Source organism: Citromicrobium bathyomarinum, assembly GCF_021021475.1.
GTDB classification, from domain to species: domain Bacteria; phylum Pseudomonadota; class Alphaproteobacteria; order Sphingomonadales; family Sphingomonadaceae; genus Alteriqipengyuania; species Alteriqipengyuania bathyomarina.
The window spans coordinates 109,603-336,405 of the sequence record NZ_JAINWL010000004.1; the positions used below are offsets into that span (position 1 = coordinate 109,603).

Here is a 226,803-nt window from a genome sequence, read left to right on the forward strand (position 1 = left end):
CGTTCGAGGCGTCGGGCCAGCTTGCGCTGATCGGCCTGCTCCAGTTCCTGCCGCTGTTCGTGCTCTCCCCCTTCTCCGGGCTCGCAGCCGATCGCTTCAACCGCAAGACCGTGTCGCGGCTCACCATCGGCCTCCAGTTCCTCGGCGCGGCCTATCTCGCGTGGACCACCTATACCGGCCATATCGACCTGACTGCGCTGTTCTCGGTTGCGGTGCTGCTGGGCGTCGTGCGCGCGTTCAACGGCCCTGCCCTGTCCGCATTGGCACCGAACCTCGTGCCAAAGGCGATCCTGCCCAACGCGATCGCGTTATCTTCGATCGCGTGGCAGACCGGGATGATCGTCGGCCCGGCGGTGGGCGGCTATGCCTATGACGCGGCCCCTGCCCTGCCCTATGCCATCGCCAGCGGCCTGTTCCTGATCGCGATCATCTCGATTAGCACCATCGGCAAGGTGCCGCGCTCACCGATCAACGGCGCGCAGCATCCGATCGGTCAGATCGTCGATGGCTGGCGCTATGTGATCCAGAACAAGATGGTGCTCGGCGCGATTACGCTCGACCTGATGGCGGTGTTCCTCGCCGGCGCGACCGCGCTGTTCCCGCCCTTTGCTTACGACATCCTGAAGGTGGGCGAGACCGGCCTGGCGCAGCTCGCTGCCGCCCCCGCGATCGGCGCGGCGGTGACCGCGCTGTGGTTCAGCTTCCGCCCCTTGAAGACCAATGTTGGCCCCAAGATGCTGTGGGCGGTGGCCGCGTTCGGCGTTGCCACCATCGTCTTCGGCTTCTCGCGCTTCATGCCGCTGAGCCTTGCGATGCTGGTGATCGTGGGCGCGGCGGACATGTTCAGCGTCTATATCCGCCAGTCGCTGATCCAGCTGCACACGCCCGACGAGAAGCGCGGCCGCGTCTCTTCCGCCAGCCTGCTGACCATCAGCGCCTCGAACGAGGGCGGCGATGCGTTCTCCGGCTTCCTCGCCAGCGTCATCGGCCCGGCGGGCGCGGTGATCTTCGGCGGGGTCGGCGCGATCGTGACGGTCGCGATGTGGAGCCGGATTTTCCCCGTCCTGCGACACACCCGGACCTTCGACCCGCCTGCGTCGTTGGAAGAGGAAACCCCTGAACAGACCTTGCAGGAGAAGATCCCATGAAAGCCGACTCGATCCTCGAAACCATCGGCAACACGCCGCATATCCGCCTCTCGCGCCTGTTCCCCGACCATGATGTCTGGGTGAAGAGCGAACGCGCGAACCCCGGCGGCTCGATCAAGGACCGTATCGCGCTCGCCATGGTCGAGGATGCGGAGAAGGCCGGCAAGCTCAAGCCCGGCGGCACTATCATCGAGCCGACCAGCGGCAACACCGGCATCGGCCTCGCGATGGTCGCGGCGGTCAAGGGCTACAAGCTGGTGCTGGTGATGCCCGAGAGCATGAGCCTGGAACGCCGCCGCCTGATGCTCGCCTACGGCGCGACCTTCGACCTGACGCCCAAGGAAGGCGGCATGAAGGGTGCCATCAGCCGCGCGCAGGAACTGGTCGAGCAGGACTCCAGCGCCTGGATGCCGAGCCAGTTCGACAACGAGAGCAACTGGCAGGTCCACGTGCGCACCACCGCCAAGGAAATCCTCGGCGATTTCACCGATCGCCCGGTCGATGCGATGATTACGGGCGTCGGCACCGGCGGCCACCTGACCGGCTGCGCCGAAGAACTGAAGCGCCACTGGCCCGAGATGAAGGCCTGGGCGGTCGAGCCTGCAGGCTCCCCCGTCATCAGCGGCGGCGAACCCGGCCCGCACCCCATCCAGGGCATCGGCGCGGGCTTCGTGCCCGAGAACCTGCACACGCAGGCGATCGACGGCGCGATCCAGGTCGATCCCGAAGACGCCAAGGAAATGGCCCGCCGCGCCGCGAGCGAGGAAGGCATGCTGGTCGGCATCTCCAGCGGCGCGACGCTGGCCGCGATCGCCAAGAAGCTGCCCGACCTGCCCGAAGGTTCGCGCGTCCTCGGCTTCAACTACGATACCGGCGAGCGGTATCTGTCGGTGCCGGACTTCCTGCCGGAGTGAACGCGTTCGAGGAAATCGCCTATGCCGACGGCGATACCCCGCTAACCGGGCTCGCCCTGCATCCGCAGGGGGATGCCCGGGCGGCGGTGGCGATTTTCCCGACCTTCATGAACAGCACCCCGGCGGTCGAGGCCAAGGCCCGGTCGCTGGCGGCGCAAGGTTATGCCGTCCTGATCGGCGATTTCTACGGGCCCGATGCGCCTGCCGACATGCAGCAGGCCTTTGCCGCGATGACCCGCCTGCGCGCCGATCCGGTGGCCGCTCGCCAACGGCTGAGGGCGACGGTCCGGCTGCTGCGCGAACGGCATCCCGATCTGCCGCAGCTGGCCATCGGCTTCTGCCTCGGCGGGTTTGCCGTGCTGGAAATGGCGCGCGACGGCCAGGACCTGGCCGCCGTGGCGAGCTTCCACGGCATGCTCGAAACCGCGCTTCCGGCGACAACGCCGATCCACCCGCGCATCCTCGTTTGCCACGGCGATGCGGACACGCTGGTCCCGCGCAGCCAAGTGATCGATTTCTGGGAGGAAATGGACCGCGTCGACGCCGACTGGCACTTCCACAGCTACGCCGGTGTCGAACACGGCTTTACCAACCCGCGCACGCTCGATGGCGCGCCCAACCCGGCCTATGATGCGAACGCGGACCGGCAGAGCTGGGCAGCTTTGCTGGGCTTTTTCGACGAGGTTCTCGATCCGCAAGATTGAGACAGCGAAGAAATCAGGTCTTTTAAGCGAATGTCCGGGTTCACAAACGTCCGATTTTCCTACTCACCCCGCCGCTGCTAGCTTCGCACCGGCTCTTTGAACCTCAGAATATAACGTCAAACGCGGGATGCCCTATGGTGAGGGCACCCCGCGTCTGTACTTCATCAACTAGGTCCCAGCGTGACGCTGCGACTCGGGCGATCAGGAGGCGGTCGCGAAGGCCTCTTCGCCTAGCGCCATCATCGATTCGCTGCCGCTTTCGATCTTGCGGCGCAGCGCACCGGCATCCGGCACGAAGCGGTCGGCGAAGTAGCGGGCGGTGGCGATCTTGGCTTCGTAGAACGCCTTGTCGTCGCTGCCCTCGGCCAGCTTTGCCTTGGCGACGCGGGCCATCTTGACCCACATCAGCATCAGGCAGGCGATGCCCATGATGTGCATGTAGTGGTGCGCGCCCGCGCCCAGGTGGTTGGGGTTCTGCATTGCGTTCTGCATGAACCACATGGTCGCAGCCTTCTGTTCGCCGACCGCCTTCTCAAGCGCCCCGGCCAGTTCGGCCATGCCTTCTTCGCCCTTGACCGAAGCGACTTCGTCGTCGACCAGCTTGAAGAACGCCTGCACCGCGCGGCCGCCGTGCATCGCGAGCTTGCGCCCGGCGAGGTCCATCGCCTGAATGCCGTTGGTGCCTTCGTAGATCATCGCGATGCGGGCATCGCGCACGAACTGCTCCATGCCCCACTCGGCGATGTAGCCGTGGCCGCCATAGACCTGCTGCATGTTGTTCGCGACGTCATAGCCTTTGTCGGTGCCGTAGCCCTTGATGACCGGGGTCATGAGGCCGACGAGGTCGTCCGCCAGCTGGCGCTCGTCCTCGTCCTGCAGCGCGTGGCTGAGATCCTGCTGAAGCGCGGTCCACAGCGCGAAGGCGCGCATGCCTTCGTTGAAGGCCTTGGCGTCCATCAGCATCCGGCGCACGTCGGGGTGAACGAAGATCGGATCGGCCTTCTCGTCCGGCTCTGCCGGGCCGGTCAGCGCACGGCCCTGACGGCGGTCGAGCGCGTAGGTCACGGCGTTCTGGTAGGAGACTTCGGCCTGGCTGAGGCCCTGGATGCCCACGCCAAGGCGCGCGGCGTTCATCATGATGAACATCGCGGCGAGGCCCTTGTTCTCCTCGCCGACCATCCAGCCTTTCGCCTCGTCATAGTTCATGACGCAGGTCGAGTTGCCGTGAATGCCCATCTTGTGCTCGATCGAACCGCACATCACGCCGTTGCGATCGCCCACCGAGCCGTCGTCGTTGACGAGGAACTTGGGCACCACGAACAGCGAGATGCCCTTCGAGGAATCGGGCGCCCCCGGCGTCTTCGCCAGCACGAGGTGGATGATGTTTTCCGCCATGTCGTGCTCGCCGGCGGAGATGAAGATCTTGGTCCCGGTGATCGAATAGCTTCCATCAGCCTGCGGTTCAGCCTTGGTGCGGATGAGGCCCAGATCGGTGCCGCAATGCGGCTCGGTCAGGTTCATCGTGCCGGTCCATTCGCAGCTGACCATCTTGGGCAGATACTTTTCCTTCTGCTCCTGGCTGCCCTTGGCGATCAGCGCCGAGATCGCGCCGTTGGTGAGGCCGGGATACATGCCGAAAGCCTGGTTGGAAGAGCTGATCATTTCTTCCATCGCGAAGGCGACAACGTGCGGCAGGCCCTGCCCGCCGAATTCCTCGGGCATGGAAAGCGTGCCCCAGCCCGCCTCGCGGAACTGGTCGAAGGCTTCCTTGAAGCCCGTCGGCGTGGTCACCGAACCGTCATCGTGGCGGGTGCAGCCTTCCTGGTCACCGACCTGGTTGAGCGGCTGCAGCACCTCGGCGGTGAACTTGCCGGCCTCGTCGATGATCGAGGTGACCATGTCGGTCGTCGCGTTCTCGAAGCCGGGCAGGTTGCCGTAGCTTTCGAGGTCGAGCATCTCGTTGATGATGAAGCGAAAATCGCGAGTGGGGGCAGTATAGCTGGGCATTCAAAGGTCCTCTGAAGCGGGGATTTGGGGATCAGTCCTGATCGATTTGCTCGATATGGGCGATAAACTCGGAAAGCTCGCTGATCGATGAGTCGATATCGTCACGCTGCTGTTTCAGCTTGGCGACGTGGGCGCGGCAACGTTCGATGGTGACCCTTCGCTGCTCCACCCGGCCGTCGCCCAGATCGTAGAGATCGATCATCTCCTTGATCTCGCCAAGGCTGAAACCGACGTTCTTGGCCCGCATGATCCACGCGAGCCGGGCGCGGTCGCGCTTGGAATAGATCCGCGTCAGCCCGTTTCGGGTCGGCGCTATAAGGCCTTCGTCTTCGTAGAAGCGCAGCGCGCGCGCGGTGCAGTCGAACTCGGCGGTAAGGTCGGAGATCGAATAGCTCTCACGCTCCTGCGCATCGGGCCGGTCGAGATGGGCTCCGGCCCCGGTATAGGGCCTTTTGGCAGCAGCTTGGGTCATAGGCGGGAATATATATGCCCTTTACGTAAAGGTCAATCCGTGACCGGTTCGAGTTGGCCGTCCGTCAGCCGGCGATAAAAGCAGCTGCGCGCGCCCGTGTGGCATGCCGGGCCCGCAGGCTCGGCGTGGATCACCAGCGCATCCTGATCGCAGTCGACCAGAATCTCGCGCACCCGCAGCACATTCCCGCTGGTCTCTCCCTTGCACCAGAGCTTGCCGCGCGAACGGGAGTGGAAGTGCGCGAGCCCGGTCTTCAGCGTCGCGTCGAGCGCTTCGCGATCGAGATGCGCGACCATCAGTACTTCCCGGCTCGCGGCATCCACCACCACGCCTGTTAGGAGCCCGTCGGCACCGAATTTCGGCAAGAACTGCGTGCCCGATTCGCGCTCCGCATCATGTGTGTGAGCCATGCTATCCTTTCGTTTCCCGTCGCCTAGCCGGTTAGACCGATTGTTGCCAATCCACCACACCGGGGGGTGAATCCTTTCATTTTTACAACGGCACCGTTGGCAAGAGCCCGTCGCTTTGGGAAGAATGCGTTCTGTGGCCGGGAACGGTCGCCCTTCAGGCCGAGGCGCCGCGCAGATGCGCCGGGTTCAGGGGGATGCATTTTCCGGATGGGGGTTTTTCCGGAGGTGCGAAGACGATGGTTTTGGTCTGCCGATCGGCCTTTCGGGGGAATGGCCGGGCAGATTTGGAAATTCGTCACGCGGCGCCCGGGATCGTTTCGGTCCCGGGCGTTTCGTTTTCCGGCACCCTGGCAAAGCACGCGATTCTCACACTTTTTGCCCCTGCCCCCAGTAATGCCACGGTGCACGCGGTGCTGGTCGCGCCGCTGGTGAGCACGTCGTCGACCAGAATGACATGACGGCCCGCAATATCTTCGCGACGCCCCGCCCTCACCCGGATCGCCCCGCGCAGAGCTTCGGCACGGCTTGCCCTGCCCAGTCCGCCCAGCTTGGGCGTCGCGCGAGTCCGCTGCAACGCATCAACCCGCACTGCATGGCCACTGTGCTTCGCAATTGCACGGGCGAGCAGCGCGGACTGGTTATAGCCGCGCTGCCACAGCCGCGTGGGATGAAGCGGCACCGGCACCAGCAGCGAATCGCGGGGAGCATGGGCAAGCCGGCTCGCCATCAGCCGCCCCATCAGCGCGGCAAGCCCGATCCGCCCGCCATGCTTGAACCTCAACACCAGCTGCCGGGCAGGCTCGTTATAGAGCGCCGCCGCGGCGATCCCTGCGTGTTGGGGCGGGTGCGCAATACAGTGGCGGCAGACGCTATCCGGCCCGCCTTGCGGGAGCGGCGTGTGGCACAGGCTGCACGCAGGCTCTCCCGGAAACTCGAAATCCTCCCAGCAGGCGGCGCACAATCCCGGCCCTGCCGCGATTCCATCCCCGCAGAGCGGGCAGCGTGGCGGATAGACGAAATCGACCAGCGGCCTGAAGGCGGAGGACACGACATTGCTGGCCATCGCGGACTATGCTGCTCCCCTGCCCCGATGTAGGCAAGCGCGATGACTGAAGGCCCCATCGAACGTAGCGTCCCTCGCATCTTCTCCCCAGCCCGCAGACGGGCCCGCTACCACCGTGCTCTCGCCCGGCAGCGCGTCGAGGATGCCGCGCGGTTCGTGTTCGACGACTTGATCGAGGATGTGCTCGAGCGGTTCGACTTCACACGCGCCGAACCCGGCTCCGCGCTTTTGATCGGCGACGTCACCGGACAGCTCGCCACCGAATTGCGCGCGCGCGGTTTCGAGGTCGAGAGCGCTGGGCCGGACGTGCTCGACGAAGAGCAGCCCTTCCCCCGCACCTATCGTTACGTTCTCAACCTCGGCCTGCTCGACACGCTCAACGACCTGCCGGGCGCGCTGGTCCATGCGCGCCATGCGCTGGAGCCGGGCGGGATGATGATCGCCCAGTGTCTTGGCGCGGGCACCCTCCCGGCGCTGCGGCAGGTGGTGCAGGTCGCGGATGGAGCGCGGACCTATGCCCGCATCCACCCGCAGATCGATCGTCCCGCCGCGAGCGGGCTGATGAGCCGCGCGGGGTTTGCCAAGCAGGTGGTCGACAGCCGCGTGCTCCGCGCCCGATACCGCGAGCTGGACCGTCTCATCGCGGACCTGCGCGATCAGGGACTGACGGGCATCCTTGCCGATGCCCCGCCCGCTTTCACCCGGTCAAGCTGGGCGCGCGCGCAGGCGGGGTTCGAGCCGCTGAGGGAAGAGGACGGGAAGGTCACCGAGACCTTCGAAATCCTCTCCCTCACAGGCTGGGGTTAGGCCTTCCGCAACGCCGCCTGCGCCGCCGCCAACCGCGCGATCGGCACGCGGAAGGGCGAGGCGCTGACATAGTCCAGCCCGACCTTTTCGCAGAACCCGATGCTGGCGGGATCGCCGCCGTGCTCGCCGCAAATGCCCAGCTTGATCTTGGGATCGGTCTTGCGCCCGCGCTCGACCGCGATCTCGACCAGCTGGCCCACGCCATCCACATCGAGGCTGACGAAGGGATCGCGCGCGAAGATGCCGCGATCGACGTAGGAGCCGAGGAAGCGGCCCGCATCGTCGCGGCTCAGGCCGAGCGTGGTCTGCGTCAGATCGTTGGTGCCGAAGCTGAAGAAGCGCGCTTCTTCCGCGATCTCGCCCGCCATCAGCGCGGCGCGCGGCAGCTCGATCATGGTGCCGACGAGGTATTCGACCCGCGTGCCCTTCTCCGCGAAGACCTCTTCGGCCACCCGGTCGACCAGCGCTCGCAGGATCTCCAGCTCGCGCTTCGTGGCCACCAGCGGGATCATCACTTCGGGCAGCGGCGCCTCGCCGCTCTTTTCCTTCACCGCGCACACGGCTTCGAAGATGGCGCGCGCCTGCATTTCGTAGATTTCGGGATAGGTGATCCCGAGGCGGCAGCCGCGATGGCCGAGCATCGGGTTGAACTCGTGCAGTTCCGCGACCCGGCGCTTGAGCCGATCCTCGTCCATGCCTGTCGCTTCGACCAGATCGGCGAAGTCGCCGTCATCGGCGGGCAGGAACTCGTGCAGCGGCGGATCGAGCAGGCGGATCGTGCAGGGGAGCCCTGCCATCACCTCGAAGATCGCCTCGAAATCGCTGCGCTGTTCGGGCAGCAGCTTGGCCAGCGCGGCGCGGCGGCCCTCTTCATGCTCGGCGAGGATCATCTCGCGCACGGCCATGATCCGGTCTGCATCGAAGAACATGTGCTCGGTCCGGCACAGGCCGATGCCTTCCGCGCCGAAGCTGCGCGCGGTCTTGCAGTCCTCGGGCGTTTCGGCGTTGGTCCGCACGCCCATCCGGCGCGCGTCGTCGGCCCATTCCATGACCTTCGCGAAGTCGCCCGCCAGCTCGGGCTCGATCGTGGGCACCTGCCCGCGCATCACCTGTCCGTTACTACCGTCGAGCGTGATGACATCGCCTTCCGCCAGCTCGGCCTGGCCGATCCGCACGGTACGCGCCTTGCGATCGATCGAGACGCCGCTCGCGCCCGAGACGCAGGGGCGGCCCATGCCGCGTGCAACCACCGCCGCGTGGCTGGTCATCCCGCCGCGTGCGGTCAGGATGCCCTTGGCCGCGTGCATTCCGTGAATATCCTCGGGCGAGGTTTCGACCCGCACCAGGATCACCGCATCGCCGCGATTGGCCCATTGCTCGGCCGTATCGGCATCCAGCGCGATCTTGCCGCTCGCCGCACCGGGCGAGGCCGGCAGGCCGGTCGCCAGAATGTCGCGCGGGGCATCGGGGTTGAGCGTGGGGTGGAGCAGCTGGTCGAGCGCCATAGGATCGATCCGCAGCACCGCCGTCTTGCGGTCGATCAAGCCTTCGCCTTCCATCTCCACCGCCATCTTCAGCGCCGCCTTTGCCGTGCGCTTGCCGTTGCGGGTCTGGAGGAGCCACAAGGTGCCCTGCTGCACCGTGAACTCGATGTCCTGCATGTCCTTGTAGTGCTTTTCGAGCAGGTCGAACACGCGGGCGAGCTCTGCGTAGGCATCGGGCATGGCCTCTTCCATGCTCGGCTTGTCGGCCCCGGCTTCCTCGCGCCGCGCCTTGGTGAGGTATTGCGGCGTGCGGATACCCGCGACCACATCCTCGCCCTGCGCGTTCACCAGCCACTCGCCGTAATAGTACTTCTCGCCGGTCGAGGGGTCGCGGGTGAAGGCGACGCCGGTGGCGCTGTCGTCACCCATGTTGCCGAACACCATTGCCTGCACGTTCACCGCGGTGCCGAGGTCATGCGGAATGTCGTTCAGGCGGCGGTAGATCTTCGCCCGCTCGCTGTCCCAGCTTTCGAACACCGCGCGGATTGCGCCCCACAGCTGCGTGTCGACATCCTGCGGGAACGGCTCGTCCTGCTCACGCTCGACGATCTTGAGGTACTCGCCGACCAGCGCTTCCCAATGCTGCGCTTCCATGTCGGTATCCGAATAGAAGCCATTGTCTTCGCGCATGATCTCCAGCGCTTCCTCGAACAGGCCGTGATCGATGCCGAGCACGACGTCCGAGTACATCTGGATAAACCGGCGGTAGCTGTCCCACGCGAAGCGCGCGTCGCCGCTGGTCTCAGCCAGCCCCTTCACCGTCTCGTCGTTGAGGCCGAGGTTGAGGACCGTGTCCATCATCCCGGGCATCGAGATCGCCGCGCCCGAGCGGACCGAGACGAGCAGCGGGTCCGCCGCATCGCCCAGCGTCTTGCCCACGGTCGCTTCGACATGGCCCACGCCCTTGGCGACCGCATCGCGCAGTTCCGGCGCGAAGTCGCCGCCGCGATCGAGGTAGCGCAGGCATTCCTCGGTCGTGATGGTGAAGCCCGGAGGCACGGGCAAACCGATGCTCGCCATTTCGGCAAGGTTCGCACCCTTGCCGCCGGTGATGGTCTTGTCCTTCTGGCGCGCGTCCGAGTGGTCTGCGTTGCCGCCGAAGTGGTAGACTGTCTGCGTCATTTCGATCGTACCCCGGTATTCCCTGACACACCTGACACACTGTCCAGGCGCAAATTTCTATCCCTCGATCTTTCCGAAATCCGCCACCTGATGGACGGCATTACGGAACCGCGCCAGCAGGCCGAGGCGCGCGGTGCGCTTCGCTTCGTCGTCATCGTTGACGGTGACGTTTTCGAAGAAATCATCGATCGGCTTCCTCAGGCTGGCGAGCGCGGACATGGCATCGGCAAAACGCTCTTCCTCGACTGCCCGTTCCGCCTGCGGGCCTGCCGCGTCGAGCGCGTCGATCAGCGCCTTCTCGGCCGGTTCGGGCGTGTAGGACAGGTCTTTACCAGACGGGTGAGCGGATTTTTCCGCCATCTGGGCGGCGACGACGTCCTTCATGTCCGGATCGTCGACCATCACCAGCGGGTCTTCCTCGCCGGTATGCGGCGCATCGTCATCCGCGCCCTGCCAGTCTTCCTTCTTGAGGATATTCGCCGCGCGCTTGTACCCCGCGAGCAGGTTCCGGCCGTCCTCGGTCTCCATGAAGCTCTGGAGCGCATGGACGCGGGCGAGCAGACGGACGAGATCGTCCTCCCCGCCAAGCGCGAACACCGCGTCGATCAGGTCGTGCCGGACGCCCGCCTCACGCTGCTGGACCTTCAGGCGGTCGGCGAAGAAGTCGAGGAGATCGTGTGCGGTCTCCGAGAACTTTTCGTCATACCTACCGAAAGACTTACTTACATACGAAGTGACTTCACCACCCATCACCACCGACATGCTTTCGTCCATGCCCGCCTTCGCCTTCTTGAGACGCTGCGCATTGCTGAACGATTGAATATCCTCGCGAACTGCGCCCAGCGCTCGCTCAAAGGCTTGCATCAGCGGGATACGAATTTCAGCATCCTGGTTGATGCGCAAGGTACTCAGCGTCGCACGACGCAGTGCATAAGGATCCTTCGATCCGGTTGGTTTCTCTGCGATTTCGAAGAATGCGGCAAGCGTATCCAGCTTATCCGCCAGACTCACCGCCACCGTCACCGGCGCAGTCGGCACCTCGTCGCCCTGCCCGACCGGCTTGTAGTGATCGCGGATCGCGTCGGCCACGGCATCGGGCAGGCCCTCGGCGCGGGCGTAGTAGCCGCCCATCAGGCCCTGCAGCTCGGGGAATTCGCCGACCATTTCGGTGACGAGATCGGCCTTGCACAGGCGCGCGGCCTGTTCGGCCATGTCGGCCAGTTCCTCTTTCGTCACCCCCGCGGAGGCGGGGGGGGTCCCGCTCCCTTTCGCGTTCGCTCCCGAAAAAGCGGGATTCCCGCCTTCGCGGGAATGACGGGGTTGAGCGGTGACGACATCGGATTCCACCAGCCAGCGGGCCAGCTTGGCGACCCGTTCGACCTTGTCGGCGACGGTGCCCAGCTTCTCATGGAAAGTGATCCGCTTGAGCCCCTCGGCATGCTGCGCGAGGGTTTTCTTCTGGTCGACCTCCCAGAAGAAGCGCGCGTCGGACAGCCGCGCGGCGAGCACCTTGCGGTTGCCGTCGACGATCGCTGCCCCGCCATCAGCCGCCTCGATATTGGCGGTGCAGATGAAGGCGTTGGCGAGCGTGCCTTGCGCGTCCTCGCACACGAAGTACTTCTGGTTCACCCGCGCGGTGAGCTGGATCGTCTCGGGCGGGACTTCTAGGAAATCCTCCTCGAACCGGCCGAGCAGTGGGATCGGCCATTCGGTGAGCCCGGCATTCTCGACCACCAGCCCCTCGTCCTCGACCAGGCTCAGCCCGGCCTCCGACGCGACCCTGGCCGCACCTTCTCGGATCAGCGCGGCGCGTTCCTCATGATCGACGATCACATGCGCAGCGCGCAGCTTCACCGCATAGTCGTCCGCATCGCCGATGGTGATGTCGCCCGAGTGGTGGAAGCGGTGGCCCAGCGTGACCGCGCCGCTCGTGACGCCATGCACCTCGCACTCGACCACCTCGTCGCCCAGCAGTGCGACGATGCCGGAGAGCGGGCGCACCCAGCGCATGCTCTCGGTCGAGATCGACGCCGCGCCCCAGCGCATCGACTTGGGCCAGGCGAAATCGCGGATGATCGCCGGGATCGCCTCGGCCAGCACATCGCGCACCGCCCTGCCCGGCGTGTCGATCACGGCGAAGTACGTCTCGCGGCCCTTCACGTCGCGCACCTCGAGCTGGTCGCGGGTCACATTGTTCTTGCGGCAGAAGCCGTCGACGGCTTGGTCTGGCGCGCCCACCGGCGGGCCCTTGGCTTCCTCGCTGATGGCCTGCGTCTCGACCGGCAGCCCGCGCGCGATCAGCGCGAGACGGCGCGGGGTGGACCACACGGTCACCTCGCCCATCGCGACGCCCGCCGCGTCCATCTCGCGCCGGAACAGCTTTTCGAGCTCGGCGCGCGCACCCGCCTGCATCCGCGCGGGGATTTCTTCGGAGCGCAGTTCGAGGAGGAAGTCGCTCGCGTTCTTGTCGGGTGAACGTTCGTTCACAGAGACCACTCCGGATATTTCTCGGCCCATTTCGGCGCCATCAGCTCGGCGTATTTCTCGCAGGAGCCACGCGCCAGATCGCGCACGCGGCCCATGTAGCTCGCGCGTTCCTGCACGCTGATCACGCCGCGCGCCTGCAGCAGGTTGAAGATGTGGCTCGCTTCCACCGCCTGTTCGTAGGCGGCGATGGGGACGTTGTTGGAGAGCGCGTTCTCGCACTCCTTCTCCGCCTTGGCGAACAGATCGAACAGCGCATCCGTCTCCGCGACCTCGAAGTTCCACTTGGACATCTGCTTCTCGTTTTCGAGAAACACGTCGCCGTATGATACGCCGCGATCGTTGAACTGGAGGTCGTACACGTTGTCGACGCCCTGGATATACATCGCGAGCCGTTCGAGCCCGTAGGTCAGCTCGCCCGCGACCGGCTTGCAGTCAAACCCGCCCATCTGCTGGAAATAGGTGAACTGCGTCACTTCCATCCCGTCGCACCAGACTTCCCAGCCCAGCCCCCAGGCGCCCAGCGTGGGCGATTCCCAGTCGTCTTCCACGAAGCGGATATCGTGCTTGAGCGGATCGATCCCGATCACCCGCAGCGATTCCAGATAGAGGTTCTGGATGTCGGGCGGGCTCGGCTTCAGGATCACCTGATACTGATAGTAGTGCTGCAGCCGGTTCGGGTTCTCGCCATAGCGGCCATCGGTCGGCCGGCGGCACGGCTGCACGAAGGCGGCATTCCAGGGCTCCGGCCCCAGCGCGCGCAGCGTCGTCGCGGTGTGGAACGTGCCTGCCCCCATACGCATGTCGTAGGGTTGCAGGATGACACACCCTTGCGCGCTCCAGAAATCGTGAAGCGCAAGGATCATGTCTTGGAAACTGGACTGCGGGGACCGGCTCATGGTGCGAGCGGCCATGGCGAAGCCGCGCGACAGCGTCAACGGCGTGAACGGTGAAAGATTCGCAAGAGCGTGCGCGGCACGCGCATCGCTATTGCAATGGATAGCCCAGAGTTTGCGGGAAAATGTTCCCTGTAAATACAGAGCTATACAGCCATTTTCCCGTCTCACGTGTCAGGAATATCGGTCTTAATGTCAGGTCATGTTGACAGCGTCAGCGAATCGAGCCATATAGTCAGCACAACCTGACATACCGGAAGGTTGGCATGACCATTGGACCCAATATCCAAAAAGGAATGAACTGATGAAAACCCGTATCCTCACCGCCGTCCTGTTCGCCGCCGCCCTCGTCCCCGTGAACGCATCGGCGCACACCCGTTCGATCGAAATCGACACCGGCAACTTCGACCTCTCGACCCAGGCCGGACGCGACATGCTCGATGCGCGGATCGACGGCGCGGTGCGCAATCTCTGCCGCAGTGGCCAGCGCGGTGTCGCCGCACGCCTCGAAATGCAGACCTGCGCGGCAGATGTCCGCAGCGCGGTGCAGTCGCAGGTCGCACTGGCTCTGGCCGATGCACGCGGCGCTCACCTGGCCGGCCTGCCCATCGATCCGGAAGCGTGACCCCCACAGGGCGGAGCCGACGCCCCAAAGTCTGCTCCGCCCCTTTCGGCGCAAAGCCTTCAGCCCTTCGCATCAAACGAAAGATACCGAGATGACCAACACGCTGAGCCCAACCCGACAGCCGCTTTGGAAGCGCATCGCCGCCGGCGCATTCGTCGTGCTCGCCGGCTATGGTGCGGGCAATATCGCGGCGAAGATCGTCATGTTCTCCGGGAGCGCCGCATGACCCGGGACAAGCGCACGCGCCTGTATCTCACCGCCGCGTCGATGGGTTTTGTCGCGACCATCCTGATGGTGGTTTCGCGGATCCTCGACTGGCCCGACTTCGTGGCCGGGCTGAGTGTCGGCGTATTGCTGGTCAGCCTGGTGATGCTTTTGCTGCGGCGGTTTCGCGACGAATATATCGAGCAGCTGTGGAACAGCGGCACCGGCTTCGCCTTCGTGGCGGTGGTTGCCACCTTCGCCTTCGCCCCCTTCCTCGAAGGGTTTGTCGACGGGGTGACCAGATCGGCCCGCGACCAGATGATCAGCCCCGAGTTCGTCGGCCCGATCGCCCTCATCGCCTTCTTCGTAGGCTTCCACCTCAAGTGGCTGAGGAGCAGCTTGTGAAGAACCGTCTCAAAGTTTTGCGCGCCGAACGCGACTGGAGCCAGGCGGAGCTGGCCGGGAGGCTCGACGTGTCGCGGCAGGCGGTCAACGCCATCGAGACCGGCAAGCACGACCCCTCGCTGGGCCTTGCCTTCAAGATATCGCGCGTGTTCGACATGCCGATCGAAACCATTTTCCTCGAAGAGGAGGACTGACAATGGATCACGAACTCGACGAAACCCGCAATCCGGGTGAGGCGCGCAACCGCGCCCGCCAGCGGCGCAAGTGGGCTTTCCTGATCTTCGCCGGGCTGGTCGGTGCAGTGATCGGCGCGCTGCTGTCCGGGCTCGAGAACGGGGAAGGAAACTTCCTCGTCGGTCAAATCGAGACGCTGACCATGCCCGCATGGGCGGCGATCGCGATGGCTGCGGCGTTCTTCTTCGCCTTCGCGGTGCTGCCGGTCTGGGGGTTCACCCAGATCGACGACTACCAGATGCGCCAGAACCTGATCGGCTATGCCGGCGGCTGCATCGCTGCCGTCGCGGGCTACCCGATCTGGGCGGTGCTCGCGATGGGCGGGCTGGTGCCCCACCCCACCGCATTCGGAATTTTCGTCATTGCCTTTGCCGCTACGATGCTGACATTCCTTGCCGTCAAATTGCGCGGCTAGGCGGATGCATCGCAGCTTTCCTCAGACTTCCGCCTTTTTCTTCCAGGAGCACACAACATGCTTGCCAGAATGACCCGCAACACCCTGATCGGCCTTGCCGCCGCATTCTCCCTCACCACCGGCGCGATGGCGCAGGATGCACCCGCCCTGTGGCGCGTGGCGGACGCGGATACGACGATTTACCTGTTCGGCACGGTCCACGCCCTGCCTTCCGACGTCGACTGGTACAGCGGCCCGGTGAAGACCGCGCTGGACGAGAGCAGCACCCTCGTCACCGAAATCGACATGAGCCCTGAAGCGCTGGCCGAGATCGGCCCGATGATCCAGCAAATCGCCATCCTGCCTGAGGGAACCTCCCTGCGCGGCATGATGAGCGAAGAACAACGCGAAACCTATGAGGCAGCGATGGCCTCGCTCGGCGTGCCGCCGGAAGCGTTCGATAATCTCGAACCCTGGTTCGCGGCCCTGCAGCTGAGCAATATTGCCTTCGCCAAGGCCGGCTTCCAGCCCCAGAACGGCACCGAAACCGTGCTGGAGGCGACCGTGGGCGACACCAAGGGGCGCGATGCGCTGGAAACGCCGCGATACCAATTCTCGATCTTCGACGAACTGCCGATGGACGCGCAGATCGATTACCTCGTCGAAACCGCCGCGGAGATCGACACGCTTGGCCCGATGCTCGACGAGATGATCGCCGAATGGGCAGAGGGCGATGTCGAGGCGCTGGGCCACCTGCTCAATGACGCCCTCCAATCCGACCCCGTTCTTGCCGAGCGGCTGCTCTATGCCCGTAACGCCAACTGGGCGGTGTGGATCGACGACCGGCTCGATACGCCGGGCACGATTTTCATGGCGGTTGGCGCCGGGCACCTTGCGGGGACCAACAAGCTGCAGGATCTGCTGGCAGAGCGCGGCATTCAGGCAGTGCGGGTACAATGACCATACGCGCCGCGATCCTCGCGCTGCTGGCGCTGCTGGTCGCGGCTTGCGGCCAGCCCGACAAGAAGCCCCCGGTCGCGCCGGATGATCCGAACCCGCTGCTATGGGAGATCGCCCGGGCCGACGGGACCGCCGCGGGCTGGCTGATCGGCACGATCCACGCCCTGCCCGACGGGGTAGAGTGGCGCACCGCCTCGGTCGACACGGCGATCGCGCAGGCAGGCGTCCTCGCGGTGGAGATTGCCGACCTCGACGATCAGCGGGCGGTGACCAGCGCCTTCAAACCGCTTGCCTATTCTCCCGGGCAACCTCCCCTGCTCTCCCGCGTGCCCGCCAACCAGCGGGAGAGGCTGACTGCGCTGGTTGACGATACGCCCTATGGGCTCGACGATTTTCGCGGGATCGAAAGCTGGGGCGCGGCGCTGATCCTGTCCCAGTCGGTCGATACCGGGGCCGACGCCGCGAACGGGATCGACCGCGCGCTGATCCGCGATTTCAACGGTCGCCGGGTGGTCGAGCTCGAAGGCGCGGCGCGCCAGTTCGCGGTGTTCGACGGGCTCTCAGAACGGGCCCAGCGCGCGATGCTGGGCGCGATCGTGGAAGAGGCCGAAGCCGACAGCGACCAGCGCCAGCGCCCGATCCGACTCTACCTTCAGGGCGACGAGGCCGGGCTGGCCGCGCTCACCCGCGAAGGCCTGCTGGCGGACGAGGAAATTCGCGAAGCGCTGCTGGAGCGGCGCAATGCCGCGTGGATGCCGCGCATTATCCGCTTGCTGGAGAGCGACAGCCACCCGCTGATCGCGGTGGGGGCAGCGCACATGGTCGGCAAGGACGGGCTCGTCGCGCTGATCGAGGCCAAGGGCTACACCGTGCGCAGGGTACGCTAAGGCGGGTTGCTTTCCCGCGACTTTGCCCGTAACAGCGCGCGCTTCGGCGCCATGTGCATCCCTGGAGGCGTGGCGAGACCGAGCAAATATCAGCATTTCGAAAGGTAGTATACGATGAGCGACGCCATCACCCTGCCGGCCGAGACGCGCGACCGGGCTGGCAAGGGAGCCTCCCGGGCACTGCGTCGCGAAGGCCGTGTCCCCGCCGTGATTTATGGCGGCAAGGAAGAACCCACCCCGATCCACGTCGAAGAGCGCGAACTGGTTCGCCAGCTCGACACCGGTCACTTCATGAACTCGATCATCGAGCTTGAAGTCGGCGGCAAGAAAGTGCGCACCCTGCCCAAGGATGTTGCGCTGCACCCCGTCACCGACCGTCCCGAGCACGTGGATTTCCTGCGTCTTACCAAGGGCGCGAAGGTGGATGTGAGCGTCCCCGTCGTGTTCGTCGACGAAGAAGAATCGCCCGGCCTCAAGAAGGGTGGCGTGCTCAACGTCGTCCGTCACGAGCTTGAACTGGTCTGCGAAGCGGACAAGATCCCCGGCGAAATCACGATCAGCGTCAAGGGCAAGGAAGTCGGCGACTCGATCCACATCAGCGAAGTCGACCTTCCCAAGGGCAGCGAATCCGCGATCACCGATCGCGACTTCACCATCGCCACCTTTGTCGCTCCGTCGGCGCTCAAGAAGGCGGAAGGCGAAGGCTCCGACGAGGTCACCGAGACTGAAGTCATCGAACAGCACGCCGAAACCGTTGAAGGCGAAGACGACCAGGTCGTCGACGGCGAGTAAGCCGAGCTTCACGAATAATGCGAACGCCGGGCATCCTTCACGGGATGTCCGGCGTTTTTCTTTGTGACATCCGAAAGGCGAAATCCGGCGTTCATTTTGCGCCTGCAATGATGCCGACGAAACATCGGGGGAGTGGTGCGATGCGCGTTTTCGGGAAGGCAATCTGTCTTGCGGCAATCTCTGCGATGTCTCTGGGAAACACGCAATTTGGGCCAGACGACCTGCGGGCGGCGATGCTGGAGACGAGCATAGACAGGGCGCAGTTAGTGATCACAGACCAGCTGAAAGCGATCTACACTGCCAAGGCGGAAATTCATCACGATTACCGCTTCGGCCGCGATCATTATCTCCACAACGTGCGGCAGATCGGCTTTGTTCGGCGCTGCACGCTGCTGATCCGCACGGGGAAGTCGTTGTTGCCCGGGACGCAGGCCAGGACCGACCCGAATTCTGAATATGACCTGGGTGGTGGCATCCGGTTTGAACAAGACGGTACACAGGTGAAACTGGCATCACCCACCACGTTCCGCAGCTATTCGAGTGTCCTGATCTTCCCGAACGAGACCGAAGCGGTGAAATTCAGCGCGGCGATGAACCCGCTGGCCAGCGACTGCCGCGAACTGGCGACGCTGGGCTAGATCGCGAGCATCGCATGATCGATCAGTCTTTCGAAACGAATATCACCAGCAGCGAGAGAGCGGCCACCACACAGCCGAACAGCATGAAGCCGACCTTGGCCAGGCGGCTCGCCTTGCGGATATCGTGAACGCCGAAAAGTCGCTCCAACCGGACCCCACCGATGAATGCCAGCACCGCCATCGGCAGCATGACGAACAGCATGAGCGCCCAAAAGGGTAGCCGAAAAATGCCCAGGCCGGTGAGGCGTTCGAACACGAAGATCGCCGCCAGGCCGACCATCGCGCTGGCGAACCCGCCCATTCGGGCGATCGCCCACTCCTGATCCTGATAGCGGGATATCGCCCTCCCGCGTTTGTCGCGCCAACCCATCGGTAATGTCTCCACCCCCGCTTCCTGACGCGTATCGTGTGCCGGGCGCAAGTTAAGTTTGCGCATGGCCTGCCTCTCCCGCTAGGCGGACGCGATGCAAATCTGGACCGGCCTCGGCAATCCCGGACCGCGCTATGCGCTCCACCGGCACAATATCGGCTTCATGGCGTGCGACGTCATCGCCGAAACGCACGACTTCGGGCCCGTACAAAAGAAGTTCCAGGGCTGGGTGCAGGAAGGCCGGATCGGCAGCCAGAAGGTCCTGCTGCTCAAGCCCGCGACCTTCATGAACGAGAGCGGCCGCGCGGTCGCCGAGGCGCTGCGGTTCTACAAGCTGGAGCCTGAAGCGCTGACCGTGTTCCATGACGAGCTCGACCTCGCGCCGTTCAAGGTGAAGGTGCGCATGGGCGGCGGGCTTGCGGGGCACAACGGGTTGCGCAGCATCAACCAGCACCTCGGCCCCGATTTTCGCCGGGTGCGGATCGGCATCGGCCATCCCGGGCACAAGGACCGGGTGACCGGCCATGTGCTGGGCAACTACGCCAAGGCGGAGATGGACGATCTGGCCACCATGCTCGGCGCGATGGCGAGCGAGGCACATTGGCTCGCCGATGGCGACGATGCGCGCTTCATGAACGACGTCGCGATGCGGATGCAGGACTGAGCCGCGCGATGCCGGGCCGGGCGACCCTGCTGGCGCTGCTGACCGGGCAAACGCTGTTCTTCACCGCAGTCGGCGTCGCCCTGTGGACCCTTTCGGGCCGCCCCGCCCGGTCCTTCGTCACCTTCGGTCAGGACGAATTCCTTATCGGAGCGCTGCTGGCGGGCGTCCTCGTCCTGCTGGCGGCAGCGACATTCTACGGCCTGCCGAAAGTCGCGGAATACCTGATCCGCGCGCAGGCGGAAAATTTCGCCTTCCTCGAAAAGCCGATGCCCTTTCCCGCCATCGTGTGGATTTCGCTGGGCGCAGGAATTGGCGAGGAAGCGCTGTTTCGCGCGGGCGTGCAGACGCTGGCGGCCGACTATGTCGGCGCCCCGCTGGCCATCGCGCTGGGCGCGGCGCTGTTTGCGGTCGTGCATTTCGCCAAGCCTGCGGTGGCGGCAATCATCCTCGTCATCGGGGTGCTCTTCGGCTGCGTGTACTGGATCACCGGATCATTGCTGGCGGTGATGATCGGCCACGCGCTCTACGATGTGTTCGCCTTGTGGTATGTGCAGAAGGAGATGCACCGGCTCGGCGTGTTCGGGCAGGATGAGAAGTCCACATCATCGACGGAGTAAGCCCATGACCGCCCTCACCCGCCGCACCCTGCTTGCCGGAGCCGCCGCGACCGGCGTGCTCGCCGCCACCGCCACCCACGCGCAGGGCGACATGGTCGTCTCGAAGCCGGATCTTGCGGGCAATAGCGTGCTGATCACCGGCTGTTCTTCGGGCTTCGGCCGCCTCGGGGCAGAACACTATGCGAAGCTCGGCGCGAAGGTGTTCGCGACGATGCGCAACCTCCCCCGGCCCGAGGCGGACGAACTGCGCACGCTGGCCGCCGACGAGAATCTCGACATCACCGTGATCGAAATCGACGTCCTGTCCGACGAGCAGGTTGCCGCCGGTGTGGCCGAGGCGGAGCGGCTGAATGGCGGCGGGATCGACGTGCTGGTCAACAATGCCGGGATCGGCATTTCCGGACCGGTCGAGGTGCAGGACATGGAGGCGACCGAGCTGATCTTCGGCACCAATGTGCTGGGCGCACACCGGATGGCGCGGGCCGTGCTGCCCGGGATGCGCAAGAAGGGCGGAGGGCTGATCGTGCCCATCTCCAGCCAGCTAGGCCGCGTTATCGTGCCTTTCGCAGGGCATTATTCGGCAACCAAGTTTGCGCTCGAGGCGATGAGCGAACAGCTCGCCTACGAACTGGTGCCGCATAATATCGAGGTCTCGATCATCGAGCCCGGTGGCTATCCCACCGAAGTCTGGGTCAATCGCAATATCTATACTGCCGCACTCAAGAGGCGCGCCGAGGACCTCCATACCGATGGCTACCCGCAGGTGGTCGCCAGCATGGGAACCGAGGACGGATCTGGCCGCAGCGCGGACCCGATGGATGTGCCGCGCGCGATCGCGCAGATCATCGCCATGCCGATGGGCACGCGCCCCCTTCGCACCGAAGTGCACCCCGGCGCCAAGCCGCAGATGAAGATCAACGAGGTCAGCGCAGCAACGCAGGTCGGCTGGCTCGGCGGATCGGGCTACGGCCCGCTCATCAAGGCGGTGCACAACGTCGACTGACCGGGCCTGCCAGCTGTTGCTGCTCGTCAGATTGCCGAACATCGCACTAGGCACGGGCGGGCGTGAGCGTTACGGGCGGGCCAATCTCAATCACATCATCGCGGGCCTGCCGCCCGCCTGTCCGGACCAGGGAATATCATGGGTTTCAAATGCGGTATCGTGGGCCTGCCCAATGTCGGCAAGTCGACGCTGTTCAACGCTCTGACGCAGACGCAGGCCGCGCAGGCCGCGAACTATCCGTTCTGCACGATCGAGCCCAATGTGGGCCAGGTCGCGGTGCCCGACGATCGGTTGGACAAGATCGCTGCGATCGGCGGTAGCGCCAAGATCATCCACACCCAGCTCGCCTTCGTCGACATTGCGGGCCTCGTGAAGGGTGCGAGCAAGGGCGAAGGCCTTGGCAACCAGTTCCTCGCCAATATCCGCGAGGTCGATGCGATCGTCCACGTGCTGCGCTGCTTCGAGGATGACGACATCCAGCACGTCAACAACAAGGTCGATCCGATCGCCGACGCCGAAGTGGTCGAGACCGAGCTGATGCTGGCCGATCTGGAAAGCGTCGAAAAGCGGGTCGAGAATGCCAAGCGCCGTGCGACCAGCGGCGACAAGGAAGCCAAGGTGCTTGCCAGCGTGCTCGGCCAGGCGCTCGATTTCCTCAAGGACGGCAAGCCCGCGCGTCTGGTCGAACCGGGTGACGACGAAGAAGCGCGCCTGTTCGAACAGGCGCAGCTGCTCACTGCCAAGCCGGTGCTCTACGTATGCAACGTGGCCGAGGAAGATGCTGCGCAGGGCAATGCGCTGTCGAAGCTGGTGGCCGAGAAGGCCGAGGCGGAGGGCGCGCAGAGCGTCGTCGTCTCCGCCGCCATCGAATCCGAGCTGGTCGAAATGGAGCCCGAAGACCGCGCCGAATATCTTGGCGAGCTGGGCCTTGAAGAAAGCGGTTTGGCAAAAATCATCCGCGCCGGATACAAGCTGCTCGGCCTGCAGACCTTCTTCACCGTGGGCCCGAAGGAAGCGCGCGCGTGGACCTTCCCCGCCGGTGCCAAGGCGCCGCAGGCGGCAGGTGAGATCCACACCGATTTCGAACGCGGCTTCATCCGCGCCGAAACGATCGCCTACGACGATTACGTGACGCTGGGCGGCGAATCCGGGGCCAAGGAAGCCGGCAAGCTGCGGCAGGAGGGCAAGGAATACCTCGTGCAGGATGGCGACATCATGATGTTCAAATTTAACGTCTGACGCTTTTCGGCACGATAGTGCGTCCCCGCCGTTGGGTCGAAAACAACGGCAAAAACAGGGGCTCACGCAACATGGTCGATAAATCCGAGAAGTTCAGCTGGCTCGTGCGGGTGGGCTATTTCAGCCGCGCGGTGCTTTATACCGTGGTCGGGCTGATCGCGCTCACCAGCGCGGGACGCATTGCCGAAGGGACGGCGGGCATCTTCAAGGCGATCGAGGATTTCCCGGCGGGCATCGCGATCCTGTGGATCATGGTGTTCGGCCTGTTCGGCTACGCGCTGTTCCGCTTCTGCTCGCCGCTGTTCGATATCGAGAACGAGGGCTCCGACGCCAAGGGCTGGGGCAAGCGGATCGGCCATGCGGGGAGCGCCATCGGCCACCTTGCGCTGGCATGGTCCGCGTTCAAGTTTGCGACTAACAGGAATTCCGGCGGCGGCGGCGCGCAAGAGGCTGCTGCGGGCGTGCTCGGCGTGGAATTCGGCGGCATCGTGATCGGCCTGCTGGGCCTCACCTTCTTCATCGCCGCGTTCAATCAGGCGAAGAAGGGCGTCACCGGCAGCTTCATGAACCGGATCAGCCCGCAGGCACCCGATTTCACCCGGATGATCGGTGGCGCTGGTTACCTCGCGCGGGCGGTGGTGTTCGCGGTGATCGGCTGGTCGCTGGTTGGTGCCGGGTTCATGTCCAAGGGCAGCGATCAGGTGAAGACCATCGGCGATGCGGTGGCCAGCCTTGCCGATGACGGCATCTGGTTCACCATCACCGCGATCGGCCTGCTGCTGTTCGGCCTCTTCAGCTTCATCCTCGCCCGTTACCGGATCATTCCGGATCTGGGTTCGGAAGGAAAGGTGCCCGAATTCCGCGCGGGGTAAATCGGCCCCTGGCCCCAAATCCGCACTTAGCATTGTAACACGCCTGCCCTAGCGAACCCGGCATGACCTTCATCGCCAGATTCGCCGGGGCAGCGCTGTATGCGGCGCTCGCCCTCCTCGCCACTGCCGCGCCCGTTACGGCCCAGCCCGCCGACCCGGACCGGCAGCCGGTCACCATCCTGATATCGATCGACGGTTTCCGGACGGACTATCTGGATCGCAGGATCACCCCCAACCTCTCCGCGCTGGCGGCACGCGGGGCGAGTGCGCCGATGAAGCCGTCCTTCCCGACCAAGACCTTCCCCAACCACTACACGCTGGTGACCGGCCTCAGGCCCGACCATCACGGGATCGTCTCCAACAACATGATCGACCCGCGCCGCCCCGCCGTGCGCTTCAGCCTGGGGGATGCCCGGCAGGCGCTAGACCCCTTCTGGTGGGACGAGGCCGAGCCGCTGTGGGTCACCGCCGAACGAGCGGGCATTCGTACCGCGACCATGTTCTGGCCCGGTAGCGAGGTCGCAATCCGCACGATCCGCCCCTCCGACTGGAACCGCTTCGACCAGAACATAGACGAGCGTCAGCGGGTCGAGACGGTACTAGACTGGATGCGCCGTCCGGCGGAGATACGCCCGCGTTTCGTGGCGATGTATTTCGACAGGATCGATACGGACGGGCACCATTTCGGCCCCGACAGCGCCGAACTCAACGCCGCCGTCGCAGAGGTCGACAGCCAGATCGGCTATCTGATCGATGGTCTGGCAGCGCTGGGCCAGCAGGCGGACATCATCGTCGTCTCCGACCACGGAATGCGCGCGGTGGATGCGGCGCGGACGATCGACCTCGACGCCCTGCTCGCTCCGGAAAGCTACCTGCTGGTCGACAGCGGGCCCTTCGCCGCAATCGAGCCCGCAGCGGCAACCGACCGCACGGTCTACGACGCACTGCTGACCCCGCACGATCACATGCAGTGCTGGCAAAAGGAAGATATCCCCGCGCGTCTGGCTTATGGGACCAATCCGCGTGGGGCCGAGATCCTTTGCCTTGCCGAGCCGGGCTGGACCATCAGGCGCGGTGCGCCGCGGGAGGAGATGTCCGGCGGTACACATGGGTGGGACAACGAGGATCCGCAGATGCAGGCGCTGTTCATCGCTGCCGGCCCGCGTATCTCCACGACCACGCCGGTCCGCAATCTGGACAACGTGGACGTCTACGCGTTGCTCGCCGCGCTGGTTGGGGTAGCTCCCCAGCCCAATGATGGCGACGAGGATGCGCTCGTGCTGTTTGCCGCACCGGAACCGGGGGCCGATAGACTGCTTGAATAATACCCCCCTGGGGTATATCTGATGCGAGATGACAAAGACCGCAAAACTCTATCGCATGGTGATGGACAAGCACGTGTGCCCTTACGGCACCAAGTCCAAATGGCTTCTCGAGAAAGAGGGCTACCAGGTCGAGGATCATCACCTTGTCACTCGTGCAGAGACGGACGCGTTCAAGGACGAACACGGGGTCAAGACGACCCCGCAGACCTTTATCGATGGCGAACGGGTCGGCGGGTACGAGGCACTGCGCAAGTTCCTCGGCAAGGAGGTCAAGAACCCGGACGAGACCAGCTATCGCCCCGTACTAGCGGTGTTCGCCGTTGCGGCGGCCTTTGCGCTTACGCTCAGCCTCGGCCTGCTCGATGGCCTCAGCATGCGCACGGTCGAATGGTTCGTCGCGCTGTCGATGGGCATGCTCGCCATGCTCAAGCTGCAGGATGTCGAGCAATTCTCGACCATGTTCGTCGGCTACGACCTGCTGGGGCGCAAATGGGTGCCCTACGCCTACGCCTATCCCTATCTGGAGGCGACGGCGGCGGTGCTGATGGCCGCGCACCTGCTGCCATGGCTGTCGATCCCCATCGCGCTCTTCATTGGCGCGGTCGGCGCGGTCAGCGTTTTCTACGCCGTCTATGTGCAGAAGCGCGAGATCAAGTGCGCCTGCGTCGGCGGGGGCAGCAATGTGCCGCTGGGCTTCGTGTCGCTGACCGAGAACCTCGCGATGATTGCCATGGGAATCTGGATGCTGCTACGCGCGCTCGTCTGACCAGCGAAGGGCGCGCGCGCATGAAGTATTACGAGGATCTGGAAGTCGGCTCGAAAGTCTCTTTCGGCCATTACGAGGTCACCCGCGAAGAGGTGATCGAGTTCGCCACGAAATACGATCCGCAGCCTTTCCATCTGAGCGACGAGGCCGCTGCGGAAACCTATTTCGGCCGACTATCGGCCAGCGGGTGGCACACCAGTGCCATGACCATGCGGATGATGGTCGAACATTTCTCGACCGAGCAGATGGCGTCGCTCGGGTCGCCGGGAATCGACGAATTGCGCTGGCTCAAGCCGGTCTATCCGGGCGACACGCTACGGGTCGAAGGCGAACTGATCGAGAAACGCCAGTCGAGGTCGAAGCCGCATATGGGCTTCACCAAGAACCGTCAGACCACCTTCAACCAGCACGACGAGCCGGTGATGACGATGATCAGCAATGGCATTATTCGGGTGCGAGACCCGGACGCCATCGCCGATTGAGGCTCAGCCGCCGCAGGCTACGCGGCCCTCGCTCATCGCCACTTCGCGGTCGTATCCGTCGGCCATCGTAAGATTCGCAGGCGCGGCCCATGAGGCCTCGCTCTCGCCTTCCTTCTTCGCCTGATCGATGGTGATGTTCAGCGAATATTCGCGCCCGTCGTACTGCTCGCGCGTGCCAAACGGGCCTTCCGTGCTACCCGCGTCGGCGGCCAGCCGCTGGATGCTGCCTTCGTATTTCACGAAGCCCACGCCATCGGCCAGAATTGCGAAGGGATCTTCCTCGCCGCCGGGCGTGAAAGAGCACCCTGCCCCCTCCATCGCGCTGTTCTCGACGATGTCTGCGGTGGTGATCGGCTGCAGAGCGAGTTCGACCGGCGGCGGGGTCTGCTGGGCCAGCACTGCTGCGACAGCCTCAGCATCCGCGCGATCCTGCGCCTCGGTACTGGCAGGCTCTTCATCGCAGCCCGCCAATCCCAATCCCGCAAAAGCCAGCGCCAGCAACCCGACCGCGTGCAACCCGATTAGCATCAATGTCTCCCGAACAATTTTTCTACTTCTTCCATCGACAGCTTCACCCAGGTCGGGCGCCCGTGATTGCACTGGCCCGAACGTGGCGTGCGCTCCATTTCGCGCAGCAGCGCATTCATCTCCTCGACGCGCAGCGTGCGCCCTGCCCTGACCGACCCATGGCAAGCCATTGTTGCCAAAACGTATTCTATCTTCTCGGTCAGTAACAGGGATCCGCCCTCCCCATCCACGCCATTGGTGGCCATATCGTCGGCAATATCGCGCAGCAGCGCGTGCGGATCTGCCTTTGGCAGTGCGTGCGGCAGGCTGCGGACCAGCATGGCGGCAGGCCCGAAGCGCTCGATTGCGAGGCCCATCCGGTCGAGATCCGCGGCGATCGCTTCGAGGCGGTCGCATTCAGCCTCCGACAATTCGACCACTTCGGGCATCAGCAGCGCCTGGCTGCGCGCGGTCGCGCTGCCCGCGTCGGCGCTGCGCAGCCGTTCGAGCGTGAGGCGCTCGTGCGCGGCATGCTGGTCGACCAGCACCAGCCCGTCGGCAGCCTCGGCTACGATATAGGTGTTGGCGATCTGCCCGCGCGCGATGCCGAGTGGGTAGTCGCGGGCCTCCTGCGGCAGCGGCGCGGCTTCCTCGGCCCGGCCGGACGGAAGCGCGTCGGCAGTTTGCTGCGCGCCCCAGTCCAGTCGCGGTTCCTGCAGGGCTGCCGCCGAAGCGCTGCCCCCGGCAAAGCGGTCGAAGATGGAGGCGGCGGGAGGCTCGGGCGCAACCGGCTCGGCCTGCCACTTCGCCATGGCCGAGGCATCGGGCGCCTGTGCGCTGCGCTTGTCGCCGGTGGAAAGCGCGGCGCGCAATCCGCCCACAATCATTCCCCGCACGCCCTGCGGATCGCGGAACCGCACCTCGCTCTTGGCCGGGTGCACGTTCACGTCGACATCCTCCGGCGGCAGGTCGAGAAATAGCGCGAGGACCGCGTGGCGATCGCGCGCGAGCATTTCGGCATAGGCTCCGCGCACCGCACCGACCAGCAGGCGGTCCTTCACCGGGCGGCCGTTGACGAACAGGTACTGATGGTCCGCCACGCCGCGGTTGTAGGTCGGCAGGCCGGCGATGCCCGTCAGCGTCATATCGCCACGCGCCAGGTCGATCGGGACACAATTGTCTTTGAGATCGCGCGAGACCAAGCGGACCACACGTTCCGGCAGGGCCTCACCGCGTTGCAGCTGCAGGCTGCGACGGCCATTATTGGAAAAGGTGAAGCCGATATCTGGCCGCGCCATCGCGAGCCGCCGGACGATGTCCTGACAGGCCGCAAATTCGCTGCGCGGGGTGCGCAGAAACTTGCGCCGCGCGGGCACCTCGCGGAAGAAATCCTCGATCCGGGCGCGGGTGCCGGGGGGAACGGCGGACGGCTTGTCCTCCACCACCCGGCCATGATCCACCACCCTGCGCCATCCGCTGTCGGCATCGTGCGGGCGGCTTTCGAGCGTGAAGCGCGCGACGCTGGCGATGCTGGGCAGTGCCTCGCCACGGAAGCCGAGCGTCGCGACCTGTTCGAGCGCGTGCCCCTCCCCGACCAGATCCTCGGGCAGCTTCGATGTCGCGTGCCGTTCCAGCGCCAGCGCCATCTCTTCGGGCGACATGCCGCAGCCATCATCGACCACTTCGATTGCGCCGATGCCGCCGTCTTCGAGGCTGACCGTGATCCGAGTCGCGCCCGAATCGATGGCGTTCTCAACCAGTTCCTTCAGCGCAGCGGCAGGGCGTTCGATCACTTCTCCCGCTGCGATGCGGTTTATAAGGGCTTCGGGAAGGCGTCTGATTGTGGGCATTTGACGCAGAGTAGCCGGGACGGTGGAAAAATTCGACGGCCTGCGGGTAATTACGCCCAATTTCTGGTTAAAGGCATCGCGTTTTTCGCTAGGGGACGCTAGTGGCCGTGCTTCGGCAGCCCGGCTCTACGGGATCGTCCCTTCAACATCAGACAAGGCCGACCGCACAATCGGCACGGAAGCATAGTACCTATGGGTTTCTTCTCGAATCTTCTGAAGTTCGGCACTCAGAACATGGCGATCGACCTCGGCACCGCGAACACGCTGGTTTACGTGCCCGATCAAGGGATCATCCTCAACGAACCTTCCGTGGTCGCTATCGAGACCCTCAACGGGATCAAGCGCGTCAAGGCCGTGGGCGACGATGCGAAGATGATGATGGGCAAGACGCCCGACTCGATCGAAGCGATCCGCCCCCTGCGTGACGGCGTCATCGCCGACATCGAAATCGCGGAAGAAATGATCAAGCACTTCATCCGCAAGGTGCACGGCAAGAAGAGCCTGTTCCGCTATCCCGAAATCACCATCTGCGTCCCCTCGGGATCGACCTCGGTCGAACGGCGCGCGATCCGCGATGCTGCGAGCAACGCGGGTGCGAGCGCGGTTTACCTGATCCTCGAACCGATGGCTGCGGCGATCGGCGCCGACATGCCGGTGACCGAGCCTGTGGGCTCCATGGTGGTCGACATTGGTGGCGGCACGACCGAAGTCGCGGTGCTTTCGCTCCGTGGTCTCGCCTACACCACCTCTGTCCGCACCGGCGGTGACAAGATGGACGAAGCGATCGTTTCCTACGTGCGCCGCCACCACAACCTGCTGATCGGTGAATCGACCGCAGAGCGGATCAAGAAGGACTACGGCGTGGCCGTGGCCCCTGCAGATGGCATTGGCGAGCAGATCACCATCAAGGGTAGGGATCTGGTCAATGGTGTTCCGAAAGAGATCACCATCAATCAATCGCATATCGCCGAAGCCCTGAGCGAGCCTATCGGTGCGATCGTCGAGGGTGTGCGAATTGCGCTGGAAAACACTGCGCCCGAGCTTGCCGCCGACATCGTGGACCAGGGCATCGTGCTGACCGGCGGTGGTGCGCTGATCACCGGCCTGGACGAGCATCTGCGCGAAGAGACGGGGCTTCCCGTCAGCATCGCGGAAGATCCGCTGTCCTGCGTCGCGATCGGCACCGGCCGCGCGATGGAAGACCCTGTGTACCGCGGCGTGTTGATGACTGCGTAAAGCAACCGGGACCTTACCGGACGGAGGAATTATGGCCCTGTCGGGCTCGAAACAGCGGGTTTCGGGGCATTCCAAGAAGGCGCAGTACGGTGTCTTCACCGGTTACGTGGTCGCCTTGTCGGGCATCTTGCTCGGCATTGTCCTGATCGTCATCTCGATCATCCAGCCGGCCTCTTTCAGCGGTCTGCGCGGATTGTTCGGCGATGCGACCCAGCCTGTCTCGACGGTCAATGCCGGCGCGCGCAGTGGCGGGCGCGGGTTCATCGAATCCGTGCAGGGCTATCTCGAGGCGGGGCAGCAGAATGCCGAGCTGAAGAAAGAGGTCGAGATCGCGCGCATTCGCCTCGCCGAAGCGCGCGCGATCGAAGAGGAGAACGCGCGGCTCAAGGCGCTGCTCGGCCTCAACGAAACCGACGTGAAACCCGTGGCAGTCGCACGCCTGGTCGGCTCCAGCAGCTCCAGCACGCGCCGCTTTGCGTATCTCGGCGCGGGCCGTAACGACGGTGTGCGGCCCGGAATGCCTGTGCGCAGCGAACGCGGCATCGTGGGCCGCGTGCTGGAGGCGGCGGGCAACAGCTCGCGCGTCATGCTGATCACCGATACTGAAAGCGTGCTGCCCGTGCGGCGCGCAGGCGACAACACGGTCGCCTTTGCCGAAGGGCGCGGCGACGGGCTGATCAACATTCGCCTGATCAACCTGGGCATCAATCCGCTCAAGCGGGGCGACGTGTTCGTCACCAGCGGCGCGGGCGGACTTTATCGCCCAGGCATCGCGGTGGCGATCGTCACCAGTCTGACCGACGACGGCGCGGTCGCACGGATCATCAGCAACCCTGCGGCAACCGATTTCGTCGCGGTGGAGCCGACCTGGCAGCCCGAGGCGCTGCGTGGTGCGCGCACTCCGATCGAGGAAGCGATCGGATCGAACCGGACCGTGGACGCGGGTAACGGCGATAATCCCGATGCGCCCGCTACGGAGAGCGGCGGCGTGGTCACACCATGATCGAACGCCGCGCCTACAGCCAGCGCAGCGAACGGAACCGGCGCCAGATCAACCGGGACCACTCCCCCTTCCTGCTGGTCTTCGTACCTTGGGCGACGATCATGCTCGCGTCCTATCTGCAAAGCGTACCGATCGCTGTCGGTGGGCCGCTGCTGCCGCCGATCGGCTTCCTGTTCCTGCTCGCGTGGCGGCTGCTTCGGCCGGGTGTGCTGCCGATCTGGGCAGGGATCATTTTCGGCATGTGGGACGACCTGTTCAGTGGCCAGCCATTCGGATCGGGTATCCTGTTCTTCTCGGCGACCATGATGGCGATCGAGATCATCGACATCCGCTTCCCCTGGCGCGGCTTCGCGCAGGACTGGCTGATCGCGGCGATCATCACCGTCATCTATATCGTCGGGACGATGCTGATCTCCGGCAGCACCCTGGGGCTTCCGCTGTTGGCGGTCGTGGCCCCGCAGCTGCTGCTATCGCTCATCGCCTACCCGTTCATCGCGTTTATCGTTTCACGCCTAGACAAGCTTCGCCTCATGCGTTTCCGGACCGCCGCCTGATGCCCTTCGGCCTTACCAAGCAAGTGCTCAACGAGAGCACGCTGACCAACAGTTTCGACCGCCGCAGCTTCGTGCTTGGCGTAGGCGGCCTGTCGGTCGGCATCCTGCTTGCCGCGCGGATGGGCTATCTCGCGATCGCGGAGAACGACAAGTACCGCGTCGAGAGCGAGAGCAACCGCGTCAATCTGACGCTGATCCCGCCGCGCCGGGGCTGGATCCTCGACCGCAATGGCGCGCCGCTTGCCTCCAACGAAGCGGACTTTCGTGTCGATATCATCCCCGAGCGCCTTCAGGAGCCAGAGCGTGAGCTGGCGACCCTTGGCCGGCTGCTGAAGCTGGACGATGCTAAGATGCGCGATCTGCGCGCCAAGCTGGACGAGTCGGCCGGCTATGCCCCGATCGAAGTCGCCAGCGGGCTCGACTACGACGCGTTTGCTGCGGTCAGCATCCGCCTGCCAGAGCTGCCCGGCGTCGTGCCTCAGCGCGGATTCTCCCGCTATTACCCCACGGGCACCTCGGTCGGCCACCTGATCGGCTATGTCGGCGCGGCGAGCCGCGAGGAGTTCGAGGAAGATCGCAATCCGCTGCTGATCACGCCGGGTTACAAGATCGGCAAGGACGGGCTCGAAAAGCAGTTCGAGAAGACCCTGCGCGGCAAACCTGGCGCGCGCCGGGTTGAGGTGACCGCATCGGGCCGGATCGTGCGCGATCTGTCCACCCGGCCCGACGTGCAGGGCGACCCGATCCAGCTGAGCATCGACGGTCCCTTGCAGGACTACGCAGCCCGCCGTCTGGGCCTCGAAAGCGGGTCCGTGGTGGTGATGGACTGCGAGTCCGGCGATCTGCTGTGCATGGCCTCGATGCCCAGCTTCGATCCCAACAGCTTCTCCGACGGGATCGGCAGCGTCGAATATGCGATGCTGAGCGAAAACGACCGGGTGCCGCTTCGCAACAAGGTGCTGAAAGGCCTCTATCCGCCCGGCTCCACGGTCAAGCCGATGCATGCGATGGCCTTCATGCACGAAGGGATCGACCCGAACGAATCGATCATCTGCGGCGGCGGTCGCCGGATCGGCAACCGCTTCTTCAACTGCTGGAGCAACCATGGCCGGGTCGACATGGCCAAGGGCATATACCAGTCGTGCGACAGCTATTTCTATCACTTCGCGCAGAAGGTCGGGTTCGACAAGGTTGCCGCCTATGCTCGCCAGTTCGGCCTCGGGCAGGAATTCAACCTGCCGGTGGCCAGCCAGTTCTACGGCACCGTGCCCGACCCGGCATGGAAGCTGAAGAAGTATGACCAGCAGTGGCAGCCCTACGACACGGTCAACGCCTCGATCGGCCAGGGCTATTACCTCACCAACCCGCTGCAGCTGGCGGTGATGGCGACGCGTATCGCGACCGGGCGGCATGTCGAGCCGTCCTTGCTCAAAAGCAACCGGACCAAGCCTTTTGCCTCACTCGACTTCAAGCCGGACCAGATCGCCTATATCCGCAAGGCGATGAGCGACGTGGTCAACGGCCCCGGCACCGCCGGGCGCGCGCGGCTGCCGATCGACGACGTGCTGATCGCGGGCAAGACGGGGACCGCGCAGGTCGTCTCGTTGAGCGTGTCCAACGGCAAGACCGGCCCCTGGAAGTATCGCGACCACGGGTTGTTCATCTTCTTCGCCCCGTTCGACAACCCACGCTATGCAGGCGCGGTGGTGATCGAGCATGGCGGTGGGTCGGGTTCCGCTTACCCCATTGCGCGCGACGTGATGACCTTCCTCTTCGACCCGCAGAAGGGGATGGACGCACTGCGTGGCTTCGAAGAGCAGTGGGGCGGCACCGCGCAGCAGCGGCTCCAGCGCCGCTACGCCGAATATGCCCGCGCTGCAGGTGAGGCTGTCCCGGCGAGCCCGCCGCTCGACCGCGAGATACAGGCGAAGGTCGAGGCCGAAGCCCGGCTCGATGCGCAGCGCAGCGAAGCCTTCGCACGAGACAATCCTCGCCGCCCCCGCCGGCCCGATGCCGACGTTGCGGCCGATAGCCCGGCCGATGGCGGCGCGCAGTCACAGGGGAACGCACAGTGAGCTCGATCATCCCCGCCCCCATCGCGCGCCAGCCATGGGCGATGCTGACCCCGCTGATCCTGCTCACCTTTTTCGGGGCGGCGGTTCTTTATTCTGCGGCCGGGGGCAATTTTTCGCCCTTTGCCGACACGCATCTCCTGCGCTTCGCGATCACCATGGTCATGGCCCTGATCATCGCCAGCATGCCGCGCGATTTCGTCAAGCTGATGGCCTATCCGGGCTATATCGTCGTGCTGCTGCTGCTGGTCGCGGTGGAGGCAGCAGGCGCGGTCGGCGGCGGTAGCCAGCGCTGGCTCGAGTTGGGGCCGATTCGCATCCAGCCGTCGGAGCTGATGAAGCCCGCGGTCGCCCTCGCCCTCGCCCGGTTCTATGACACGCTGCCGACCGGCATGATCGGTTCGTGGCGGGCGTTGCTGCCCGCAGGCGTGATCATCGCCCTGCCCGTGCTGCTGGTGCTGATGCAGCCGGACCTCGGCACGGCGCTGGCGATTCTGTTCTCGGGTGCGGTTGTCATGTTCCTCGCAGGGCTACCGATGAGCTGGTTCCTGGGCGCGGGCGCGCTTGGCGCGGTGGCGGTGCCTTTGGCTTACAGCTTCGCGCTCAAACCCTATCAGCAGCGCCGTGTGACCACCTTCCTCGATCCCGAAAGCGATCCGCTGGGCAGCGGGTACCACATCACCCAGTCGAAGATCGCGATCGGCTCGGGCGGCTTTTCCGGCAAGGGCTTCAACGAAGGCTCGCAAAGCCACCTGCAATATCTGCCAGAGCCGCACACCGACTTCGTGTTTGCGACGATGGCGGAGGAATGGGGCTTCCTCGGCGGGCTGTTCGTGATCGTGTGCTTCGGCCTGATACTCGCCTGGGGGCTGTCGGTTGCGCGCAATGCGCAGAACCGGTTCGACCGTCTGCTGGCCGCAGGGATGGTCGCCACGATGTTCTTCTACATCGCGATCAACCTGATGATGGTGATGGGCATGGCCCCGGTGGTGGGCATTCCCCTTCCCTTCATGAGCCATGGCGGATCGTCGATGCTGACCAACATGATGTGCCTTGGCGTGCTGATGATGGTCTATCGCTGGAACACGCAGCGGCACGGTGGAGGCCTGCTTTCGAGCTGATTGGGCCGATTGATTGGGTCGATGTGCAATTGGGGGCTTGCACGTTTCGCCACAGGCCGTATGTGACCGCCTCCCGCCGACGAATCGCAAGCGTGATCGACGGCGCGGCCTTCACCAAGCAGGCCGGTGTGGACGCATAGCTCAGTTGGTAGAGCAGCTGACTCTTAATCAGCGGGTCCTAGGTTCGAACCCTAGTGCGTCCACCACCTTTTCTCTTACATTTCAGCGATTTACGGATTGCTCGCTGCACGTTTTAGACGGTTGTCGAGTGCCGAGTACCGAATAGGTACCGTGATGGCGCCTCGATGGCGGATTTCCTCAGTCTTCTAAGGTGCCAAGCTGGATCGACTGCGGGCCGCTTGCTACGTCCTCGACTGAAAGGTTCGGGACTTGGCAGAGCGCTTCCACATTGCAGAATGGTACGGTCGGCCCTTCCTCGAGCTGACCGAGGAGGAGCGCGTCGACTTCGCCCGGCACAGGGTGGGAGGTTCGGCGCTGACCAAGGCGGAAGTCGAGCGTCTGATCGTCCTTGAAGAGAAGGAGGTCGGCGGCGACCTTACCCACTCCGAGACGGAGCGCTTGGCCGTCCTCCGTGACAAACTGGACAAGCAGCACCGAGAAGAGAAGCCCTGTCCCTTCCGAACCGACACCGCCCATCCCACCTGCACCAAGCCAGGCGGCGTCTGCTCGTTCCAGCTGCTGTCCGACGAAGGCGGCGAGATACACGCCGTCGAAGGCGAGCGCGGCATGGTCCGCGCCATGTGCCCGTATCGCTTCCACCAAGGAAACACAGTCTTCCGGCACATCGGCGCCAAGCTGCTCGACGACCCTGAGCTGAGGCAGTTGGGCGAGGTCGGCTTCTTGGAGTCCACAGGCAACCTGGACAGCGATCCCGGAGCCGACGTCGGCTACATCGACATGATACTCGTGAGCCCGCGGCCTCAGCCCGCCATGCCGCTCAGGTGGGCTCCGGTCGAGATACAGGCTGTGTACTTCTCAGGCAGAGAGATGGGGATCGAGTTCCGGCACATCGCCGCAACCAACGGCGAGCTCTCGATGCCACAGGCGGGCCGGCGCCCCGACTATCGGAGCAGTGGCCCGAAGCGCCTGATGCCCCAGCTCCAGATCAAGGTCCCTACCCTTCGAAGATGGGGGAAGAAGATGGCCGTGGTCGTCGACGTTCCGTTCTTCAAGTCGATGGGCGAGATGCGGACTGTCGACGAGGTCTCGAACGCGGACATCGTCTGGTATCTGGTCGACTTCCCCAGACCTCAACACGGCGCGCACAGGGAGCTCATCGTCGTCGAGGAGCTCTACACTACTTTGGAATCTGCCATAGAAGGCCTGACGGGCGGCGTGCCGGTTTCGCTCGACGAGTTCGAGGGACGCATCGAGGACAAGATCGGATGACGCGTCGCCGTTGCCCCTGCTTAGAAGCCTTGTTATACGACCAGCACAAAGCGAGAACATCGAGAGCGAGTCTGGAGCCATGAAATACACCGCAATCGACCTGTTCTGCGGCGCCGGTGGACTCTCGGCGGGTTTGGAGATGGCCGGCTTCACTGTCTTGGCCGGCAACGACCTCTTCGACGCAGCCGGTGACACGTTCTCCGCTACTCACCCCCACGCCAAGTTCATCGGTGGCCCAATTCAGGAGCTGACAGTCGAGCGGCTCATGGAAGCCACCGGTCTCAAGAAGGGCGAACTCACCGTGCTCGTAGGCGGCCCGCCCTGCCAGGCCTACTCGGTCTACAACCATCAGCGGAGCATGTTCGACGCCAGGGCGACTCTGTTCAGAGAGTACTTACGGATCGTTGACGGCATGCGCCCCGAGTGGATCGTCATGGAGAACGTGACCGGCATCTACTCGATCGGCGGAGGAGAGGCGGTCAGGGCAATTAAGTCTGAACTGGCCGCACTCGGCTACGACGTGGAGGAGCAGGTCCTGAAGGCGGAGGAGTACGGTGTACCGCAAGAGCGGCGCAGAGTGGTCTTCATCGGCAATCGCGTCGGCGCTCCGATCAGCCACCCTGAGCCGACCCACGGCCCCGGTGCCACCCCATACGTGACGATCCGGGACGCCATCGGCGATCTACCCTCACTACAGAACGGAGAGGACCGGGGTGACGTACTTTATGCCTCAGCACCGTCGTCAGACTTCCAGCGGCTGCTGCGTGGGAACGCTGTCTCGGTCGCGAACCATGCCGCGCCGAAGCTAGGCAAAGTCAACATCGATCGCTTGGAGCACATCCCACCGGGCGGCAGCTGGCGGGATATTCCCTTCGAGCTACTCCCTGCAGGGATGCAGCGAGCGAAGCGGAGCGACCATACCAAGCGCTACGGCCGCATGACTTGGGATGGGCTTGCATGCACGGTGCTGACTAAGTGCGACATCCATTGGGGTGCCTACATCCACCCGGAGCAGGATCGAGCCATCTCGGTCAGAGAGGCCGCACGCCTCCAGTCCTTCCCCGACTCGTTTGAGTTCGCCGGCTCGAAGACGGAACAGTACGTCCAAGTCGGCAACGCTGTGCCTCCGCTCCTCGGTAAAGCGATTGGAGACCATCTCGTTAGTCTGGTGGAAAAATCTCGGCAACGGGCCGCAGCCTAAGCGTCTATGCAGGTTCCTTCGCGGAGCCACCCGAGACTTTGCTCTTCACATGAGAGCAGCAGGCATCAATCAGAACCGAGAGCAGCGCACGATCTACGAGGTCCGTCGCTACAGGGAGAGCGGCGAGAAGGGTCGGGAGCGTTCCCCGGCAGTCGAGGCATTCGCCGGACTGGACCGCGCCCGGCTCGCAGCGCTCGGCTATGCGCTCGACGGTCCCACTTCGACCGGCGAGCGCTTCACCGGACGGGTCGAGGTCCATCGCGTATTAGAGGTAGGGGAGAAGAGGGTCAGCACGGAGCTCGTGGACCACTTGGACGAGCGCGTTGCGTTCCGCGTGCTCAACGAACTCGCCCTCCCCCGTGCCGACGCCCTGTCGGTGTCAGTGGAGCGACTGCAAGAGGAGGCGAACCGCCTCACTCGATTGGGCTTCTAGGTAGTCGGGCTTTGCCATTCGCCTAGATTGGCATCACGCCATCTATTCAAAACGAGGTCACCCCGTTTTGAGAAGTTTGCCTCGACGATCACTTCTCTCTCGACCGGGAGTGACCTAAGTACTTGGGCAGGTCCGTAGACGCGGTACTGGCGCGCTCCTGATCTGAACATTGCGAAGCGTCCGTCAAATGCTTGAACAAACTGACCGGCGACCTCCATCCACCCAAGGCCCTCATCAACGCCTGTCGGGTCATCACTTGCCATGGCATCAGTTACGCGTATTGCGTCGCCATTCTCGGTTACGATCGGCTCGCCCTTTTCTGTCACGAGATAATCGAACCCGGCTTTTTCCAATTGCCGCATTGCCTCATCCTCCTCAGCGACGTCCAACGCTGTCTGCTCATCGGGATCTGAGGTAAGATAACGAACACTTCGAGCTTTCTCGGATTGTTCAAGTGGGGGCTGGGCTGTGTTCTCACGCTCATAAAGAATGGTCTGGATGGCCGCGACGTTGGCGGCGGGCACAAGAATGTTTTCAATGCCCTTGGCTCCAAATTCAAACCTTACAACCCCATCGTCGAGAACATGCTCCGCCGCCCTTCTCTCAACCTTACGCTGCCGGTAGCTCTCAATTCGGTCCGCGAGCGCGATAGCGAAAAGACCCATCGTCCCCACTCCGCCTGCTATCGCACCCCAAGCTGTCATTATCGCAATTACGCTTCCGGTGCGCAGTTGCGAGAGCTCTAGCCTCGGATCATCTTCGAAAAAGTCCGAAGCATACTCAGAGATGGCACCCAGAAAATCCGCGAGCCGCTTCAAATCCACCTGCTGGTTGGTCTCAAGATAGACAGCGATTTGCCGATCATCCAATTCCAGGTACGGCATCGGCATTTCTCGATCTCTCCCGATTAGTAGGCAGTGAAATAAACAACCTCTTCCACGAGTGACAAGCTGACACTCCCATAAATATATGGGAAAGCGGCCCGACCGAGTTGCCGGTCGGGCCACGTCGTCACAGGCTGCTGAGGTAGCGGTGGAACCGACGCCTAAGCTCGCGCCGCTCGTCCCGCTCCGCCTTCGTCATCCGCAGCTCCGGGTCGCGCCTAAGCGGGATGCCGTCGTAGGGGCGACCGACGCCCGACTCCTCGCCGGGCCAGACCTCCTCCCGCGCCCACACCGACATCAGGTGCGCGTGCGAGAAGCGTGAGCGGACGCGTCGCTCGTAGCCCAGCCTGTGCAGCCAGCCGACGACCGCCACGTACTCCTCGGTGGTGAAGTCGTTCGGGTCACCGCCGAGCAGACCGTAGACCGTGACCGGGAAGACCAGGGGGCGGTCGTGGAGGAGGTCCCGAAGGACCCCCTCTTGCTCCTCGGTCACGCGCTCAGCGCGCGGTCGGCGCGCGTCCGGTCGGGCCAGGTGGCGTTGCCGGGCTTGCCGACCGGCAGGCCCTGGACGGCGACAGGGGCGATGCCCGCGCCCACCGGCACGGCGGACCAGGCACCGATGCCGGGCGCGCCGATCATCGCTGCGGCGGACGCCCGCGCGGACGCCTCGTCGGCACCCTCCGCGAGCACGAAGCCGATGCCGTCGGCGCGACGCGCGGCTTGGTTGGCGGGATGGAAGATGAATACGGCCATGGCCTAGTTTCCTTTCGTCGGTGTGTCGGGCTGTATGAAGTTTACTCGGTCGGCTCGGGCTCCGGTGCGCGGCGGGCCTTCAGGCCCGCGACGATCCGGTCCTCGCCGGTCGCAATGGTGGCGGGTGCATCGTCAGCGTCTTCTTCGTCGTCGGACGCAGGGTCGCCGTAGGCGCCGATCTCGGCCTCGCGCTTCTTGAGCATGGCGATCTGGAGGGCGCGGTGCGGGCTCCCCTTCCCCGTCTCGAATTCCTGGTCGGCCTGCAACGCCTCCAGGACGCGACGCTCCGCCTCGATCAAGGCCTGATTGAGTTCGCGGTGCTGCTCGCCGAACATCACGTCGGCCAGCTCGTTCGCGTTGAACGGGCGGTCGTCGCGCTTCATGCCGCCGACCCGACCGCACAGCGCGGCGGCCAGCTCCTTGTCGCGGGTGGCTGCGGCGAGCTCGGCGAGGCTCGCCAGTTCGACCGGGCCGGACTGCTCGATCTGGGACTGGATGCGGCTGCGGCGCTCGTCGCCCAAGGTGTCGCGCATCAGCATCTGGATGGGGGAGCGGTAGTGCGCCTCGGCGGACTTGATGCGGTCTGCCAAGGCGGACAGCTCGCGGGTGAGCGCCAGCCGCGCATCCTTGCTCTGGCGGGCCAGTTCGTTGCGGTGACCGGCGAGCGCCTTGGTCACCATCGAGTCGCGATCGCGCTTGTCGATCCCGTCGAGCGAACTCTCAAGCTGCTGGCGGCGGCGCGTCAGGTCCGAGTGGGCCTTACGGACCATGTTGTCGTGCTGGTTGCGGTTGTGGTGGATCTTGGCGAGCGCGGCGCGGATGTCGTTGTCGGTCATCCAGGCGGCTCCGAGGTTCGCCTTCGTCTTGCTGGGGTTGGGCATGGTGTTCCTTTCCGTCGAGGTTCAGGCGTCGCGCCCGAAGCTGAACGTTTCGACCATGCCCAGGCGCAGCCCAGACGGACGGCCCGCCACCTGCGGACCCGGTCGAAGCGCAGTCACTTCGAACTCGACACGGAAAGACGGATGAGCTCCGCAGGCGGGTTTTCGGACCAGCAAACGGTGCCCGCCGCGGTTTTCAGGAGACGCCGCGGCGGGCAAGCTATTGGGTGGGGATGCAAACCGCCCAATGGCCTTTCCTATTTGCAATTAGGGGTTGCCGTTGACCGGATGTTATTTCTGATCAATTCTAAAAGCGATCTTATCAGAACCAACGAGGCCTTATGGGCGAAGCACGACGAAAGAAAGAAAAGCTAGTTGCGGACACGCTGGCTTGGCTTGATCGATGGGATTTTGCCCCGAGCGAAGACGAAGCGAGGTTGGCAGCCAGTATCTCTGAACTCCAGGTGCTTCAGGTCCAGAGGTATCCGGCCGAGGGACTTGCGATGATGCGCATGCCCCCCAACCAGTGCCATGCAAATGCGCGCTTCATGGTCGAAAACGATCCCGAGGGTCGTTGTGAGCAAGTGACCGGATGGTGCCCGCAGAACGGGAACTATGTTTTGCATTCTGTGGTGAGGCGCGACGGGGAAATGTTCTGCGTGACACCCTATCCGGTACCGACAAGCGACACGTTCGAATTCATCCCGGACCCCGACATAGAATGGATCGAGGAAGACAGCGGTCGAGAAGCTTACAAAAGCGGGTATCGCATCGAATGCGGCATCAGACTCGACCCCTCCGAAACCATGCGCATCAATGACATTGTGAGACGTCGTATCAAAGCGGGCGTTCATCCATTTAAGGCTGGCGAACCACCCTTTGATGACTGACTAGTTAACAATCTTCACTCGAACCCACGACCGCAGCACATCATGATAAAGCAGAGTTTGAGCCGAGTCTCGCGCTGTCATATCGTAGTTCCACAATGGCCATGGGTCGTTTGCTAAACCTGGACGTGTCCAGATAAGCGGTACTCCTTCCAGTACCACGGGGCAGTTCTCTCGCGCAGCAGGTTGAGATTGCTACTCTTGTCCCCCGAACTCCTGCCGATACCAAATCAGTGGGCCTCTCTTCCGGGCTTCTGCTAGCGTCTGCAGATGTTCAGCGAATCCATCCCTGTCGGCTTTCTCAGCAAAGCGTGCGACCTCCTGGCCGATACCAACTCGGGTATGTCGGGCCCCAACGTCGTACGTGCAATGAACGGGTATGCCGACCAGTGGGACGTTCGGGTGCCCTATCCCTCGTATCCGTTTGACGCCCCCAATAAGCGAACCGCGTTGCTTGAGAGCATTCAGGCCTTCGCGCCTCCGCAGCAGTTCCTCATCATCGAGGAGCTATGCGAGCATCATTCCTTCCCGGTCGGATCGTCGAGCAAGCAGGAACGGATGAAGCTGAAGGCAGAGCTCTACTCGCGCTTCGGCGACCTACGGCCAGACAAAGAGGTCCGCGAACTCGATGTCCCCCTCATCGACGACACCCGCCACTGGCTTCACGCTCACCCGACCGCACTCGCGAAGCTTGAGGAGGCCAAGCTTAAGTACGATGCGGGCATCTTCCAGCGCAATCTCATCGACGATTTGCGTCTAGGGTTGGAGCTGCTGCTCAAGAGTGTGCTCGACAACGGCAAGAGCCTTGAAAACCAAGTCCAGCCCATCGGTGCGAGGCTCAAGGCGAGCGGGTCGTCCCCACAGTTCACCAACATGTTCACCCGCCTGCTGGACTACTATTGCAAGTATCAGAACGAGCATGTGAAGCACGACGACAAGCTGCCTGAGGAGGAGGTCGAGTTCATCTTCGAGATGACCGCCTCGTTCATGAAGCATATCGTCCGGGTCACAGGCTGATATTGGGGATTTGGGAGCCCGCCCTACTGGACAAAAATGCCTAAAAACAGTATGATAACTTCAACTATGAAGTAATCCCGGAGACCCCTCATGACGTATAAAAGGCCCTCACATGCGACGAAATGGAGCCGCCAGAGGATTGCTAGCGCTCGTTCGCGCACATGCGTAGCTTCCCGACAATCAGCCGAGGGCAACACGGTTGGTGAAATCGTCTCGGCTGATTGTCGGGAAGCTACGCAGTGAAAAAGCGTCGCATGTCTCCGATTGTACCCAAGCGCGCGATCTTGGCAAGATCATACCGAGAACATATCCCCAGTTAGATCGGTGCTCAACACGGTACCTCCGCGAAAGCGCGTAGCCCAACTCCCTGAACCGGCTTCGCTTCTAGCGCGCTTGCCCACCTATACGGTGTCAGGCGGGCTTGCCGCAGCAGTGCGGCGCCACTAAGTAAACACGTAACAACCACTTCGGGGGTTGGGTGGGGTTCGAATCCCCTGGCTGCACTAGTTCTTGGCGCCCTCCTTTTCACCCTCCGCGCTTGCGGAATGAAACTCGAGGAGAGCAATATGAACAAAAAGCGATCGATTTCGAATAAGACCGCCTGTGTCAGTAAGAACCGTACTGTTATGCTAATGTCGATACTCGTCCCAATTTTCGATACCGTCTGGGCGTTTGGAGTTAGTGTAGCTGCGGGGTTGGCTATCTCCACTCCCACCCGAAGTGGGTTCAGCGCCCCGGCTTGACCAGCCGCAGCCCCTCAATGCCCGACGACCCTTCGTGCGGGCGACTGGCGCGCTTCGCGCTCTCGGCCCGGTCGGCCAGCTCGTCGGTTACCTCGACCGGCGCCTCCCGGAACTGCTTCTGCTGATCCTCCGCGCGCGCCATCCAAGTGTCGAGGCTCTCCATGCCGGGCACGACCAGGACGCCGCCGCCCTGCACTACCTGGCCCTTGCCGTCGTCGCGGTCGCGCCAGCCGTACTGGCTCTTCCCCAGGAAGATCGCGGCCACTGTATCGCCCGCCTTCGCCATGCCCATCAGGATGTCGCGCAGTTCCGCCTCCTCGGCGTCCTTGCGGGCCTCGACCGCGTCCATCAGCGCCTCGCTGCCGTCCACGATCCGCTTGAGCGTCTTAACGGTCGTGCCGAGCGCACGGGCGATCTGGTGGCGGGGGTAGCCCTCGGACAGCGCGGCAGCGATCGCATCGAGTGCCTCGGCGGTCGGCTGGCCGCCTTCGAAGGGGATCGGTGCCAGGGGTGGGCGCGGCGCCGCCTCGTCCAGCGGGTCGGCCATCGCCCCCGCCCTCTCCCGCCTCGCTCGCTTCTTCGGTGATCCTGCCATTCGCGGGCACATGCCGCGCGGGCGTGGGCGCGAGACGCCAGCAAATGAGTTAAAGCTTGAGACGCTTACGGGCGGATCGTTCAAATTCTTCGAGGCTGGCGAACAGAGATTGGGCGGCATCGTTAAGTTCGTCGATCCGCTTCACGACGAAATCTTCGGGAAAGTCGGGGTTTCCCTGATCGGGATGCACCGTACCGAGACTTGAATTGCCACCGAGGGGGCCTGTGTGCCTAGCGACCATGGCTGTGAACTCTTCAGTTTTAACCCGGACTGGCTCCCACTTTTCCTGTACCTTGAGATCTACGTATTCGTAGGTTGCGTCGTCCCAATGAGACATCTCGAACAAGCCATCTGCCTTGTTAAAGACGAATGAGTGACCGAAGTCTTGGTCTCGCAGAAGACTCTTCGCGCCAGGGCCATAAGCTTTCCTGAAGTTTTCAAAGAGCTCAAGATCGTGCGGACTAACCGCCCGTTCCACCGAGGTGATCTCAGACCAAATCCACAGGGCGAGCGCAGTGAGCGCAGCAACAAGCTCCGCAGCATCCAATTGCCAGTTCTCATCCGGCCAGAGAAAGACGCTTACGGCAGCAACAGCAGCCAAGCCCAATCCAATTCTAGCCCACACCGAACCGAACGCTTTGGTCACGCCCATTCGTCCACCCTTCCCTACTCAAACCGGTACTCAGTCCAGTGCCTGTGACCGGAGGGGAAAGTCAACGCGCTGGAAACCATAGGTAACAGTCCTCTAGCTCCCACGACACTCGATCAGTGGGCCTCGCACGCGGGCGCACGTGTGCGGGCATTATGCGCCCGCGCGCGCCTTTTGCGATCGGACGGAGGACGGATGGCAGCACCTGGACGCCCCAACTCCCCACGGCCCACGTTCCGCCTCGGGACACGCGGGTGAGTGCTGTCTCCCCAGTGTATCCCTCCAGTGTCTCCCTGAAAGTCTATGTTTTCTAAGCATTTATGTATGAGAGAGACAGGGGTAGAGAGGGATACAGTGCTTTTTAGTCGTACAGGAAAAAACGGGGTGGCGATCTGTCCAGCCGGTGGGGGTCGCCAGGTGCCTGTTCGACTGTGGGGGCGGTCGTCGCGTTTTTTCCATGGGAACCCGGAACGCGCTGTCTCCCGCCGTCCCCTGTCTCCCGGTACGGCTTTTCCTTTACGGATCAGCGCCTTGCCGGGAGACAGGCGGGAGACACCACGGGAGACAGCACTCGCCCGCGTGCGCGCCCGGTCAGTCCTTCTCGCCCGCGAGGTCGTGCTTCTGGGTCAGGAACTCGTCGGCGCGCTGGATGGCGGTCATGCCCGCGTAACGCTCGTGGTCCCTCAGTGACCAGAGGCGCTCGGTCGGGCGACCGTGGAGGCCGCCGCCCTTCTTCGTGCACCGGTCGTGCGGCTGGGCGCCGATCTCCCGCAGCCACTCCTCCACGTGGCGCTTCACCTGCGTGTGGCCGATCCGGTCGATCGACTTCTGGACCTCCCTCGTAGCGAGGATGTCCTCGTGCATGGCGATCAGGTCGCGGCCGGGCTCGAACGGCTCTAGGCCCTCCTCGCGCGCGGCCTCCAGTATCTGGATGACGCGCGGCCGGGAGAGGTCGATCTGCCGCTTGAGCTCTTCGGTCCTCGGCTGGCTCTTGCGCGGGTGGAAGTCCGAGATGTCGCGCTCCAAGAGCTCATGGAGCATGGCGGCTTTGCCGCCCTCGTCCATCTGCTTGCGCAGCGCCGTGAAGAACGCGTGGTCGCCCTTGAACTTGCTGCTGACGCGGTTCGTGACCAGGCGCCGCTCGTCCTCCGTCGCCTGCCAGACCCAGGGGTTGTTCGAGGCGCCCATGACGTGGAGGTAGTTGCGGCACACCACGGCGTCCTTGCCCTTCCCCTCGATCACGACGGTAGGCTCGGTGATGAGCGCCTTGATCTGGCCCTCCGCCTTCTTGTCCCCTGCCCAGAGTGCCTCGTCGGCGAAGAGGAAGATGCAGTCGCGCATGTGCGCGTTGAAGTGACCGCCGAAGTGGTCGGGGTTGTTGACGTGCATGCCGTGGCGGCCCGCGAGCTCGCAGAGGGCGCGGCAGTACGTACCCTTGCCGGTGCCCTTCTCGCCCACGAAGAACACGGCGACCTCGGCGGGCTTGTCCGGGTGCTGGACCATGAAGGCCGACCAGTCGAGCACGTAGTCGTAGAGCTCTTGGTTCCCGTCGCAGAGACCCTCTAGCAGGAGGCGCTTCATCAGCGACCAGTCACCGGGCGCGGGCTTCACCGTCCACCCGGTCCAAAGGTTGAGCACCTTGGCGCTCGCCGGGATGCGGTTTGCGGGGTCGAACTTGACCGCCGTGGCGCGGTTGCGCCCCGGCCACCGGAGCCACGAGCTGGCGACCGGCACGGTCGTCTCGCGGCCCTGCGGCGTCTCGCCAGGGACCGAGTAGCCTGCGAGGTTGTCGAGGAAGTCCTGCTTCTTCTGGACCTCCCAGTAGGTGCGGTCGAGCTCGTAGTCCCAGACCTGCCTGTAGACCCGGAACCCGCCGTCGTCCTTGGTGGCGATGTAGCCCTGCCGGTTCACCTCCTCGACCGTCTGCGGGAGCTTGGTCTGGCGGTGGAGCCGGGCCTGCACCTTCGCCTCCTTGCGCGTGATCGTTCCGGCAGGCGGCGGCTCGTCGTAGTCGGCGAAGTCTGCGGCCGCCTCCTCGTAGTCGGGCCCGACCTCCAGGTTGACGCCCGCGTCGACCAAGTGCTTGCGGAGCGTGGCGAAGGTGACGCGCCCGTCCTTGCTGCTGTCGAGGCTGTCCCACCGCCTTGCGTTGCTCTGTTCGTGCCCCTCATACGCGAGGTCGCCGGCGGACCACTGGACGAACTCGTCGCAGGCGGCCCCGCCGGTCGCGTCGTGGCAGGCCATCATCAGCTCCAGCCACCTGCCATGGTCTCGGTAGTCCTCGACCGGCAACTTTTCGAGCGCCAGCGCCAGCCACTCGGGCGACTTGGCACCCGGCGCGACTGTACGGACCGATCGCTTGGGACGCTTCACGAGCTCCATGAGCGCGGCTGGCGCGACCGGGAGGCCCAGGCCCTCGTCGAGCGGGTCGAGGTCCCTCTCCACCACGTAGGGCTTGCCGGTGTCGGGGTGCACCGAGCCGGGCGCGACCACCTGGCCTCCGACGAACTTGAGGTCGATGCCGGGGAAGCCGTCCTTGGCCAGGTCGCGCTTGATGCGACCGGTCCCTTCCGGGAGGCGCATGTATACGTGCCAGCCTCCGCTGCCGGTGCGGACAGCCGGGAACCCGGAGAGGTCGTCGCCGATCTGCGCCTTCAGCCGCTCGAACGGATCGTCTCCCTTGTCGAAGTTGCGGGGGTCCACGTCGAGCACCAAGTCGTCGGGCCCGAGCGCCACGCCCACGTTGCCGCCTGCGGCGACTCGCGAGTACGCCTCGTCCGCGCCGAAGCGGGCGGCTGGGTCGGTCGTCCACCCCTTCTTGACCGGCGTCTTGCCGTCCAAGGCGATGAAGGTGGCTTCGTTCAAGAATGCTGGTGCTTCGGCCCGGTCGGCGGGGCTATTCGTCAGTTCGTCAGACACTTCCAAATCCTACTCGTCATGGGGCTGCAGTCGCTGTCTGTTCGCGAGGCCATTCCATTCCCTCGCTCTGCATTGAGGGCGTCCCCGTCTTGTCCAGCGGGGGCGCCCTTTTGCTTTGCGGCAGTCACTGGGAGACGTCCTGCCGGTAGGCGTCCAGGTCGTGGCGCAGGTAGAACCACCGCCCGCCGTCTTTGTGGGCCCGCGGCCCTTTGCCCTTGCACCTGTACCAGCGGAGGGACGCCTCGCTCAGTCCTAGGTATTCGGCGGCCTCGATCGGTGTAAGGATCCCTTCTCGGAGACGCGCCTCTCGCGCGGCCTCCCTCTCTGCGACCGATAGGCCGATGACTGATTGTAGCATCTCTCGCATCCTTGCTTCTGCTGAGCGGATGCGCACCCCTACGCCCGGTGCCGCGGGCGTGGGACCAACGTTTAATCGCTTGAGCAAATCATGGTCAGCCGCCGCTGCAGACGAACTCGTCGAGCTCGTCCCGGTGGTAGCGGACCAGCCGACCCTGGATGACGTGGTAGCGCGGCCCCTTCCCCTCGGCCCGCCAGGTCTTCATCGTGCCGGGCTTAGTGCCGAGATACGCTGCGGCGCCTTCGCTATCGAGCCACGGCGTCTGCGCCCTCGCCAGTTCCTGGCGCACCGCTAGGCGCACGTCTTCGATCGTCAGTCCGTCCACTCGTCCCTCCTTAGGCTGGGAGCGGACGAGTGGACGGCGGCGACCCGGAACTAACCCATCACTCGGGCGCGGGCAGCGCAGGCGTGAAGCCCATCGGGTCCACCACGCGGCCATCGGATGTCTCGGTGAAGCCCGGATGAGCTGCCGCGAAGACCAGGTCTTCGAGCGCCTGTGCGTGCTTCCTGAGGTGCTCGACGAGGTGCTCGGCGTGTACGTAGCCGCCAGAAGCGCCTGGTAGCTTCTGGCCGAGAAGCAGCGCGCTCTCGGCGTAGCCAACGCCCGCCTGGATATAGAGCGTGCGGGCGTGGTGGCGGTACTCGTGCGGGCTCGGCAGACCCCGCTCCTTCGGCTCTTCGATGTGCCCGCTGCGGCTGGTCGGCGAAGGCCAGAGCCACTCGCTACCCAGCGGCCTGTCCGCCTCCATCCGAGCGTTGAGCACCTTGGACAGCCGCCACCCGATCGGAAGGCTGAGCGGCTCGTCGGAGGTCTTCATGTGTGTCAGCGTCAGGACACCGCGCTCCACGTCCACGTCCTGCCTGCGTACGTTCAGGATCGAGGACCGGCGCGCTCCGGTCAGGAGCATCGCCACATGGAGGTCGCGCCTGGCAGGGGTCAGCTCCATTACCTTGCCCCACCACTCCCTCAGGTCCAGCGGCGCCACCTTGCGCCTGCGAGTGGTCGGCACCCGCAGCGCGGCCACAGGGTTGCCCTCGAGGCTCTCGTCGATGCGCATGGCCGTGTTGATGACTGCCCTGAGCGTCCGCATGACCGAGGCGGCGGTCGGCTCCCCGTGCTTCCGCTTCAGGTCGGCGAACAAATCACGGACCATCTGGCGGGAGATGTCGGCCACGGCCTTGTTTCGCCAGTTCTTCAGGTAGTGGTTCAAGTGGTAGCGGTAGCCCTCGACCGTCCGCGGCCTCCGCTGCTTCTCCTCCAAGTGGGCGTCTAGGGCTGCGGAAAGCGTGATGCCCGTCTCGTCCGGGCCGTCGGTCGGGTCCACCCCGCTCTGTATCTGGCTCATCAGCACGCGGGCGCGGTTGCGGGCATCCCGCAACCCGATCCTGTCGACCCGGTCGATCTTGACCCGCACCGTGCGGACGTGGCGGCCGTTCCGCCTCACATCCCCCTGCACGGCATAGGACTTGGTGGTCTTGTGGCAGATGACCATCAGGCCCTTCACCTCGGTGTCCCTGTGGATGCCGGACCCTAGTGCGAGGTCTCGGATGCGGGCTTCGGTCAGCTTCGTCACGGCCATGGCGACATTCTCCTTCAATTACCGCGCCAAGCACCGAGCGGCTGCCACCCTTGGCTGCCCTCCGCTGACGCTGATTGCCTGGAATGTCGCGGTTTTACTGGCCCGCGAGCGCCTAACTGACCATGATTGACCCCCGTTGACCCCGCTATGCCGCACTCTTAATCAGCGGGTCCTAGGTTCGAACCCTAGTGCGTCCACCATTTCTTCCCTTGAAATCGCTGTGAAACTCTGGCGTCGGCTACGCAGCAGAAAGGGCGCTGATCTGACGCTAGGTAGCGCTGTAGGTAGCTTTTGCTTTGCAAAGGTTGGCCGGGTTGCACCCCTTCCTGGGCGCGGCAATATCCTCCATAACCATGCCCCATGGCTGCGCCCCTCCCTCTGAAAGAGCAGATCATCGCCGCTGGGCGCATGGCTCTGCGCTGTCACACCCATCTCGCGCTTTGGAGGCTCACTGCTGGGGTGGAAGGGAGAGCCAGGCACAGAGAGGTGCTGGCGGATCATTGGGAGCACATCAGGTTCCTGGAGCATGGCCAGCTATTCACGGCTGTGATTGAGCTGCACTCTCTGTTGGATGCCAACCCTGCCACCATCAATCTGCCCCACCTTACAGATGAGCTGGAGGCTGAGCATGGCCCGCAGACACTGATCAGGCAGGCGCTAAGGGAGGCAGAGGCCACCTTTGGAAAGCTGCGCAAACTGCGGAATGGGGTCTATGCTCACCGCACCAAGCGCAAAGCCTATGCGGATATGTTTAAGCAGGCGGCGATCACTCCAGATCAGCTCCAGGAGCTGTCAGTGCTGGCAATCGCGATTACAAATGAGCTGAGGGAGGCCATCGACTTGGAAGCGGAGGCTCCAACCACCCTGCCAGCCGAATTTTACGAGCGGATGCTGGAGCAGCTGGCAAAGTGAGGGGGTAGGACGATGGGTCCGTACGCGATGATCAAACGAGGTTCCAAAGATGTTTCCGATGAGGCGTGGGAGCCTCGCGCGCGGCTGTATCCTCGGGCTTCGCGCATCACCGACATCACCCATCGTCGCCACTATTCGACCTGATGTCCCTTCACAGACAGCGGGGGTGCGCCTCGCCGGCAGCTTCGCATCAGGAAAATGTGCACCCCTCCTTCCCATATCACATCGTAATGTGATAGCGGCCTTCGCCATGAGCGAATCGACCATTATCCGAGTCCGCGAGGCCATCGCCTCCGGCAGCATGACCCGCGCCGCCCTTGCCCGCGCGGCCGGGCTCCACGCCAACACCCTGCGCGATTGCGGAGACGAAGACTGGAACCCCACCGCCGAGACCCTACGCAAGCTCGACGCATTCCTCGACGCGCAGGACGAAACGCCCGTGCTCGTCGGGATCGAGGAAATCATCGAGGAAGCGCGCAACGGGCGCATGTTCGTGCTGGTCGACGACGAAGACCGCGAGAATGAGGGCGACCTCGTCATCCCCGCGCAGATGGCGACGCCCGATGCGGTCAACTTCATGGCGACCCACGGGCGCGGCCTGATCTGCCTGACATTGCAGCGCCAGCGCGTCGAAGCGCTCGGCCTCGAACTGATGAGCCGCAGCAACGGCAGCCGCCACGAAACCGCCTTCACCGTCAGCATCGAAGCGCGCGAAGGCGTCACCACCGGGATCAGCGCCGCCGACCGTGCGCGGACCATTGCGGTGGCGATTGATCCGACCCGCGGCGCGCAGGATATCGTGACCCCGGGCCATGTCTTTCCGCTGATCGCGCGCGACGGCGGCGTGCTGGTGCGCGCGGGGCATACCGAAGCCGCGGTCGATATCTCGCGCCTCGCCGGGCTTAACCCCTCGGGCGTGATCTGCGAGATCATGAACGAAGACGGGACGATGGCCCGGCTCGACAATCTGATCGACTTCGCTCGTCGTCACCGGCTCAAGATCGGGACCATCCGCGATCTGATCGAATACCGCATGAAGCACGACCACCTCGTGGAACGTGCTGGCGAAAGCACCTTCACCAGCGCGCATGGCGGCGAATGGCGGGCGATCAACTATCGCAGCACGGTGGATGGTAGCGTCTCCGTGGTGCTGCAGAAGGGGCAGGTCCATTCCGACCGCTCCACTCTTGTGCGCATGCACCGCATCTCTCTGTTCGACGACGTGCTCGGCCGGTCGGGAGACAAGCGCGACACCCTGCAGCGCGCAATGCGCACGATCGGCGATGAAGGCAGCGGCCTGATCGTGTGCCTGATGCCGGGCCAGCCCGACAAGCTGCAGGCGGAAGTCGCCGGCCGGCCTGCGGGCGGGGACCTGCGCGAATACGGTATCGGTGCGCAAATCCTTGCCGATCTCGGCGTATCCGAAATGACCCTGCTGACCAATTCCCACCGCAATGTGATCGGCCTCGAAGGCTATGGCATCACCGTGGTGGGCGAACGCCCTATTCCGGAGTAATTTGATGGCCCGTTTCCTGATCGTCGAAGCGCGTTTCTACGCCGAGCTGAACGATAAGCTGATCGAAGGCGCGCGTGCCGCGCTGGAAGACGCCGGACACCAGGCCGACGTGCTGACCGTTCCCGGCGCGCTCGAAATCCCCGGCGCCATCGCGCTCGCGGCGGAGAGCGGCCAGTACGATGGCTTCGTGGCCATCGGCGTGGTCATCCGGGGTGAGACCTATCACTTCGAAATCGTCGCCGGCGAAAGTGCCCGCGCGATCATGGCGCTGACGATGGACGGCATCGCCATCGGCAACGGGATCATCACGGTCGAGAACGAGATCCAGGCCCAGGTTCGCGCGGATCCGGCGCAGAAGAACAAGGGCGGCGAAGCGGCGAAGGCGGCCATCGCGCTGCTCGATATCGCAGGCAGGTTCGCCGACCGAAGCTAACCTTCCCTAATTGCGGGGCGTGCCTCGCGCCTCGCGAATTGGTGCGGTCATGAACGGACCGCTCGAATGGATCGCCGCGATCGGCACGATGATCGCCGCAGGACTGATTGCCGCCGACCTCGGTCGCAAGGCAACCGGCTGGGGCTTCGTCCTGTTCTGCGCGGTCGCGGTGACGTGGGTCGCCTCAGGCCTGATCGAGAATGCCATCCCCATCGCGGCGATGAACGCGATCCTGCTGCTGATCAACGCATGGGGCGTGTGGCAGTACCTGCTCAGCCCCAAGAGCCGGAAGAAGATCGAGAAACTCGAACGGCTCGAGCAAGAGGCTGAAAAGGAAGTGGAGGCGGAGGAGAGCCGCGCGCCCTCCTCCGCCTGATCGCTGTTACCAGACCTTCACGCGCTTCTCGGGCGGCAGGTACAGCTTGTCGCCTTCCTTCACGTCGAACGCCTTGTACCAGGCATCCATATTGCGCACGGTCAGCGCACGGTACTGGCCCGGCGCGTGGCCGTCGGTCGCGATCCGCTGGCGCAGCGCGGCTTCGCGCATCTTGGTCGCCCAGGTCTGCGCGTAGGCGATGAAGAAGCGCTGATCGCCGGTAAACCCGTCGATCACGGGCGCTTCCTTGCCCCCGAGCGAGGCGTGATAGGCATCATAGGCCGCCTGAAGCCCTGCGATGTCGGCGATGTTCTCGCCGAGTGTCAGCTCGCCCTTCACGTTGAGGCCGGGGAACGGCTCGTACGTATCGTACTGGGCGGCCAGAGCCTTGCCCGCTTCCTCGAACTTCTTGCGATCGGCATCGGTCCACCAGTCGCGCATCGCACCGGTGGAATCGAATTCCGCGCCGTTATTGTCGAAACTGTGGCTGATCTCGTGGCCGATGACCGCACCGATTGCGCCGTAGTTATAGGCCGGGTCCGCCTTGGGATCGAAGAACGGCGGCTGCAGGATCGCGGCGGGGAAGTTCAGCGCGTTCTGCACCGGCAGGTTCACCGCGTTGACCAGCTGCGCGTTCATCCACCATTCGCCCTTGTCGAGTGGCTTGCCTATCTTGGCCAGCTGCTGACGGTAACGCAGCTTTTCCGCCGCCTGGACGTCGGCATAGGCATCGCCTTCCTTGATCGTCAGGCTGTCGTAGTCCGTCCACTCATCGGGATAGCCGACGCCGACTTCCATGGTCTCGACCTTCTTCTTGGCCTCGGCCTTGGTCTCTGGCGCCATCCAGTCGACCGCTTCGATGCGGTTGGCGAAGGCATCCTTGATATTGTCGACCATGCCCTTGATCTCGGCCTTGGCCGAGGCGGGGAAGTATTTCTCGACGTAGAGCTTGCCCAGCGCATCGCCCATGTAGGTGTTGACCGCGGCCAGCGCGCGCTTGTCGCGCGGGCGCTGCTGCTCGGTGCCCGACAGGGTCTTGCCGTAGAAATCGAAGCTCATCTGGTCGAGCTTGGTCGGCAGCACGGCGGTGTTGGCGTTGATCTGGTGGAACACCAGCCAGTCTTTCCACGCCTCCAGCGGCTCGCTCTCGACCAGCTTGGAAAGCCCGGTGATCGCACTCGGGTGATAGGCGTCGAAGGTCTTGAAACCATCGAGCTGCGCCGCCTTGAAGAAGGAGTCCCAGTCCATCCCCGGCGCCTTCGCCTCGAAGTCCTTCTTCGACCATAGCGAGCTGGCGGTGGCCCAGTCGTCGCTATCCTCGCGGCTGACATGCGCCTTGGCGATCTTCATTTCCAGATCGTAGATCCGCTTCGCCTTCGCGTCGGCATCGTCGATATCCGCCGCCTTGAGCAGATTGGCGATGTAGGTCTGATAATCGCCGCGCAGCCCGGCCATCTTGGCGTCGGAGGAGAGGTAATATTCGCGCTCCGGCAGGCCGAGGCCGCCCTGCAGGATGTAGGGGACCACTTCGCCACCCTTGAGCGCCTGCGTCACGAACACGCCGAACAGGTTCTCGGTCTCGAAATCGGTCGCGTTCAGCGGGTCGACATCGGCGCGGACCTGGCTGCCGAGCACCTTGGCCAGCTGCTGCTTGTCCGAAATGCCCTCGAAGCGGTTCAGGTCGGCCTGGATCGGCTTCATGCCCGCGGCGTCGATCGCCTTGGTGTCGAGGAAGGCCTGGTAGAATTTCTTGACCTTGGCCGCGTCGGTGCCGGGCTCGGGATCGGAACTCACGATCTCCTTGATCAGCGCGGCGATGTTCTTTTCGGTCTGCTGGTCGGCGATGAAGAAGCCGCCCACGCTCGACCGGTCTGCCGGGATTTCGGTCTCATCGTACCACTTGCCGTCGGCATAGCGGAAGAAGTCGTCGCCCGGATTGGCCGAGGTATCCATCCAGTCGGGCCGGATGCCCAGCTCGGTGCCGGGGGTGGAGGCGACCTGCTCGCTCGCGTCGGGGCTGTTGCAGGCGACAGGGCCAAGCGCGGCGACAGCGGTGCCGAGCATGAGCGCGGCGATGAGACGTGTTTTCATAGGGGAATCCTCGCGGCCCGGCAGAGCGTCGGGTCTTCTGCGAGGGCCGATCTAGGCCCCTGATTCGGCTGCCGCAATCGCGGCTCGTCGAAAGAATGGCGGGTTTGGTCGAAAAACCGCCCCCGCCCTTCCGCGATTATCGCGCCAGGCGACCGAAGCAGGCGTGGCCCGCGTAATGCGCGCTGTCGCCCAGCTCTTCCTCGATCCGGATCAGCTGGTTGTACTTGGCGAGCCGGTCCGACCGGGCGAGGCTGCCGGTCTTGATCTGCCCGCAGTTCGTGGCGACGGCGAGATCGGCGATGGTGGAATCCTCGGTCTCGCCCGAACGGTGGCTCATCACCGCCGTGTAGCCCGCGCGGTGCGCGATATCGACCGCGTCGAGCGTTTCGGACAGCGTGCCGATCTGGTTGACCTTGACCAGCAGCGAGTTGGCGAGGCCGCGCGCGATCCCGTCACGCAGACGCGCCGGGTTGGTCACGAACAGATCGTCGCCGACCAGCTGGACGGTGTCGCCAATCTTGTCGGTCAGCGCCTTCCAGCCTTCGAAATCGTCTTCGGCCATGCCGTCTTCGATCGAGCGGATCGGGTAGTCGTTGCACAGCGCGGCGAGGTAGTCCGCCATCTCGACGCCCGAGAGCGTCGCGTCTTCGCCTGCCAGCACATACTTGCCGTCCTTGAAGAACTCGGTCGATGCGCAGTCGAGCGCCAGCACGATGTCGCTGCCCGGTGCGAACCCGGCCTTCTCGATCGACTGCATGATCAGGTCGAGCGCATCGCGGGTGCTGCCGATATTGGGGGCGAAGCCGCCTTCGTCGCCCACCGAGGTGGAAAGGCCCTTGGCGCTCAGTTCCTTCTTGAGCGTATGGAACACCTCCGCGCCCCACCGCACCGCTTCGGCGAGCGTGGGCGCGCCGACCGGCATGATCATGAATTCCTGGATGTCGATCGGGTTGTCGGCATGTTCGCCGCCATTGATGATGTTCATCATCGGCACCGGCAGGACATGCGCGGACACGCCCCCGACATAGCTCCACAGCGGCAGGCCGCGCGCATTGGCACCGGCCTTCGCGACCGCGAGGCTGGTGCCCAGCAGCGCGTTGGCACCCAGACGGCTCTTGTTCTCGGTCCCGTCGAGTGCGATCAGCATCGTATCGATGTCGCGCTGGTCCTCCGCGTCCACGCCCAGCAGGGCATCGGTGATGTCGTTGTTGACCGCGTCGATCGCCTTGGTGACGCCCTTGCCCAGATAGCGATCCTTGTCGCCATCGCGCAGTTCCACCGCTTCGTGCGCACCGGTCGACGCGCCAGAGGGCACTGCGGCGCGGCCGAAGCTGCCGTCTTCCAGCAGGCAATCCACTTCGACGGTCGGATTCCCCCGGCTGTCGAGAATTTCGCGCGCGTGCAGGTCGATAATGGCAGTCATTGGGCCTCCGGTCTCAGTCATGCTATCCAGGCCGGAAGAATACGGGCCGACCTTGGTTTCGGCGCGGCTTATGCGGTGGAACGAACCCATGCAAGCTGCGTTGCAACATACGAGGACGGAGCCGCGTTCGGCCTGTCGAATACGAATTGCAATAACAGGGAAACACCCATGGCTACTGACGACAAGATCAACGACACCAGTGCGGTTCCGCTGACCACCGATGCCGCGGGTGCCCCTGCCGGCTCGGCCGCCGCCGAGGGAACGCTCGGCGGCAAGGAAGAAGCCAAGTCGCGCTTCAACTCCGCGCTCGACGAAGCCAAGGCCGGTGCCCAGGCGCTGCGCGGCGAAGCCAGCCAGCGTGCGCAGGTCTACAAGGAACAGGCCGCCGCCAAGGGCAGCGAATACAAGGATCAGGCGCTGGCCAAGGGCGGCGAACTGGCCGTCGAAGGCAAGCACAAGGCGAGCGAAGCGCTCACCTCGCTGAGCAGGCTGGTCGCCGAGAACGCGGCCAAGATCGACGACAATTTCGGCCCGAAATATGGCGACCACGCCCGCAACGCCGCCCGCGGCCTGCAGGATGCGGCGAGCCATATCGACACCAAGTCCTACGACGAACTGGGTGACGAAGCGCGCCAGTTCGTGCGCAAGAACCCCGGCCTGTCCGTCGGCCTCGCGGCCTTCGGCGGCTACGTCCTCGCCCGCATGTTCCGCCGCTGAGCGGAGCCGGCGAGGAGGGACTGTGCCGGATCGAAACGATCATCACCACCAGCCTGCCGCGTCTCACGATGCGGCAGGCTCCCTTAACCCGAAGCTGAACCCCGAAACACCGCATCCAGAGACGACCCGGGCTCACGAAGAGCCGCTGGGTTCGCTGTTCGACGATGCCTATGCGCTCTACGAGGACGGCAAGACCTATCTGGAGGCCGAAGTCGCCTTCCAGAAGTCGCGGGCGAGCTATGCCTCGCGCGAGACCGGGTCGGGTATCGTCTTCGCGCTGGGCGCGCTGGCCTTCCTGCACCTGGCCCTCATCGGGCTGGTCGTGGGGCTGATTATCGCGCTTGCGCCGATCATCGGGCCATTCGTCGCGGTCGCTGCGGTGGTCGGCACCCTGCTGGTGCTGATGATCATCGTCGGCTTGGTCGCACGTTCGCGCTTCAAGCGGGTCAGCCAGGCCTTCAAGGGGGACGGCGCATGAAGCCGCACAAGGCCCGGATGGAAGAAGACCGCGCGCTGCGCGATGCGGCGCGCGCGCTGGTCAAGGATGACATTGATCACCTGAAGGGCGATGTGGAGGAAAAGGGCATCGTCGCCCGGATCGCCAGTTCCGCCCTGCTCGGCGCGACCGACATCTTCGAAGAAGGCAAGGAGCTGGCCGAGAAGCACAAACCGGCCTCCTACGGCATCGGCGCCGTGATCGCGGCGGTGATCGGCTGGTGGGCGCTGGGCGGTGGCCGGTCCGATGAATCGGACGATGAGGACTATGCGTGGGACGAAATCGACTGACCGCCGGGTTAAACCCGGAACTCTCGCGCCGTCCCAGCGCTTTACAATCAAAGCACACTTTTAAGGCTGGAGACCAAGCATGAGCACCCAGGAACAGCGCGACGAATTGCGCCGCAAGATCGAACAGAGCGAACGCCGCAACGAAGAACGCAGCCTTGCCGACATGGCGCGCGACGCGACGGACAGCGCGACCGAATTCGTCAAGGAACACCCGATCCTGACCGTCAGTGCCGTTGCCCTCATCGGTCTCGCAATCGGCTCGCGCACATCCAAGGGCCGCGAACTGACAGGTCGCGCGGTCGGCTTTGCCGATCACCTGGCCGATCTTGGGATGGCCTATGCCAGCGGCATGGCGAGCAAGGTCGGCGATGCCACCCGCCACGGCGGTGACCGCTTGGTCGACTTCGGCGACGATGTCGCCTTCGGCAGCCGTGCGGCGCGTCGCAACGCGGCGTATTATGCCGACCGCCAGAAGGACGCCGCGCGTCACGCCGGTCGCCGCGCAGCGCGCAAGGCCGGGCGCGGCTATCGCGATCTCAAGTCCGCCCTGCCCTTCTAGTCGGATAACGCGCGTGCGGGATTGCTCCTGCACAGCTTGTTGTTTTTGGGCCCGCGCGCGTTAAGGCGTGCGGGCCCTTTTCATATCCATTTCAAACTCAGCGGAAGGCCCCCGATGTCGCAAAATTCGGACAACAACGTTCAGGAAACTACCTCCCCCCAGCTCCTCCATCTGGTGATGGGCGGCCGGGTGAAAGACCCTCGCTCGGTCGAATTTCAGGACCCGGAAAGCATCCACGTGGTGGGCGTGTTCAGCACCTACGAACAGGCCGAGGAAGCCTGGCGTGCCAATGCGCAGCGCACGGTCGACGATGCGGAAATGAAATACGTGATCGTCCACATTCACAAGCTGCTCGAACCGGCAGCCTGAGCGTCCGCGCGCGACCTGCCCACGCATGAGCTATCGCATCCGTCTTTTCCGCGAGGATGACGCGGATGCGCTGGCGGCCATCGCGGTGCGCGCGATCGAGCTGATCGGTCCGCGCGCATATTCGCGCGATCAGGTGGCGGCGTGGGCCGCGCGCCATGGCGACGACCGCTATTTTATCGAGCGGGTGCGCGATGGGCAGACGATCTTCATCGCGGCGGACGAAGGCGACCACCCCTGCGCCTACACGCTTCTGGAAGTACCGGAGGCCGATGGCTGCCACGTGGACCATCTCTACTGCGATCCCGACCACACCCGGCGTGGTCTGGCAGGACAGCTGCTGGCCCGCGCCGAACGGTTCGCCCGGGATGCGCGCGCACCGCGGCTCTACACCGAAGCAAGCGAACTGGCCCGCCCTGCGTTCGAGCGGGCGGGCTATCGCGTGGAGCACAGACGCGACTTCAGGATCGAACACGCGGGCCGCAGCGTGCCGATCCACAATTATGCGATGGAGAAGGCCCTGGCCTGACACCGCAGTTCAAGCGGGTCAGGCCGGCAGGCTCAGATGAATTCGATCTTGTCGACGAGGTAGAACTTGTCGCCCGACGGCACCGTCACCTCGACCTCTTCACCCACCTTCTTCCCGATCAGCGCGCGCGCCAAAGGCGAATTGTAGGAGATGCGGGCTGACTTTGCGTCCGCTTCGGTCTGGCCGACAATCTGGTATTTAATCGGTTTGTCGTTTTCGTCGAGCAGGGTCACGGTCGCCCCGAACACCACCTTGTCGCCAGACAAGGTCGACGGATCGATAATCTGCGCGCGGGTTACGCGGTCCTCGATCTCGGCGATCTGCGCCTCGACCTGACCCTGACGTTCCTTCGCGGCGTGATATTCGGCGTTTTCCGAAAGATCGCCATGTGCACGCGCTTCTTCAATCGCGTCGACGATCTTCGGACGTTCCGCGCGCAGGGCTTTCAGATCGGTCGTAAGCCGCTCATAGCCTTCTGCCAGCATCGGAACTTTTTCCATGGGTACCCCCGATCTATCCTAAATGGTCTGCACGCCCGCCACATCTTTTCCGAAAGTCCCGCCTGCGCCGCGCCCGGATCGGGGCGGTAGAGGCAAGGAGCGGTTTTCGGGGAGGAGAGCGGACGTCAGGTCCCGGAATAATAGGATTGCAGAGAGCGAACTTCAAGCGGTTGAGACGTAAGGGCGGTAATCGCCTCCACAGCTGCACGACCGGCGGATGCAGTGGTGAAGTACGGCACCTTGTGTTCGAGCGCGCTCGCGCGGATCGACTGGCTGTCGCGCAGGCTCTGCCATCCTTCGGTCGTGTTCAGGATCAGGTCGATTTCGTGGTCGATGATCCGGTCGACGATATGCGGGCGGCCCTGCGCAACCTTGTTGACCAGCGTGACCGGGAGGCCCTGATCGGCGAGGTAGGCGTGGGTGCCACCGGTCGCGACAATCTCGAACCCGTCCTCCACCAGTTCGCGCACCGCATCGACGATTGCTGGCTTGTCGCTATCCTTTACGGACACGAACGCCCTGCCCCCGCGCGGCAGGATCATCCCTGCGCCCAGCTGCGCCTTCGCAAAGGCCATCGCGAATTCGCGGTCCAGCCCCATCACCTCGCCGGTGGATTTCATCTCGGGTGAGAGAACCGGGTCCACGCCGGGGAAGCGGCCCCAGGGGAACACGGCTTCCTTGACCGCGACATAATCCAGCTCGCGCGTGATCGGCGGCAGGTCGGCCAGTTTCTCGCCCGCCATGATCCGCGCAGCATATTTGGCGATCGGCTGCCCGATCGTCTTGGCGACAAACGGCACCGTGCGGCTTGCGCGCGGGTTGACCTCGATCAGGTAGATTTCGCCTTCCTTGACCGCGAACTGCGCGTTCATCAGGCCAACCACTTTGAGCTCGCGCGCCAGCGCTTCGGACTGACGCTCGATTTCCTCGACCACTTCCGCGCTCAGCGAATAGGGCGGCAGGGTGCAGGCGCTGTCGCCCGAGTGTACGCCCGCTTCCTCGACATGCTGCATCACGCCCGCAACCACGATGTCGGTCCCGTCGCACAACACGTCGACATCGCATTCGATCGCGTCGCGCAGGTACTGGTCGACCAGCACCGGGCTTTCGCCCGACACCTTCACCGCGCTGGCGATGTAGTCGTCCAGCTGGGCCTCGGAATCGACCACCTGCATCGCGCTGCCGCCCAGCACGTAGGACGGGCGCAGCAGCACGGGATAGCCGATCTTGCGCGCAGCGGCGGCGGCTTCATCGCGGCTCTTGGCGATGCCGTTGTCGGGCTGCATCAGCTTCAGCTTGTTGACCAGCTTGGCGAAGCGCTCACGGTCCTCGGCCAGGTCGATCGCGTCGGGGCTGGTGCCCAGGATCGGAATGCCCTCGTCCTCCAGCGCCTGCGCCAGCTTAAGCGGGGTCTGCCCGCCGAACTGGACGATCACGCCGACCAGTTCGCCCTTCACCATCTCGCGCGCGAGGATCTCGAGCACGTCTTCCGCAGTCAGCGGTTCGAAATAGAGGCGGTCGGAAGTGTCGTAGTCGGTCGAGACCGTTTCCGGGTTGCAGTTGACCATGATCGTCTCGAACCCGGCTTCGCTCAGCGCGAAACAGGCGTGGACGCAGCAATAGTCGAACTCGATGCCCTGCCCGATCCGGTTCGGACCGCCGCCCAGAATGACGATCTTCCTGCGATCCGAGGGATCGGATTCGTCCGCCGGGGCGCCGAAGGCCGGGGCCTCGTAGGTCGAATACATGTAGGGCGTGACCGCCTCGAATTCGGCGGCGCAGCTGTCGATCCGCTTGTAGACCGGCAGCACGCCCAGCTTGTGGCGCAGCTTACGCACTTCCTCGGCGCTGGTCGCGCCCGCCATCGCCTGCATCGCATCGTGCAGCAGGCCCGAACGGGCAGCCTGCGCACCCGGCGCCGCGCCGACCGACTGGACCGCAAGCCGTGCGAGCTGGGCATCGGAAAAGCCCATCGCCTTCAGCTTGCGCAGCTCGGCCGCATCGCGCGGCAGGCCGTTTTCGGCGACCTGCTTCTCCGCCTCAACGATGGCTTCGATCTGGCGCAGGAACCACGGATCATAGGTGGTCGTCTCGCGGATCGTTTCGAACGGCAGACCGGCGCGGAACGCCTGCCCGATGCCGAGCAGGCGCGAGGGCGTGCGGCGGCTGATCGCAGCGAGGATCTGGTCGTGCGACGCGTCTTCCAGCTCCTCGACCGGGTCGAGCCCGTCGAGCCCGGTTTCCAGCCCGCGCAGCGCCTTCTGCAGGCTTTCCGGGAAGGAACGACCGATCGCCATTACTTCGCCGACAGACTTCATCGCAGTCGAGAGCACCGGTTCGGCGCCCTTGAACTTCTCGAATGCGAAGCGGGGGATCTTGGTCACGACATAGTCGATCGTCGGCTCGAAACTGGCCGGGGTCGCGCCGGTGATCTCGTTGGTGATCTCGTCCAGCGTGTAGCCGACCGCCAGCTTCGCCGCGACGCGCGCGATGGGGAAGCCGGTGGCCTTCGATGCCAGCGCGGAGGAGCGCGAGACGCGCGGGTTCATCTCGATCACGATCAGGCGGCCGTTTTCGGGATTGACCGCGAACTGCACGTTCGAGCCGCCCGTCTCCACCCCGATCTCGCGCAGCACAGCGATGCTGGCGCTGCGCATGATCTGGTATTCCTTGTCGGTCAGCGTCAGCGCGGGCGCGACAGTGATCGAGTCGCCGGTGTGCACACCCATCGGATCGACGTTCTCGATCGCGCAGATGATGATGCAGTTGTCGTTGCGATCGCGGACAACCTCCATCTCGTATTCTTTCCACCCGAGCAGCGATTCCTCGATCAGCACCTCGGTGGTGGGCGACGCATCGAGCCCTTCGCGCACGATCCGTTCGAATTCGGTCTTGTTGTAGGCAATCCCGCCGCCGGTCCCGCCGAGCGTGAAGCTGGGACGGATGATCGAGGGGAGTCCAGTGCGCTCGAGCACCTCGAACGCCTGATCGACGCTCCGCGCGACTCCGCTGGCTGCGCTTTCGAGCCCGATCTTGTCCATCGCCTCGCGGAAGCGCTGGCGGTTCTCCGCTTTGTCGATCGCGTCTGCATCCGCGCCGATCATCTGCACCCCGTGCCGCTCCAGCGCACCGCTTTCGAACAGCTTCAATGCGCAGTTCAATGCGGTCTGCCCGCCCATCGTCGGCAGCAGCGCGTCGGGCTTCTCCTTGGCGATGATCTTCTCGACCACCTCGGGCGTGATCGGCTCGATATAGGTCGCGTCGGCGAACTCGGGATCGGTCATGATCGTCGCCGGGTTCGAATTGACGAGGATGACGCGATAGCCCTCCTCCTTCAGCGCCTTGATCGCCTGCGTGCCCGAGTAATCGAACTCGCACGCCTGCCCGATGATAATGGGGCCTGCGCCGATGACGAGGATGGAGGAAATGTCGGTACGTTTGGGCATCAGGACTCCGGGGGGCTCTGGGGTGCGGCCGCGATGCGCAGGCCGGTATAGCGATTGACATAGGCGAGATAGTCGACCGTGCCGACATCATAGCCGTGAACGAAGGAACAATTGCGGCGAATCTGGACGAGCTGCGTATCGCGCTTGATCGCGATGTAGCTCAAGACGTGGTGATCGTGCGGCTTGCGGCGGCGGGTGATGATGTCGAGCTCGCGCACATCGCCGTCATAGGCGCGGGCGCGGTCTTCCTCGACATGCCCCTCGCGCTTGCGCTGGCTTCTTTCCGCCTCGTAGGTCGCTTCGAGGTCGAAGGCGGCGTCGCTATAACCTTGCGTGGCGGCAACCACGCGGCAATCCATCCGCCCGCCGACGGGATATTTGCTCTCTTCGCGAAAGAGCACCGGCCGCCAGAAGGTGACCACCGGCACCCCGCCCGGCCCCGCCTCGATCTCGACCGAGCCATCGGCGGCGAAGACCACGCCGGGCGCGAGTTCGACCGCGGGCCACTCCTGCGCGGGCGCGGGGGCTTGGGAGTGCGCGGGGGCTGCCGCTGCAAGGCCGAGAGCCAGCATCGAGAGAGAGCGCGCGAACATCCTGTTAGAACTCGCGATCCTGCCGCAAGACAATAGCCCCCGCAGCAATGACGACAGAGAAGCAACTGTCAGCATATTTGGGCCTCTCGGTCCGGTGTCCGCTGTTGAAATACGCATCAATCGAGCTGTGCATGCCAGCCATCCATGATCGCATTGTGCTTCTCGGCGAGGAGATAAAGGTCCCGAAGCGTGGAGGTTCGCCAAGGCTCATCGATAATTTCTAACCTGTCCGCCATCAAACAATCCGTGCTGACCAGCCACTCAACATCTCGCCCGGTCTCCGCGATAGAACGATGTCTTTTATCCACGTGCCAGTATTGCTCATCGCCTTTGCGGTGAACCTGCAAGCCCAACGATCGCAGCTCTTCGGCAAGCGCGTCGAGATCGTCCCCATAGAAGAAATAGACCACATGTCGGGCCACGGTCAGATCGCTACCCTCATCGCGAATGAGGTCCAGCGTCGCCTTGGCTCGTTCCACTTCGTTGGCAACTGGACCGCTGACCAGAATGCCCCCGCAATTTTCCCGATACTCCGAAGGGTTGGTGTCATCGATTGGGCCGCGCTCATTTGTCGCCAGGCAGCCCCATCCATCACACCGCACAGAGAAGGCATCTTCGATCTGCAGATAGGTTATCGCCATCTCGCGCATTGTTTCATCGTCGGTTTTCTGAGGCCGGACCAAAAAAAGCCACGGCTTCCCGTCCTCGTCCTTTTCGATCAGTTCCAGAACCTCGAAGCCCCAGTTTGCGCTCGCTTCCGCAACTCTCTGCAAATCCGTCAGATCCCCGCGAAACGAGACATCGACAGGCCGCGTGACGTCGGGGACATCCCCATTTCTTCTCAATCTGGTCAGGACGACGCGGTCTTCATCCCACGCCTCGTCCCACCGAGCCTGATCGAGAAGAATGGACTTCACCCCAGCATCCCCACAAACTTCTCGAACAGGTAAAAACTGTCCTGCGGGCCCGGGCTCGCCTCGGGGTGATACTGAACCCCGAACGCACGCTTGCCCTTGATCGCGATGCCGCAATTGGTGCCGTCGAACAGCGAGACGTGCGTCTGCTCGACATTCGCGGGCAGCGTGTCGCCGTCGACTGCGAAGCCGTGGTTCATGCTGGTGATCTCGACCAGCCCGGTCGCATCGCCCCACCCTTCGCCGACACGCTGGACGGGGTGGTTCGCGCCGCGGTGGCCCTGGAACATTTTCGACGTTTTCGCGCCCGCCGCGAGGCCGAGCAGCTGGTGGCCGAGACAAATGCCGAAGATCGGCACATCACGCTCCAGCAGGCCGGCAATCACCGGCACCGCATAGGCGCCGGTCGCGGCAGGGTCGCCCGGGCCGTTGGAGAGGAACACGCCGTCGGGAGAAAGCGCCAGCACATCCTCCAGCGAGGTTTCGGCGGGCACCACCGTCACCCGCGCGCCCGCGCGGACCAGCTGGCGGAAGATATTGTCCTTCGCGCCATAGTCGATCGCGACCACGTGCGGCTTTTCCGCAGCGCTCTCGCCGTAGCCCTTGCCCAGCTCCCACGCGCCGCCGCGCCAGCCTTCGTGCGCCTTGCGCGACACACGCCGAGCGAGGTCCATGCCCTCCAGCCCCGGCCACTCGCGCGCTTTCTGCAACAGCGCGTCGAGGTCGAACACGCCGTCCGCTGCATGCGCGATCACCGCATTGGGTGCGCCGTTCAGGCGGATGAGGCGGGTCAGCGCGCGCGTATCGACGCCCGCGAGGCCGATCTTGCCCTCGCCCTTCAGCCAGGTGTCGAGATCCAGCGTGGACCGGAAATTGCTCGGCCCGGTGGGGATTTCGCGCATGATGCAGCCAAGCGCGCTCTCCACCTTGCTCTCGATGTCTTCCGGATTCGCGCCGACATTGCCGATGTGCGGGAAGGTGAAGGTGACGATCTGCCCGGCATAGCTCGGGTCGGTCATCACTTCCTGATAGCCGGTCATGGAGGTGTTGAAACACACCTCTCCAACCGCGCTTCCCTCGGCTCCGCAGCCGACACCCCACAGGGCCCTACCATCGGCAAGAAGCAACAGGCCCGTCGCGCCTTCAGGCTGCGCAGGAGTGATCTCGGCTGAAGCCATGGGCTTGTCCGTTCCTTTAAATTTGTCCGGCGATGTGTGCTAAGCCATCCGGCTAGGCCTGCACTCCGCGCCCGTCAAGCGCGCGAAGCGTCTCCCACCCACAGGAACATTTGTTATAGGCGCTCGTCTGAAGAGATAAGAGATAAAGGCAAACCGGAAACCATGATTCGCGAGACCATCAAGCAGGAAACCATCGCCGCAATGAAGGGCGGCAACAAGGAGCGGACGGCCGCGCTCCGCCTCATCCAGGCCAAGATCAAGGATCGCGATATCGAGCAGCGCACCGCCAAGGGCGAGGTCAACGACGACGAGCTGGTGACCGACGTGCTGATGAAGATGGCCAAGCAGCGCAAAGAGTCGATCGCGATGTACCGCGACGGCGGTCGCGAAGAGCTTGCCGCGCAGGAAGAGGCCGAACTGGCCGTGATCGAGGAATTCCTCCCCAAGCAGATGGACGAGGCCGAGACTCGCGCCGCGATCGACCAGGTGAAGACCGATCTGAGTGCAGCCGACATCAAGTCGATGGGCAAGGTCATGGCGGAGCTGAAGGCGCGCCACGGCGCGACGCTGGACATGACCCGCACCTCGGGCTGGGTGAAAGAGGCGTTGCAGTGATTTCACGCTTCGCCTGCTGTGCCGCGCTGCTGGCCCTGGCCGCCTGTTCGGGCGGATCGGAAGAGGCGGAGCCCGCCCCTACCCCCTCGCCCACGCTGACCAGCGATGCGCCGTCGGAACCGCGCAATCTGGTGGCGTCCGATTTCGGCGAGCTCAAAATTGGGCCGAAGATCGAAGGCCCCGTGGGGCCGGAAGTTGAGGCTTCGATCGTAGCGGGCGGTCGGTCGATCGGCGATATCGTCAGCTATGTCGCGTGCCCCGAAGAATATGACACCTGCGACCCCGAGGATATGCCCGAGGGGACTGTTTATACTTATGTCCATATCGTGACCCCGGGCACGGACGAGCCCAATGATCCGCCCTTCACCCGGCCCGTGGGGCTGGACGAGGTGGAGGCGGCGACGGTGTTCGGCACCGTGCGCGAGGCTTACGGATTTACCGGCGCGATCGGCTACGACCGCAAGCAGGCGGCCAAGGCACTCGGCCCCGATGGGGTGATCCGGGTCGAGGACGACAACGGCACGCTGGTGTGGCGCGCGGTCGGTGGCAATAACTGGGGCACGGGCGAGCCGATCACCTTCTTCTGGCAGAGCACTCTTCCGCCCGAAGGACCCGCGGAAGCCTACACACTGCGCGCGGACGAAAAAATCGCGATGGCGACCGGCCCCTTCCCTCCCAAGGTCGAAGAGCAGGACGACACCGCTCGCTGAACCGGCAAGCCGTTCGTGTCTCGACTTGGTCCGGTACGAACGGCTAGGACGGCATCAAATGGCGCTCTCTCCACAATGGCTCGATCAGCTGCGCACGCGCGTGACGCTTTCCAGCGTCATCATGCGCACGACCAAGCTGCAGCGCGCAGGGCGCGAGTGGAAGGCGTGCTGCCCTTTTCATGACGAAAAGACGCCCAGCTTCACGGTCAACGATCAGAAGGGCTTCTACCACTGCTTCGGCTGCGGCGCGCATGGCGATGTGATCCGCTGGATGACCGACCAGCGCGGCCTTACCTTCATGGATGCGGTCAAGGAACTGGCGGTGACTGCGGGGATGGAAATGCCCGCACCCGACCCGCGAGAGGCGCAAAAGGCAAAGCGCCGTGCCGGGCTGCACGACGCGATGGGCGCCGCGCAGGAATTCTTCGTGCGCGAACTGGCGGGCCCGCGGGGCAACGCAGCGCGCGATTATCTGAACAGACGCGGCTTCTCGCAGGCGACGATGCGCGAGTTCGGCTTCGGCTATGCCCCGGACGAGCGGCAGGCGCTCGCCACCGCGCTCGGCACGCTGCCGCCGCAACTGCTGGTCGAAGGCGGGCTTCGGATCGCGATCGACGGCAAGGATCCCTACGACCGTTTCCGCGACCGGCTGATGCTGCCGATCCACGATGTGCGCGGGCGAGTGATCGCGTTCGGCGGGCGCATCCTGACGGCGAAGGACGGCGCACCGAAATATCTCAACTCGCCCGAGACGCCTTTGTTCGACAAGGGGCGCACGCTCTACAACATCCATCGCGCCAGCCCGGCCGCGCGCAAGAGCGACCGGATCGTGGTGGTCGAAGGCTATATGGATGTCATCGCGCTCGCCAATGCAGGGATTGCCGAAGGCGTCGCCCCGCTCGGCACGGCGCTGACCGAGAATCACATCGCCGAGCTGTGGCGCCACGTTCCCTGCCCGATCCTGTGCTTCGATGGCGATGCCGCAGGCCAGCGCGCGGTGCGCCGCGCGATCGAGCGGGCACTGCCTCTTTTGAAGCCGGGGCACTCGCTCAAGATCGCATGGCTGCCCGCCGGGCTCGACCCGGACGACCTGATAAAGAAAAAAGGTGTTGCAGCTTTCGAACAGGTGCTGGGCAGCGCGCAGTCGCTGCTGGAGGCATTGTGGACGCTCGAAATGCAGGCCGCGCCGCTCGATACGCCGGAGGCGAAGGCGGGACTGAAGGCGCGTCTGATGACCCATATCGAGTCCATCGAAGAGCCCGACGTCCGCTCGCTCTACCGCCGCGACCTGCTCGACAAGTTCTCCGCCTTCGCCTTCCCGCGCCGCGAAAAAGCGCCGTTTCAGCCGCGCAAGCAGTGGCGCCGCGATGAGCCGGAGCCGCTTTCGCCCGAGCTTGCCAAGCGGCTCGCCAACCTTTCGCAAGGCGGCCAGCGGCAGCGCCTGCTGGCCGATGTGGTGGGCCAGCTCGCCCAGTTTCCCGAGCTGGTCGAGAGCCACCGCGAGGCGCTTGCAGAGCTGGGCGAGATCGACCCTGCGACATTTTCTTTGTTCGATCCTGTGCTCGAACGCGCAGAAACGCTTGAAGCCGACGGTAAAAAGGCCATATTCCACGAGCGCTGGGGCTCCCGGTCCGCTGAACAATCCGTATCTGGCTTGCCTAGAGAAGCCCACGATGCAGCGACCGCGCGCGAGGACCTGGCCGAAGCCATCGAGTTGCTGGTCGAAGGGCCGGCGCTTGAAAAGGCGCTGGCTGCCGCGACGGAGCGTTTCGAACACGATCCCGAAGGCGCGTTCGCCGAACAGCAGCGTCTGCTCAAGCGGAAGCTGGCGTTCGACGCTCGCTTGGGCCAGATGGCGACGAGACGGATCGCGCGAGCGACACCGATACGAGATTCAAAAGCCGCTGCTGTTCCTGACGAAAACGGGGAACACATCGGCAAGGAAACGGATTTTCAATAGCCCATGGCATCCGAAGCGAAGACCAAAGAGACCGAAGATGCTCCTCTGATCGACCTCAACGAGGCGTCGATCAAGAAGCTCATCTCAAAGGCGAAAAAGCGCGGCTACGTCACCTATGACGAGCTTAACGAAGCGCTGCCGCAAGGAGAGATGAGCTCCGACCAGATCGAGGACATCCAGGCCGCGATCTCGGAAATGGGCGTCCAGATCGTCGAATCGGACGATGAGGTTGAATCCGAGAAGGACGAGGTCGAGGAAATCGCTCCTGATTCGGGTGCGAAGAAAGATACCAAGTCCGCCGCTGCCGCGCCGAAGAAAACCGTCGACGCGCGCACCGACGATCCGGTGCGTATGTACCTGCGCGAAATGGGCGCGGTCGAACTGCTCAGCCGCGAGGGCGAAATCGCCATCGCCAAGCGGATCGAGGCGGGTCGCGACACGATGATCATCGGGCTGTGCGAAAGCCCGATCACCTTCCATGCGATCATCCAGTGGTCCGACGCCCTCAACGAAGGCGAAATGCAGCTGCGCGAGATCCTCGATCTCGATGCGATGCTGTCCAAGGAACCTCCCGTCGACAAGATGGAGGAGGAGAACGAGGACGACAGCGGCGAAATCTCCGAAGAAACCGCCGGCCCGACCATCCGCGAGGATGACGACGACGACGATGACGAGACCGCCGAGGGCGACGAAGACGGCGACGGTGAAAGCAAACGCCGCGACGACGACGACGAAGAAGACAACACGATGTCGCTGGCCCAGATGGAGGCCGCGCTCAAGCCCGATGCGCTGGAGCGTTTCGCGCGCATCACCGACCTGTTCAAGAAGTTCGAAAAGCTTCAGGCGGAACGCGTCGATGTGCTCGGCCGCGGCGATGCCTTCCCGGCCGCGAAGGAAAAGAAGTACGAGGACCTGCGTGAGCAGCTGACGGCGGAAGTCGAAAGCGTCCAGTTCCACGCGACCAAGATCGAATTCCTGGTCGATAACCTCTACGCCTTCAACCGCCGCCTGACCGCGCTGGGCGGACAGATGCTGCGGCTTGCCGAGCGCCACAAGATCAAGCGGATCGACTTCCTCGACGCGTATCTCGGCAATGAGATGGACGACGAGTGGCTGACCAGCCGCGCCAAGGACAAGAAGTGGGCCGCCTTCGCAGAGAAGGAAGCCGAGTCGATCGAGCGGATCCGCACCGAAATTTCCGACATCGCCAGCCAGACCGGCATGGCGCTGGAAGAATTCCGCCGGATCGTGAACATGGTCCAGAAGGGCGAGCGTGAGGCACGCATCGCCAAGAAGGAAATGGTCGAGGCGAACCTGCGCCTCGTGATCTCGATCGCCAAGAAATACACCAACCGCGGGCTGCAGTTCCTCGACCTGATCCAGGAAGGGAACATCGGCCTGATGAAGGCGGTCGACAAGTTCGAGTACCGCCGCGGTTACAAGTTCAGCACCTATGCGACGTGGTGGATCCGGCAGGCGATCACCCGCTCGATCGCCGACCAGGCGCGCACGATCCGCATCCCGGTCCACATGATCGAGACGATCAACAAGCTGGTCCGCACCAGCCGCCAGTTCCTGCACGAGCAGGGCCGCGAGCCCACGCCCGAGGAAATGGCCGAGCGTCTTTCCATGCCGCTCGAAAAGGTCCGCAAGGTGATGAAGATCGCCAAGGAGCCGATCAGCCTCGAAACGCCGATCGGCGACGAAGAGGATTCGCACCTGGGCGATTTCATCGAGGACAAGAACGCGATCATCCCGGTCGATGCCGCGATCCAGAGCAACCTCAAGGAAACCGTCACCCGCGTGCTCGCCAGCCTGACGCCGCGCGAAGAACGTGTGCTGCGCATGCGCTTCGGCATCGGGATGAACACCGATCACACGCTGGAAGAAGTCGGCCAGCAGTTCAGCGTGACGCGCGAACGTATCCGCCAGATCGAGGCGAAGGCGCTGCGCAAGCTCAAGCACCCGAGCCGCAGCCGCAAGATGCGCAGTTTCTTGGATCAGTAGGTGTTGGTTTTCCGGAGATTCGCTCTCGCGAGCCTGGCGGCGACCGCACTTGTCACTCCCGCTCACGCCCAGGTTCCTGCCCCAACGCTGACGCCACCGGTCCGGCCGGCCGCCTCTGCGCAGCCGGCGGACGAAGTTGCTATAGCGCGGCAGATTATCGACCTTGGCTTTCCGGAAGAGCGGCGCGAGGCGATGTTCTTCGCGACCGTTGATCAGATGACCATGCAGATGCGCGAGAGTGTCCTGGCCAACATCGAAGAACAGGATCCGGGCGCGATTGCGATCCTAGACGAGTGGCTTGCCGAGTATATCGCAGACGGGAAGACGATCCTCCGCTCTCATATTCCCAACCTGATGAATGCTTGGGCGCTGAGTTACGCAGCGATTTTCACGAAAGAAGAACTGGAAGACATCCTCGCTTTTGTATCGACGCCGAGCGGCCAGAAGTTCTTCGAGCGGTCCGCCGCCGTGATGGCTGAGCCGAACTTCGCAGCCGCCAATCAGGCCTATATGAACGAGGTCAACGCGAATCTTCCCGAAGCTCAGGCAGACCTGACGGAACGGCTTATGCAGTATTTCAGAAACAAGGGGGCTGAGCCGGGAACCTCGGCTAGCTAAGCGTTTAATTCGCTCCGCAGGAATGGCGTCGCAACCCGTTCGGATATCCGACGCCTTCCCCTCGCTGCACGCTCGACACCGCGCATAACGAGTGTGGATATGATCGCGCTTCGGCGGGTGGCGTAGCGCGCAGGAAGACACTATGTGCCCCCCATGCGTATCGCGATAGCTTCAGACCATGCCGCGCTCGATATGAAGGCGGCGCTTCACGAATGGCTCGTCGAGAAGGGGCATGAGGTCGCCGACCTTGGCCCGCACACTCCCGACAGCGTCGATTATCCCGACTATGGCTACAAGCTCGCCAGCGTGGTTGCCGATGGCACCGCGATGCGCGGCATTGCCCTGTGCGGCAGCGGTATCGGCATCTCGATGGCGGTGAACCGCAACCCGCAGGTGCGCTGCGCGCTCGTATCCGAACAGCTTTCCGCCCGCCTCGCGCGCGAGCATAACGACGCGAACGTGATCGCGATGGGCGCGCGGCTGATCGGGATCGAACAGGCCAAGGCCTGCATCCAGACCTTCCTCGAAACCGCGTTCGCGGGCGACCGGCACCAGCGCCGTGTCGACAAGCTCTCCAACCCCACCGCTACCGAAGGCGCCTGACACCATGGCCACACAGACCGCCCCCACCAGCGATTCGCGCACCCCCGAAGATCGCTTCTGGCACGACACCCTCGCCGATGCTGATCCCGAGATTCACGCCGCGATTCGCAGCGAGCTGGGCCGCCAGCGCGACAAGATCGAGCTGATCGCGAGCGAGAACATCGCCAGCACTGCGGTGCTGGAAGCCGCGGGCAGCGTGTTCACCAACAAGTATGCCGAAGGCTATCCGGGCAAGCGCTATTACGGTGGCTGCGAATATGCCGACGTGATCGAAACGCTCGCGATCGACCGCGCGAAGCAGCTGTTCGGCTGCGAATTCGCCAACGTGCAGCCCAACTCCGGCAGCCAGATGAATCAGGCCGTGTTCCTCGCTCTGCTGCAGCCGGGCGACACCTTTATGGGGCTCGACCTCAATTCGGGCGGGCACCTGACGCATGGTTCGCCGGTCAATATGAGCGGCAAGTGGTTCAACCCGGTGCCCTACGGCGTGCGCGAAGGCGACGAGCTGATCGACATGGACGCGGTTGCGGCGACCGCTCGCGAGCACAAGCCCAAGCTGATCATCTGCGGCGGGACCGCCTATTCGCGCGTGTGGGACTTCGAGGCGTTCCGCAAGATTGCCGATGAAGTGGGCGCAATCCTGCTGTGCGACATGAGCCATATCTCGGGCCTCGTCGCGGGCGGTGCGCACCCCTCCCCCTTCCCGCATTGCGACATCGTCACCACCACGACCCACAAATCTTTGCGCGGACCGCGCTCGGGCGTGATCCTGTGGAATGACGAGAAGTACTCCAAGCCGCTCAACATGGCGGTCTTCCCCGGTATGCAGGGAGGCCCGCTGATGCACATCGTGGCAGCCAAGGCGGTCGCCTTCCGCGAAGCGCTGCGTCCGGAGTTCAAGGAATACGCGAGCCGCGTGGTCGACAACGCCCGCACGCTCGCCGCCAGCCTCGAGGCGCATGGGCTGCGAATCGTTTCCGGCGGGACGGACAATCACTCGATGCTGGTCGACCTGACTGCCAAGGACGTGACCGGCAAGGACGCCGAGAAGGGCCTCGATCGCGCTTTTCTCACCTGCAACAAGAACGGCATTCCGTTCGACAAGCGCAGCCCCTTCATCACCAGCGGGCTCCGCCTCGGCAGCCCGGCGGGCACCACCCGCGGCTTCGGCACCGACGAGTTCACCAAGATCGGTGAACTGATCGCGCGGGTGGTCGAAGGCCTCGCCAAGAACGGGCCGGAGGGCGATGCCCAGATCGAACAGGCCGTGCGCGCCGAAGTCGGCGAATTGTGCGCGGCCTTCCCCGTCTATCCCGGGAGATAAGACATGGACGAAAAAGAACCCGGCAACGGCCAGGACTGGGTCGAGGACGCCCGCGCCGAACTCAGCGGGATGATGAAGCAGGGGATGGATCATCCCTCCACCAAGCCTGTGCTGACCGGCGCGGCGGTCGGCGTGGTCGGCGCGGCTCTGCTGCCGGTCATCACCTGGCCGGTCGGCCTCGTGGCAGGGGCCGGCTACATGCTCTATCGCCGGATCAAGCGCTGAGCGAGAAACCCGTCATCGTTCTCGTCCGCCCGCAGCTGGGCGAGAATATCGGCAAGGCGGCGCGCGCGATGGCCAATTTCGGTCTTGGCGAGATGCGGCTCGTCACCCCGCGCGATGGCTGGCCCAACCCTTCGGCCGGGCCAGCAGCGGCGGGCGCGGACTTCATTCTCGACAAGGCGCAGGTTTTCGAGACGACCGCCGAGGCCGTGGCCGATTGCGCACATGTGTTCGCAACCACGGTGCGCAAGCGCGGCGTGACAAAGCCGGTGGTGACGCCCGAGCAGGCCGCAGACGCGATCCACGCCGAACCGGGCCGCAGCGCGTTTCTGTTCGGCCCGGAACGTTCGGGGCTGGAGACCGAGGATGTCGCGCTCGCCCGCACGATCCTGACCGTGCCGATCGACCCGGAATTCGGATCGCTCAACCTCGCGCAGGCAGTGATCCTGTGCGCGTACGAATGGTCCAAGCGGAAGGGGCTGGCGCAGCCGACCAAGGAAGATCTGCTGCCACCTGCCCCGCAGGACGAACTCGAAGGGCTGATCGCGCATCTCGAGCGGATGCTGGAGCCCAAGGGCTATTTCCTGCCCGAGTCGCGGGCAGATGCGACCCGGCGCACGCTTCGCGGCGTGCTGACCAAGCCGGGCTGGAACCACCTCGAGGTGCGCACCCTGCGCGGTGTACTGTCTTCGCTGGAAAGGGAGCCTGGGCGGGGTGCCCCCGGGTCTGCGAAGAGAAGCTAAGTACCTGCAAGGCCCGAAGGTATCATTGCCAAACGCGATTTAGACAATTGCGAAAAATACTGATATGAACTTCCTGATCTTACGCAAAAGGCGAGATCAGGAGAATATCATGACTCCCATCGCTAAAATAGTGGCACTCGCAATGCTTGTCGTACCCGTCGCCCTGTCCGCTCAGGACGCGCCCGACGATGCGACCAATGGCTCCCAAGTCGAAGCCAAGAAAGACAAGAAGGTCTGCCGCAGGATCAAGGTGACGGGCACGCGCATGCCCCAACGTGTCTGCATGCTGCAATCGCAATGGGACGCGGCGGCAACGCGGAACGTGGACGACGAAATCATGACCAAGGGCGATAATACGGATATGGGCGCATGGAGCCCGTTTTCCGGAAGGACCTCGAGCGTGATGGGAATGGGCAGCAAACGCCCCGACTAGAAAGGCATCGCCGATCTGGCTTTTTCGCGGGCGGACGCCACAGCCTCGAACTGTTGCAATCGTGAGTTGCAGGGCGGCACCTCTCGGCCAGCGGAGGTTCGGCTTTTCGTTAGACAAACCCTTGCCTGTGACATAGCACATGCAGCGGCTAACAACCGAAAACCTCAGTTATCAGAGAGTTCTATTTTATGTCCTTGATTGCACGGTCCGTCGCTCTGGCGGTCTTGATCGCTCCTGTGTCGCTGATGGCACAATCCGAACGGGATCAGAGCGATAGCAGCACGACCCAGTCGGAAGCGCAGGCCAAGCCGGCCAAGGAAAAGAAGGTTTGCCGCAAGGTCGCGAAGACCGGTTCGCGCATGGGCCGACGCGTCTGCATGACCGAGGCGCAGTGGGCCGCGCTCGAATCCGGCGAAGTCGGTGCCGAGATCCAAATCAAATCTGGCGGTGCGATGACCGGCGGCGCCGGCGGAAACTGACGCGAACGCGGGGCTAGCTGCTCCGCAACCGCTCCCATTCGACCATTTCGTAAGCGATCGACGCTTCGACCAGGGCATCCCAGATGTCGCCCAGTGCGGCTTCGGGGATGCCTTCTCTACGCGCATCTTCGCGCACGTTGTCGATCACCTGCGCCTTGCGCGCCTCGTCGCGCACATGGCCCCGCTCCGGCTTGATCCGCGCGGCCGCTCGCATGTAGCCAAATCTTACCGCGATCAGCCGCATCAGTTCGCGGTCGAGCGTATCTACGCCGAGACGCACTTCGGCCATGGTTTCGCAGTCTTCGGGGGGCTTTACGGTTTCGCTCATCACGATTGCCTCTGCCCTGACCCGGCCATCCTGTCGAGACCTTGACCCACGCACGAATATTGCTATGTGCGCGCTTCGCTTCGCGAGCTTTCCTTAAAAGCCTCACGAGATTGGCCCCGCACCCCGGTGAAGCGGTGGCCGCGACGTGGATTTACTCCCGTCGGTGCGATGCCGGGTTCGATGCTCACCACTGGGGTGGGCCAGCAAATTGAAGGAATGGATTATGTCGAAGCGCAAAAGCGCCAAGTACAAGCTCGATCGCCGGATGGGCGAGAACATCTGGGGTCGCCCGAATTCGCCCGTCAACAAGCGTTCCTACGGTCCCGGCCAGCATGGCCAGCGCCGCAAGGGCAAGATGAGCGACTTCGGTCTGCAGCTGCGCGCCAAGCAGAAGCTGAAGGGCTACTACGGCGACGTCACCGAGAAGCAGTTCAAGCGCACCTATCAGGAAGCCGCGCGTATCAAGGGCGATACCGGTCAGAACCTGATCGGCCTGCTCGAACAGCGTCTGGACATGGTCGTCTACCGCGCCAAGTTCGCGCCGACGATCTTCGCCGCGCGCCAGCTGGTCAACCACGGCCACATCACCGTCAACGGCGGCAAGTGTAACATCCCGAGCCGCCGCGTCGTCGTCGGTGACGTGATCGGCCTGGGTGCCAAGGCTAAGGACATGGCGCTGGTCATCGAAGCGCAGAGCCTGCCCGAGCGTGACATTCCCGACTATGTCGCGCCCGACGGCACCGACAAGGTGACATTCACCCGCGTGCCCAAGCTCGACGAAGTGCCCTACCCGGTTACGATGGAACCGAACCTCATCGTCGAATTCTATTCGCGCTGATCGGTTCGCTAAGCTGACAACAAGAGGCGGCCTCTCGGGGCCGCCTTTTTTGTGCGTGGGATCAAGAGGTTCCGACGACAAGCGAGCGAAAATCGACGCGAACGATTTCCTAATAGTTTCCCGTTATCGCGGTCGGATGGACTTACCCGATCTCGACAAGCACGCGCGCGACGAGGACCGACGCCTTGAAGCGTTGGCGGATCTGGCGGTGCTCGACACGCCGGTGGAGGCCGAATTCGACGAACTGACCGCGCTTGCCGCGTCGACGTTCGGGGTTGAAAGTGCTGCCATCAGCCTGGTCGATCACGATCGGCAGTGGTTCAAATCACGGGTTAACCTGCCTTTTGCGGAAACGCCCCGCGATATCGCGTTCTGCCATCATACCGTCGAACAGCGCGACCTTCTGGTGGTAAACGACGCGGCGCAGGATCCGCGCTTCCGCGACAATCCGCTTGTGACGGCCAAGGGCGGAATTCGCTTCTACGCGGGGGCTCCGCTAATCCTCGACGATGGTTCGTGCATCGGCAGCCTGTGCGTCATCGACCCCGCCCCGCGGCCCGACTTCGACGAGAAGGGTGCCGGTCTGCTCAAGGGGCTCGCCAGCCTCGCTTCGAGCCTGCTCATCGCGCGGCGCGAGCGGCTAACCGGCGAAATTGCAGCTAAGGTCATCAATGCCACCACCGACGCGATCGTCGCTGCGGATCGCGAGGGCAAGATCGTTCTCATGAATGGCGGCGCGGAGGACATGTTCGGCCACCCTGCGGCAGACGTGCTGGGCAAGAGCATCGAGATTCTCATGCCCGAACGCTATCGCCATGGGCACAAGGAACGGCTCGCCCGTGCGAGCGCCTCGGGTCAGATGGGCAAGTTGAGAACTTTCGGCGAACTGCCCGTTCAGACGGCTGACGGGGAGGAACTGCTTACCGATATGTCGCTCGCCCGCTGGGGAGGCCACGACTGCGCCGGCGGCTTCGCAGCCATTTTCCGCGATATCCGCGAGAGAAAAGCGCTGGAGACAGACCGCAACCACACCCGCAATCTGCTCGACGCGATCGTCGCCAACTTGCCCTCGCTGCTGTTCGTGAAGGATCTCTCGACCAAGAAATACGTCCTCGTGAACGACAAGGCATGTGAAATTATCGGTTTGCCGGAGAGTGAAGTCATCGGTCGAAGCGACCGTGAACTGTTCGGCGCCATCGGCGAAGAATTCGAGCAACGCGACCTGAAGGCGGCGCAGACCAAGCGACCGTTCCGCTACGAAAGCACATTTGTCAGCAAGAATGGCCAGTCCTTCGATATCCGGACAAGCCGCATCGTGATGGATGGCCCCGATCGTCCTGGGCAATATGTCCTCGGCGTGGGCGAAGACATGACCGATTTTCGCCGCACCGAAGCCGAGAAAAAGTGGCTCGCGCGCTACGACGAGCTGACTGGACTGCTCAACCGGACAAGCCTTTCGGAACTGCTTGCGGATTGTGTGGGCGAAGGCACGCCGTTCGCGATGCTATGCGTCAACCTGGACCGGTTCAGGGCAGTAAACGAGCAATTCGGCCAGGCGGCAGGCGACGCAGTTTTGCAGGAGATCGGCACCCGGCTACAGATTCTCTGCGGCGCGCAGGCGACGATCGCCCGGGTCGGCGGTGACGAATTCATCATTCTTCTGAAGGGCGACCGGCTGGAAAGCCGGACTATTCAGCTCGCCCAGAAGATCGTTAGCACCGCTGCCGCGCCCATCGTGGCCAACGGGACCTTCTGCCATATCGGCGCGTCGGTGGGCGTGGCCTTCTTCCCCGAAGACGCCAGCTTCCCGCAAGCACTGCGCGACAGGGTCGAACTTGCTCTGGATCGCGCCAAGAAGCAGGGCGGCGGAAGGATATGCCTATTCGATGCGACGCTCGATGCGCAGGTTCGCGATCGCCGGATGCTGGAAAGCGATCTGCGCATCGCGATCGATCGAGACGACATCGTGCTGCATTACCAGCCGGTGATGTCCGTCCGTACCGGGATGGTCAGCAGCGTGGAGGCGCTCGCCCGGTGGGAGCATGAGACCCGCGGACCGATCAGTCCGGAAATCTTCATCGCGCTGGCCGAGGATTGCGGCCTGATCGACAAGCTGGGCGGTAAATTGCTCAACCGGGCGTGCGAAGACATGCTTGCCCTTCCCGAAAAGGTGCGGGTCGCGGTCAATCTATCGCCGCAGCAGTTCAAATCGGGCGACCTGGTTCCGACTGTGCGTGCAGCGCTCAAGCGTACCGGTGTCGATCCGCGGCGGCTCCAGCTAGAGGTTACCGAGCGCCTGGTGATCGAGAACACGCAGGAGACTTTCACCCAGCTAGAGGAATTGCGCAGCCTCGGCATCCAGATATTGATGGACGATTTCGGGGTCGGGCATTCTTCGCTCAGCTATTTTCAGATGTTTCCGTTCGACAAGGTGAAGATCGACAAATCCTTCATCGCCGATATCGAAAGCTCCAAGACGGCGCGCGCCATCGTCGAGGCGGTGATCGGCCTTGGGCGGCAGCTGTCTATGGGAGTCGTGGCCGAAGGGGTCGAGTGCGAGGAGCAGCGAGACCTGCTGAGCGATCTGGGATGTACGCATCTGCAAGGCTATTTCTTCGGCAAACCGGCACCGCTGCAACAGGTCACGCAGCTCGTCGCGCGCAAGGGGGCGCCCGCAGTTGCCGGGGCGTTGCGCAGAAACCCACCGCATGGGGGCCACGCATTCACCTCCGGAATGCGTAGCGCAGGCTCCACCACAGGATAGCGATGTTGATCGCGCTGAGCACGATCGCCCAGAACCAGTAAGACAGGCCGAGCGCGGCGGAGATCGCGCCGGTGTCCGATATCTGCGGCATGCCGCCCAGCATCCCGCCCTGGGTGAACAGGTAGCCCGACTGCGCCCATACGCTGATGACCGCTTGCACGCCGAGCAGCTGGATCGCGAAGCGCTGCTGGTCCGCATTGGCATTGCGTGCGATGGCTAGGATCGCAATCCCGGCGATCGGCAGGACCAGCCAGCCCGTCATGCTGCGGACCCAGATCGCCGTCGTCACCAGCAAGGCCGAACCGAGCACCGCGAGCGCGATGCGCGTGCCCTTCAGCGTGCGAGACGAAGCGATCAGCGCCGCGCCTGCCAGCGCCGGGCCGATCGGCCCGCCCGCCGCGATGATCGCATCCTGCAGCGCGGTGCGATCGGGCGAGACCAGCGACATCGCGACGCCCGATCCGTCCGGATAGATCACCAGCGAATCGAACCGCTCGCCCATCAGGATGGCGGACAGGCCATGGCCCATCTCGTGGAACCACGTGGACAGGATGGTGAAGGGATACAGCAGCAGCGCGCCGAAGGGCGCCTGCCAGATCATCAGCGATCCCAGACCGAGAATAACGAGCAGCGTGATCCGCTGCTGCCGGTCCTGTTCTGCGAGGTAGCTCATCCTGTCCGAAGATAGGTATCGCGAAAGCCGCGCGCAAAGGCGGCGAAGCGATCCTGCGCGATGGCATCGCGCATCGCCTGCATCAACTGCTGGTAAAATCCGATATTATGCTCGGTCAGCAGCATCGCGCCCAGCATCTCGCCCGATTTGATCAGGTGATGCAGATAGGCGCGGCTGTAGGTCGCGCAGGTCGGGCAGGCGCATTTGCTGTCGAGCGGATCGGTATCCTCCGCGAAGCGCGCATTGCGAAGGTTCATCGGGCCATCCCAGGTGAAGGCCTGCCCGTTGCGGCCCGAGCGGGTCGGCAGCACGCAGTCGAACATATCGACCCCGCGCTCCACCGCGCCGACCAGATCGTCCGGCTTGCCCACCCCCATCAGGTAGCGCGGTGCATTATCGGGCAGCTGGCCGGGCGCGAAGTCGAGCGTGGCGAACATCGCCTCCTGCCCTTCCCCGACCGCAAGCCCGCCAATCGCGTAGCCATCGAACCCGATTTCGCTCAGCGCCTCGGCAGAGCGGCGGCGCAGGGTCTCGTCCAGCGCACCCTGCTGGATGCCGAACAGCGCCGCGCGGGCGGCGTGCTCGCCGCCCGCGTCGAAGGCATCGCGGCTGCGCTTTGCCCAGCGCATCGACATCTCCATGCTCGCCTCGATCTCGGCCAGCGGGCGGTCGGCGCGGGGGCATTCGTCGAACGCCATCACGATATCGCTGCCCAGCAGGCGCTGGATCTCCATGCTGCGTTCGGGCGTGAGCATGTGTTTCGAGCCGTCGAGATGGCTTCGGAATTCCACGCCTTCCTCGGTCAGCTTGTTGAGATCGGACAGGCTCATCACCTGATAGCCGCCGCTGTCGGTCAGGATCGGGCGGTCCCAGTTCATGAATTTGTGCAGCCCGCCCAGCCTCGCGACCCGCTCCGCCCCGGGGCGCAGCATGAGGTGGTAGGTATTGCCAAGGATGATGTCGGCGCCCGCTGCGCGGACGCTTTCGGGCTTCATCCCCTTGACCGTGGCGGCCGTGCCGACTGGCATGAAGGCGGGCGTGCGGATCTCTCCGCGCATCATCTGGATCGTGCCGGTGCGGGCCGCACCGCTGCGGACGGAAATATCGAACTGGAAACGGGTGCTCATCGCGATCCTCCGCTAATGCAGCGCGGCGGCGCTGTCGATCCGCCAGCGCATTCACCTTTTGCTCAGTGCCCGCACTGCAACGCAGGCCGACCGACCAGCATGGAACCCTTGCGCCCTATGATCCGCCAGCTCGCCCCCCTCGCCTGCCTGCTCGCCGCGAGCACCACTGCCGCGGCGCAAACCCCCGCGCGCCCGTGCATCTCGCCTGCGGAGAACGAGGCGCTGGTCGCCTATGTCATGCCCGAGCTTGTCGGCGCGCTGGAACAGCGCTGCGCGGGTGCCCTGCCCGCCCAGCCCTTCCTCGGCACGCGCTCGGCTTCGCTCAAGACCAGGCTCGCCCCGCAGGCGGAGCGGGCGTGGCCGCGTGCGCGCAAAATCGCGCAGCGGCTGGCAGGTTCGCGTCTGCCGGTGGACGGGCCTTTCGAAGGCGTCGCCAAGGCTGCGCTCGCACCCGCCGCCGCAACCATGATCGCGCGCGGCTTCGATGGGGAACGATGCCGGATTGCCGACCGCCTGCTGGCCGAACTGGCCCCGCTGCCCCCGGAAAACCTCGCCCGCGTGATGGCCCTGTTCCTCGAGGTGGGCAGCGCCGAGCGCGACGAGGTGCCGTTCCGCGTGTGCCCCGCGAACTAGCTTCGGTCAGAAACCGTAGACCAGCGTGAAGCGGGTCAGCGTATCGGTGCTGCTCTGGTCGGCACGGACATTGCTGTTGTATTCCAGCTGATAGGAAAGGCGCGATCGCAACCGGTCGCTGACCTTGAAATCGATGCCGCTGAGCAGATTGAACGTCGTGTTCGCGCTGTCCACGATCAGCAGCGCCTCGGCCCCGGTTTCGGCCACGGCATTGGCGTCCTGCGTGAAGGTGATACGGTCGGAAAGCTTCCAGTCGAAGTCCATCCCGAACAGCCCGGCAATCCGGTCGACGCTGGTGCCGTCGGTGCGCTGCGTCACGCGATAGGCCGGGCCAGCCTTGATCGAGAGGGTCGCGGAATCGCTATCGAGCAACGTGTAACCGATCCCTCCTGAAACCGCGTAGCGATGGTCGAAGCCCTGGAACTTGTCATGCTCGTACTGTGCGAGGCCGTAGGCGAACAGGTTCTCGCCCATCTCGAAGCGCGGTTCGTAGGCGATCAGATACCGCTCCCGGCTCGTCACCCCGTTGGAGCGCTGGTAGTCCGCGCTCGCGCGCAGCGCATGGGTCCAGTCGATTCCCTCACGCTTCAGGTTCAGCGCGACCGAGAGGCCCGCATCCTCGCTGTTGCCGGTCGACAGGAAGGCACCGACCTGCCCTTCGCCAGACCACAGGTCGAGCAGCCCGGCCTGGCGGATTTCTTCCTTCTTGTGCTGTTCGGCAAGCCGCTTGGCCTCTTCCTGATCGGCCCGCCAGTCGACCGCCAGCGCCTCGATCTCCTCGGCGTGATCGGGCTGGGTCTGTTTGGCCAGATCGAACACGGTTTCCACCTTCGCCTTGTCGCCGGTGGCGATGGCGGCGTCGATCATCGCCTGCACGTCGGGCGGGACTTCGGCGAAGGCTGGCGTTGCAAACAGGCCGCATAGTGCTGCGGCAGCAATCGTTCTGGTCGGCATGGCGAGCCGCTTAACGCGTCAATTGCGCAACCGCCACCCGGTACGGAAGATGTATGCGATGATCGCTGTACAGACCACAAGGAAGGCCAGCGTCAGCGCCAGAGAGACCCAGATGCTGACATCGGCAGAGCCGTAGAATGTCCAGCGCAGCCCGCTGACGAGGTAGACGATCGGGTTGGCCAGCGCGACCGTGTTCCACGGCGCGGGCAGGTCCGCGATCGAATAGAAGGTGCCACCCAGGAACGTGAGCGGGGTCAGGATCAGCATCGGGATGATGCCCAGCTTCTCGAAACTGTCCGCCCAGATGCCCAGGATGAAGCCGAACAGGCTGAAACTGGCCGCCACCAGCAGGATGAACACGAAGGCAAACACCGGATGCGCGATGTCGTAGGGCACGAATATCCGCGCGGTCAGGAGGATGATCGCCGCCAGAATCAGGCTCTTGGTCGCCGCAGCACCGACGAAACCGGCGAGCGTTTCCGCCACGCCGACAGGTGCGCTCAGGAGCTCGTAGATGGTGCCAGTGAAGCGCGGCATGTAGATGCCGAAGCTGGAATTGCTGGTCGTCTCACCCAGCAGCGTCAGCATCAGCAGGCCGGGGATGATGAAGGCCCCGTAATCGACCGAGCCCACGTCGGGCATCCGGTCGCCGATCGCGCTGCCGAAGACGAGGATATAGAGCGAGGTGGTGAGCACCGGTGCAAGCACCGACTGGAACGCCGTGCGCAGGAAGCGCCACAGCTCACGCCGGTAGATCGACCATGCGGAACGCGCGTTGAAGCTCATGCCGCCTGCTCCTCTTCATCGCCCAGCAGGGAGACGAAGATGTCCTCCAGGCTGCTTTCGCGCACATCGATGCCGACATAGTCGATCCCGCTCGCGATCAGCGCCTTGGTGAGATCGGCAACTTCCTCGCGGCCCTTGCCCGTGCCGTCGCCGCCGCGATAGCAGATCGATTGACCGCCCTCCTCCAGCTCGACCGGGAAGGCGGCGATTGCGGGCGGCAATGCGTCGAGCGGCTGTGCGAGCATCACATGCGCCTCGGTCCGGCCGAGCCGGGCCATCATGGCATCCTTCTGGTCCACCATCAGGATCTTGCCGCCGCGGATGATGCCGACCCGGTCGGCCATTTCCTCGGCTTCCTCGATGTAATGCGTGGTCAGGATGACGGTGACACCGCGCGCGCGCATCGCATCGATCTGGTGCCACATGTCCTTACGCAGTTCGACATCGACGCCTGCGGTCGGCTCGTCGAGGAACAGCAGGTCGGGCTCGTGCGCCATCGCCTTGGCGATCAGCACGCGCCGCTTCATCCCGCCCGAAAGCTCCATGATCCGGTTGTTGCGCTTGTCCCACAGGCTCAGCGAGCGCAGGATTTCTTCGATCCGCGCGGGATCGGGTGCGAGACCGAAGAGGCCGCGCGAATATTCGACCGCATGCAGGACCGGCTCGAACATGTCGGTGCTCAGTTCCTGCGGCACCAGCCCAATGCGCGCGCGGGCCTGACGCCAGTCGCTTTTGGTATCCTGCCCGAAGGCGCGGATCGTACCCGATGTCGGGCGCACCAACCCGCACACCGCGCCGATCAGCGTGGTCTTGCCCGCGCCGTTGGGGCCGAGCAGCGCGAAAATCTCGCCGCGATTGATGGTCAGATCGACATTGTCGAGCGCCTTGAACCCTCCGGGAAACACTTTTGTGAGGCCGGCAAGCTCTAGGATCGGTTCAGGCATGCGCGACTATTTGGCGCAAGGCGGAGGTATTACAAGTGAACCGGTCAGCGATTTAACCATCAATTCGCCGATTGCCTGCAATATCGCCCCGCCCGCTCGCGCGATGCCGCCCGGGCGGCGGGTCATCGTGGCGGCAATAGCAGCGAGGAATCCCCGTAGGAATAGAAGCGATATTCGTGCGCGATCGCGTACGCGTAGGCCTCCATCATCCGTTCCCGCCCCATCAGCGCGCTGACCAGCATCATCAGGGTCGACTTGGGCAGGTGGAAATTGGTCATCAGCCCGTCCACTGCGCGAAACTCATATCCCGGCGTGATGAAGATGTCGGTGTCGCCGGCGAATGGCTGGATCGTGTGGTCTTGGTCCGCCGCGCTTTCGAGCAGGCGCAGGCTGGTGGTGCCGACCGCAATCACCCGGCGGCCCTCGGCGCGCGCGGCGTTGAGGCGTGCGGCTGCCTCCGCGGTGATCTCGCCCCACTCCGCGTGCATCTTGTGCTGCGCGGTGTCATCCGCCTTCACCGGCAGGAAGGTGCCCGCGCCGACATGCAGCGTCAGCGTTTCGCGCACGATCCCCGCCGCATCGAGCCGCTCGACCAGTTCGGGCGTGAAATGGAGCGCGGCGGTGGGTGCTGCCACCGCTCCGGCCTTGTCCGCGAAAAGGGTCTGATAATCCTGAGCATCACGCTCGTCCGCCGCGCGGCGTTGCGCGATGTAGGGCGGCAGGGGCATCGCGCCTGCCCGGGCGAGCAGTTCCTCGACCGGCTCCTCGCCCGCGAAGGCCAGCGTCCAGCTGCCATCCTCGGCCCGCGCTTCCGCGGTTACCGAGACGCCATCGGGGAATTGGATCGTGTCGCCTTCGCGCAGCCGTTTGGCATTGCGCACGAAGGCCTGCCAGCGGCGCGCATCGATGCGCTTGTGCAGCGTCGCGCCGATCGCCGCGCCCGATGCGCCTTCGCGGATACGCTCGCCTTCGAGCTGGGCGGGAATCACGCGGGTATCGTTGAACACCAGCATGTCGCCTGCGCGCAGCAGGTCGGGCAGGTCGCGCACCTGCCGGTCGGCAAAGGGCGCAGCGCCGTCCACCACCAGCATCTTCGCCGCGTCTCGCGGGGAGACGGGGCGAAGAGCAATCCTCTCCGGCGGGAGGTCAAAATCGAACAGATCGACTTTCATGAAAGTCGACCCCGATCATCCTGAGCTTGTCGAAGGGCGCGCATGGGGGCTGCCGCTAGCGCGTCGAAGCGACCGGGTCACTCCCCGATCGGGGCGTTCAGTTCGTCCACGCTCATCGTGCGCGCGTCGGTCTTCGCGGGCGCGGCCATCTGCGCAGGGCTCGGCGCGGGGCGATTATCCGATGCGATGGAGGCCTGCACGATCCGGGTCGGATTGCTGGGCGGCTCGCCGCGCACGATCGCGTCGACCGCATCCATCCCGGCGATCACCCGGCCGAAATTGGTGTATTTCTTGTCCAGGCTGAAACGCGGATAGAACACGATGAAGAACTGGCTGTTCGCGCTGTCTTCCGACTGCGCGCGCGCCATGGACACGGTGCCGCGCACGTGCGGCATCGGGTTGAATTCTGCCTTGAGATCGGGGAGCTCCGATCCGCCCTGTCCGGTGCCGGTCGGATCACCGGTCTGCGCCATGAACCCGTCGATCACGCGGTGGAAGATCACCCCGTCGTAAAAGCCTTCACGCGCCAGTGTCTTGACCCGCTCGACATGGTGCGGCGCCCAGTCGGGCATCAGGCGGATCGCGACCCGCTGCCCGTTCGACAGGTCGAGGAACAGGATATTGTCCCGGTCCTCCTGCAGGTTGTAGTCGATCGTCGCATAGTCGGACATCTGCCGCTGGGCCGGCGGCGCATCGGCGTCGATATCCTGTGCGGCGAGCGGAGTGGCGGCCATCGCGGAAAGGACGGCGGCGGAAAAAAGGGTCTTGAGCATGTGTCTCACAAACGAATTGTGGAGGAATGGCGCGGCGATACTAAGCGCGCGCTGTCGGCGCAATGAACGAATGCGGCGGCCCGGCGGCTCTCAGTAGTCACCCTTGAGGCCGATCTTCTCGACCCGAGCGACCACATCGTCGCGCACGGTCGGGCTGACGAAGTTGGAAATGTCCCCGCCATACAGCGCGATTTCCTTGACCAGCTTGGACGCGATCGGCTGCAGAGAGACGTCGGCCATCAGGAACACGGTCTCGATCTCGTCGTCGAGCTGCTGGTTCATGCCCGCCATCTGATATTCGTATTCGAAGTCCGCGACTGCGCGCAGGCCGCGCACGATCATGCTGGCCCCCTGCGCCTCGGCAAACTTCATCAGCAGCGCGTTGAACCCGATCACCTCGACATTATCGAGGTTCATGTTCGCGACCTCGCGCTTGACCATCGCCAGGCGCTCCTCGGTGTCGAACATCGGGTTCTTGGAGGGGTTGGTGGTAACTCCGATGATCAGCCGGTCGACCAGACGCGCGGCGCGGCGGATGATGTCCGCGTGCCCCCGCGTGATCGGGTCGAAGGTGCCGGGGTAGATGCCTATACGCTCACTCAACGATCCCGCTCCACAATATATCTGGCAAGGTCGCACAGCACGCCCGCATCCTCGCCGTAATGGGCCAAATGTCCGCAGGCCTGTTCGACCAGCGCCTTCGCCTGCGCGCGCGCGCCCTCGGCACCCATCAGCGTCACGAAGGTCTGCTTGCCCTGCTCATCGTCCTTGCGCAGCGCCTTGCCGGCCTTGTCCTCATCACCCTCGTGATCGAGCAGATCGTCGGCGATCTGGAAGGCGAGGCCGATGTCGCGCGCATAGGCGATCAGGTGCCCGCGCCCATCGTGCGGCACACGGGCGAGGATCGCGCCCATCTCCACGCTCGCGGTCAGCAGCGCGCCGGTCTTGAGCTGTTGCAGGCGCGTGATCGTGGGCAGATCGTAGGTCGCGCTGTCGGCGGCCATGTCCATCGCCTGCCCGCCCGCCATGCCGCTCATCCCGCTCGCCTGCGCAAGGCAGCGGACCAGTTCGGCCTGGATGAAGGGATCGCTGCTCACCGAACTGTCGGTCAGAATATCGAACGCGAGCGCATGCAGCGCATCGCCCGCCAGCACCGCGGTCGCTTCGTCGAACGCCTTGTGCACGGTCGGCTTGCCGCGGCGCATGTCGTCATCGTCCATGCACGGCAGATCGTCATGGATCAGAGAATAGACGTGGATCGATTCGACCGCCGTACCCGCCAGCACCGCCGCTTCACGCGACACACCGAGCATGGTCGCGGTCGCCACCAGCAGCAGCGGGCGCACGCGCTTGCCGCCACCGATGGCGGCGTGGCGCATCGCCTCGACCAGCGGCGCGCGGGTGTCGCCGGGCACCGGGAGCAAGGCGTCGAACGCATCGTCCACATCCGTGCGGATCGTGGCGAGTGCCATCTTCAGCCGGGCGCCGTGCGTATCCTCGAAATCCATCTCGGAAGCCTGCGTCATTCGGAGCCGTCGAACGGCTTCGTACCGCTCGGCTGGCCCTTCGCATCGAGCACGATCGCCTCGATCCGGGCCTGCGCCGCGTCGAGCCGCGCCTGACACGCCGCCCTCAGCTTCTCGCCGCGTTCGTACAGCGCGATCGACTGGTCGAGCGGCACCTCCCCGTCTTCCAGCTGGCGCACGACCTGCTGGAGCGCCCTGAGAGCTTCCTCGAAGCTCATGTCGGAAATGTTCTGTGCATCCTCTGCCATCGCGGGCGAGCATTGACGCCCCGCCGAAGCCGGGTCAAGCAAGCGCACGCGGGGTTTGGGGAAGAAGCGCATGTTCATCGGTCATTTCGCGCCTGCATTCGTGGCTGCGGCGGTGAGCCCCGCGCGGCCGCGGCTGGGGCTGTATTTCCTCGCCGCGCAGGCGGTCGACTGGGCGTTCTTCGCCTTCCTGCTGTTGGGTATCGAGGACATGCGTGTCTCCCCCGGCATCACCGCGATGAACCCGATGGACCTCTACCACATGCCTTTTACGCACAGCTTGCTGGGCAGCGCGGGGTTCGCAGTCGGGTTCGCGGTGCTGGCATGGCTGATCACGCGCGACCGGCTGGCGAGCGTGCTGTCGGGGTGCGTGGTGCTGTCGCACTGGCTGCTCGATTTGATCGTCCACCGGCCAGACCTGACGCTGGCAGGCGATCCGCCCAAGCTCGGCCTCGGCCTGTGGAACTATCCGGCGATTGAGATGCCGCTGGAACTGGCGCTGACCTTCGGCGCGCTGGCTTTCTTCCTGTCGCGCACGGGCGGCCCCGCCGGGCCTGCGATCGTACTCGGCGTGCTGCTGCTGGGATTGCAGGCGGTCAACTGGTTCGGGCCGGAGCCGGAGGCGGTGACGCCCGCGATCTCGATCACCGCGTTTGTCGCCTACGCGCTCGCCACGCTTGGCGCATGGTGGCTGGGCCACACGCGGCGTGCGAAACGCTAGCGTAGGACTGGCGCTGAAACGCGGAGCGGTTTAAGCGCGCGTGCCATGACTACTACCACATCCGAGATCACCCCCGAAGTCGTCGAACAGCACGGACTGAGCCCCGAGGAATACGAGCGTGTATTGAACGCGCTTGGGCGTGAGCCCAACCTGCTCGAACTCGGCATATTCTCGGTCATGTGGAGCGAGCATTGCTCGTACAAGAGCTCGCGCCTGCACCTGAAAAAGCTGCCGACCGAAGCGGAATGGGTGATCTGCGGCCCGGGCGAGAATGCGGGCGTGATCGACATCGGCGACGGTCAGGCCGCGATCTTCAAGATGGAGTCGCACAACCACCCTTCGTATATCGAGCCCTACCAGGGCGCGGCGACCGGCGTGGGCGGCATCCTGCGCGACGTCTTCACCATGGGCGCACGGCCGGTGGCGAATGCCAATGCGCTGCGCTTCGGGCGGCCCGACCATCCCAAGATGAAGCATCTGGTGCAGGGGGTGGTCGCGGGGATCGGCGGCTACGGCAATAGCGTCGGCGTGCCGACTGTCGCGGGCGAGACCAATTTCGACCCCGCCTATGACGGCAATATCCTCGTCAACGCGATGACCGTCGGCGTCGCGGACGCGGACAAGATCTTCTATTCCGCCGCCACCGGCGTGGGCAATCCAATCGTCTATGTCGGCTCCAAGACCGGGCGCGACGGCATCCACGGCGCGACCATGGCGAGCGCGGATTTCGAGGAAGACGCTGAGGCCAAGCGCCCCACGGTTCAGGTGGGCGACCCCTTCACCGAGAAGCTGCTGATCGAGGCGTGCCTTGAACTGATGGCGACCGACGCGATCGTCGCCATCCAGGACATGGGCGCGGCGGGGCTGACCAGCTCCAGCGTCGAGATGGCCACCAACGGCAAGGTCGGCATTCGCCTGAAGATGGACGACGTGCCTCAGCGCGAAGAGGGGATGACCCCTTACGAAATGATGCTGAGCGAAAGCCAGGAGCGGATGCTCATGGTTTTGAAGCCCGGCAAGGAAGACATGGCCCGCGCCATCTTCGAGAAGTGGGAGCTGGACTTTGCGGTGATCGGCGAAGTCACCGATACCGGCCGCATGGTGCTCGACTTCGAAGGCGAGACGGTGTGCGACATTCCGCTCGGCCCCCTTGCCGACGATGCGCCGCTCTACGACCGACCCTACCTTAGCCGCGAGGAATACACGCAGTGGGCGAAAATCACGCCCATGACCAACGTGCCCGACAGCGCGGATGTCGGTGCCGACCTGCTCAAACTGATGGGCAGCCCCGCCCTCGCCTCGCGCCGGTGGATCTTCGAGCAGTATGACCGTCAGGTGGGTGCCGACACGCTCCAGACCGGCGGCGATGCAGGCGTGGTGCGCGTGCACGGCACCAAGAAGGCGCTCGCGATCAGCACCGATTGCACCCCGCGCTATGTCCATGCCGACCCCTACGAAGGCGGCAAGCAGGCGGTGGCCGAGGCGTTTCGCAACCTCTGCGCGGTCGGCGCAAAGCCGCTCGCGATCACCAACTGCCTCAACTTCGCCAACCCGCAGCGGCCCGAGATCATGGCCCAGATCGTCCACGCACTCGAGGGCATGGGCGAAGCCTGCCGCACGCTCGACTTCCCCGTGGTGAGCGGCAACGTGTCGCTCTACAATGAAAGCAAGGCGACCGGCGGCGGCTCTGCCATCCTCCCCACCCCCGCCATCGGCGGCGTCGGGCTGATCGCGGATTACGACAAGCTCACCAGCATCGGTTTCAAGGGCGAAGGTGATGCGATCTACCTGATTGCGCCCGAGTTCTGGGCCAAGCCCGATCCGGTCCGCTCGCACCTCGGCAAATCGCTGTGGCTCAAGGAAGTGCACGGCCGCGACGAAGGGCGTGCGCCGCCGGTCGACCTGCTGGCCGAGCGCGGCGCAGGCCAGATCGTGCTCAAGCTGATCGACGAAGGCCTGCTCAGCGCGGTACACGATTGCTCGGACGGCGGGCTCGCCGTGACGCTGGCCGAAATGGCGCTGGCAGGCGGGATCGGCGCCGAGGTCACCGCGAACGACGCCTATACCGCCGCGCAGTGGTGGTTCGGCGAGGACCAGAGCCGCTACGTCGTCACCGTCAGCCCCGACAAGGTCGAAGCGTTCAACGCGATCGTCGCCGAAGGGCCCGAGAGCGAGGCTGCCGCGCTGGTCGGCTTCCGGCGCCTGGGCACGGTCGGCGGCGACAGCCTGCTGGGCGTGAAGGTGGAAGACCTGCGCGCCGCGAACGAGGCGTTCTTCCAGGAGTGGATGGAGGGCTAGGCATGCCCGCAGGCTTCTCCGAAACGCCGCTGGCGAAAAAGCTCAACCTGCGCGACGATCAGCGGGTGTGGTTCCACGCCATGCCCGAGAATGTGCAGGACGAGATCGGCGAATATGCGCTGGACCTGATCTTCGTCGCCGATCCTGCGGAGGGAATCGACGCGGCGCACATCTTCGTGACCACGCGCGAAGAGCTGAGCAGCCTGCTCGCCACGTTGCGCAAGCAGATCGCAGCCGACGGCCATATCTGGGTGAGCTGGCCGAAGCAGGCATCCAAGGTGCCAACCGATGTCTCCGAAGACACGATCCGCGAGGTCGCGCTGCCGACCGGGCTGGTCGACACGAAAGTGTGCGCGGTGGACGAGACATGGTCGGGCCTCAAACTGGTGATCCGCAAGGATTTGCGGTGACGCGCAGGCCGGATCGGCTTCCCGGTCGATCTGCTCGCTGCTAGATGCAGGCCCGGGTCGCCTCGATTTGGAGGGGATTCGATCTATGAAACACTGGGCAATGCTCGCCGGGCTGGCGGGCAGCATGGCGCTTTGCGCGCCCGCGTTGGCGCAGGACGAGATGCTGTCGGTCACCAACCGCACCGGCTACACCATTTCCGAAATCTACATCTCGCCCACCGGCACCGACGACTGGGAAGAAGACCTGCTCGGCTTCGATGTGCTGGAGGACGACGCTGTCCTCAACATCGACTTCTCCCGCTCTGCCGACACCTGCTGGTGGGACATTCTGGTGGTCTACGAGGTCGATGGCGAGCAGGTCGCGTGGCCGGAAATCAACTTCTGCGAGATGCAGGGCCAGGTGGCGCTGTATTATAACGGCTCCACCGGAGAGACCACGGCGCGGATGCGGTGAGCCTTTCGACACGCAGGAGCGGCGCGGATAAGGAGGGGCGATGAGCGAGCGCCATCCTCCCTTCCCCGCACTGCCCCACCTCACCGACGAAGAGCGAATCGCGCGCGCCCGCGCCGCGTACGAGCGTCTGAAGACCCGCCACTCCTGCCGCAGCTTTGCCGACACGCCCGTACCGCGCGAAGTGATCGAACATGCGATCCGCGCGGCAGGCACCGCGCCCAATGGCGCGAACCACCAGCCATGGCATTTCGCCGTCGTCGGCTCGCCCGAGAAAAAGCGCGCGATTCGCGAGGCGGCGGAGGCAGAGGAGCGCGCGTTCTATGCCGGCAAGGCGGGCGAGCAATGGCTCGATGCTCTCGCCCCGCTGGGTACGGATGCGGACAAGCCCTTCCTCGAGACCGCGCCGTGGCTGATCGTGTGCTTCGCGCAGCGCAAGGGCGGGATCGCGGAGGATGGCAGCACGCAGAACTACTACGTCACCGAAAGCGTGGGGATCGCGTGTGGCATGCTGCTGGCGACATTGCACGAGGCAGGGCTGGCGACGCTGACGCACACGCCCTCTCCGATGGGCTTCCTGCGCGAGATCTGCAGGCGGCCCGAGTGGGAGAAGCCGCTGATGATCGTGGTCGCGGGGCACCCGGCAGCCGATGCCACCGTGCCGGAGCACGCGCTCGACAAAAAGCCGCTCAGCCGGATCGCCAGCTGGCTCTAGCGGGTCACGCCGCGGCGGGCGTGCCCTGCGGCTCGCTGCCGAGAAGGTCGTAGGGGTCGATCCCCTCTTCCTTCCACACCCGGTGGCATTCGCGATACCAGTGCGGCTCGGGAATGTTGAGCTTGGCCCGCGCCTCGTCCAGCGGCATCGCCAGCAGTTCGCGGATCGACATGCCGACCAGCGCGGGGCACGCGGTTCCGGTCCGCTGCGCCTGACGCACCGCCTTGTACACTGGCGCCTTGCTGCGCCCGGTCATCTTCTTGATGTTCCACGCCCCGGCATAGCCGATCAGCAAGTGGCCATGGCTGGGCTGCTGGCCATAGGTGAACAGCAGCACGCATTGTTCGCCCAGCGCATCACGGCCATAGCCGGTCAGCACATGCATCAGGTCGTGCGTGTCGCGGCTGCGGAAGGCGAACCACTGGACCAGGTCGTCGAACTTCTGCCGGCCGAGCTTGTCTGCCTCGGCCACCAGCCCGGCGGCCGACAGCCCTTCGCGCTCCATGAAGTCGCAATAGGCATGCGCGACACTGCCCTGCGGCAGTTTGCGCAAGGTTTCGTGATCGTCGAGGATCGGCGGCAGATACGGCTCTTCGGCGCGCAGCCGCTCGCCCTGCTCGCTCAGCGTGAGTTCGCGCATGCGCGGCATGAAGCTCTTGTGCGGCAATGCCTCGAAAATGCGAAAGACGTGACTGGTATCTTCCTTGTCCTTCAGCAGCTCGCGGAAGTGGTGGATCGCGGTCAGCGGGCGGTATTTGGGCACCGGGCGCGCCGGATCGCGCAGCGGCGTACCGTCGCGCGCGCATTCGATTGCGGAGGCTGCGGGATCAACAGAGCTGGCTTCAGTCATGCGATTTTCCTTACTGACACCAGTGTAAGTAAACTCTCTTCGCGTCCTGTTCAAGGCCTTTTCGCACAAGCGCCCTCAGCGCCGGACCCAGCTCTTCCGGTCGATTCCGAGCAGCAGCAGGAGCGCGGTCATATCCTCGCAATCGATCCACCCGTTCGCCGCCGCGCGGGTTGCGGGCTTGGCGCGGTAGGCGACGCCGTAATCCGCCGCGCGCAGCATCGGCGTGTCGTTCGCCCCGTCGCCGAGCGCGAGCGTGCGTGCCCCGTCGCCCAGCTCGGCGGATTCCTCACGCAAGGTCCGCTCCTTCGTGGCACTATCGCAGATCGGCTTCTGGACCTTGCCCGACAGCTTGCCATCCTCGATCAGCAGGCGATTGCCGACCACCCGATCGAACCCGAGCCGCTCCGCAATCGGGTCGGCAAAGCGGTGGAAGCCGCCGGTCACCAGCACGCAGCGCGCGCCGTGGGCGGAGAGCGTGGCAATCACCGTGCCCGCGCCGCGCGTGGGCGAAATCCGCTGCCCCAGGCATTGCTCGATCGCGGTTTCCTCCAGTCCTTCGAGCAGGGCGACGCGTTCATCCAGCGCGCCCGCGAAATCGAGTTCGCCGCGCATCGCGCGCTCGGTAATCTCGGCCACCTGCGCCTTCACGCCCAGGAAATCGGCCAGCTCGTCGATGCATTCCTGCCCGATCATGGTCGAATCCATGTCGCTCACCAGCAGGCGGGGAATCGCGATCGTATCGTCGGCGAACAGCGCGGCGACGGGCACGAGATGCTCTTCCACCAGCGGGGCGACGACATCGCGGGTGCCCTCGGGAATGGAGATTTCCAGCACCTCGCCGCAATGTTCCAGCATCATCGCTTCGGCAAAGGGCTGTCCGGCGGCGGATAATGCGGCCTCCAGCGATTGCAGGCTTGCCTCGGAGGGCACGGGCTCTGCTAGGACACGGGCGATGAGCACGAACGAGATCTCCGGAAAAGCGGTGCAAGGGCCTCTGATGCTCATCGCAGGGCCGACCGCCAGCGGCAAGAGCGCGCTGGCGCTCGACCTGGCGGAGCGGCTGAAGAACGAAGGCCGCAAGGGCGTGATCGTCAACGCCGACAGCGCTCAGGTCTATGCCGACCTGCAGGTGCTGAGCGCGCGCCCCTCGGCAGACGAAATGGCGCAGGCAGAGCATCGTCTGTATGGCGCGTGGGACGGGTCGCAGGCCTGCTCCGCCGCGCAATGGGCCGAGGCTGCGAAGCGCGAGATTGCCGATATCCACGCCCACGGCGATGTGCCGATCCTGGTCGGCGGCACCGGGCTCTATATCCGCACGCTGATGGAAGGGATCGCGCCCGTCCCGGCGATCCCCGCCGATGTCCGCGACGCGGTGCGGGCCCTGCCCACGCCCGATGCCTTTGCTGAGCTCGCGACTGCAGACCCGGCGAGCCACGCGCGGCTCGATCCGGGCGACACGCAGCGCATCGCCCGCGCGCTGGAGGTGGTCCGCGCGACCGGGCTGACGCTGGGCGAGTGGCAACAGCGCAAGGAAGGCGGGATCGCGGACCGGGTCGCGCTGTCGCCGGTCATCCTGCTGCCGGAGCGCGAGTGGCTCTACGCCCGCTGCGATGCGCGGTTCTTGGCGATGCTGGAAGAGGGCGCGGTGGCGGAGGTGGAGGCGCTGCTGGCGCGCGATCTGGACACCGATCTGCCCGTGATGCGCGCCATCGGCGTGCGCGAGATTGCAGGCTGGCTGCGCGGCGAATGGTCGCGCGAAGAGATGATCGAGAAGGGCCAACGCGCCACCCGCAACTATGCCAAGCGGCAATATACCTGGCTGCGGCACCAGCCTCCGCAAGACTGGCCGCGCGTGGAGAGCGCCGAGGATGCGCTGGCCGCGCTGGGATAACGGCCCTTCCCTACACGGCCCGGTTGCGGCAGGCTGCGCCCCATGGATCTACTTCACACAGAAGAGACCGGAGAGAGGATGCAAACGAGGCTTCGCCCACAAAATGCGGAAGGTGACACTGCGCGCGCCGCTGTGCCGCCCATGCGATTGATCCCAAGGCGAAATCCCCTCGAAACCAGTTTTGCAGATACGCCCGGTCACTGTGCCATACGGACCAAGGAGAGCGCATGACCCCGCCCGAAGCGATCATCGAACCCGACCTGCCGATCATCGACCCGCACCACCACTTGTGGGATCTGCGCGCGCTGCTCGGCTCGTTCCCCGAACCGCTTCATCCGTTTCTCGAAACGGTTGGCCTCTTCGCCCACTACACCTTCGACCAGTTCCTCGCCGACACGAGCAGCGGCCACCGGATCATCGGCACGGTCTTCATGGAATGCGGCGCGTTCTACGATGCGTCACGCAGCGAGGCGATGAAGGTCGTGGGCGAGGTCGAGTTCGTTCGCGGAGTGGCCGCGCAGGGCGCTAGCGGCCTCTACGGGCCTTACCGCCCCTGTGCGGGCATCGTCGGCCATGCGGACCTGCGCCTTGGTGCGGAGGCCGGCGACGTGCTCGACGCACTGGCAGATGCAGGCGGCCCCCGGTTCAAGGGCATCCGCCATGCCGGGGCGTGGGATGCGGACCCCAGCGTGCTCGGCCCCGCGTTCCACCATCCCGAAGGGCTCTACTGCGATGCCGCCTTCCGCGAAGGCTTTGCCGAACTGGGCAAGCGCGGGCTGACCTTCGATGCCTGGGTGCTCGAACCCCAGTTGGGCGACGTGATCGACCTTGCGCGGGCCTTCCCCGACCAGACCATCGTGCTCGACCATTGCGGCACGCCGCTGGGTACCGCCTGCTATGCAGGCAAGCTGGACGAGAACTTCGAGCGCTGGCGTGGCTCGATCCGCGAGCTTGCCAAGTGCCAGAACGTGGTCGTGAAGCTGGGCGGTCTCGCAATGCAGTTCTGCGGGATGCCCGCCGAAGGGCCGACCGACAGCGTGTCATCCGACGAACTGGCGCAGATGTGGCGGCCTTATGTGGACACCTGCATCGAGGCGTTCGGCCCGGATCGCGCGATGTTCGAAAGCAACTACCCGGTGGACAAGTGGGCGGGCAGCTACGCCACGGTGTGGAACGCGTTGAAACGGCTCGCTTCAGGTGCCTCGGATGACGAGAAGCGCGCGCTGTTCGCGGGCAATGCGGCGCGGGTCTATGACATCGAGCATCTGCTCGAGTTGACGTAACGGCAATCTCGACACCGCCGGAATCGGCGCATAGACCCCTCGCAAAGAGCTTATCCGGAGAGATCACCAATGCCCCTTCCCGCCCCGTTCGATCGCCTTCGCCTACCCATCATCGGTTCGCCGATGTTCATCGTATCCGGGCCGGAACTGGTCATCGCCCAGTGTAAGGCCGGGGTCGTCGGCAGCTTCCCGGCGCTGAACGCGCGGCCTTCGGGCGTGCTCGACGAATGGCTCCACCAGATCACCGAAGAGCTGGCCGCGCACAACCGTGACAATCCCGATCGGCCCGCCGCTCCCTTCGCGGTCAACCAGATCGTCCACCGCTCCAATGCCCGCCTCGAAGAGGATATGCAGGTGTGCGAGAAGTGGCAGGTGCCGCTGGTCATCACCTCACTCGGCGCGCGTGAAGAGGTGTTCCAGGCGGTCGACAACTGGGGCGGGATCACGCTGCACGATGTCATCAACAACCGCTTCGCGCACAAGGCGATCGAAAAGGGCGCGACCGGGCTGATCCCGGTGGCAGCGGGTGCGGGCGGCCATGCGGGCACGCAGTCGCCTTTCGCGCTGATGCATGAGATTCGCGAATGGTTCGACGGGCTGATCGCGCTGTCCGGCTCGATCGCGACCGGTCGCTCGGTGCTCGCCGCTCAGGCTATGGGCGCTGATTTCGGCTACATCGGCAGCGCGTTCATCGCGACCGAAGAAGCCAACGCCGATCAGGGCTACAAGCAGGGGATCGTGGACAGCAGCGCTGAAGGCATCGTCTACACGAACCTGTTCACCGGCGTGCACGGCAACTACCTGCGCAGCTCGATCGAGGCTGCCGGGCTCGACCCGGACGACCTGCCCGAAAGCGATCCGTCGAAGATGAACTTCGGCAGCGGCGGCAACTCCAAGGCCAAGGCGTGGAAGGATATCTGGGGCTCGGGCCAGGGTATCGGCGCGGTCAAGTCCGTCGGCAGTGTGGCCGACATGGTCGACCGGCTGGAGCGTGAATACAAGGAAGCCAAGGCCGCGCTCGACGAGGCATCTGCACCCTACTAGCGGCTCAGCCGGGCCACACGCGGATCGTGCGTCCGTCTGCCGCGGGCTCGATCCGCAGCGGGTGCCCATCGGGCGTGGACAGATGCCCGGTTTCCGACTGCGGCCCGGCATAGACCAGGTGGCGAAACAGCAGCCGGGCGAGCGTGTCGACCTGCTGGGTTCCGCCGACCAGCTGGGGTTCGATGCGGAACTCCTGCCCGGTGAAGAAGGCGAGCCCGCTGCTCTGCACCGCCCCGTCGAGCGTGGGGTTGAAGCTGGCGAGCAGCGTCACCGGCAGCTCCCCTCGCGCGGCCCATGCCTGCAGGTTGCGGGCAAGCAGCGCGGGGCCGAGTGCAAGGCCTGCCGGGGTCCAAACGATGCCCGATGCGCCCAGCGAATCGGCCAGCGCGGCGGCAAGCGCGAACCACTCGCGCAGGATCGCAAGGCTGCCCCGCCCCGCCTCGATATGCGGGCCGAGCCGCAGCGATACAGCGGCGATGCTGGCAGGCGCGAAGTCGTCCGGCAGCTCGCACGCGGACAGCGGGTGCGGCACGGGTAGCGGCACGCCGGGGGCAAGACCGGCAAGGTCGAAGCCCAGCCCGGCGCGCTGCAACGCGATCGTCCCGCCCGCAGTGCCGCCAAGCTCAGGCCCGGCATGGTCGAGCCATGGCGCATTACGGGCTACCTGCGTGATCGCGGCGGCAGTCGGCCGCGCCCCACGTGGGACCAGGATCAGCAGATCGTCGGCCGGTTCCGGTCGCGCCGGATCGTCAGAATGAGCGGACATGCAGATCCCCTAGCCCGGCGCATCACCGCCGGAAACGCCCGGGTACATCCCTTGCGGATAACGGCGCGTTACGTCGAGTGCCGCGGCGCAGGATTGCTCCGGAGTCGAACAGGTTGAGAAAGGTCAGAACACGCCCATCCGCAGCCCTTCGGCCATTGCCTCGCCCAGCGCCTCGCATTCTGCCAGGCGATCGTCTGGCACGGTCTTCTGCGCCAGAATCTCCTCAGGCGTCTGCGCCTGCATGTTCACGATGATGCGATCCGCCACGCGTTTCAGCCGCCAGCCCTGCGCAATCCGGTCGATCTGCGCCTGCGCGCCCTCCCCGTCGGACCCGGCGGAGATGATCGTCGCGAAGGCGCGGCCTTCGATTCGGCCAAGCACCGGGTAATAGCAGCGATCGAACATCTCCTTTATCATCCCGCTCATCGTCGCGAGGTTCTCCGGGCAGACGAAAAGATACCCGCTTGCCTCCAGCAGGTCCTCGGGCATCACCTCGTGCGCGGCGAGCAAGCGCACCGCATCGCCTGCCCCGTTGGCGGCGGCACGCGCCATCGCCTCGCTCGCGCCGGTGCGGCTGTGCCATGCGATCAGAAGAGTGGGATCGGCCATCGTGTCTACCCTCCGCCCGCGCTGTCGAAAGTCAACGGGGCCGCGCTTTGTTCTACCTGCAAGGCGCGCTAGGAAGCCCCATGGCCACCACTGCTCCAAATTCCAACGCCACCCTCGTCTGCGGGGTCGAGCGCTCGCTCGGCGGGCGCAGCTGGCGCTGGCGCGGAGGGCCGAACCAGTACGATGGCCCGGCAGCAGGACTTGGCGACGACATCCTGACCCAGCTGTTGCTCGCTCGCGGTGTGACCCGCGACGATCTGGAACGCCAGCGCGAACCCAAGCTTGCCGCCTTCCTGCCCGATCCGGCGATCTTTCAGGACATGGAGGTGGCGGCAGAACGGCTCGCCCAGGCGATCCTGACACGAGAGAAGGTGACCATCTACGGCGATTACGACGTCGATGGCGCAACTTCGGCTGCGCTGCTGATCCGCCTGTTCGGCATGCTGGGGCACGAAGCGGACTACTACATCCCCGACCGCCTGCTGGAAGGCTACGGCCCCAGCGGAGAGGCGCTGGTCAAGCTGGGCGAACAGGGATCGAGCCTGGTGGTCACGGTGGATTGCGGCGCGATGGCACATGAGGCGCTGGCCGCCGCGCGCGATGCGGGCGTGGAGGTGATCGTGATCGACCACCACAAATGCTCGCCCGAGCGCCCTCCCGCCCTCGCCCTCGTTAATCCCAACCGGCTCGACGAGGCAGACGAAGCGGCGGCCCACGGCCATCTTGCCGCGGTCGGCGTCGCCTTCCTGGTCGCGATCGCGCTGGTCAGGACGCTGCGGACACACGGCTATTTCAAGGACCGCAAGGAGCCGGACCTGCGCGGCCTGCTCGATCTGGTGGCGCTGGGCACGGTTGCCGATGTCGCCGCGCTCCATGGCCTCAACCGGGCGTTCGTGTCGCAGGGCCTCAAGGTGATGGCCAAGCGCGCCAATATCGGAATGAGCGCGCTGATCGATGCGAGCCGGCTGACCCGCGCGCCGATCTCGTCCGATCTGGGCTTCGCGCTCGGCCCGCGAATCAATGCTGGCGGGCGCGTGGGCGAATCGACGCTCGGCGTACGCCTGCTGACGACCGAAGACCCGGAAGAGGCCGCGCAGATCGCCGCGCAGCTATCGCAGCTGAACGAGGAACGCCGTGCGATCGAGGCGGAGGTGCAGGAAGCCGGCGAGGCGCAGCTGGCCGGGCAAGGCAACCGGGCGGTGCGAATCGTCCATGGCGATGGCTGGCACCCAGGCGTGATCGGGATCGTCGCGGGGCGGATCAAGGAAAAGACCGGGCGGCCCTCACTGGTAATCGCGCGCGACAGTCAGACCGGGCTCGGCAAGGGATCGGGCCGCTCGATTCCCGGCGTCGATCTGGGCGCGGCGATCATGGCAGCGCGCGAGGAAGGCCTGCTGGAAGCGGGCGGCGGACACGCGATGGCTGCCGGTTTGACCGTGCATGAGGACAAGATCGAGGCGTTTGCCGAATGGCTCGAATCGCGGCTCGAAAGACAGGTCGCTGCCGCAAGCGCGGAGGCCTCGCTCGGTTTCGACCTCTCGCTCGGCCCGCGTGGCCTGACGGTCGAACTGGTCGAGACGCTGGAGCGCGGCGGGCCCTACGGCATGGGCTGGCCCGGCCCGCGAATCGCAATCGGCCCTGTGCATCTGGTGAAGGTCGACCGGGTCGGCAGCGATCATGTGCGGCTGGTTGCGGGATCGCGCGATGGCGGCTCGATCAAGGCGATCGCTTTTCGCGCAGCAGACAGCGACTGGGGGCAGGCTTTGCTCGCCGCGCATCCGGGCACGCGGATGTGGCTCGCCGGGCGCGCAAAGGTCGATACGTGGGCCAATACGCCCCGTGCGGAATTGCACCTTGAGGACGCAGCTTTCATCGAACCGTAAAATACCTGCACAATTGCGAATGACGGGGCTTGACCGCTTCAAACGACGCCCCTAGATGCGCGGCTCGCTTCGGCGGTCACCGGCTTTTTCGCCGCTCCGCCAGAAGCAGTTCCGGATGTGGCCCCTTCGTCTAGCGGTTAGGACGCGGCCCTTTCACGGCTGAAACACGGGTTCGATTCCCGTAGGGGTCACCATCCGGATGCTGGCACGATCGCCGGCGATTTTACTCCCGACAATATGCAGGCTTCCCCTCACCTTCAGGGGCCAGGCGAGGCTGTGTGCTGCGCACCTGCGGCCGTGCTCTTGCGTGTCACGAACCGAATTTTCCCCAAGCCAACTCCGCGTCCGTGCCCGCGCTCTGGCGCAGGCCGATAAATCACCCTAGGCAGGCCGCCATGCACAAGCCGCTCACATTCCCCTGGGCCGGTGTAATCATCGCCACCTGCAGCGTCTTCCTGCTGATGCTGGCGGGGATCGGCGTTGGCTATGCACTGGCGGTCTGGCTTGTCTGGACGCTGACCCTGTGGATCACCCAGCCCGACGAACAGCGCGCGGAACCCGATCCGCGACCAGAGGGGATTTCGCGCGCCCGGCTCGCGGAGATGATCGAGAACGCCTATTCCCCGCTGCTGCTGGTCGACCGCAAGCGCGTGGTGATTGCCAATGGCTCGGCCCGCAAGCTGCTCGGCCATCATGTCGTCGGGCAGGATATCCGCGTCGCCCTGCGCCACCCGCGAGCGATCGCGCTGCTCGATTCCGATGAGCATGGCGAGGCGATCGTCACCGGGCTGGTCCGCCGAAAGGATGTGTGGCGGGTCAGCCGTTATGCGATCGACGACCGCTCGAGCGTGGTCGAGCTGGTCTCCAAGACCGCCGAATCCGATATCAGCCGCGCGCACACCGATTTCGTCGCCAATGCCAGCCACGAACTGCGCACCCCGCTCTCCTCGATCATCGGCTATGTCGAAACGCTGAGCGAAAACCCTGAGGACATCGACCAGGCGACCGCACGCAAGTTCCTCGACACCATCCACCGCGAGGCGCAGCGGCTGCAGAATCTCGTCAGCGACCTCATGTCTCTCTCGCGCGTGGAAGCGGAAAAGCACGATCGCCCAGAGCAGCCCGTGCCGCTCAACGCGCTGGTCGAACGTGCCGCACGCGAAGGGGCCGGGCCAAACCGAGTCGAGCGACTGGCTTTCGAGGCGAGCGAGGACTTCGAAGTTCTTGGCGATCCGCAGCAGCTGGAGCAGCTGGTCCGCAATCTGGTAGACAACGCGCTCAAATACGGGCGCGAGGGCACTCCGGTCACCGTCCGGTTGAGCGAATCGGCGCTGGGCGAAGCCAAGCTTGAGGTGGAAGATCGCGGCGAAGGGATCGAGGCGGAGCACCTGCCGCACCTGACACGGCGCTTCTATCGCACCGATCCGGGCCGCAGCCGCCAGTCCGGCGGCACCGGACTGGGCCTCGCAATCGTCAAGCATATCGTCGAGCGCCATCACGGGCGGCTCGACATCGATAGCGAAGTGGGTCGCGGCACCATCGTGACCGTGCGCCTGCCGCGGCTGGGCAGGAGCCGTCCGGCACCCGATGCGGTGCTGGAACGGTTTGCCCGAACGGCACAGCCGGACTCAATTCCAGACGAACCGGACAGACTGTCATAACCCTGCCACATAGTTTCAACAACGCGAGCCGGGGCCCGCTAGACACGCGGCATTTCACTCGCTTCTGATTCTCAAACAAGGGGATGATCGCGCTGGCGGCGGCATCTCCGAACACCACTCAAGGGGCCGCCAACCGCATGTCACCCGTCTTTCTCTTCCTGCTTGCGATCGGCCTCGGGCTGGCCGGCTGGCTCGCGGGGCGCGCGAAGGCCCGTGCCTTCAGCCGCGACAAGGATGCACCGCGGATCGTCTCGCGACCCGGCTATCACGCGTGGTACGTGGCGATCTGGGTAGCGGTGCCGCTCGCCCTGTTCGCCGTGTTCTGGAGCATCCTCTCGCCCATTCTGGTCGACCAGTGGGTGCTCGCAACGCCGGCGGGCCAGAGCCTGCCCACCTTCGGTTTCCAGCGTCAGTCGATGCTCGCCGAAGCGCGCGCGGTCGCTTACGGCCATGCGGCGGGCGTGTTCAATCCCGACGCCGCCGCGCTGGTCGAGCCGTTTCGCGAGGCTTCGCGCTTCTACACGCTGGTCGGCTTCGGCTTCGCCCTTGCGCTGGCGGTCATTCTGGGACTGTGGGCGTTCACCCGGGTGCGGCCCGCCTTTACTGCCCGGGTGAAGGTGGAGCGCGCCGTGATGGGCGTGCTGCTGCTCGCTTCGCTGGTCGCAATCCTGACCACCTTCGGCATCCTTGCCAGCTTGGTGTTCGAGACGATCCGATTCTTCGGCATGGTCTCCCCGATCGATTTCCTGTTCGGGCTGAGCTGGAACCCGGATCCCATGTCCAATCCAGCGGCACCGCAGGGCGACCGCTATGGGGCGATCCCCCTGTTCTGGGGCACGATCTTCATCGGCGCGATTATCGCCATGATCGTGGCCATTCCGCTGGGCATGATGAGCGCGATCTACCTGACCCAATATGCCAGCTCTCGCTGGCGCAAGATCATCAAGCCCGCTCTCGAAATTCTCGCGGGCGTGCCGACCGTGGTCTACGGCTATTTCGCCGCGCTGACGATCGCCCCGGCGATCCGCGATGCGGCCCAGGCCGTCGGGATTCAGAACGCATCCTCCGAAAGCGCGCTCGCCGCCGGGCTGGTGATGGGGGTGATGATCATCCCCTTCGTGTCCTCGATGGCGGATGACAGTATCGCGGCCGTGCCCGGATCGATGCGCGATGGCAGCCTGGCCATGGGCGCGACCAAGTCCGAAACGATCAAGAAGGTCCTCATCCCCGCCGCGCTGCCGGGCATTGTCGGCGGCGTCATGCTGGCCGTCAGCCGCGCTATCGGTGAAACCATGATCGTGGTGATGGCCGCCTCTACCGCCGCCAATCTCACCGCCAATCCGCTGGAAGCGATGACCACGGTGACGGTGCAGATCGTCGCCCTGCTGACCGGCGAAGGCAGCTTCGACCATCCGGCAACGCTCAGCGCCTTTGCGCTCGGCTTCGTGCTGTTCATGGTCACCCTGCTGCTCAACTTCATCGCCCTGCGCGTCGTGAAGCGCTTCCGGGAGGCGTACGAATAATGACCAGTCCCGCAGATACCGAAGCGCGCCGGCCGACCCGCAGCGCGGCGTTCGAAAAGCGCCTGAAGCAGCGCTACGCGCAGGAACGGCGATTCAAGCTGTTCGGCCTGTTTGCGATCATCGTGTCGATCGCGATCCTGTTCGTGCTGCTCGGCAACATGACCATCAACGGCGTCGGCGGCTTCCAGCGCGCCGAGCTGCAGGTGCCGATCGACTTTGCCGAATCGGGCCTCGCCGGAGATGCCGCCTCGCTCAGCCAGCCCGGTGCGGTGCAGACGCTCGAAATGCAGGGCCTGCCCGAGATCGTCTCCTTCGCCGCCGAACAGCGGATGGGCGCGGCAGGTGCCGAACAGCTCAGCCAGGATGCCTGGCGCGAGGTTGCCGAGGATCTGCGCGCCGACCCTGCCATGCTGCGTGGGCAGGAGACCTTCTGGCTGCCAGCCAGCGGCGATCTGGCAAGCGGGATGGACGGCGAAGGCTCGCCCGAAATGCAGGCGCTGGCCGCCCAGCTTGAACGCGAAGGCTATCTGGAAAAGCGTTTCGACTGGGGCTTCCTGACCCGCTCCGACGCGACCGACCCGCAACAGGTTGGCGTGTGGGGCGCGCTCAAGGGATCGATCCTGACCATGATCGTGACGCTCGCGCTCGCTTTCCCGATCGGCGTGCTCTCTGCGCTCTATCTGGAAGAATACGCGCCCAAGAACCGCTGGACCGACATTATCGAGGTTTCGATCAACAACCTCGCGGCGGTCCCGTCGATCATTTTCGGCCTGCTCGGCCTCGCGGTGTTCCTGTGGATCTTCCCCAATATGCGATCCGCCCCCCTGGTAGGCGGGATGACGCTGGCGCTGATGACCATGCCGGTGATCGTGATTTCGGGCCGCAACGCGATCAAGGCCGTGCCGCCCTCGATCCGCGACGGTGCGCTGGCGGTCGGCGCAAGCCCCGTGCAGGTGGTCTTCCATCATGTCCTGCCACTCGCCCTGCCCGGCATCCTCACCGGCACCATCATCGGCATGGCGCGCGCGCTGGGCGAAACCGCACCGCTGCTGCTGATCGGGATGCGCGCCTTCGTCGCCACCCCGCCCGATGGCTTCACCTCGCCCGCTACGGTGCTGCCGGTGCAAATCTTCCTGTGGTCGGATGAAATCGACCGCGGCTTCATCGAAAGGACCAGCGCGGCGATTATCGTGCTACTGCTGTTCCTGCTGGTGATGAACGCCCTCGCCATTTATCTGCGCAACAAGTTCGAGAAAACCTGGTGACCGTAATCCACGACATGGACGACAAGGCCGAGCCCAAGATGCGCGCAAGCGACGTCTCGGTCTTCTATGGCGACAAGAAAGCGATCGACGATGTGTCGATCGACATCCCGACGAAGTTCGTCACCGCCTTTATCGGGCCGTCGGGTTGCGGAAAGTCGACCTTCCTGCGCACACTGAACCGCATGAACGACACGATCCCCTCGGCCCGCGTCGAGGGTCAGATCGAGCTCGACGGCGAAGACATCTATTCCAGCGGTATGGATGTGGTTCAGCTGCGAGCCCGGGTCGGGATGGTGTTCCAGAAGCCCAACCCCTTCCCCAAGTCGATTTACGAAAACATCGCCTACGGCCCGAAAATCCACGGTCTGGCGGAGAGCAAGGGCGAGCTGGACGAGATCGTCGAACGCTCGCTGCAGCGCGCCGGTCTGTGGAACGAGGTCAAGGATCGCCTGGGCGAATCGGGTACCGCGCTCTCCGGTGGCCAGCAGCAGCGCCTGTGCATCGCGCGGGCGATCGCGGTCGACCCCGAAGTCATCCTGATGGACGAACCGGCCTCTGCGCTGGACCCGATCGCGACCGCTAAGATCGAGGAACTGATCGACGATTTGGCCGGTCGCTATGCGATCGTCATCGTGACACACTCCATGCAGCAGGCGGCGCGCGTTTCGCAGCGGACCGCCTTTTTCCACCTCGGCAAGATGGTAGAATATGGTCCGACGGACCAGATCTTTACCAATCCGCTCGAAGAACGAACCAAAGACTATATCACCGGACGCTACGGATGATCTCGGAACACACAGTCAAAGCCTTCGATGAGGACATCACGCGGCTGCGCGGGCTCATCACGGAGATGGGCGGCCTGGCCGAAACCGCGCTGGAAGGCGCGCTCGACGCGCTGATCCGCGGGGACGAAGTCCTTGCCGAGAGGATCGTGGCAGACGACCGCAAGCTGGACGCGCTGGAGAGCGAGGTCGACCGGCTCGCGGTGAAAATCATCGCTCTGCGCGCGCCGATGGCCGACGATTTGCGCGAAGTGATCGCCGCCCTGAAGATCGCCGGGGTGGTCGAGCGGATCGGCGACTATGCCAAGAACATCGCCAAGCGCGTCGGGCGGATCGAAGGGCGCACGCGGTTCGAGCCGCTCACGCTGCTGCCCGCGATGGCCGACGTCGCGGCGGAGATGGTGCACGACGTGCTGACCGCCTATGCCGCGCGCGACGCCGCGCTGGCCCGCGAAGTGATCGCGCAGGACAAGAAGGTCGACGCCTTCTATAACTCCATTTTCCGCAATCTTGTCAGCCACATGGTTGAAAATCCTGCGACCATTTCGAGCGCTGCGCAGCTGCTGTTCGTGGCCCGCAATATTGAGCGTATCGGCGACCACGCCACCAACGTGGCGGAGATGGTCTATTTCGCCGCGACCGGCGATTACCCGCTCGACGAAGACGAGAATTGACCCACGGCTGGTCCGCCATAACAGGCAAATCAGCCGCATATTAGCGAGACACCCAGTGCCTTCTGCCAAGCTGATCCTTGTCGAAGACGACCCGGCACTTGCCGAGCTGCTCGAATTCCGGTTCGCCAACGAGGGCTATCAGGTCCGTGTAACCGCCGATGGCGACGAAGCCCTGCTTATGGCGAGCGAGGACGTGCCCGACCTGATCATCCTGGACTGGATGATCGAGGGGACCAGCGGGATCGAGGTCTGTCGCCGCCTGCGCAGGGACAAGGGTACCGCGCACGTCCCGATCATCATGCTGACCGCGCGCGAGGCGGAGGATGACCGGGTCCGCGGGCTGGAAACCGGCGCCGACGATTACCTGACCAAGCCGTTCAGCCCCCGCGAACTGCTCGCCCGGGTAGCCGCCGTCATGCGTCGCATCCGCCCGGCGCTGGCCGGCGAGACGATCGAGGTCGGCGATATCAGGCTCGACCCCGTCGCGCACAAGGTCGAACGGCGCGGGCGCAACCTGCAGCTGGGGCCGACCGAGTACCGTCTGCTCAAGTTCTTTATGGAGAGCCCGGGCCGCGTGTTCAGCCGTGGGCAGCTGCTCGACGGCGTATGGGGCACCGGCAGCGATATCGAGCTGCGCACGGTCGATGTGCATATCCGGCGGCTGCGCAAGGCGCTGGAGCTGGAAGGCGCAAGCGATCCGATCCGTACGGTCCGCTCCGCCGGATACGCGCTCGAGGCGGTGTGAGCACAAGTGGTTGGCCGCGCTATGCGGTCCCGGCGGTTCTGATCGCGGGCTGGACCGGCGCATTGTTCCTCCCGGTTGCGACCACCGATCACATAAACGAAAATCAGACCTTTGCGGGTTGGATTGTGCTGTTCCTCGGCACGCTTTTCGGCTGGATGCCCCTCCAGTTCGCAGCGTATGCCAATCCCGTGTTTCTGCTCGCTCTGGCCTATAGTGCTTGGCGCGGCGAAGAGGCCGGGCGGCGGATTTTACGGATCAGTGCGGTGCTGCTTGCGCTGGGTATCGTCAGCGCGTTGTTCTGGCGCAATGTTCCGGACGATTCAGGCATGAACGAGATCATGACCTATCATACCGGATATTATGTGTGGCTGGGTGTGATGGCTGGCGCAGTTGGCTGGCTCTGGTTCATGGCCCGAAAATCACCGACACACACCGCCTAACCCGCGCGCCGCCTGATCGAGGTGGAAGTGGTCGCGATGCGCTTCATTGTACTCGGGTGAGAGGACGGTGCCGAAGGCTCGGCATGCCCCATCGCGCACTGCGCGCAGGAAGCGGGCCTTGTCGCCCTCCCCCTGCCAGTCGTTGACCACCGCGATCCGGGTACCGTCCGCCAGCACGAAGCCCGCGATGTCGATCGCGTTGGCGGTGGCATGCTCGCTCCACGGGCCTTCGTCGCGTCCGTACATCCGCCGACAGCTGAAGCTGCCGAAATGCTCGATCTGCGCAACTTCCTGACCGAAGATGTCTCGCGCGGCGGGCTGCACGGCATCACGCCGCCAGATTTCCAGCGCGGCGGCAGTCGCGCAGGTCGTGTCGGGCCGCTTGCCAGCGTAGGGGAATTCGTCAAGCCGTGTGCGGCTGGTGCGAAGGCATGGCGCCTCGCCCAGCGGCTCCAGCGCGGTGAAGGCAACCTCGCTGCGCTCCAGCACCGCGCGGCATTGCGCCGGGTCGTCCCGCAGCGCCGCAATCTTGGAGCGGGTCGCCCAGCCCGGCTCGTCGCGCAGGTCGAGCGGGGCCCACGGATTGCTGCCCGGATTCTCGGCCAGCCACGCCCGCCCGCCGACGAACAGCGCCAGCAGTACGAGGATTGCGAGCACGCGCCGGTCGGTCCCGAGGCTGGCGAGCGGCCTCAGCACGCGGACGACGCCGCGCGGCCATCGGGAATGTCGCTTGCCCTCGCTCATCCTCAATGAAAGTCGCGCGACTTGGGAATGATCCGGACATTGCGGGGATGGCCGCCGGTGCCGGGCAATTCGTCGATCAGATCGCGCGGCCGAATTGGGGGGTAGATCTCGTTTTCAGTGCCCTCATCGCGCAGGTTGTCGCGCGGATTGATCTTCCCTGACGGCAGCGGGCTGTTCACATGGTCGGCGCGCGCCAGCTGGTATTGCAGCGCATCGTCGGACAGGCGCGCGAGCATGTGCGTCGCGTCGGTCATGTGGTGGGCGATGACGTGGATCACCTCCTCATCGTACTCCACCCGCCCGCGCACCTCCATAAGCCGCGCGCCCATCACCACCTTGCGCTGTTTTTCCTTGAGATCGGGCCACACGACCAGGTTCACCACCCCCGTCTCGTCCTCCAGCGTGATGAAGCACACGCCCTTTGCGCTGCCCGGTCGCTGGCGGATCAACACCACTCCCGCGACCTGGACCATGGAGCGGAACTTGCGCTCGCGCAGGTCGCACGCACGCACGAAGCCACGCTCGGCCAGATCGGCGCGCAGGAAGGCCATCGGGTGTGCCTTCAGGCTGAGCCGGGTGGTCTGGTAATCGGCGACGACCTCTTCGCTGAGCGGCATCACGGGCAGCGCAGTCCGGGCCTTTTCCGCCCCCTCCTCACGCTCTGCCGCCGCGCGGAACAGCGGTAGGTCGGGTGCGGCGATCAGGCTGCGCGCGTCCCACAGAGCCTGCCGGCGCGGCAGGTCGAGCGACTGGAAGGCATCGGCGCTGGCGAGCCGTTCGACATGCGAGGGAGCAAGCCCTGCGCGATCGCGTAGCTCTGCCACATCACGATAAGGGCCGTTTTCGATCCGTTCCGCCACCAGCTTGGCCGCGACATGCTCAGGGAAACCGTCGATCTGACGCAGGCCGAGACGCAGGGCCATGGGTCCCTTATCCTCCCCGGCACGGGGAGGAATGTCCTCCAACGTACAATCCCAGTCCGACCCATTCACATCCGCCGGCAGCACCGCGACCCCATGCCCCGCCGCATCGCGCACGATCTGTGCGGGCGCGTAGAAGCCCATCGGCTGCGAATTGAGCAGCGCGCAGGCGAAGGCCGCCGGATAGTGGCACTTGAGCCAGCTGGAGACGTAGACGAGGTGCGCGAAGCTGGCCGCATGGCTCTCCGGGAAGCCGTATTCCCCGAAACCCTTGATCTGGTCGAAGCAGCGCTGGGAGAAGTCGGGGTCGTAGCCGCGCTCGATCATCCTCCCGACCATCATTTCCTCGTGCGCGTGCACCATTCCCCGGCTGCGGAAGGTGGCCATCGCCCGGCGCAGGCGGTTGGCCTCTGCCGGAGAGAACTTGGCCGCATCGATGGCGATCTTCATCGCCTGCTCCTGAAAGATCGGCACCCCGAAAGTGCGCCCAAGGATCGAGGACAATTCGTCAGGCGGTCCATGCTCGGGCGCGGGCGCAGGAAGCTGGAAATCGGTCTTTCCCGCGTGCGCCAATCGCCGCTGCTTGAGATAGGGGTGGACCATATCGCCCTGGATCGGGCCGGGGCGCACGATTGCGACCTGCACCACCAGATCGTAGAATTTGCGCGGTTGCAGGCGCGGCAGCATGTTCATCTGTGCCCTGCTCTCGACCTGGAATACGCCGAGCGAGTCCCCCTTGCACAGCATGTCGTAAACCGCAGGATCCTCCTGCGGGATGGTGGCGAGGGTCAGTGGCCGCTCGTAATGGTCCTCCAGCAGATCGAGGCCCTTGCGAATGCAGGTCAGCATCCCGAGCGCGAGCACGTCGACCTTGAAGATGCCAAGATCGTCAATGTCGTCCTTGTCCCATTCGATGAAACTGCGATCGGCCATTGCGCCATTACCGATCGGCACGGTCTCGGTCAGCAACCCATCGGTGAGGATGAAACCGCCCACATGCTGGGATAGATGTCGCGGCATTCCAATCATTTGACTGGTGAGCGTGAGAACGCGCCTCAAGTGCGGATCGGTGATATCCATGCCCGTTTCCGTGACGTGATCCTCGCCGATCTCGCGCCCCCAGCCACCCCACACGGTCCGCGCGAGCGACGCGGTTACGTCTTCCGACAGGCCCATCGCCTTGCCCACCTCGCGGATCGCCATGCGCGGGCGATAGTGAATGACGGTGGCGCACAAGCCGGCGCGATCCCGTCCATACTCCTTGTAAATGTGCTGGATGACTTCCTCACGCCGCTCATGCTCGAAATCGACATCGATATCGGGTGGCTCACTGCGCTCTTCGGAAAGAAACCGGTCGAACAGCAACTGGTGCTCGGCGGGATCGACGCTGGTGATGCCAAGGCAGAAGCAAACGGCGGAATTGGCCGCGCTGCCGCGCCCCTGGCACAGGATCGGGGGCGCCTGGCTACGCGCGAAATCGACGATTTCCTTGATGGTGAGGAAATAGGGGGCGAGATCGAGCTTGCCGATCAGCTCCAGCTCATACTCAAGCGTGGTTTTAACTTTGGCAGGTATCACGTTGGAATAACGCCAATTTGCACCCTCCCAGGTCTGCTGTTCCAGATATTGCTGCGGGGTCATGCCGTCGGGATAAGCCCGCTTCGGGTACTCGTACTTCAGATCTTCAAGGCTGAAGGTGCAGGCATCCGCGATATCGCGTGACGCCATGATGGCATGGGGCCAGCGCGCGAACAGGCGGATCATTTCTTCGGGCGATTTGAGGTGCCGCTCGGCATTGGCGTGGAGCAGGTGGCCGGCGGCCTCCACGGTCGTCTTGTGGCGGATTGCCGTCATGACGTCATTGAGCGGGCGGCGCTCGGCCGCGTGGTAATGCACATCATTGGTGGCGAGCAGCAACAAGCCGTGCTCGCGCGCCATCGCGCCCAACCGATCGATCCGCGCGATATCGTCGCCGCGATAGAGATAGGCGGCGGCAAGGTGGCGCAGCGTCGGCAACTGCGCGGTCAGGTGCGCAAGGAGCCGGGGGAATGGCGCGGTCAGTTCGACCTTGTCGTTACCCCGGACCTGATCCGGGCTAACGCTTCCCTTCTGCAGCTCCGAAGAAGGATGACGAAAGGGGATCACATTGCTGGGCACCGCAATCGTGAACCGTGCACCGAGATCGTCCGGCGGTAGCAGGATCAGTTGCACATCCTCAGCATGGTCGGCGAGCATCGCGAGGTCGATCTCGCACACACCCTTCTCCTGCCACTTTCCCGAAAGCGTCTGCATCCGGCCCTGGCTGATCAGACGACACAGGCACCCGTAAGCCGCGCGATCCTTCGGGTAGGCGAGAAAGGCGAGGCCTTCGACCGTCTCGATCCGGCAACCGATCACGGGCCGCAGCTTTAGCGTCTTCGCCTCGGTGTGAATACGGACCACACCAGCCATCGTATTGGCATCGGCAATTCCGAGCGCGTCATAGCCAAGCATTCGCGCGGCGGTAACGAGGTCGACCGCGTCCGAACTGCCGCGCAGGAAGCTGAAGCACGAGACGAGACCCAGCTCGACGAAGGGCGCGCGGGGTGGCGGATCGACGCCATCCGGGTCGATCTCTATCCGGCGCTTGTCGGGGGTGAGTGGTGCGTCGGGCATGGGTGGATTGTCCTGCCCTCCCCGTCATTCGCGCGAAGGCCGGAATCCAGCTTTTCTCGGCGCACCGACCTGCAAAAGAAGCTGGACCCACGCCTTCGCGGGGGTGACGAGAAAAATGGAATGGCTCACTGCTCGACCAATTCCGCCAACCGCGCGCGTACTGCAGCAAGATCGGCATCGAACAACGCGGCCTGCTTCTCGCGCGCCTCGCCATCGAGGCGCAGGAGGTAGGAAGGATGAGAGGTGACCCACAGCTCGCTGCCGTCCTCAAGCGGGATGGCCTGCCCGCGAACCTTGGAAATGCTGACGGTCTTGCCCAGCATCCCGCGTGCTGCGCTGGCACCCATGGCCAGCACCAGCTTGGGCTTCACCATTTCGCGCTCGCCCTCGATCCACCAGCGGCAGGTGTCGATCTCCTTGGCAGTGGGCGACTGGTGCAGCCGCCGCTTGCCGCGCATCGTGAACTTGAAGTGCTTGACCGCATTGGTGACGTAAGCCGCACTGCGGTTGATCCCCGCGCGTTCCAGATGCACGTCGAGCAGTTGTCCGGCAGGGCCGACGAATGGCCGCCCTTCCTGATCCTCGTGATCGCCCGGCTGTTCGCCGACGATCATCAGGGCCGCATCGCCCGGCCCCTCACCCATTACCGCGCGGTTATCGAGGCAACCGATCGGACACTTGCGACACGCCTGAATGGCCTCGCCGATCGCCTCCAGGCTTTCGGGACGTACGCCGTCATCGCGCTCTCCTGCCGCCACCATTTCGCTTTCCCGCTGCTGCGCACCTGCGATCAGCTCGGGGATGAGAGCGGCCTCGGGCAGATTCTTCCAGTACTTGCGCGGCATCTCGGAGAGCATCGCGCCCACCTTCAGCCGCGCGGGATTGAAGATCGACGCGTAGTAGGTGCGCCACAGGTCCTCGACCGGGTCGCCGTGCGGCGCGTCGGTCTTCTGCGCGGGCGGGCCTTCGCGCATGGTCTCGCCATCCCAGTGCAGCGTGCCCTGCGGCGTCAGGATCGACCAGCGCATGCTCGCGAACCGGCGCCGGAAGAAGCCCGCATTGGTCCGCAGGATGTGATGCTCGGGCTCGAACCAGGCGACGTAATGCTCGCCATCCTCTGCTTCGACCTGTCGGAAGCGGACGAAGGCGTGCATCTTGTGGCTGTCGCGCCGGACGTTCTTGTCGAGTTCCTCGACGCGGCCGACATCCGGATCGGCCTTGTCCTCCATGATCCGCGGATTGCGCTGGAGCCGCCAGAGCAGGCGATAGAGCAGCGCGAAACGCGCCGGATCGCGGTGCAGCGCGGCATTGCTCGCGAGGCTCAGGTAGCGCTTGCTCGCGCGGACCGGAGGGGCATCGGCGGGCGGCTCTGGCAGGCGCATGCCGCCGCTCGAAAAGAGATCGTCGGTCCCGCCCGGCTCGACCCACGCGATCTTGCCGGGCGGAATATCGCATTGAATCAGCGCCCGCGCGCGTTCGCGCCAGAAAGCGAAGTCGTCGCTGCGCGGCAGCTGGACGGTGTAATGCGCGTGGGGTTTGACGTGCTGGAGCGCGGTCACGACGCATGCTCCAAGCCCTCACCCCCGCGCAGGCGGGGGTCCAGATAAGAGTGGTAGCACGAACCGGCGGTGTTAGCTGGGCCCCTGCTTTCGCAGGGGTGACGGGAAATGATGGTCATGCCGCAAACAGCTCCAGCTGCTCGGTCTTGGGTGCGAGCAGCGTGCGCAGGTCCGCGCGGTCGGTCAGCATCGTCGGGCGCCAGTCCACGGTGCAGATGAAGGGCCGCACCTTGGTCAGCGACACGGTCAGCCGCGCCACATCGTCGAGCCGCAAGGTCCGGTGCCGACGGGAGGCGAGGATGCGGTGCACCGCTTTCACCCCCAGTCCCGGCACGCGCAGCAAATCCTCGCGGCTCGCGCGGTTGACGTCGACCGGAAAGCGTTCGCGGAATTTCAGCGCCCAGGCGAGCTTGGGATCGATGTCGAGTGGCAGGTTTCCGTCGGCCTCGGCCGCCTGCATGATCTCCTGCGGGCGGTAATCGTAGAACCGCATCAGCCAGTCGGACTGGTAGAGGCGGTGTTCGCGGATCAGCGGCGGGCGCTTCAAGGGTAGCACGGCGGAGGCATCGGGGATCGGCGAGAAGGCGCTGTAATAGACGCGGCGCAGGCCGAAACTGTCGTACAGCCGGCTCGCCCGGCCCACGATATCCGCATCGCTCGCCGCGTCGGCACCGACGATCATCTGGGTCGACTGGCCCGCGGGCGCAAAGCGCGGCGCGTGCTTGAACCGCTTCTTCGCATCCTTCGCTTCGACGATATCGCTACTGGTCTTGCCCAGTGCGCCCTCGATCTGGCGCGCATTCTTGTCCGGCGCGAGGCGCGTCAGCCCCGCATCGGTCGGCAGTTCGACATTGATCGAGACGCGATCGGCGTAAAACCCCGCGCGGTGAATGATCTCGGGGTCCGCCTCGGGGATCGTCTTCAGATGGATATAGCCCCGGAAATCGTGCTCCTCGCGCAGGATGCGCGCGGCCTCCACGATCATCTCCATCGTGTGGTCGGAGCTCTTGATGATGCCCGAGGAGAGGAACAGCCCCTCGATATAATTGCGGCGATAGAAACTCAGCGTCAGGTCCGCGACCTCCTGCGGTGTGAAGCGCGCGCGCTGCACATTGGAACTCTTGCGATTTATGCAATAGTGGCAATCGAAGATGCAGTGATTGGTCAGCAGGATTTTCAGCAGCGAGATACACCGGCCATCGGGCGCGTAGGCATGGCAGATACCCATCCCCTCGGTCGAGCCGATTCCCCCGCTTTTGCTGTTGCGCTTGGCCGTGCCGGACGAGGCGCATGACGCATCATACTTGGCCGCATCGGCGAGAATCTTCAGCCTGTCGAGGATCGGAGAGCTCATATGTTCTTTATATGTTCACTTTACCTTCCTGCCTAGCCCTCTTGTAAGATCGCCTCTTTCATGCATATAGTGCAACCGCGGGACCGGGCCCCTCTGGCGCGTCAATGACGCGTGATGTCGGACCGCATCATTAGTCGAAGGGCTGCACCAGCCCTCTGGATGAAGATGCGCGTGCGACCGGGGAAAGCGATCTTTCCGATTACTCCATCGCACGCACAAGGGATGGAGAATGACGTGAAAAGTTTCGTTCTTGGTTTCACCGCAATTTCAATGATGACCGCCACTGCCGTGACTGCCCAGTCGCTCGACTGGCGCTATACCGACGGCACCGCGTCCGAACACTGGGCCAAGGCCAATGCCAGCTATGCTGCGTGCGATGCGGGCAAGATGCAAAGCCCGATAGATCTCAACCAGGCCAATGCGATCGGCGATATCGAACTTTCGACGAATTACGGCCCGGCAAAGGCCAAGCTCAGCCTGGGCCAGCACAAGGTGCAGATCGATGCTGCAGCAGGCCAGGGCATGGTTTCGGGCGACCGCCAGTTCACCCTGATTCAGGTGCACTTCCACACCCCCTCTGAGCATGCGATCGACGGCAAGCGCTATCCGCTGGTGGCCCACTTCGTCCACGCGACGGATGACGGCACGCTGGGTGTTCTGGGCGTGATGTTCGAGGAAGGCGAGGCCAATCCCGGGCTGCAGGCAATCATCGACGCGCTGCCGCAGGGCAACAAGGCGAGCTTCGACATAGACCTGGCCGAGATGGTGCCCGAGGAGCTGCAGGTCTATCGCTACATGGGGTCGCTAACCACGCCGCCGTGCAGCGAAAACGTCAACTGGCATGTCGTCGAGGAGGTGCTGGAGGCAAGCCCGGCGCAGATCGCGGTCATGGAGCAGGCGCTCGGCATGAGCGCGCGTTCGATCCAGCCCGCCAACAACCGGTTGATTGTTGCTCCCGCAGACTGACCGCCCATGACAACCGATGGGTGCCGGCCCCCTGAGCGGGGTCGGCACCTGTGTCGACATCACGCAGCGGCCCTGCGCGCGTGCCGACCGGGCCGTGTCAGCGAGGAATTGACATAATGCGACATTTGGTACCTGCGATCGCGGTGGCGGCGGCCATCGCGAGTCCCGCCCACTCGTCTGACGAGGGGTTCGAAGTGTGGCTCAACCCGTCCATCTCAACCGATCTCGACGCGGACACCGCTGTCGAGCTGGAGACCGCTCAGCGCTTGCGCAGTGCAGACGACGGGCGGGTCGACACCTACTTCTTTCGCCTGTGGCTGAAGCAGGATCTGACCGACGCGTTCACCCTAGCGGGCGCGGTCGAGCGACGGATCAATAATGGCGGTCGCGACGAAACCCGTACCATGCAGCAGCTTTCGGGCCGACACGGTGTGCTGCGCACGCGGCTACGGTTCGAACAGCGTTTCGCCGACGGGGCCGACCGCAGGGGGCTGCGGCTGCGCCCGCGGGTGGGCGTGTCCTTCCCACTGGATGAAGCCGGACGCTGGTCGGCCGGTGCCAATGCGGAACTGTTCTGGACCCTTCGCGGCACACGCTCGGGCGGTGACGATGGCATTACCGGCCTGCGCACGCAGATCGGGCTTGGATATGAAGTGAGCGACCGGGTCGAACTCAGCCTCACCTATCTGCGCCAGCAGGACTTTGAGCCGGGCGGCCCGGACAAGGTAGGACATGCGCCGCTGATCGGGCTCGAATATTCCTTCTAGCCATCACCTGGCGATCCCGGGCCTGGGAATATCGTACGCGCGGTCGGTGTACAAAAGCCCTTTGTGATCCGCATCTTGCGCTCTCGTGTCCATTGACGCATGATTGCGTTGGAGGAGAGTACGACATGGATGATCTTTCGATCACGTCGGGTATTGCGAACCGCATCTGGCGCGTGGCGTTGTGGGGTTCCTTTCTCGCCATCCTGATTGCACCGCTGGTCGCGATGCAATTCACCGGCGAGGTACACTGGACCCCCTTCGATTTTGCTGTGGCGGCGGTGCTGCTGGGCGCGACTGCGCTGGCGATCGAGTTCGCAATCCGCACCATCGGCCGGCCCGTCTGGTGCGTGGCCGCCGTGCTCGGCATCCTCGCCGTGCTGCTGCTGGTATGGGCCGAGGTGGCGGTGGGGGTGTTCGGGACGCCTTTCTCGGGCAGCTGACCTTTTCGGGCAGCTAATAGGGCCGCGATCGCATCAGGCATACAGGCCCTGCAAGAACCACTCAGGCACCCCGCCTCGTCCGTCGCCCGCAATACCGTAGCGATAAATCCAGTAGCGGCGCCCGGCATCATCCTCGATCCGGTAATAGTCGCGCAGCCGCGCGCTGCCGCGTTCGCGCCACCATTCGGGCGCGATCCGTTCCGGACCCTCGACCCGCGCGATCTCGTGCACTTCGCCGCGCCAGCGAAACCTTTGCGGAAAACCGTCGGGCGTGGCGTAGAGCACCGCGATCGGCTCCGCACGGTCGAGCAGCTTGAGCGGACGCGCGTGGAAGCGAAAAGCCTCCTGCTCAGGCGGTTCGGGCGATAGTGGCGGCTGCCAGGCTTGCGAGCGTTCGGGCACATGGCTTCCCTTCAGCACCGGGCGGCGCACCGCCTTGGAGCCGAGACGCGTAGTCAGCCGGTCGACGAAGGCGGATAGCGAGGTGCCATGCCGTTCGGCAGCAGCTTCGATGTCGTTCTGGCTGGCGGGCAGCGCCTCCGCCCAGCTGGCGCGCAGGCGGACCAGCTCGATCCCGAAGCCGGCGTCGATATCGCCCAGCTTCTCGCCGAACAGCCGCACGATATGGTCTGCATCGCGCGTCGCTGCGGCGAGCTCGAGCGTTCTGACGACGACCTCTCCGTCGACGCGCCACAGCCCGAGGTCGAGGCGACGTGCGCCCTGCCCTGCTCCTTCGAGTTCGCGAACCATGTCGACCGCCAGATCCCCCAGCACGGTGTCGAGCAGCGTGCGGTGGCGGATCGGCTCCATCAATCTGCGCTGCACCAGCGGCACTTGCTGCGGCACCACCGGCAGCAGCGGTTCGGGCACCCGGCCGAGCAGCTGGTCCATTCGTACCAGCGGGTTGGCGGCGGGCGACCTGCGGTTGCGGAAACGGCGATGGAGTGCGTCGCGACCGACTGTACCGAGTTCGCCGAGCCGTTTGAGCCCAAGCCGCCGCAGCACGGTGAGCACATCGTCGTCGAGCCGCAGCGCGGCAACCGGCAGATCGGAAAGGCGCGCCTCCATATCGTCTTGGGGGGCGAGAATGCTGCGATCCGGCCCGTAATGCGCCAGCGCCCATGCCGCGCCAGCGGTAGGCGCGATCGCCGCGCGCATGGCGAAGCCGCGATGCGTGAAGGCATGATGGACATCCGCCAGCAGCTTTGCCTCGCCGCCGAACAGGTGCGCCACGGCGGTCACATCGACCAGCAGGCCGTTGGGTGGGTCGAGCGCGGACCACGGGCCCCAGCGCATGGCCCACGCGGCAAGCTTTTCCAGCTCGGCAAGATCGCCCGCCGGATCGCCCGGCACCGCGACGATGGAGGGGCACAGGGTGCGTGCATCGGCGAGCATGGTGCCGATCCGCGCGCCTGCGTTTCGCGCCGCGCTGTTCGTCGCCTGGATGCGCGGGCCGTGCGCGGTCTCGGCAATCAGGACCAGCGGCTGCGCGTCGGCACCTTCACCGCGCGCGCAGCCTTCGGCGAGACGCCAGCGGTCGATCGCGAAAGCCGCGAGCCAGATCGAGAGGATGCGGCGGGGCGCCATACTCAACCAAGAACCCTCTCCCCGTCGGGGGAGAGGATGGCGACACTTGCTCCGAAGGAGCTCACAGGGCCTGGAGAAGGGGACTTGCCATTTGGAACCTTAGTTCGCCCCTCTCCAACTCCGGCTAGGTCGCTATGCGACCTAGCCTTCGTATCCTCTCCCCCTGCGGGGAGAGAGGTTTCGCGCTCCGCCACCAACGCCTTCGCATCCTCGCTCAATCGCCACAGGCCCGGCGGATGCTTTCGCGCGCGGAACAGTTCGGCCTGCCACGCCGGAGCACCCGGTGCCTGACGATTCCACTTCGGACGGGCCGAGGGAGCAGCCTGTACCGCCCACCGTTGCCGCGCGGACGAAAGATCGCGCGTCCCCTCGAGGCGCACCAGCGTCAGCGGGACACCGTACTTTTCCGCAGCCAGCGTCAGCCGGCGCGAGGCGGTGAAATCGAGCGCGCGGGGGCTGCCCACGATCTCGCCGATCACGAAGGCAATGTCGCGGCAACGCACCGCCTCTTCCAGCGCGAACAGCGCATCCTCGTCCTTCTCGGCGAGCACGTGGATCAGGCGGTGACGGATTTCCTGCGGCAGGCCTGCCCGGAACGGACGCCCGCCGCGCTTCACCGCGGCGCGAGTCTGCACCCACACCACCGCGCGGCGATCCTCCGCCTCCTCCCCCTCTTCGCGCACCCGGTGTCGCCACGCGTCCAGCGCCAGAGCGAGCGCCGCGCCCGCCCCGCTGCCCTCTCGCCCCGAGGCGAAGATTTCGCTTTGCGCGACGGCATCCAGCCCGGGCTGCCAGCGCTGTGATGTGGCATCGGATGCAAGCTGGGCGGCGGTGGGAAGGCTGTCTTGGATCATGGCGGAACGACTCATATGTTCCTTTTATGTTCCATTTTATTCCTGACGGCAAGCATCCGACGAAGGCCGTCTCGGTCCGGGCCACGAAACCATCTCTCCTCCTCGCCGTTGGAGAAACAAAGGAGATCACAATGAGATACAATGAAGGCAAGGCCGACGAACTGCGCGAGAAATTCTGGAAGGCGCTGGCCGACAGCCCTTACCTGTTCCTCCAGCTCGACACCGATCCGAAGAGCGCGGTGCCGATGTCGCCGCAGCTCGACAAGGATGCCAACAGCTCGATCTGGTTCTTCACCCATACCAAGAGCGATTTCGCCAAGCTGGGCGCGGCGACCGCGACCTTCGAGGGCGAAGACCACAAGATGTTCGCGCGCTTCCACGGCACGTTGACCAAGGAAACCAGCCAGGAGCGGTTCGACCAGTTCTGGAATAACTTCGTCGAAGCCTGGTACGATGGCGGCAAGGACGATCCCGACATCCTGTTCCTGCGAATGGACCTTGGCGATGCGGAAATCTGGAACGGCGATATGGGCCTGCTCGACGTCGCCAAGATGGCGCTGGGCATGAACGTCCACGACGATGCGGAAGAGAAGCACGTCAAGGAAACGTCGCTCTGAGCGAGCATTTTCCAACCCGTCAAAAAGGGGCGCATCCGCGAGGATTGCGCCCCTTTTTCATGCATCAGGCCGGCGGCGGCTCGATCGGCACCATCGTTTGCCCACCCGCCACATCGTCGACCACTTCCACGATCCCGCGCCCCAGATGGCTGCGCGAACGGCTGTAGGCGAAGTAGATCACGATCCCGAGCAGGCCCCAACCGGGCAGGAACAGCATCGCCTCGTATGGCAGGTTGAGGAACAGGAACACGCAGCCCGCAATCGTCAGCGGCGCAATCAACCACGCCGCCGGGACGCGGAACGCCCGTTTGCGCGAAGGATCGCGACGGCGCAGCACCAGCAGCGCGACCGCCACCATCGTGAAGGCGTAGAGTGTGCCAGCGTTGGAGATATCGGCGAGCTTGCCGACCGGGAAGAACGCTGCACCCAAGGCAACCGCGCCGCCGGTGAGCATGGTCACGATATGCGGCGTCTTGAACTTCGGGTGCACCCGGCTGAGGCTTTCGGGCAGCAACCCGTCGCGCGCCATCACGAAGAAGATGCGCGTCTGCCCGTAGATCAGCACCAGGATGACCGACGGCAGAGCGAGGAACGCGGCGATGCCGAGCAGGTTGCCGATGCTCGACCAGCCGATCTGCCGCAGCACATGCGCCAGTGCCTCGTTCGAGCAGACCAGCGGCAGCTGGTCCGCGGCATAGGTCGCGCACTGGCGCGCGAGCTCTTCCGACCCGGTCGGGAACGGCACGCCGTTCGGCCCCATGATCGGCTGCCCGCCAATGGTGCCGATCGCGCCCGCCGCGACCAGGATGTAGAACACCGTGCAGAACAGCAGCGATCCGACCAGCCCGATGGGCACGTTGCGCTGCGGGTTCTTGGTCTCCTCCGCCGCGGTGGAGACTGCATCGAAGCCCACATAGGCGAAGAAAATCGTCGCCGCCGCGCCGACTGCGCCGAGCCCCGAACCGAAACCGCCGAACACGCCGGCAGGCAGGAACGGGTTGAAATGGCTCGCGTCGAAATCCGGGCTGGTGAAGGTCAGCGCGATGAACGCGGTCAGCGCGGTGACCTTGATGAGAACCAGCACCGCGTTGACCTTGGCACTCTCGCTCGTCCCCACGATCAGCAGGCCGGTCACCAGCAGCGCGATGATCAGCGCGGGCAGGTTGATCAGCCCGCCCGGCGCGCCGCCCAGCACCAGCGGCCCGGCGGCAAGCCAGGCCGGCAGCTGGACACCGAGAATCTCGTTGAGGAATGTCCCGCTGAAATAGCCCGACCAGCCGACCGACACGGCAGCGGCGGCGATCGCGTATTCCATGATCAGCGCCCAGCCTACGGTCCACGCAAGCAGCTCGCCCACGCTGGCGTAGCTATAGGTATAGGCAGAGCCCGCGACGGGAATCATCGAGGCGATCTCTGCATAGCAGAGCGCCGCAATGATGCAGACCGCGCCCGCGATGGCGAAGGCGAGCATCAGGCCCGGTCCAGCCTTCTGCGCGCCTGCCGCCGTCAGAACGAAAATCCCGGTGCCGATCACACAGCCGATGCCGAACAGCATCAACTGGAACCAACCGAGAGTGCGATGGAGAGACTTCTTCTCCGCCGTCGCCAGAATGGCGTCGAGCGGCTTTACGCGGCCGAAAATCATGGGCGCAGATCCACGGTCCGGAAGCGAGCCCTCCCCGCCCTGCCGACCGCGTCTGCGTCAATATTACAACTCGAAGACCTCGGGAAGCTGGATTCTTGCCTCAGCTCAACAGGCTGGGGAACAATCCGGTGACCAGGATGGTCGCCACCGCCAGCGGGCACAGCCACGCGAGCAGGAAGCGCCACAGCGCAAAGACCGGCGCGGAAAGCTGGGTGGTCGTCTCCAGCAGCCGCCGGTCCGCCTTCCAGCCGATGAAGATCGAGGTCAGCAGCGCGCCAAGCGGCAGCATGATCTTGCCGGTGAACCCGTCCACCGTGTCGAGGATGTCGGTGTCTGCAAAGATCGGCCAGAACGATAGCGGGCGCACATCGGACCACACGTTATAGCCCAGCAGGCAGGCGATGCCGATCAGGAAAGCGCCCCCGCCAAAGACCAGCGCGGAGGTCGTCCGGCTCCAGCCCAGTTCTCCGATCCCGTAAGCGGTCGGCACTTCGAGCAGCGAGATCGAGCTGGTGATCGCGGCGACCAGCACCAGAATGAAGAACAGCAACCCGATGAGCGAGCCCGCCGGCATTGCCTCGAACGCGAAGGGCAGGGTCTGGAACACCAGCGTCGGACCCGCTGCGGGGTCGAGCCCCACCGCGAACACGATGGGGAAGATCATGAGCCCGGCGATCAGCGCCACCGCGGTGTCGGCGATCGCGATGGTGACCGCAGTCGATCCCAGCGGAGTGCCTTCGCGGATATAGGAGCCATAGGTAATGATCCCCGCCACGCCGAGCGAGAGCGAGAACAGCGCCTGACCCAGCGCGGAATTCATCACATCCGGGGTCAGTCGCGACCAGTCGGGCGTGAAGAGGAAGGCCGCAGCCTCGCTCACATCGCCGACGACGGCGCCGTAGATGGTGATCCCAATCAGCAGCACGAAGAAGGCCGGCATCAGCCAGGTCGCCGCTTTCTCAATCCCGTCCGAAACGCCGCGCGCAACGATAAACAGAGTGCCGCCCATGAAGGCGAAGTGCATCCCCAGCAGCAGGCTGGGGCTGGCGAACAGGTTGGTCAGGCGGTTGGCGATTTCTTCCTGGCTCTGCCCTTCCAGCGCGCCCCGGAAGGGATCGCCCGCAGCTATCGCAGAACCGAAATCGGCAGCAAAAACGCCCGCGTAGTAGAGCACCCAGCCTGCAACGACCGAATAGAAGGAAACGATCAGGAAGGCCGCCAGCGCACCGATCGCACCGAACGAGACCCAGCCTTTGGAGACGTTCGATTCTTCCGCAACGCGGCGGATGGAGCCGATCGCGTCGGTCTGCCCTGCGCGGCCGATGAATATCTCCGCCAGCAGCAGCGGCAGGCCCAGCAGGAACACGCAGCCGATATAAAAGATCACGAAGGCCCCGCCCCCGCTCTCGCCGGCCAGTGTCGGGAACCGCCAGAGATTGCCCAGCCCCACCGCTGCGCCGATCGCGGCGAGGATGAATGCCGAGCGCGAGGACCAGCCCTCAGCCGACGTGGTTGTCGTTGTGGCGACCATTAAAACTTTCTCCCTGCCGCACCTCCCGGGTGCGGTTTACCCTTTGCATTGGTGGGGCTTTTGCAATGTTTCTTCCGCCACGTCGAGTGCTGTGCTTTGCGTTTGTCCCGCCGAGGGGCTAGCACGCGCTCCATGTCGACAACCTTCCAGATCGATACGGCGACCAGCCGCGCGACCCCCACCCCGCAGCCGATGAAGCGGCTGACGGTCCCCAAGATCCAGAATCGCAAGGCGGATGGGGAAACCAAAGAGCCGCTGGTGATGCTAACCGCATACACCGCGCGCCAGGCGCAACTGCTCGACGAGCATTGCGACCTGCTGCTGGTCGGCGATTCGCTCGGCCAGGTGATCTACGGCCTGCCCTCAACGCTTCAGGTCACGCTCGACATGATGTGTGCGCATGGTGCTGCCGTGGTTCGCGGCAGCTATCACTCGGTGGTCGTGGTCGACATGCCTTTCGGCGCGTATGAGGGCAGCCCGCAACAGGCGTTCGAAAGCGCGAGCCGGATCATGGCCGAAACCGGCTGTGCGGCGGTGAAGCTGGAAGGCGGCGAGGCGATGGCGGAAACCATCTCGTTCCTCTCGCAGCGCGGCATCCCGGTGATGGCGCATATCGGCCTCACCCCGCAGGCGGTGAACGCGCTGGGCGGCTATGGCGCACGCGGACGCAGCCAGGAAGAGCACGCCAAGATCATCTCAGACGGCAAGGCCGTGCAGGAGGCAGGTGCCTTCGCTGTCGTGGTCGAAGGCGTGGTCGAACCGATCGCGGTCTCGCTGACCCAGTCGCTTGAAATCCCGGTGATCGGCATCGGCGCTTCCGCGCAGTGCGACGGGCAGGTGCTGGTGGTGGACGACATGCTCGGCATGTTCGAACGCGTGCCCCGCTTCGTGAAGAAATACGGCAACCTCGCCGAAGAGATCACCGACAAGGTGCAGCAATACGCCAGCGAAGTGCGCGCGCGCAGCTTCCCGACCGAAGACCAGACCTACCAGCCCAAGAGCTAGTCTCCCCCTCAACCCACCGGATCGCCCCGGCACCGCACGGACACCAACTTCGTGAACACACTTCTGCGACATTACTGGGGCTCGCTGCTCTTCACTCTCGTGTGCTTCATCGCGGCCGGGTTCTACGCCTGGAACGCGGGCGGCAGTGTCGGCAGCGTGGCCCACGTGCTGTGGATCGTGCTGGTTCTGTCGATCCTCGAAATCTCGCTCAGCTTCGATAACGCAGTGGTCAACGCGACCGTGCTGCGCGAAATGGACGAGAAGTGGCAGCGCCGCTTCCTGACATGGGGCATCCTGATCGCGGTGTTCGGGATGCGGATCGTCTTCCCGCTCGCCATCGTGGCCGTAGCGGCCAACCTCGATCCGCTGTCCGCAATAGACCTCTCGCTCAACGATCCGGAGCGCTACGAGGCGATCGTATCATCGGCGCATGTCGGTATCGCAGGCTTCGGCGGTGCCTTCCTGACCATGGTCGGGCTGAATTTCTTCTTCGACGGCGACAAGGATGTCGACTGGATCCGCGGGCTGGAGCTGGCGCTGCGCCGCTTCTCCGAAATCCGCGCGGCGGAGATCGGCATCCTGCTGCTGATGCTCTACGGCATTTCGACCATGCTGCCCGAGGGTGAGGGGATGGTTTTCCTGACCGCCGGCATTCTGGGCCTGGTCACCTACATCGCGGTCGATGCGATCGGCACGGTGCTGGACAAGGTGGAACGCCGCAAGATGGCCGAGGGCGCAGTGCGATCCGGCCTCGGCGGGTTCCTCTATCTCGAAGTGCTCGACGCGAGCTTTTCCTTCGACGGGGTGATCGGGGCCTTCGCGCTCTCGAACAACATGCTGATCATCGCACTGGGGCTGAGCATCGGGGCGCTGTTCGTGCGTTCGATGACGGTCCACCTTGTGCGCGCGGGCACGCTGACCAAGTATCGCTTCCTCGAACATGGTGCGTTCTGGGCGATCATCGCGCTGGGCCTGATCATGCTGCTGTCGGCGAAATTCCACATTTCGGAGAGCATCACCGGTCTGATCGGCGCAGTGCTGATCGGCATCTCGCTGCTGTGGTCGATGCGCTACAACCGCAAGCACGGCACCGAGCGCGAAACCGCCTAGTTCTGCAGATCGTACTGCTTGAGCAGATCGTAGAGCGTCGGCCGCGACACGCCGAGCAGCTTTGCGCTGCCCGAGATATTGCCTTCCGTTCGCGCCAGCGCCTTGCGGATCACCTGCCGGTCGACCTGCTCGCGCGCGCCCTTCAGGTTGAGCGGCGCGGCATCGTCCATATTCGGTGATGCCAGGTCGAGGTCTTCTGCGCCGACCAGCTTGCCGTCGGCCATGATCACCGCGCGTTTCACCCGGTTCTCCAGCTCGCGGACGTTGCCCGGCCACTTGTGCGCGTCGAGCGCGGCGAGCGCATCGGGCGCAAAGCCCTTTACCGAGGGGTTCATTTCCTGCGCGAAGCGGTTGAGAAAGGCCTTGGCCAGCAGCGCAGCATCGCCTGCACGTTCGCTGAGCGAGGGGATGCGCACGACGATCTCCGCCATGCGGTAGTAGAGATCCTCGCGGAACGTCTCCTCGCCGATCATCGCGTCGAGATCGCGGTGGGTGGCGCACACGATCCGCGTGTCGACCGCAATCGCCTTGCGCCCGCCGATCCGCTCGATCGTGCGCTCCTGCAAAAAGCGCAGCAGCTTGACCTGCAGGGCCAGCGGAATGTCGCCCACCTCGTCGAGGAACAGCGTCCCGTTGTCGGCGGCTTCGATCTTGCCCTCGGTCGTCTTGACCGCCCCGGTAAACGCGCCTTTCTCGTGCCCGAAAAGCTCGCTTTCGAGCAGGTTTTCGGGGATCGCGGCGCAGTTGATCGCAACAAAGGCCCCCCCGCGGCGCGGACTTGCGTCGTGAAGGCCGCGTGCGAGCAGTTCCTTGCCCGTCCCGCTCGCGCCCAGCAGCATTACCGATGCGTCGGTGTTCGCCACGCGCTCGATTGTTCGGGCGACCTTCACCATCTCGGGTGCGCCGGTGATCAACGTGCCGAGCACGGTCTTGGTCTTGCCGACCTTCTCCGCCAGGCGACGGTTCTCCGCCTCGATCCGGTGGAGGTTGAGCGCACGCGATACGATCAGTTCGAGCGCCGCGATGTCGACCGGCTTGTGATAGAAATCATACGCCCCCGCTCCGATCGCATCGAGCACGCTTTCATGCGCGCCGTGCCCGCTGGCGATAATCACCTTGGTCGCGGGCGCCTGTGCCATGATCGCGTCGAGCACGGCGAAGCCCTCGCTTGTACCGTCCGGATCGGGCGGCAGGCCGAGATCGAGCGTGACCACCGGCGGTGCCTCCGCGCGCAGGATCGCCAGCGCATCCTCACGCGTGCCGGCCACGAACACCTGATAGCCTTCGAAAGCCCATTTGAGCTGCGTCTGCAGGCCTTCGTCGTCTTCGACGATCAGCAGCTTGGGTTTGGGATCGCTCATCAGGCTGCCTCGCGGGAGAGTTTCTTGTCGACCGGTTCGCTTGCGACGCCGACCAGTTCGATGGTGAAGCGCGTGCCCAGGCCGACCCGCGACTGGACCAGCAACCGCCCGCCCATCGCACGGATCAGTTCGCGCGCCTCCAGAGCGCCGATTCCGAAGCCATCGGATTTGGAGCTGACGAAGGGCGCATAGAGCTTGTCGCGCAGGAAGGCCGGGTCCATCCCTTCGCCGACATCGACGATATCGATGCTGGCGCCAATGTGGTCCCCGTGGATCGCAACGCAGACCGGCGCGTTCGCGGGGCTTGCGTCGAAGGCGTTCTGGATCAGGTGAACCAGCGCCTGCTCCAGCCCCTCACGATCGGCCATCGCAGCCTCATCGCCGGTGATCGAGACGCGGGCCTGCCACGAAGGGCCGAAGCTGGCTGCAACGTCCCCGATCAGGGCCGCAAGCTCGACCCGCTCGATCTCAGGCACGCGCTGGTTGCCATAGCGACCAAGCCGCTGAATCAGTCCGTTGAGCTTGGCGGTGCTGGTGCCCAGCGTCTTGAGCATATCCTCGCGAAACGCGGGATTATCCGCGTGGCGCTGCGCATTGTGCGACAGCAGCGAGAGCTGGCTGGCGAGGTTCTTGATATCGTGGAGGACGAAGGCCATCCGCCGATTGAACTCGTCGAACCGCGCCGCCTCCATCAGCGCGTGCTGCCCCGCCTGTTCGGCAAGATAGCTGGCCAGCTGACGCCCCACGACCTTGAGCAGGTCGAAATCCTCCCAATCGAGCTGACGATCGATCAGCGGCCGGGCAAGCAGCACCGCGCCCTGCAACCGGTCGAAATGGCGCAAAGGCACGATCGCCCAGCTCGCGCTGTCCGCGTCCAGCCAGGCTGGCAGCGGGTCGACATCGCCTGCCTCGGACTTTCCCGAACGCCATTGTTCGAGATCGATCACGTAGTCGTTTTGCGAAAGGAAGCCAGCCAGTTGATCCGGCAGGCTCACCACATCATCGGCCAGCGTGGGCCAGCGCCAGGTCTCCGCAAGGACAAGCGTGCCTTCGGGATCGGGCAGGAACAGCGCGGCAGACGGGCTCTCGGTAATGTCCGCCATCGCCTTGGGCGCGCGCAGATGTAGCGCATCGCCAGCCTCTCCGCCACGTCCGATCGTATCGGCAAGCCGCAGCCACTCGGCCCGGTAATCGTAGCGATGGCTGAACAGATGCTTCTGCGCTGTGACCTTCAGCCACGCGCGAAACCGTTCGGACGGCAGCCACAGCGCCATCACGGTCAGCAGCGCGACCAGGAAGCCGACCTGCGCAAGCCGCGCTCCATCCGCCTCCATCAGGTTGAGCACCCGCGCGAGACCCGCCATCGCCAGCAGATAGCCGCCGATCAGCAGCAGCGAGAGCGAACGGAACGCCACCTTGCGCGAGGCACGAAGGCGCAGGGCACTCACATCCGCGCCCAGCGCCATCGCCAGCGGCACGAATGCGATTGCGACCACGACCCCGCGCAGCGCCGCGATCTGGTCCGGAAATTCGCCCGACAGCCAGGTCGCGGCGTAGTAATTCAATTCGAACAGCCACAGCGCAGACAGCGAGATCGCGACCCACCGCGTGCTCGCGCGATCGCGATGCGAGGCACCGACATAGAGATTGTGCAGCAGGACCAGCGCACCGATCGCAACGAGCATGTGGAACAGCGAGGATACTCGCAGTGCAGAGGCGGCAAATTCCGGCCCTGCGTCGATCAGTGCATCTGCGGCCAGCACGGCACCCTGCAACAGTTCCACGAACACCAGGCTGACGATCACGAAGCGCACCTTGCGCGCGCTCTCCTGATCCACCCCGCCCGCGAACAGGGCGTGGACCAGCGCCAGCCAGCTGAGATTGCGCAGAACCTCGGCCCCCGCAGTGACCAGCGCAGCCGGGCCGAGCGCGGCGAGCACGCCCGCCCACACGCCCGTCAGGCACAGCGCGACCAGCCCCGCGATCCGCTCGCGCCGCCAGGGCAGCGGCCTGCGGCACAGCCAGATCGCGGCCAGAGCGCAGGCCGCGGCGCATACGGTATGGCTAGCCAGAGCGATCACATGCCACAATCCCGCGTCGGCCATCAGCGCGCGCCTTCGGGATAGAGGATCACCCGCAGCGTCTGGAGCAGGATCAGCAGGTCGAGAAAGGGGGTGTAGTTCTTCGCGTAGTAGAGATCATACTCCAGCTTGTGCCGTGCATCCTCGATACTCGCGCCGTAGGGGTAGTTGATCTGCGCCCACCCGGTGATCCCCGGCTTCACCATATGGCGTTCGGCATAGAAGGGCAGCTGGTCCTCCAGATCGCCGACGAATTTCGGCACTTCCGGACGCGGGCCGACGAAGCTCATCTCGCCCTTCAGCACGCTCCAGGTCTGGGGCAGCTCGTCGATCCGGACCTTGCGAATGAAGCGGCCCAGGCGGGTTACTCGCGGATCGCCCACGGTCGCCCACTGCGCACCGTCCTTCTCCGCATCGGTGCGCATGCTGCGCAGCTTGAGCAGTACGAAGGGCCGCCCGTGGAGGCCGACCCTCTGTTGGCGAAAGAAGGCCGGGCCCTTGCTGTCCAGCTTCACGAGGATGGCGAACAGGGCGATCACCGGCAGGGTGATGGTCAGCACGATCAGGCTGGCGATGATGTCCACGGTTCGCTTGGTGATGCTCGACCAGCGCCGCCCGGCGGAAAACCCATCCGAAAAGATCAGCCAGCTGGGATTGAGTGTGTCGAGATCGACGCGTCCCGTCTCGCGCTCGAGGAAGCTGGAGACCTCGTGCACCGGGACGCCTTTCGTGCGCACCCGGACCAGATCCGCCAGCGGCAGCGCATTGCGACGTTCTTCCAGGGCGAGCACCACCTCGGTCGCGCGGACACGTTCGACGAAAGCGCCCAGATCGCCCAGCTCGTCGCGCCCTATGGCCTGTTCGAGAATACGATGGGGTTCGTTCATCGCGATGAAGGCCACGATCTTGAAACCGCTGTCGCCACACTCTTCGAGCGCCTTCAGCCGGGCGGCGCGGGTACCGGCGCCCATTACGACGACGCGCCGTTTGAGGTTCTCGCGGTTGACCGCATGGCTGAGTGCAATGCGGGTTAGGCCCATCATGACCTGGGCCAGGCCAAGGGCATAGAGCAGCGTAGAACGCCAGAATCCGACGGTCGGCAGCACGAAGTCGAGCACCGCCAATGCTACCCCGGCGAGCGAAAGCGCGACCAGCGAACGGGCAAAGGCATAGCGCGGGCTGCGCAGCGCCTCGGGACTGTAGAGCCCCAAGGCGATTAGCGACAGCGAGCAGATAATTGTAAAACCGATGATCGGCGGAAGCCGCTCGGTCCACGGGCCAACCTCGATCCCGATCTGCATCGCGCGCAGGTGCCACGCGAGATCGCCTGCAAGCAGCAGCAAAACAAGGTCGCAGAAGCCGTAAAGCAACACGGCCTGCGGGATATAGTGCTTGAACAGCCTGATCATCGCGCCCTGCCGGAACCCTTCTCCGCGTCGTTCTGCGGAGGTTCGGCTTAGGGGCGAGTGATGAAATGTCGGTAAATTTTACACCCTGCCGAAAAGCTCCGGCAGGGTGCTGCAATTACTCTGAGGGGGCGACCCGGTCTGCCGCGTTCTCGATCGCGTCACCGGCCTGGTTGGCTGCGTCGCCCACCTGGTTAGCCGCGTTCTCGACCGCGTTGTCCTTCGCGACTTCGGCATTGCTCATGTTGGAAAAAAGATAGATCGCCGCGACGACGGCGATGAGGGCGACGATCAGCAGCACGATCGTCGTGCCGCCGCTCTTGCTTCGCTCGCCATCGGTGACGATGGTGTGCGTGGTGTGGGTGTGGCCGTCCTGATCGGTATGTTCGGTAATGCGTTCTTCGGTCATGGCGAATGCGCCCCTTGCGGTTTTACTGACTTGCACAAAGCGCAAGATGCCTTGCGGTTCCGTGCAAGGGTCACGCGACCGCCGTCTGGATTGGCCCGCGTAGCGAACGCGCGGGGCATTCAATCCGGCGGCAGGTGCGGCAGCCGGGGCCGATCGGCGTCGCGTCATCTTCCTTCAGCGAGACACCACGACCGATCGCGGTGGCATCGGCAAACTTCGCCTCCAGGCCCAACAGCAATACGTCGGTGCGCGGTTCGTCGGCATAGGGCGGCGCGGCGATATGCGCGACCAACCAGTGTTCCGGTCCCAACGCACCGCTTTCCATCATGATCGCCTGCGAATGCCATTCGGCCCGCCGCTCCAGACCCAGACGCGGGCAGCCGGGCCGTCGGTCTAGCAGGCTGGTCCCGCTCGCGCCCAGCAGCCGTTCGAACAATTGCACCGATCCGTCGATCCGCCCCACGAAGAACGGCAGACCGCGCTGGCCGACCCGCTGGAGCGTGGTGAAACGGCGAGCGACCTCGCCCACATCGGTGGCGAAACGGCGGGCAAGCACCTGCGGCTCGTAAGCGGTCGCCTCGCACGCGCGCAGGAACCGGCCATAAGGCATGACCAGCGCGCGCGCGTAGTAGGCGCGAAGATAGCGGGCGAAGGCATCGCGCCCCTCGCGGTGATCGAACGACGCGCCATCGGCGATGTCCGCGATCAGCTCGCGCTGCTCGAGTTCGGCGACCTGCTTGGCCATCTCGATATTGCGCGCCGCGGGGGAGAGCATTTCGGATAGCTGGACCTGCCGCGCATGCAGGTCGAGCCGCCGGTTCGCCTCGGGCAGCACGGCGCGCGGGAGATATCGGATCGCGAGATCGTGCCGCTCGCGCAGGTGATCGGTGAGAGCTGCGCCGATATCCGCGCGGGCAAGGCGCAGCTCGTCGGCCAGATTCTCCGCCGCCTCGTCCACATCGGCGAAGTGGTTGCGCCAGCGCTCGATCGCGCGCCACACCTCTTCCTCGAACGGGCGGGTTTGCGCGCCCGCCCTCCCCCGCTCGTCAAACAGGCGGGCGAAAGCAGCGGCGGCCTGTGGCGCGGCCGCGAGGAATTCGGTCACTTCCGCACGGTCGATCCCCAGATCTGCGAAGCGGTCGTCGCCCAGGCGGCGGGCGAGCCCGTCGACACCGCCGATTGAGCTGCTTTCCTGCAGGGAGCGTGGATCGTAGTCGAACTGGTCGACCAGCTCGAGCACCACGCGTGCGGTGACAGGGCGCTGGTTGCGCTCGATCAAATTGAGGTAGCTGGGCGAGATCGACAGGCGCTGAGCCATGCTTGCCTGCGTCAGACCTTCGCGGCGGCGCAGGCGGCGCAGCGCGGCACCGGCATAGAGGGATGGTTCGCTCATGGCTTTGGGCTAGCTTTCGTTTGTAAACATCTTCACAAGAACACAAGCGCTCACTAGCGAATGAGGCATTTGAGACAAGATCGTTTGTAATAAACTCTGTCGGGAAACCCGTGCGAGCCCTACGTAAGGGGTCACAGAGACCATTTCCTACGGAGCCCCCTATGAGCAATTCGAACTACGCAAGCGAAACCGAGCACCTGAAGACCCGCATCGGCCAGGGCGGTGACGCCTGGGCCGCGATCGATGCCGAGAGCGCGGCCCGCATGCGCCTGCAGAACCGCTTCCGCACCGGGCTCGACATCGCGAAGTACACCGCAAAGATCATGCGCGAAGATATGGATGCCTACGACGCCGATCCGGCGAACTACACCCAGTCGCTGGGCGCGTGGCACGGCTTTATCGGCCAGCAGCAGATGATCGCGATCAAGAAGCACTTCGGCAGCACCAAGCGCCGCTACCTCTATCTGTCGGGCTGGATGGTTGCCGCGCTGCGCAGCGAATTCGGGCCCCTGCCCGACCAGTCGATGCACGAGAAAACCGCCGTGCCCGAGCTGATCGAGGAGATATACACCTTCCTCAAGCAGGCTGACTCGCGTGAGTTGGGCGGAATGTTCCGCGATTTGGATGCAGCGCGCGAAGCGGGCAACGCGACCGAAGCCAAGCGGCTGGAGAACGCGATCGACAACTACGAAACGCACGTGGTTCCGATCATCGCCGACATCGACGCGGGCTTCGGCAATGCCGAGGCGACCTATCTGCTCGCCAAGCAGATGATCGAGGCGGGCGCCTGCGCGCTGCAGATCGAAAACCAGGTGTCTGACGAGAAGCAGTGCGGCCACCAGGACGGCAAGGTCACCGTGCCGCACGAGGACTTCCTCCAGAAGATCCGCGCAATCCGTTACGCCTTCCTCGAACTGGGCGTCGAAGACGGGATCATCGTTGCGCGCACCGACAGTCTTGGCGCGGGCCTGACCAAGCAGATTGCTTACTCGACCGAGCCGGGCGATCTGGGCGACCAGTACAACAGCTTCCTCGATTGCGACGAAGTCGATCCGTCCGACATCAAGAACGGCCAGGTCTTCATCAGCCGCGACGGCAAACTGCTGGCGCCCAAGCGGCTGCCCAGCAACCTCTACCAGTTCCGCCCCGGCACGGGTGTGGACCGGGTCGTGCTCGACTGCATCACCTCGCTTCAGCACGGCGCTGACCTGCTGTGGATTGAGACCGAGAAGCCGCATGTCGAGCAGATCGCCGAGATGGTCGACAAGATTCGCGAGACGGTGCCCAATGCGAAGCTGGTCTACAACAACTCGCCCAGCTTCAACTGGACGCTGAACTTCCGCCAGCAAGTGTTTGATTCTTGGGAGAAAGATGGCAAGGATGTGAGCGCCTATGATCGCGCCAAGCTGATGAGCGTGGACTATGACGGCACCGATCTGGCGCAAGAGGCCGATGCGAAGATCCAGAGCTTCCAGGCCGATGGCGCGAAGCGTGCGGGCATCTTCCACCATCTGATCACGCTGCCGACCTATCACACGGCCGCGCTCAGCACGGACAACCTCGCCAAGCGCTACTTCGGCGAGGAGGCGATGCTGGGCTACGTCAAGAACGTCCAGCGCGAGGAAATCCGCCAGCAGATCGCCTGCGTGAAGCATCAGAACATGGCCGGGTCCGACATCGGGGACGACCACAAGGAGTACTTTGCCGGCGAAGCGGCCCTCAAGGCCGGCGGCAAGGACAACACCATGAATCAGTTTGCCGCCTAGGCGATAACGGGTTCGGGACTTGTCACCGGGTCGCGGGGTCGGCATTGCTGGCCTCACGACCCGGGCGACGTCCGGACAAACCCACGGAGCGGATTCAACTATGACCGACGAGACCGACACCCCCAAAGAGCCCGGCCGCGCCCGCGCCCTGCTCTCCACCGCTGACTTCCGCCTGCTGCGCGCCGCTCTTGCGAGCCACGCGCGGACCACGGAAGACCGCGAGGAACTGGCCAAGATCAACGCGCTGCACCACCGGCTTGGGACCTACGTTCCCGACGCCGAATAGGCAGCCGCACTGGCACCATCCGGGCGCGCGAGGTCACCATGGCCTCGCGCGCCCGCTTGCATTCGGGCGATGACCGGCTAGACCCCCGGCCACTTTACTAGCTGCAGATCGAGACTAGCGTGGCCATTCCCCGTTTCGCCCCCGGCGTGCTGAAATTCCAGCGAGATGTATTCCCCGCGCGGAAGGACTTCTTCGAGAAACTGAGCCAGGGCCAGTCGCCCGAGGCGCTGTTCATCACCTGCTCGGATTCGCGAATCGAAACCGGCATGATGACACAGACCGATCCGGGTGAGCTGTTCATCTGCCGCAACGCGGGCAATATCGTGCCCCCGCATACCAATCAGACCGGCGGGATGACCGCCAGCATCGAGTTCGCCAGCGCGGTGCTCGAAGTGCCGCACATCATCGTGTGCGGGCATACCGAGTGCGGCGCGATGAAGAGCGCGATGCAGCTGCACGACGATTCCAACTCGCTCGATACCCTGCCTCACGTGCGCGAATGGCTGGGTTACAGCCGCGCCGCGGTCGATATTGCCGATGCGCTGGGCAACGGGAAGAGCGACAAGGACCGGATGCGGCTGCTGCTGGAGCAGAACGTGGTCCTGCAGTTGCAGCACCTGCGCACCCATCCGACCGTCGCCCTGCGGCTCGCCCAGGGCGAGCTGCAGCTGCATGGCTGGGTATACGACATCGCGACCGGCATGGTCGACGTCTACGACGATGCGCAGAACCGCTTCGTCCCGATCGACGAGCGCTACAGCCTGTAGCGCTCAGCCGCCCTTGGCGGGCATCAGGTCGATCGCGGCGGCGGCCAGCGCCTCCGCCCCGGTCTCGATCACCTTCTCGGCATCGGGCGCCCAGAACGGGCTGTGGAGCGAGGGCAGCGTGCCCTCCCCAGCCTGCGCCGCCTGCCACTCGTCCTCGGGCACCCCGCCGATCCAGAAGATCAGCGATTCGACGCCATCGGGGTCGGCCCGGCGGTACTGGCTGAAATCCTCGCCACCCATCACGCTGGGCACCTGCATCACCCGCTCTTCGCCGAAGCGGGTGCGAAAGCCGCTCATCACGGTTTCGGTGAACTCGGGATCGTTGAAGGTCGAGGGCGTGTAGGGATCGGCCACGGTCACCACCGGCAGCTGATCCTCCGCAATACCCGCCGCAATCGCCTCGCCCCGCGCGATCCGGGCAATCCCGTCGAGCAGCAGCTTGCGCGCCTCGTCAGTGTAGCTGCGCACGGTCAGCTGCAGCTTCGCCTCGTCGGAAATGATGTTGTGCTTGGACCCGGCGCGGAAGCTGCCCACGGTGACCACACCCGGCTCCAGCGGAGACAGCTCGCGACTGACCAGCGTTTGCAGCTTCATCACGATCGAACTCGCCAGCACGACCGGGTCCTTGGTCGATTGCGGATAGGCACCGTGTCCGCCGACGCCCTTCACCGTGATGTCCACACTGTCGACATTGGCCAGCGCATAGCCCGGCGAATAGCCGATCGTCCCGGCGGGGAACTGCGCGGCATCGTGGAAGGCGATTGCGTAGTCGGGCTTGGGGAAGCGGGTGAACAGCCCGTCTTCCAGCATCGCCAGCGCGCCCTCGCCCACCTCTTCGGCGGGTTGCAGGATCATCACCAGCGTGCCGCTCCATTCGTCCTTATGGTCCACCAGCTGCTGCGCTGCGCCGATCCACGCGGTCATATGCGTGTCATGCCCGCAGGCGTGCATCACGCCGGTTTCCACGCCGGTCGCGGGCGTCGCCTTGACGGTGGAGGCAAACGGCAGCCCGGTCTGTTCGACCACCGGCAGGCCGTCCATGTCCGCGCGGATGAGCACGGTCGGCCCTTCACCATTCTCCATCACCGCGACCACGCCGGTCTTGCCGACACCTTCGGTCACTTCGAAGCCCAGCTTGCGCATCCGTGCGGCGAGCTTGGCAGCAGTTTCGTCTTCTTCGAAGCTGAGTTCGGGATTGGCGTGGAGATCGCGGTAGAGCTCCATCAGCTCGGGCATGTCTTCCTGCACGCCCGCGCGCAGGCCATCATCCTGCGCGAAAGCGGCGGTGGAGCACAGCAGCGCGCCCGCCGCCATCAGTGCCGCGCGCGTTGTCCGAATCTGCCTGTGCATACCCCGTACTCCCCTTTGCCCCGATTTGCCTGACACACCTGACACACCTGACACACAGTCCAGGCGTTCAATTCCAGTCGATATGTAGCCGCCCTTTGATCGATCCGGTCGATGAATGGCTGGCTGCGCGCACTATCATAACTGACCCATCGCAGATTTGCAGGGGGTAGGAAATGCTAGAGGCGATAGGTCAGCACCAGCAGGACGGAGAGCGTCGTCACCATCAGCAGCACCAGCGGCACGCCGGTGCGGATGTAATCCGAGAACTCGTATGAGCCTTCGCCCATGATCAGCATGTTGGTCTGATAGGCGATCGGGGTCGCGTAACACAGGTTGCAGCCGAACAGCACCGCCAGCACCAGCGGTTCGGGCGGCAGGCCCAGCTCGGTCGCGATGCTGAACGCGATCGGCGTGCCGACCGTGGCGGCCGTCGCGTTGGAGGCGAAATTAGTCAGCGTGGTCACGAACAGCATGATCGCGCCCAGCACCAGCGCGGGGGGCAGCGATGACAGGCCCAGCGACAGCGCCATGCCCAGCCACGCGGCCGCGCCGCTCGCCTCGACGATGGAGCCCACCGCGATGCTCGCCGCGACCAGCACGATGACCTTGGCGGACAGCGCGCGCCCGACCCGGTCGAATTTCACGCAGCCGGTCAGGAACATCAGGATCGCGCCCGCCAGCGCGGAGATCGCGATCGGGAACAGGCCGATCGAGGCGGTGAACACCGCCCCGAACATGATCACTGCGGAGAGCACCGCCTTGGACCGGCGCGGCAGTTCGCGCATCCCTTCCAGCATCAGCAGGCTGTCGCCCCGTGCGAATTCTTCCAGGTCCGCGCGCAGGCCGGTTACCATCAGCACGTCGCCTTCGGCAAAGCGCATGTCGCCGGCGGAATAATCGCTGAATTCGTCGGTCATGCCCGTCCAGCGTTCGGGACGATGCACGCCGAGCACGGCAACCCCATAAAGATCGGCCACGCCGGAGCTGGGCAGCGTGCGCCCGATCAGGCGCGAATCTGCGGTGATCGCCATCTCGACGACGATCACGTCCTCGTTCTGCGCGCTCGCCTTGCGCTTGATCTTCGAAAGCACCCAGTCGGGCGCCGCCTCGCCGCGCAGCGTGCGCATCGCCTCTTCCACCGCTTCCTGCGGGCCGGAGATCAGCAGGCGCTGTTGCGGCTGCAGCTTGCCGTCAGGCGCATCGTGCACGGTCACGCTGTCGGGCAGGCGCGGCAGGATGTCGGACAGGGGCTCTCCGGTCAGCGGGCCATCCTCGCTCACTCTCAGCCGCGCCTGGAAATGGCGGCGGGGGCGCGTGTCTTCCTGACGGTTGTCCCCCAGCAGCCGAGGCATCACCAGCCACAGATAGGGCAGCGCGACGGCCGCAGCGACCAGCACGATCGGCGTGTAATGGAACACGCTCATTTCCGGCATCCCCAGATCGCTTGCGATGGAGACGACCAGGATATTGGTCGACGTGCCGATGGTCGTCGCCATCCCGCCGATCAGGACCGCCGCGTTGAGCGGGATCAGCGTCTTGGAGGCAGGCATCGCGCCGCGTGCGGCGAGGCTGACGAAGATCGGCAACAGCAGGACCAGAACGGGCGTATCATTGACCGCCATCGACAGCGCCATCGCCGCCACCAGCGAGACCAGCAGCCCGATCTGCAGGTTCCACTTGAACAGCCGCTCAAGCAGATGCGCCGCAGGCTCCAGCGCGCCGGTCACCACCAGCCCCCGGCCCATGATCATCAGCGCGCAGATCGTGATCAGTGCGTAATGGCCGAAGCCCGAGAAGGCGAGCGACAGGCCGTCGGTCGGGCGCGTGTCGGGCAGCGGGAAGAAGTAAAGGAACACCGCGATCACCGCGATGGTCATCAGCGAGACGATCTCGGTCGACGGCCTGCTGCGCGCAAAGCCGATGAACATCGCGATCGTGACCACCATCGCGGCAATCGCGTGAAAGGAAGGGGCTTCTAGCATTGCTGAACCCTGCGATAGCGGGGCGAGGCCCTGCTAGGCAATCGGGGACGCGCATATCGCGTGCGATCATGCACCGATGATTGCGAGCGATAAAATGTGGTGCCCCTGGCCCGACTCGAACGGGCACTCCGTAAGGAACTCGATTTTGAGTCGAGCGCGTCTACCAATTCCACCACAGGGGCACTGGGTCTGACCGACCCATAAGGCGAGGCCGCAGCCTAACGCAAGGCGTTGGCGACGACCTTGTGCATCTTCGAATGCAGGCCGTCATTGCCGGCCAGCACCTGTTCGTGATGGACCGGCTGGCTACGCCCGCGATAATCGGTCACGAAGCCGCCCGCCTCGCGCACCAGCAGGCAGCCTGCGGCGGTATCCCACGGTTGCAGGTCGCTTTCCCAGAACCCGTCGAAGCGCCCTGCGGCAACCCATGCGAGGTCGAGCGAGGCGGCGCCGAAGCGGCGGATGCCGGCGACTTCGGGGCCGAGCGCACCGTAAATCCGGCTCCATTCGGCAATATTGCCGTGGCCCTGAAACGGCATGCCGGTCGCGATCAGCGCTTCGTTCAGGCGAGCGCGCGAGGAGACCCGCAGGCGGCCGTCGTGCAGCCATGCGCCGCGCGTCTTTTCCGCCCAGAAGGTTTCATCGGTAATCGGCTGATAGATCACCGCGGCGGTGACATCGCCCCAGCCCGATCCATCCAGCTTGCGCTCCTGCACCGCGATCGAGATTGCGAAATGCGGGATGCCGTGAAGGAAATTGCTCGTGCCATCGAGCGGGTCGATGACCCAGCGCGGCTGGCCATCCTCGCCTTTGATCTCGCCCGCTTCCTCCAGCAGGAAGCCCCAGCCCGGGCGCGCCTGCAACAGGTCGTCGTACAGCGAGCGTTCGGCCCGCATGTCCGCCTTGCTGACGAAATCGGCCGGGCCCTTGCGGCTGACCTGGAGGTGTTCGATCTCGCCGAAGTCGCGGCGCAGGCGGTTGCCCGCGCGGCGTGCGGCACGTTCCATTACGCGGATGAGGCCGGTGATTGCTGCCATGTCGTGTCTTGGCCCGTCCTAGCGCGTTGCAGGTTCGGCAGGAGCCGCAGCCGGAGCGTCGGCCGACGGAGCACCCGCTTCACGCGCGCCGCACACGATCGCCGCGACCAGATAGACATTGGTCGGGTCGCTGGCATCGATCTGCGGATTTTCGGCCAGCGCCTTGCCGGTCGCCTCGCTGATCGTCTTGAGCGTGTTGGAATAGAGGCACCCGATCAGGGCGTCCTTTTCATCTTCCGCGATATTTTCCAGGTCCATCGCCTTGGCGAACAGGCTGAAGATGGTGCCCGCGCGCGACATGGTCTGCTGTTCCTGCTCCGTAACCGGTGCAGGCGCTTCGGGCGCGGTCTGCGCGGCGACGGGCGCAGCGGCGAGGCCGAGGCTCGCGGCGAGGATGATGCTATTCTTGAACGGCATGATCAGCCAGCCTTTCCGACATAAGTCTGTTCGTACACGTCGACGATGATCCGCGTGCCGCTTTCGATATGCGGCGGGACCATGATGCGCACGCCGTTGTCAAGGATCGCGGGCTTGTAGCTGGACGAGGCGGTCTGCCCCTTCACCACCGCATCGGCTTCGACGATCTGTGCCTCGACCTGTTCGGGCAGCGCGACCGAGATCGGCTTTTCTTCCCACAGCTCCAGCGTCACCGTCATCCCGTCCTGCAGGAACGGGCGCGCATCGCCGAGCAGGTCGCTCGGCAGGTTGATCTGCTCGTAGGTATCGGTGTCCATGAACACCAGCTGGTCGCCATCCTCGTACAGGAACTGGTAGTCCTTGGTGTCGAGGCGGACCTTCTCGACCGTGTCGGCGCTGCGGAAGCGCACGTTGGTCTTGCGGCCATCCTGCAGGTTCTTCATCTCGACCTGCATGTAGGCACCGCCCTTGCCGGGCTGGGTGTGCTGGATCTTGGCGACCTTCCAGATGCCGCCTTCATATTCGATGATATTGCCGGGACGAATATCGACGCCGCTGATCTTCATGGGGATACCTTGGGTTTAGCGAAACGGGGGCTGCCGATCGGGGCCGAAACCAGCGCCGCAGCTGCAAAGCGCGCGCCTTAGCCGAGCACTCATGGTCAGGCAAGGCAAGCAACGCTATATGGCCGCACATGGACAGGACTTCTTGCTTCACCCGCGCGCTTCGTGCCGTACCCGCACTCGGCCCATCGCTCGCTCTCGCGCTCGCTGCCACGCCGCTGATGGCGCAGGCCGGGCCGATCGATACCTTGCCGCTGGGCAAATACGAATGCACTCTTCCCGGCGATGCCGGCGGCGCTGCGTGGCACCGCATTCCGGGCCGGGATTTCACGATCCTCAACGCCTCCAGTTACGAGGCCAGCGGGGAACGCGGGGTCTACCTGCTGCGCGGCACCCACCTCACCTTTACCCGCGGTCCACTCAAGGGAATGATGCTGGAACGCTCTGGCCAGCGGATCCTGCGCGAGCGCGACGAGAAAGGCGAACTGGGCCCAATGCGCTGCGTGCTGACCTCCCCTCCCCGATAATATACGCCCCCGCAGGCCTCGACCGGTTCAGCGATCCTCGCCCGTCAGATAGGGATAAGGATTGATCGCGTTGGTCGGCTCCCACCATTCGGCATCCTGGGTGGTGCGCATGATCGCAAAGTGCAGGTGCGGTGCATCGGGCGCGGCATTGCCCGTCGTGCCCACTGTGCCGAGGCGCTGGCCCCGGCGGACCTTCTGCCCTTCCTTCAGCCCCGGCGCATATTGATCGAGGTGCGCGTAGTAAAAGATCGTCTCGCGGTCCGGCGAGCGCACGTAGAGCGAATTGCCGCCGGTTTCGGACTGATAGATCCGCTCGATCGTGCCCGGCGCGGCGGCGATGACCGAGGTGCCCTTGGGTGCCATGATGTCGATCGCCTCGTGAAACCGCTCTCCTCCGTCACGCTCCGCCAGGAAGCTGTCGGACAGCTCGTCCGGCCTCACGTTGAGCACGGGGATCACCATCTGCGACAATTGCCGCATCTGCGGGCGGGTCGCGGTGGCGCGATCGTTCGACGCGACGTTGCGCGCGCGCTGCGCGGTGGAGGCCTGGGGCGCGCTATCCTCGTCCCCCTCCTCCGCAGCCACGGTTTCCTGCGTCAGCGGACGGGCCGCCTCGCTCGCCGAAGCGCCCGGGCGGGTCTTGTCACTCTGACTGTCCGCACCGGACATCTCGATCAGGCTGCCGCCCGCCACGATCCACACCATCGAGGTGATCGTCGCGGTGACGAGGATGGTGACGATGCGATCAACGGTGCCCATGGCCTTGCGTTTAGCAGATCTAAGCCCGTCGATCATTCGGCTACCCCTCTATCGCCTTTACGAAGGCTTTAACGGCGGCAACCTCGTCACCGTTCCACACCGCACCCGATACCGCGAGGAAATCCGCCCCCGCGGCGATCAGCGGCGCGCAGTTATCCGGCGTAATTCCACCGATCGCGACGCTGGGAAGCTCGAATATCTGCGACCACCATTCGAGGATTTCGGGCTCGGGCCGCTCGGCATCGCCCTTGTCCTTGGTGGTGCTGGGATAGAACGCGCCGAAGGCGACGTAATCCGCCCCCGCCTCGCCCGCTTCCATCGCCAGATGGCGGCTGGCGTGGCAGGTGACGCCGATCTGCGCCTGCATGCCCAGCGCATCGCGAGCCTCGGCCACGGTGCCGTCGTCCTGCCCGAGGTGGACGCCATCGGCCTTGAGCCGCTTGGCCAGCGCAATGTCGTCGTTGACGATGAAGGCGACCTCGCGCTCGGCACAGATCTCGCGCAAGGGTGCGGCCAGCGCCGCCGCCTCGTGCTGGCCGGCCGAGCCTTCGAAGCCCTTCACCCGGAACTGGAACGCGGTGACGTGGTCGGGCCCGGCGTCGATCGCGCGGGCAAGCCGCTCGGGAAAATCGCCGCCCACGTCGAGCGGGGAGATCAGGTAAAGCTGGGTCGGAATGTGCGGGATCGCGGGATTGCTGGTACTCATGACCGCCGCACCTAGCGCTCGCGAGCCCGCCAGTCGATCTTTTGCAGCCGATCTTGCCGCAGGGCCATTCAGCTATTCGCAAGCGAGCTGCGCGCTAGAGCCGCAAGGATGATGAAAAAGCCCCTCCTGCTCGCCACGCTCCTGCCCGGAGCGATCTTGTCACTGGCCGCCTGTGCGGTCGTCCCAAACGCCGGACCGGTGGTCGATTCGCCGCGCGAGGTGGCGCAGCAGGGCAGCGTGGTGCCGCTGCTGCAGCCGGTCCAGCTGGGCCGCACAGTTGTGGTGACGCCGATGCGCGTGACCGAAGACAGCCGTTGCCCGCAGCGCGTGCAGTGCATTCAGGCCGGCCGGGTGGTCGTGGAAACGCGGATCGACGGGCCCGGCTGGCGCCAGACGCAGCCGCTGACCCTGGGTGAGCCGCACACCGTGCGCGGCGTCACCGTAACGCTGGTTTCGGTGACGCCCGAACAGCGGGCCGATTCGCAAGTCAAATCGGCCGAGTACCGCTTCGCGTTCGACGGCGGTTAGGGATACCGGCTAAAGGGCAAACCCGCCTCGGCACTGAGCCTCAGCGGGTGCCCCTCTACCACTTCGTGGTCCCCCTCCCCTTTTCGGGGAGGATCGTTAGCCTGCCACGCTCGCGGCGTAGATTTCGTCGATCGCGGTTTCGAGCGCGTTGTTGAACTTCTGATCGTCCATCTGCGCGCGCAGCTCTTCCAGCAGCGCACGGCTGAAGCTGGCGATCATGCCGCGGTTCTTGGCCAGTTCGCGGCAGGCTTCGTCCCGCTCATAACCGCCCGACAGCGCGACCAGGCGCAGCACCTTGGGGTGCTCGACCAGCGGCAGGTACAGGTTCGGCTCGCTCGGGATGGTCAGCTTGAGCATGACCTGCTGCCCTTCGGGCACCCGCTCCAGCTGATCGAGGAACGCGGCGAGAAGGTGCGCTTCGGCAGTGCCGCGCGTTTCCGACTTCAGGCTGACTTCGGGTTCGAGGATCGGGACCAGGCCATGGCTCAGGATTTCGAGGCCGAAATCCATCTGCTGGCGGACGGCATCGGCGATGCCCTGCTGGTTCGCCTCGTGCACGACGGAGCGCATCTTGGTGCCGAACACGCCCAGTTCCTTCGCCCGCGCGCACTGCTGCGCCAGCTCGGGCATGTCCTTCATCAGCTGCACGCCGTTTTCGGTATCGTGCATCCCCTTGTCGACCTTCAGGAAGGGGACGATGCCCTTGCCCGCAAGCCGTTCGGGGATCGGCATGCCTTCCGGGTTGCAGCCTTCCATGGTCTTTTCGAACAGGATCGCGCCAACCACCTTGTCACCGGTAAAGGCCGGGCTTTCCACGATGCGGCAGCGCATTTCGTGGATCTTGGCGAACATCTCGTCTTCGCCTGAATACTCGTCTTCGCCGACGCCGTACCCGGCAAGCGCCTTGGGCGTGGAACCGCCCGACTGATCCAGCGCCGCGATAAATCCGTCGCCCGCTGCGATCTTCGCCTTCATCTGTTCGAAATTCATGGGAGAGTTCGCCTTCCTCACATTCGTATGCGTTGCAAGGCGCTTAGCCAGCCCGAACCGGGCTCGCAAGCCGTGGGCGCTCGCAAACAGCCGATCGAATCGTCAGACGAGGAAGGCACATGCCGCCGAGGCGGACCACGACTAGCCCTTGCGTGCCGCAATCAGGTTGATCGCGATCGAGATGCGGGTGCCGGAACCGTGGAACGGACGCACCGCATGTTGCAACCAACTGGGAAACAGCACGATCTCGCCCGTAGATGGCCGATGGAGATATTCGTTGGGCTGGCCGCTGCCCTGCCCGTCGGTCAGAAACAGATCGGGGGCGGTCATGCGGATCATCGGCATTCGCGGATCGAGCAACTGAAGCTCACCGCCAAGCGTCGCCTCCTCGGAACCGTCGTAGCCATCATCCACATAGGCGACGGCCGACCAATAGCTGCCGGGATGGGCGTGATACTGATTGGCGTGGCCCTTGCCGCTGACATTGGCCCACATCTCCGGCACCCATTCGAAACGGTTCTGCTGGGGGCTGCGCGCATCGACGGTGAACTGGTCCGCCATCGTCATCGCCTTGTAGGCAAGCGCACGCGCCGCCTCCCCACCCCATTCCAGCATTCCGGTGTTGGAATGCCAGCCGCCGACGTTGGAAATCTGCATCCCTGCCGGATCGCGCAACCGCTCGGCCTCGATCGCCTCGCTCAGCAGGCGAAGCCCTTCCGCGCTCTGCAACCGGTCGACCACAAAAGGCGTGGCGAACAGCGAGCGCGCTTGCGACATCGCTAGCGCTGCCCGCGCACCTTGCGGATGATCCCGTCGAAGCGCAGCACTGGGTTGCCGTCCGCCTTCACGATTCCGGCGACGAAGATCGTCTTGCCGCCTGCGCGCACGACCTCGCCGGTCGCCTCGATCAGTTGACCTTCGCGTGCCGGATCGAGGAAATCGCCGGTCAGCGTGAGCGTCACGCCGTGGCTGTCGCCCATTGCGTCGCGCGCGATGGTGAAGATGGCGGAATCGGCGAAGGTCATCATGCAGCCGCCATGCATGAAGCCCGCACCGTTCATGTGGCGGGCTTCCGCGCGAAACGCGGTCAGCATGGTGCCGTCGTCCTGCCGCCGCTCGTAGAACGGCCCGGCGCGCTGCTCGAACGCGTCGGACTGCCACACCTGCCAGCCCGCGAACTCACCTTCGTGCACATCGACGAGGCCGTTGCCGCTCTCGCCCACTCCCTGATTTTCGCTCATTTGGAAGCCTTCAGTGCCGCAACGCCGGGCAGCGTCTTGCCTTCCATCCATTCGAGGAACGCGCCCCCGGCGGTGGAAACATAGGAGAAATCGTCGGCCACGCCGGCGACGTTCAGTGCGGCAACCGTGTCGCCCCCGCCCGCGACGGAGACCAGCGATCCTTCCTTGGTCAGCGCGGCGGCGGTGCGCGCCAGGCTGACTGTCGCCTGGTCGAACGGCTCGGTCTCGAACGCGCCCAGCGGGCCGTTCCACACCAGCGTCTTACAGGTCTTGAGAACGTCGGCCAGCGCCTCGGTCGCCTGCGGGCCGATGTCGAGGATCATCTCGTCGGCGGCGACCTCATGCACGTTGCTGGTGCGCAGGGACGGCGGGTTGGCGGCGAATTCGGTGGCGACGACCACGTCATAGGGCAGATGTACGGTGCAGCCCGCATGGTCCGCCTCGTCCATGATCGCGTTGGCCTTGTCGACCAGATCGTGCTCGCACAGCGACTTGCCGACATCGGCCCCGCGCGCGGCGAGGAAGGTGTTGGCCATCCCGCCGCCGATAATCAGGTGCTGGACCTTGCCGACGAGGTTTTCGAGCACGTCGAGCTTGGTCGACACCTTGGCGCCGCCCACAACCGCCGCAACCGGTGTTTCCGGGTTGCCGAGCGCCGCATCCAGCGCCTTCAACTCGGCCTCCATCGCGCGGCCGGCAAAAGCGGGCAGCAGATGGGCGAGGCCTTCGGTGCTGGCATGCGCGCGGTGCGCGGCGGAGAAGGCGTCGTTGACGTAGAAATCGCCGTGCGCGGCGATTGCCTTGGCGAAATCGGGGTCGTTGGCTTCCTCACCCGCCCAGAAGCGGGTGTTTTCCAGCAAGCCGATGTCGCCATTGCGCAGGATGCCGATCGACTGATCGACCGTGGGGCCGGAGACCTCGGAGATGAACATCAGTTCCTTGCCCAGCACATCGGCCACGTCACCCTGGACGTAGCTGGTGCTCATGGTCGAGTTGCGCTCTCCCTTGGGCCGCCCGAAATGGGCGAGCAGCAGCACTTTCGCCCCGCGATCGCACAGTTCGAGGATGGTCGGCCTGACCGCCTCGACCCGGGTCACGTCGGTGGCCGAGCCATCCTTCATCGGCAGGTTGAGATCGACGCGCACCAGCGCGACCTTGCCGGAAAGATCGGCAGGCAGATCGTCGAGGGTTTTGAAGTTGGCCAATGTAACATCCTTTCCTCTCCCCGTGGGAGAGGGATACGGAGCCTTGCGAGTATGCTCGCTAGGCGGAGTTGGGTGAGGGTCTCGGCGCCCGATACCCTCATCCAAGCTTCGCTAGTCGCGTTCGCGACAAGCTGCGCTGTCCTTCTCCCATCGGGAGAAGGATGCGCCGACCTTAGATCAGCTTCGCCATCACGCCGGCGGTGTCGATCATCCGGTTGGAGAAGCCCCATTCGTTGTCGTACCAGCTGACCACGCGGGCGAGCTTGCCTTCGAGCACCGCGGTTTCGAGGCTGTCGACCGTCGAGCTGGCGGGCTGGTGGTTGAAGTCGCTGCTGACCAGCGGCTTGTCGGTGAAGTCGAGCACGCCCTTCATCGGGCCTTCCGCAGCAGCCTTGAGCGCTTCGTTCAGCTCTTCCGCCGTAGTGTCGCGGCCCGGGGTGAAGACCAGGTCGATCAGCGAGACGTTGGGCGTCGGCACGCGGACCGACGAACCGTCCAGCTTGCCATTCAGCTCGGGCAGGACCAGGCCGACCGCGCGGGCAGCGCCGGTGGTGGTCGGGATCATGTTCTGCGCCCCGCCGCGGGCACGCCGCATGTCGGAATGCATCTGGTCGAGCATCCGCTGGTCGTTGGTGTAGGAGTGGATCGTGGTCATGAAGCCACGCTCGATCCCGACGAGGTCGTTCAGAACCTTGGCGACGGGCGCGAGGCAGTTGGTGGTGCAGCTGGCGTTGGAAACGATAAGGTCGTCTGCGGTCAGCACATCATGGTTCACACCGAAGACCACGGTCTTCAGGTCGCCCTTGGCGGGGGCGGAGATCAGCACGCGCTTGGCACCGGCGTCGAGGTGGGGCTTGGCGGCGTCGACCGACTGGAAGAACCCGGTGCATTCGAGCACGATGTCCACGCCCATCTCGCCGTGCGGCAGCTTGCCCGGCTCACGCTCGCTGGTGACGGCGATCTTCTTGCCGTTCACGACCAGCGCATTGCCGTCGACATCGACCGAGCCGGGGAATCGACCATGGGTCGAATCGTACTGGAACAGCAGCGCGTTCGCGCTCGCATCGGCCAGATCGTTGATCGCCACCAGTTCGAGGTCGTGATCGGTCCGCTCCAGAATCGCGCGCGCGACAAGCCGCCCGATGCGCCCGAAACCGTTGATTGCAACCTTGGTCGCCATGATGTCGTGTACTCCTGATCTACTCTTCGAGCTTGGCGACGACCTTGCGGATAATCGCCTCGCTGGTGAAACCGAACTTCTCGAACGCGTCCTCAGCCGGGGCCGAGGTGCCGAAACTGTCGATGCCGATCCGCAACCCGTTCGCCATCGTGTAGCGTTCCCACCCAAAGGTGGTGCCTGCCTCGATGCTGACCCGCAGAATCTCTTCGGGCCCGACATTGGGGAGGATGTTGTCGCGATAGGCCGGGCTCTGTTCGTCGAACAATTCGGAACAGGGCATGGAAACAACGTCCGCACCAATGCCGCGCGCCTCTAGGTCTTTAGCGCATTCAAGCGCGAGGCCGACTTCCGAGCCCGTGGCAATCAGGATCACCCGGCGATCCGCCTCGGCATCCTTGATCCGGTAGGCACCGCGCGCCGAGCGGTTCTCTTCCGCTGCCTCGGTCCGGAACTGTGCCAGCCCCTGCCGCGACAGCGCGAGCACGGTCGGGCGCTTCTTCTGCTGAAGCGCGATTTCCCAGCATTCCGCCGTCTCGACCGCATCGCCCGGGCGCATCACCAGCAGGTTGGGGATCACCCGCAGCGATTGCAGATGCTCGACCGGCTGGTGGGTCGGGCCGTCTTCGCCCAGCCCGATCGAATCATGCGTCATCACGTAGATAACCCGCGCCTGCTGCAGCGCGGACAGGCGGATCGCGGGGCGGCAGTAATCGCTGAACACCAGGAAGGTGCCGCCATAGGGGATCACCCCGCCATGCAGCGCCATGCCGTTCATCGCGGCGGACATGCCGAATTCGCGAATCCCGTAATAGACGTAGCGGCCGGAGCGATCGTCGGCGGAGAAAATCTCCTGCCCGGCGGTCTTGGTGTTGTTCGAGCCTGTAAGGTCGGCCGAGCCGCCGATGGTTTCGGGCAGCTTGGAATTGATCACCGCCAGCACATTCTCGCTCGCCTTGCGGGTCGCGACCTTGGCCGGCTCGCGGATCAGGCCGGTGATGAACTCGCTGAGGTCGAAGCCTTCGGGCAGATCGCCCGCCATCCGGCGTTGGAACTCCGCCTTGCGCTCGCTCTTGTCGAGCCGGGTGCCCCACTCGCTGCGGGTCTCGTGTCCGCGCGATCCGGCAGAACGCCATTCCTGGCGCACCTGATCGGGAATTTCGAACGGCGCGGCCTGCCAGTTGAGCTCTTCGCGCGCCGCAGCGACTTCTTCCGCGCCGAGCGGGGCGCCGTGGGTCGCCGCCGTGCCCTGCTTGTTGGGTGCGCCGCGACCGATCATCGTGCGACAGGCGATCAGTGCGGGGCGTCCCGCCTCCATCGCTTCGTCGATCGCGCGGGCGATGTCGGCATAGTCGTGGCCATCGCACGCATTGACGAACCATCCGGTCGCCTCGAACCTGGCGCGCACGTTTTCGCTGGTGGAAAGATCGGTACTGCCGTCGATGGTGATCTGGTTGTCGTCCCAGAACACGACCAAGCGGCTGAGGTTGAGGTGCCCGGCAAGTCCGATCGCCTCGTGATTGATGCCTTCCATCAGGCAACCGTCGCCCGCGATCACCCAGGTCCGGTGGTCGACCAGCTCGTCACCGAATTCGGCATTGAGATGCCGCTCGGCCATTGCCATGCCGACGGCCATCGCAAGGCCCTGCCCCAGCGGGCCGGTGGTGCATTCGACGCCCGGCAGCAGGAAGTTTTCGGGGTGGCCCGCAGTCGGGCTGCCCAGCTGGCGGAAATTCTCGATCTCCTCCATCGTCGGATGCGCGTAGCCCGACAGGTGGAGCAGCGAATAGATCAGCATCGATCCATGGCCAGCGCTCAGCACGAAACGGTCGCGATCCGCCCAATGCGGCGCGGCCGAATCATACTTGAGATAGTTGGACCACAACACGGTCGCCACGTCGGCCATGCCCATCGGCATGCCGGGGTGACCGCTCTGCGCTTTCTGCACCGCGTCCATGGAAAGGGCCCGGATGGCATTGGCCATCGGGATCATGCGGGCGGGGTCGAGACTCATGCGGGGTTTACTCCTGCGCGGCGCGTCCGGGCCGCGATTCGTTTGCCGGGATGCCTTCGCCGCGCGGGGCGCGAAGGTCAAGGCGGGCGGCGGCGCAGATGCCCGCCCCCTGCCCTCTGCCGCTTGCGTAGAAGGGCGCGCCTGCCGGTGCCGCGATGCGCAAACTGTCCAAAAAATTCGAGCGCGCTCTTGGGGATATGGCCGCAGGCGATTACAGCTTTGCAGATGAGGGACCGACGGCTCGAACAGACGATCCAGCGGATCGAGCGGGCGCTGGCGCGGATCGGCGCGGCAGCCGATGCCGCCGCGAGTGGGAGCAAACCCACGCATGACCTGGCCGACCGGCACGAGGCGATGCGCAGCAAGGTGCGCGCAGAGCTCGACCGGCTGGACCGGGTCATCGGCGAACTGGAACAGTGAGACGATTCGCGTGAGCACGGTGGAAATCACGATTGGCGGACGCGAATTCCCGATCTCCTGCGGGCCGGGGGACGAGGCGCGCGTGCGTTCGCTCGCCGAAGCGATCGACGGCCATTATCAGCCGCGCAGCCCGCGCTTCTCGCAAAACCTGCTATTCGCCTGCCTGCTGGCGGCGGACGAAGTGTTCGACAAGGCGGGCGTGTCGCCGGGCGAAGATCCGGAGCTGGCGCAGCTGCGCGAACGGCTCGACGAAGTGGAGCGCGAACGCGATCTGCTGGAGACCGCGCTGTCATCGGCTACCGACGCGCGCGGGCGGCTAGAGCGCGATCTGCGTGCGGCACGCGAAGAGGCGGATAGCCGCAGCAATGCGGAGGCCAGCGCTCAGGCAGAACGGATCGCCACGCTGGAGAAACGCTGCGCCGACCTGCAGCACAGGCTGGAAGACGCGCAGATGCAGGAGCTGCCGCTGACCGGCGGATCGTTCCGTTCGGCCGGGGAAGAGCTGCTGCCCGCGCTGGAGCGTTTCGCAGGCCTGCTCGAATCCTGCGCAGACAAGCTTGAGGGTGGCCCCGCGAACGCCTAGATAGGGGTCGGCGGGACTGCCCGGCACGAGCCGTAGAACATCCCTGAGGCTATAAGTTTATCCTAGGGAGCTGTCCCTGTCCTGGTCCACCAGTTCGGCTGTGGGACCGGGGTATACGGCACCCACCTGACCTTTTGCGTCAGAGGATTTCCCAGGCACCGACCCATGGTGGTTCCGCCACTCCATCGGTCGAGTACCAATTCCCATTTTCGTCATTGTCAGAATAGCGAAGCATTTAATGGATCACGCCACGATCAAATCGCAGCTTCGCAAGGATATGCGTGCCGCGCGCAAGGCCGCCGCCGCCGCGCTGCCCGAGGCGGTGCGCACGCTGGTGTTCTCGCGCCCGCCCGCGCCAGTGCTGGCGCGCATTCCCGAAGGCGCGACGATCGGCGTGTACCGCGCGGAAGGGTCCGAAGCGCCCGCCGCGCGCTATGCGCAGTATTTCATGGAGAACGGCCACCCGATCGCCCTCCCCCGCCTCTCGGGCGAAGACGGGGCGATGCAGTTCGCCGCGCATAGCGATCCGCTGGGAGAAAGCGATCTGGAAGCGGGCCCTCACGATTTGATGCAGCCGGGCGAAGATGCCGCGCTGCTGGTGCCCGACGTGGTGTTCGTCCCCCTGCTCGCCTTCGACGAGGATGGCGGCAGGCTGGGCCAGGGCGGCGGATATTACGACCGCTGGATTGCCGCGAACCCTGACGCGCTGCGGATCGGGCTCGCCTGGGATGCGCAGAAGGTCGATCGCGTTCCAATGGAGGAGCATGACCGCAAACTGCACATGGTCGTCACCCCGCAACGCGTGTACGAGATGGCCGCATGAGCCACGAACCCAATTGGCGCATCCCGGTGGGCATGCTGATCCTGCTTGCAGGCCTGTCGGTCTATGCGATCCTGATCGCACGCTACATGCCCGGCCTGATCGGCGGCTGGCACGTCGTCTTCCAGACCGTTATCTACCTCGTGCTGGGGCTGATCTGGCTGCTGCCGCTCAAGCGCTTCCTGATCTGGATGGAAAGCGGCCGGCGCAACTGACCGGAACCGCCTGAGCGCGGACGCCGTTCTGCGTTCATGCCCGAACTGCCCGAAGCCGAAGCCAATCGTCTGCGTGTGGAGCGCGACTGCCTCCACCGCACAATCGAGGCGGCGGAGCCGGGCGATGACACCAGCTATATCGAACTGCCCGGCGATAACGAGCGCGCCCGGCTGGTCGGCCACCAGTTCACCCGCACCCACCGCCATGGCAAGCTGATCTTCGCTGGCAGCGAAAGCGGCCCGTGGATCTGCGTCCACCTCGGCATGACCGGATCGCTGCGCCCGTTCGACGAGGCGGATGGCCCGCCCGATTATGCAAAATTCCTGATCCGCTTCGAAGGCGAGCGCCGCCTCGCCTTCCGCTGCCCGCGCAAGCTCGGCTGGGTGCGCGTGGTCGATAGTCCGGAGGCCGAGATCGAGCGGATCGGCTTCGGCCCGGATGCGCTGGAGATCGGGAGGGACGCCTTCGCGGAGGTGATCGGCACATCGCGCGGCGCGATCAAATCCGCGCTGATCGAGCAGAAGAAGCTGGCCGGAGTGGGCAACCTGTGGTCGGACGAGATCCTGTACCGCACCGGGATCGATCCGCAGCGCAAGGGCACCGATCTCTCCGAGAGCCAGCTAGGCGACATCTATGACGCGATGCGCGACATCCTGCGCGCGGTGGTCGATACGGAAGCGGACTACAGCAAGCTGCCCGACGATTGGCTGATCCATACCCGCAACGAAGGTGCCGAATGCCCGCAATGCGGCGGCGAGATCGTCAGGACCAAGGTGGGCGGGCGCAGCGCCTATCACTGCACCCGCCACCAGGAATAGCGCCTAGAAGCTGAACACAAACGTCTCGCGCCCGTCCTTCTCCATCGCGCGCTGGAAGGATGGCGTCTCACGCATCTGCTTCATCCAGCGCTGACAGTTGGGCCGTCCCTCCAGCTTGCCCTGTGCGTCGGCGGAGGCGATCGAATAGCACATGGAGATGTCCGCTGCGGTCAGGCGATCGCCCGCCAGCCAGGTGTTGCGCCCCAGATCGCTCTCCAGCTTGTCGAAGATCACCTTCAGGCGCGGCGCGACCAGCATTTCGCGGACCTTGTCGGTCGCGAGGCCGATGACCGAGCGGACCAGCGCGGGGCTGCGCGCCTTCATCATCGTCAGCAGGCCGTTGAAGAACTGCATCGGCATCAGGCTGCCCACCCCTGCGTGGAACCAGAACAGGTAATCCACGCGGGCTGCCTCGCCCGGCGCAGGGCGCAGTGGGCTCTCGGGATGCATATCAAGAATGTAGTCGATCACCGCGTTGCTCTCGGCCAGCACAAGCCCGTTCTCGTCGGTGATGACCGGCGCGGTGCCGAGCGGAGAGAGCGCCTTGTACTCGGCCGACGCAAGGCGCGTTTCGGCATCGCGCTTGTAGACCTTCAGCTCATACGGCGCGCCGATTTCCTCCAGCAGCCAGAGGATGCGGAAGCTTTGCGAATATTCGAGGTGGTGCAGCGTGATCATGGCCGGGTCTCCTGACGGTCGATTGCCTGTCAGGTGCCCAATGGCGCGTATGGGCGCAAGCGGCCCGTGCCCGAAATCGGGGGGCGATGCACCATTCCATGAGAAAGGAAATGGCGCGAGTGACGGGACTCGAACCCGCGACCTCCGGCGTGACAGGCCGGCGCTCTAACCAACTGAGCTACACCCGCGCAAACACGTGGGAGAGAGTGTCTCCGCTGCGTGGGAGGGGCGCGATTAGGCCAGCATTCGCAGGGTGTCAATCGATTCGCGCACCCCTTTTTCACATCTGTCGAGAAAAGATGGTTAGGAGCGTTTTAACCGCATTTTGAGCTTTCTCTGCGAGCACCCCCAGAGCCCTGAAAATCGGCATGGGGAGCCGTTTCATGCGTATCGGAATGCTAACCGGAAGTGTGGCCCTGTGCGTGGCGCTGTGCGCCGCCACCATCGCCTCTGCCCAATCGCTGGTCGAGATCGACCGCGAGGTGTTCGTGGAGCGCTCTCAGGAGCAGGGTGGACGCACGCAGCGCATTCTCGCCCCTGCCGACACGCTGGAGCGTGGGGACACGGTGGTGCTGATGCTCGCGTGGAGCACGCCGCACGACAGACCCTTCACCATTTCGAGCAGGGTGCCCCGCACCCTCGCCTTCCGCGCCAGCGGCGGCGATGCGCCGCAGGTATCGGTCGACGGAGGGCGCACTTGGGGCGCGCTGGAGACCTTGCGTGTCGATGGACGCAAGGCGACCTCCGCCGACGTGACCCATGTGCGCTGGGATGTCGCCAACCCGCGCGCCGCGAGGGGACGCGGCGTGCTTACCTACAGCGCGGTGGTCCGCTGATCAGTTCGCGAGAATGGTCGCGGGCGCTTCGAGCCGACGCTTGAGCGCCTGAATGAAGCTCGCCGCATCCCAGCCATCGACCACTCGGTGATCGCAGCTGATCGAGATGTTCATAAGCAGGCGCTTCTCGACCCGCTCGACACCATCGGCACCCTTCACAAACATCGGACGCTCTACGATCTTGTTCGGGCCGATGATCGCAACCTCGGGCCGGTTGATAACCGGCGTCGTCGCGATCCCGCCAAGGGGGCCGAGCGAGGTGACGGTCAGCGTGCCGCCCTGCATCTCGTCCGACTTGGCCTTGCCCGTGCGAGCAGCCTCGGCCAGGCGGCCGATCTCGCGCGCGAGCTGCCACAGGTTCTGGCTCTGCGCGTCCTTGATCACCGGCACCATCAGCCCGGCATCGGTCTGCGCCGCCATGCCCATATTGACCGATCCATGCCGCGTCACGACGCCTTCTTCGTCGTCGTAAGTGGCGTTGATCATCGGGAATTCGGGCATGCACTGGCAGATCGCGGTGATCAGCAGCGGCAGGATCGTCAGCTTGGGCCGATCGCCGCGATTTTCGTTGAGCTGCGCGCGCATCGCTTCGAGGTCGGTCACATCGACCTCGTCCACATAGGTGAAGTGCGGGATGTTGCGCTTCGACGCGCTCATGTTCTGGGCGATTCGGCGGCGCATCCCGATGACCTTGACGGTCTCGTCCGAACGCGGGCCGGTCGCGGGCGAATAGCCGCCCGAATAGGCGAGGAACTGGTCGAGATCGCCGTGGCGGATCCGGCCATCCTCGGCCGGTTTTACCTGCGCGAGATCGATCCCCAGATCCTTGGCACGCTTGCGCACCGCCGGGCTGGCGAGAACCTTGGTTTCGGCTGCTGCGGGCGCGCTCTTTTCGACCGGCTGCTTGGGCGCAGGCTCGGGATCGGCTTCATGCGCGTCGTCCGCATCGCTCGCGTCGGGGTTCTCGACCTCGATCCGCTTTTCGACCTCGTCGTCCTTCGGCGCGGGGGCCGGAGCGGGCTCTGCATCGGCGGCAGCGGCGTTTTCTTCCGCGACATCGTCCGGGATTTCGCCCTCGACTTCGATCGTGACCAGCATCGATCCGATCGCGATGGTGTCGCCCACCTCGCCCGCGACTTCGATAATCTTGCCCGCGACCGGGCTTTCCATTTCGACGGTCGCTTTGTCGGTCATCATGTCGGCGATCTGCTGGTCTTCCTCGACCATGTCGCCAACGCTGACGTGCCAAGCGACGATCTCCGCCTCGGCGATGCCTTCGCCGATGTCGGGCAGGTTGAAGGTGAATTTCGCCATGTCGGTGTTACTCGCTCAGAAGCTTGTCGAGGGCCGCGCCGATGCGCACCGGGCCGGGGAAGTAGGCCCATTCGAGACTGTGGGGATAGGGCGTGTCGAAGCCGGTCACGCGTTCGATCGGAGCTTCGAGATGATAGAAGCAGCGTTCCTGCACCAGCGCGGAAAGCTCCGCACCGAAGCCGGAGGTGCGGGTCGCCTCGTGAATGATGAGGCATTTCCCCGTCTTCTTCACAGACTTTTCCACAGCCTCGATGTCGAGGGGGACCAGCGTGCGCAGGTCGAGGATGTCGGCTTCGACGCCCTTCTCCTCCATCACCGCCTTGGCGACGTGGACCATGGTGCCGTAGGTCAGCACGGTAAGTTGCTCGCCCTCGGTCACGAGGCGCGCCTTGCCCAGCGGAATTGCATAATGCCCCTCGGGCACGACGCTGTCGGGGTGCGACTTCCAGTTCTTCACCGGACGGTCGAAGAAGCCGTCGAACGGGCCGTTATAGATTCGCTTGGGCTCGAAGAAGATGACCGGATCATTGTCCTCGATCGCGGCGATCAGCAGGCCCTTCGCGTCGTAGGGCGTCGCCGGGATGACCGTCTTGATGCCCGATGCGTGGGTGAACAGCGATTCGGGGCTCTGGCTGTGCGTCTGTCCGCCGAAGATGCCGCCACCGAAGGGCGACCGGATCGTGATCGGCGCGCTGAATTCACCCGCGCTGCGATAGCGCAGGCGCGCCGCCTCGCTGATGATCTGGTCGTAGCCGGGGTAGATATAGTCGGCGAACTGGATCTCGGGGACCGGGCGCAGGCCATAGGCCCCCATCCCGATCGCCGTGGCGATGATCCCGCATTCGGAGATCGGCGTGTCGAACGCGCGCGTCTTGCCGTATTTTTCCTGCAAGCCTGCGGTGCAGCGGAACACCCCGCCGAAATAGCCGGCATCCTCGCCGAACACGACCACGTTGTCGTCGCGACCCATCGCCACGTCGAGCGCGTCGTTGATCGCCTCGATCATATTGAGGCGGCGATCGTCTCCGGTCGCGTCGCGGCCCTGCTTGGGCTTTTCTTTCGTCTCGCTCATCAGTGCGGCACCCCGTCCGGATATTTCTTGTCGCGTTCAGCCTGCGACTGCGCGTTCTGTTCCTTGAGGTGCCAGGGCTCTTCCTCGAACACATCTTCGAACATGGTGTGGAAGGGCTGGTGCATGCCGTGGCCCAGGATGCCGTTCTTCTCGGCTTCCTTGGTGTCGGCCTTGACCTTTTCGGCTGCCTTCAGGTCCATCTCGGCCTGCCGGTCCTCGTCCCACTCGCCCAGTTCGATGAGGTGGTTCTTGAGCCGCACCACAGGATCACCGAGCGGCCAGGCATCGCGCTCCTGCGCGCTGCGATAGCCGCTGGGATCGTCCGAGGTGGAGTGCCCCTCGGCGCGGTAGGTGAAGAACTCGATCAGCGTCGGCCCGCTATTGGTGCGCGCGCGGTTCGCCGCCCAGCGCTGCGCGGCATAGCAGGCGAGCGGATCATTGCCGTCGACCCTTAGCCCAGCGAGGCCATAGCCGATGGCGCGGCTGGCGAAGGTCGCCCGCTCGCTGCCCGCAAAGCCGGAGAAGCTGGAAATCGCCCACTGGTTGTTGATCACGTTGAGGATCACCGGAGCGTTATACACGCTGGCAAAGGTGCACGCGGCGTGGAAGTCGCCTTCCGCCGTGCTCCCCTCGCCCACCCAGGTCGCGGCGATGCGCGTGTCGTGTTTGATCGCGCTCGCCATCGCCCAGCCGACCGCCTGGGGAACCTGCGTGGCGAGGTTGCCCGAGATGCTAAAGAAACTGTGCTCGCGGCTCGAATACATGATCGGCAGCTGGCGGCCCTTCAGCTTGTCGCCGCTGTTCGAATAGATCTGGTTGATCATCTCGATCAGCGGATAGCCGCGCGCGATCAGCACGCCCTGCTGGCGATAGCTGGGGAACACCATGTCGTCGGACTGCAAGGCCATCGAGGTGGAGATGCTGGTCGCCTCTTCCCCGGTGCACTTCATGTAGAAGCTGGTCTTGCCCTGCCGCTGCCCGCGAAACATGCGCTCGTCGAACGCACGCACCAGCGAGAAGTGGTGCAGCATTTCGCGCAAGGTATCGGGGTCCAGCTTGGGGTCCCACGGACCATGCGCCCGGTTATCCTCGCCCAGCACCCGGATCAGGTCCGTGCACAGGCCGTGGGTTTCGGTCGGGTCGCAGGCCTCGTCGGGGCGCGGCTGGGCACCCGCCTCGGGGATTTCGATGGCGGAAAAGTCCACCTCGTCCGCCCCGGGACGATAGTTGGGCTCAGGAATATGCAGCGAAAGCTGCGGCTTGTTGTCGGTTCGCTCGGGCCGATCGGCCATGCGTCTCTCTCCCGCGCCTCTGTTTGCCGAGACGCAATCTTTCACATCGGCGACCGGATATTGCGCAAGGCCCGAAGGGTCAAGCGCCCAGACCTTCCCCCGCGACCGCTCAGACCGCCACCGGTGCCTTGATCGGCGGATGGGGATCGTAGCCGCTGACCGAGAAATCCTCGATTGCGTAGTCGAAGATGCCCGGCGGACGCCTTGTAATCTCAAGCCTCGGGGCCCCGCGCGGTTCCCGTTCGAGCTGTTCCTCGATCAGGTGCGCGTGATTGAGATAGAGGTGCGTGTCCCCGCCCATCCACACCAGTTCGCCCGGCTCCAGATCGGTCTGCTGGGCGATCATCCGCGTCAGCAGCGCCGCGCCGAACAGGTTGAACGGCAGGCCCAGCGCGACATCGCAGCTGCGCTGATAGAGCAGGCAGTTGAGTTGCGTTCCATTCGCTCCGACATGGAACTGGTAGGTCTTGTGGCACGGCGGCAGCGCCATCCGGTCCAGCTCGGCGACGTTCCATCCTTCGATGATGTGGCGGCGGCTGCCCGGATTGGTACGCAGCGATTCGATCACCTGGCTGACCTGATCGATTCCCTCGCCCTTCTCGTACAGGCCATCTGGGCGATAGCGGTAGGTCGGCCAGTCGACCCACTGCTTGCCATAGACCGGGCCCAGATCGCCCCAGCGCGCGGCGAAGCTCTCGTCATCGCCGATTCGCTGGACGAAATCGTCGAGCGGCAGGTCGTCGCCCGTCTCTTTGACGTAGCGCGCGTGTGGCCACTCGTTCCAGATCTTCACCCCCTGCAGCACCAGCGGGCGAATATTGGTCGCCCCCGTCAGAAACCACAGCATCTCGCGTGCGGCGGTTTTCCAGTAGACCCGCTTGGTGGTGAGCAGCGGAACGGCATTTTCCGCAAGGCTGCACCGCAGCTGCGCGCCGAATACCGAGCGCGTGCCGATACCGGTGCGGTCCACCCGCTCGTCGCCGGTGCGCCAGATGCGCGCCATCAGGTCGAGATACTGCTGTTCGTAGTGCGATTCGGTCACGGTGATCGGCCTAATCCTTTCGGCGATCAGCGATAGGACAAACTTGTCTGCAATGTCCGCTTGCGTGTGCGGTGATCCACACCTATAGGGCCGCCTCTGCCTCGCGGGGTCCGCCCCGCAAGCATCGGTCGGGGAGTAGCTCAGCCTGGTAGAGCACTGTCTTCGGGAGGCAGGGGCCGGAGGTTCGAATCCTCTCTCCCCGACCAATTTGCGCCATTTCGCATAACAATCCGCATGAGCCCGCCGTATTCCTCTCCCTTGGGGAAACGAGCGGGAATCCTGCGGTATCGGCAGGTACGACAGCACGCGCGGCAAACCAGAGCGGGATAACTGCCGGCTGCACCTTTGCGCGGTGCCGGTGGTCACTTATTCGTGATGCATATGAAAGCGCAGATCGAAATTGGCACGGATTCGGCCGGGCAAGGCATTTGCGTCGATGTCGAGGAATTGCTCGCGACGCGATTGCTCGTCCAGGGCAACTCGGGTTCAGGCAAATCGCACCTGCTGCGCCGCCTGCTCGAACAGACGGCCGGCCTCGTCCAGCAGGTGGTGATCGACCCTGAGGGCGACTTCACCAGCCTGGCCGATGCGTTCGACCATATCGTGATCGACGGTGCGGCGCATTCGGTGCGTGAGATCGAGGCGCTCGCCGGGCGCGTGCGCCAGCACCGCGTCTCGGTCGTGCTGGCGCTGGACGAGCTGGAGGTCGAACAGCAGATTCGCTGTGCCGCGCTGTTCCTCACCGCGCTGTTCGATGCCCCGCGCGAGCATTGGTATCCCGCGCTGGTGGTGGTCGACGAGGCGCAGATGTTCGCCCCTGCCGCTGCGGGCGAGCTGGCCGAGGATACGCGCCGCATGACGCTTTCGGCGATGACCAACCTGATGTGCCGGGGGCGCAAACGCGGTCTGGCGGGAATCGTCGCGACGCAGCGCCTCGCCAAGCTGGCCAAGAACGTTGCCGCGGAAGCCTCCAACTTCCTGATGGGGCGCACCTTCCTCGACATCGATATGCAGCGCGCCGCCGATCTGCTGGGGATGGACCGGCGGCAGGCGGAGCGCATCCGCGATCTGCAGCGCGGGCATTTCCTCGGCCTCGGCCCGGCGATCAGCCGCCGCCCGGTCGCGGTGCATATCGGCGAGGTGCGCACCGGCGGGAAGAACGCCGCCGAAGGTCTGATGCCGTTGCCCCAGGCCTCGGGCGAGGATCTGGAGGCGCTGCTCCATTCCGAACTGGCGGAGGAAGCCGCCAAGCCCGCACCGCCGCCCCCTCCCCCGCCGAAACCCGCCGCCGATCTGGAGCAGGCGATCACCGCGCGCGCCGCCGAGCAGGCACAGCGCAGCGAGACTGGCGAAGACACCGCGAGTGATGAATCCTCGCCCGAAGATCAGGCACCAGCCGCACCGCAGGACAAGGAAGCCGCGCTCACCCGGGTCATCGTGGAACTGGCGGCGGAAGAAGGCGCGACCTTCCAGTCTTCCGCCGCGCTGTTCCGCAATTTCGCGCAGCGCTGCCGCCAGCAGGGCGTGCCCAGCGCGCATGTCGACATGCTCGAATTCCGCCGCCTGTTCGCCTTCGCCGCCGCGGGCCTGCACGAGCTGCCGGAAAAGCTGCGCGAAACGATCGAGGAGCTGTCTCAGGCTGTCCCCGAAGACGTGCTCGCCCCCTATCTCGCGCTGGCGGTGTCGGTCGCGAGGGGTGCATCCGCGCCCGACGAGGACGAGCTTGCGCGCGTCTACGGCACATCCTCGCCCAGCCGCATCCGTCGCCTGCTGGAGCATATGGAGCGGCAGGGACTGATCGTGGTGCGCGAAGAGTTCGGCGGCGGGCGCACGATCATCGTGGTCGGTCTGGAAGATCTGGCGGACGCGGCCGCCGCGTCGTGAGCTAAGCCGCTCTTTTTGCAAGGCGGCCATTCTGCACATTCGCCCGGAACAGGCAGGTTCAGGCGCGGTTGATCAGGCAAAGGAGAGTTTCTTACATGCCTATCATCATCCTCATCGCCACCATCCTGCTTCCACCGCTGGGCGTCGCGCTCAAGCATGGTCTCGGATCGCAGTTTCTCATCAGCCTGATCCTGACGCTCATCTTCTATGTGCCCGGCCTGATCTACTCGCTCTATGTGAACTACGCCTAAGGCCATGGCGCGGGACGATGACGCGAAGGGTCGCCATCGCGCGGTCCCTTCGTCCCGGATCGGGAGACTGAGCGGCTTCGGTCGGCTCGCCGGCGGAGTCGCTGGCGGAATGCTGGCCGAGGGTGCGCGCCGTGTGGCTTCGGGCGAGCGGGTGCGGATGAATGATCTCGTTCTCACTCCTGGCAATATCGGTCGTCTGACCGAGCGCCTTTCGCACCTGCGCGGCGCGGCGATGAAGATGGGGCAGATGCTCTCGATGGATGCAGGCGATGCCCTGCCCTCCGAGCTGTCCGAAATCCTCGCCAAACTGCGCGACAATGCCGACTTCATGCCACCGCGCCAGCTCGACCGGGTGCTGGCGGAGGAATGGGGCAGCGACTGGCGCAAAAACTTTCGCCGGTTCGAGCCGCGCCCGATCGCCGCCGCGAGCATCGGCCAGGTCCACCGCGCGCTGACCCGCGACGGGCGAACGCTCGCGATCAAAGTGCAATATCCCGGCGTCGCGCAGAGCATCGATTCGGACGTCGATAACGTAGCCACATTGCTGCGCGTCACTGGCCTTCTACCCAAGGAACTCGACATCGCCCCGCTGCTCGCTGTGGCGAAGGAGCAGCTGCACGAAGAAGCGGACTACCGTCGCGAGGGGCGGATGATGCAGCGCTATGGCGAGCTGCTCGCCGGGCATGGTGCCTTCGTGGTCCCCACGCTCGACGAAGAGCTGACCCGCGATCGCATTCTGGCGATGAGTTACGAAGAAGGCCGCCCGGTCGAACAGCTGGGCGACCAGCCGCAGGACGTCCGCGACAGCGTGTTCGCGGAGGTGATCGAGCTGGTCGCGCGCGAGCTGTTCGAATGGGGCCTGATGCAGACCGACCCCAATTTCGCCAACTATCGCTACCGCGAGGCGGACCGGAAGATCGTGCTGCTCGATTTCGGGGCCACGCGCGAGGTCGACCGCGATGTCCAGCAATCCTACCGCGAACTATTGCGCGCCGGGCTCGACCGCGACCATGCGGGCGTTCGTCAGGCGGCTATCGATGCGCAATTCATGTCGCCCGCCGTGGTCGAAAAACATGGCGAGGCGATCGACCGGATGATCGACATCATCCTCGGCGAGATGGCGAAGGATGCGCCGTTCGACTTCGGTGATCGCGGTTTCGTGCCCGCGCTGCGCGACGAAGGCATGGCCATCGCGCAGGACAAGGCGATCTGGCACATCCCGCCCGCCGAAACCCTGTTCGTCCAGCGCAAGGTCAGCGGCACCGCGCTGCTCGGCGCGCGGATCGGTGCGGTGGTCAACATCCACGCCATCGTGCGCGATGTGCTGGAGCGGACGGCAGCTACCTAGAAATTCGTCATTGCGAGAATCCCGCGGGCGACAAAGCAATCCATGGCTAGACTTCGCCTCCCCCCAACAGGGCCGACGACGCTGCGATGCCACACCATGGATTGCCGCGCGACCTTTGGTCGCTCGCAATGACTAGGGTGAGAAGTCAGCCCGCCTGCTGCTCCGCGATCCAGCGGTCTACGTGCTCTTCCAGCACATCCAGCGGCACCGCGCCGTTTTCCAGCACCGCATCGTGAAACGCGCGCAGGTCGAACCTGTCGCCCAGCGCCTCCTCGGCCCTCCCACGCAACTCGCGGATCTTCAGCTCGCCGATCTTGTAGGCCAGCGCCTGGCCGGGCCAGGTGATGTAGCGGTTGACCTCGGCATCGATATTCGCGGCACTGAGCGCGGTATTCTCGGTCATGAAATCGACCGCCTGTTGCTTCGTCCAGCCCTTCGAGTGGATGCCGGTATCGACCACCAGCCGGGTGGCGCGCCACATCTCGTAGCTCAGCCGCCCCATCTGCTTGGCCGGGGTATCGTACAGCCCCATCTCGATCCCGAGCCGTTCGGAATAAAGCCCCCACCCCTCGACGAAGGCGGTGAAGAACGTGCCGTTGCGACGCAGCGGATGCAGGTCGAGCTCCTGCTGAAGCGCGATCTGGTGGTGATGCCCCGGCACCGCCTCGTGCACGCCCAGCGCGGGCAGTTCCCACAGCGGGCGCTGGTCCAGCTCGGTCAGGTTGATGCGGTAGATGCCCGCCTGCCCGGTTTCGAGCGAACCCGGCTCGTAATAGGCGGTGGTGTTGCCCGGTGCCTGCGCGGCGGGGATCGGCTGGACCGTATAGGGCTGGCGCGGCAGGGTGCCGAACAGCTTGGGCATCCAGCCGTCGATCTGCTTGGCCAGCGCGCCGACATAGCGTTCGTACTCGGCTTCGTCGGTCATGTAATATTGCGGGTCGGTGCGCAGGTGTTCGACGAAGGCCTCGCGGGTGTCGAAGCCCGCCTCTGCCGCGACCTCCTCCATCTCCGCCCGGATGCGCGCGACTTCGGACAGGCCCAGCTGGTGGACCTCGTCGGGCGTCATCTCGGTCGTGGTGAAGCTGCGGACGCGGTAGGCGTAGTAGTCATCGCCATTGGCGGTTTCGGCGACACCGGGCAGGCCGGTGCGGCATTTTGGCGCGTATTCCTCGGTGTAGAAACTGAGGAAATCTTCGTAGGCGGGGAACACCACATCGGTCAGCGCGGCACGGGCGCGGGCCTGCAAGGCCGCCCAGTCGGCTTCCGAAATGGTCGAGGGGCGCTTTGCGAATGGCCGCCAGAAGCCCGATTCCTCGGGCGTGTCGGCCATCTGGCCGGTGATCTGGTCCTCGACGCCTTCCATCGGCCCGCATGCCTGCGTGAGCCCGCGTGCCACCGCCTCGCGGCTGCGCGCGATCCCAGCGGCGTTCTGTGCGCCATAGGCTTCGAGCCGCGAGACGTAGCTTTCGTAATCGGCCTTGGTGAACAGCGGCGAGCTGTAGGGGAGCGACGCGATCCAGCTGAACCAGCCGCCGCGATTGGTGAACAGCACGTAGCGGGTCTGGTCGAACTGCGAACCCTCGATCGAATCTTCGAGCGAGCTTTTGAGGATCGCGTAGTCCACCCGCAGGTCCTCAGGCAGCGCGCTCTCGTCGATAGTCTTCAGCCGCGTAAGGAATTCGCGGTCTTCGGCGACGTTGCGATCATAGGCCGCCATGCTGAGGTCGCCCAGTTGCCCGTCCCCGCGCCGGTCGCCCACCGAAGTCGCCAGCGTGGGATTGTCGTCGAGCATGTCCTGCCAGACATCCTCGCGCAGTTCGGTGTAATCCTCGACCGGGCCGGCGGTCAGCGGGCTGGCGATGGTGAGTGTCAGCGCGGTTGCGGCGAACAGGTGCTTCATGATGTCTCCCCTTGCTGGGCGATCTCTATTGCGCTGGCCTGGCCCCGTCCAGTACGCCGGGGCCATGGAAAAACCCGCGATCCTGTTCGTCTGCCTTGGCAATATCTGCCGCTCCCCGCTCGCCGAAGCGGCGTTTCGAGACGCTGCGGAGAAGGCCGGGCTGGAGGCGGAGGCCGACAGCGCAGGCACGGCGGACTACCACGTCGGCAGCCCGCCCGATCCGCGCAGCGTCGAGGAAGCCTCGAAGCACGGGATCGACATTTCGGGCTATTCCGGACGGCAACTGGTGGTCGAGGATTTCGATCGCTTCACGCATATCTTCGCGATGGATCACCAGAACCTGCGCAATATCGAGGCGCTGCGGCCCGAGGGAACGCGTGCGCATGTCTCGCTGCTGATGGACCTGGTGCCGGGCCGCGAGGGCGCGGCGATTGCGGACCCTTACCATGACGGCGAGGAGCAGTTCGAATATACGTGGGAGGATGTCGACGCGGCGGCGAAGGCGCTGGTGAAGCGGCTGTGCCGATGACCAAGATACTCCTCCCCCTTGAGGGGGAGGTTGGGTGGGGGTGCACTCTGCCCGATGGCTTGGAGCCCCCACCCCCAACCCCTCCCCGTGGGGAGGGGAGTGTTTGTCACCCACCCCGAAGCGTGCGCACGCCCATGTCGCGCTCCATCAGGTAGAGCAGCACCCGCGCTGCCTCGCCGCGCTCGCCTTCCAGCCCGGCATCGCGGTCCATCAGCAGTTTCGCGTCGGCGGTGGCAGGGTCGAGGAAGCGCTGCATCTGGTCGAGCGTCGCGATCCGGAACGGCGTATCGCCCGATTGCCGCGTGCCGAGCAGTTCGCCCCCGCCGCGCAGTTCCAAATCTTCCTCGGCAATGCGGAACCCGTCCTGCGTCTCGCGCATCAGGGCGAGGCGGCGCTGGCCGGTCTCCGACAGCTGGTTGCCGCGCAGCAGCAGGCAGGTCGACTTCTCGCTCCCCCGCCCCACGCGCCCGCGCAGCTGGTGCAGCTGGGCGAGGCCGAAGCTTTCCGCCTGCTCGATCACAATCAGCGTAGAGGCGGGCACGTCCACGCCGACTTCGATCACCGTGGTCGCGACCAGCAGTTTCGCCTGTCCGCTGGCGAAGCGCGCCATTGCGGCGTCCTTCACCTCGGGGTCGAGCTGGCCGTGGACCATCACCACGGCATCGTCGAACCGCGCCTTGAGCGCTGCGTAGCGCTGCTCGGCGGCGGCTTTCTCCATGCCCTCTTCGTCGCGGACCATCGGGCACACCCAATAGGCCTGCTGGCCGCTCGCGAGATGCCGCCCGACCGCTTCGACCACTTCGGGCAGGCGGTCCATCCCGACCACGCGCGTGTCGATCGCCTGCCTGCCGGGCGGCAATTCATCGAGCCGGCTGACCTCCATCTCGCCGTAGTTCGCCAGCGTCAGCGTGCGCGGGATCGGGGTCGCGGTCATCGACAAGGTGTGCGGCGGGCGCTTGCCCTTGCCCGCCATCTGCAGGCGTTGCGAGACGCCGAAGCGGTGCTGCTCGTCGACCACCACCAGCCCGAGGTCGCGGTACTGCACCGCCTCTTGGAAGATCGCGTGCGTGCCGACGACGATCTGGATGCTGCCGTCCATCAGCCCCATCAGGATGCTTTCGCGCGCCCGCCCCTTGTCGCGGCCCGTCAGCAGCGCGACTTCGACCCCGGTGGGCCGCGCCATCGCCTTCAGAGTCTCGAAATGCTGGCGCGCGAGGATCTCGGTCGGCGCCAGCAGCGCCGCCTGCGCGCCCGCCTCCACCGCGACCAGCATCGCGTGCAGCGCCACCACCGTCTTGCCCGCGCCGACATCGCCCTGCAGCAGCCGCAGCATCGGCGCGTCCTGCGCGAGGTCGCCCTCGATCTCGCGTATCGAGCGTTCCTGCGCGCCGGTCAGCGGGAACGGCAATTGCAGCTTGTCGCGCAAATGCCCGTCGCCCGCCAGCGCCCGCCCCCGCTTGCGGCGGTTATCCGCCTTCACCAGCTGCAAGGCCAGCGCGTTGGCGAGCAGCTCGTCATAGGCGAGCCGGTCCTTCGCGGTCTCGTCGTCGCGCGCATGGACGCTGCGCAGCGCTTCGCCCCAGGCGGGCCATTTCTGCTGTGCGAGCATGCCGGGCTCGATCCATTCGGGCAGGTCGGGCAGCTTCTCCAGCGCCTGCGCCGCAAGGCTCGCCATGCGCGGCTGGGTCAGCCCTTCGGCGAGGCTGTAGACCGGCTCGCGCATCTGGCCGAGGCCTGCATCGTCCAGCTTCATCACATGGTCGGGATGGACCATCTGGAGCATGTCGCCATACCGCTCCAGCTTGCCCGCCACGCGGCGCTTCTCCCCGACGGGCAGCTGCTTCTTGGCCGTGTAGGAAGCGCGCCCGAAGAAGGTAAGCGCTAGGACATTGCCCGCGCTGTCGGTCGCCAGCACGCGATAGGGCGCGCGGCGCGAGGCACCGGAGCGATGCTCGGTCACGGTCAGCGCGATGATGATCTGCTCCCCCTCGCCCGCCTCGTCGAGCGTTTCGACCGGGCGGCGGGTCACGAAGCGGTCGGGCCAGTGATAGGCGACGTCGCGCACGCGCGTGCAGCGCAGCTTTTCCAGCGGCTTCTTCAGCTTGGGCCCGACACCATCGAGCGTGTCGACCTCGGCAAACAGGGGATTGAGGATTTCGGGCCGCATGGCCGATCCCTACCCCACCTCAAATCTGGTCGTCACCCCCGCGTAGGCGGGGGTCCAGATAAGCTGTCGATATCGCGAGCCACCGGCGTCATCTGGATCCCTGCCTGCGCAGGGATGACGAAGGGAGAGATAATGGCTAGAGCCTCCCCATGACCTCCCCCAGCTTCGAATCCCGCCTCGCCCGTGCCAAGTTCCGCGCCTGGCACCGTGGCACGCGTGAAGCCGATTACATGATCGGCGGCTATTTCGACCGCTACCACGCCGAATGGAGCGAGGAAGACCTCGTCTGGTTTGAAACCCTGCTCGATTACGACGATGTCGAGATCATGGCCTGGGCGCTCAAGACGCAGCCGATCCCGCCAGAAATGCAGGGGGAGCGGATCGCGATCATGCAGAAGCTCGATTACGTCGATATTCCCCGCTAGGATTTGGCCCATGCGGGCTGGTGCATTGCGCCACCGCCCGCTAGTCCCACCCCGAACCCCGGCCCCCCTCCTCTTTGCGAGCAGGGGGCTATTTTCGTTTGCGCGGAACACGCACAGCACGGATCGACTTACGCCATAATGCCCGACCTCTCCCGCATCCTCTCCGCCAAACAACCGCTCACCTTCGCCAATCTTGCGCGGGGGAGCCAGCCACTGGTGATGGCCGATCTCGCCCGCGCGGCCGACAAGCGCGCAGTGTTCGTCGCGCCGGACGACAGCGCGATGCGCGCGGTCGCGGATGCGGCGCGCTATTTTGCGCCCGAACTCAGCGTGATCGAGTTCCCCGCGTGGGACTGCCTGCCCTACGACCGCGCATCTCCTGCCCTCTCGATCAGCACCCAGCGGCTCGCCGCGCTGCATCGCCTGCAGGCGGAGAAAGGCGCGCCGCAGCTGCTGGTGACCACCGCCAATGCCGTGGTCCAGCGCATGCTCACCCCGTTCCGCATCCGCGAGGCGGTGCGCGAGCTGAAGCCGGGCGTGCATATCGGGCACGAGAGCCTGACCCAGCTGCTGCAGAAGCAGGGTTATAGCCGCACGGACACCGTGATCGACGCGGGCGAATTCGCGGTGCGCGGGTCGATCTTCGACATCTTCCCCTCCGGCCTCGAACAGGGGCTGCGGCTCGATTTCTTCGGTGACGAGCTGGAGAGCTTGCGCCTGTTCGACCCGAACACGCAGCGCACCACCGGCACGCTCGACAGCTTCCTTCTGCTGCCCGCGTCCGAAGTTTTGCTCGAAGACGCGACGATCAAGCGTTTCCGCGCAGGCTATCGCGAGCGGTTTGGCGCGAACGCCACGCAGGACCCGCTTTACGAAGCGGTCAGCGAAGGGCGGCGGCAGGCCGGGATGGAGCACTGGCTGCCTCTGTTCGAGGAGAAGCTGGCGACCCTGTTCGACCATCTGGGCGGCAGCGATCCGGTGGTGATCGATGTCGGCGCGCTGGCCGCCTTCGAGGAGCGGCTGGGCGACATCGCCGAATACCGCCGCACCCGCACCGAAACCGCGGGCCAGAAGGCGGGCAGCTATCGCCCGCTCGACCCGCAGGCGCTCTATCTCACCGAAGACGAGATCGGCACCACGCTCGAGGCACGCCCGGTCCACCGCGCGACCGGGTTCGACGAGCCCGAGAGCGACAGCGTGATCGACTTCGGCTTCCGCTCTGCCCGCGACTTCGCGCCCGAACGTGCGCGCGGCGACAATGTGTACGAGGCAGCGGCCGAGCACTTCAAGAAGCTCGCCAAGGCAGGCAAGCGCCCGCTGCTGGCCGCCTATTCCAAGGGCAGCCGCCAGCGCATCGCCTCGATCCTGGGCGAAGCGGGCACCGAGCTGGCGCTGGCCGAAAGCTGGCAGGAAGCGCTGGGCAAATCCGCGCCCAGGAATGGTGGGGGCAAGCCCACGGCGATGATCCTCCCGCTCGACAGCGGCTTCGCGAGCGAGGATATCGAGCTGGTGACCGAGCAGGATCTGCTCGGCGACAGGCTGGTCCGCCGCCGCAAGAAGCGGCGCGATTCGGATGCCTTCCTCAGCGAGCTACAGGCGCTGTCGCGCGGCGATCTGGTGGTCCACACCGAACACGGCATCGGCAAATATCTCGGCCTCGAACCGGTCACCGTGGGCAAGTCCAAGCACGACTGCGTGATGTTGCAGTACAAGGGTGGCGACAAGCTCTACATCCCGGTCGAAAACCTCGAAGTCCTCTCCCGCTATGGCAGCAGCGAGGATGCGGTCATGCTCGACCGGCTGGGCGGCGAGGCATGGCAGAAACGCCGCGCCCAGCTGCGCGAACGCATCCGCGAGATCGCCAGCGAGCTGATGCGCACCGCCGCGCAGCGCGCGCTGAAAAAGGCCCCCGTGCTGGAGGCGGATCACGCCAGCTACAACCAGTTCGTCGACCGCTTCCCGTGGGAAGAGACCGAGGATCAGGAACGCGCGATCGCTGATGTTCTGGGCGATCTGGAAAGTGGCAAGCCGATGGACCGGCTGGTCTGCGGCGATGTCGGCTTCGGCAAGACCGAGGTCGCGCTGCGCGCCGCCTTCGTCGCGGCGATGGGCGGCCAGCAGGTCGCAGTCGTCGCCCCGACCACGCTGCTCGCGCGCCAGCACTTCCAGCATTTCTCCGAACGCTTCGCGGGCTTCCCGCTAAAGATCGGGCGGCTCAGCCGGCTCGTCTCGGCCAAGGAAAGTAGCGAGACGCGCGATGCGCTGGCCGACGGCACGATGGATATCGTGGTCGGCACCCACGCGATCCTCAGCAAGTCGACCAAGTTCAAAGACCTTGGCCTCGTGATCGTCGACGAGGAACAGCGTTTCGGGGTAACCCACAAGGAAAAGCTGAAGCAGCTGCGCGCGGACGTGCACATGCTCACGCTCACCGCCACGCCGATTCCGCGCACGCTGCAGATGGCGATGACCGGCCTGCGCGAACTTTCCACCATCCAGACCCCTCCGGTGGACCGCCTTGCGGTGCGCACCTACGTGATCGAGTGGGACGACATGGTGATCCGCGAGGCGCTGCTGCGCGAACACCATCGCGGCGGCCAGAGCTTCATCGTGGTGCCGCGCATTTCGGACATGGACCCGCTGCTCGACTGGCTGCACGAGCACGTGCCCGAAGTGAAGGTGGTGCCCGCGCACGGCCAGATGAGCGCGTCCGAGGTCGAAGACCGGATGAGCGCATTCTACGAGAAGAAATACGACGTGCTGCTGTCGACCACGATCGTCGAGAGCGGGCTCGACATCTCCAGCGCCAACACGATCATCATCCACCGCGCCGACCGCTTCGGCCTTGCCCAGCTCTACCAGCTGCGCGGGCGCGTGGGCCGCGCGAAGCTGCGCGCCTATGCCTACCTGACCACGCCTGCGGACGAGGCGCTGTCCGAAGTCGCGGAGAAGCGGCTCAAGGTGCTGAGCGATCTCGATTCGCTGGGCGCGGGCTTCCAGCTCGCCAGCCACGATCTCGACATTCGCGGCGCGGGCAACCTGCTGGGCGACGAACAGTCGGGCCATATCCGCGAGGTCGGCTTCGAGCTCTACCAGTCGATGCTGGAGGACGCGATCCTCGCCGCCAAGGCGGGCGAGATGGGGCTGGAGAAGCCCGCCGAAGATTTCAGCCCGCAGATCACGGTCGACGCGCCGATCATGATCCCCGAGGACTATGTGCCCGACCTCGCCGTGCGCATGGCGCTCTATCGCCGCCTCAACCAGGCGAGCGACAAGGCCGAGATCGAAGGGCTGGCGGCCGAGATGATCGACCGCTTCGGCGAGCTTCCGTCCGCGACGCAGAACCTCGTCCGCCTGATCGAGATCAAGCATCAGGCGATCGAGGCGAATATCGCCAAGATCGATGTCGGCGCGCGCGGCACGCTGGTCACCTTCCACAAGGACGATTTCCCCGATCCGGTGGGCCTGCTCGCCTATGTCGACAAGCGGGCCGAGGCGGTGAAGCTGCGCCCGGACATGAAACTGGTCGTCAACCGCGCCTGGGGCGATCCGCAAAGCCGCCTCAACGGCCTGTTCCAGCTGACCAAGGGCCTGAGCGCGATCGCCAAACGCGCCGCGAAGAAAGAGAAGACGCCAGCCTAGGCTTGCCCGCTCGCCAGCGCGAGGAAGTCCTCGTGCGGCAGCGGGCGCGCGCGCAGGAAGCCCTGGTACGCGCTGCACCCTTCCTCCAGCGCAATCCTGCGCTGCGTTTCGTCCTCGACCCCCTCGGCGATCACCGCCAGCTCCAGCGCGCGGGCCATGGCGATCACCGCACGCAGCACCGCGCGGTCGCGCGCGCTTTCTGCCACCCCATCGAGCATGATCCGGTCGAGCTTGATGAAATCGAGCGGCAGGTATTTGAGGTATCCGAAATTGCAGAACCCCGCGCCGAAATCGTCGAGCGCGATCCGCATCCCCGCATTGCGCAAGCGGCCGAGCGAGCGCGCCGCAAGGTCCAGATCGCCCAGCAGCGCCTGTTCGGTGATCTCCAGCGTCAGCCGCGCCGGGTCGACGCCCCGCTCCTCCACCATCCGCAACAGGTCATCGGGAAAGCGCACCACCGCCAGATCGGCAGCGGTGATGTTGATCGAGCACTTGAGCCCCTCCGGCCAGCCACGCACCGCATCCAGCGCGGCCTCGATCACCTTGCGGGTCAGCTGCGTGGTCAGGTCGGCGCGCGCGGCGATCCGCAGCAGCGCCTCTCCGCCGATATCGCCCAGCAGCGGCTGATCCCACCGCACCAGCGCCTCCGCCCCGATCAGCGCATCGTCGGCGAGCGCGAATTGCGGCTGGAAGCGCAGCGAGATCGCCCCGCGCTCCAGCGACCGCCGCAGCTCTGCCTCGATCTGGCCGACATCGAACCCGGCGGGCGCCAGATCGCGGTCGATCCACACGATCCTGCGCCCGGACTCCCCGCGCAGCGCGATCTGCGCATCACCGAGCCGGGCAAGCACCGTAGTCGGATCGTCGCCCGACAGCGCGCGGATCAGCGCGATATGGGGCCACAGCTGCGGCACGCCAAGCGCGCTGCCCGCCATCGGCTGCGCGACCCCGTCGGCCAGCGTCTCGGCCAAAAACTGCCACCGCTCCCGGCTGCACTTGTCGCGCGTGGCGAGCAGGAACTTGCCCCCGTCGATCCGCGCGACCAGCCATGATGCCCGCGCAAACTCGTCCTGCGCGAAATGCGCCATGCGCCGCCCGACCTCGCCCAAGGCATAGTCGCCGGTCTGCGCCCCGTGGGCCAGATTGACGCTATCGAACCGGCCCAGCACCAGCAGCATCGCGTGGACCCGCGCCTCCCCCTCGGCAAGCCACATGCCGAGGATCTCGCGCGCCTCTTCGGTATCGACAAGCCCTGTCGGGCGCTCGCTCGCGGGATGTTCCGTCGGACTCATCGCCGCCTTATCGCAAGGCCCTGCGTTTTGGGGAAGCCTGCAAGCTGCGCTTGTCCCACCAATCGCCAGGTTGCATTGCCAAGCAGACATCGCCTCCATAGGCAGGCGTACGGGTTTGAGAGAGGGTTTTGATGGCCGGCCAACCGACATACGAGCGGCTCGCGCTCGCGATATCGAACTCCGCGCTGGCGCAGGACACCGCCGCCGCGCTGCGCGATGCGCATGACTGGGTGCCGCAGGAAGAGGCGGAGGCGGTGGTCGCGCTGGGCGGCGACGGGTTCATGCTGCAAACCCTGCACAAGATGCTCGACAGCGGACGCATCCTGCCCGTCTATGGCGTCAACCGCGGCACGATGGGCTTCCTGATGAATAAGCACCGGCCCAAGGGCGCGCTGGTGGAGCGAGTCAACCGCAGCCGCCCGGTCGGCATCTCTCCCCTGCGGATGGAAGCGATCAACCAGAACGGCGACACCCGCGTGGAATGCGCGCTCAACGAAGTCTCCCTGCTGCGCGAGACGCGCCAGACGGCGAAGATAGAGATTCTGGTCGACGGCAAGACCCGGATCGAGGAACTGGTGGCCGACGGCGTGCTGGTGGCGACGCCCGCCGGGTCAACGGCCTATAACCTGTCTGCCAACGGGCCGATCCTGCCGCTCGATTCCCAGCTGCTCGCCCTCACCCCGATCAGCGCCTTCCGCCCCCGCCGCTGGCGCGGAGCGATTCTGCCCGACCGCGCGAAGGTGACCTTCCGCATCAACGAGCCGTCCAAACGCCCCGTGGCCGCCGTGGCGGACCAGAAGGAAGTGCGCGACGTGGCCGAGGTTCACGTTGAAATCGCACGCGATTCCGAGCTGACCCTGCTGTTCGACAAGGGCCACGCGCTGGACGACCGGATCGTCGCAGAACAATTCGTCGTATGATTTTGCAGCAGGGGCTTGCGTTAATTTGAGCACCCCCATATAGGCGCGGGCCTGCCGACAAGGCTGCTCCCCGATAGCTCAGCGGTAGAGTAGGTGACTGTTAATCACTTGGTCGTTGGTTCGAATCCAACTCGGGGAGCCATTTTCCACTAAATCGCTGGAAAATTGGCCGCGCGCTGACGCTGACTCACAAGCGCGTCACCGGCTCGACCCTGCGGACTGACGCAGATCAAGCAGATGCCAATCCTCTGGTCAGAGCATCTCATTACTTGCCAGAAAAAATGCCTTGGGGCAGGCTAAGCTTATGGCCCGAAAATATACTTTGCTTATAGATGAAAGCGGGCAGTGGGGACTGCGTAAAATCCGGTCAGAATCGGAGAAGGGAGCTTCACCTTACATGGCGTTTGGTGCTGCCCTCATTCCTAATAGCGAGAGAGCCGAGATTGAAGATAAATTACTTTCTGTGACCTCGCGGATCGGAAAGAGCAATTTGCATTGCTCCAATCTAAGACACTCTCAGATTGTTTACTTCTCTAGGCAAATAATTCAGCATCTATTGCGTTTTTTCGGCGTGATATCTTACAAGCACACACTAAGAGATTACACATCTCATATTGACGGGGACCATAACAAATATTACAATAAGTGCGCTCAATACCTTCTTGAAAGGGTTGGATGGTTTCTTGAATTACGCGGAATTGAGGCCAAAGATGTCGACATCGTCTTTGAGAAAGCCAATTGTGACTATAACATGATGCGGAAGTTTCTCAGACGACTGCAATCGAACCCAAAACACAGCATGACCGCTAAACTTAAGCATATTGATATAGAAGCAATTGAGGCCATAGACAAATCCGAAGAGGCACTCTTTCAAGTGGCCGATCTAGTCGCACATTCTCTTTTCAAATGTGTCGACAAAAATGATGAAAATTTTTATATTCCCGAAACCCGGTATTTGAGTGAACTTGCCCCGCGCTTCTTCGGAGATCCCGAAAGTAATAAGATTTCGGGTGCAGGGCTTTATTGTGTCCACACACCCGATCAAATCGAGCTCGATGCCGACGTGAAGGCAGTCATCACCGGTTTAGAAGCGTCGCCTAAGTAGGCGCTGTTACAGGATCTCGGGTTACGCCAACTATCCTAAACAGACTCTCCCACCCGCTCGATCCTCGGCCATCTCGATCTGCGCAAGGCCATAAGCCACCTGCATCCGCAGCAGGGTATCCGCCTTGATGCCGAACGCGTCCTCGAACCGCATGGCCATGTCGCGGGAAAAAGCCGCCTTGCCGTTCAGCAGTTAATGCGTCGGTGTCAGGCGTCAGTTCCCGGTGATAGTCATCGCGTATTTGCGACCATTTTCCTACTCCGCCCCCGCCCGCTAAACCCCGCGCACGATGGCGCGTGCGCACCTCTCCCCTGCCCGTCCAGCAAGGCCTCTCAACAGGCATTCCGCGCGGAGGGAGTTTTCCATCCCCTGGACTGTGTGTCAGGGCTCGGCCCGCCAAACGCCTCGGACGGGGCAAATGCACGCTTCAGCCGCCCGCGAGCAGCCTTACGCCCACGAACAGCGTCAGTGCCGCGGTCAGCCAGCGGATCAGTTGGGGCTTGAACAGGCGCACCGCGAACAGGCTGCCGATCTGGCCGCCGATCACCACCGCGATCATCAGCGGCAGGCCGGTGCTCGCCGCTGCGCCCAGCATGTCCGCGCCGTTCTTGGTCAGCTGGCCGACGAGGCCGAACAGCGAATTGACGAGGATGAACAGGCTGGCGGTCGCCGCGATTGCGCGCGGGCCGTTCCAGCGGACCAGATGGAGCAGCGGGGCGAGGAAGATGCCGCCGCCGATCCCAACCAGCCCGGCAAGATAGCCCAGCGGTGCGGCGGCGAGCAGCATGGCGCGGGTTCCGTAGCGCGGGGCAGGCTCCCCGTTCGGTGCGGCCCGCTCACTGGTCTGGGGGACCAGCAGCAGCGCTCCGGCAAGGCACAGGCTCGCACCCAGCAGCGCCATGAAGGCCTGTTCCCTGATCGGGGTCAGCCCGCCCAGCAAGGCGGCGGGCGCGGCGATGGCGGTGAGGCCCAGCGCCCCGCGCCATGGTGTGATCCCAGCGCGCGCGAACCTCAGCGTGCCGCCGCTGACGACCACCAGGTTGCACAGCAGGGAGACCACCGGCAGCAGCCGGTAGTCCATCCCCGACAGGGCCAGCAAAGCACTATACGTCGATCCACCGCCGAAGCCGACCGACGCATAGAGCAGTGCGGTTACGCAGAAGGCGGCGAGGAGGGCGGCGAGGCCGATCCCGCGGCTCCCGCAACAGCCTTGGCCGCGCCGTGGCAGTGCTTGTACTTGTTACCTGAACCGCACGGGCACGGGGCGTTGCGGCTGATATCCTGCCCCGCCCACGGATTCTCGGCCGTATTGCCCGGCCCGGCATTGGCGCGGGTCGAGCCGGCGAGCGAGCCGAACATCGCGGCGCGGCTTTCCGAACCGTCGCCGTCATTGGTGTCGTCCAGCCCGGTCAGCGGGTCGATATGCCCGGTCAGGAAATCGGGCAGGTCGGGCAGCGCACGCTGGGGCGGCGCGATCCGCAGCTCGTTCTTGAGCAGGATGCCGGTCACGTCCTCGCGCAGCGATTCGAGCATCTTCTCGAACAGGCCGAAGGCTTCCTGCTTGTACTCGTTGATCGGCGTCTTCTGCGCGTATGCCCGCAGGAACACGACCTGGCGCAGCGCGTCGAGCGTGGCGAGGTGTTCCTTCCAGTGGAAATCGAGCCGTTCGAGCAGGATGCTCTTCTCGACCCGGCGCCACAGCTGCGGATCGTTCTGCTCGATCTTGCGCTCCATCAGCTCGTCGGTCTCGGCGCGCAGGCGTTCTTCGAACAGTTCGGGTTCGACCGCGTCCTCTTCAAGCCAGTCGTCGATCGGCGGCGTCAGGCCGAGCACTTCCTCGACCCGCGCCTTCAGGCCTGCGATATCCCACTGTTCGGGGTACGATCCCGGCGGGCAGGCTTCGGACACGATCGCGGAGATCGTGTCGTGCCGCATGTCGAGAACAACATCGTCGACCGTCTCGGAATCCATGATTTCCGCGCGCTGTTCGTAGATCACCTTGCGCTGGTCGTTCATCACGTCATCGTATTCGACGACCTGCTTGCGGGTGTCGTAGTTGCGCGCCTCGACCTTCTTCTGTGCGGTCTCGATGGCCTTGGAGAGCCACTTGGACCCGATCGCCTCGCCATCCTTGAGGTTGGAGTTCATCATGCGGGAGAACAGCGTGTCCGGCCCGAAGATGCGCAGGAGGTCGTCTTCCAGGCACAGGTAGAAGCGCGACAGGCCCGGGTCGCCCTGACGGCCCGAGCGGCCACGCAGCTGGTTGTCGATCCGGCGGCTTTCGTGGCGTTCGGTGCCGAGCACGAACAGGCCACCGGCCTCCAGCACCTTGGCCTTGTCTGCTGCGACCTGCGCCTTGATCTTCTCGATCGCCCGGTCGCGCTCCGGCCCTTCGGGCATCTCGCCGACTTCGTCTTCGATCAGGAAGTCGAGGTTGCCGCCCAGCTGGATGTCGGTTCCGCGGCCGGCCATGTTGGTCGCGATGGTGACCGCGCCCGGGCGGCCCGCCTGCGCGACGATATGCGCCTCACGCTCATGCTGGCGGGCGTTCAGAACCTCGTGCTTGACGCCTTCCTTGTCGAGGAACTGGCTGAGCAGTTCGGACTTCTCGATGCTGACCGTGCCGACCAGCACCGGCTGGCCGATGTCCGACTTCTCCTTGATCGCCTTGGCGATGGCCTGGAACTTGTCGAGCGTGTTCTTGTAGAACTCGTCGTCCTCGTCGATCCGCTGGACCGGAACATTCGTGGGGATCTCGACCACGTTCATCTTGTAGATGTCCCAGAATTCCGCCGCTTCGGTCGCCGCGGTCCCGGTCATGCCGGAAAGCTTGGGATACATGCGGAAGAAGTTCTGGAAGGTGATCGAGGCCATCGTCTGGTTCTCGGGCTCGATCTTGACGCCTTCCTTGGCCTCGACCGCCTGGTGCAACCCGTTCGACCAGCGCCGGCCATCCATCATGCGGCCGGTGAATTCATCGATGATGACGACCTTGTCGTCCTTCACGATGTAGTGATCGTCCAGCTTGAACATGAGGTTGGCGCGCAGGCCTTCGTTCATGTGGTGGACGACCTGCGTGTTCTCGACATCGTAGAGATTGTCGGTTTCGAGCAGGCCCGACGCGACAAGGCGCTGTTCGATCTCTTCCGCGCCTTCCTCGGTCAGGGAGACGGTGCGGCTCTTCTCGTCGGTGTCGTAGAAGCCCACGCCTTCGCTGGAGCTGTCGGGGATCGCGTTGTGATCGGCGACGAAGTTCTTAATCACCTGGTCGATCGTCACGTAGAGATCGGTCTTGTCCTCGGTCGGGCCGGAGATGATCAGCGGGGTGCGCGCTTCGTCGATCAGGATCGAGTCGACTTCGTCGATGATCGCGTGGTTGAACGGGCGCTGCACCATCTGGCTACGCTCGTGCTTCATGTTGTCGCGCAGGTAGTCGAAGCCAAATTCGTTGTTCGTGCCGTAGGTAATGTCGGCCTCATAGGCCTCGCGCCGCTCGATCTCGCTGAGATTGGGCACGATCACGCCGACCGACAGGCCGAGCCAGCGATAGAGCTGGCCCATCCACTCGGCATCGCGGCGGGCGAGGTAGTCGTTGACGGTGACGACGTGGACGCCCTTGCCTTCCAGCGCGTTGAGATAGGTCCCCAGCGTGGCGACCAGCGTCTTGCCCTCACCCGTGCGCATCTCGGCGATCTCGCCGCGGTGGAGCACGATGCCGCCGATCATCTGCACGTCGAAGTGACGCATCCCGAACACGCGTACCGAGGCTTCGCGCACGGTGGCGAAGGCTTCGGGCAGCAGGTCGTCGAGCTTGGCCCCAGCATCCAGCTGGTCGCGCAGCTTGCCGGTCTGCGCGCGCAAGTCGTCATCAGAGAGCGCCTGCATATCGGGCTCGAGCGCGTTGATCTGCGCGACGATCTTGTGAAGCGATTTGACGTAGCGATCGTTGGAAGAGCCGAAGACGGACTTCATCACGGACTGGAACATGGGAATACGGGCCTTGCGATAATGGAATTATGCTGTGCAGCGCCCTGACACTGCGAGTGCCGGGCGGTCCTGCGAACGCGAAACGAAATGTGTGGGGTGGCGCGCTATTCCAGCGCGCGATCGGGGCCGAGCTGTACGGTCGGCAGGAAGATCACGGGGTCGCGCGGACGGCAGACCCGTTCCAGCGCCAGCCGCCAATCGCGCACGCGAATCGTCGTGCGGCACTCGCAACGGGCATCTTCCTTGTCGCTGTCGCAGACCTCGGCGGCCGCACCGGCCACAGAGCTTTCCGCGAACATCGCGCTTGCAGGCGTACCGACGGCGACGAGGCCGGTCAGAAAGGCAAGGCAGGTGAGAAGGAGCCGAAGCATGCGGTCAGACATAGTCAAACGCGGGAGAAAGTCCAAGGTACAAACCTCAATGACCTATTCGTTCTCGATCTCTTCGATCGTCGTCACAATCCGGAGTGTTCGCGGATCACTGGAGCCGTCGGGAAAAGGCGCAAAAGAAAACCGCTCGCAGAGGGTATTCATAAGGCCTTCGGGCATGTCCCCATCCACAGCGCCCCCAAACGTCTCCCATGTGCAATCCATCACCGTGCCGTCGGGCCTGATCGTCATGACGATTTCCGTCCTGCCCGGCTCCGGTAGCAGCGCATTCGCGCCCATCCGGAAAGGGATCGGCGGCAGGGCGTAGGTTTTGCTAGGCACTTCCCCGGCCGCCGGGATTTCCCAAGCCACTGTGGCCTCATAGGTGCCCTCGGCAGGTTCCCCCTTGCTGTTGCGAGCGGGATTGAACTGCGCCCTCTCGCGGACCAATTGGCAGGTCAGTTGCTTGAGACTATCGGATGCTGTGCCCCCGGTAATCTCGCAGCCCGTAACCAACCCCTCGGACGAAATGGTGAGTTTGAAGCTGACCCTCCCCTCATCGCCGTTACTTATGGCAGCAGCAGGATAGTCCCTATGAGTAATCCATGCCGCTGGATTGCTCGGCTGTGGCCCGACCTGGGCCACCCCCGGTGTTGCCACTCCAAACAGCGCCGCAGCGCAGATCATCCGCCAGTCCAGCATCGTGCCCCCTTCTCTCGATGTGGCACTCCTACCGCGTCGATCTAGGGGACGAAAGCCGCTTGCCTCGCCCGGAGAGCAAACCTAACCCGCGATCACTATGGACCTCGCCCGCTCCCCGCTCGCCCTGCCCTTCCCCGCGATTCCGCCCATCGACGGCGTGACGCTGCGCATCGCCCGTGCTCGCTACAAGGAATGGGACCGGTGCGACCTGACTTTCGCCGAGCTGGCAGAGGGCACGAGCGTCGCGGGCGTGTTCACGAAGAACGTGTGCTGTTCGAGCGAGGTCGAGCTGGGGCGCGAGCAGATCAAGGGTGGCAGCGCGCGCGCGCTGATCGTCAACGCGGGCAATTCCAACGCCTTCACCGGCTATCGCGGGCGCGAGGCGGTGGAGCAGATCATGGGCCAGGTGGCGGACCACCTCGGCTGCACAACCGGCGAAGTATTCGTCTCCTCCACCGGCGTGATCGGCGTGCCGCTGCCCAAGGACAAGGCGCGCGCGGGCGTGGAGGCGGTGCTGGATGCCGAGCCGTGCGGTTGGGAGGATGCGACCAACACCATCAGCACGACCGACACCTTCGCCAAGGGCGCGCATGCCAGCGCGATGATCGGCGATACGCGGGTCGAGATCGCTGGAATCGTCAAGGGCAGCGGGATGATCGCACCCGACATGGCGACCATGCTCGGCTACATCTTCACCGACGCGGCGGTCTCGCCTGCCTTCCTGCAGGAATGCCTCTCCGCCGCGAACCGGCAGACATTCTCCTGCATCACCGTCGATTCCGACACCTCGACCAGCGACACCGTGCTCGCCTTCGCGACCGGCAAGGCTGGCCATGCGCAGCTGACCTCTTTTGACGATCCCGGCGCGGATGCCTTCATGGCCGCGCTGCACGACGTCTGCCGCGAGCTGGCACATTTGGTCGTGCGTGACGGCGAAGGCGCGCAAAAGTTCATCGCGGTGCATGTCAGCGGCGCTGTGTCGGATGAGAGCGCGCGGACCATCGGCCTCGCCATCGCGAACTCGCCGCTGGTCAAGACCGCGATCGCAGGCGGCGATGCCAACTGGGGCCGCGTGGTCATGGCGGTGGGCAAGGCGGGCGAGCCTGCCAATCGCGACACGCTCTCGATCGGCTTCGGCGGGCACTGGGCCGCGCGCGAGGGGCAGCCGGTTGAGGATTACGACGAAGCGCCCGTCGCCGCGCATCTCGCAGGGCAGGAAATCGATATCGAGGTGGACCTTGGCCTCGGCGAAGGGCGCGCCAGTGTGTGGACCTGTGACCTGACGCACGGATACATCGACATCAACGCGGATTATCGCTCCTGAGGAGAAACTCATGAGCGTACTCGACCGCGAAATTCTGGCCCTGATGCGCGATGTGGCGGAGCGGATCATCATGCCGCGCCACCAGGCGCTCAAGGCGACCGAAATCATCGAGAAGGCGGACGACGACCTCGTCACCATCGCCGACCGCGAGGCGGAGGTCGCGCTTGCCGAGGGGCTGGCGAAACTGCACCCCGAAGCGGCCATCGTCGGCGAGGAGTCGGTCCACGCCGACCCGTCGGTGATGGATCGCCTCTCCGGCACCTGCTGGATCATCGACCCGATCGACGGGACCAGCAATTTCGCCAGCGGGACGGGACCTTTCGGGATCATGGTCGCGCTGGCCGAAGAAGGCTTTGCGCAAGGCGGCTGGATCTACGACCCGCAGCGCGACCGCTTCTGCGCGGCGCATCGCGGCCAGGGCGCGATGATCGACGGAGAGACGGTGACAGCGCGCGCGAGCGGCGCAAACCCGCCGCGCCTCGCCGCGATGAAGAAATTCATGACGCCCGAGCAGCGCCGCCGGTTCGAGCTGGAAATCGCGCCCAACTACACGCTGGTCCACGCGCCGGGTGCGGCGTGCGAGCAATATCCGCTGACCGTTCTCGGCGAACACGACGTCGCGATCTACGAGCGCACGTTGCCGTGGGACCACGCGGCGGGATCGCTGTTCCTGAATGAAGCGGGCGGCGCATGCCTGCGGCTCGACGGGACACCCTACCGGGTCGACGATGGTCGCAGGGGGATGGTCGGCGCGGCGAGCCGCGACTTGTTCGACCAGCTGGTCGTCCGGCTGTCGGCGGCAGGCTACCAGCCAGCCGCCTGAGCACACATCAGAGCTGCTCTTCGAGCCACGCCTTGAGCTGGCTCTTGGGCCGCGCGCCGGTCAGTTCGGCGGCGCGTTCGCCATTCTTGTACAGCACCAGATAGGGGATGCCCTGTACGCCCAGCTTGCCGGGGGTGTCGGTGTTTTCCATGATGTCCATCTTGGCGATGGTCACCTGGTCGGCCAGTTCGTCGCTGATTTCTTCCAGCGCGGGCGCGATCATCTTGCATGGGCCGCACCACTCGGCCCAGAAATCGACCAGCACGGGCTTGTCGCTCTGCAGGACGTCGGACTGGAAGCTGGCATCGGTGACGGTTTTGGTGGCCATGGGGGATGTCTCCTGTTTCTTGGCCCGATATCTAGGGATGCGAAGCGATTACGCAAAGGCGGAGCCGGGCAAACTTAGCTGCTTGTCCCCCAAGCCGGGCTTGTGAGCGGCCAGAACCGCGTGCGGAAGCACGATCAACTGGGGGGTCTGGGTGTAGAGCAGCGCCGCGCAAATCCGCCGCCCGGGATAGATCTCGGCGAGCGCGTGGGCATAGGCGGACATCTGCCGCAGCGTCGCGGTGGGCACCTGTTCAAGCGATGTGGGCGCGCGGCGGGTGGTCTTGTAATCGACCACCAGCACCTTTTCCTCGCCTACGCACAGCCGGTCGAGCTTCCCGGTGACCACCTGCCCCTCAACCGTCGCGGCGAGCGAGACCTCGGCCAGCGCACCGGGCGCGAACAGCGCGGCGAAATCGGGATGGTCGAGCACGCCAAGCGCCTGCTCCAGCATCGCCGCGCGCGCCCCCTCCGACAGATCGCCGGCCTGCGCGGCGAGCCATGCCGAGCCCCGCGCCTCGCGGTCCTCGGGCGCGATATCGGGCATGCGTTCGAGCAGGCGGTGGATCAGCGTACCGCGCTGCGCCGCCTCGGCCCCGGTCGCCAGCCCCGGTGGGTTCGGCGCGAGGTCGTCCCCGGCGGCAGACGGCGCGAGCGGTCGCGGCGGGCTCGGCTCGGCGCCGGGAGCGCGGGTGGCCCATTCAGGCAGCGCGGGGCGCTGTGCTCGGCTCGCTGCATCGGGAGCGGGCGGCGCAATATCGGCCAGCGTGCCCAGATCGTGCCGTTCGCCCCAGATCGGGTCGGAGACGCCCCCGCCCTCGCCCCCACCTTCGCTGTCGAACAGCGCCGCGGCCTGCGCATACCAGCTCGCCTCGGGCACGTCCTTGTCGCTCGGAAGCAGCGCACCGCCGATATAGAGCGCTTCCTCGGCGCGGGTCATCGCGACGTACATCAGCCGCCAGTGCTCCTCGCGCTCGCGCGCCTTCTTGGCCTCTTCCGCTGCCAGCAGCGGCCCCGCCTTTGCCTCCTTGGGCAGCGAGGGCAGCGGGACGGTGCGCCCGTCATCGGTCGCCAGCTCGCCCGCGCGTGCAGGCCCGCGATCGGGATTGCCGGTCGCATCGGCGAGGATCACGATGGGCGCCTGCAACCCCTTCGAGCCATGCGCGGTGAGCACGCGCACCGCATCGCTGCTGCCTGCCGCTTCGCGCTTCAGTTCCTCGTCCGAGGCATCGAACCAGTTGAGGAAGCCCTGAAGGCTGGGCGTGTGTTCTCCGCAGTAGGCGAAGGCCGCGCCGACCAGTTCGTCGATCGGGTCGTTCGCCTCGCGCCCGAGCCGCGCCACCAGTTTGCGGCGCCCGTCCCACGGACCGGTCAGCAACCAGTGGAGCAGCGATTGCGGATGCTCGTAATCGACCCGCGCCAGCAGCGCGCGCAGGCGGTCGGCGGTCGCCATGCAGAGCGGCGCATCGCTGCGGCGGATATGGTCCCACAGGCCCACGCTCTTGTCGCGCAGGCCATGCTCCAGCAGGTCGTCCTGCGACCAGCCGCCCAGCGGAGAGACCAGCAGGTTGGCGAGCATCAGGTCGTCGCGCGGCTGCGCGGCGAAGCGCAGCGCGGCGAGCAGATCCTTGACCGCCAGCGGCGCGCCCAGCCGCAGCCGGTCGACGCCTGCCACCGGCACGCCCGCCGCGTGGAGCCGCGCAACGATCAGCCCGGCGAGCGCGCGGCGCTTGCGCACCAGAATCATGATGTCGCCCGCGCTGGCCCGTCGCTTGCCGCCCTTGGTCAGCGCGTGGCCGTCTTCGAGCCACGCCTTCACCTGCGCCGCGATCCGGTCCGCCATGCGGCGCTCGGGAGCGGGCAGCCAGGTTTCCGCACCGTCTTCCTCGACCGCTTCGGGATCGTCGCTTTCCTCGGCCCTGATCGGTGCCCACAGCGTCACCCGCCCGGGCCGGTCTTCGCCGGTGTGCTGCACCTCTTCGCGCGGCATCCCCATCGCTTGCGTGCCGACATGCGCCACCGCGCGGTCGACGAAATCGAGGATCACCTGCGATGATCGGAAATTGCGCTCCAGCCCCAGGCGGGCGAGCGGCGCGAGCGGGACCAGCGGGGCCTCGCGGGTTTCATGCGCGAGCGCCTCGGCATTGGCGATCGCGCTGTTGATCCGCGCGTCATATTGCTCGCGCTTGTCCACGAACAGGCGCGGTTCGGTGCCCTGAAAGCCGAAGATCGCCTGCTTGTAGTCGCCGACCACGAAGATCGTCCGCAGCCGCGCACCCGCCGCGCCCAGCCCGTCGAAGAAATCCTGCGTCAGCGCGTCGATGATCGCCCACTGGCTGTCATTGGTATCCTGCGCCTCGTCGACCAGGATGTGGTCGAAACTGCGGTCGAGCTTGTAGCCGATCCACTGCGCCATTTCCGAATTGCCGAGCAGCGTGGCCGCGCGTGCGATCTGGTCGTCGAAATCGACCAGGCCATGCACCCGCTTCGCCTCGTCCCACCGCAAAGCGAAGCGCCGCCCCAGTTCGAGCGCAGGGGTGAGATATTCCGCCAGCGCGAGCAGCGCGAATTTCTCGCGGATCGCATCGAGGCTGGCCTGAACCGCCGCGACATTGCCCTCGTAGGTCGGGTCGCGCTTGACCAGATTGGTAAGGTTCTTGGGCTTGGAGCCGTCGGCGACGAGCAGGCTGCCGTTGAAACAGGCAAGCGTCGCGAGGCGCCGATCGGGATCGGCGGCGAGCCATGCAGAGATCGGCTCCGCCGCGTCGCGCCCGCTCTTGGTGTTCCAGTCCTGCAAGGTCGCAAGGCATGCGCGCAGAGAGCCGCAGTCGAAGCGGTCGTCGGCGCATTCGCGCACCAGATCGGCCTCGGAAAAATCGCTCGGCAGGCCGAGCATCGCGAGCACCTGCGGGCGCATCGGGCTCTGCCAGCCTTGCGGACCTTCCCACAGCTCGCGCGCCTTGGCGCAGGCCATCAGCCACTGCTTGACCCCGTCGGGGCCGAGCCTGCGCGAGAGCATCGCCAGCGCGCTGTTATCGGCCTCGTCCGCGTTGGCGACCAGTTCGGTCAGCACCTCGCGCGCGAGCAGTCCGCGCGTGCGATCGTCCATCGCGACCGTGCCCGGCTCCAGCCCCGCCTCCTCGGGAAACGCGGCGAGTAGGTATTGCGCGAAAGCGTGGATCGTATCGATGCGCAGCCCGCCGCCGGGGCAATCGAGCACCCGGGTGAACAGCGTGCGGGCATGGGCCAGGGTCGCTGGATCGACCTTCGCCCCGATGGCGCGCAGATGCTTGGCCAGCAGGGTTTCTTCCATCCGCACCCAGCGGGCCAACGTCTCGTTCACGCGGGTCGCCATCTCCGCCGCGCCCGCCTTGGTGAAGGTGAGGCACAGGATCGATCCCGGCTCCACGCCGGGCTGCAGCAGGAGGCGCAGCACGCGCGCCGAGAGCACCTGCGTCTTTCCGGTGCCCGCGCTGGCGGAAAGCCATACGGAATGGCCCGGGTCCGCCGCGTGGCCCTGTTCCGGCAAAAGCGTGTGGATTGTGTCGCTCATCGCGTGGCCCCCGGTTCGCTCTCCCTGCCCAGCCATTCCTCCAGCCGCATCAGCTGGTCGTAGGTGGCATACAGCTTGAGGTCGGGATTGGGCCGCGCGGTGAAGGGCGCATCGCCGAGGATCCAGGTGTCGAGCGCTTCGGCAAGGTAGCGCCGGGTTTCGGGCAGGAAATCGTCGGGCTCCATCCCGGTGCGGGCATTGCCGATCTTCAGCGGCGTGGTGACATAGCCAAATCCCGTGTCCGACTTCGCATCGCGCCCGAGGGACCAGTATTCGAACCGCGTCGGCACGCCTTCGATACCGCGATCGGCATAGGCGCCCTCCTCCACCAGCAGGCCCAGCGTGCCGAGCTGCAGCGCGAAGCCTTCCTCGACCATTCTTTTGGATGGCGGGCCACCAGTCTTGTAGTCGACGATCGCGTAGCTGCCGTCCGGCAGCCGGTCGATCCGGTCGGCGGTGCCGGTGATCTCGATGCCAGAGAACAGGTGACGGCCCTTCTGCTCGACCGCGACGATCCGGCGATCGGGATCGGAGCCGACCTCATTCTCGATCCATTCGAGCGCGGCCATCAGGCGCGGCTCCCACAAAGCGCGGGTCAGCGGATGCGCGTCCATCGCGCCCAGATGCTTGGTCGCCAGATCGACCAGCGCCCCGCCCTGCTTGTGCCATTCCTCCAGAATCGCGTGGGCGAGCGTGCCCTGCCACGCGGGGCTGGGCTCCGCGTCGAGCGGGTCGCGCTCCTTCAGCCGCAGGATCGCATTGGCGTAGAACTGGTAGGGATCGGAGCGTAGCCGGTCGAGCGCGGTCGCGCTGATCGTCACCCGGCGCGCCTCGGCCGGCGGGCGCGGCTGGGGCACCGGATAGAGCGGCGCGGGATCGGCATCGCGCAGGGCGTCGACCAGTGCGGGCAGCTCGCTTTCCTCATGACGCTTGGCCAGATCGCCCAGCAAGGCCTTGATCCGCAGGAAGAAACGCGATGGAATCGCAGGGCCGTCGGCATCGCGCGCGGCCCGGGTGAGCAGCACTTGCGGTGCGCCCAGCGCACCCGCCAGATCATGCGCGGCAAGCCCGATGCGGAACTCGCCGCCGGGCACGCCCAGAGCGCGCAGCACCGGCGGCGCGAGCAGCGGATCGGGCGAGGCGCCGCCCGGCCAGGTGCCTTCGTTGAGGCCCGCGCAGATGATCAAGTCCGCCCGCGCCATCCGGCTTTCGAGCAGACCGTAGACCGCCACGCGCGGGTGCCCGCCATAGGCCGGGCGCACCGCGACCCGCTCCATCGCATCGGTCAGCACATCATGCAGGTCGCGCGGGTCGATCATGGTGCCCGCCGCGCTCGCCTGCTCGCGAAGGTCGTCGACGAAGCTGCCCAGCGCGCGGCCATCCTCGCGCGCCCACACCGCCTCGCCGCAGAATGCCTCCAGTACCTCAGCCAGCGAGCCGAGAAGGTCTGCCAGTGGCGCGTCCTCGTCCCGCTCCATCAGCGGGGCGAGCCTGTCCGCAACCGTGCCCCACCATGCATCGACATCGGCCTTCGCAGCGATGGCGCGCAAGGGTGCGAGGCCGGGTGCCGGACGCGGGCCGCGCAGCCAGTCCTCGAACCGGCGCAGCGCATCGAGCCAGTCGGCGCGGGCACGATCGGAATCCTCCGCCCCCGCGACCCTGACGAAGGGATGGCCGAGGAAGGCGATCAGCGGCACCGGCGCGGCGCGGTCCGCGATCACCTGTGCGAGCAGCAGCAGAGCGCGGCCCGCAGCGGTATCGCACAGCGGTGCGCCCGCCGAATCGTCGGCCTGAATATCCCAGCGGCGCAGGTGATGGACGATCCGCCGGGCGAGCGAGCGGTCGGGTGTGACCACCGCCACGCGCTTCTGCGGCTCTTCCAGCTTGCGGCGCACCGCCAGCGCGACCGCCTGCGCCTCCTCCTCCGGATTGCCCGTTTCGAGCAGCTGCACCGCCGCCAGACGGCGCTTTTCGGAAGGCAACTCGACCCAGCTCTTGCTCGCCTGCGGAGGCAGGAACAGCGCGCTGACCGCGTGGGTCCGGTCGGGGTTCGCCGCAGTCAACCCGCGCCGGTGCCATTGTCGCACCTCGCCGCGATTGACGCCCATCCGGCCCAGCAGCAGCTTGAGGTGATATTGCGGATGGGTCGGCGCATCATGGCGCCCCAGCCGCTCGCCATCGGCATCGTCGGACTGCCCCGCGCGGCCAAGCTCGTCCCACGCCGCGTCTGACAGCGAGAGGTCGAGATCAGGCAGGATCACCGCGCCCTGCGGCAGTTCGCTCACCACCCGCAGCAGCCGCGCGAGCGCGGGCGCGGCGCTGGTGACGCCTGCGGCGACGATCGGCGTGACGGGCGGCTCGGCGCGCCAGCTTTTCGCGGCATGGGCGAACAGCTGGTTGCGCCGCGTGGCGGAATCGACGCGGCCCATCGCCTGCAATTCGGCGAGCCAGCGCGCCTGCACCCTGGCAAAACGCCGCAGGCTGTCCTGCCAGTGCCCGGCGACCGAGCCGACCACGTCGAGCACCCGGTCTCCGAGCAGATCTTCGGGAGCGATCTCTTCGACCAGCAGGCGGTCCATCGTTTCGGCGATCATCCGCGCCTGCCTGAACAGCGGCGGGCCTTTGGGGGCATCCTTGCCCATCTCCTCGGCCAGCAGCGCGGCGAGCCTCAGCCAGCGGAAGGTCGGGTCGACGGCTGGCGGAATCTCGTCGGCCCCCAGCGGATCGAGCAGCGGGCCGAGCGCTTCGTCGAGCGACAGGTCGCCGATGGTCACCATCCGCGGCAGCAGCAGGCCCGCACCGCCCTCCTCGCCCATATGGCGCACGAAGGCTTCGCTGACCGTGCGAATCGCGCGCCCGCTCGGCAGCAGCAGGGTCAGCCGCGCAAGGCCCAGGCCGTCTTCGGAATATCGCGGGACCAGTCCCGCCACCAGCGCATCGGCGAACCCGCGATGGGCTGCGATCGAAAAAACTTGCGGTCGCGCAGCGTCAGCCACGCGACAGCGCCTCCTCGGTCGGGCGGATCGCCTGCGGCGTGCCGACCTCGAACCAGTCGCCGGTGAACGGCAGGCCGAACAGTCGCCCTTCCTCGATCGCCCGGTTCCACAAGATGTTGGTCGAGAACTTGCCCTCGGGCGCATCGCGCAGCAGGCGGTGGGAGACCAGCTGAATGCCGGTGTAGATGAAGGGCGCGATACGCCCCGGCTGGCGGCGCGAGACCTTGCCCGCCGCATCAAGATGGAAATCGCCCGGCCCGTCGAAATTGGCCGCGCGCTTGTGCGGCACCACCAGCACCAGCGCGTCCATCCGCTCCGCATCCCACAGCATCGACAGGTCGGCAAAGGCGTTGCGCGGCCCGTCGAGCCAGATGTTGTCCGAGTTGAGGCAGAAGAACGGATCGGGCAGCAGGCCCTGCGCCTTGATCATCCCGCCGCCGGTTTCGAGCAATGCGTCCCGCTCGTCAGAGATGGTGACCTTGGGATTCGCCCGCCCGGTCACATGCGCTTCGAGCGCGTCGGCCAGGTAATGGACGTTGACCACCGCGCGCGCGACGCCCGCATCGGCCAGCCGGTCCAGCGTATGGTCGATCAGCGGCTTGCCCGCGACACGAACCATCGGCTTGGGCATGGTCGCGGTCAGCGGACGCATCCGCTTGCCCAGCCCTGCCGCCATCACCATCGCGGTGTCGGAGGCGAGGCTGCTCATGCCTCCAGCGCTCCGTTGCGCGCGCGCAGGTCCGCGGGAATGTTGGCCGCGAACCACTGCGCCACCGGAGCCAGCGCGGGGTGCGTCAGATCGCGCTCCAGCGCCTCCCACACGCGCGGGATCAGGGCGAGATAGCGCGGCTTGCCGTCACGCTGGTTGAGGCGCGCGAAGATGCCGACGATCTTGGTGTTCCGCTGCGCGCCGAGCCGTGCGTAATCGGCATCGAACTCGTCGCCGCAATCGGCACATTCGCGATAGCGGGCGAGCATCCGCGTCTCCAGTTCGGGCGTCACATCGCGCCGCGCGTCCTGCAACAGGGAGACAAGATCATAGGCCGGGTGGCCGACCAGCGCGTCCTGGAAATCGATCACGCCCTGACTGCCCGCACCGCTATCGGGCGCGAGCAGCATGATGTTCTCCGCGTGATAATCGCGCAGCACGGTCACGCCGGGCTGCTGGTTCGCGGCCAGCGGGGCGAGCACTTCGCGCCAGGCAGCGTCGAACCCGTCGCTATCGACATCCAGCCCCAGCGCCGGGCAATACCACTGCGTGAACAGTTGCGCCTCGCGCAGATAGGTTTCCTCGTCATAGGGCGGGAAAGGCCCGGCGGGCTTACGGTGCAGATCGGCGAGCGTGTCGATCGCGGCGGCATAGGCCTCGTCCTCGGCGGCCGGATTCTCGTCCAGCCAGTCGCGCATCCGCGCATCTCCGAAATCCTCGATCAGCACCCAGCCATTGTCGAGATCCTCGGCATAGATCTGCGGCGCGCGGATCTGCTGGTCGAGCAGCCAGCGCCCGACATGCAGGAACTCGCGCGGCTCCTCGGGCGGGGGCGCGTGCATCAGCATCGCGCTCTTGCCTTCATGGTGGAGCCGGAAATAGCGGCGGAAGCTGGCATCGCCGGTCAGCGGTGCGATCTGCGCCCCGGCCCAGCCTGCCGCGCCGAGGAAGTCGTGAATACCGTCAGGCAATGTCGTCATGGCGCGCGTCCTAGCCAATCTGCCCCGCCTTCGACAATCGCCTTGCGACCGGCTTGCGCATTTGCCCCCGCGAAAGATACGTCGATGGTCAGGCAGGCTGGTTCGTGTGCAAAGCCGCCCGCGCGTTCGGGCCATTCGGTGATCAGCACCGCGCCATCGCGATAATCGTCGAGGCCCAGTTCCTCGACCTCGGCAGGATCTTCGAGGCGGTAGAAATCCGCATGCGCGACCGGCGGCTGGAGCGCCTCGTACATCTCGATCAGAGTGAAGGTCGGCGATGGGACTTCGCCCACGTGCCCCGCTGCGCGGAGGATCGCACGGGCGAGCGTGGTCTTGCCCGCGCCCAGCGGGCCGGACAGCGCAATCACGTCGCCGGGGCGCATGGCAGCGGCGATCCGCGCGCCCAGCGCCTCCATCGACGCGAGATCGGGCAGGTCGATCGCTGTCCGCGTCATGCCAGCGGCAACCACAGGCTGACACTGGTGCCGATGCGCTTTTCGGAATGGATATCGAAGCGCCCGCCATGCGCCTCGATCAGCTGCCTGGCGAGCGGCAGGCCCAGCCCCTGCCGACGGGTCGCCTCCGCCCCGCCCTCACTCGCCGAGCGCATCCCGTCGAGCGCCAGCGCCAGCTCGTTCTCGTCCATCCCCCGGCCATTATCCGAAATCACGATCCGCACCCCGCCATCCTGCTTCGCCAGATCGACCAGAATGCGGCCCTTTTCGCCGGAGGCTTCGATCGCATTGTCGAGCAATTGCCCGATCGCACGGCCCAGCTGGCGCGGATCGGCCTGCAATTTGAGCGCCTGGCTACCGCGCAGGTCGAGCGTGATCGACTTCGCCTCGATCACATCCTCGCGTGCCCGGGCCACGCCGGTGACGAAGGCCAGCAGCGACAATTCGCGCCGCGCGATGGGCAGCAGCCCCGCCTCGCTCTGCGACAGGTCGAGCACGTTTTCGACTTGGTCGGTCAGCCGTGCGACCGATTCGATGATCGCGGCGACATATTCCTTCGCGCCATCGCTCAGCGGCCCGGCAACCTCGGCCTGCAGCAGCTCGGCAAAGCCGCCGATCGAGGTCAGCGGCGTGCGGAATTCGTAGGACATGTTGGCGAGGAAGCGGGTCTTCACCTTGTCCGCCTGCTCCAGAGCTTCGGCGCGGTCGCGCAGCGCGGTTTCGGCCTGTTCATTGGCGGTCACGTCCAGCGTGGTCAGCAGGCCGTTGCCATCGGGCAGTGGAATGCCGGCAAATTCGATCGTCCGCCCGTCGGCCAGCTGGAGCCGCCCAGCCCGCTCCTTGCGGTCGAGCGTGGCGGAGCGGATCACCTCACCCACGCCCTTGGCCTGCTTGGGCCGGGCGAGATTGGGCTGGATCAGGCCGAGCAGCGCATCGACCGAGGGGTGTTCGTCCAGCGCATCGGGTTCCAGCCCCCAGGTCTCAGGGAAACTGTGGTTCCACAATTGCAGCCGACCGTCGGGCGCGAACACCGCCAGCGCTTCGAACAGGCTGTCGAGCATGGCGGTGCGCGTGCGCAGCAGCGTGTCGCGATTGGCCGCGAGGCTCAGCTGTTCGGTCCGGTCTTCGAGGATCAGCGCGAGCCCGCCATCTGGCATCGGCTGGCCGACCACCTGCAGGTGCGTACCGTCGGACAGCGGCCAGTCTTCCTCCTGCGTATCGCCCGCCTCGAACCAGGCCATGCGGTCCTTTCGCCAGCTGGGAAAGTCGCGCACCTCGGGCAGGCGGCCTTCGTCGCGCGCATCGCTGAGCAGGCGTTCGAACGGCGTGCCCAGCCCGCTGGCACCCGGGCGCACGCCCAGCAGGCGGCGGAACGGCTGGTTGGCGAAGGTGAGCCGCCGCTGGTCGTCGAACTGCGCCACCCCGACCGAGAGACGATCGAGCATGGACCGCTGCGCCTCGCGATAGGCGCGGTGTTCGCGGGCCAGATCTTCCTGTTCCTGAATATCGACCGCGTAGCCCGCGACACCTTCCTCGGCCAGCGGCAGGTCGGACACGCGAAAGCGCCGCCGCATCCCGTCGACATTGGTGACCGAAACAACCCGTTCGACCGGCGCGCCGCTTTCCGCCGCCTGCCGCGCGATCTCGGCCGGCGGCTCCCCGTCGACCGCCTCGACCAGCTCGATCTGCTGGTCGATCACGCTTTGCGCGTCATCGGCACCCACGGCTGCGACATAGGCCTTGTTGACCAGTTGCAGCTCCATATCGGCGTTACGGAACCACATCGGCGTGGGTGCGGCCTCGATCAGGCCGACCAGCGCGGCGAAATCGGATCGGGCGCGCGCTGCCTCCTTGCGCATCCGGCCCAGTTCGAGCTCGCTCTCGCTGAAATCGAACACCCAGATCAGCGCTGCGCCCGCGGGCGAGACCTGCGGATCGGCGAGGCTGCCGCGCAGGGCGAGGCTGCGCGAGGAGCCGGGCAGCGTCACCGCCATGCGGAACGGCGCGGCGGATTTCTGCGCGAGGCGGACCTTCTGGGTCAGTTCGTCGAGCTGTTCGCGGCTGAGCCCGCGATCGGGATATTTGGCCAGCTCGCTGATGAACTGCGGCAGCTGATCAAAGCCGAGCCAGTGGGCAAGCCTGTCGCTGCCTTCCAGCCGTCCGTCGCTGCGCACCACCAGCGCGGCGGCGGGTGCCTCGTCCAGCAGGCGCGCCATCCGCTTGGCATTGCGGCGCGCGGCCTCGGCCCCGCGCGAACGCGAGGCGGCGGCGATCATCAGCCACGCCGCAGCAGCGGTCCACGCCGCGAGCAGCAGGCCGAGCAGTGCCAGCGCGGTTGAGCCTAAGTCCATGAGAATCAGCTAGGCCCGGCAATGGTCGCTTGGCAACCACGCCGGGCCTGCAAGACGGGCGAGTTTCCCCGCCCGTGAGATGATCGCTGGCTTAGTAGCGATAATGCTCGGGCTTGAACGGGCCTTCCTGGGACACGCCGATGTAGTCGGCCTGTTCCTTGCTCAGCTCGGTCAGCTGGACATTGAGCTTGGCGAGGTGGAGCGCGGCAACCTCTTCGTCGAGGTGCTTGGGCAGAACGTGGACCGCGTTCTCGTATTCGCCCGCCTTGGTGAACAGTTCGATCTGCGCGAGCACCTGGTTGGTGAAGCTGGCGCTCATCACGAAGCTGGGGTGGCCGGTCGCGTTGCCGAGGTTGAGCAGGCGGCCCTTGGACAGCAGCAGGATGCGCTTGCCATCGGGGAATTCGACCATGTCGACCTGCGGCTTGATCTCGGTCCACTTCATGTTGCCGAGCCCTTCGACCTGGATCTCGTTATCGAAGTGGCCGATGTTCCCGACGATCGCCATGTCCTTCATGGCGCGCATGTGATCGACGGTGATCACGTCCTTGTTGCCGGTCGTGGTGACGAAGATGTCGGCGCGCTTGGTCGCCTCTTCCATGGTCACGACTTCGTAGCCGTCCATCGCGGCCTGCAGGGCGCAGATCGGGTCGATTTCAGTGACCATGACGCGCGCTCCGGCACCGGCCAGCGAGGCTGCCGAGCCCTTGCCAACGTCGCCGTAGCCCGCGACGCAGGCGACCTTGCCGGCCATCATCACGTCGGTGCCGCGACGAATCCCGTCGACCAGCGATTCCTTACAGCCGTACTTGTTGTCGAACTTCGACTTGGTGACGGAGTCGTTCACGTTGATCGCCGGGAACGGCAGCTTGCCCGCCTTCGACAGCTGGTAGAGGCGGTTGACGCCCGTGGTGGTCTCTTCCGACACGCCGCGCACGGTTTCGACCGTCTTGGTCAGGTAGCCGGGCTTGCGTTCGATAAAGGCCTTGAGGGCGCGCTGCATTTCACGCTCTTCCTCGTTGGTCGGTGCGGGCATTTCTTCGCCCGCTTCGATCCGGGCACCCCACAGCGCGAACATGGTCGCATCGCCGCCATCGTCGAGGATCATGTTGCAGGGCTCATCGCCCCAGTCGAAGATGTGCGCGACGTAGTCCCAGTATTCGGCCAGCGTTTCGCCCTTCACGGCGAACACCGGAATGCCCTGATCGGCAATCGCTGCGGCGGCGTGGTCCTGCGTCGAATAGATGTTGCAGGTGGTCCAGCGCACGTCCGCGCCCAGCGCGACGAGCGTTTCGATCAGCACCGCGGTCTGGATCGTCATGTGCAGCGAACCGGCGATCTTCGCGCCCTTGAGCGGCTTGCTGTCGCCATACTGTTCGCGCAGCGCCATCAGGCCGGGCATTTCGGTTTCGGCGATCGCGATTTCCTTGCGACCGTAGTCTGCCAGGCCGATGTCTGCGATAATATTTGCGGGGGTAGCCATGCTAGCTCCTTTGGGTTTGGTGGGCATACGCCCTTTAAGGCGCAGGGAACCCGGGGAATGTTCCGTTGCGGGCGTTGAGGTGCCGCGCAGATTGATACGGCCCATATAAAGACTTCTTTATATCTGCAAGCGATGTGCGCCGGTGAATGCGCCCGAAAATTCTTTGCGTGCGACGAAAAGCGCCCAAACGGGAAAGAATGCGGTGCCGAGCCGTATGTTCTGTTGAACGCGGTTGCGCGCGCGCCGATCCCTTCAGGATTGCCCGAAGCCTAAGACCGCGCCACACAGCGCTCCACGACTCAAACCGCGAAGGATAGACATGATGAAGATTTCCGAAGGCGACACGATCCCGCAGGTCACCCTTGCCAAGGCGACCGAAAACGGCCCCGAACAGGTCGACAGCCGCGAATACTTCGCCGGCCGCAAGGTTGCGCTGTTCGCGGTGCCCGGTGCCTTCACTCCGACCTGCTCCGCCAAGCACCTGCCCGGCTTCGCCGAAAAGGCAGACGAGCTGAAGGCCAAGGGGATCGACGAGATCGCCTGTATCTCGGTCAACGACGCCTTCGTGATGGGCGCGTGGCAGAAGGCCGACGGCAGCAAGGATGTGACCATGCTGGCAGACGGGAATGGCGATTTCGCCGAAGCGGTCGGCCTGACGATGGACGGGTCGAGCTTCGGCATGGGCCAGCGCAGCCAGCGCTATTCGATGCTGGTGGACGACGGCCAGGTGCGCAAGCTCAACGTCGAAAAGCCGGGCGACTTCAGCGTCTCCAGCGCAGAATACATGCTCGGCCAGCTCTAAGCTTCAAGTCAGGATAAACAGAAAGGGGGCGCGCCTTCGCATTGAAGGCGCGCCCCCTTTTTTGTGTCACCCGGCGGGTCGGATCAGAACTTGAAGCCGACCGTCGCGAACACCTCGCGCGGGTTGCCGTAGAACGCGGTCAGGGTGCCTTCCGGCCCAAGCGTGGGGATCGGGAAACCGTTCGCGCCATTGATGATCTCGCCGGTCGTCGGATTGGTCGCGACGAAGGTGTAGCCGCTGGTCTTGTACCGCTTGTCCAGCAGGTTCTTGCCGTGGACCCCGATGGTGATCCGGTCGCCCGGCAGGGTGTAGACGATATCCGCGCTCAGCAGCGCATAGCCATCCTGGTCGAGATAGGGATTGGGAATCTCGAACTGGTAGGTCTTGCTGCGATAGCTGACGGTTGCTCCGGCATAAAGGTCGCCCGTTCCGATCGATCCGTTGTAGGCCAGCGTCGCGCTGCCGGTCCATTTGGGCGTGTTCTGCACCTCGCGGAAATCGGCCACGTCGGTGGGCGTGTTGTTGATGTTGGTGATGTACTCGTCGTACTGCGCGTCGATATAACCGAGCGAGCCTGACAGGACGAAGCCTGCGCCCAACCGCGCCGATCCTTCGAACTCCAGCCCCTTGAAGGTCGCCTTGCCGGCATTGGACACGATCCCGCAGAAGTTCGGCAAGCCGTTCACCTCGCACGCGACCGATCCCGGGATCTGCACGTCCTTGTAGTCGGCGTAGAACCCGGCGATCGCGACATTGATCCGGCCGCCCATCAGGCTGCCCTTGTAGCCGACTTCGTAGCTATCGACCTCTTCCGGGGCGAAGCTGAGAAAGGCGGCGATCTCGTCGTCGGAGCGCACGCTGTCATTGTTCAGGTCAGGCGCGTTGGAGCCGACGCCGCGCGGATCGAACCCGCCGCCCTTGAAGCCCTTCGAATAGCTCGCGTAGATATTGTGATCCGGCGTCGGCTTGAAGCTGATCGAGGCGCGCGGAGTGAACTTCTTGAAGTCCCGCTCGCCGTCGAAATCGGTGCCGGGCGCGCCGAAGGGAACGCCTGCACCGCCGAACACGGGCGACCCGCCGCCAAGGTAGTTCTGGCGCAGGATCGACGCCTGCCGGTTGTCCCAGGTGTAACGCCCGCCGACCGACAGCGAGAGCTGTTCCGTCAAATCGTAGGAGAAGTCGCCGAAGATCGCGAAAGTCTCGGTATCGACATCGGCCTGGGTAAAGGCCGTCAGTCCAGCGAAGGTAGTGAAGATGCGCGTATCGAACAACGTGTCGGCGCTCGCATCGAGGTAATAGGCACCGATCAGGCCGGTCAGCGGGCCGCCATTATCGTACAGGACCTGCAGTTCCTGGCTGAGCTGCTCGTTCTGGTAGAGACCGGGAACGTCCAGATCGACCGCGGGCAGCGCGTCGAAATCGATCGGCGTGCTGCTGTCGTCCTTGCGCCATGCGGAGATGGAGCGCAGCGTCAGCCCTGCCCCCATGTCGATTTCCGCCAGCATCGACAGGCCGTAGGATTCGACCTGCTGCTCCGGGTCGTTGAGCCCGCCGCGCGTGTCGAACACGTTGTCGAGGATCGGCGCGCCGCTGTTCAGACCCGGGATCAGGCGGTGGCCGCCGCGCGGATTGCTCTTGTCCTTGGTGTAGTCGCCCTGGATGCGCAGGAACACAGGTTCGCCGTAGCCGCCCATTTCGAAGCTGGCGCGGCCGGCCCAGATGTCCTTGTTGTAGTTCTCCGTCCCCAGCGTCAGGTTGTCGCCGAAGCCTCCGCGTGAAAGCCGCGCGACCGAACCGCCGACGCGGATCAGATCGTTGAGCGGAGCAGACGCGGTGACCACGCCTTCCGCCAGGTTATAGGTGCCGTAGCTGGCCTTGGCCTTCAGCGCGAAGTCTTGCGGCAGGCGACGGCTGACATACTTGACCGCGCCGCCGATCGTGTTGCGCCCGTAAAGCGTGCCCTGGGGCCCGCGCAGCACCTCGATCCGCTCGACATCGTAGATTTCCAGCACCGCGGCCTGCGGGCGGTTGAGGTAAACGTCGTCGAGATAGACGCCGACGCCCTGCTCGAAACCTGAGACCGGATCCTGCTGGCCAACGCCGCGGATGAAAGCCGTCAGCGTCGAATTGGTCGCGCGGCTCGCCTCCAGGGTCACGTTGGGCGCGTAGTTGGCGATGTCTGTAATATCGACCGCGCCGCGCTCCTCCAGCTGTTGGCCGCTGAACGAGGTGACAGAGATCGGCACATCGATCAGCCGCTCTTCGCGGCGGCGGGCGGTGACGGTGATGACGTTGAGATCGGGATCGGCGGGTGCCTCCTCCGAATACGGCATCGCGTCCTCGGCGGACGCATCCTGCGCGATGGCAGGCGCCGCAATGAAGGCTGCAAAACCCGTCCCAGCCAGCAGGCCGGCACGCAAGGCATGACTCTTGGCGCTACGCATCCTCAAATTCCCTCTCCATTTCGTTTCTTATTCCGAAGACATATTGAAACCTGAACCATGTTTCAAGTTATGTCTTGTGAGCGCGGTGGAGTTTCCATAGGCTGTGGCCATCATGGCACGTACCGATCCGGATATTTCCCCCGCCCCGCCCGCGACCGAGCGGGGGCGACGCACGCGGCGCAAGCTGCTGGATGCGGCGACCATCGAGTTTGGGGAGCGGGGCTTTCACGAAGCGTCGATCGCCTCGATCACCCGCCGCGCGGGTGTCGCACTGGGCAGTTTTTACACCTATTTCGGCAGCAAGGAGGCGATCTTCCGCGATCTGGTCCGCGACCTGAGCGAAGGCGTGCGGCAGGCCGCCGCGCAGAGCCTGGCCGAGCGGGAGCTGGATGCGCTAGAGACGGAGCGCGCCGCGCTGGGCGCGTTCCTCGCCTTCGCGCGCGAGCACAAGGAAATCTACCGGATCATCGACGAATCGGAATTCGTCGATCCGGAAAGCTACCGCCTGCACTATGAAAAGACCGCAGAGCGCATTCTGGGCCGTCTGCGCGCGGGCGCGGCGGCGGGTCAGCTACGCGGCGATCTGGACGAAGCCCACGCGTGGGCAATCATGGGGATGAACGTCTTCCTCGGCCTGCGTTACGCAGTGTGGAGCAATGGGGACGGGGATGATTCCGAACGCGCAGCACAGGCCGCCGCCACGATCCTGAGCGAAGGCATCGGCCCCCGCGAAGCGTAATCGGTGGCCCCGCGCCGCTCAGTGCCCCATCAGCTTGAGCACTTCCTCGCGGCTGCGCGGATCGTCGCGGAACACGCCCATCATCCGGCTGGTCACCATCGTCACCCCCGGGGTGCGCACGCCGCGCGCGGTCATGCAGGCATGGCTCGCCTCGATCACCACCGCCACGCCCTCGGGCTTGAGATTGTCCCAGATGCACTCGGCGACCTCCGCGGTCAGCCGTTCCTGCACCTGCAGCCGCCGGGCGAAGCCGTGCAGCACGCGCGCGAGCTTGGAGATGCCGACAACGAAATCGGTCGGCAGATAGGCGATGTGCGCCACGCCGATGATCGGCGCCATGTGGTGTTCGCAATGCGACTGGAACGGGATGTCCTTGAGCAGCACGATGTCGTTGTAGCCGCCGACCTCTTCGAACACGCGCGACAGGTGCACCGCGGGGTCTTCGGTATAGCCGACGCAATATTCCTTCCACGCGCGTGCCACGCGCTTGGGCGTATCCAGCAGCCCTTCGCGCGAGGGATCGTCGCCCGCCCATTCGATCAGCGTGCGGATTGCCGCCTGCACGTCTTCGGGCACTGCGGGCTTGCCGTCTTCCCGGTCCTCGTCGGGCCCCACCAGACTGCTCATCTCTTCAACCGTCCCTTCACCTTGCGCTTCACCCTGTCGCGCAACCGCGCGAGCAGGCCGCCTTTGCGGAAAAGTCCGCCGCGCGCAAATGGTCGGAGCAGATCGTCGGGACGTTCCGGGTCGAGCATCGCCGATTCGGCGAGGTAGCGCGTCACCCCGTTCTTCTCCGGCGGGCGATAGGGTACCAGCCGGCGCGATCCCTCAAGCCCCAGCTCGCCAATCGCGCCCTGCATCGTGCCATGCCGCTCAAGCGCCTGCGCCATCGCATCCTCGGCCACGCCGCAATGTTCGGCCAGCAGCGAGACGCGGATCGATCGAATCTCCTCCTCCAGCCCGCGCCCGGTATTGTGCGGACGGTTGGCATCGAGGATCACGTCGCATTCGCTGTCCAGCGCCATCGACCGATTGTTGAGGTTGGCCGATCCGATCCGCACCACCTCGTCGTCGACGATCATCAGCTTGGCGTGAACGTAGATCGGGGTCTCGCCGGTATAGGGCACGTAGATTTCGAAAAACTCGTCGCCATCCGCCGCCTCGACCGCTTCGGCGACCAGATCGCGCGCATGATCCATCGCCTGCTGCTCGACCCAGCCATCGGCGTGTTTGGGATGGATGATGACGATTTCGGGCGGGTTCTCGCCCGACAGCCGCAGAGCGATCGCCTCGGCAATCTTGCGCGAGGTGAAATACTGGTTCTCGATATAGATGAACCGCTTGGCCCGCGCGATGTGGGCGAGGAACAGCGTTTCGATCTCGTTGACTTCGGTCACGTCGCCGCATTCGGCACGCGTGCGCGCGAGGCCGACCTCGACATCCTCGAACCCGGCCTCGAGCGGCTTGGGCCAGGGGGAGCGGATATTATCGGCCGGGCGTGCCAACGGATCGCCGCCCGCGACCTGCCAGCGGGTGTTGCACAGGTCGTGCAGCGCGCCGGCGACCGGGCCTTCCATCATCAGCGTGATGTCGTGCCACGGGCCATGGGTGCTGCCCGGCCAGTTGGTCCGCCGGGGGTCGTCTTCCAGATGCTCGCGCGTGTCCCACCGGTCGTAGGTCAGGTCGATCCCGCCGCACACCGCCAGCTTGCGATCGAACACCGCGATTTTCTGGTGATGGCTGCACCCGGTCGGATGATGGCTGTCGAAGCGGAAGCTGATCCCGTCGACCATCCACATCCGCGCAATGTCGTAGGCCATGCGCCCGCGTTTGAGGAACTGGACCCACGACAGCCCCCACTTGAGGATGCGGATGTCGAGGTCCGTGTGCTCCTTGACCAGCCACGGGAGATAATCGCCCAGCCGCGCGGGACGATCGGCATCGCCATTGTCCCATTCCTCACCACGCCTCAGCGAGATGCGGGTGTCGAAATCCCATCCGATCAGAACGATCTGATCGCGCGCGTTGTACATCGCGGTGTGGACCAGCGCGAAGTAATCCTCGCCATCGATGACCACCGCCAGACGATCGGCGATCGCATAGCGCCAGATGCCGGGTTCTGCGGACGCGTCGGGGCCGGTGCCACCGGCGATGGCACTGTTCGACCCGTCGCTGTCCCCCTCGCGACCCACTATTCCGTCGCGTCTTCGCGGGTTTCGAGGGGGAGCTCTCCATGGTTATGCCGGGTGGCATCGCCCCGCCTCGGACGTTCGAAAATCGCTTCTGCACTGCTCACAAGGGGGCTCCGGAATGTGGTGTCCCTTCAACCAGAAGGCACGGCATGAGTTCCGCGAGCAACCCGACATGACGCGAGGACAGTCAGAACTTGAGCGTCGCCTCGATCGCCCAGGTCGAGGGCTGGGCAAGGAAGCCGATATCGGTGGTTAGGCCGGAAAATTCCTTGGGATTGTAGTCCGCGTAATACTTCTCGTCGAAGATGTTACTGGCGCTCAGGAACAGGCCCATGCGGTCATTCTCGATCCCGATCCGCGCGCCCAGCAGGTTGAGCGGCCCCTGCACGTCGAGATTGTCGACCTGCCAGTACTTCTTGCCCCGATGTTCGTAATCCGCCCGCACGAGAAGATCGAATGTGTCCGAAATCGGCGCCTTGTACTGGAAGCCGAGATTACCGGTGAAGCTGGTCGACTTGGGCGTGTGGTTGCCGATGAAGGACGGGTCCAGAGCATATTCCTTGATCTGGGTATCGGTCGTGCCAAGCGCCGCGAAGATCTGCAGCCCGTCGGCGACCAGTGCCTGCATCTCCAGCTCGACCCCGAAGATGTCGACCCGGTCGATATTTCCGATGATCTGCGATGCCGATAGCGCGTCGATATAGAAGAACTGGAAATCGTCGCTCTTGGCGAAATAGACCGCTCCGTTGAGGATGAGGCGGTTGTTCATCCAGCTCGACTTGAAGCCTGCTTCGAAGTTTTGGAGATATTCGGACTGGTAGACGGGGATCGACACCGTCGGGGCGTTGAACCCGCCCGACCGGAAGCCGGTCGAGTAGGTGCCGTAGACCAGCTTGTCGTCGTCCAGCCGGTAGGTCAGCGTCACTTTCGGCTGGACCGCGGAGAAGCTCTCGCTCCGCACGCCGCCATTCTCAAGGTCGGTCTGCCGGCGCTCGTCGAGGTCATAGCGCAGCGCACCCGACAGTATCAGGGAGCCGGTCAGGTCGTATTCGAAGTTGGAATAGACCGCATAGGCGTCGTTCCGGTTGCTCTCGTTGAGAGTGATCAGCCTGAGCGCGGGATTATCGATCTGGTCGCGCGATCCGATGCCGCCGGCGGTGCCCTCGGCATCGATGAAGGCACGGGTCAGCAGGTCGCGGTTGGTGTGGAGATAATAGACCCCCGCGATCCACCGGAACGGCAGCGCGTCGTCGGAAACGTAGCGCAGTTCCTGGCTCATCAACTCGACCGAGAGATCCTGGCCCTGCCCGGCTTGAATACCCAGGCCTGCAAAGCCGCCGGGATCATCAATCGCATTCGAGAAATCGAGATCGCCGCGGACGTTCTCCGCAAGGTCGGTGTAGGCGGAGATAGAGGTCAGAGTGCCGTTGCCGATCTCGAAATCCCACTTCATGGCCCCTTCGACAATATCGCCGAACGTCAGCCCTTCGATGTTCTCCGCAGGGTAGACGATATCGTCCGCATTGCCCGATCTGACCTGCGAATCGTAGATCCCGCCCGCCTGGAAATCGCGATAGGATGCACGCAGGTCCAGCTTGGTCGCAGCCCCGATATCCGACACGAAGCGACCGCGCAGCGTGTAGTCGTGATCGACGAAATCGACATTCTTGCCCGTGAAGCTGTTCTCGATCCGGCCGCCGTCGGAAATGTAGTTGCCCGAAACCCGCAGGCCGGAGCTGTCGCCGATCGGGGTCGAGATTGCTGCGTTGAGGTCGACGAAATCGCCCCTGCCGTAGGTCGCCTGAACCATGCCGGAAAACTCGTCCCCGGGGCGCTTGGTAACGATGTTGATCGCACCGCCGATCGCATTGCGCCCGTAAAGACCGCCCTGCGGGCCTTTCAGAACCTCGATCCGCTCCAGATCGAACAGATTCATCTTGAGCTGCTTCTGGCTGTTCTGCGGCACACCGTCGACGATCACCGCGACCGGAGAATCGGCGTTGTTGATCTGGGTGACGCCGCGCACGACGACGAAGCTGTTGAGGTAGGTGAAGCTGTCGTCGAACGAGACGTTGGGGACCAGGTCCATGAAATCCTGGGTCGAATCGATGCCCGCGTCCGCAATCTGCTCTTCGCCGAAAGCCGACACCTGGATCGGCACGTCCTGCAACTGCTGGTTGCGCGTCTGCGCGGTGACCACGATGACACCGAGGCCTTCTTCATCGCCACTCTCGTCGTCGGCGACGGTCTGCGCGAAGCCGGGTGCAGCCATGCTCGCGGCGCTGGCGATGGCAAGGGCGCTGACGGTTCTGGCAAGAATTGTTGGGCGCATCATTTGGCTCCTCGGCTGGGTCGTAGTTCGAAAATGGGATGACTGGTTTGAGGTCCGGGGCCGACCCGGCGGTCGATATCGGCGAACGATCGCGCGCCCGCGCTCATCCCGGAATGGATCACGTGCATTCCGCTCATGACCCGTCCTCCTGCAGTTTGCCCAGCGGACGGTACTGTTCCGAAAGTCCGAACTGGTCGGGTCCGACGATGGCGAGCGCCTCGGGCGTGGTCAGCGCAGGCGGAGCCTCGCACGCGATCACCGACACGCGCTGACCATAGGCCAGTCGCTCGGTCGGGATCGCATGAGCGGTTTCGCTGTCGACGATGGTCACCAGATCGGGAACGACCGCGCGAAGCGTGCCATCGACGTGAACCGACAGATTCTCGTTCTGGAAGGCGACCACGGCCGAACTGCCGCCCGCAATCGTCTCCACATGGCATTCGCCTGTAACCCAGCCATCCTTGGTCGTGCGCTCCACCGCAGTGATCTTGCCGCTGAAGACCTCGGTCGGCGTGTTGTAATACTGGTGATCGTCGAGCGCGCGCAGCAGCCGCTCGATCGGCGGCAGATCGCCATAGGCCGCACCGGCAATGGCCTGTCCGATCTCGATCGCGGCACTGATGGTATAGCGCACACAGGCCGTGCGCGCCTGCGCGCCCGTCATCGGATAGCACGACAGACAGCCCGCCGCGCCCATCACGGCGACGACGGGGCGGGCGAATTCCTCCGCCTTCTTGCCGTTTTCCGCTTCGAAAGTGACGACATTGCCATGCTCGTCGGCGAGCGTCATCGGGGCCACCGCAACACCGGCAATATTGAAGCTGGTCATCTGCAACTGCGGGAAGGCACGGCCCATCCCGTCGCCATCCAGCAGCGGCAGGCCGCGCATCGCAGCGTAGGCGACCGGCATCATGGAATTGCACCCGCCGATCTCCGCCGAGGTGATCACGCTGGCTTGGCAGCCGAGCCGCTGTTCGAGCGAGCGAACGGCGCGATCCTGATCCTCCAGCGAGAACAGCTTTTCCAGCATCACCGTCGGCGCGCCCATCGCCGCAGCGACGAACACGGAGTCGCTGTGGGTCAGCTCTGCCGGATCGGCCAGTTTCACCGGCCCGTATTCGGCCAGTGCCTCGCGGCACAACAGCGAGCCCAGATAAGGGTCCCCGCCGCCGCCGGTGCCGAGGAACGCCGAGCCTATCGCGAGATGCTCGATATTTTCGAGCGTGACTGCCTCAACCACCAACTGTCTCCCTAATGGCCAGATCGCCGACGGCACGGCAGAAGACGCGCGTTGCCCCGCCCGGCAGGTATTGGAGCGGGAAGGTCTCGATATCGGTGATTTCCACGCTTCCGGCGGCCGCGCCTGCCTCGATCGCCTTGTCGGTTGCTTCCTTGCGCGCCTGTTCCAGCGCGTGTTCACGCTCGGCCGCATCGGTAATCGCGAAGATCGAATCCACCTCGCCGCTGACCTGCCCGATCGCTGCGCCGATCGCATTGGCGACGCCTGCATGGTCGGGCCGCATCATCTCGGACACGCCCGGCGGCTCTTGATTCACCAACACCCCGCCGCCACCGACCAGGATCATCGGCATCGGGTCCGGGCTCGTTTTGACCTTATCTATCGCCGTCGCAACGATTTGCCGGATCGCCTCGGCCGCGCCCGTGACCAGAGCGGCATCGACCGCGCCCAGCTTCTCGCGATCGCCGATCTGGGCCCAGCCCCCGGCCACCGCAATATCGCTCGCCGTCAGTTGCTCGCCGCCGAAAATCAGCGCTTCATCGGTCAGCCGGTAGCCCACCGAGTCCGGGCCCACCGTGACAACGCCATCCTGCTCGCGAACCCGCGATCCGCCTCCCAGGCCGACCGAGAGCACATCCGGCATCCGGAAATTCGTGCGCACTCCGCCGACATCGACGTGGACGCTCGACTGGCGGGGGAAGTTCTTCACCAGCACGCCGACATCGGATGTCGTGCCGCCGATATCGACGACGATCGCGTCCGACGCTCCGGTAAGCCAGGCGGCACCGCGCAGGCTGTTGGTCGGCCCCGCAGCGAAGGTCAGCACGGGATAGCTGCGCATGTGATCCGCGCTCATCAGCGTGCCATCGTTCTGGCTGACGTAGTACGGGCAATCGAGGCCCAGCGTGGCGAGCGCATCGGCGAAGGCGGTGGCCACCTTTTCCGCCAGCGGACGCAGGCTCGCATTCATGATTGCGGCATTCTCGCGCTCGATCAGACCGGTCCGACCCAGCTCCGACGACAGCGACACCTCGATCTCGGGCGCGACCCGCTGAACGACTTGCGCCGCGCGCCGCTCCTGATCGTCGTTGATCTGGCTGAAGATGCCCGAAATCGCGAGCTGCCCGACGCCATCGCGCTGAAGATTGCGGGCCACCTCCTCCACGGCAGCCTCGTCCAGTTCGCCGATCGTGCGACCGTCGAACTCGTAGCCGCCACGCACCAGTGTGCGCCCGGCGAAGACTGCATCGCGCACATCGTCCGGCCAGCCGGCGAAGGGCGGCACACCGCGCGAGGCGGGCAGGCCCAGACGAAGGCAATGCACCTTGGCCAGATCGTGGCGCTGGACGAAGGCGTTGGTGAAGTGGGTCGTGCCGATCATTACCGCCTCGACCGCTGCGGGGGAGACCTGTCCCTGCTCAAGAATCGTGCGAACCGCGGCGACGATGCCACTGCCCACATCGCTGGTGGTAGGCACCTTCACCGTCGCGAGCACGTCACGATCGGACAGTAACACCGCATCCGTATTGGTGCCGCCTACGTCTACCCCTATGCGCAAACCCGATCTCCCATTCATGGTCGATTGGGAGCATGCCCGTCACGGCACGCAGAGCAATTGAAGCGGTGTGGAGGCTGGCAAGCCTACTTGGTAGTCATCAAATCCGGCACAGCTTAGGACACTACCGAAACAAGTAGGTCCGCCGTCAGATCCAGCCCTTTTCCTGCGCGCGGACCACGGCTGAAAGCCGGTCGTGCACGCCCAGCTTCTTGAACACGCCTTTCAGGTGAAAGCGCACACCATGGTCCGAAATGCCAAGCTCGCGCGCGAGTTCCTTGTCGGATCCGCCGGTCGCCAGCGCGCGCAAAACGTCCATCTCGCGCCTGCTGAGTTCGCTGGCAGACGCCCTCGCCGTGCGGTCGCGGTTCATCACGCTGCGCAGGAACTGCAGCTGCGCCTCGTCCGCATCGGGATGCGCGGCCAGTTGCTCGACGTAATCGGCCAGATAGCCGCCAAGCATATCGGCACAGGTCTGGCGCATCCCGGTTGCAATGCCTAGCGACGCCAGCTCGGCGAGCTCACGCAGCGCGCCTTCGCGGTCGCCCGACGCATGCCGCAGTGCGAACAGCAGCTGGGTCATGCGCGAAACCGAATGGACCACCCCGCTCCTGCCCGCTTCCTCGCGCGCGGCGGAGAGCAGCGCGATCGCCTCCTCCGTCTTGCCTGCCCGGTGCATCTCATGCGCGGCGGCGAGAGAGAACAGCTCGCGCTCCTGCCAGCTCGATGCGGCCAGCCCGGAAAAGTCGGTGAGAGGCGGCTCGACATCGACGCCATTTCCTCCAAGCCGGGCCTCGCCCACCAGACAGGCCATCACCGCGCCGAGGAGGTTGCCGATGCGGCCAAGCCCGCGTGCCTCCAGCTTGGCCCGCTCCTGCTCGACCAGTTGGATCGTCCGCGCGATCCCGTAATCTTTCACATAGATACGGGTCATCGGCTCGTAGGCCGCGAAGTAGATGTCGAACCACGCCTCTGCCTCGGGCATGCGCTGGGCCGATTTGCGCAGCGAGTTGCGCGCGCTGGTCAGGCGTCCCGTCTCGAATTCCACCTTGGCCCCCAGCGCGGCGATTACCGTCTCGACGCCCTGATCGGTCGAGAATTCGTCGCGCCACATCTTGCGTGCCTTGGCCAGGCTTGCGCGCGCCTCGACCAGCTTGCCGCGCGCAATGTCGATCGTGGCCTGGTGGGCGTGCAGAAACATGAGGTTGTAGCGCGAACCCGCGCGCTCCCCCTCCAGCCGCGCCTCGCGCAGATTGGCTTCGGCCGCATCGAAACGGGCACGCTGCGAATTGAGGACGCAGGCCAGCGTCGCGAGGAAGGTCTGCCAGCCCGGCTCGCTCGACTGTTCGGACAGAAGCTCGGTCAGGAACTCCAGATCGTCACGCCGCGCGAGCGCGCAGCCATAGACCAGCAGGGTCACCCGGACGATCTCGATCTCCCGCTGCATCGAGTTCGCCACGCGAGGGTCTTCGGACAGATCGCGCAGTTCCTGCTCCGCCAAATTGATCCGGCCCGACTTCAGGTTGACGATGCACCGCATCATCCGCAGATCGGGAGACGCGGCGATCACCTCGTCGCTGGCGTTCTTCACCAGCGCGGCCAGATCCGCGAAGCCGCACAGCACCCAAATCAGCAGCGCCCCGTGTTCTTCCGCATAGGCGCGGACCCGCTCCGGCATTGCGGCCTCTCCGGCCAGGCGCGCTGCATCGGTCAGCCTGCCGTTACGCGAGCATCGGTCCGCAAGGGCAATCACACGGTGCCTGTGCCCGGCCGGGTCCTGCAACAGCGACCATTCGCGCACACATGCCGCAAGCGCGGGATTGATCGTATAGTGCCGCCCTTCGATGTCGACGAGGCCGGACAGGACTTGCGCAACCGACGCCAGCACGCGGTCCGACCGGACCTCGTCATGCAGCAATTCTCGATCGGGACAGGGCACCAACGATGCCGCAGCCAGAGCCTGCTTCTGGCTGTCATCCAGCAGCGGCAGCACGCGATGCTCTACGACGTCATAGATCCCGCAATCGCGCAGGATGTCGATATCTTCCCGGCCCCACGCATCGGTCTGCGCGCCGGCCGCCCAGTGCGAAAGCCTGACCGCCGCGTGCGGCCAGCCCCCGATCAGATCGAGAATGCGCGTCCGGTTGGCGGGCCGGGCGATTTTGCGAAAGGCACGCGCGGCTTCGGCTCGGGTCAGTCTGAGCACCGCCGGCCCCACGATCGGGATCGGCTGCGCCAGCCCCTCTTCCAGAACGGAGAGGCCCTGCGGGTTGCTCATCCCGAGAAAGATCTGCCCTGCCCCTGCGCCCCGTGCGAACCTCTGCAGGGCCGAGCCGAGCCATCGGGCGTCGCACAGATCCGCATCCTCGACGATGATCCGGCGCGCCGCGTGGCCCATGTCCATCACCGCCTGGGCGGCGCATGTCGGATCGGCCAGATGGTCCAGCCTGTCGAAGTAGGAGACGCCCCCTTCCCCCGCTTCCGGCTCGGCAAGCGATTGCAGCAGCCGCCTGGTCTCGAACCCGGGCGGCGCGCAGACGGCCACGATCGGTCCCGCAGCACAGGCCTGTTCGATAAAGCGATGGACCCGTTTGGTGAAAACCGGAAAACCTCCAAGGATTACCTACCAAGTAGGCAATCGCACGCTAACGCCCGGAAATAGGTCGGGCAAGCACCACCCGAAGGCAGACGTGCCGACGGCCGCCTGTCCAGGTTCTTTCGCAATCTTGGGAAAATTCCGCGCACAGCATGGCGCGCTGCGTCGAATGGGAATGGTGCGCCCGGACGGAGAGAGTTTGAACACCCTGTTCGAGACGCTAGCGGACTGGAGTAGCGCGCTAGCGAAGCTTCCAGAAGGCTTTTTCGACGGCACAGACCCGCCTGAGCCGTAAAGTGCTCAGTTTCCCCTAAGCCCCCAATTCCAACGACAACCAAGCGCATCATGCCCGCATCTCACCGCTGCTGGTGTGGTGCGCCTTTTCTTTGCAGACGATGCCGACCGATAAATCCAAACGCCCCTCTCCTTTTTGCCTGCGCCTGACAGGTGAACAGCGTGCGCGCGCCGAGCAGAATGCGGCTGCGCATGGAATGTCCCTTGGCGGCTATATCAAGTGGCGCATCTTTGATCCTGAAAGCCCTCCGCCGCGCTCTCATAGCAAGTTCCCGGTGCGCGATCATGAAGCGCTCGGACGCATTCTTGCTTTGCTCGGCATCTCGCGCATCGCGAACAATCTCAATCAACTCGCCAAAGCAGCAAATTCCGGTTCGTTCGTGGCGGATGATAGGACCAAGGCGATGATCGAGGAAGCGGTCGGCTACCTTCGAACAATCCGAAACCTGCTGATGCGTGCGCTCGGCATTCGCGATCCATCATGATCCTGAAAGCGTCAGCGCGCGGCACACCGATGGCTTTGGCAAAGCATCTGTTGAATGAGCGGGACAACGACCAAATCGAGACCCATCGGGTCGAAGGCTTTCTTTCGACAGACCTGAGCGAAGCCATGCTCGAGGTGCAGGCGATGAGTGCCGGTATACGCTCCCAAAAGCCTCTCTTCAGCGTCTCGCTTTCGCCCCCAGAAGAGGCATCAGCCGACGTCGCTCTGTTCGAACGCACGGCGGATCAGATCATGGAGGCGAATGGCCTGAAAGGTCAGCCCCATGCCCTCATATTCCATGAAAAGGAGAACCGGAGGCACGCCCATCTCGTGGTCAGCCGGATCGATCCGGAGCGCATGGCAGTCATCCCGCTGCCGTTCTTCAAAATGAAGCTGAAAGAGATATCGAAGGCAGCGTTTCTGGAGAACGGATGGCGGCTTCCGCATGGGTATATTGACCGCGATAGCCGAGACCCGCGAAACTTTGACCTTGCCCTCTACCAGCAAGCCAAACGGGAGGGCCGTGATCCGAAACGCCTCAAGATGCTCGCACAGGAAGCGTGGGCAACCTCGGACGATCGAGAGAGCTTGCAGCACGCCTTGGAACAGCGCGGACTGTATCTCGCGCGCGGAGAAAGGGGCCGCTTCGTCGTGTCCACATGGAGGGGAGAGATCATGGCGCTACCGCGCCTCCTCAACCGGAAGACCAAGGATGTGCGCGAGCGGCTTGGAAAAGACCAGGAGCTGCGAAGCCTCGAACAAACTCGTGTCCACATCGCAAAGACCGTCGGTCCTGCCATCGCCAAGCTTGTTCCGCAGGCAGAAGCCAAGCGAGACAACGCAATGCTGCCCCTCGACCAGCAGCGGCAAGAACTCAAAGCAAAACACCGACTTGAACGACAGCGGATGGATGCTGGGCAATCCGCCCGGCACGAGAACGAGCAGCGTGCGCGAGCGGAACGCTTCCGCATTGGCGTGGCTGGGCTTTGGGATAAGCTGACAGGCCGCAAGGCCGAACTTCGCCGTCAGAACGAGCGTGAAGCCTATGAGGCCCTGAAGCGCGATCAGAGTCAGCGGCAGGCAATGATTGAGGCGCAACTAGCCGAGCGCCGTACCCTGCAAAGCCAAATCCTGGAGGTCCGAGCGCGCCACGAAGCGCGGATCGATGAGGTTTATCGCGATCTCTCGCACCAGCTAGAAGCTGTGCCGGATCGCAGCTCTGCTCGCATCGCTTGGCTTAAGGCCAATCAGCCGTCCCAGCAGCGGCAGGAAGCACGAGGAAAAGAAGATGCAAGGAGGTCAGAAGCTCCCAGAGCTGACCGCAGCGATCGCCTTGCGTGGCTACAGAGCCAACGGCGCGGCACTGGAAAGGATCGAAGCGGCGATGCGCAGATCGATCCTGATGTCGGGATGGAGCCCGAGTGACAAAGGGGCGACTTTCCAGCCGCCCCTTTCCGTTCTTGTAACCTTCTCCAGCTTCTAAAACAGCCGCGTCGCGATCGCCAATGCACCAAACAGAATGGCCGTGGCGAGCGTGGCGCGTGTTAGGAAGAAGATGCCAGCCGCGCAAATGCCCCACCATAGATACCAGAACGTGTCGGCCCAGCCCTCGCCATAGTTCTGGGCCGTGAATTCCGTGACCCACGGGATCGTCCATGCATGGAATTGCGGGGTGAGGAGAAACGCAGCAGCGAGTGCCGCCACGTTCGCGAGCCCTTTGGCCGAGCTCATAAAGATACTGCGTGCGGCTTCCTTGTCTTGGTTCCTACCGATCATGAGCGGGTCTCCCAATGAGCGGAACCCAATGCTCCGCTTTCGGGGAGACCCTAATCTCGCGGCCCGGCACGAATGGGGGGATAAGCCGATTGATGTCGAAGCCCGAATCCCGTTAAAATCGAATGGCCAGAACGATAACAACAACCTCGCCGACCAATGCCGAACAGCCGAGACAGGCAGAAGATTTACACGTTGACCGAGCCCGACCGCAGCCATCTTGCGGCGGAGCTAGAGCGTACCGGAATCGAGCCTCATGTCCTAGCACGCGAGGTGGGCCATCGAACCCAAAGCGAGCTTAGCGCAGGCAAAATGCGCTCGTTGCTCAAAGGCACGAGAACACAGCTCTCTGAGGATCAGTGGGCGGCGATGTGCGATTTTCTCTCCAGCCAATCCAATACCGCCAAGCCCGCACGCAAAATGTCGGATCGTGCCCCTGTCAACGAAGATATGAGGCAGACGCTTTGCTCTGAGCTGGAACGCTCCAAACTGAGCATCACGATGATCGAGAGAAGGCTCGCGCAGCGTTTCTCGCCATTACCGCAAGCGACCGTCGATCGTCTGAGAGATGGTGTTCTCGACACCATTGATGAAGAGCTTTGGGATGACCTGCTAGCGTTGTTACGCGCCTCTCCCACGCGGGACGCGGGATCGAAGGCAGGCCTTCGCAACCACCGCCCGCCAGAAAGCAGGAAAACCCTCGATGGCCAGATTCCCGCTCACCTCGCCCGTGCGGGCGCTGACTACGTTCCAATCACTCAGAAAATTTGGCGGTACCTTCGCAACGAGGAGAAGCGCACAGGCATTCCTTATAACAAGCTGTTCGACCAGCTTGAGGATATCCCACAGGGCTTGAGCAAGGACACTGTGCGCAACTGGATATTCGGAAATGTTAAGTCAGCAGAACGTGCATATCTGGAATATATTATCGCGCACTACAAGTACTTGCCCAACGTCCACTCCGAATAGATAAACTTTTAAGCGAATTTATCTCAAGTTTTATCATTTCCATAATCTTTTTTAACTATTTTTGTCTATCATAATAAGGTGATTGGAGCAAATTTGCCTCCAACCGGCTTTCAAAGCGGCGTTAGATCGCATGAACAACAAGATAGCCCGGATAACGGGCAGAATGGGGAGATTATGAGTGTTGTGGGGGATGCACAGCGTTATCGTGACGCGGCAGACGGTCTGAAAGGCAGTCTGCGTCAATCATTCGGCCATGCCCACATGGCGATCGAATTTGAACCTGAAATCGATGAGAACACACGCGATGCGAGTGCGGGCGTCATTACCGATGCCAGCGCCCAGCGCGGCATCGTTGCGGCCTCTCGCCAGATTGAAGCTGGCGAGGATCGCGGCGTGAGTGTTGCGGCTCTTGGAAGCACCAAGGTTGCAGCTGAACAGCAACGCAAGAAGGCCGAGAAAGCCGCAGAAGACACCCGTTTCATAATGCTGCTCGATCAGGCGCGTGGATACTCGGTCTGGCTGGGCAAGGAAATCGGCAAGATCGATGACCAGTTCGAGGCTAAATATGGTGATGCCTGGCGCGAGACGCTGGCCAACAAGTTCCTCGACCCCGACGAGATACCGGAACGCCGCGAAGGCGAAAGCATGAAGGACTATCGCGAGCGCGTTGAAGACGCGATCGAAGACAAGCTGATCGATCCGGCCACGGGCAAACTCAGACCGGAGTACCGTGGGAACGAGGACGCAGAGCTATTTGAGAAGCGCGTTGAGCTAAAGCGCGAGAAGCAGAGTGCGGATCGCCGCATCGAGCAGGCTGAAAGAGTGGCGAACGATCCGAATGCTACCGAGGCAGAGCGTCAGGCTGCCTATGAAGGTCTTGAAGAGATATCGAATAATGAGCGGCAGCAGGTCGAGAAAGGCATGCAAGCCAAGGGACTAGACACATCGCCCGTTGATGAGATCACCGACGAGCAGAGGTCAGAAATTGCTCAAGCGAGACCCGCTGATGCAGAAGCCGCTGCTTTTGGATTGGGTTAATTTGTGAGGTTCGCTGCAAATTGACGATTATAGCGGAACTGACGGGCAAATTCCGGCACGTGATTTCGCGCAATAGCGAGCGGATATAGGTCAGACACAAACTCATCCGAATGATAAGCCACAACGGAGCTGCCTGCTCCGCCACTCTCGTAGAAAAATTGGACACTACCCACTCCATTGGCAGCGAAGTCGCTGCGCAGAGTGCGCTCCAAAACATCCTGTGGAACTTTCGTATCGGCCCCAATGCTTACGGATACCGCAACCATGTGCGGATTCCGCTCTACCCAGCGATTGGCCGCGCTGTCCGCGTCGGAAATCACCTGATAAGCAACTGGCTGGGCCTCGACCTGCTGGCTGTTAGCTGCCGTCAAGGGCGTCAAAGCCAGAGTTGCTCCGGCAAAGGCAGATAACGCAGTCTTGATTCTTGGTGCAGCCATCGCGGCCTCCTTCGTTTCGCGGGAAACGAGAGGAAATCGGCCAATGGCATCAAGCGCTTAACTTATTGAAAACGGTCGTTTTTCTTGCGTTATGATACGCAACGGTGTAATATGCCAGCGTAAATTTGGAATGAGAGGATTTCCAAGGCTTTAGCGCCAATACGCTCCTCCCAAGATCGGCTCGAAATTGGCCGTTTCGAAAAGGACCGTTTTTCGCATCCGGTGACCCGCAAATGTGCGCGCACCGTCATTCCTCTTTCAACCCCAAAGGAGGAATGAACCATGACCACCAAGACCAATGCGCCCCGTAAGATCGGCTATGCGAGAGTGAGCCGAGCAGACCAGCGCCTCGATCTCCAGTTGGATGCTCTGCGCGAGGCCGGGTGCGATCCGATTTTTGCCGATGAAGGTCTGTCCGGAGCCAAACGCAACCGTCCGGAGTTCGACCAAGCCATAGCCGCGCTACGCGAGCACGATACGCTTGTCGTCTGGAAGATCGATCGCATGAGCCGCAGCTTGCGGCATCTGGTCGATATCATGGATGATCTGACCCAACGCGGCTGTCACTTTGAGTCGCTGACCGACAAGATCGATACGTCCACGCCTATGGGCCTGTTCACTTACAATCTTCTCGGATCAATCGCCCAGCTTGAGCGGAGCCTGATATCCGAGCGCACCAAGGCTGGATTGGAAAGTGCTCGCAAGCGTGGCGTCCGATTAGGAAGACCTCCGAAGGCCTGTTGGACGCGGAGCGGCAAACGCCAATTGAAACCGCAGTATTGCGATCAATTTCGATCAGACACACTGCTACGAACTGAACCAATCGATGTGTCGGACGCTATTTTGCCAAACTGTCAGCGCTGCCCTGAAGGGAAACGGTGTAAACATGCGTAGCCACGATAAAGAAAACGCTCGTTGATAGATGTTACGCTGCTGGCTCCAAGCCTGTTTCTCGGCCTTTAGCCTCGACAAACCTGCGCATTTCTTCCGCGACTTCATTCTCCCTGCAATCCAGCATCGCTGAGAGCACTCGCCCGGCAACGTTTGAGGCAGTCTCCGAACCAGAAAAATACAGGTCGCGGGCTTCGCGGTTTCCAACATCCATAGTCTTGCCCTCATACCAAGTGGCAGTGACGCTAGCCCGGCCTTCGGCAAAAAGATCGATCACAATTTCCGATGAGATACCGTGTGCATCAGGTACTCGTGTACGAAGGGTCGAACACTGATGGCCTTTCGCTTCGAGCAAGAAACCGTCATCGTTTTCCAACCCTCGTCCTTGCTCGGAATTTAGGGCTTCAGCAAAAAATGAATCTAGATGGTTTGCAATATCGTTCATTCGATTTTGCGCATCAAATAGGCTTTTCAATGTCCCCGTTATGTATTCTTTATCATCAACCATCGTTACAGTTAACGATAAACTATATCATAAATTTCCGCAAGTCATTGCGATAGCCTGTCTTACCAATTAGTTATCGTTTGCAGGCTCAACACCCCAAAGACGCGCCTCGCCGGGGAATGCGGCCCTCAATATTGTTGCCAGCAGGCGTACGCGCTCCCTAGATTCGCTACGCAATCTGGGCGGTTTGTCGCCAGCGTCCGGCGCAGAAATCCAGCTCCGGAACCATTCTCGAATTTGAACCGATTCAAACGCCTCCAAGTCCAGCAAGACCTCCTTTCCATCGTGATCGAATATGGTGCCATCGTAATCGCGGTAGAGAGAGCAAAGGTAGTCCAGCCAGCGATGGCTCGAGACGTTCTTTTTGCGCGCCGATAACCGCACATCGGTCAAAAACTTTGGATTGCGCAACTCATCGTCCGAAACCGTCAAGGCGATTTTCTTAAGGCAGCGACCCGAGCTAAGGCAAGCGAGGCAAAAATACATCGTCATTCTCCCGAACGGATGACTTGCCTCTGTCAGCGGCGAGTCGATATGCTCTCGCCTAGCGACACGTGCGAGATTGCGAGTTCTGGAAAGTTACGGTTTTGACGATGAGCTTTGGTGAGACGTTTGGGAAACTGGTCAAGAGGAAGCGCGGTATTGAAGGCCTGACGCAACAGGCGCTCGCCACGAAAGCGTTTGGAGATGAGAATTTCAAATCGCGAATTTCAGATTTGGAGAACGGGAAGGTAGCTAGTCCTCAACCGAAGACCATTGATGCTCTCGTCGTTGCGCTAGGCATAAGCCATGAGGAATTATCCATACTTGAGGGCTCCAACCCGCACGCTCAACACGTAGACAATCTTACTGACTATGCTGATCTCGAAGGCACGGTGGCCCTCGATATCGAGGTGGCAGTCAATGCCGAGGGAAAAGCTGTACTATTCCACAATCGCGATTTTAAAGTTGGGTTCGTGCGTGTGGAGTTCTTTCCGGTAGATAGGGAGCTAGTTTTTGTCACCAAAGGAAGGAGCCGTAGGCCAGCTGGTCTCCCGCTTGGCCGGGATGTATGTTTCCATTTAGAAAAATGCGCGGAATTAATTTTTGTTAGAATTTTCGATGATGGAAAAGCCGTTGAGCATAGCCGGTGTCCTATTTTGATTGTTCCGCAAGAAACTCCATATTTTTATGATAGCTCAAGAAATTCTGGAATTAACTCAATAACCCAGTCTGGAATTGCTTGGTCTTCATACACTTAGGAAACGAAGCCACGTTCAAAGTGACTTATGGCAATTTGTCTCTTCGGATATGAAAGATTCCGTATTTTCCTGATAGGCTGATTGCGAGATTTGCATGATAGGCTAATTGCAAGATGTGCATGGTAATACCATGCATCTTGGCAAAGGGGCGCTATAGCCGCCCCCGTTTGCATTCCCCCGGCTCAATGGCACTTCGCCGATCCCAGACCAACCTTCTGGTCAGGGGCGGGTTAGTGCCATCGGGGAGACTTCGCTCTCCCCAACTGAGCCTCACGGCTCTCCCCCATCGATCAAAGGGCGTGCCTGCCCCTTGTAACCCAGCCGCTTCCAGCGCGGCAAGATGAGCATTCTTGCTCCCCTCGACCCCATGACCGGAATGGGCGTTTCGCCAGCCCCTTTGGAAACCCTCGACCAACCGTGCGCCGATTGGATGCGCGGCATGACTTGGAGATTTGCCTCTCCACCTGCACCGAACCATGCAACAACGGACCTACTCGGCTCCGTCAATTAAACGAGTTTCGACAGGGCCCACCTGACATCTCAATAGAGTGCCCTGCTATTTTTCAGCTCCGCTCCAATCGAACTCGCTAAGTGAATCGACAGTTACAAAGCGCGCATCCAATGCGTCGCTCGCCGTTACAAATGTCATAGGCTGAGGCACGTCCACAACGACTAACCCGTGAACGCTCGGAGTTTGAGGAAGCTTATTCCGCTGTGCGAGGTCAGCCGCATGGGCTCTGACGAATTCGACCCGATTAAGGTGCCTTAGAAGATTGTCCGGCTTGCCATTCGCCAGAGTCAAACCTCGATATTCCGAGAGGCGCTTAGCCGTCTCCGAAAGTGTCCGACATAGCTTAATGTCCTTCACCTCGATCACCCATGCGTGACGTCCATCCGGCGTGAAAGCCAGCACATCAATGTCACCGAGGAGCTTCAGGGCCTCAGTGGCTTGAAGATTCAGACACGAGGATGGCTTCACGGAATGGTCTGCCTGCAACCCCAATTCTCGGATTACTTCGGCGACCCGTTCGTTGAACTCAAGGCCGGCACGTTCGCCCGCACCGCCAGCATAGCTTCGCATCTTTTTGCTGACCCAGAATTCACCCTGCAATCCACCCGCTAATGCGCCCCCAATATTGTGTCGCGCAGCGCGCTCGACGATTGCAGGTGCTATCGCCAGGAGAGGATCGGTATCAGCGTTCAGCGCAACGATCGGACGCCCGATGAGGGAATAGCGCCTATCAAACCTGCTAACATCAAAATCTCGCGCCGATGTTCCCTCTGGAAAGGTTTTCCAGCCCGCGCGCGATGGTAACGTCAATCGATCAATCAGGTTTATGCAATCTGGCTTGCCTTCGATCTCCCGGTCATCGAGCCAGCTTATCAGTTGCGACCGCAAAATCGTGAACGTCGCTTGTTTTTGCTCCACAGCCAGATCGGCCAAGTAGTAACTGAAATCGAAGAACATGCTCGCCGGAGCGCCGTATTCGGCCAGAAGAGCATCATGAAATGGCTTTTGCTGTTCCGGAGATGGCGTCTCCGTCTCTTCTTTCGAGAAAAATCTGGCGTAAGCGTTGCTTTTTTCGACCCGATCTTTTGAATGCAAAACCCGCACCGTCGAACTGAGGGCTGTCTCGTGAAAATCGTGGTCATACAAAAGGTGGCCCGTTGGGCTGACGGCCAATTCCGGGTTCAGCTGTCCACCGCGGAGCGCGGGAATAAGGTCGGCGATTGAGAAAACCTGTAGAGCCGCAGCAAGAAAATCATCCATGTCAAAATCGCCCACCGCGAAACCGCCATCCGCAGATGCATGCGATGCTGCGATCTCCACGAGGATTGAACTTCCACGAATGACGGCGTTGATCTCTCCGCGCCGTTCAAAACTCGCGGCTCGATCTTCCTCCACGCCATGAATAGCTTGCAGAGCGCGCGCCGTCATGGCCCAACTACGTTCCTCAGACAAAGCAGATTGGTAACGGTCGAGCGCGGCGAGCACTAACGACTCGCGATTGTAGCACTGAATTGCGGCGCATAACGTATCGAGCAAGCTGGAATGCATTGCTTGGAGAAAAGCGAAGCACTCTTCCGCGCCGACAATTTTTTGCCCAGGCTCCACGCCATCGACCGACAAAGCCGAACAGCATTTTATTAGAGCCGTTGCAGATGTCGGGATGGGTCTAAAGCGATCGCCCAACAATCCGCTTGCCCCCATCGTTTCGATAGGACGATGGACAAAAAATGCATGCCGCCACCTGAAATCATTTGAACCAACCGAAGATTCGATCAATTCACTTATCTCAACAGTCTTCGCTTCAATCCCGCGCAGACGAGCCACACAGACCAAGAGCTGTTCGGAAAGAAAGCGCTCTGCGTAATTATCCTTGCTGTTTAGGGCGCGATGCCAGTCTCTTAGAATTCGCAATTCAGCAGTGCGATTCTCATCGTTTACGGCAATTTCGATCGTGCTTGAAAGTGCGTCAGGTTCGAGGCCACCCGCCAACATTGCTGAGTCTGGCCATTCGACATCGACTTCGATCAACACAGGCTGGCCTGCTCCAACTCCAAACTTCGCCTCAAATGGGAGCATCAAGAATTCGAGCCAACGAAGGATCGTTCGCCAATTTTCGTACTCATCCGGGGAACGCGATCCTACCACCTTGAGCGAAACCCAGACCGGGGCACCGTTGGATTGGACCGTGCCTAGAAGTTCACCGCGCTCAATATCATCGATGCTCGCGTAGATATTTTCTAGGCGCGAGAAAACCGAGCGGGGGTCAACGCGCATGACCTTCCGGGCCAATCCATCCGGATGCTCGACGAGGCGGCGATCAATAGAGTGAGCGGCCTTCTCGCGCGCTTTCAGCAAACGATCAGACCCAAAGTTGATCATGCACGGCGGAGTCATATCGTGATGACCTTCGGGAACGAAGGCATGGTCGCTTTCCATCCACCATTGGAAAAGGTTTAGAAACCCGCTGGGGTTGTGCAAGTCGAAGCCCATGCCCTGCACGACACGTGCAAGTCGCCAGATACGCCACAGGTCAGGAAGCTTGGTGTCGTCCAAGCCAGCGAACAGCGATGCCTCACTTGGCGATATATGTTCAATTTGCCAGCTACGCAGATCTTCAGGAACCTCGAACTCCAAGGATCGGCCTTGCCCCCAGCCGCCGAGAAGCAAAATGGTAAGCCCTTCTTTGAAGCCGGGCCGTTTCTCCGCCGCCGCCTTCGCGAACCGCAGTCCTTCGAACACTGCGTCGGCGAAGCTCTGGTCATAAGCCGTAATCCCGCTGAAACCTTGGTCCCCCCAACGGTCAAATCCGTCGACGGCGAGGACGACGTGGACATATCGCCCGGCAGAGATTTCCTTGACACTTTGGCGGATAAGCAGCTCACCAACAGGCATGTCGGGCGCCTCGGTAAGATCATCCAATCCTGCCACCCTGACGGTTTTGGCGTTTAGGTCGTTAAGGTGCTTTTGCAGCCTGCGCCCCATGCCATGCTTTACAGCAGTATCGATCAGTATGCCTCGAATGGCCGTGCTGGTCGCCCCCGGTGCAATCACGGTAATGCCTTCGGACGAAGCAAACAGGGGCTTGAAGTCTATCAGAGAATTGCCGATCTCCTGATCCGAAATTTGCTGAGCTTCTTCCGGCGGAAGAACAAACGGCAACAGAAGCTGGATATCGCCAACCAGTTTTTCCACTTCCCCCCAAGTGAAACGCACAACTGAGTGCATCATATTAAGGCGACCCTGGCTTGGTAGTTTCATGCGTGACGCTTCGTCACCCGCACCCGTCATTCTCCGATCAAGTCCTGCCCGCTCAACCAACGCATTACAAAGCGTCAGAAGCGCAAACACACTTGCCAGCACGTCCGTTTTTGGCCCGCCATCGGGCAACTTGGCAAACGCCTCGATCAACTGCTCCGTATGGAACGCGGGGTTTTCCCAGCAGGACTGGATGAGCACAAATTCACCCTCACTCGTGAGAACGGGGGCCACGAACAGATCCTCAATCGGGTCTTCCAAGCGGGTAACACCAGCTTTTCCAAGCAGGTTATTCAGAAATGTGTGCCAATCGGCCCGCTTGAGCTTCCGCGTGCCTTGAGCTTCTGCTGCGACCAACCTCATCGCCCAATCGAGCCGAACCGCGTTGGCCTGAAACTCCGGCAAAGTTTGCAAGCCGCTAAGCACCGACAGTGCGTCTAACTTGTCGAGTCCTGCAACGAAGGTTTTGATCTGGGGAACTTTTTCATAAAGCTCGCGCGGCAAACTGGGCGGTTGCATTTCCCTCAAGATTGCTTCGATATCGATTTCCGGAGCGTTTTCTATGTCCACTTCTCACCTCTTTGGACATAGAGTATGTTTCCGATTTGTTCGGAAAACAAGCGCAGGAAAACTACAAAAGCTAGTTATCGACCTAGCGCGCATGGTTGCAGCGCTTGTGGCACCAAGGGGGCGCGCCACCTAGGATCGCCTGCGCCACCTTCAAATACCGCAGACGGGCACTGGGCAAGCTCTAACGAGTTTACGCGAAGTTGGTCCGCAAACCCGCAAAATTTTCACACGTGCAGATCTCCACGAATCGCTCTTTTTTCACTCCATGAACGGAGGATCAAAGTGAAGGATAGTTCTAAGACCGAGGCAGGCCCATTGTCCGAATGGTGTACCACCTGAACCGCACAAGAGCTTTATAAAATTACTCTTGGCTGTCTTGCAAAACGCGGCTGTCGGCGATGAGAAGAGATTCCGGATTTCCGACGTGTAGATATCTAATGGCATCGCTGCTTGCGATCATGTCGGCGCTACGCTTCTGCCATTCACCTTCATCAATGGCGGTCGCCTCTATAATACGTTCAGAGAGCCTTTCGAACCAATCCGACCTTAACGGGTTCAAATCTTTGTTAGTCTCCAGCATGAGTTCGTTCACGGCATCTTGATCGTAGAAACCCGCTTCGCTGAAGCCACGGATAATATCTGTCGCTAGCTCCATCCGCAAAACGCCGCCGACCACGTTGGTCCAAGGAACGCTTCGCCCCATATCATTCACGATATCGGCAAAGTGGATGGCGCGATTCAAAACTCTCATCGCGAACCGAGCAGCCTGTCTCGCCCGTATCGGAAGCGCGGTAGCGATCACTGAAACTGCCCCACAGGCAAGAAACCCATTCGCGATCGTTGCGTGAGACCGATCAAAAGGGTGTGTGTCGCACGCACTCAGCAGAACGATTGGCGGCATCCGTATCCTGTCGCTTAGGCTCCAAACATCCACGCTCTTGCCGCCGATAATTAGACCTCCCGGCCCATCGCCTTCATCGTGTGAGCCGTGACTATCGACGATCAACATTGGCCCACGAAACTGATTTACGGCTTCCACAAATTCGTCGACCGATTCTGGTGAAGCATATTGCGTTCGCATTTTCCTAGACGAGCCGTCGCCGGCCCCGGAGACGCCGACGCGCAGATGGTAGGCAATTCTGTCATTTTCATCGAACATTGAGAGCACTAGACAATCGCGAAATGCATCTGGCGGGATGTATTGGGTCATCGGTGCGCGGATATGCTGGAGGAAAAGATTCCCCGGCGTCGCGTTTATGCGCGAAACGTCATATCGGATTCCCAAAGGCAGCCCGTCGATGGGAAGCCATTCGAGTGGCGCATCGGCGATGATCTTGATTCCTGCCTCCGACCGTTTGATTAATTCAAGGTGCTCGTCAGGTACGGTCGCCGCTAATGCATCTTGGACTGCGCGAAATACCCGCGCAGACTTTATGGCTGGCGGGTTTTCATGTTTTCTCAGAAATCGCGCAAGTTGGCCAACAACACCACCTGTTCTCGCTACCGCAGGTGGTAAGCGGATCGTGGCCGCGACAGTCGAGGCAGTTCGCAGGCCCACCGCCGTGGTAAGAATTTTGGTTTCCGCTCCACGCAAGCTAAGTATCGGACCGATCTTGTCCAGATCATCTTCGTCCGCCTCAATTTGCATCGTATAATCGCGCTGCCGCTGAAGCGCTCGCAACGCATGTACCGCCTTGCGATCCGGCAATGCCCTTTCGATGGCTTTGGCGGCACTTGGGGCCATCGCAGGTGCAATCAAGAACAGGTCCGGGCGTGGCGGATCCAGTAGGTGCGCCTGTCGATCCTTGGTTTGAGGCCACAGATCCATAACTGCCGCAGCAGAGTCAGTTATTCCTTGTACGTAGTGGGGATGCGGTGAGGCATTCAAATGTCCCTCTTCTGTGTCGGCCGGAAGTTCGCCCGAAGCGACCAGCGTCAGTTCATTCGGTCGCGTGACGTTGTGGGAATGATAGGTGAGACTGCACGGTCGACGCTCTATCGTCTTCCACTCACCAAGGGCGGCATCGATGTCAGTGCCGTCTAGGCGCTTTTCGGCCTTACACGCTTGTCGGAGAGCATAGCGACAATGCTGATTCAATCGATCGACAGTAAGGTCTGCGGGATGGAGTGCGCCACCGACCTTTTGAGCACTAACGTGCAGCGGCCTGATCCTCAGGCCCTTTCGCCATTTGCTAACCGCTTTGGCCGTTTCTGCGTCTCCTGAAAAAACAACCACGAACGGCTGCATAGGTTTGGGGCTGCGCTTTGCCAGCAGCGTCGAGAGATTTACCGGCGTCCAGTACCAAGCCCCTTCGCCCGCTCTGCGCCTAGCCAACATATCAGCTGGCTCCATCGTGAACTCGAAGACGTCAGCTGGAAGCGGCGGAATAAAATCCATCAATGGCACAAGGTCAATGAGACCGGGAGCGAAGCCTTGGAAGGGTGTGACTTCGTTATCTCTCCAGTCGGGCAAAGCGAATGCATAAATAATCTGCGGCATCGGCGTTGGAAGGCGACTAACACCCGGCACCTGATTCTCATCTGGATGACCCGGAATATAGCTGGTTGCTGCAAGAAGATTCATGCCTAAAGATATCACAATAAATCTTCCTCTAGCGAAGCAATTGCCAATTCAGAACAAGAACAATAGCCGCGCCCTTCGGGCCGGGCTTTCGTAAACCGAGCCAGCGAGCTGTCTCGGCCATTCGGCTTCAATCCCTCGCGCAGAGCTTAGGGGCCAGCCCCTCGGCGCACTTCACGAAAAATAGGCGGTCTCCCGAGGCTCGGCCCGATGGGCCTGCGCCCGCCGCCGATTTGTTCGTTCCGTTTGCACACCCCGATCTCGCCGATGGGCAAGGTTGCATGAGCAACCCCTAACCCATTGGAGGGATCAAAATGAGCAAAGGAGAAATCAGAATCTATGTGGCCTGCCTGGCCGCTTACAATAACGGCAGGCTGCATGGACGCTGGATCGATGCGCAGCAGGAAGCATGGGAGATTTACGGCGAAATCCGAGCGATGCTGGATGCCTCACCCATTGCCGATGCAGAAGAATGGGCCATCCATGACTACGAAGGCTTCGAAGGTGTCGCCATTGCCGAATACGAGGGCATGGAACGGGTGTCCGAGTTGGCCGCGTTCATCGGTGAGCATGGCAAGCTTGGCGCGGAGCTTCTCCAGCATTTCGATGATATCGAGGAAGCGCGCAAGGCGCTGGATGAGAGCTACCACGGCAGCTTCGAAAGCCTGGCCGACTATGTGCAGGAGCTGACCGAAGATTGCAGCGCCATTCCCGAGCATCTGCGCTTTTACATCGACTGGCAGGCCATGGCACGCGATGCCGAACTGTCCGGCGATGTGTTCACCATCCAGACCGCCTTCGATGAAGTGCATGTCTTCGCGGGGTTGTGAGATGGAAACGCAAGTCCACCGCTTCACATGGCAAGGAATCGAGATCGAGGCGACCTACACGCCCCTCAAATGGAACGTGATCGCCCACCTCGAAATCCACAGCATCGATCCTGACCGTGCGCCCTTGCCGATCACGGAAACGGGGTATCGCTCGCACTTCCACGAGCCCGGAACGATCGAGGCCCACGGCGGCGATGTGGTTGCACAGATGGTGGCATGGCTGGACGAGGAAGCCGAGAGCAAGGCTTGGAAGAGCTACGTCGAGGCCAGCAGGCAATACAGCCTGTTCTGAGCGAATCTATCCCCCCAGCCCCGTCGATCCCTGCTGCCAAGGTCCATCCAGTCGTAATCGCTGGAGACCCATCATGCACAGGCTCAACTACACCTGCATCCCGGAACGTGAGATTGGCCCTTTCGGACCTTACGGTCCCGACTGGCCCACAGTGTGTTTTCTCAGCTTCATGCTTGGCGTGCTCATCGGCGGGATGCTCACGGTCTAACCCCCCAAGAGAGCGAATCGCGGCGGCTATGTCCTTAGCCAATCCGCGCACCAAGTCGGACGGCGGTCAGACACGAAAGGACATAGCTATGAGCAATATGCAGCTCGACGAAGTCAACGCCAAGTGGAAGCGCAAGCTGACAGGCGGCGAGATCGCAGGGATTGTCTTCTTAATCATCATCGTCGCCGCCATGCTCGGCTAAAGATAGCCGAGAAAATCCAACCACCTTTTCAGGGCGGCCTTCGGGTCGCCCTTTTTGTTTCAGGGGAATACCATCGCATGTCTGACAACGAGTATTATCGCCACGGGTCGGCCCGCTGGAGCACAGAAGAGGAAATCGCCCACGCAGGGCTCCTTACGCCGGATGGCCTCCACATCGGTTACAGCGGCAATCGCCGCCTCGCATTGAAGTCCGATTCCCCCGGCCTGATTTTTGGTGGGGCGGGATCGGGCAAGGCCAGAGATTGGGGGATAGAGGCGATCATTCGTCATGCGCTGGCACGTCGGCCACTATGGGTGCTCGACCCACGCGGTGAGTTGCTCGCCACGACCATTCTGGCTTTCGCCAAGGTGCGCAGCTTCGTTTACAGCTTCAATCCTTATCGGCTGCACGGCCTTGCTAACCACGGCCTCAACCCGCTCGATATCTTGCAGGCCAATGATCCGCGATTGCATGCCGACTGCGCCTTTATTTCCGCATCGCTCATTCCACTATCTGGAAGCGCCAACGGCCAGTATTTCGAGTTGCGGGCACGGCAATGGATCGATGCCCTCCTGAAATCGCGCGTCGAGCGCGACGGACACACCAGCTTCCCGGTACTCGCCCGCCAGCTCGCCATGATCGAAAGCGATCCCGTCGCTTGGGATGCGGAGCTGTCCGCGATGGAGCCCTCAATCCATCCCGATGTTCGTGTGGCAGCCGGAGAAATCTGGCAGAAGCAGCAGAACGCGCCGCGCGAGTTCGGAGCGATTCTCGGCACGATCAAGGCGCACCTGCACTTCCTCAATGACCCGACCGTCATGGCCAATCTGGACGGCGCGGACCTCTCGCTCCGCGATCTCACCGACACACAGCAGACCACCAGTTTTTTCGCTCTCGTGCCGATGGAATATATCGGGATTCTTTCTCCGCTGTTGCGGGTGCTCTTCACCGTCAGCCGTCTCTACAAAGGCCGCGCTCCGCAAGCGCCGCGTTTGACGATGATCGTCGACGAGGCGGGACAGATGGGTCGTTTTGAATCCCTGCTACAGGCCTTCACATTCGGTCGTGGCGAAGGGGTCCGCACCATCGCCTTGTTCCAAGATGTCGGCCAGATCATCCGCAACTTCGATCCCGCGACCCTCCAATCTTTCATCGGTTCGGCACAGCTGCGCACCTTCTTCGGCGTGAGGGATTTTCAGACCGCACAGCTCATCAGCAATATGCTCGGCAATGCCACGCTTGAGTATGACGACGAGCGCCAGCAGGAGAATGCCGAGCGCTATCAGCGCGATGCTCTACGGCGCTTCATGATCGGCGGCGACGAAGGCGCAGCGTTCGACTACGCGCATTATCGCCGGGCAGCACAGATGCGATCCAAGATGCAGCGCCCGCTTATGACACCGGACGAAATTCTGGCGATGGAGGAAGACCGTCAAATCACCTTCGTCTCAGGCCTCAATCTGCATCCGCTCTTCTCGTGTAAGCGGCACTATGACGACCAGAAAGAACTCAACGGCCTCTGGCTGCCGAACCCATTCCATCCGCCGCACGACAAGGTGCGGCTGCGTCATCGTCTTGGTAGCAGATGGCAAGATGTCATTACCGCTCCGGTCCCGCCACAACTCGCGCACCTCCCCCAATACGCCGACGGAGTGATACGCTATCTTGGGGGGATCAAAATCGCATGAGCTGAGGTGGAAACGGACGGTCGGGTTTGCCGCTGGGAGAGAAGAGCTGCCTCGCTTCAAATACGATGTTCCCGGCAGGGTTGAATGGCACAAATGCCTTTCGAAGTTTGTCCACGACCTCTGTTCGATTTCGGCTTCGAGACCATCGCCCCGCTAGGAGACTGGACCTTCATCCTGACGGTCGCTCGGTAGCGACGGCGCACTCACATCTGGTGTACCGAAAGGGTTTGCTGGTTGGTCATCCAAGATCGTTCGAGGGACGATGCAACTGAGCCAAAGGCCGGGTTCGTCATTGCGACAAAAAGCTCGTTCATTGGATAACTCGAACCGCTCTGCCAAATCGGTCTTAATCACAAAATGTTCGAATTCACCTGGACAGCGAGCGACGATATAGTTCGAGCCGACCCAATAAGCGATCGGATTGCGTCCCTTGCAGGTCTCGTCGGGCAGGCCGACAATATCCAGCAATCGTGTTTCATAGCCGACCGATGCGCGGATCTGGACCAGATTGATGCCGCCGCTCACAACAGCGATGAGTGCAAAAACGATGCCAGACAATGCGCCCAAGCGAGCGAGGTGATCCGTTGGCAAAATCCTGCGCAGTCGCCACAACTGCACGGCTGCGAGTGCCGTTCCGAAACTGATCTGTGTGTTTGCGATCCCTGCAGCTTCGTTGAAAGCGAAAGGCCAATCTTTTGGTCCGCTAGTCTCAAACGCGCTCGCTATTGCCGAAAAGATTGGCGCAAACATGAAAAGCAGAATTGCCAGACCTGTGTATAACCAAGGACCGCGCTTCCTGTCGGCTTCTTCCACTATCCCAGAGTAGTGCTCAGCCGCAAATATCACGACGAGCGAGATGATCGCAGTGATAGACGCGTCATAAACCAAATTTATCCCGGACATTATGACGTCCACCGGGGCCGCGAAAGTCATGAAACTGAGGTTCCACTGCCAGAATACAAACTGGTTGAGAACGGTGGACACAACGAATCCGAGAAGAAGGAGCAGGGAACTGATCCCTGCGGCCAAGCGGAAGACGCGTTCAAAGTTGATATCCGACAGCACCGACGGTCGATCCGTTCCATCAGACATATTTGAACCCCACTCTTAACCGTCCCCGACATCAAGCATGGCTGATCGCGTCCCGACTGACCTTGCCATGCTAGGTGTAAGTGAAACACATTGGTGGGGTTCGGCAACTGCAATCGGGCCGCGATCAGCCATCCCTAAAATGAATAGTAGACACATTGTACTTTTTATGTTCTACTTTTGGCAAATAGC

212 protein-coding genes, 6 tRNA genes and 1 other RNA gene (1 of these 219 only partly in view) are annotated in these 226,803 nt (G+C 64.1%); 114 read left to right on the top strand and 105 right to left on the bottom strand.

Translation table 11 applies throughout. The features are described 5' to 3' along the window. The 3 genes in view from K7H93_RS14690 to K7H93_RS14700 are tightly spaced (each overlapping or abutting the next) and all read left to right on the top strand, a layout consistent with a single transcriptional unit that may run on beyond the window. Window positions 1-1,148, top strand: partial view of an MFS transporter gene (locus tag K7H93_RS14690; protein ID WP_338080332.1) — the 3' portion only. The gene continues 157 nt to the left of window position 1, outside the view; 1,148 of the gene's 1,305 nt are visible here — the last part of the coding sequence; the start codon falls outside the window, past its left edge; the stop codon is at window positions 1,146-1,148. Beyond that, window positions 1,145-2,062, top strand: coding sequence for a cysteine synthase A (cysK, locus tag K7H93_RS14695; protein ID WP_230784253.1), 918 nt, complete (start codon window positions 1,145-1,147; stop codon window positions 2,060-2,062). The genes K7H93_RS14690 and cysK overlap by 4 nt, the downstream gene beginning before the upstream one ends. Beyond that, complete coding sequence (locus K7H93_RS14700; protein ID WP_230784254.1) at window positions 2,059-2,766, top strand: dienelactone hydrolase family protein; 708 nt, start codon at window positions 2,059-2,061, stop codon at window positions 2,764-2,766. The genes cysK and K7H93_RS14700 overlap by 4 nt, the downstream gene beginning before the upstream one ends. Before the next feature lie 201 nt (window positions 2,767-2,967). Here K7H93_RS14700 and K7H93_RS14705 read toward each other — a convergent pair whose 3' ends face one another. The 4 genes from K7H93_RS14705 to K7H93_RS14720 form a co-directional block, all read right to left on the bottom strand. Then, window positions 2,968-4,773, bottom strand: a complete 1,806-nt coding sequence (locus tag K7H93_RS14705; RefSeq protein WP_230784255.1) for an acyl-CoA dehydrogenase C-terminal domain-containing protein — start codon at window positions 4,771-4,773, stop codon at window positions 2,968-2,970. A gap of 31 nt (window positions 4,774-4,804) precedes the next feature. Continuing rightward, window positions 4,805-5,245: a MerR family transcriptional regulator gene (locus tag K7H93_RS14710; protein ID WP_010237997.1), complete on the bottom strand. Its 441-nt coding sequence runs from the start codon at window positions 5,243-5,245 to the stop codon at window positions 4,805-4,807. A gap of 32 nt (window positions 5,246-5,277) precedes the next feature. After that, window positions 5,278-5,655, bottom strand: coding sequence for a phosphoribosyl-AMP cyclohydrolase (gene hisI / locus K7H93_RS14715; RefSeq protein ID WP_230784256.1), 378 nt, complete (start codon window positions 5,653-5,655; stop codon window positions 5,278-5,280). A gap of 295 nt (window positions 5,656-5,950) precedes the next feature. Then, entirely contained in the window at window positions 5,951-6,718 is a 768-nt protein-coding gene (locus tag K7H93_RS14720; protein WP_230784257.1) for a ComF family protein, read from the bottom strand. A gap of 42 nt (window positions 6,719-6,760) precedes the next feature. On the opposite strand from K7H93_RS14720, the gene K7H93_RS14725 reads away from it, so the two are divergent. Next, window positions 6,761-7,525: a class I SAM-dependent methyltransferase gene (locus tag K7H93_RS14725; RefSeq protein ID WP_230784258.1), complete on the top strand. Its 765-nt coding sequence runs from the start codon at window positions 6,761-6,763 to the stop codon at window positions 7,523-7,525. Here the strand turns inward: K7H93_RS14725 and ppdK are convergent. Genes ppdK through K7H93_RS14740 form a run of 3 tightly spaced genes read right to left on the bottom strand, consistent with a single transcriptional unit; the run spans window position 7,522 to window position 13,574 of the window. Then, window positions 7,522-10,191 carry a pyruvate, phosphate dikinase gene (ppdK, locus tag K7H93_RS14730; RefSeq protein ID WP_230784259.1) on the bottom strand — a complete coding sequence of 890 codons (2,670 nt, stop codon included), beginning with the start codon at window positions 10,189-10,191 and terminating at the stop codon, window positions 7,522-7,524. The genes K7H93_RS14725 and ppdK overlap by 4 nt on opposite strands. Before the next feature lie 57 nt (window positions 10,192-10,248). Then, window positions 10,249-12,708 (bottom strand): glycine--tRNA ligase subunit beta, encoded by a 2,460-nt coding sequence (gene glyS / locus K7H93_RS14735; protein WP_230784260.1) that lies wholly within the window; start codon window positions 12,706-12,708, stop codon window positions 10,249-10,251. Then, on the bottom strand, window positions 12,675-13,574 hold the full coding sequence (locus K7H93_RS14740; protein WP_230784261.1) for a glycine--tRNA ligase subunit alpha: 900 nt from the start codon (window positions 13,572-13,574) through the stop codon (window positions 12,675-12,677). The genes glyS and K7H93_RS14740 overlap by 34 nt, the downstream gene beginning before the upstream one ends. Window positions 13,575-13,875: 301 nt before the next feature. Here K7H93_RS14740 and K7H93_RS14745 point away from each other — a divergent pair, with 301 nt between their 5' ends. The 9 genes from K7H93_RS14745 to K7H93_RS14780 all read left to right on the top strand — a co-directional run bounded on the left by K7H93_RS14745 (window position 13,876) and on the right by K7H93_RS14780 (window position 18,710). Further along, a complete protein-coding gene (locus K7H93_RS14745; RefSeq protein WP_230784262.1) occupies window positions 13,876-14,196 on the top strand; it encodes a UrcA family protein in 321 nt (106 codons plus the stop codon). A gap of 91 nt (window positions 14,197-14,287) precedes the next feature. Continuing rightward, the gene (locus K7H93_RS16015) at window positions 14,288-14,422 is read left to right on the top strand and encodes a hypothetical protein (RefSeq protein WP_269060307.1); all 135 of its coding nucleotides are present in this window, start codon (window positions 14,288-14,290) and stop codon (window positions 14,420-14,422) included. Beyond that, window positions 14,419-14,805 carry a hypothetical protein gene (locus K7H93_RS14750; protein ID WP_230784263.1) on the top strand — a complete coding sequence of 129 codons (387 nt, stop codon included), beginning with the start codon at window positions 14,419-14,421 and terminating at the stop codon, window positions 14,803-14,805. The genes K7H93_RS16015 and K7H93_RS14750 overlap by 4 nt, the downstream gene beginning before the upstream one ends. Next, window positions 14,802-14,999, top strand: coding sequence for a helix-turn-helix transcriptional regulator (locus K7H93_RS14755; RefSeq protein WP_010237982.1), 198 nt, complete (start codon window positions 14,802-14,804; stop codon window positions 14,997-14,999). The genes K7H93_RS14750 and K7H93_RS14755 overlap by 4 nt, the downstream gene beginning before the upstream one ends. A 2-nt stretch (window positions 15,000-15,001) precedes the next feature. Beyond that, window positions 15,002-15,454 (top strand): hypothetical protein, encoded by a 453-nt coding sequence (locus tag K7H93_RS14760; protein ID WP_226663604.1) that lies wholly within the window; start codon window positions 15,002-15,004, stop codon window positions 15,452-15,454. Window positions 15,455-15,511: 57 nt separating this feature from the next. Then, window positions 15,512-16,393 (top strand): TraB/GumN family protein, encoded by an 882-nt coding sequence (locus K7H93_RS14765; RefSeq protein WP_230784264.1) that lies wholly within the window; start codon window positions 15,512-15,514, stop codon window positions 16,391-16,393. Further along, entirely contained in the window at window positions 16,390-17,280 is an 891-nt protein-coding gene (locus tag K7H93_RS14770; protein WP_230784265.1) for a TraB/GumN family protein, read from the top strand. Before K7H93_RS14765 ends, K7H93_RS14770 begins: the two co-directional genes overlap by 4 nt. A 114-nt stretch (window positions 17,281-17,394) precedes the next feature. Then, entirely contained in the window at window positions 17,395-18,072 is a 678-nt protein-coding gene (locus tag K7H93_RS14775) for a 50S ribosomal protein L25/general stress protein Ctc (RefSeq protein ID WP_230784266.1), read from the top strand. A gap of 44 nt (window positions 18,073-18,116) precedes the next feature. After that, a complete protein-coding gene (locus tag K7H93_RS14780) occupies window positions 18,117-18,710 on the top strand; it encodes a hypothetical protein (RefSeq protein WP_230784267.1) in 594 nt (197 codons plus the stop codon). A gap of 22 nt (window positions 18,711-18,732) precedes the next feature. Here K7H93_RS14780 and K7H93_RS14785 read toward each other — a convergent pair whose 3' ends face one another. Next, on the bottom strand, window positions 18,733-19,146 hold the full coding sequence (locus tag K7H93_RS14785) for a hypothetical protein (RefSeq protein WP_230784268.1): 414 nt from the start codon (window positions 19,144-19,146) through the stop codon (window positions 18,733-18,735). Window positions 19,147-19,174: 28 nt separating this feature from the next. Between K7H93_RS14785 and pth the strand changes: the two genes are divergently transcribed. From pth to K7H93_RS14825, 8 genes are all read left to right on the top strand, one after another. Then, window positions 19,175-19,744 carry an aminoacyl-tRNA hydrolase gene (pth, locus tag K7H93_RS14790; RefSeq protein WP_230784269.1) on the top strand — a complete coding sequence of 190 codons (570 nt, stop codon included), beginning with the start codon at window positions 19,175-19,177 and terminating at the stop codon, window positions 19,742-19,744. An 8-nt stretch (window positions 19,745-19,752) separates the two neighbouring features. Next, window positions 19,753-20,361, top strand: a complete 609-nt coding sequence (locus tag K7H93_RS14795; RefSeq protein ID WP_230784270.1) for a CPBP family intramembrane glutamic endopeptidase — start codon at window positions 19,753-19,755, stop codon at window positions 20,359-20,361. A gap of 4 nt (window positions 20,362-20,365) precedes the next feature. Then, window positions 20,366-21,364 carry an SDR family oxidoreductase gene (locus tag K7H93_RS14800; RefSeq protein ID WP_230784271.1) on the top strand — a complete coding sequence of 333 codons (999 nt, stop codon included), beginning with the start codon at window positions 20,366-20,368 and terminating at the stop codon, window positions 21,362-21,364. Between the two features lie 138 nt (window positions 21,365-21,502). Then, a complete protein-coding gene (gene ychF, locus K7H93_RS14805) occupies window positions 21,503-22,603 on the top strand; it encodes a redox-regulated ATPase YchF (RefSeq protein WP_230784272.1) in 1,101 nt (366 codons plus the stop codon). A gap of 71 nt (window positions 22,604-22,674) precedes the next feature. After that, window positions 22,675-23,475, top strand: coding sequence for a DUF1206 domain-containing protein (locus K7H93_RS14810; protein ID WP_230784273.1), 801 nt, complete (start codon window positions 22,675-22,677; stop codon window positions 23,473-23,475). 62 nt (window positions 23,476-23,537) lie between these two features. Then, entirely contained in the window at window positions 23,538-24,800 is a 1,263-nt protein-coding gene (locus K7H93_RS14815; RefSeq protein ID WP_230784274.1) for an alkaline phosphatase family protein, read from the top strand. 28 nt (window positions 24,801-24,828) lie between these two features. Then, window positions 24,829-25,566 carry a MauE/DoxX family redox-associated membrane protein gene (locus tag K7H93_RS14820; protein WP_230784275.1) on the top strand — a complete coding sequence of 246 codons (738 nt, stop codon included), beginning with the start codon at window positions 24,829-24,831 and terminating at the stop codon, window positions 25,564-25,566. Window positions 25,567-25,586: 20 nt separating this feature from the next. After that, on the top strand, window positions 25,587-26,048 hold the full coding sequence (locus tag K7H93_RS14825; protein ID WP_230784276.1) for a MaoC family dehydratase: 462 nt from the start codon (window positions 25,587-25,589) through the stop codon (window positions 26,046-26,048). Between the two features lie 3 nt (window positions 26,049-26,051). Here K7H93_RS14825 and K7H93_RS14830 read toward each other — a convergent pair whose 3' ends face one another. Beyond that, complete coding sequence (locus K7H93_RS14830) at window positions 26,052-26,576, bottom strand: hypothetical protein (RefSeq protein WP_230784277.1); 525 nt, start codon at window positions 26,574-26,576, stop codon at window positions 26,052-26,054. Beyond that, entirely contained in the window at window positions 26,576-28,405 is a 1,830-nt protein-coding gene (mutL, locus tag K7H93_RS14835) for a DNA mismatch repair endonuclease MutL (protein WP_230784278.1), read from the bottom strand. Before mutL ends, K7H93_RS14830 begins: the two co-directional genes overlap by 1 nt. Before the next feature lie 192 nt (window positions 28,406-28,597). On the opposite strand from mutL, the gene K7H93_RS14840 reads away from it, so the two are divergent. The 9 genes from K7H93_RS14840 (at window position 28,598) to K7H93_RS14880 (ending at window position 37,435) form a co-directional block, all read left to right on the top strand. Beyond that, window positions 28,598-29,641: a rod shape-determining protein gene (locus K7H93_RS14840; protein WP_010237948.1), complete on the top strand. Its 1,044-nt coding sequence runs from the start codon at window positions 28,598-28,600 to the stop codon at window positions 29,639-29,641. A 31-nt stretch (window positions 29,642-29,672) separates the two neighbouring features. Further along, a complete protein-coding gene (gene mreC / locus K7H93_RS14845; RefSeq protein ID WP_230784279.1) occupies window positions 29,673-30,644 on the top strand; it encodes a rod shape-determining protein MreC in 972 nt (323 codons plus the stop codon). Then, complete coding sequence (gene mreD, locus K7H93_RS14850) at window positions 30,641-31,198, top strand: rod shape-determining protein MreD (RefSeq protein ID WP_054527424.1); 558 nt, start codon at window positions 30,641-30,643, stop codon at window positions 31,196-31,198. Before mreC ends, mreD begins: the two co-directional genes overlap by 4 nt. Beyond that, the gene (gene mrdA, locus K7H93_RS14855) at window positions 31,198-33,273 is read left to right on the top strand and encodes a penicillin-binding protein 2 (protein ID WP_230784280.1); all 2,076 of its coding nucleotides are present in this window, start codon (window positions 31,198-31,200) and stop codon (window positions 33,271-33,273) included. Before mreD ends, mrdA begins: the two co-directional genes overlap by 1 nt. A gap of 41 nt (window positions 33,274-33,314) precedes the next feature. After that, window positions 33,315-34,391: a rod shape-determining protein RodA gene (gene rodA / locus K7H93_RS14860; protein WP_230784421.1), complete on the top strand. Its 1,077-nt coding sequence runs from the start codon at window positions 33,315-33,317 to the stop codon at window positions 34,389-34,391. A gap of 130 nt (window positions 34,392-34,521) precedes the next feature. Further along, window positions 34,522-34,597: transfer RNA gene (locus tag K7H93_RS14865), tRNA-Lys, on the top strand. Between the two features lie 184 nt (window positions 34,598-34,781). Next, window positions 34,782-35,801 (top strand): NotI family restriction endonuclease, encoded by a 1,020-nt coding sequence (locus K7H93_RS14870; protein WP_230784281.1) that lies wholly within the window; start codon window positions 34,782-34,784, stop codon window positions 35,799-35,801. Between the two features lie 79 nt (window positions 35,802-35,880). Next, complete coding sequence (locus K7H93_RS14875) at window positions 35,881-37,002, top strand: DNA cytosine methyltransferase (RefSeq protein ID WP_230784282.1); 1,122 nt, start codon at window positions 35,881-35,883, stop codon at window positions 37,000-37,002. Window positions 37,003-37,051: 49 nt separating this feature from the next. Further along, window positions 37,052-37,435: a hypothetical protein gene (locus tag K7H93_RS14880; RefSeq protein WP_230784283.1), complete on the top strand. Its 384-nt coding sequence runs from the start codon at window positions 37,052-37,054 to the stop codon at window positions 37,433-37,435. Here the strand turns inward: K7H93_RS14880 and K7H93_RS14885 are convergent. The 4 genes from K7H93_RS14885 to K7H93_RS14900 form a co-directional block, all read right to left on the bottom strand. Then, complete coding sequence (locus K7H93_RS14885) at window positions 37,432-38,319, bottom strand: hypothetical protein (RefSeq protein WP_230784284.1); 888 nt, start codon at window positions 38,317-38,319, stop codon at window positions 37,432-37,434. The genes K7H93_RS14880 and K7H93_RS14885 overlap by 4 nt on opposite strands. A 127-nt stretch (window positions 38,320-38,446) precedes the next feature. Beyond that, window positions 38,447-38,812, bottom strand: a complete 366-nt coding sequence (locus K7H93_RS14890) for a hypothetical protein (RefSeq protein WP_230784285.1) — start codon at window positions 38,810-38,812, stop codon at window positions 38,447-38,449. Further along, window positions 38,809-39,072 carry a hypothetical protein gene (locus K7H93_RS14895; protein WP_230784286.1) on the bottom strand — a complete coding sequence of 88 codons (264 nt, stop codon included), beginning with the start codon at window positions 39,070-39,072 and terminating at the stop codon, window positions 38,809-38,811. Before K7H93_RS14895 ends, K7H93_RS14890 begins: the two co-directional genes overlap by 4 nt. A 41-nt stretch (window positions 39,073-39,113) precedes the next feature. Beyond that, entirely contained in the window at window positions 39,114-39,953 is an 840-nt protein-coding gene (locus K7H93_RS14900; RefSeq protein WP_230784287.1) for a hypothetical protein, read from the bottom strand. A 338-nt stretch (window positions 39,954-40,291) separates the two neighbouring features. Between K7H93_RS14900 and K7H93_RS14905 the strand changes: the two genes are divergently transcribed. Both K7H93_RS14905 and K7H93_RS14910 read left to right on the top strand, forming a co-directional pair. Next, window positions 40,292-40,840, top strand: coding sequence for a hypothetical protein (locus K7H93_RS14905; protein ID WP_230784288.1), 549 nt, complete (start codon window positions 40,292-40,294; stop codon window positions 40,838-40,840). Between the two features lie 267 nt (window positions 40,841-41,107). Then, window positions 41,108-41,854 carry a hypothetical protein gene (locus K7H93_RS14910; protein ID WP_230784289.1) on the top strand — a complete coding sequence of 249 codons (747 nt, stop codon included), beginning with the start codon at window positions 41,108-41,110 and terminating at the stop codon, window positions 41,852-41,854. A gap of 726 nt (window positions 41,855-42,580) precedes the next feature. On the opposite strand, the gene K7H93_RS14915 is transcribed toward K7H93_RS14910, so the two are convergent. From K7H93_RS14915 to K7H93_RS14940, 6 genes are all read right to left on the bottom strand, one after another. Continuing rightward, a complete protein-coding gene (locus K7H93_RS14915; protein WP_230784290.1) occupies window positions 42,581-43,192 on the bottom strand; it encodes a hypothetical protein in 612 nt (203 codons plus the stop codon). A 49-nt stretch (window positions 43,193-43,241) separates the two neighbouring features. Then, on the bottom strand, window positions 43,242-43,844 hold the full coding sequence (locus K7H93_RS14920) for a hypothetical protein (protein ID WP_230784291.1): 603 nt from the start codon (window positions 43,842-43,844) through the stop codon (window positions 43,242-43,244). Window positions 43,845-44,432: 588 nt separating this feature from the next. Continuing rightward, window positions 44,433-46,760, bottom strand: coding sequence for a DUF5906 domain-containing protein (locus tag K7H93_RS14925; RefSeq protein ID WP_230784292.1), 2,328 nt, complete (start codon window positions 46,758-46,760; stop codon window positions 44,433-44,435). Between the two features lie 124 nt (window positions 46,761-46,884). Further along, a complete protein-coding gene (locus K7H93_RS14930) occupies window positions 46,885-47,118 on the bottom strand; it encodes a helix-turn-helix domain-containing protein (protein WP_230784293.1) in 234 nt (77 codons plus the stop codon). Window positions 47,119-47,212: 94 nt separating this feature from the next. Beyond that, window positions 47,213-47,443, bottom strand: coding sequence for a helix-turn-helix domain-containing protein (locus K7H93_RS14935; RefSeq protein WP_230784294.1), 231 nt, complete (start codon window positions 47,441-47,443; stop codon window positions 47,213-47,215). Between the two features lie 58 nt (window positions 47,444-47,501). After that, the gene (locus tag K7H93_RS14940; protein ID WP_230784295.1) at window positions 47,502-48,698 is read right to left on the bottom strand and encodes a tyrosine-type recombinase/integrase; all 1,197 of its coding nucleotides are present in this window, start codon (window positions 48,696-48,698) and stop codon (window positions 47,502-47,504) included. 360 nt (window positions 48,699-49,058) lie between these two features. On the opposite strand from K7H93_RS14940, the gene K7H93_RS14945 reads away from it, so the two are divergent. From K7H93_RS14945 to K7H93_RS14960, 4 genes are all read left to right on the top strand, one after another. Then, window positions 49,059-49,610 carry an AbiU2 domain-containing protein gene (locus tag K7H93_RS14945; RefSeq protein WP_230784296.1) on the top strand — a complete coding sequence of 184 codons (552 nt, stop codon included), beginning with the start codon at window positions 49,059-49,061 and terminating at the stop codon, window positions 49,608-49,610. 250 nt (window positions 49,611-49,860) lie between these two features. Beyond that, complete coding sequence (gene ribB, locus K7H93_RS14950) at window positions 49,861-51,126, top strand: 3,4-dihydroxy-2-butanone-4-phosphate synthase (protein WP_230784297.1); 1,266 nt, start codon at window positions 49,861-49,863, stop codon at window positions 51,124-51,126. Window positions 51,127-51,130: 4 nt separating this feature from the next. Continuing rightward, a complete protein-coding gene (gene ribH / locus K7H93_RS14955; protein WP_010237930.1) occupies window positions 51,131-51,559 on the top strand; it encodes a 6,7-dimethyl-8-ribityllumazine synthase in 429 nt (142 codons plus the stop codon). Window positions 51,560-51,608: 49 nt separating this feature from the next. After that, window positions 51,609-51,935 carry a hypothetical protein gene (locus tag K7H93_RS14960; protein WP_230784298.1) on the top strand — a complete coding sequence of 109 codons (327 nt, stop codon included), beginning with the start codon at window positions 51,609-51,611 and terminating at the stop codon, window positions 51,933-51,935. Window positions 51,936-51,941: 6 nt separating this feature from the next. Here the strand turns inward: K7H93_RS14960 and K7H93_RS14965 are convergent, their stop codons facing one another. Continuing rightward, a complete protein-coding gene (locus K7H93_RS14965; protein WP_230784299.1) occupies window positions 51,942-54,026 on the bottom strand; it encodes a M13 family metallopeptidase in 2,085 nt (694 codons plus the stop codon). Window positions 54,027-54,162: 136 nt separating this feature from the next. Beyond that, entirely contained in the window at window positions 54,163-55,449 is a 1,287-nt protein-coding gene (eno, locus tag K7H93_RS14970; RefSeq protein ID WP_230784300.1) for a phosphopyruvate hydratase, read from the bottom strand. Between the two features lie 168 nt (window positions 55,450-55,617). Between eno and K7H93_RS14975 the strand changes: the two genes are divergently transcribed. The 6 genes from K7H93_RS14975 (at window position 55,618) to K7H93_RS15000 (ending at window position 58,406) form a co-directional block, all read left to right on the top strand. Then, window positions 55,618-56,166 (top strand): hypothetical protein, encoded by a 549-nt coding sequence (locus tag K7H93_RS14975; protein WP_222823744.1) that lies wholly within the window; start codon window positions 55,618-55,620, stop codon window positions 56,164-56,166. 22 nt (window positions 56,167-56,188) lie between these two features. Then, a complete protein-coding gene (locus K7H93_RS14980; protein ID WP_230784301.1) occupies window positions 56,189-56,644 on the top strand; it encodes a phage holin family protein in 456 nt (151 codons plus the stop codon). Further along, window positions 56,641-56,952, top strand: coding sequence for a hypothetical protein (locus K7H93_RS14985; RefSeq protein WP_230784302.1), 312 nt, complete (start codon window positions 56,641-56,643; stop codon window positions 56,950-56,952). The genes K7H93_RS14980 and K7H93_RS14985 overlap by 4 nt, the downstream gene beginning before the upstream one ends. Before the next feature lie 79 nt (window positions 56,953-57,031). After that, entirely contained in the window at window positions 57,032-57,511 is a 480-nt protein-coding gene (locus K7H93_RS14990) for a hypothetical protein (protein WP_054524289.1), read from the top strand. A gap of 114 nt (window positions 57,512-57,625) precedes the next feature. Further along, the gene (locus K7H93_RS14995) at window positions 57,626-57,880 is read left to right on the top strand and encodes a DUF4170 domain-containing protein (RefSeq protein WP_010237920.1); all 255 of its coding nucleotides are present in this window, start codon (window positions 57,626-57,628) and stop codon (window positions 57,878-57,880) included. A 25-nt stretch (window positions 57,881-57,905) separates the two neighbouring features. After that, window positions 57,906-58,406, top strand: coding sequence for a GNAT family N-acetyltransferase (locus K7H93_RS15000; RefSeq protein ID WP_230784303.1), 501 nt, complete (start codon window positions 57,906-57,908; stop codon window positions 58,404-58,406). A gap of 32 nt (window positions 58,407-58,438) precedes the next feature. Here K7H93_RS15000 and greA read toward each other — a convergent pair whose 3' ends face one another. The 5 genes from greA to carA form a co-directional block, all read right to left on the bottom strand. Further along, window positions 58,439-58,906, bottom strand: coding sequence for a transcription elongation factor GreA (gene greA / locus K7H93_RS15005; protein WP_230784304.1), 468 nt, complete (start codon window positions 58,904-58,906; stop codon window positions 58,439-58,441). A 125-nt stretch (window positions 58,907-59,031) separates the two neighbouring features. Next, the gene (gene carB / locus K7H93_RS15010) at window positions 59,032-62,352 is read right to left on the bottom strand and encodes a carbamoyl-phosphate synthase large subunit (RefSeq protein ID WP_230784305.1); all 3,321 of its coding nucleotides are present in this window, start codon (window positions 62,350-62,352) and stop codon (window positions 59,032-59,034) included. Beyond that, window positions 62,352-62,945, bottom strand: coding sequence for a carbamoyl-phosphate synthase large subunit (locus tag K7H93_RS15015; protein WP_230784306.1), 594 nt, complete (start codon window positions 62,943-62,945; stop codon window positions 62,352-62,354). The genes carB and K7H93_RS15015 overlap by 1 nt, the downstream gene beginning before the upstream one ends. Window positions 62,946-63,061: 116 nt before the next feature. Continuing rightward, entirely contained in the window at window positions 63,062-63,862 is an 801-nt protein-coding gene (locus K7H93_RS15020; protein WP_230784307.1) for a ribonuclease E inhibitor RraB, read from the bottom strand. Continuing rightward, window positions 63,859-65,037 carry a glutamine-hydrolyzing carbamoyl-phosphate synthase small subunit gene (gene carA / locus K7H93_RS15025; protein WP_230784308.1) on the bottom strand — a complete coding sequence of 393 codons (1,179 nt, stop codon included), beginning with the start codon at window positions 65,035-65,037 and terminating at the stop codon, window positions 63,859-63,861. Before carA ends, K7H93_RS15020 begins: the two co-directional genes overlap by 4 nt. 162 nt (window positions 65,038-65,199) lie before the next feature. Between carA and K7H93_RS15030 the strand changes: the two genes are divergently transcribed. The 11 genes from K7H93_RS15030 to K7H93_RS15080 all read left to right on the top strand — a co-directional run bounded on the left by K7H93_RS15030 (window position 65,200) and on the right by K7H93_RS15080 (window position 74,751). Continuing rightward, the gene (locus K7H93_RS15030) at window positions 65,200-65,652 is read left to right on the top strand and encodes a GatB/YqeY domain-containing protein (RefSeq protein WP_230784309.1); all 453 of its coding nucleotides are present in this window, start codon (window positions 65,200-65,202) and stop codon (window positions 65,650-65,652) included. Then, window positions 65,649-66,362 carry a hypothetical protein gene (locus tag K7H93_RS15035; protein ID WP_230784310.1) on the top strand — a complete coding sequence of 238 codons (714 nt, stop codon included), beginning with the start codon at window positions 65,649-65,651 and terminating at the stop codon, window positions 66,360-66,362. The genes K7H93_RS15030 and K7H93_RS15035 overlap by 4 nt, the downstream gene beginning before the upstream one ends. A gap of 58 nt (window positions 66,363-66,420) precedes the next feature. Continuing rightward, window positions 66,421-68,322, top strand: coding sequence for a DNA primase (dnaG, locus tag K7H93_RS15040; RefSeq protein ID WP_230784311.1), 1,902 nt, complete (start codon window positions 66,421-66,423; stop codon window positions 68,320-68,322). 3 nt (window positions 68,323-68,325) lie between these two features. Beyond that, window positions 68,326-70,329 (top strand): RNA polymerase sigma factor RpoD, encoded by a 2,004-nt coding sequence (rpoD, locus tag K7H93_RS15045; protein WP_230784312.1) that lies wholly within the window; start codon window positions 68,326-68,328, stop codon window positions 70,327-70,329. Continuing rightward, on the top strand, window positions 70,330-70,947 hold the full coding sequence (locus K7H93_RS15050; RefSeq protein ID WP_230784313.1) for a DUF2059 domain-containing protein: 618 nt from the start codon (window positions 70,330-70,332) through the stop codon (window positions 70,945-70,947). A gap of 153 nt (window positions 70,948-71,100) precedes the next feature. Further along, window positions 71,101-71,550 (top strand): ribose 5-phosphate isomerase B, encoded by a 450-nt coding sequence (gene rpiB / locus K7H93_RS15055; RefSeq protein ID WP_230784314.1) that lies wholly within the window; start codon window positions 71,101-71,103, stop codon window positions 71,548-71,550. Between the two features lie 4 nt (window positions 71,551-71,554). Continuing rightward, window positions 71,555-72,874, top strand: a complete 1,320-nt coding sequence (gene glyA / locus K7H93_RS15060) for a serine hydroxymethyltransferase (RefSeq protein ID WP_230784315.1) — start codon at window positions 71,555-71,557, stop codon at window positions 72,872-72,874. A 3-nt stretch (window positions 72,875-72,877) separates the two neighbouring features. Continuing rightward, window positions 72,878-73,099, top strand: a complete 222-nt coding sequence (locus K7H93_RS15065) for a hypothetical protein (protein ID WP_197637837.1) — start codon at window positions 72,878-72,880, stop codon at window positions 73,097-73,099. A 14-nt stretch (window positions 73,100-73,113) separates the two neighbouring features. Further along, complete coding sequence (locus K7H93_RS15070) at window positions 73,114-73,839, top strand: RNA methyltransferase (protein ID WP_338080337.1); 726 nt, start codon at window positions 73,114-73,116, stop codon at window positions 73,837-73,839. 64 nt (window positions 73,840-73,903) lie between these two features. After that, window positions 73,904-74,272, top strand: coding sequence for a hypothetical protein (locus K7H93_RS15075; RefSeq protein WP_230784317.1), 369 nt, complete (start codon window positions 73,904-73,906; stop codon window positions 74,270-74,272). 236 nt (window positions 74,273-74,508) lie between these two features. Continuing rightward, entirely contained in the window at window positions 74,509-74,751 is a 243-nt protein-coding gene (locus K7H93_RS15080) for a hypothetical protein (RefSeq protein ID WP_054523115.1), read from the top strand. 13 nt (window positions 74,752-74,764) lie between these two features. On the opposite strand, the gene K7H93_RS15085 is transcribed toward K7H93_RS15080, so the two are convergent. After that, the gene (locus K7H93_RS15085) at window positions 74,765-75,079 is read right to left on the bottom strand and encodes a chorismate mutase (RefSeq protein ID WP_010237878.1); all 315 of its coding nucleotides are present in this window, start codon (window positions 75,077-75,079) and stop codon (window positions 74,765-74,767) included. Between the two features lie 223 nt (window positions 75,080-75,302). Here K7H93_RS15085 and rpsD point away from each other — a divergent pair, with 223 nt between their 5' ends. After that, window positions 75,303-75,917, top strand: coding sequence for a 30S ribosomal protein S4 (rpsD, locus tag K7H93_RS15090; RefSeq protein ID WP_010237875.1), 615 nt, complete (start codon window positions 75,303-75,305; stop codon window positions 75,915-75,917). 136 nt (window positions 75,918-76,053) lie between these two features. Continuing rightward, entirely contained in the window at window positions 76,054-78,681 is a 2,628-nt protein-coding gene (locus K7H93_RS15095) for a sensor domain-containing phosphodiesterase (protein ID WP_230784318.1), read from the top strand. Here K7H93_RS15095 and K7H93_RS15100 read toward each other — a convergent pair. Next, window positions 78,641-79,354: a M50 family metallopeptidase gene (locus tag K7H93_RS15100; RefSeq protein WP_230784319.1), complete on the bottom strand. Its 714-nt coding sequence runs from the start codon at window positions 79,352-79,354 to the stop codon at window positions 78,641-78,643. The two genes, K7H93_RS15095 and K7H93_RS15100, sit on opposite strands and share 41 nt — an antisense overlap. Continuing rightward, window positions 79,351-80,481, bottom strand: a complete 1,131-nt coding sequence (gene tgt, locus K7H93_RS15105; RefSeq protein ID WP_230784320.1) for a tRNA guanosine(34) transglycosylase Tgt — start codon at window positions 80,479-80,481, stop codon at window positions 79,351-79,353. Before tgt ends, K7H93_RS15100 begins: the two co-directional genes overlap by 4 nt. 117 nt (window positions 80,482-80,598) lie before the next feature. On the opposite strand from tgt, the gene K7H93_RS15110 reads away from it, so the two are divergent. Further along, window positions 80,599-81,114 carry a hypothetical protein gene (locus K7H93_RS15110; RefSeq protein ID WP_230784321.1) on the top strand — a complete coding sequence of 172 codons (516 nt, stop codon included), beginning with the start codon at window positions 80,599-80,601 and terminating at the stop codon, window positions 81,112-81,114. A 6-nt stretch (window positions 81,115-81,120) separates the two neighbouring features. Here the strand turns inward: K7H93_RS15110 and K7H93_RS15115 are convergent, their stop codons facing one another. From K7H93_RS15115 to K7H93_RS15150, 8 genes are all read right to left on the bottom strand, one after another. After that, on the bottom strand, window positions 81,121-82,068 hold the full coding sequence (locus tag K7H93_RS15115; protein WP_230784322.1) for a DUF481 domain-containing protein: 948 nt from the start codon (window positions 82,066-82,068) through the stop codon (window positions 81,121-81,123). 18 nt (window positions 82,069-82,086) lie between these two features. Next, a complete protein-coding gene (locus K7H93_RS15120) occupies window positions 82,087-82,854 on the bottom strand; it encodes an ABC transporter permease (RefSeq protein ID WP_230784323.1) in 768 nt (255 codons plus the stop codon). Continuing rightward, the gene (locus tag K7H93_RS15125; protein WP_230784324.1) at window positions 82,851-83,798 is read right to left on the bottom strand and encodes an ABC transporter ATP-binding protein; all 948 of its coding nucleotides are present in this window, start codon (window positions 83,796-83,798) and stop codon (window positions 82,851-82,853) included. Before K7H93_RS15125 ends, K7H93_RS15120 begins: the two co-directional genes overlap by 4 nt. Before the next feature lie 122 nt (window positions 83,799-83,920). Beyond that, entirely contained in the window at window positions 83,921-84,970 is a 1,050-nt protein-coding gene (queA, locus tag K7H93_RS15130) for a tRNA preQ1(34) S-adenosylmethionine ribosyltransferase-isomerase QueA (RefSeq protein ID WP_230784325.1), read from the bottom strand. Window positions 84,971-85,047: 77 nt separating this feature from the next. Further along, window positions 85,048-85,743, bottom strand: coding sequence for a peptidylprolyl isomerase (locus tag K7H93_RS15135; RefSeq protein WP_230784326.1), 696 nt, complete (start codon window positions 85,741-85,743; stop codon window positions 85,048-85,050). Window positions 85,744-85,833: 90 nt separating this feature from the next. After that, window positions 85,834-86,346, bottom strand: coding sequence for a pantetheine-phosphate adenylyltransferase (coaD, locus tag K7H93_RS15140; RefSeq protein WP_054524270.1), 513 nt, complete (start codon window positions 86,344-86,346; stop codon window positions 85,834-85,836). Continuing rightward, window positions 86,343-87,269, bottom strand: a complete 927-nt coding sequence (locus K7H93_RS15145; protein ID WP_230784327.1) for a polyprenyl synthetase family protein — start codon at window positions 87,267-87,269, stop codon at window positions 86,343-86,345. The genes coaD and K7H93_RS15145 overlap by 4 nt, the downstream gene beginning before the upstream one ends. Continuing rightward, complete coding sequence (locus K7H93_RS15150) at window positions 87,266-87,517, bottom strand: exodeoxyribonuclease VII small subunit (protein WP_230784328.1); 252 nt, start codon at window positions 87,515-87,517, stop codon at window positions 87,266-87,268. The genes K7H93_RS15145 and K7H93_RS15150 overlap by 4 nt, the downstream gene beginning before the upstream one ends. A 70-nt stretch (window positions 87,518-87,587) precedes the next feature. Between K7H93_RS15150 and K7H93_RS15155 the strand changes: the two genes are divergently transcribed. From K7H93_RS15155 to K7H93_RS15175, 5 genes are all read left to right on the top strand, one after another. After that, the gene (locus tag K7H93_RS15155; protein WP_230784329.1) at window positions 87,588-88,235 is read left to right on the top strand and encodes a hypothetical protein; all 648 of its coding nucleotides are present in this window, start codon (window positions 87,588-87,590) and stop codon (window positions 88,233-88,235) included. Between the two features lie 45 nt (window positions 88,236-88,280). After that, window positions 88,281-90,533, top strand: coding sequence for a phosphoribosylformylglycinamidine synthase subunit PurL (gene purL, locus K7H93_RS15160; RefSeq protein WP_230784330.1), 2,253 nt, complete (start codon window positions 88,281-88,283; stop codon window positions 90,531-90,533). A 2-nt stretch (window positions 90,534-90,535) separates the two neighbouring features. Beyond that, the gene (locus tag K7H93_RS15165) at window positions 90,536-90,943 is read left to right on the top strand and encodes a DUF3052 family protein (protein ID WP_230784331.1); all 408 of its coding nucleotides are present in this window, start codon (window positions 90,536-90,538) and stop codon (window positions 90,941-90,943) included. A gap of 85 nt (window positions 90,944-91,028) precedes the next feature. Then, the gene (locus K7H93_RS15170) at window positions 91,029-91,397 is read left to right on the top strand and encodes a hypothetical protein (protein ID WP_230784332.1); all 369 of its coding nucleotides are present in this window, start codon (window positions 91,029-91,031) and stop codon (window positions 91,395-91,397) included. Window positions 91,398-91,437: 40 nt separating this feature from the next. Further along, on the top strand, window positions 91,438-92,109 hold the full coding sequence (locus K7H93_RS15175) for a nitroreductase family protein (protein WP_230784333.1): 672 nt from the start codon (window positions 91,438-91,440) through the stop codon (window positions 92,107-92,109). A gap of 4 nt (window positions 92,110-92,113) precedes the next feature. Here K7H93_RS15175 and K7H93_RS15180 read toward each other — a convergent pair whose 3' ends face one another. Together K7H93_RS15180 and serB are read right to left on the bottom strand one after the other, a co-directional pair. Then, entirely contained in the window at window positions 92,114-92,959 is an 846-nt protein-coding gene (locus K7H93_RS15180) for a Coq4 family protein (RefSeq protein WP_230784334.1), read from the bottom strand. Window positions 92,960-93,034: 75 nt separating this feature from the next. Next, window positions 93,035-93,817, bottom strand: a complete 783-nt coding sequence (serB, locus tag K7H93_RS15185; protein ID WP_230784422.1) for a phosphoserine phosphatase SerB — start codon at window positions 93,815-93,817, stop codon at window positions 93,035-93,037. 94 nt (window positions 93,818-93,911) lie between these two features. Between serB and miaA the strand changes: the two genes are divergently transcribed. From miaA to K7H93_RS15200, 3 genes are all read left to right on the top strand, one after another. Further along, window positions 93,912-94,850: a tRNA (adenosine(37)-N6)-dimethylallyltransferase MiaA gene (gene miaA, locus K7H93_RS15190; protein WP_230784335.1), complete on the top strand. Its 939-nt coding sequence runs from the start codon at window positions 93,912-93,914 to the stop codon at window positions 94,848-94,850. Window positions 94,851-95,077: 227 nt separating this feature from the next. Further along, a complete protein-coding gene (locus K7H93_RS15195; RefSeq protein ID WP_230784336.1) occupies window positions 95,078-96,133 on the top strand; it encodes an amidohydrolase family protein in 1,056 nt (351 codons plus the stop codon). Window positions 96,134-96,202: 69 nt separating this feature from the next. Next, entirely contained in the window at window positions 96,203-97,177 is a 975-nt protein-coding gene (locus tag K7H93_RS15200; protein WP_010237838.1) for an NAD(P)H-dependent flavin oxidoreductase, read from the top strand. 4 nt (window positions 97,178-97,181) lie between these two features. Here K7H93_RS15200 and K7H93_RS15205 read toward each other — a convergent pair whose 3' ends face one another. Both K7H93_RS15205 and K7H93_RS15210 read right to left on the bottom strand, forming a co-directional pair. Next, the gene (locus K7H93_RS15205) at window positions 97,182-97,943 is read right to left on the bottom strand and encodes a hypothetical protein (RefSeq protein WP_230784337.1); all 762 of its coding nucleotides are present in this window, start codon (window positions 97,941-97,943) and stop codon (window positions 97,182-97,184) included. Window positions 97,944-98,066: 123 nt separating this feature from the next. Continuing rightward, on the bottom strand, window positions 98,067-98,552 hold the full coding sequence (locus K7H93_RS15210) for a flavodoxin family protein (protein ID WP_230784338.1): 486 nt from the start codon (window positions 98,550-98,552) through the stop codon (window positions 98,067-98,069). A gap of 80 nt (window positions 98,553-98,632) precedes the next feature. Here K7H93_RS15210 and recJ point away from each other — a divergent pair, with 80 nt between their 5' ends. The 9 genes from recJ (at window position 98,633) to K7H93_RS15255 (ending at window position 107,525) form a co-directional block, all read left to right on the top strand. After that, window positions 98,633-100,435, top strand: coding sequence for a single-stranded-DNA-specific exonuclease RecJ (recJ, locus tag K7H93_RS15215; RefSeq protein ID WP_230784339.1), 1,803 nt, complete (start codon window positions 98,633-98,635; stop codon window positions 100,433-100,435). Window positions 100,436-100,554: 119 nt separating this feature from the next. Continuing rightward, a tRNA-Glu gene (locus K7H93_RS15220) sits at window positions 100,555-100,629 on the top strand. Window positions 100,630-100,830: 201 nt separating this feature from the next. Then, entirely contained in the window at window positions 100,831-102,096 is a 1,266-nt protein-coding gene (locus K7H93_RS15225) for an ATP-binding protein (protein ID WP_230784340.1), read from the top strand. A gap of 137 nt (window positions 102,097-102,233) precedes the next feature. After that, window positions 102,234-103,619 (top strand): phosphate ABC transporter permease subunit PstC, encoded by a 1,386-nt coding sequence (pstC, locus tag K7H93_RS15230; protein ID WP_230784341.1) that lies wholly within the window; start codon window positions 102,234-102,236, stop codon window positions 103,617-103,619. Then, complete coding sequence (pstA, locus tag K7H93_RS15235; protein ID WP_226663487.1) at window positions 103,619-104,884, top strand: phosphate ABC transporter permease PstA; 1,266 nt, start codon at window positions 103,619-103,621, stop codon at window positions 104,882-104,884. Before pstC ends, pstA begins: the two co-directional genes overlap by 1 nt. Before the next feature lie 14 nt (window positions 104,885-104,898). Further along, on the top strand, window positions 104,899-105,669 hold the full coding sequence (pstB, locus tag K7H93_RS15240; protein ID WP_010237825.1) for a phosphate ABC transporter ATP-binding protein PstB: 771 nt from the start codon (window positions 104,899-104,901) through the stop codon (window positions 105,667-105,669). Further along, window positions 105,666-106,340: a phosphate signaling complex protein PhoU gene (gene phoU, locus K7H93_RS15245; RefSeq protein WP_010237823.1), complete on the top strand. Its 675-nt coding sequence runs from the start codon at window positions 105,666-105,668 to the stop codon at window positions 106,338-106,340. The genes pstB and phoU overlap by 4 nt, the downstream gene beginning before the upstream one ends. 55 nt (window positions 106,341-106,395) lie before the next feature. Further along, window positions 106,396-107,085: a phosphate regulon transcriptional regulator PhoB gene (phoB, locus tag K7H93_RS15250; protein WP_010237821.1), complete on the top strand. Its 690-nt coding sequence runs from the start codon at window positions 106,396-106,398 to the stop codon at window positions 107,083-107,085. Window positions 107,086-107,147: 62 nt separating this feature from the next. Continuing rightward, the gene (locus tag K7H93_RS15255; RefSeq protein WP_230784342.1) at window positions 107,148-107,525 is read left to right on the top strand and encodes a hypothetical protein; all 378 of its coding nucleotides are present in this window, start codon (window positions 107,148-107,150) and stop codon (window positions 107,523-107,525) included. Here K7H93_RS15255 and K7H93_RS15260 read toward each other — a convergent pair. The 4 genes from K7H93_RS15260 to K7H93_RS15275 all read right to left on the bottom strand — a co-directional run bounded on the left by K7H93_RS15260 (window position 107,505) and on the right by K7H93_RS15275 (window position 114,757). Then, the gene (locus K7H93_RS15260; protein WP_230784343.1) at window positions 107,505-108,269 is read right to left on the bottom strand and encodes an extensin-like domain-containing protein; all 765 of its coding nucleotides are present in this window, start codon (window positions 108,267-108,269) and stop codon (window positions 107,505-107,507) included. The two genes, K7H93_RS15255 and K7H93_RS15260, sit on opposite strands and share 21 nt — an antisense overlap. Window positions 108,270-108,271: 2 nt before the next feature. Further along, a complete protein-coding gene (locus K7H93_RS15265) occupies window positions 108,272-111,844 on the bottom strand; it encodes an error-prone DNA polymerase (RefSeq protein ID WP_230784344.1) in 3,573 nt (1,190 codons plus the stop codon). Window positions 111,845-111,969: 125 nt separating this feature from the next. After that, on the bottom strand, window positions 111,970-113,403 hold the full coding sequence (locus tag K7H93_RS15270; protein WP_230784345.1) for a UdgX family uracil-DNA binding protein: 1,434 nt from the start codon (window positions 113,401-113,403) through the stop codon (window positions 111,970-111,972). Between the two features lie 115 nt (window positions 113,404-113,518). Beyond that, window positions 113,519-114,757 (bottom strand): putative DNA modification/repair radical SAM protein, encoded by a 1,239-nt coding sequence (locus K7H93_RS15275; RefSeq protein WP_054527481.1) that lies wholly within the window; start codon window positions 114,755-114,757, stop codon window positions 113,519-113,521. 234 nt (window positions 114,758-114,991) lie between these two features. Here K7H93_RS15275 and K7H93_RS15280 point away from each other — a divergent pair, with 234 nt between their 5' ends. The 3 genes from K7H93_RS15280 to K7H93_RS15290 all read left to right on the top strand — a co-directional run bounded on the left by K7H93_RS15280 (window position 114,992) and on the right by K7H93_RS15290 (window position 116,930). Then, a complete protein-coding gene (locus K7H93_RS15280; RefSeq protein ID WP_230784346.1) occupies window positions 114,992-115,723 on the top strand; it encodes a carbonic anhydrase in 732 nt (243 codons plus the stop codon). Between the two features lie 116 nt (window positions 115,724-115,839). Then, a complete protein-coding gene (locus K7H93_RS15285; protein WP_230784347.1) occupies window positions 115,840-116,490 on the top strand; it encodes a DUF2490 domain-containing protein in 651 nt (216 codons plus the stop codon). Window positions 116,491-116,615: 125 nt separating this feature from the next. Next, window positions 116,616-116,930, top strand: a complete 315-nt coding sequence (locus tag K7H93_RS15290) for a hypothetical protein (RefSeq protein WP_054524253.1) — start codon at window positions 116,616-116,618, stop codon at window positions 116,928-116,930. Window positions 116,931-116,963: 33 nt separating this feature from the next. On the opposite strand, the gene K7H93_RS15295 is transcribed toward K7H93_RS15290, so the two are convergent. Both K7H93_RS15295 and K7H93_RS15300 read right to left on the bottom strand, forming a co-directional pair. Further along, window positions 116,964-118,517 carry a DNA polymerase Y family protein gene (locus K7H93_RS15295; protein WP_230784423.1) on the bottom strand — a complete coding sequence of 518 codons (1,554 nt, stop codon included), beginning with the start codon at window positions 118,515-118,517 and terminating at the stop codon, window positions 116,964-116,966. A 2-nt stretch (window positions 118,518-118,519) separates the two neighbouring features. After that, on the bottom strand, window positions 118,520-119,386 hold the full coding sequence (locus K7H93_RS15300; RefSeq protein WP_230784348.1) for a hypothetical protein: 867 nt from the start codon (window positions 119,384-119,386) through the stop codon (window positions 118,520-118,522). A 116-nt stretch (window positions 119,387-119,502) separates the two neighbouring features. On the opposite strand from K7H93_RS15300, the gene K7H93_RS15305 reads away from it, so the two are divergent. Then, window positions 119,503-119,988, top strand: coding sequence for a pyridoxamine 5'-phosphate oxidase family protein (locus tag K7H93_RS15305; RefSeq protein WP_226663469.1), 486 nt, complete (start codon window positions 119,503-119,505; stop codon window positions 119,986-119,988). A 64-nt stretch (window positions 119,989-120,052) separates the two neighbouring features. Here K7H93_RS15305 and K7H93_RS15310 read toward each other — a convergent pair whose 3' ends face one another. Next, the gene (locus tag K7H93_RS15310) at window positions 120,053-121,633 is read right to left on the bottom strand and encodes an amino acid permease (protein ID WP_230784349.1); all 1,581 of its coding nucleotides are present in this window, start codon (window positions 121,631-121,633) and stop codon (window positions 120,053-120,055) included. A gap of 100 nt (window positions 121,634-121,733) precedes the next feature. Beyond that, entirely contained in the window at window positions 121,734-123,164 is a 1,431-nt protein-coding gene (locus tag K7H93_RS15315; protein ID WP_230784350.1) for a sodium-dependent transporter, read from the bottom strand. Window positions 123,165-123,296: 132 nt separating this feature from the next. Here K7H93_RS15315 and panB point away from each other — a divergent pair, with 132 nt between their 5' ends. Further along, window positions 123,297-124,169, top strand: a complete 873-nt coding sequence (gene panB / locus K7H93_RS15320) for a 3-methyl-2-oxobutanoate hydroxymethyltransferase (protein ID WP_010237796.1) — start codon at window positions 123,297-123,299, stop codon at window positions 124,167-124,169. Window positions 124,170-124,220: 51 nt separating this feature from the next. Then, entirely contained in the window at window positions 124,221-125,279 is a 1,059-nt protein-coding gene (locus K7H93_RS15325) for a DUF475 domain-containing protein (RefSeq protein ID WP_230784351.1), read from the top strand. On the opposite strand, the gene prsR is transcribed toward K7H93_RS15325, so the two are convergent. From prsR to K7H93_RS15350, 5 genes are all read right to left on the bottom strand, one after another. Then, on the bottom strand, window positions 125,276-126,640 hold the full coding sequence (prsR, locus tag K7H93_RS15330) for a PEP-CTERM-box response regulator transcription factor (protein WP_230784352.1): 1,365 nt from the start codon (window positions 126,638-126,640) through the stop codon (window positions 125,276-125,278). The two genes, K7H93_RS15325 and prsR, sit on opposite strands and share 4 nt — an antisense overlap. Continuing rightward, window positions 126,640-128,745, bottom strand: coding sequence for an XrtA/PEP-CTERM system histidine kinase PrsK (gene prsK, locus K7H93_RS15335; protein WP_230784353.1), 2,106 nt, complete (start codon window positions 128,743-128,745; stop codon window positions 126,640-126,642). The genes prsR and prsK overlap by 1 nt, the downstream gene beginning before the upstream one ends. Then, window positions 128,745-130,130 carry a TIGR03013 family XrtA/PEP-CTERM system glycosyltransferase gene (locus K7H93_RS15340; protein ID WP_226663460.1) on the bottom strand — a complete coding sequence of 462 codons (1,386 nt, stop codon included), beginning with the start codon at window positions 130,128-130,130 and terminating at the stop codon, window positions 128,745-128,747. The genes prsK and K7H93_RS15340 overlap by 1 nt, the downstream gene beginning before the upstream one ends. A gap of 115 nt (window positions 130,131-130,245) precedes the next feature. Continuing rightward, window positions 130,246-130,536 carry a hypothetical protein gene (locus tag K7H93_RS15345; protein WP_010237788.1) on the bottom strand — a complete coding sequence of 97 codons (291 nt, stop codon included), beginning with the start codon at window positions 130,534-130,536 and terminating at the stop codon, window positions 130,246-130,248. Between the two features lie 70 nt (window positions 130,537-130,606). Beyond that, entirely contained in the window at window positions 130,607-131,929 is a 1,323-nt protein-coding gene (locus K7H93_RS15350) for a helix-turn-helix domain-containing protein (protein ID WP_230784354.1), read from the bottom strand. A 161-nt stretch (window positions 131,930-132,090) separates the two neighbouring features. Here K7H93_RS15350 and K7H93_RS15355 point away from each other — a divergent pair, with 161 nt between their 5' ends. The 3 genes from K7H93_RS15355 (at window position 132,091) to K7H93_RS15365 (ending at window position 134,748) form a co-directional block, all read left to right on the top strand. Next, window positions 132,091-133,695 carry an isocitrate lyase gene (locus K7H93_RS15355; RefSeq protein WP_230784355.1) on the top strand — a complete coding sequence of 535 codons (1,605 nt, stop codon included), beginning with the start codon at window positions 132,091-132,093 and terminating at the stop codon, window positions 133,693-133,695. A gap of 100 nt (window positions 133,696-133,795) precedes the next feature. Continuing rightward, a complete protein-coding gene (locus tag K7H93_RS15360; protein WP_197636235.1) occupies window positions 133,796-133,981 on the top strand; it encodes a hypothetical protein in 186 nt (61 codons plus the stop codon). A 119-nt stretch (window positions 133,982-134,100) separates the two neighbouring features. Continuing rightward, entirely contained in the window at window positions 134,101-134,748 is a 648-nt protein-coding gene (locus K7H93_RS15365) for a carbonic anhydrase (protein ID WP_230784356.1), read from the top strand. A 3-nt stretch (window positions 134,749-134,751) separates the two neighbouring features. Here K7H93_RS15365 and K7H93_RS15370 read toward each other — a convergent pair whose 3' ends face one another. From K7H93_RS15370 to efp, 6 genes are all read right to left on the bottom strand, one after another. After that, window positions 134,752-136,098, bottom strand: a complete 1,347-nt coding sequence (locus K7H93_RS15370) for an amidohydrolase (RefSeq protein ID WP_230784357.1) — start codon at window positions 136,096-136,098, stop codon at window positions 134,752-134,754. A 176-nt stretch (window positions 136,099-136,274) separates the two neighbouring features. Next, complete coding sequence (locus K7H93_RS15375) at window positions 136,275-138,080, bottom strand: SLC13 family permease (RefSeq protein ID WP_230784358.1); 1,806 nt, start codon at window positions 138,078-138,080, stop codon at window positions 136,275-136,277. A 97-nt stretch (window positions 138,081-138,177) separates the two neighbouring features. Continuing rightward, a tRNA-Leu gene (locus K7H93_RS15380) sits at window positions 138,178-138,262 on the bottom strand. 36 nt (window positions 138,263-138,298) lie between these two features. Beyond that, window positions 138,299-139,117, bottom strand: a complete 819-nt coding sequence (locus K7H93_RS15385; protein WP_230784359.1) for an inositol monophosphatase family protein — start codon at window positions 139,115-139,117, stop codon at window positions 138,299-138,301. 18 nt (window positions 139,118-139,135) lie between these two features. Beyond that, a complete protein-coding gene (locus K7H93_RS15390; RefSeq protein ID WP_054524237.1) occupies window positions 139,136-139,534 on the bottom strand; it encodes a hypothetical protein in 399 nt (132 codons plus the stop codon). 2 nt (window positions 139,535-139,536) lie between these two features. Beyond that, the gene (gene efp, locus K7H93_RS15395; RefSeq protein ID WP_010237765.1) at window positions 139,537-140,100 is read right to left on the bottom strand and encodes an elongation factor P; all 564 of its coding nucleotides are present in this window, start codon (window positions 140,098-140,100) and stop codon (window positions 139,537-139,539) included. Between the two features lie 128 nt (window positions 140,101-140,228). Here efp and K7H93_RS15400 point away from each other — a divergent pair, with 128 nt between their 5' ends. After that, complete coding sequence (locus K7H93_RS15400) at window positions 140,229-140,624, top strand: hypothetical protein (protein ID WP_230784360.1); 396 nt, start codon at window positions 140,229-140,231, stop codon at window positions 140,622-140,624. 27 nt (window positions 140,625-140,651) lie between these two features. Here K7H93_RS15400 and K7H93_RS15405 read toward each other — a convergent pair whose 3' ends face one another. Continuing rightward, the gene (locus K7H93_RS15405) at window positions 140,652-141,383 is read right to left on the bottom strand and encodes a M23 family metallopeptidase (protein WP_230784361.1); all 732 of its coding nucleotides are present in this window, start codon (window positions 141,381-141,383) and stop codon (window positions 140,652-140,654) included. 40 nt (window positions 141,384-141,423) lie between these two features. Beyond that, window positions 141,424-142,089, bottom strand: coding sequence for a thiamine phosphate synthase (thiE, locus tag K7H93_RS15410; protein WP_054527495.1), 666 nt, complete (start codon window positions 142,087-142,089; stop codon window positions 141,424-141,426). Window positions 142,090-142,200: 111 nt separating this feature from the next. Here thiE and K7H93_RS15415 point away from each other — a divergent pair, with 111 nt between their 5' ends. Beyond that, window positions 142,201-142,617 (top strand): hypothetical protein, encoded by a 417-nt coding sequence (locus K7H93_RS15415; RefSeq protein ID WP_230784362.1) that lies wholly within the window; start codon window positions 142,201-142,203, stop codon window positions 142,615-142,617. Window positions 142,618-142,713: 96 nt separating this feature from the next. Here the strand turns inward: K7H93_RS15415 and K7H93_RS15420 are convergent, their stop codons facing one another. The 6 genes from K7H93_RS15420 to tkt all read right to left on the bottom strand — a co-directional run bounded on the left by K7H93_RS15420 (window position 142,714) and on the right by tkt (window position 149,244). Beyond that, window positions 142,714-143,607: a fructose bisphosphate aldolase gene (locus tag K7H93_RS15420; protein WP_230784363.1), complete on the bottom strand. Its 894-nt coding sequence runs from the start codon at window positions 143,605-143,607 to the stop codon at window positions 142,714-142,716. A gap of 141 nt (window positions 143,608-143,748) precedes the next feature. Next, the gene (locus K7H93_RS15425) at window positions 143,749-144,384 is read right to left on the bottom strand and encodes a 2OG-Fe(II) oxygenase family protein (RefSeq protein WP_054524230.1); all 636 of its coding nucleotides are present in this window, start codon (window positions 144,382-144,384) and stop codon (window positions 143,749-143,751) included. 2 nt (window positions 144,385-144,386) lie between these two features. Next, window positions 144,387-144,848, bottom strand: coding sequence for a PaaI family thioesterase (locus K7H93_RS15430; RefSeq protein WP_230784364.1), 462 nt, complete (start codon window positions 144,846-144,848; stop codon window positions 144,387-144,389). Then, the gene (locus tag K7H93_RS15435; RefSeq protein ID WP_230784365.1) at window positions 144,845-146,053 is read right to left on the bottom strand and encodes a phosphoglycerate kinase; all 1,209 of its coding nucleotides are present in this window, start codon (window positions 146,051-146,053) and stop codon (window positions 144,845-144,847) included. Before K7H93_RS15435 ends, K7H93_RS15430 begins: the two co-directional genes overlap by 4 nt. Before the next feature lie 172 nt (window positions 146,054-146,225). After that, window positions 146,226-147,233 (bottom strand): type I glyceraldehyde-3-phosphate dehydrogenase, encoded by a 1,008-nt coding sequence (gene gap, locus K7H93_RS15440; protein WP_230784366.1) that lies wholly within the window; start codon window positions 147,231-147,233, stop codon window positions 146,226-146,228. A 19-nt stretch (window positions 147,234-147,252) separates the two neighbouring features. After that, window positions 147,253-149,244, bottom strand: coding sequence for a transketolase (gene tkt / locus K7H93_RS15445; RefSeq protein WP_230784367.1), 1,992 nt, complete (start codon window positions 149,242-149,244; stop codon window positions 147,253-147,255). A 225-nt stretch (window positions 149,245-149,469) separates the two neighbouring features. On the opposite strand from tkt, the gene K7H93_RS15450 reads away from it, so the two are divergent. From K7H93_RS15450 to K7H93_RS15475, 6 genes are all read left to right on the top strand, one after another. Continuing rightward, a complete protein-coding gene (locus tag K7H93_RS15450) occupies window positions 149,470-149,664 on the top strand; it encodes a hypothetical protein (RefSeq protein ID WP_010237741.1) in 195 nt (64 codons plus the stop codon). 10 nt (window positions 149,665-149,674) lie between these two features. Then, window positions 149,675-150,247, top strand: coding sequence for a cell division protein ZapA (locus K7H93_RS15455; RefSeq protein ID WP_230784368.1), 573 nt, complete (start codon window positions 149,675-149,677; stop codon window positions 150,245-150,247). Window positions 150,248-150,257: 10 nt separating this feature from the next. Next, window positions 150,258-150,426: non-coding RNA, 6S RNA (ssrS, locus tag K7H93_RS15460), on the top strand. 59 nt (window positions 150,427-150,485) lie between these two features. Further along, window positions 150,486-151,070, top strand: a complete 585-nt coding sequence (locus tag K7H93_RS15465; protein WP_230784369.1) for a 5-formyltetrahydrofolate cyclo-ligase — start codon at window positions 150,486-150,488, stop codon at window positions 151,068-151,070. Further along, window positions 151,067-151,282: a DUF2842 domain-containing protein gene (locus K7H93_RS15470; protein ID WP_010237733.1), complete on the top strand. Its 216-nt coding sequence runs from the start codon at window positions 151,067-151,069 to the stop codon at window positions 151,280-151,282. Before K7H93_RS15465 ends, K7H93_RS15470 begins: the two co-directional genes overlap by 4 nt. Before the next feature lie 36 nt (window positions 151,283-151,318). Beyond that, window positions 151,319-152,101: a DNA-formamidopyrimidine glycosylase family protein gene (locus K7H93_RS15475; RefSeq protein ID WP_230784370.1), complete on the top strand. Its 783-nt coding sequence runs from the start codon at window positions 151,319-151,321 to the stop codon at window positions 152,099-152,101. A 3-nt stretch (window positions 152,102-152,104) separates the two neighbouring features. Here K7H93_RS15475 and K7H93_RS15480 read toward each other — a convergent pair whose 3' ends face one another. After that, window positions 152,105-152,779, bottom strand: a complete 675-nt coding sequence (locus K7H93_RS15480; RefSeq protein WP_230784371.1) for a glutathione S-transferase family protein — start codon at window positions 152,777-152,779, stop codon at window positions 152,105-152,107. A gap of 111 nt (window positions 152,780-152,890) precedes the next feature. Continuing rightward, window positions 152,891-152,967: transfer RNA gene (locus K7H93_RS15485), tRNA-Asp, on the bottom strand. Between the two features lie 195 nt (window positions 152,968-153,162). Between K7H93_RS15485 and K7H93_RS15490 the strand changes: the two genes are divergently transcribed. Continuing rightward, window positions 153,163-153,615, top strand: a complete 453-nt coding sequence (locus K7H93_RS15490; protein WP_230784372.1) for a hypothetical protein — start codon at window positions 153,163-153,165, stop codon at window positions 153,613-153,615. Here K7H93_RS15490 and K7H93_RS15495 read toward each other — a convergent pair whose 3' ends face one another. From K7H93_RS15495 to thyA, 4 genes are all read right to left on the bottom strand, one after another. Then, entirely contained in the window at window positions 153,616-154,929 is a 1,314-nt protein-coding gene (locus tag K7H93_RS15495) for a dihydrolipoamide acetyltransferase family protein (RefSeq protein WP_230784373.1), read from the bottom strand. 7 nt (window positions 154,930-154,936) lie between these two features. After that, window positions 154,937-156,001, bottom strand: coding sequence for an alpha-ketoacid dehydrogenase subunit beta (locus tag K7H93_RS15500; RefSeq protein ID WP_010237723.1), 1,065 nt, complete (start codon window positions 155,999-156,001; stop codon window positions 154,937-154,939). Next, the gene (locus tag K7H93_RS15505; RefSeq protein WP_230784374.1) at window positions 156,001-157,293 is read right to left on the bottom strand and encodes a 3-methyl-2-oxobutanoate dehydrogenase (2-methylpropanoyl-transferring) subunit alpha; all 1,293 of its coding nucleotides are present in this window, start codon (window positions 157,291-157,293) and stop codon (window positions 156,001-156,003) included. Before K7H93_RS15505 ends, K7H93_RS15500 begins: the two co-directional genes overlap by 1 nt. A 109-nt stretch (window positions 157,294-157,402) precedes the next feature. Continuing rightward, the gene (gene thyA / locus K7H93_RS15510; protein ID WP_230784375.1) at window positions 157,403-158,335 is read right to left on the bottom strand and encodes a thymidylate synthase; all 933 of its coding nucleotides are present in this window, start codon (window positions 158,333-158,335) and stop codon (window positions 157,403-157,405) included. 129 nt (window positions 158,336-158,464) lie between these two features. On the opposite strand from thyA, the gene K7H93_RS15515 reads away from it, so the two are divergent. The 4 genes from K7H93_RS15515 (at window position 158,465) to K7H93_RS15530 (ending at window position 161,818) form a co-directional block, all read left to right on the top strand. Further along, window positions 158,465-158,541, top strand: a tRNA-Pro gene (locus tag K7H93_RS15515). A 175-nt stretch (window positions 158,542-158,716) separates the two neighbouring features. Next, window positions 158,717-160,219, top strand: coding sequence for a helicase HerA domain-containing protein (locus K7H93_RS15520; protein ID WP_230784376.1), 1,503 nt, complete (start codon window positions 158,717-158,719; stop codon window positions 160,217-160,219). A gap of 95 nt (window positions 160,220-160,314) precedes the next feature. Continuing rightward, entirely contained in the window at window positions 160,315-160,470 is a 156-nt protein-coding gene (locus K7H93_RS15525) for a YqaE/Pmp3 family membrane protein (protein WP_226663417.1), read from the top strand. 4 nt (window positions 160,471-160,474) lie between these two features. Beyond that, window positions 160,475-161,818: an ABC1 kinase family protein gene (locus K7H93_RS15530; RefSeq protein ID WP_230784377.1), complete on the top strand. Its 1,344-nt coding sequence runs from the start codon at window positions 160,475-160,477 to the stop codon at window positions 161,816-161,818. Window positions 161,819-161,963: 145 nt separating this feature from the next. Here K7H93_RS15530 and K7H93_RS15535 read toward each other — a convergent pair whose 3' ends face one another. Next, window positions 161,964-163,718 carry a DUF885 domain-containing protein gene (locus K7H93_RS15535; protein WP_230784378.1) on the bottom strand — a complete coding sequence of 585 codons (1,755 nt, stop codon included), beginning with the start codon at window positions 163,716-163,718 and terminating at the stop codon, window positions 161,964-161,966. 64 nt (window positions 163,719-163,782) lie between these two features. Between K7H93_RS15535 and K7H93_RS15540 the strand changes: the two genes are divergently transcribed. After that, a complete protein-coding gene (locus tag K7H93_RS15540) occupies window positions 163,783-164,247 on the top strand; it encodes a low molecular weight protein-tyrosine-phosphatase (protein WP_230784379.1) in 465 nt (154 codons plus the stop codon). 106 nt (window positions 164,248-164,353) lie between these two features. Here K7H93_RS15540 and recG read toward each other — a convergent pair whose 3' ends face one another. Beyond that, a complete protein-coding gene (recG, locus tag K7H93_RS15545) occupies window positions 164,354-166,414 on the bottom strand; it encodes an ATP-dependent DNA helicase RecG (RefSeq protein ID WP_230784380.1) in 2,061 nt (686 codons plus the stop codon). A 149-nt stretch (window positions 166,415-166,563) separates the two neighbouring features. On the opposite strand from recG, the gene K7H93_RS15550 reads away from it, so the two are divergent. Then, entirely contained in the window at window positions 166,564-166,839 is a 276-nt protein-coding gene (locus K7H93_RS15550; RefSeq protein WP_054524216.1) for an FAD assembly factor SdhE, read from the top strand. Window positions 166,840-166,977: 138 nt separating this feature from the next. Further along, window positions 166,978-170,481: a transcription-repair coupling factor gene (gene mfd / locus K7H93_RS15555; protein WP_230784381.1), complete on the top strand. Its 3,504-nt coding sequence runs from the start codon at window positions 166,978-166,980 to the stop codon at window positions 170,479-170,481. Here the strand turns inward: mfd and K7H93_RS15560 are convergent. Beyond that, window positions 170,478-171,773: a bifunctional diguanylate cyclase/phosphodiesterase gene (locus K7H93_RS15560; RefSeq protein WP_230784382.1), complete on the bottom strand. Its 1,296-nt coding sequence runs from the start codon at window positions 171,771-171,773 to the stop codon at window positions 170,478-170,480. The two genes, mfd and K7H93_RS15560, sit on opposite strands and share 4 nt — an antisense overlap. Before the next feature lie 131 nt (window positions 171,774-171,904). Here K7H93_RS15560 and K7H93_RS15565 point away from each other — a divergent pair, with 131 nt between their 5' ends. The 3 genes from K7H93_RS15565 to K7H93_RS15575 all read left to right on the top strand — a co-directional run bounded on the left by K7H93_RS15565 (window position 171,905) and on the right by K7H93_RS15575 (window position 173,798). Next, on the top strand, window positions 171,905-172,693 hold the full coding sequence (locus tag K7H93_RS15565; protein ID WP_010237699.1) for an NAD kinase: 789 nt from the start codon (window positions 171,905-171,907) through the stop codon (window positions 172,691-172,693). Window positions 172,694-172,760: 67 nt separating this feature from the next. Next, a tRNA-Asn gene (locus tag K7H93_RS15570) sits at window positions 172,761-172,835 on the top strand. 162 nt (window positions 172,836-172,997) lie between these two features. Next, on the top strand, window positions 172,998-173,798 hold the full coding sequence (locus tag K7H93_RS15575) for a DUF3800 domain-containing protein (RefSeq protein WP_230784383.1): 801 nt from the start codon (window positions 172,998-173,000) through the stop codon (window positions 173,796-173,798). 30 nt (window positions 173,799-173,828) lie between these two features. Here K7H93_RS15575 and K7H93_RS16020 read toward each other — a convergent pair whose 3' ends face one another. The 5 genes from K7H93_RS16020 to K7H93_RS15595 form a co-directional block, all read right to left on the bottom strand. Continuing rightward, the gene (locus K7H93_RS16020; protein WP_269060312.1) at window positions 173,829-173,957 is read right to left on the bottom strand and encodes a helix-turn-helix domain-containing protein; all 129 of its coding nucleotides are present in this window, start codon (window positions 173,955-173,957) and stop codon (window positions 173,829-173,831) included. 268 nt (window positions 173,958-174,225) lie between these two features. Then, entirely contained in the window at window positions 174,226-174,987 is a 762-nt protein-coding gene (locus K7H93_RS15580; protein WP_230784424.1) for a sulfite exporter TauE/SafE family protein, read from the bottom strand. Next, complete coding sequence (gene secA, locus K7H93_RS15585) at window positions 174,951-177,785, bottom strand: preprotein translocase subunit SecA (RefSeq protein WP_230784384.1); 2,835 nt, start codon at window positions 177,783-177,785, stop codon at window positions 174,951-174,953. The genes K7H93_RS15580 and secA overlap by 37 nt, the downstream gene beginning before the upstream one ends. A 104-nt stretch (window positions 177,786-177,889) precedes the next feature. Next, window positions 177,890-178,156 (bottom strand): hypothetical protein, encoded by a 267-nt coding sequence (locus K7H93_RS15590; protein ID WP_054524209.1) that lies wholly within the window; start codon window positions 178,154-178,156, stop codon window positions 177,890-177,892. A 54-nt stretch (window positions 178,157-178,210) separates the two neighbouring features. Continuing rightward, the gene (locus tag K7H93_RS15595) at window positions 178,211-178,855 is read right to left on the bottom strand and encodes a TonB family protein (protein ID WP_230784385.1); all 645 of its coding nucleotides are present in this window, start codon (window positions 178,853-178,855) and stop codon (window positions 178,211-178,213) included. Between the two features lie 97 nt (window positions 178,856-178,952). On the opposite strand from K7H93_RS15595, the gene argJ reads away from it, so the two are divergent. Further along, window positions 178,953-180,179 (top strand): bifunctional glutamate N-acetyltransferase/amino-acid acetyltransferase ArgJ, encoded by a 1,227-nt coding sequence (gene argJ / locus K7H93_RS15600; RefSeq protein WP_230784386.1) that lies wholly within the window; start codon window positions 178,953-178,955, stop codon window positions 180,177-180,179. A 10-nt stretch (window positions 180,180-180,189) separates the two neighbouring features. Beyond that, on the top strand, window positions 180,190-181,002 hold the full coding sequence (locus tag K7H93_RS15605) for an inositol monophosphatase family protein (RefSeq protein WP_230784387.1): 813 nt from the start codon (window positions 180,190-180,192) through the stop codon (window positions 181,000-181,002). Window positions 181,003-181,009: 7 nt separating this feature from the next. Here K7H93_RS15605 and trxA read toward each other — a convergent pair whose 3' ends face one another. From trxA to ahcY, 8 genes are all read right to left on the bottom strand, one after another. Continuing rightward, window positions 181,010-181,330 carry a thioredoxin gene (trxA, locus tag K7H93_RS15610; RefSeq protein WP_010237681.1) on the bottom strand — a complete coding sequence of 107 codons (321 nt, stop codon included), beginning with the start codon at window positions 181,328-181,330 and terminating at the stop codon, window positions 181,010-181,012. A 48-nt stretch (window positions 181,331-181,378) separates the two neighbouring features. After that, complete coding sequence (addA, locus tag K7H93_RS15615; RefSeq protein WP_230784388.1) at window positions 181,379-184,879, bottom strand: double-strand break repair helicase AddA; 3,501 nt, start codon at window positions 184,877-184,879, stop codon at window positions 181,379-181,381. Further along, window positions 184,876-187,875: a double-strand break repair protein AddB gene (addB, locus tag K7H93_RS15620; RefSeq protein WP_230784389.1), complete on the bottom strand. Its 3,000-nt coding sequence runs from the start codon at window positions 187,873-187,875 to the stop codon at window positions 184,876-184,878. The genes addA and addB overlap by 4 nt, the downstream gene beginning before the upstream one ends. Continuing rightward, on the bottom strand, window positions 187,868-188,584 hold the full coding sequence (locus tag K7H93_RS15625; RefSeq protein WP_230784390.1) for a nucleotidyltransferase family protein: 717 nt from the start codon (window positions 188,582-188,584) through the stop codon (window positions 187,868-187,870). The genes addB and K7H93_RS15625 overlap by 8 nt, the downstream gene beginning before the upstream one ends. Beyond that, window positions 188,581-189,564: an aminoglycoside phosphotransferase family protein gene (locus K7H93_RS15630; RefSeq protein ID WP_230784391.1), complete on the bottom strand. Its 984-nt coding sequence runs from the start codon at window positions 189,562-189,564 to the stop codon at window positions 188,581-188,583. Before K7H93_RS15630 ends, K7H93_RS15625 begins: the two co-directional genes overlap by 4 nt. Next, window positions 189,561-190,019: a tRNA (adenosine(37)-N6)-threonylcarbamoyltransferase complex ATPase subunit type 1 TsaE gene (gene tsaE, locus K7H93_RS15635; RefSeq protein WP_230784392.1), complete on the bottom strand. Its 459-nt coding sequence runs from the start codon at window positions 190,017-190,019 to the stop codon at window positions 189,561-189,563. Before tsaE ends, K7H93_RS15630 begins: the two co-directional genes overlap by 4 nt. Further along, entirely contained in the window at window positions 190,016-192,370 is a 2,355-nt protein-coding gene (locus K7H93_RS15640; RefSeq protein ID WP_230784393.1) for a PAS domain-containing sensor histidine kinase, read from the bottom strand. Before K7H93_RS15640 ends, tsaE begins: the two co-directional genes overlap by 4 nt. A gap of 91 nt (window positions 192,371-192,461) precedes the next feature. Beyond that, complete coding sequence (ahcY, locus tag K7H93_RS15645; protein ID WP_230784394.1) at window positions 192,462-193,853, bottom strand: adenosylhomocysteinase; 1,392 nt, start codon at window positions 193,851-193,853, stop codon at window positions 192,462-192,464. Between the two features lie 322 nt (window positions 193,854-194,175). Between ahcY and K7H93_RS15650 the strand changes: the two genes are divergently transcribed. Then, a complete protein-coding gene (locus K7H93_RS15650) occupies window positions 194,176-194,655 on the top strand; it encodes a peroxiredoxin (protein ID WP_230784425.1) in 480 nt (159 codons plus the stop codon). 83 nt (window positions 194,656-194,738) lie between these two features. Here the strand turns inward: K7H93_RS15650 and K7H93_RS15655 are convergent, their stop codons facing one another. Continuing rightward, entirely contained in the window at window positions 194,739-197,099 is a 2,361-nt protein-coding gene (locus tag K7H93_RS15655) for a TonB-dependent receptor (RefSeq protein ID WP_230784395.1), read from the bottom strand. Window positions 197,100-197,211: 112 nt separating this feature from the next. Here K7H93_RS15655 and K7H93_RS15660 point away from each other — a divergent pair, with 112 nt between their 5' ends. Further along, entirely contained in the window at window positions 197,212-197,838 is a 627-nt protein-coding gene (locus K7H93_RS15660) for a TetR/AcrR family transcriptional regulator (RefSeq protein ID WP_230784396.1), read from the top strand. Window positions 197,839-197,856: 18 nt separating this feature from the next. On the opposite strand, the gene folE is transcribed toward K7H93_RS15660, so the two are convergent. From folE to K7H93_RS16110, 6 genes are all read right to left on the bottom strand, one after another. Next, window positions 197,857-198,465, bottom strand: coding sequence for a GTP cyclohydrolase I FolE (gene folE / locus K7H93_RS15665; protein WP_230784397.1), 609 nt, complete (start codon window positions 198,463-198,465; stop codon window positions 197,857-197,859). Continuing rightward, window positions 198,462-200,030: a phospholipase D-like domain-containing protein gene (locus tag K7H93_RS15670; RefSeq protein ID WP_230784398.1), complete on the bottom strand. Its 1,569-nt coding sequence runs from the start codon at window positions 200,028-200,030 to the stop codon at window positions 198,462-198,464. The genes folE and K7H93_RS15670 overlap by 4 nt, the downstream gene beginning before the upstream one ends. Before the next feature lie 187 nt (window positions 200,031-200,217). Then, on the bottom strand, window positions 200,218-202,365 hold the full coding sequence (locus tag K7H93_RS15675) for a TonB-dependent receptor (RefSeq protein WP_230784399.1): 2,148 nt from the start codon (window positions 202,363-202,365) through the stop codon (window positions 200,218-200,220). Between the two features lie 130 nt (window positions 202,366-202,495). After that, window positions 202,496-203,602 carry an S-methyl thiohydantoin desulfurase domain-containing protein gene (locus tag K7H93_RS15680; RefSeq protein WP_230784400.1) on the bottom strand — a complete coding sequence of 369 codons (1,107 nt, stop codon included), beginning with the start codon at window positions 203,600-203,602 and terminating at the stop codon, window positions 202,496-202,498. Beyond that, complete coding sequence (locus tag K7H93_RS15685; protein WP_269060314.1) at window positions 203,595-205,178, bottom strand: hydantoinase/oxoprolinase family protein; 1,584 nt, start codon at window positions 205,176-205,178, stop codon at window positions 203,595-203,597. Before K7H93_RS15685 ends, K7H93_RS15680 begins: the two co-directional genes overlap by 8 nt. A gap of 127 nt (window positions 205,179-205,305) precedes the next feature. Beyond that, a complete protein-coding gene (locus K7H93_RS16110) occupies window positions 205,306-207,702 on the bottom strand; it encodes a helix-turn-helix transcriptional regulator (protein ID WP_230784402.1) in 2,397 nt (798 codons plus the stop codon). A 446-nt stretch (window positions 207,703-208,148) separates the two neighbouring features. Between K7H93_RS16110 and K7H93_RS15695 the strand changes: the two genes are divergently transcribed. Together K7H93_RS15695 and K7H93_RS15700 are read left to right on the top strand one after the other, a co-directional pair. Beyond that, a complete protein-coding gene (locus tag K7H93_RS15695; protein WP_230784403.1) occupies window positions 208,149-208,532 on the top strand; it encodes a MobC family plasmid mobilization relaxosome protein in 384 nt (127 codons plus the stop codon). After that, entirely contained in the window at window positions 208,529-209,956 is a 1,428-nt protein-coding gene (locus K7H93_RS15700) for a relaxase/mobilization nuclease domain-containing protein (protein WP_230784404.1), read from the top strand. Before K7H93_RS15695 ends, K7H93_RS15700 begins: the two co-directional genes overlap by 4 nt. A gap of 54 nt (window positions 209,957-210,010) precedes the next feature. Here the strand turns inward: K7H93_RS15700 and K7H93_RS15705 are convergent, their stop codons facing one another. Continuing rightward, window positions 210,011-210,307, bottom strand: coding sequence for a hypothetical protein (locus K7H93_RS15705; RefSeq protein WP_230784405.1), 297 nt, complete (start codon window positions 210,305-210,307; stop codon window positions 210,011-210,013). Between the two features lie 192 nt (window positions 210,308-210,499). Between K7H93_RS15705 and K7H93_RS15710 the strand changes: the two genes are divergently transcribed. Both K7H93_RS15710 and K7H93_RS15715 read left to right on the top strand, forming a co-directional pair. Continuing rightward, complete coding sequence (locus K7H93_RS15710) at window positions 210,500-211,273, top strand: hypothetical protein (protein ID WP_230784406.1); 774 nt, start codon at window positions 210,500-210,502, stop codon at window positions 211,271-211,273. 261 nt (window positions 211,274-211,534) lie between these two features. Then, the gene (locus K7H93_RS15715) at window positions 211,535-212,311 is read left to right on the top strand and encodes a hypothetical protein (RefSeq protein WP_230784407.1); all 777 of its coding nucleotides are present in this window, start codon (window positions 211,535-211,537) and stop codon (window positions 212,309-212,311) included. Here the strand turns inward: K7H93_RS15715 and K7H93_RS15720 are convergent. Beyond that, entirely contained in the window at window positions 212,308-212,748 is a 441-nt protein-coding gene (locus K7H93_RS15720) for a hypothetical protein (RefSeq protein WP_230784408.1), read from the bottom strand. The genes K7H93_RS15715 and K7H93_RS15720 overlap by 4 nt on opposite strands. A gap of 282 nt (window positions 212,749-213,030) precedes the next feature. On the opposite strand from K7H93_RS15720, the gene K7H93_RS15725 reads away from it, so the two are divergent. After that, window positions 213,031-213,642, top strand: coding sequence for a recombinase family protein (locus tag K7H93_RS15725; protein WP_230784409.1), 612 nt, complete (start codon window positions 213,031-213,033; stop codon window positions 213,640-213,642). 31 nt (window positions 213,643-213,673) lie between these two features. On the opposite strand, the gene K7H93_RS15730 is transcribed toward K7H93_RS15725, so the two are convergent. Both K7H93_RS15730 and K7H93_RS15735 read right to left on the bottom strand, forming a co-directional pair. Next, entirely contained in the window at window positions 213,674-214,147 is a 474-nt protein-coding gene (locus K7H93_RS15730; RefSeq protein WP_230784410.1) for a hypothetical protein, read from the bottom strand. Window positions 214,148-214,213: 66 nt separating this feature from the next. After that, window positions 214,214-214,636 carry a hypothetical protein gene (locus K7H93_RS15735; protein WP_230784411.1) on the bottom strand — a complete coding sequence of 141 codons (423 nt, stop codon included), beginning with the start codon at window positions 214,634-214,636 and terminating at the stop codon, window positions 214,214-214,216. 101 nt (window positions 214,637-214,737) lie between these two features. Here K7H93_RS15735 and K7H93_RS15740 point away from each other — a divergent pair, with 101 nt between their 5' ends. Beyond that, window positions 214,738-215,385, top strand: coding sequence for a helix-turn-helix domain-containing protein (locus K7H93_RS15740; protein WP_230784412.1), 648 nt, complete (start codon window positions 214,738-214,740; stop codon window positions 215,383-215,385). 556 nt (window positions 215,386-215,941) lie between these two features. Here the strand turns inward: K7H93_RS15740 and K7H93_RS15745 are convergent. Both K7H93_RS15745 and K7H93_RS15750 read right to left on the bottom strand, forming a co-directional pair. Then, the gene (locus K7H93_RS15745; protein ID WP_230784413.1) at window positions 215,942-219,721 is read right to left on the bottom strand and encodes a hypothetical protein; all 3,780 of its coding nucleotides are present in this window, start codon (window positions 219,719-219,721) and stop codon (window positions 215,942-215,944) included. 361 nt (window positions 219,722-220,082) lie between these two features. Next, window positions 220,083-222,305 (bottom strand): hypothetical protein, encoded by a 2,223-nt coding sequence (locus K7H93_RS15750; protein ID WP_230784414.1) that lies wholly within the window; start codon window positions 222,303-222,305, stop codon window positions 220,083-220,085. A 311-nt stretch (window positions 222,306-222,616) separates the two neighbouring features. On the opposite strand from K7H93_RS15750, the gene K7H93_RS15755 reads away from it, so the two are divergent. From K7H93_RS15755 to K7H93_RS15765, 3 genes are all read left to right on the top strand, one after another. Then, on the top strand, window positions 222,617-223,132 hold the full coding sequence (locus K7H93_RS15755) for an antirestriction protein ArdA (RefSeq protein ID WP_230784415.1): 516 nt from the start codon (window positions 222,617-222,619) through the stop codon (window positions 223,130-223,132). 1 nt (window position 223,133) lies between these two features. Beyond that, on the top strand, window positions 223,134-223,424 hold the full coding sequence (locus K7H93_RS15760) for a hypothetical protein (RefSeq protein ID WP_230784416.1): 291 nt from the start codon (window positions 223,134-223,136) through the stop codon (window positions 223,422-223,424). 487 nt (window positions 223,425-223,911) lie between these two features. Continuing rightward, window positions 223,912-225,522 carry a type IV secretory system conjugative DNA transfer family protein gene (locus K7H93_RS15765; protein ID WP_230784417.1) on the top strand — a complete coding sequence of 537 codons (1,611 nt, stop codon included), beginning with the start codon at window positions 223,912-223,914 and terminating at the stop codon, window positions 225,520-225,522. A gap of 153 nt (window positions 225,523-225,675) precedes the next feature. Here the strand turns inward: K7H93_RS15765 and K7H93_RS15770 are convergent, their stop codons facing one another. Beyond that, window positions 225,676-226,614, bottom strand: a complete 939-nt coding sequence (locus K7H93_RS15770) for a hypothetical protein (RefSeq protein ID WP_230784418.1) — start codon at window positions 226,612-226,614, stop codon at window positions 225,676-225,678. Window positions 226,615-226,803: the final 189 nt, after the last annotated feature.

Excerpts from the sequence above, each read along its gene's own strand:
- K7H93_RS15595 (WP_230784385.1), bottom strand. The coding sequence starts at position 178,855 with ATGCTGGACTGGCGGATGATCTGCGCTGCGGCGCTGTTTGGAGTGGCA.
- K7H93_RS15110 (WP_230784321.1), top strand. The coding sequence starts at position 80,599 with ATGATCCGCCAGCTCGCCCCCCTCGCCTGCCTGCTCGCCGCGAGCACC.
- folE (WP_230784397.1), bottom strand. The coding sequence starts at position 198,465 with ATGAGCAGTCTGGTGGGGCCCGACGAGGACCGGGAAGACGGCAAGCCC.
- argJ (WP_230784386.1), top strand. The coding sequence starts at position 178,953 with ATGGACCTCGCCCGCTCCCCGCTCGCCCTGCCCTTCCCCGCGATTCCG.
- recJ (WP_230784339.1), top strand. The coding sequence starts at position 98,633 with ATGGCCACCACTGCTCCAAATTCCAACGCCACCCTCGTCTGCGGGGTC.
- tsaE (WP_230784392.1), bottom strand. The coding sequence starts at position 190,019 with ATGACGCGGACAGCGATCGACCTGCCCGATCTCGCGTCGATGGAGGCG.
- K7H93_RS15145 (WP_230784327.1), bottom strand. The coding sequence starts at position 87,269 with ATGACGCAGGCTTCCGAGATGGATTTCGAGGATACGCACGGCGCCCGG.
- K7H93_RS15015 (WP_230784306.1), bottom strand. The coding sequence starts at position 62,945 with ATGTTCGCGCGCTCTCTCTCGATGCTGGCTCTCGGCCTTGCAGCGGCA.
- efp (WP_010237765.1), bottom strand. The coding sequence starts at position 140,100 with ATGAAGATCAGCGGCGTCGATATTCGTCCCGGCAATATCATCGAATAT.
- K7H93_RS14740 (WP_230784261.1), bottom strand. The coding sequence starts at position 13,574 with ATGAGCCGGTCCCCGCAGTCCAGTTTCCAAGACATGATCCTTGCGCTT.
- K7H93_RS14800 (WP_230784271.1), top strand. The coding sequence starts at position 20,366 with ATGACCGCCCTCACCCGCCGCACCCTGCTTGCCGGAGCCGCCGCGACC.
- K7H93_RS15740 (WP_230784412.1), top strand. The coding sequence starts at position 214,738 with ATGAGCTTTGGTGAGACGTTTGGGAAACTGGTCAAGAGGAAGCGCGGT.
- K7H93_RS15290 (WP_054524253.1), top strand. The coding sequence starts at position 116,616 with ATGGATGATCTTTCGATCACGTCGGGTATTGCGAACCGCATCTGGCGC.
- miaA (WP_230784335.1), top strand. The coding sequence starts at position 93,912 with ATGAGCACGAACGAGATCTCCGGAAAAGCGGTGCAAGGGCCTCTGATG.
- K7H93_RS14965 (WP_230784299.1), bottom strand. The coding sequence starts at position 54,026 with ATGAAAACACGTCTCATCGCCGCGCTCATGCTCGGCACCGCTGTCGCC.
- purL (WP_230784330.1), top strand. The coding sequence starts at position 88,281 with ATGACTACTACCACATCCGAGATCACCCCCGAAGTCGTCGAACAGCAC.
- ahcY (WP_230784394.1), bottom strand. The coding sequence starts at position 193,853 with ATGGCTACCCCCGCAAATATTATCGCAGACATCGGCCTGGCAGACTAC.
- greA (WP_230784304.1), bottom strand. The coding sequence starts at position 58,906 with ATGGAAAAAGTTCCGATGCTGGCAGAAGGCTATGAGCGGCTTACGACC.
- K7H93_RS14775 (WP_230784266.1), top strand. The coding sequence starts at position 17,395 with ATGAGCGACGCCATCACCCTGCCGGCCGAGACGCGCGACCGGGCTGGC.
- K7H93_RS15385 (WP_230784359.1), bottom strand. The coding sequence starts at position 139,117 with ATGGCAGCAATCACCGGCCTCATCCGCGTAATGGAACGTGCCGCACGC.
- K7H93_RS15565 (WP_010237699.1), top strand. The coding sequence starts at position 171,905 with ATGGCCGGCCAACCGACATACGAGCGGCTCGCGCTCGCGATATCGAAC.
- K7H93_RS15135 (WP_230784326.1), bottom strand. The coding sequence starts at position 85,743 with ATGCTCAAGACCCTTTTTTCCGCCGCCGTCCTTTCCGCGATGGCCGCC.
- K7H93_RS15755 (WP_230784415.1), top strand. The coding sequence starts at position 222,617 with ATGAGCAAAGGAGAAATCAGAATCTATGTGGCCTGCCTGGCCGCTTAC.
- phoU (WP_010237823.1), top strand. The coding sequence starts at position 105,666 with ATGATCTCGGAACACACAGTCAAAGCCTTCGATGAGGACATCACGCGG.
- K7H93_RS14725 (WP_230784258.1), top strand. The coding sequence starts at position 6,761 with ATGACTGAAGGCCCCATCGAACGTAGCGTCCCTCGCATCTTCTCCCCA.
- K7H93_RS15575 (WP_230784383.1), top strand. The coding sequence starts at position 172,998 with ATGGCCCGAAAATATACTTTGCTTATAGATGAAAGCGGGCAGTGGGGA.
- K7H93_RS15065 (WP_197637837.1), top strand. The coding sequence starts at position 72,878 with ATGGACGAAAAAGAACCCGGCAACGGCCAGGACTGGGTCGAGGACGCC.
- K7H93_RS15560 (WP_230784382.1), bottom strand. The coding sequence starts at position 171,773 with ATGAGTCCGACGGAACATCCCGCGAGCGAGCGCCCGACAGGGCTTGTC.
- K7H93_RS15390 (WP_054524237.1), bottom strand. The coding sequence starts at position 139,534 with ATGCCGTTCAAGAATAGCATCATCCTCGCCGCGAGCCTCGGCCTCGCC.
- rpsD (WP_010237875.1), top strand. The coding sequence starts at position 75,303 with ATGTCGAAGCGCAAAAGCGCCAAGTACAAGCTCGATCGCCGGATGGGC.
- glyS (WP_230784260.1), bottom strand. The coding sequence starts at position 12,708 with ATGGGCCGAGAAATATCCGGAGTGGTCTCTGTGAACGAACGTTCACCC.
- carB (WP_230784305.1), bottom strand. The coding sequence starts at position 62,352 with ATGCCCAAACGTACCGACATTTCCTCCATCCTCGTCATCGGCGCAGGC.
- K7H93_RS15285 (WP_230784347.1), top strand. The coding sequence starts at position 115,840 with ATGCGACATTTGGTACCTGCGATCGCGGTGGCGGCGGCCATCGCGAGT.
- hisI (WP_230784256.1), bottom strand. The coding sequence starts at position 5,655 with ATGGCTCACACACATGATGCGGAGCGCGAATCGGGCACGCAGTTCTTG.
- K7H93_RS15030 (WP_230784309.1), top strand. The coding sequence starts at position 65,200 with ATGATTCGCGAGACCATCAAGCAGGAAACCATCGCCGCAATGAAGGGC.
- K7H93_RS14905 (WP_230784288.1), top strand. The coding sequence starts at position 40,292 with ATGGGCGAAGCACGACGAAAGAAAGAAAAGCTAGTTGCGGACACGCTG.
- mfd (WP_230784381.1), top strand. The coding sequence starts at position 166,978 with ATGCCCGACCTCTCCCGCATCCTCTCCGCCAAACAACCGCTCACCTTC.
- K7H93_RS15165 (WP_230784331.1), top strand. The coding sequence starts at position 90,536 with ATGCCCGCAGGCTTCTCCGAAACGCCGCTGGCGAAAAAGCTCAACCTG.
- K7H93_RS15520 (WP_230784376.1), top strand. The coding sequence starts at position 158,717 with ATGAAAGCGCAGATCGAAATTGGCACGGATTCGGCCGGGCAAGGCATT.
- K7H93_RS15765 (WP_230784417.1), top strand. The coding sequence starts at position 223,912 with ATGTCTGACAACGAGTATTATCGCCACGGGTCGGCCCGCTGGAGCACA.
- K7H93_RS15720 (WP_230784408.1), bottom strand. The coding sequence starts at position 212,748 with ATGGCTGCACCAAGAATCAAGACTGCGTTATCTGCCTTTGCCGGAGCA.
- K7H93_RS16015 (WP_269060307.1), top strand. The coding sequence starts at position 14,288 with ATGACCAACACGCTGAGCCCAACCCGACAGCCGCTTTGGAAGCGCATC.
- K7H93_RS15360 (WP_197636235.1), top strand. The coding sequence starts at position 133,796 with ATGACCGACGAGACCGACACCCCCAAAGAGCCCGGCCGCGCCCGCGCC.
- cysK (WP_230784253.1), top strand. The coding sequence starts at position 1,145 with ATGAAAGCCGACTCGATCCTCGAAACCATCGGCAACACGCCGCATATC.
- K7H93_RS14910 (WP_230784289.1), top strand. The coding sequence starts at position 41,108 with ATGTTCAGCGAATCCATCCCTGTCGGCTTTCTCAGCAAAGCGTGCGAC.
- K7H93_RS14830 (WP_230784277.1), bottom strand. The coding sequence starts at position 26,576 with ATGCTAATCGGGTTGCACGCGGTCGGGTTGCTGGCGCTGGCTTTTGCG.
- pstA (WP_226663487.1), top strand. The coding sequence starts at position 103,619 with ATGACCAGTCCCGCAGATACCGAAGCGCGCCGGCCGACCCGCAGCGCG.
- K7H93_RS14880 (WP_230784283.1), top strand. The coding sequence starts at position 37,052 with ATGAGAGCAGCAGGCATCAATCAGAACCGAGAGCAGCGCACGATCTAC.
- K7H93_RS15295 (WP_230784423.1), bottom strand. The coding sequence starts at position 118,517 with ATGGCGCCCCGCCGCATCCTCTCGATCTGGCTCGCGGCTTTCGCGATC.
- K7H93_RS15170 (WP_230784332.1), top strand. The coding sequence starts at position 91,029 with ATGAAACACTGGGCAATGCTCGCCGGGCTGGCGGGCAGCATGGCGCTT.
- K7H93_RS15500 (WP_010237723.1), bottom strand. The coding sequence starts at position 156,001 with ATGAGCGAGACGAAAGAAAAGCCCAAGCAGGGCCGCGACGCGACCGGA.
- prsK (WP_230784353.1), bottom strand. The coding sequence starts at position 128,745 with ATGGCCGACGCGGGATTGTGGCATGTGATCGCTCTGGCTAGCCATACC.
- K7H93_RS14795 (WP_230784270.1), top strand. The coding sequence starts at position 19,753 with ATGCCGGGCCGGGCGACCCTGCTGGCGCTGCTGACCGGGCAAACGCTG.
- K7H93_RS15415 (WP_230784362.1), top strand. The coding sequence starts at position 142,201 with ATGAAAAAGCCCCTCCTGCTCGCCACGCTCCTGCCCGGAGCGATCTTG.
- K7H93_RS15465 (WP_230784369.1), top strand. The coding sequence starts at position 150,486 with ATGGATCACGCCACGATCAAATCGCAGCTTCGCAAGGATATGCGTGCC.
- K7H93_RS15425 (WP_054524230.1), bottom strand. The coding sequence starts at position 144,384 with ATGTCGCAAGCGCGCTCGCTGTTCGCCACGCCTTTTGTGGTCGACCGG.
- K7H93_RS14760 (WP_226663604.1), top strand. The coding sequence starts at position 15,002 with ATGGATCACGAACTCGACGAAACCCGCAATCCGGGTGAGGCGCGCAAC.
- K7H93_RS15705 (WP_230784405.1), bottom strand. The coding sequence starts at position 210,307 with ATGATCGGTAGGAACCAAGACAAGGAAGCCGCACGCAGTATCTTTATG.
- recG (WP_230784380.1), bottom strand. The coding sequence starts at position 166,414 with ATGCGGCCCGAAATCCTCAATCCCCTGTTTGCCGAGGTCGACACGCTC.
- tgt (WP_230784320.1), bottom strand. The coding sequence starts at position 80,481 with ATGAGCACCCGTTTCCAGTTCGATATTTCCGTCCGCAGCGGTGCGGCC.
- K7H93_RS14995 (WP_010237920.1), top strand. The coding sequence starts at position 57,626 with ATGTCGCAAAATTCGGACAACAACGTTCAGGAAACTACCTCCCCCCAG.
- K7H93_RS14885 (WP_230784284.1), bottom strand. The coding sequence starts at position 38,319 with ATGCCGTACCTGGAATTGGATGATCGGCAAATCGCTGTCTATCTTGAG.
- K7H93_RS15115 (WP_230784322.1), bottom strand. The coding sequence starts at position 82,068 with ATGCCGACCAGAACGATTGCTGCCGCAGCACTATGCGGCCTGTTTGCA.
- K7H93_RS14705 (WP_230784255.1), bottom strand. The coding sequence starts at position 4,773 with ATGCCCAGCTATACTGCCCCCACTCGCGATTTTCGCTTCATCATCAAC.
- K7H93_RS14920 (WP_230784291.1), bottom strand. The coding sequence starts at position 43,844 with ATGGGCGTGACCAAAGCGTTCGGTTCGGTGTGGGCTAGAATTGGATTG.
- K7H93_RS15000 (WP_230784303.1), top strand. The coding sequence starts at position 57,906 with ATGAGCTATCGCATCCGTCTTTTCCGCGAGGATGACGCGGATGCGCTG.
- K7H93_RS14990 (WP_054524289.1), top strand. The coding sequence starts at position 57,032 with ATGAGCACCCAGGAACAGCGCGACGAATTGCGCCGCAAGATCGAACAG.
- K7H93_RS15085 (WP_010237878.1), bottom strand. The coding sequence starts at position 75,079 with ATGAGCGAAACCGTAAAGCCCCCCGAAGACTGCGAAACCATGGCCGAA.
- mutL (WP_230784278.1), bottom strand. The coding sequence starts at position 28,405 with ATGCCCACAATCAGACGCCTTCCCGAAGCCCTTATAAACCGCATCGCA.
- K7H93_RS15605 (WP_230784387.1), top strand. The coding sequence starts at position 180,190 with ATGAGCGTACTCGACCGCGAAATTCTGGCCCTGATGCGCGATGTGGCG.
- K7H93_RS15155 (WP_230784329.1), top strand. The coding sequence starts at position 87,588 with ATGTTCATCGGTCATTTCGCGCCTGCATTCGTGGCTGCGGCGGTGAGC.
- K7H93_RS14895 (WP_230784286.1), bottom strand. The coding sequence starts at position 39,072 with ATGGCCGTATTCATCTTCCATCCCGCCAACCAAGCCGCGCGTCGCGCC.
- addA (WP_230784388.1), bottom strand. The coding sequence starts at position 184,879 with ATGAGCGACACAATCCACACGCTTTTGCCGGAACAGGGCCACGCGGCG.
- K7H93_RS15195 (WP_230784336.1), top strand. The coding sequence starts at position 95,078 with ATGACCCCGCCCGAAGCGATCATCGAACCCGACCTGCCGATCATCGAC.
- K7H93_RS15475 (WP_230784370.1), top strand. The coding sequence starts at position 151,319 with ATGCCCGAACTGCCCGAAGCCGAAGCCAATCGTCTGCGTGTGGAGCGC.
- dnaG (WP_230784311.1), top strand. The coding sequence starts at position 66,421 with ATGGCGCTCTCTCCACAATGGCTCGATCAGCTGCGCACGCGCGTGACG.
- K7H93_RS14765 (WP_230784264.1), top strand. The coding sequence starts at position 15,512 with ATGCTTGCCAGAATGACCCGCAACACCCTGATCGGCCTTGCCGCCGCA.
- K7H93_RS15750 (WP_230784414.1), bottom strand. The coding sequence starts at position 222,305 with ATGAATCTTCTTGCAGCAACCAGCTATATTCCGGGTCATCCAGATGAG.
- rpoD (WP_230784312.1), top strand. The coding sequence starts at position 68,326 with ATGGCATCCGAAGCGAAGACCAAAGAGACCGAAGATGCTCCTCTGATC.
- rpiB (WP_230784314.1), top strand. The coding sequence starts at position 71,101 with ATGCGTATCGCGATAGCTTCAGACCATGCCGCGCTCGATATGAAGGCG.
- mreD (WP_054527424.1), top strand. The coding sequence starts at position 30,641 with ATGATCGAACGCCGCGCCTACAGCCAGCGCAGCGAACGGAACCGGCGC.
- K7H93_RS15150 (WP_230784328.1), bottom strand. The coding sequence starts at position 87,517 with ATGGCAGAGGATGCACAGAACATTTCCGACATGAGCTTCGAGGAAGCT.
- K7H93_RS15725 (WP_230784409.1), top strand. The coding sequence starts at position 213,031 with ATGACCACCAAGACCAATGCGCCCCGTAAGATCGGCTATGCGAGAGTG.
- secA (WP_230784384.1), bottom strand. The coding sequence starts at position 177,785 with ATGTTCCAGTCCGTGATGAAGTCCGTCTTCGGCTCTTCCAACGATCGC.
- K7H93_RS15095 (WP_230784318.1), top strand. The coding sequence starts at position 76,054 with ATGGACTTACCCGATCTCGACAAGCACGCGCGCGACGAGGACCGACGC.
- K7H93_RS14915 (WP_230784290.1), bottom strand. The coding sequence starts at position 43,192 with ATGGCAGGATCACCGAAGAAGCGAGCGAGGCGGGAGAGGGCGGGGGCG.
- ribB (WP_230784297.1), top strand. The coding sequence starts at position 49,861 with ATGAGCGAATCGACCATTATCCGAGTCCGCGAGGCCATCGCCTCCGGC.
- mrdA (WP_230784280.1), top strand. The coding sequence starts at position 31,198 with ATGCCCTTCGGCCTTACCAAGCAAGTGCTCAACGAGAGCACGCTGACC.
- K7H93_RS15770 (WP_230784418.1), bottom strand. The coding sequence starts at position 226,614 with ATGTCTGATGGAACGGATCGACCGTCGGTGCTGTCGGATATCAACTTT.
- K7H93_RS15405 (WP_230784361.1), bottom strand. The coding sequence starts at position 141,383 with ATGGGCACCGTTGATCGCATCGTCACCATCCTCGTCACCGCGACGATC.
- ppdK (WP_230784259.1), bottom strand. The coding sequence starts at position 10,191 with ATGACGCAGACAGTCTACCACTTCGGCGGCAACGCAGACCACTCGGAC.
- K7H93_RS14780 (WP_230784267.1), top strand. The coding sequence starts at position 18,117 with ATGTCCGGCGTTTTTCTTTGTGACATCCGAAAGGCGAAATCCGGCGTT.
- K7H93_RS14940 (WP_230784295.1), bottom strand. The coding sequence starts at position 48,698 with ATGGCCGTGACGAAGCTGACCGAAGCCCGCATCCGAGACCTCGCACTA.
- K7H93_RS15175 (WP_230784333.1), top strand. The coding sequence starts at position 91,438 with ATGAGCGAGCGCCATCCTCCCTTCCCCGCACTGCCCCACCTCACCGAC.
- K7H93_RS15675 (WP_230784399.1), bottom strand. The coding sequence starts at position 202,365 with ATGATGCGCCCAACAATTCTTGCCAGAACCGTCAGCGCCCTTGCCATC.
- K7H93_RS15125 (WP_230784324.1), bottom strand. The coding sequence starts at position 83,798 with ATGCCTGAACCGATCCTAGAGCTTGCCGGCCTCACAAAAGTGTTTCCC.
- K7H93_RS15265 (WP_230784344.1), bottom strand. The coding sequence starts at position 111,844 with ATGCCCGACGCACCACTCACCCCCGACAAGCGCCGGATAGAGATCGAC.
- K7H93_RS15730 (WP_230784410.1), bottom strand. The coding sequence starts at position 214,147 with ATGGTTGATGATAAAGAATACATAACGGGGACATTGAAAAGCCTATTT.
- K7H93_RS15735 (WP_230784411.1), bottom strand. The coding sequence starts at position 214,636 with ATGACGATGTATTTTTGCCTCGCTTGCCTTAGCTCGGGTCGCTGCCTT.
- K7H93_RS15760 (WP_230784416.1), top strand. The coding sequence starts at position 223,134 with ATGGAAACGCAAGTCCACCGCTTCACATGGCAAGGAATCGAGATCGAG.
- K7H93_RS14770 (WP_230784265.1), top strand. The coding sequence starts at position 16,390 with ATGACCATACGCGCCGCGATCCTCGCGCTGCTGGCGCTGCTGGTCGCG.
- K7H93_RS15205 (WP_230784337.1), bottom strand. The coding sequence starts at position 97,943 with ATGTCCGCTCATTCTGACGATCCGGCGCGACCGGAACCGGCCGACGAT.
- K7H93_RS15305 (WP_226663469.1), top strand. The coding sequence starts at position 119,503 with ATGAGATACAATGAAGGCAAGGCCGACGAACTGCGCGAGAAATTCTGG.
- K7H93_RS15625 (WP_230784390.1), bottom strand. The coding sequence starts at position 188,584 with ATGAGCAGCCTCGCCTCCGACACCGCGATGGTGATGGCGGCAGGGCTG.
- K7H93_RS15550 (WP_054524216.1), top strand. The coding sequence starts at position 166,564 with ATGACCTCCCCCAGCTTCGAATCCCGCCTCGCCCGTGCCAAGTTCCGC.
- K7H93_RS15530 (WP_230784377.1), top strand. The coding sequence starts at position 160,475 with ATGGCGCGGGACGATGACGCGAAGGGTCGCCATCGCGCGGTCCCTTCG.
- thiE (WP_054527495.1), bottom strand. The coding sequence starts at position 142,089 with ATGAGTACCAGCAATCCCGCGATCCCGCACATTCCGACCCAGCTTTAC.
- K7H93_RS15540 (WP_230784379.1), top strand. The coding sequence starts at position 163,783 with ATGGAAAAACCCGCGATCCTGTTCGTCTGCCTTGGCAATATCTGCCGC.
- K7H93_RS14825 (WP_230784276.1), top strand. The coding sequence starts at position 25,587 with ATGAAGTATTACGAGGATCTGGAAGTCGGCTCGAAAGTCTCTTTCGGC.
- K7H93_RS14820 (WP_230784275.1), top strand. The coding sequence starts at position 24,829 with ATGACAAAGACCGCAAAACTCTATCGCATGGTGATGGACAAGCACGTG.
- K7H93_RS15315 (WP_230784350.1), bottom strand. The coding sequence starts at position 123,164 with ATGGTCGCCACAACGACAACCACGTCGGCTGAGGGCTGGTCCTCGCGC.
- K7H93_RS15300 (WP_230784348.1), bottom strand. The coding sequence starts at position 119,386 with ATGAGTCGTTCCGCCATGATCCAAGACAGCCTTCCCACCGCCGCCCAG.
- K7H93_RS15660 (WP_230784396.1), top strand. The coding sequence starts at position 197,212 with ATGGCACGTACCGATCCGGATATTTCCCCCGCCCCGCCCGCGACCGAG.
- trxA (WP_010237681.1), bottom strand. The coding sequence starts at position 181,330 with ATGGCCACCAAAACCGTCACCGATGCCAGCTTCCAGTCCGACGTCCTG.
- pstB (WP_010237825.1), top strand. The coding sequence starts at position 104,899 with ATGGACGACAAGGCCGAGCCCAAGATGCGCGCAAGCGACGTCTCGGTC.
- K7H93_RS15370 (WP_230784357.1), bottom strand. The coding sequence starts at position 136,098 with ATGCACAGGCAGATTCGGACAACGCGCGCGGCACTGATGGCGGCGGGC.
- K7H93_RS15715 (WP_230784407.1), top strand. The coding sequence starts at position 211,535 with ATGGCGATCGAATTTGAACCTGAAATCGATGAGAACACACGCGATGCG.
- K7H93_RS15430 (WP_230784364.1), bottom strand. The coding sequence starts at position 144,848 with ATGAGCGAAAATCAGGGAGTGGGCGAGAGCGGCAACGGCCTCGTCGAT.
- K7H93_RS15225 (WP_230784340.1), top strand. The coding sequence starts at position 100,831 with ATGCACAAGCCGCTCACATTCCCCTGGGCCGGTGTAATCATCGCCACC.
- panB (WP_010237796.1), top strand. The coding sequence starts at position 123,297 with ATGTCGACAACCTTCCAGATCGATACGGCGACCAGCCGCGCGACCCCC.
- K7H93_RS15535 (WP_230784378.1), bottom strand. The coding sequence starts at position 163,718 with ATGAAGCACCTGTTCGCCGCAACCGCGCTGACACTCACCATCGCCAGC.
- queA (WP_230784325.1), bottom strand. The coding sequence starts at position 84,970 with ATGAAAGTCGATCTGTTCGATTTTGACCTCCCGCCGGAGAGGATTGCT.
- K7H93_RS14960 (WP_230784298.1), top strand. The coding sequence starts at position 51,609 with ATGAACGGACCGCTCGAATGGATCGCCGCGATCGGCACGATGATCGCC.
- K7H93_RS14945 (WP_230784296.1), top strand. The coding sequence starts at position 49,059 with ATGGCTGCGCCCCTCCCTCTGAAAGAGCAGATCATCGCCGCTGGGCGC.
- prsR (WP_230784352.1), bottom strand. The coding sequence starts at position 126,640 with ATGAGCGATCCCAAACCCAAGCTGCTGATCGTCGAAGACGACGAAGGC.
- K7H93_RS15655 (WP_230784395.1), bottom strand. The coding sequence starts at position 197,099 with ATGCGTAGCGCCAAGAGTCATGCCTTGCGTGCCGGCCTGCTGGCTGGG.
- K7H93_RS15260 (WP_230784343.1), bottom strand. The coding sequence starts at position 108,269 with ATGAGCGAGGGCAAGCGACATTCCCGATGGCCGCGCGGCGTCGTCCGC.
- ribH (WP_010237930.1), top strand. The coding sequence starts at position 51,131 with ATGGCCCGTTTCCTGATCGTCGAAGCGCGTTTCTACGCCGAGCTGAAC.
- K7H93_RS14900 (WP_230784287.1), bottom strand. The coding sequence starts at position 39,953 with ATGCCCAACCCCAGCAAGACGAAGGCGAACCTCGGAGCCGCCTGGATG.
- K7H93_RS15345 (WP_010237788.1), bottom strand. The coding sequence starts at position 130,536 with ATGACCGAAGAACGCATTACCGAACATACCGATCAGGACGGCCACACC.
- K7H93_RS15685 (WP_269060314.1), bottom strand. The coding sequence starts at position 205,178 with ATGAATGGGAGATCGGGTTTGCGCATAGGGGTAGACGTAGGCGGCACC.
- K7H93_RS14785 (WP_230784268.1), bottom strand. The coding sequence starts at position 19,146 with ATGCGCAAACTTAACTTGCGCCCGGCACACGATACGCGTCAGGAAGCG.
- pth (WP_230784269.1), top strand. The coding sequence starts at position 19,175 with ATGCAAATCTGGACCGGCCTCGGCAATCCCGGACCGCGCTATGCGCTC.
- K7H93_RS15490 (WP_230784372.1), top strand. The coding sequence starts at position 153,163 with ATGCGTATCGGAATGCTAACCGGAAGTGTGGCCCTGTGCGTGGCGCTG.
- K7H93_RS15400 (WP_230784360.1), top strand. The coding sequence starts at position 140,229 with ATGGACAGGACTTCTTGCTTCACCCGCGCGCTTCGTGCCGTACCCGCA.
- K7H93_RS14750 (WP_230784263.1), top strand. The coding sequence starts at position 14,419 with ATGACCCGGGACAAGCGCACGCGCCTGTATCTCACCGCCGCGTCGATG.
- eno (WP_230784300.1), bottom strand. The coding sequence starts at position 55,449 with ATGACTGCCATTATCGACCTGCACGCGCGCGAAATTCTCGACAGCCGG.
- K7H93_RS14810 (WP_230784273.1), top strand. The coding sequence starts at position 22,675 with ATGGTCGATAAATCCGAGAAGTTCAGCTGGCTCGTGCGGGTGGGCTAT.
- K7H93_RS14875 (WP_230784282.1), top strand. The coding sequence starts at position 35,881 with ATGAAATACACCGCAATCGACCTGTTCTGCGGCGCCGGTGGACTCTCG.
- K7H93_RS15525 (WP_226663417.1), top strand. The coding sequence starts at position 160,315 with ATGCCTATCATCATCCTCATCGCCACCATCCTGCTTCCACCGCTGGGC.
- K7H93_RS15355 (WP_230784355.1), top strand. The coding sequence starts at position 132,091 with ATGAGCAATTCGAACTACGCAAGCGAAACCGAGCACCTGAAGACCCGC.
- rodA (WP_230784421.1), top strand. The coding sequence starts at position 33,315 with ATGCTGACCCCGCTGATCCTGCTCACCTTTTTCGGGGCGGCGGTTCTT.
- K7H93_RS14815 (WP_230784274.1), top strand. The coding sequence starts at position 23,538 with ATGACCTTCATCGCCAGATTCGCCGGGGCAGCGCTGTATGCGGCGCTC.
- K7H93_RS14840 (WP_010237948.1), top strand. The coding sequence starts at position 28,598 with ATGGGTTTCTTCTCGAATCTTCTGAAGTTCGGCACTCAGAACATGGCG.
- K7H93_RS14930 (WP_230784293.1), bottom strand. The coding sequence starts at position 47,118 with ATGCTACAATCAGTCATCGGCCTATCGGTCGCAGAGAGGGAGGCCGCG.
- K7H93_RS15210 (WP_230784338.1), bottom strand. The coding sequence starts at position 98,552 with ATGGCCGATCCCACTCTTCTGATCGCATGGCACAGCCGCACCGGCGCG.
- carA (WP_230784308.1), bottom strand. The coding sequence starts at position 65,037 with ATGGCTTCAGCCGAGATCACTCCTGCGCAGCCTGAAGGCGCGACGGGC.
- K7H93_RS15350 (WP_230784354.1), bottom strand. The coding sequence starts at position 131,929 with ATGAGCGAACCATCCCTCTATGCCGGTGCCGCGCTGCGCCGCCTGCGC.
- K7H93_RS15480 (WP_230784371.1), bottom strand. The coding sequence starts at position 152,779 with ATGATCACGCTGCACCACCTCGAATATTCGCAAAGCTTCCGCATCCTC.
- ychF (WP_230784272.1), top strand. The coding sequence starts at position 21,503 with ATGGGTTTCAAATGCGGTATCGTGGGCCTGCCCAATGTCGGCAAGTCG.
- tkt (WP_230784367.1), bottom strand. The coding sequence starts at position 149,244 with ATGAGTCTCGACCCCGCCCGCATGATCCCGATGGCCAATGCCATCCGG.
- K7H93_RS14710 (WP_010237997.1), bottom strand. The coding sequence starts at position 5,245 with ATGACCCAAGCTGCTGCCAAAAGGCCCTATACCGGGGCCGGAGCCCAT.
- K7H93_RS15640 (WP_230784393.1), bottom strand. The coding sequence starts at position 192,370 with ATGGACTTAGGCTCAACCGCGCTGGCACTGCTCGGCCTGCTGCTCGCG.
- K7H93_RS14720 (WP_230784257.1), bottom strand. The coding sequence starts at position 6,718 with ATGGCCAGCAATGTCGTGTCCTCCGCCTTCAGGCCGCTGGTCGATTTC.
- K7H93_RS15450 (WP_010237741.1), top strand. The coding sequence starts at position 149,470 with ATGAGGGACCGACGGCTCGAACAGACGATCCAGCGGATCGAGCGGGCG.
- K7H93_RS15375 (WP_230784358.1), bottom strand. The coding sequence starts at position 138,080 with ATGCTAGAAGCCCCTTCCTTTCACGCGATTGCCGCGATGGTGGTCACG.
- K7H93_RS15650 (WP_230784425.1), top strand. The coding sequence starts at position 194,176 with ATGAAGATTTCCGAAGGCGACACGATCCCGCAGGTCACCCTTGCCAAG.
- K7H93_RS15100 (WP_230784319.1), bottom strand. The coding sequence starts at position 79,354 with ATGAGCTACCTCGCAGAACAGGACCGGCAGCAGCGGATCACGCTGCTC.
- mreC (WP_230784279.1), top strand. The coding sequence starts at position 29,673 with ATGGCCCTGTCGGGCTCGAAACAGCGGGTTTCGGGGCATTCCAAGAAG.
- K7H93_RS15700 (WP_230784404.1), top strand. The coding sequence starts at position 208,529 with ATGATCCTGAAAGCGTCAGCGCGCGGCACACCGATGGCTTTGGCAAAG.
- serB (WP_230784422.1), bottom strand. The coding sequence starts at position 93,817 with ATGATGCTGGAACATTGCGGCGAGGTGCTGGAAATCTCCATTCCCGAG.
- K7H93_RS15630 (WP_230784391.1), bottom strand. The coding sequence starts at position 189,564 with ATGACGACATTGCCTGACGGTATTCACGACTTCCTCGGCGCGGCAGGC.
- K7H93_RS15075 (WP_230784317.1), top strand. The coding sequence starts at position 73,904 with ATGAACTTCCTGATCTTACGCAAAAGGCGAGATCAGGAGAATATCATG.
- K7H93_RS15590 (WP_054524209.1), bottom strand. The coding sequence starts at position 178,156 with ATGCTTCGGCTCCTTCTCACCTGCCTTGCCTTTCTGACCGGCCTCGTC.
- K7H93_RS15505 (WP_230784374.1), bottom strand. The coding sequence starts at position 157,293 with ATGGCCGATCGGCCCGAGCGAACCGACAACAAGCCGCAGCTTTCGCTG.
- K7H93_RS14975 (WP_222823744.1), top strand. The coding sequence starts at position 55,618 with ATGGCTACTGACGACAAGATCAACGACACCAGTGCGGTTCCGCTGACC.
- K7H93_RS15340 (WP_226663460.1), bottom strand. The coding sequence starts at position 130,130 with ATGATCAGGCTGTTCAAGCACTATATCCCGCAGGCCGTGTTGCTTTAC.
- K7H93_RS15470 (WP_010237733.1), top strand. The coding sequence starts at position 151,067 with ATGAGCCACGAACCCAATTGGCGCATCCCGGTGGGCATGCTGATCCTG.
- K7H93_RS14985 (WP_230784302.1), top strand. The coding sequence starts at position 56,641 with ATGAAGCCGCACAAGGCCCGGATGGAAGAAGACCGCGCGCTGCGCGAT.
- K7H93_RS15120 (WP_230784323.1), bottom strand. The coding sequence starts at position 82,854 with ATGAGCTTCAACGCGCGTTCCGCATGGTCGATCTACCGGCGTGAGCTG.
- K7H93_RS15420 (WP_230784363.1), bottom strand. The coding sequence starts at position 143,607 with ATGAATTTCGAACAGATGAAGGCGAAGATCGCAGCGGGCGACGGATTT.
- K7H93_RS15275 (WP_054527481.1), bottom strand. The coding sequence starts at position 114,757 with ATGAGCTCTCCGATCCTCGACAGGCTGAAGATTCTCGCCGATGCGGCC.
- glyA (WP_230784315.1), top strand. The coding sequence starts at position 71,555 with ATGGCCACACAGACCGCCCCCACCAGCGATTCGCGCACCCCCGAAGAT.
- pstC (WP_230784341.1), top strand. The coding sequence starts at position 102,234 with ATGTCACCCGTCTTTCTCTTCCTGCTTGCGATCGGCCTCGGGCTGGCC.
- gap (WP_230784366.1), bottom strand. The coding sequence starts at position 147,233 with ATGGCGACCAAGGTTGCAATCAACGGTTTCGGGCGCATCGGGCGGCTT.
- K7H93_RS16020 (WP_269060312.1), bottom strand. The coding sequence starts at position 173,957 with ATGGCCATGCGGTTCGAGGACGCGTTCGGCATCAAGGCGGATACCCTG.
- K7H93_RS15495 (WP_230784373.1), bottom strand. The coding sequence starts at position 154,929 with ATGGCGAAATTCACCTTCAACCTGCCCGACATCGGCGAAGGCATCGCC.
- K7H93_RS14745 (WP_230784262.1), top strand. The coding sequence starts at position 13,876 with ATGAAAACCCGTATCCTCACCGCCGTCCTGTTCGCCGCCGCCCTCGTC.
- K7H93_RS15695 (WP_230784403.1), top strand. The coding sequence starts at position 208,149 with ATGCCGACCGATAAATCCAAACGCCCCTCTCCTTTTTGCCTGCGCCTG.
- K7H93_RS15200 (WP_010237838.1), top strand. The coding sequence starts at position 96,203 with ATGCCCCTTCCCGCCCCGTTCGATCGCCTTCGCCTACCCATCATCGGT.
- K7H93_RS15310 (WP_230784349.1), bottom strand. The coding sequence starts at position 121,633 with ATGATTTTCGGCCGCGTAAAGCCGCTCGACGCCATTCTGGCGACGGCG.
- K7H93_RS15180 (WP_230784334.1), bottom strand. The coding sequence starts at position 92,959 with ATGACTGAAGCCAGCTCTGTTGATCCCGCAGCCTCCGCAATCGAATGC.